Consider the following 230686-nt stretch of genomic DNA (forward strand, 5'->3'; position numbering starts at 1 on the left):
AAAAAGATCAATATAATAATTATAAAATTTATTCAATTCAAAAACTTTAAAAATATAGCTGTCATATAGTCATCTATGTGAAATACTGAATTTACATTTTATAATTCATAATTTCGATTAAAATGCATAAAGAAGTTTATTAATACTGAAACTACCCATAACGGTCCATTACTTTTCTTATTATAACCAAAAAAATTAAAAGGCCGCATAATTGCGGCCTTAAAGGGGATTGGGGGGGTTTAGCTTAAATGAAAATTTCTTTTCATTTGCTATAGGAGAATGTTTCTCCGGTACATTTATATTATTTACATATTGTATTTTTTTATACTTATTTTTTCTTATTTTATATATCCATTTTTATAAGCTTCTATTATTTTGTCAATAAATTCTACTTTATTTGGATTTATAATGACTTTTATTGCTTGCAATATTTTTAAATTTTCATCATCATTATTTCTTATTTTAGCTTCATCCTTTTTTTCTCCTATGTTTAAATCATCACTGCTAGAATTATTCATTCCAGCAAAATTCCCTAAGCCTAAATTATTCATCATATTTTGCAAAGACCCTAAATCTAATCCCATATTATTCAAATTAGGATTATTATTATTGTTGTTTGCTCCCTGATTCAAATTAAAATTGTTTAAATCTAGTCCATCCATTTTCATTGAAGATAACATATTCCCAATCTGACTCATATCTATATTAGAACCTAGCATACTCATTAATTGAAGCGGATTTATTCCAAAGGGAGAACTATTTAAAAGGTTAGAATTAGTTCTTTCCTCTTTTTCCCTTCTACGCCTTCTTCTCTTTGACATTTAGCGTCCTCCTATTATTATTTCTTCCTTCATTATATGTACTAAAATAAAATATGTTAAAGTTTTAAGACATTTTTTTGGAGGGCACAGCCCTCCATCCTCTATTCTACTAGTAAGCTCCACCGAATGAGTTACACAAAGAACCTCCGAATAGTAAGAATAATAATATTATTAACCATGAGCAATTATTATTTAATAGTCCAGCCCAACAAGCTATTAATAAGAATATTATAGGTTGTAAACAGCTGTCTACTCCTTGAAATCCAAATGAATCACAGCAGCAGATATCTTTGCAGCAATTCTTTTTCTTAGACATAATTACCTCTCCTTTCCTTACTTAATTAGATTATTGATCCATTTAAAAAGTTATTATTGTCTACTGTTGAAGTACAGCGATTGCAAATGAATAGAAGCACTAGTAAGAATAAGAAGCCACAACTATTAGATTGTATTCCTTGTACTCCTTCATCTCTTCTTCTATTTGAGCAGCAGCAATCTCTTCTTCTACCACTATAGAATAGGATTAATAAAATCCATATCCAACAGTTAAAGCCACAACCATTATTACAGTTTTGTATAGGGCTTACTCTATCATTACAATCGTAAGAATTTAAGCCATTTAGAATATCATTTACTTCCATAACTTATTCCTCCTTGAGATTTTGTTAAAATATTTAATTTTATAATACATACTATTCTCGAAAATATTAATTGTCACTATTTTTATTGTAATATTATTATTTTTTATAAATAAAAAAGACTTATTTTATTTATTAAGGAATAATTATAGAAGAAAAATTATAAACAAAATATAAAAAAAAGTAGATAATTCATATTATATGATTTATCTACTTTAAGTTCTATTACTTTGTATCCCTATACTAAAGTATATATTTTTACTTTTAATTACTAGTTACTTCACCATCTATTACGTTAGAATTAATATCACAAAATAGCTTATCTACTAATTCATCTTTTCCTTTTTTATTTAAAGAAGAAAAGAAATATAATTTATCTTCCTTAGTTAGTTTTAATGTTTCTCTAATTACCTTTTCACTCTTTTTTTGCTCATTATTTGATAACTTATCGCTTTTAGTTGCAATTATCACTTCGTCATATCCATAAAATTTAATCCATTCATGCATTTGAATATCGTCTGCCGTTGGTTTATGTCTGGAATCAACTAAAAGTATTACTCTTTTTAATTCCTCTCTCCCTTTAAGATAAGTTTCTATTGTTTTACCCCAGCTTTCCTTTTCAGCCTTAGATACTTTCGCATATCCATATCCAGGTAAATCAACAAGATAAAATTCATTATTATTTATTATAAAAAAGTTTATTAATCTTGTTTTTCCTGGAGTTTGACTCACCTTTGCTAATTTTCTTCTATTAGTCAATGCATTTATTATAGAACTTTTTCCTACATTTGATCTTCCAACAAAAGCAACCTCTGGCAAACCTGTTTGAGGATATTGATTTTTCTTTACTGCAGATATAACAAAATCTGCATTTTTAATTTTAAACAATTGTATCAACTCCAATTATAGCATTTTTTATTACTTCATTAACATGATCAACAGTTATTATATTTAACTTATTTTTCACTGATACCGGTATTTTTATCAAGTCTTTCTCATTTTCTTTTGGAATTATTATTGTATCTATACCAGCTCTATATGCAGCTATAGATTTTTCTTTAAGACCTCCAATTGCAAGTACCCTTCCTGTTAATGTTACTTCTCCAGTCATTGCAACATTGCTTCTAACTTTTTTATTAGTTAACGCAGAAACTATTGAAGTAATTATTGTCACACCTGCAGATGGTCCGTCTTTTTTAATAGCCCCTTCAGGAAAATGTATGTGAATATCAGTTTTCTTATAAAAATCTTCATTAATTCCAAATAATTTTGCATTAGCTCTTACAAAACCAAAGGCAATTTTAGCTGATTCCTGCATTACATCTCCTAATTGTCCTGTAAGGGTTAACTTTCCAGTTCCTTTCATAACAACTGTTTCTACTGGCAATGTATCGCCACCAGCAGCAGTCCAAGCCATGCCTTTAACTACACCAACTCTATCTTCTTTTTCCTTTATATCAAAACTATATATTTTTCTTCCTAGATACTTTTCTAACCTATTTGAAGCTATTGAGATAGATTGCTTATTTGTTTTAAGCATTTCAGTAACTGACTTTCTAATTAACTTACCTATTACTCTTTCTAAACTTCTTACCCCAGCTTCCCTTGTGTAGTAATTAATTATATCTTTTATCGCAGAATCTGATATTTTAAATTGTTCATTTTTTAACTCGTATTCTTTTAATAATTTAGGAATTAAGTGCTCCTTTGCAATATGATACTTTTCTTCATAAGTATATCCAGATACTTCTATTACTTCCATTCTATCTAAAAGCGGAGCTGGTATTGTATCAAGAGAATTAGCTGTAGTAATAAATAGTATTTTTGATAAATCTAAATCTAATTCCAAATAATTATCTCTAAAGGTACTGTTTTGTTCACTATCTAAAACTTCTAGTAAAGCATCTGCTACATTTCCTCTAGTATCATAGCCAAGTTTGTCAATTTCATCTAATAAAACTAAAGGGTTATTTACCTTTGTTTCTTTTAAAATATAAGCAAATCTTCCTGGTATAGCACCAATATATGTCTTTCTATGCCCTCTTATTTCTGCTTCATCTCTTACTCCACCTAAGGACATTCTAGAAAATTTTCTATTTGTAGCATTGGCAATAGACTTAGCAATTGATGTTTTACCTACACCTGGAGGACCAACTAAACATAATATTGGACCCTTTAAACTCTTAGTATGCTGCTTAACTGCTAAATATTCAATTATTCTCTCTTTTACTTCTTCTAAACCATAATGTTCTTTATTTAATATATTTTCAGCTTCTTTAATATCAAAACTATCCTTAGTTGATTTATTCCATGGAATATCTAATATCCAATCAAGATAATTTCTAATAACATTCCCCTCAGAACTAAATCCACCTATATTTCTTAGTCTTGATAATTCATTATTTGCTCTTTCTTTTACTGCTTTAGGTAATTTTAACTTGTTTATTCTTTCTTCATATTTCTTTATTTCTTTCTTTTCTTCATCATCTTCACCGATTTCTTCTTGAAGAATTTTAATTTGTTCCCTAATATAATATTCCTTTTGAGACTTATCTACAGTCTCTTTAAGTTTTTTACCTAATTGTTTTTCTAAATTTAATATATCAATTTCTTTTTCAAGTAATATTAAAAGCTTCTCTATTCTTTTTATTACATCTAATTCTTGTAATATTTCTTGCTTTTTATTTTCATCAAATACTACATAGGAAGCTACTATATCTGCTAGTTCACTATAATTACTAATGGAATCAAATATAGTCATAAGGGAAATACTAGTATTGCTTGATGCTTTTAAATATCTTTTAAAACTTTTCTTTAATGTGTTAATATAAGCTTCTATATTTTCATATTCACTATTAGAAGGCTCCTTTATTCTTTTCAGTTCAGCTTCTATATATTTATCTTCTGATTTAAAAGATATTAATTCTCCTCTGTCTACTCCTTCAACTAATACTCTAATTATATCATTAGGTAACTTTATTATTTGTTTAATCTTACAGATAGTACCAATAGAATATATATCATCAAAATTTGGTTCATCAATTTCATAGTCTATTTGACTTACTAAAAATATTTCTGTTTGATTTTCTACAGCTGCATCAATTGCTGCTTTAGATTTTTCTCTACCTATATCAAAGTGTATTACCATTTTAGGGAAAACACTAATTCCTCGTAGAGGAATTAAAGGTAAAGTAATTATATTTTCACTCATCTTATCTCATCTCCTCTGTAAAATTACTATATTAATTATAATATAACATAAGAATTTTACTAATCTATTTATAATAAGTATTTTAGCTTATTTAGAATTTTATAACAATAATATTATAATATAAAGATAACTTTTATCAATGTCAAAAATGTTAACAATAAATTATTAAAAAAGAAGATTTATTAAATATTCTAGAAGATAATAATTAAATAAAATAATTGACAGCTAAAACCGAGAGTTGATATTATATAATTTTTCCCAAAATATATCAACCTCTTTTTCTAACTGCCAATTATCCTTACCTTATTCTCCTTTTGCTGATAACACATCTATATTATCATTAATTTTAATATTATCATCCTTATCTATTTTTCCTTCCCTAGCTACTGCTATCTTTAAAACTTCCATAATAGATGTCACAGGTATTACTTTAATATTTTTCATTTCCTTAAAAGAATCACTCCAATTTTCCATAGGTATTATAACTTTTTTGGCACCTGCTTTTTCAGCTGCTTGAATCTTTGCCAAAATTCCTCCTACCGGTCTAACCTCTCCCAAAATACTGATTTCTCCAGTCATAGCAACCTTGTTATCTATTTCAATATTACTAATTGCACTATAAATAGCCATTGCTATTGCTATTCCTGCTGATGGCCCATCCACAGGCATACCTCCTGGTATATTGATATGTATATCAAAGTTTTCACATTCTAATTCATAAATATTATTAAGAACAGTAAGTACATTTTGTATTGAAGAATAAGCTGTACTCTTTCTTTTTATTTTTCTATTATTGGAACTTAATTCTTCCTCTTCGATTATACCAGATACCTTTAGATTTCCTAATCTCCCCTTTACTCTCTTTGCAACTGCTTCAATTTCCATTAAAATTCCGATATTAGCTCCATGAACTGCCAAACCATTTACTACTCCTACTAAAGGCTTATTTTTAACTCTCTTATCGGGAATTTGTGTATAATTACCATTTTCTATTACCCATTGTATATCATCAGCATTTATGTTTTTTCTGTCCTCATTTATTGCAATTCCTGATGCTAATTGAATTAAATTTACTACTTCTCTTCCATTTGTACAATATTTAGACACCAATTCTAAAGAGCTATCACTGATTTCTAAATTTACCTTTTTAACGGTATTAACAGCTATTTTTCTTATATCATCTTTTTGCAAAGCCTTAAAAAATATCTCAACACATCTTGATCTAATAGCTGGAGGAATTTCTTCTGGACTTCTTGTCGTTGCACCAATTAACCTAAAGTCTGCAGGTAATCCATTATCAAATATCTCTTTTATATAGTCAGGCATATTGGGATTTTCACTGCTATAATAAGCACTATCTAAGAACACTTTTCTATCTTCAAGCACTTTCAATAACTTATTTAACTCTATAGGATGAAGTTCTCCTATCTCATCTAAAAATAATATTCCCCCGTGAGCTTTTGTTACAGCTCCTAGTTTTGGTTGTGGTATTCCTGCAACTCCCAAAGATCCTGCTCCCTGATAAATTGGATCATGTACAGAACCAATTAAAGGATCTGCAATCCCCCTTTCATCAAATCTAATAGTTGTAGCATCAATTTCTACAAACTTAGCATTCTGATTAAAAGGAGAATTATTTCTCTTTTTAGCTTCTTCCAAAACTAATCTTGCTGCAGCTGTTTTACCAACTCCAGGAGGCCCGTATATTATTACATGTTGAGGATTTGGTCCACATAAAGCTGCCATTAAGGCTTTTATGCCATCCTCCTGCCCCATTATCTCATCAAAGCTTGAAGGTCTGCTTTTTTCTGTTAAAGGCTCTGTTAAACTAATGCTCCTCAACTTATTTAACTTATCCATTTCCTTCTTATTCTCTTTTTCAATAACTATCTTACTGGTCTTTCTATTACTATTAGACATCATATAGTATATAAATATTATCATTGTGGTTACTTGAAGTAATATTAATAATTCATTCATAGCTTCTGCATTACTATTTATAATGCATCCTCCCTTCTTACTATTGTCATATCAATTATTATTGACTTCATTATTGGTTAATATTCTATACAAAATAGTTATTCTTTTGTGAAGTGCATAGTTAAGAATGTACATTTCACTGTTTAGGAGATTTTCAGCGAGCCGAGAAGCTAAAACAAAAAAACTGCTGACATTAAGTCAGCAGTTTAAAATCTGAATATATACATTAACTGTGCACTAAGCACTGTAAACTCTAAACTGATTAAGCTGTTTCTATATCTTTTCTTTTCTTTCCTTTTTTAGAAGCTTTTAATTGAGGTCTTACTTCCCCTTCTTTTAATCTAATAATTTCAGGTGATTTTTTTTCTTTAATACAGTCTTCATGTATAATAACCTTTGAAATTGTTTCATCTGAAGGTATATCATACATTACTTCTGTCATAGTTTCTTCAACTATTGATCTTAGACCTCTTGCTCCAGTTTTTCTTTCAATTGCTTTGTTTGCAATGGCTGTTAATGCCTTTTCATCAAATTCTAATTCAACATTATCCATTTCAAATAATTTTTTATATTGTTTTACTAGAGCATTTTTGGGCTGAGTAAGTATATTGATTAAAGCTTCTTTATCTAAACTTTCTAAAGTTACTATGACTGGTAATCTACCAACAAACTCAGGAATAAGACCAAATTTTAATAAATCTCCAGGCATTATTTCCTTAAGAAGCTTTCCTACATCTTTTTCATTCTTAGATGCAATTTCTGCTCCAAATCCTATAGAACTTCTTTGAGTTCTCTTTTCTATTATTTTATCTAAGCCATCAAAAGCTCCACCACAAATAAATAATATATTAGATGTATCTATTTGAAGGAATTCTTGATGTGGATGTTTCCTGCCACCTTGTGGTGGTACTGCGGCTGTTGTTCCTTCTAATATTTTTAATAAAGCCTGTTGAACACCTTCTCCCGAAACATCTCTTGTTATTGAAGGGTTTTCAGATTTTCTAGCAATTTTATCTATTTCATCAATATAAATAATTCCTTTTTCTGCTCTTTCGATATCATAATCTGCATTTTGAATTAGTTTTAATAAGATATTTTCAACATCTTCACCAACATAACCAGCTTCAGTTAATGTTGTTGCATCTGCAATTGCAAAGGGAACATTTAAGAACTTAGCTAAGGTTTGTGCTAATAAAGTTTTTCCTGAACCAGTTGGTCCTAATAATAAAATATTACTTTTTTGAAGTTCTATTTCATCATCTATAATATTTGAACTAATTCTTTTATAATGATTATAAACAGCAACAGCTAAAGATTTCTTAGCTTGTTCTTGGCCAATAACATACTGATCTAAATAGTTTTTTATTTCTCTTGGCTTAGGAACTGTTGTTGTATCTATTTCTACATGATTTTCAAATTCATCTGCTATTATCTCTGAACATAAATCTATACATTCATCACAAATATATACTCCTGGTCCAGCTATTAATCTTTTTACTTGTTCTTGATATTTACCACAAAAAGAACATTTTAATTGTTTTTTATCGTCGTATTTAGCCATAAATTCACCTCGCTTAAGTTAAGATAAAACTATTTTTTATCGCTAGCTAAATTATTTTTAGTAATAACCTTATCTACTAATCCATAATTCATAGCTTCTTCTGCAGACATAAAGTTATCTCTTTCAGTATCTGCTTTAATTTTTTCTAAAGGCTGATTAGTATTTTCGCTTAATATTTTATTTATTATTTCTTTAATCTTTAATATTCTATTTGCATGTATTTCAATATCTGTCGCTTGACCCTTAAACCCTCCAAGAGGTTGATGAATCATTATTTCACTATTAGGTAATGCAAACCTTTTACCTTTTGCTCCAGAAGAAAGTAAAAATGCTCCCATAGAGGCAGCCATACCTATACATATAGTTGAAACATCTGGTTTTATATATTGCATAGTATCATAAATTGCCATTCCTGAAGTAATTGATCCACCTGGACTATTTATGTAAAGATAAATATCTTTATCAGGATCTTCACTTTCTAAAAATAACAATTGTGCAACCACTAAATTTGCAGTATCATCATTTATTTCTCCACTTAACATGATTATTCTATCTTTTAAAAGTCTTGAAAAAATATCGTATGATCTTTCTCCTCTGCCTGTTTGCTCTACGACCATTGGAACTAAACTCATTGTATTCACTCCTTTTCTTCTTTACTCCCTCTTATATAATATATCCATATTAAAAAAAACTAATTATATTTGCTTATAATAAAATTATATAAAACTTTATTAATTTTGTTAATAAGTACTTGAAATAATTGCCAGAATTTTATTCTGGCAATTATTTTATAATATTCTATTAATTATTTTCTACTAATAACTTTAAAGTTTTTTGAATTTTAACATCATATTCTAATGCTGATTTTTGATTCTTTATTAGTAAATCAATCATTTTTTCATCATTTGCTGCTGAATACATTTCTGCAACTTCTTTAGCTCTTTCCTTTAGTTCTTCTTCAGTTGCTTCAATATTTTCAGCTTTTATAATTTCTTGTAATACTAAATCAGTTTTTACTTTATTAAGAGCATTTTCTCTCATAAAATCTCTTGTTTTTGCTTCATCTGATCCAGTGAATTGATAGTATTGTTCTAAGTTTAATCCTTGATATTGAAGTCTTTGTTCTAAGTCTTTTAGCATTGAATCAATTTCTTTTTCTACCATTACTTCTGGAACATCAATAGTTGCATTTTCAACTACTGCTTTGATAACAGCATCTTCAAATTCTCTTTCTTCTCTAGCTTTATTATTCTTTTCTAAATTAGACTTAATATCTTCTTTTAATTCTGCTAATGTTTCAAATTCTGAAGCTTCACTTGCAAACTCGTCATCTAATGCTGGTAATTCTTTTACCTTTATATCCTTAACTAGAACTTCAAATCTTGCTTTTTTATTATTTAGATCTTCTCTTCCATAGTTTTCTGGGAATGTTACATTAACATCTACCTTATCTCCTACTTTAGCACCAATTAATTGGTCTTCAAAATTATCTATGAAAGTACCTGAACCAATTTCAAGGGAATAGTCCTTACCTTCTCCCCCCTCAAAAGCAACATCATCAATAAAGCCTTTGAAGTCTATAACTGCTATATCACCTTTAGCAATTTCTCCATCTTCTTTACTTTCTATTCTTGCATTCTTTTCTTGCATTTCTTTTAATCTATTTTCTACATCTTCATCATTAACTGGGTATGTAGGTCTTTCAACTTTTAATCCTTTATATTCACCCAATTGTACTTCTGGATAAACTGTTACTTCTGCAGTATAAACAAAATCCTTTCCTTCTTCTGCTGTAACTATATCTATCTTTGGATAATCAACTGGCTTAATATCATTTTCATCTAATACCTTTCCATATGAAGAGTCTATTGCAAAATTAATTGCATCTTCTAAAAGAACTCCAATTCCATAATATTTTTTAACTATATTTATTGGAACTTTTCCCTTTCTAAATCCTGGGACATTAAAGCTTTTTACATTCTTTTTATAAGCCTTTTTTATAGCTTCATCAAATTTTTCTGCTTCAACAGTAACTTCTAGTTTAACTAGATTCTTCTCTATTTTTTCCATTTTAGCCTTCATTGTACTCTTCCTCCTAAAATAGTGCATACTATCGTGATTAATATAACTATGCTATTATAACATATTTCATGAATTATTTTCAAATATTTGTTTAAATTTCGTACTAATTAATTAATTGCCCGTTTTGATTTACATATTTAACATTGCCATCTATTGATACTTCTAAACCTTTATCTGTTAAATTATTTAATTTCACATCTTTACCCTTTGAATTCCATAGAGTTGTATGTGTTTTACTATCAATATCAACAATCCATATATATTTATTTAAATCATATCCAAAATAAGGTACATTACTTATATATGCTGCCTTAGTATCAGAAATAAATTTAGCTTCTACATTCCATAGATAATTATCATAAGTTTTTATAACAGCATTCTTCTCAAAAACTTCTCCATTAGGGGCAATATAATTTGGTGCATGTATAATTACTTCTGCTTTATCAGTTTTGAATATTTTCATATCTTGATTCTTATCAATAGTTAATACCACTGTTTTTGATGGATTTATTGAATAAGTTAAGTTAGCTTTATTTTCTTTAACATCTTTAAATTTCTTGACACCATTTAGCTCTTCATATTCAAGAACTAAAGTATCACTTTCATTCACTTTAAGTTCTATAAGTTTTTCTTCGACTTTTTCTTCTTCCAACTTTTCTGTAGTCTCTTCTATAATATTTTCTTCAATTGGACTTTCTTCATTAGAAGAAATATTATCGCCAGAATCAATCCATGCTTGAATTTTATCCTTTAGAGAATCAAAATTTATATTACTTATTAGTGATTTTGAAAGTATGATAATTATTGCTGCTAATATAAGACTAGAAATTAAGATTATTCTTTTTCGGCGTGCTCTCATTTTTCTCTCATACTCTCTACTAAATATGCTAGGCTTCCTCACACCCAAAACCCTCCTGTTATTATTTTTTATATAAAATTATCTATTATAAAAAGTATCTACATTTAATTATATATAAATACCTATTAATCTAAATTATTTTCTACAACCACACTTTTTTCCGCTGCTTTTTGTGCTGCAACATCCACCACATTTAATTAGTCCAAGAGCTCTTAAATCTCCTATGGATAATTTAGCTACATTTTCATCATAATCTTCATAGTCTGGTGTAGATTTTAGTATATCCTTATCAAATTCTAACATTAACAATCACCTCATTATCTATTATATACTTAAATTTAAATATTCCATATATATATTTTAAATTTTACATAAATTTATACTTTTTCCTAATTATATTTAATTTTATATTAAACTTTTTTATTTTTTTTGATTTTTTTTAAAAATATATTGGTTTTTTCGCCCAAATATACTATAATTATATATAATAATACAGTATTTTTTATAGCACACAAAGTATTATCTCTAAATTAACAACCCCATAATGTTCATTTCTCCCTTAAAATGAACATTAATCCCTTATAAAGAGCTGGAAACAGCTCTTTTTATTATAAAAATTATATTTACACTTGACATTTATAGATAATTTTCATTTTTGTCGAAAATCTATACTTATTTCAAAAGGTGTTACAAAATCTTGTAACACCTTTAACATTTCAATAAGGCTTAAATTATTCCTTCCCCCTATAAATTACCAATTTACTATAGGTAATTCCACGGATTTACAGCTTGTCCATTTATTCTTATTTCGAAATGAATATGAGGACCTGTACTCATTCCTGTAGATCCAACATATGCAATAACTTCCCCCTGACTAACAGCTTGGCCGTTACTTACAAGCAATTGACTATTATGAGCATATAATGTTTGAACTCCGCCACCATGATCTATTATTACTACATTACCAAAGTCAGACATCCAGCCCGAATAAGCCACAACACCACTCTTTGAAGCATACACAGGAGCACCATAAGGATCTGCAAAGTCAACTCCTCTGTGATAACCTGCTACTCCAGTAACAGGATTTATTCTCGGTCCAAAATCATCAGTTACAGGACCATAACCTGGTCTTATAAATCCTTCTGAACTTGGATTATTCACTGTCCCTCCATTATTTTGATTATTACCACTATTATTATTTATTTCATTTAAAATACTATTCAATTGTGCCTCTAATTCTTCATTATATGCGGTTAAATCACCAATTTCATTTTCTAATTGTTCTTCTTGAGATGAAAGGCTATTAATAATACTTGTTTTTTCTGTTTCTAAAACATATAATTCATTCATCTTACTTTCATGTTCATTTTTCTTAACTAGTAACTCTTCTTGAACTTTAAGCAATTCCTCTTGTTTTTCAACTAAAGAGTTTTTGCTTATTTCTATTTCTTCTAATTTTTTATTTATTTCTTCCTTTTCATTATGTAATTGATTCTGTATATCTCTTAATTCTTGTACTAATTGCTTGTCCATTGACATTATTTTTATTACATCTTCTACATTGCTAAAAAATTCTGATAAACTTTTACTTTCTAAAATCATATATAACATATTTGATGCAATGTCTATTTTGTAATAACTTCTTATTCTATTCTCTAATAACCCTTTTGCTTCTTCTTCTTCCTTTTTCTTTTCTTCAATTAAACTTTCCTTTAAAGAAATTTCATTATTAGCATTTTCAATTTCTACATTAATAGAATTTATTTCAGCTTGTACTCCATCTATTTTACTTTGATAAAACTCCACTTCAGCTTGGGCTTTTTGAAGCTCTAGGCTTTTTGAATCTATTTCATTTAAAACTCCTTGCAGTTCTTCTGATTCAACACCTATTTGGTCAATAATTTCATTTTTTTTCTTTTCTAATTCTTGTATGTTGGAATTATTTTGTTCTATCTGCTCCTGAAGGGAACTTTCTGTTTCTGCAAAATAAACCATGTTATTTGAAAAAACTATAGCCATTGCTATTGCAAAAGTTCTTATATTTTTTTTCATGCTAAAATACCCCCACCTATAATTTGACCTTTGGCAAGCCCCTTATTCTAAAATATCTATTATCCATTTATTGCACTCTCTACATTTATAGATTCTAATTACAAAAAGACTTAAAGACATTTCACTTTCTTCAGTTAATTTTTCCGCTTCATCTTTTGTTATAAAGTTATCTTCCTTATCCAGAAAACCTGGTATTTCTACTATATAATTCTTATTTGTCATATTACAACAATCATTATTTCCTACAGTTTCTATTTCTTCATAATTAAGTTCTAAACTTAATTCTTGAATTATTGGTATTACATCATCATAATCTTCTATATTATCTAAAAATTCTTCTTCGTAAAACTTTAAATCTTTTATTTCGAATATTTTTTTCATAATTACACACCTTTATTTATATTTCATTTTAATTTTATATTTAATCTTATTTTTTATCAAGGTATAAATCTACTAGAAAACGGGAATTTCTACTTTTTAAGACTTTCTTAATAACTCTTCTAATATTTGCTAAGTCTGCCATTGTTATAAACTTCCTTGCATTAAATTATCCATATTGAAAACAATAATAAAGTAAGGTTACTATAAATTTTTAGGAGGATTAATGGTATGGGCGTAAAAGATGATTCTTCAACAAACCAAGGAAAGAAGCAGAAAAAGGAAAAGGCTTCTGGAACTAAGGGTATTAAGAAAAATAAATAGTTTCTATTTACGAAAAAAAGAGCAGCCGCTAATGAATTTCAATTCAATAAGGCGACAGCTCCTTTTATATTTTTCTTTCTTAGTTTTTCTTTTCTAAACTTTCTTTTAATTTTTCAAGTCCAAAAATTAAGGCCCCTCCTATTGCAAAGAACACTATGCTAAAATTACTAAAGTCCATTGGAGGTAATGGATTAGAAAGGGTAGTAGGTCCCATAATTACTGGATATATAGATCCAATCATTAATCCCAGTATTACATATATTGCTTTTGATCTATGATTAGCTAAAACATATTTTAATAATTTTATTGTAGTTAATATTCCTGTAATAATTCCTAAACCAAAAATAACTAAAATAGGCATGTAGCTAAAATCAAAAGAAAGAAATTCTTTAATAGCTGATATTATGGGTACATAAAGACCAAAAATTAATAATAGTGTTGATCCAGATATGCCTGGTAAAACCATAGCACATATTGCAATAGCTCCACAAACAAATGTATATATGGCTAATCCAATATTTAGATTCCCCATAGATAAATCCATTCCACCACTATTAGTTGAAGGGTTAAAATATGTAATAGCTACTACTATTAAAAATCCAATTATAGCAAAAATTATATTTTTATATTTACCTATTATTTCTTTTCTTTCTTCCTTAAAAACTATAGGTATTGAAAATAATATAAACCCTATAAATAATGAACTTATTTTATAAATATGAGTCTCAAAAACTGAAGCTATAAAAAGTATGGATAAGACAAATCCAGTAATCCATCCAATTCCTATTTTTGACAAAAATTTTATAGCTCCTTTTTTATCTTCTTTACTACTACTAATGGACACTAAAGAATTTAATGAATTTATAAATTCATCATAAAAGCCTAATACAAAGGCTATAGTACCTCCTGATACTCCAGGAACACTGTCTGCTAGTGCCATACAAAAACCTCTAATAAAACTTATGATATACATATTTCCACTCCTAATATCTCTTAAAATTTTTTAACTTTTGCAAGCAAAATTTATTATATCATAATTTATTTGCATATTATATTTAAATTCCTTAAAGTTTTCTAAATTTTGCAAGTGAAATTTAGAAAATTAAAATTAGCATTAGTTTTAATATATATTAAAACTAATGCTAACAATTATTTTTTACCTGGAGTTATCCCCTCAAAAGAATTATAAAAAACTGTTTTGTCAATATCATAACGTTTTTCATGAAGAGGATTTGGTTTAGAATCACTACTTGGATAACCCATTGGTAGAAGAGCTACAGGAATAAGATATTCTGGTAAATCAAACTTCTCCCTTATTGCTTCTGGATCAAAATGACCTACCCAAGTTGTTCCTAATCCTAGCTCAGCAGCTTGAAGCATCATATGAGTTATTACTATACTAGCATCAACCTCTCCCATTTCTTTTTGATCATAAGACCTTTTCCAGCTAACTGTAGAATCATAGCATATTAATAGGGTCAAAGGTGCATCAAAGTGAAAACGGGTACATGATTTTACTTTTTCCAAGCTTTCTTCACTGTCAATAACTAATATCCTTTGAGGCTGAAAATTCACAGCAGTTGGCGCAACCCTTCCAGCCTCTAAAATCAAATCTAACTTTTCTTTTTCTACTTTTTTATCACTAAACTTTCTTACTGAATATCTATCTTTTGCTAATTGTAAAAATTCCAATTAAAATCCTCCTATTTTTACTTAATTATTTCCATTCTTTAATTTTTCTAAAACTTCTCCTGAAATCCTGTGATTCGTCCAATCTTCCATTCTTTCTGCTCCCATTGATGCATAAAACTTTCTTGCTGGTTCATTCCAATCAAGACAGGTCCATTCCATTCTTTGGCAGTCTTCTTCCTTTGCTATTTTCCCTAAAACATTAAATATTTCTCTTCCAAATCCATTTTTCCTAAATTCCTTTTTTATAAAGATATCTTCTATATAAAGTCCAGGCGCGCAATTAAAGGTTGAAAAGTTATAGAAAAATACTACATACCCAACAACCTCTCCATTATATTCTGGAATAAGAATCTCTGCCCTTCTTTTTTCAAATACAGATTTTCTTAAAATTTCTTCAGTTCCAACAACTTCATGAGAAAGTTTTTCATATTCAGCCATTTCCTTAATTAAGGAATAAACTAAACTTATATCCCTTTCCTCAGCTTTTCTTAGTTTAAAATTTTCAATATTAGTATTAAAATACTCCATTCTTCTTCCCCCTTGTCTTTAGATAATGCTTATTGCCATTTTCCATAAAATCATACAAAAATAAATGGAGCTGTCCAGCAGCACCATCATCACTATTATATTATTATAATACTATTTTAATTATATTTCACTATAAAAAAGTGCGAAGCACTTTTTTATAGTACAATGTAGAATGTACAATGTAAATTCTACATTACTATATATTCAAGTTTTCTCTTATTAAAGTAAATTCCCTTTAATTTTAAGTGCTCCATTAGCTCCAGTCCAATATGAAAATTCCTATATATTCCTTTATAGTTATGAGAATCTGACCCTAAAGTAATATATTTCCCACCTAAATCTCTATATAGTTTATATATATCAATTAATGCTTCTTTTGCATCTTTATTTTGAAGCCTGTTTGTGTTTAGCTCCAAAACCTTCCCTTTATTTATTAAGCTTTTAAAAATTTCTGCTAATATATCTTTAAATTCTGAAACTAAAATTTCTTTATTATCATAGTTACAATATCTGCAGGGGTAATCTATATGAGCTAAGGAATCAAAATTATTATATAAATTTACACAAGTAAGCATCTCTTCTAAATAGTAGGTAAAAAATTCTCTTTTATTATATCCAAGATTTATATAATCAAGATAAATATCTAAGCCTCTAACAGCATGAATTGACCCTAAAACATAATCAAAGTCATATTTAGATGCTATTTCCTCATTTTCTTTTAAAGTGTTTTTTGTTAATCCAATTTCAATTCCTAGTTTTACCTTATCATTTCTATACTTTTCATAATCATTAAAGTATTTAGCTATATCAAATCTAAATTCAGCTTCTTCGGGATAATCTAAATCCAAATGTTCAGTAATTATTATTCCTATATTTTTTTCCTTACTTACGGCTATTGCTTCTAGAATATCCATATTGCTATCAGTAGAAAATTTCGTGTGAATATGGCTATCAAAAACCATAAATCCACCTCCCTTATAATTCTTCAATCTTTCTTCTTTCTGGTTTTAAATTATTTGTTTTTTCCCTTCTTTTTTCTAACTCTATCTTTACATCATCTAAAGAAATATTTAATTCTGCCATCAGTACTAAAAGGTGATAAAGTAAATCTCCTATCTCTGCCACTTGATTTTTCCTATTATTTTCCTTGGCACTTATTATAACTTCAGTAGATTCTTCTCCTACTTTTTTAAGTATTTTATCTATACCCTTATTAAATAAATAACTGGTATAAGATCCTTCATCCCTATTTTCTTTCCTATCCAAAATAATATTATATAAAACTTCTAATATATTCTTCTCCAAATTTCCCCCTCCAAATTCCTTTCATTTTCTCTAAGTCCTGTTTACTATAATTCTTAAGTGAAGCTTCTATAAAAACAGCTTCTTGCCCCAGTATGGCAAGCTACTCCCTTTTGTTCTACTAATAAAAGAATAGTATCCCCATCACAATCAATCTTAATTTCCTTCACAATTTGAAAATTTCCTGAGGTTGCCCCCTTATTCCAAAGTTCATTTCTACTTCTACTAAAAAACCAGCTTGTTTTATCTTCTAAAGTTTTTATAAGACTTTCCTTGGTCATATAAGCCAGCATTAAAACTTCCCTAGTATTATAATCCTGTACTATTGTAGGAACCAAACCCTTTCCTTTATGGAAATCTATTAAATTTATATATTCATTAAAATTAGCCATTCCAACCTACCCCCAATTATATCAGTTCACAGTGTACAATTCACAGTCCACAGTTAGAGGTTGTTGTGCACTGATACCTATATATTATATAGAAATGTTAATATATCCTATTTATCGTAGCCTTTATTTACACTTATTCCATTTGCTTTTAAGTATTTTTTTACATCCCCCACTGTTAGCTCTCCATAGTGAAATAATGAAGCAGCTAACGCTGCATCTGCTTTTCCCTCTTCAAAGACTTCTTTAAAATCTTCTAGTTTTCCACAACCACCAGAGGCAATTACTGGAATATCCACAAAATCACTAACAATTTTTGTAAGTTCTATATCAAAGCCACTTTTTGTTCCATCTGCATCCATAGAAGTTAAGAGGATTTCTCCAGCACCTAGTTTGTAACACTCTTCAATCCATTTTAAAAGATCTATGCCGGTATCTATTCTTCCTCCATTTATTAATACATTCCATCCTGTCTTATCCTGCCTTCTCTTTGCATCTACAGCAAGGACAATAGATTGACTTCCAAACTTATAGGCTCCTTCTTCAATTAATTTCTTGTTTCTTACTGCCGCTGAATTTAAACTTACTTTATCTGCACCAGCCTTTAATATAGTTTTCATTTCCTCTATTGTTGCGATTCCTCCACCAACAGTAAAAGGTATAGTTACTTTTTCTGCTGTTTTTTTAACCACTTCTACCATAGTTTTTCTTCCTTCATTAGTCGCTGTTATATCTAAAAATACAAGTTCATCTGCCCCTTGTTTGCAGTATCTTTCTGCCAGCTCTACTGGATCTCCAACTTTAGTTAGCCCCTTAAAGTTTATGCCTTTAACTACTTGTCCATTTTTTACATCTAAACATGGTATAATTCTCTTGTTTTGCATGTTTCACCTCTTTTATATCTTATTTAGTTAATTCTAAAGCTTCTTTTAAAGATAGGGTTTTTGAGTAGATTGATTTTCCAGCAATAACTCCATATATATCTAACTCTTTTAATTTTCTTATATCCTCTATATCCTTTACTCCACCTGATGCTGTTATATCTATCTTAGAAATTTCTTTTATTTCTTTTATCATTTCTATATTAGATCCTTGAAGGGTTCCATCCTTGCTTATATCTGTAACAATAATATTTTTCACACCCATTTTTTCCATTTCCAAAAGGAAGTCTATATATTTTCTTTTACTTTGAGATAACCAGCCCCTAGTGCAAACATATCCATCCTTACAGTCAATTCCTACAGCAATTTTGTCTCCAAAATCCTCTAGAGCTTTCCTAAGAAGAGCCTTATCTTCAATGGCAATTGTTCCTAGTATTACCCTTGAAACTCCAGCTTCTATTAAATATTTAATATCTTCATAGGTCCTAATACCACCACCTACTTCAATTGGAATTTTTAATGTTTTTGCTAGCTTTAATATGATTTCTTTGTTTATTAACCTACCAGCCTTAGCTCCATCTAAATCAACTATATGAATATAGTCTGCCCCTTCTCTTTCAAACTTTTTAGATATTTCAAGGACATCTTCTCCTACAATTTTCTTTTTATTATAATCTCCTTGATATAATCTAACTGGCTTTCCATCAATAATATCAATTGCTGGAATAACTATCATATAACCAACTCCCCAATATTTTTATATTTTCCTATATATTTTATAAAACACTTTTAGTAGAAGGTATTAAATCTTTGTTTTCTCCAATAGAAACTGCTTCCTTTAAGCTTCTTCCAAAAGCCTTAAATAAACCTTCTATTTTATGGTGGTCATTTTCTCCGTATAAAATCCTAGCATGAATTGTTGAAGCAGAATTAATTGCAACTGCTCTAAAAAATTCCTTTACCATTTCTGTTGAAAAGTTTCCAATGCTTTCCCTTTTAAAGTCCCCTTCAAAATATAAAAAACCCCTTCCACTTAAATCTAAGGTTACAGTGCATAAGGCTTCATCCATTGGAATAAAAACTGTTCCATATCTTTTTATTCCTGCCTTATTTCCTAGAGCCTTGTTTAGAGCTTGTCCTAAACATATTCCTATATCTTCAACAATATGATGGTCGCATACTTCAATATCGCCTTTAGCCTTAAGGTCAATATCAATACCGCTATGAAATGAAAATAAAGTTAACATATGATTAAGGAAGCCTAGATCAGTGAAAATATTGCTTTCTCCCCTTCCATCTAAATTAATTTTTAAACTTATTTCCGTTTCCTTTGTTACTCTTTCTACCTTTGCAATTCTATTGCCCATAAAATCTCTCCTTTACTTAAGAAAGGTCCTTCTAATAACCTCTACTACTTTTTCATTTTCCAAACTGGAAGCAACAGTTATTCTAAAAGTATTATCCTTATTAAAATCTCTAATTATAATTCCTGCCTCTTCCAATGCTCTTATTAAAATGTCTTTATGGTCTGTTTCTCCAAATATATAGTTTGCTTTTGATGGATAAAATTTTATTTTTAAACTACTTTCTTTTTGAATTTCTAATAAGTTCTTATAAAGCTTTTCTCTTTCCTTTACTATAACTTCCACCCTTTTCTTTAGTTCCTTCCAGTTTCTAATTACCTTTGCTGCAAGAGCCTGGGATATAGAATTAACATTATAAGGAACCTTATAATTCATTAACTCCCTTATACTTTCTTCATTAGATATTAAAAAACCAACCCTTAGGGCTGCTAGTCCCCATGCCTTTGATAAAGTTCTTGTTACAATTAAATTCTTGTATTCATTTATAAGTTCAATTGCACTTTCACCATAAAATTCATAATAAGCTTCATCTACTAAAACTGTTTTATCCTTAAAAGCTTCCAGGATTTTTTTAATATGACTAATTTTAAATCCATAACCTGTTGGATTGTTTGGATTTGAAAATATTATTAATTTAGCCTTGCTTTTTAGCCCCTCAGAAATAAAGTTATCTATATTTAATTCTTCCTTAGGATTAAATTTATATTTAACTACTTCCCCTTCCTTTAAGGAAACATAAAAGTCATACATTGAAAAATCAGGATCTAAAGCAAATATCTTTTCTCCCTTAGAAATATTCTTGCTTATAGCCAGGCTTAGCATTTCATCAGAACCATTGCCTAAAATTATATTTTCCCTTTTAACTCCTGCATAAGCCGCATAAGCCTCTCTTAATTCCTTTCCATCAGTATCTGGATATCTATTAAGCTCTATTTTTTCAATAGTAGAAAATAAATTTGTTATTATATTTTCTTCTAAGGGTTTATAATTTTCATTTGCATTTAATCTTATTTTATTTACCTTCTTCATTCCTTTATCACTCTCACTTTTACAGAATTAGCATGGGCTGTTAAGCCTTCCTTTTCAGCTAATAATATGATTTTATCCGCCTCCCTATTTATGGCTTCTTTTGAGTAATATATAAATGAACTTTTCTTAACAAAGCTATCTACTGAAAGAGCAGAGAAAAATCTTGCTGTTCCGCTGGTAGGTAAAACATGATTTGGTCCACCAAAATAGTCTCCAACTGGTTCTGGAGAATAATATCCTAAAAATACTGAACCTGCATTTTTTACTTTTCCAAGGAGTTCCATTGGATTTTCAACCATTAACTCTAAGTGTTCTGGTGCAATTATATTTGATAGTTCTTTACACTTTTCTAGGTTTGGACAAATTATTGCCATTCCATAATTCTTAAAGGCTTCTTTTATTATTGCTTTTCTCTCTAATTCTTCTACTTGCTTTTTAAGTTCTTTTACAACTTCCTTATATTTTTCTACTGATGTAGTTAATAAGATTGAAGCCGCTAATTTATCATGTTCTGCTTGCGACATTAAATCTGCTGCTACATACTTTGCATCAGCTTTGTCATCTGCAATTATAAGAATTTCACTTGGTCCTGCAATCATATCAATATCAACTTTTCCAAATACAAGTTTTTTAGCTGTTGCCACATAAGTATTTCCAGGACCAACTATTTTATCTACCCTTTCAATTGATTCTGTTCCATAAGCTAGTGCAGCTATTGCTTGGGCTCCACCTACCTTGTATATTTCCTTTACTCCTGCAATTTTAGCTGCAACTGCTATATATGGATTTATTCCTCCCGCTTTACTTGGGGGTGTTACCATAACAATTTCTTTAACTCCTGCTACCTTTGCTGGAATAACATTCATCAAAACAGATGAAGGATAAGCTGCTGTTCCCCCTGGTACATAAACTCCTACTCTTTCTAAGGGAAGGACTCTTTGCCCCATATATGTCCCATCTTCCTCAGAAATAATATAGTCCTTGCTTTTTTGTTTTTCATGAAATTTTTCTATATTTTCTGCTGCCCTTTTTAAAGCCTCTATAAAATCTTCTTCAACACTTTTAAAGGCCTTTTTTATTTCATTTTCAGAAACCCTTAGGTCTTTTACTTTTACCTTGTCAAAGGCTTCTGTATATTTTCTTAAGGCCTTATCTTTATTATCTTTAACATCTTTTAGAATTTTTGATACTGTATCTACAAGGTCTAAATTCTCTTCTTCCCTGTTTTTAATAATATTAATTACTTCCTCATTACTTTTACTTATTTCAAATAATCTTAACACTGCCCTAACCCCCTTTATTTATTGCTTATTTTTATTGCTAATAACACTATATACCCTACTTAAAAATGAATTTATCTGCTGCTGTTTTAATTTAAAACTTGCCTTATTTACAATTACTCTTGCACTTATATCACATATTTCCCTTAAAACTATTAGCCCATTTTCCTTTAAGGTTGTACCTGTTTCCATAATATCTACTATTCCATCACATAAGCCCAGGATTGGTCCAAGTTCAACAGAACCTTCAATTTTAATAATTTCAACATCCATGGAAATTGATTTAAAAAATTCTCTAGCAACAGCTGGATACTTAGTTCCTATTTTTATATGGCCCCCCATTTTAAATAAGTTCTTATCTGGCATAGATGCCACAATAAACTTACACTTACCAATTCCTAAATCCATAACTTCATAGCAGGAATGATCAGTTTCCATTAAAGTATCTAATCCAACAATCCCTATATCTGCAACAGCATGTTCTACATAGGTAATACTATCCCTTGCCTTAACTAAAAAATATTCTATATCCTCTTTTGAATCTTGAAAAACTAACTTTCTTCCCTTGTCTTTAAGCCCCTCTATTCCAAAAGCTCCTTTTTCTAATATTTTTACAGTTTCCTTTTCCAGTCTTCCCTTTGTAATTGCAATACTAATCCCCATAATAATACTTCTCCTTCAAAATCTTTATATCATCTACTTTCTTAGAAGGAATAATTTCCACAATATATCCTTTCTTTCTTAATTCAATGCTTTTATTAAGAGCTTCTATTTCTTTAGCTTCATTGAATAATATCTTATAGCCCTCTTTATAATACTTGCTGATGTCCATTAGCTGGATTAATTCATCAATATTAATGGAAAATCCTATTGCTTTAAGATCTTGTCCAAAATCCTTCATTAACTCATCATATCGGCCTCCACTTAAAACAAAATTACCAGACCCTTGAATAAAGCCCCTAAAGATAATTCCTGTATAATAATTTAATCTTGGAATTATTCCCAAATCAAAGCTTACACAACTTTCATATCCTAGTTTTTCTAATTTACCATAAAGGCTTTTTAAATATTTAACACTAGCCTTCATTTTAGAAGTAAAAGAAATTTCCTCATACTTGTCTAAAAGCTCCTTTCCAGAACCAAATATTAGAGGAAGTTCCATAAAAAATTTCTTTTTATCATAATCAATTGAAAGGTTATTTAAAAAATCACTTAAGGATTTTAAACGCTTCTTTTCCACTAATTCAGCTAAGCTTAAAGAATCCTCCTGAGAAATATTTAATTGCTCAAGGGCAGATTTAAAGAAATTAACATCACCTATTTCTAATTTAAAATCCTTTACTCCAATAGAAGTTAAGGTTTCAATTGCAATAATTAAAGTTTCCAAATCAGAGAAATTTTTCTCCTTACTAAAAAGTTCTATTCCACAGTCTGTGTATTCATTTCTCATTCCGGCTAGTTCTTCATAGACTCTAAAAACATTTGCTTGGTATCTTAACCTGCTAATACCCTTAGTATCTTTTAATTTAGTAGCAACTACTCTAGCAACAGGCACTGTCATATCAGGCCTTAAGACTAAAATTCTCCCCTTATTATCGAAGAACTTATACATGTTTTCTTCTTTTAAACCTGAATTATCATATTTAAAAGTTTCATAAAATTCTATTGTTGGAGTAATTACTTCCTTATATCCCCAAGAATCAAAAATTTTATTTATATTTTTGATTATCCTTTGTTTAATGATGCACTCTTCATTAGTTATATCCCTTGTTCCATCTGGAATAGTATTTTCCCTCATCTTCACACCCCTTTTACTTTATTGCTTTATCACTTTATCCCTTTAAACTGTTATAGTTATAATATTCTACTTTTTGGAAAAAGTCAATATTATTTATTAATAAAATAAAAAAATAATAGGAACTCCAAATATTATTACTTGAAATTCCTATTATCCATTATTTATTCTATTACTTCTTAAACTCCTAAGATCCCCAGAACTATTATCATAATAAATATAAGAACAAAGGGAACAATCATTATTGTCATTCCTATAGGATTCCCTATATTAACATCCCAACCAATACCAATCCTTTTTTCTATAAATAAGCTTGGATCCTTCTTATTATAATAAAAACTTCCCAAAATCCAGTACTTATCATCATCCCTATATATTTCTTTTTCAGCATTACTAACTTTTATATTTTTTCCACCTTGTCCTATTTTATAGGTTACTATAGTGAAAATTATTATGCTCGCAAATATAATAGTTAGGGATATTCCATTGATAATATTTATACTCCAGCCATATATCATGCAGAACTGTATAAATGAAAATAAAATAATCATTTCCAAGGCAAGAAGGAATAAAAATATAGAATTATATTTTTTAAACACCTTTCTTTGCTCTCTTATCTCTCTTATACTGCCACTATTAATGTCCGTTTTACCATTAATAGCAAATTTATTTATTACCATAAAAAATAATATCATTAAGGCCTGAATTATTGGAAGAAGTATCAAATATATAAAACCTGAAAAACTGTTTTTTATTGCAAAGCTATCTGGAATTCCTTTGCCATTATAGTGAGTAGGGAAAACATCTGGGATCCTATCATAGGAAATAAAAGTTATAATTAAAGTTATTATAGGAACAATTAATAAAATTAAAAAAGTCTTATTTTTTATACCCTTTATATCTTTTTTATTCTTTGGCTTTCTTATGGAGGTATCTACCACTACAATATTTTTCCCTAATTTATCCCACTTCTTTTCTTTCTTTAAATCAATCATTCTTTTCCAAAAGATAAGCACCGGTAAATTAGTTAAAAATATTAATAGAAAGGTTAATAATAGAAAAATATATACCTTTGGATATAAATATACTAAAAAATTTACTATCACTATAGTTGGAAAAATTGATAGCAAGTATATTTTTTTATATTCATTCTCTAGTTTTTGTATATCTTCATCCTTTCTAAATTCAGCAGGAACTCTTACCCCAAATATAATTCCATTATTAGATAAGCGATTTACAAATAAGCCTTGTAAAAATAGTACTATACTTAGAAAGACCATTAATATAGAAAAAATTATTGTATCCATATTACTTATTCTCCTTATTAACAAACTCCATATATATATTATCCATTTTCTTTTTTACTTCCTCAATATTTATTTTTCTATTAAAACATTGAGCCATATAAAAATATAAGTTTTCATTAAATTCTTTATTAAACTTTTCTGCAGATATATCTAAATTTAATGAAACTATTGCTCCCTTTCTTCTATCAATTTTTATATAGCCTTCATCTTTAAGCATAGTATATGATTTATTTACGGTATGCATATTAACTCCAATATCTTCTGCCAATGCTCTAACAGAAGGTAATTCTTCTCCAAATTTAATTTCTCCCCTCGCAATTCCCTCAATTACCTGATTTTTAATTTGCATATATATTGGAATTTCCGAATCAAAATCTATTTTTAAAATCAAATAAAACACCACCCTTTTTCAGTTCACAAGGCACAGTTCACGATTAAGGATGAATTATTTCCTTAATCGTGAACTGTAAATTTTATACTGCGCACTGATAAAATTGCTTTCACAAAATTTATAATTTTTTAAATAACTTTACTCCAACTGTATTAAGAATTATTAATAATACTATAAGTACAATTAGCAAGTAAATTGTCACTAATATCATAAATAAATTAAAATTAGTAATATTTCCTTTTACAAATACAAAGATTGGTATGACAACTATAACTGCTGACAAAAGCATTTGTACAAAAACACTACTGCTTTGTTTTACTACTGTAGTTTCTGATGTCCATTCTAACTTAGGAAAATATAAATTCACTATAAGTCCAAGTATCGGTATTACAAAAGAATAAATTGTAGTTATTATTATCAAAAATATAAAGCTAGTTATTGGTAATTTTAAAGAGATAAAGAAAATAATACTACTTATTAAAGCTGCTGGTAATATTAATAATATATTTAAAGCTATTTTCCCTATAAAAATATCCTTAACCTTAATTGGTGAAGATTTTAATATCCATAAATTTTTTCCTTCTAAAGAAATTGATGAACTAGTTGTACAAGAAGTCGATGAAATTCCACATATAAGCGCAATAATAAATAAAGGTATTAATTGTTCGCTAAATTCAACCTCAGCTATAGTATAGATTACATCTTTCCCAAAAATCATTGTTGCTATAGCAGCAATGATTAATAATACTGGTCCAATAATTGTATTTAGCACATAAATAGGTGTGGAAAAATATCTTCTTATCTCCTTTTTTAATAATGCAGCTACTTTTGATGAACTAGTAATTTTTCCTAACTTATAATTTGATTTTCTATAAGTTTCTTGTAATTTTAAATTTATTGATTTAAAACTTTTGCTGAATATTACTACAAATATTGAAAATACCATCAATGATATCCCAATAAAAATCAATAAATCTTTTATATTCAACTCTGTTAAAGCTCTTGAGGCAAAAATTAATGGCGGATATAACTTTTTTATTCCCTCTGTCATTGACTTACTATTTGAAATAATATTTTGAATTAAATCTCCACTATTAAAAGAAGCTATAATAATAAATGCCACAAATAAAATTGTTCCCAGATTTATTATTAAATTTTTATATTTTAATCTAGAAGAAATAAAGGCAATAAAAAATGCTATCACTGAAGAAAATACTATTGGTATTAATGGAATAAATATAAATACTATTGTTAAATATACAAAATATAAGCTTGATACTTCAGATTTAATAAAATATACAACTGATTGTGGTAAGAATGTAAATATTAATATCAAATAATTCATTACTAATAAATTAAGCATCTTATTTATTAAAATAATATTAGTTTTAATAGGCATGCTCATAAGTAAATCATAATCTTTAGAAGAAAAAAGTAGTCCTTGAGCCTTATAAATCGAAGTGAAAAATATTATAATAACACTAAGAATAAATGCCATTATTATCTGTAAATCAAAAATCCCCATAGCCTTTAATGTATCAGCCATTAAATAAGAATTAATTGATGCAGAAAAAGCTAAAGACAACATCGAAATTCCAATCAAAATATATATTAAAATAAGTCTAGCTCTCTCCTTTATTGATTTTTCTTTTATAAGTTTATTTATTCCTGTAGAATTAATAAAAGTTGTTTTAAATAACACATATAATTTATTCATTATCTATCAACTCCATAAAAATATCTTCTAATGAACTATCTCCCTTTACCTCATCCATATTTCCTTCTGCTACTATTTTTCCTCCTTTAATTATGGCTACCTTATCACATATTTTCTCTGCTACTTCTAATACATGCGTTGAAAAGAATATTGCAGTCCCCTCTTTACATAATTGCTTCATTTCTTCCTTCAATAAATGAGAAGCCTTTGGATCTAAACCAACAAAAGGTTCGTCTAATATTAATAGCTTAGGTTTATGAATTAATGCTGATATTATTACTAATTTTTGTTTCATTCCATGAGAATAGGATGAAACTAGATCTCCTAAGGCAGGAAGTATTTCAAATTTTTCTGAATAATACTTTATTAATTTTTCTCTTTCTTCACTTGAAACTTCATACATATCTGCTACAAAATTTAAATATTGAATTCCAGTAAGTGAATCATAAATATCTGGATTATCAGGTATATATGCAATTTTTCTTTTGGCTCCTATTAAATCTTCCTTAATCGATACACCATCTATAAATATTTCTCCTTCTTCAAAATCTAAAATTCCTACTATTGCTTTTATTGTAGTGGTTTTTCCCGCTCCATTATGTCCAATAAATCCAAATATTTCTCCCTTATTTAATGTAATTGAAATATTATCCACAGCTTTTTTTCCATTCTTATATGATTTTGAAAAGTTCCTTATCTCTAACATAATATTTCCTCCTTCTATTTGTTATATATATACTATAACAAATAGAATTATATTGCAAGTATTCTTATTTAAAATTTTTTGAAAATTTTAATAATTAAAACTTATTTTTTACATATATTTTTTTCTTTACAGTTCTATCTTATATGATAAAATAAAAAAAGAATGGTCGGTATTCTTTTGAAACCGAACCAAAATTATAATTTCTTTTTTGCCGAATTATATCCATTATGGAATGAGAACGGAGGGATTATTATGTTAAATGCAAGGGGATTTGGAAATTCTCGCGAACACATAAGAAAAATGGTAGTTATTTCTATGCTATCAGGTATAAGTATTTTTTTAGGTTTAACTGGTCTTGGTTTCATACCACTTCCACTTTTTAAACTAACAATACTTCATTTACCTGTAATTATTGGAGCTATTATTGAGGGTCCGATAGTTGGAGCTTCAATAGGATTCATTTTTGGTCTGTTTTCTATTTATCAAAATATAACAGCACCAACAGTAATGTCTCCATTTTTTTATAATCCAATAGTTTCTATACTACCAAGAGTTTTAATAGGCATTATAGCTTATTATGCTTATAACTTCTTAAAATCAAAATTTAAAAATTTAAAGCTATCTATAGCAATAGCTGCTATTTGTGGGTCCTTAACAAATACAATAGGCGTACTTGGATCAATATACTTATTATATTTTAAAAATTATGCTGATATTTTAATTTCTAAGGGATCCATTACTTCCAGCTCTAGAGGCAGTGTAGCTTTAGCTTTATTATCAATAGTAACTACCAACGGATTGGCAGAAGCATTATTATCTGCATTAATTTGTACAGCAGTTGTAATTGCGATTTTTAAAATGCAAAAAAGAAATAATTAAATTTTAGAGTTTTAGGTTGTTTGAATTTATTCAAACAACCTTTTATAGTTTGTACCATTTTATTCATTTTAATAACTCTTTTTCCTTTTATGGCTTTATTTTTATAGTTTATTATATGTAAAACTACATAATCTATTAGTGCAAAGTTGATATTAACTGTGCAAAACAATAAACAAGCTTCAAAAGAAGCAAACAAAGGAGGAATTAAAAATGGCAAGCAGAAACAGCAACAAAAAAAATCCGGGACTTCAAAATTTAAAAAATCAAGTTTCATCTGAATTTGGAGTTTCTTTCGGAGAATACAACGGAGACTTAACTGCTAGACAATGCGGAAGCGTTGGCGGTGAAATGGTTAAGAGAATGATAGAATCTTACACAGGAAAAAATCAATAAACTAACCTAAGCCAAAACTTCTAAGGTTTAAAGGAGGAGTTAATCATGGCAGCAAAAAACAAAAAGAATCCAACTCTACAAAATTTAAAAAATGAAGTTGCTTCTGAATTTGGAGTACAATTCGGAGAATATAGTGGAGACTTAACTGCTAGACAATGCGGAAGCGTTGGTGGCGAAATGGTTAAGAGAATGATAGAAACCTACGAAGGAAGAAACAAATAAAAAACTTAAATTAGCTTTTCAAAAGATTACTAATTTACTATTCAAAACTTCGTAACTTTTAACAAAGGAGGAGTTTGTAATGGCAAGAGGTAATAAAAAAGGATTAGCTAATTTAAAAAATGAAGTTGCATCTGAATTAGGTGTTAACTTCAAAGAATATAACGGAGACCTAACTGCTAGACAATGCGGAAGCGTTGGTGGCGAAATGGTTAAGAAAATGATTGAAAACTACAAAGGAACAATTGAGTAGAAAAAACTACTGAGTAAAAATGTTTCTGAGTAGAAATAGCAAAAAAATAGAAAAACTGAATATATAAAAAGAGGGGCTGTCGCACTAATAATTAGTGCACAGTCCCTTTTTGTGCAAAAAAATAAATCCTAGACTCCATGAGTTTAGGATTTATGATAAAATATTTTTATGCACAAAGAAAATATTTTACAAAAGAATTATACATTAAACCAAAAGTTTTATCAATTAAAACTTCCATTAAATATTGATTACATGATACCGGTTAATGATTCAGTGCGATTACTAAGTCAATTTGTAGAGGAGATGGATTTAACAGATTTATATTCGACTTATTCCAAGATAAAGGAAAATCAAGTATCGCCAAGAAAAATGCTGAAAATCATGACTTATGGATATATGAATAAGATTTATTCGTCTCGAGATATTGAAAAGGCATGCCGTAGAGACATTAATTTTATGTTTTTGCTTGAGGGAGCATCCGCTCCGGATCATGCAACATTTGCAAGATTTAGAAGTCTTCATTTTGCTCCATGTTCTGAAAGGATCTTAGCTGAAACAGCTAAATTTCTTTATAAAATTGGTGAGATATCAGGAGATGCTATCTTTATTGATGGCACAAAAATAGAAGCTTATGCAAATAAATATACTTTTGTCTGGAAAAAGGCAGTTACAAAAAACATGGCAAAATTGCTAATTAAAGTGGCCGACCTTGTTAAAGAGTGCGAAGAACTTTATGATATTAAGTTAATCTATAAAAATGAAGTTCAAATGAAACATGTAAAAAAGCTTAGAAAAAAGCTTTATGCACTAAAGAAATCAGAAGGAATAGAATTCGTTCACGGATGTGGGAAAAGAAAAACTGCATTGCAACGATCAATAGAAAAACTTGAAGAATATCTTTCAAAGTTTAAAGAATATACTCAAAAAGTGTACACTTGCGGAGATAGAAACAGTTACTCAAAAACTGATGTTGATGCTACATTTATGAGGATGAAAGAAGATGCTATGAAAAACGGTCAACTTAAGCCAGCTTATAATGTGCAGCATGGTGTAGATTCAGAATATATTACATGGCTTACAGTTGGACCACAACCAACGGATACAACTACGCTAATACCTTTCTTGAAAAGCATGGAAGAAAACTTAAAATTTAAATACTTAAAAATAGTTGCAGATGCTGGATATGAAAGTGAGGAGAACTATTCATTTATTGAAGAAAATAATCAAATAGCATTTATTAAGCCATCTAATTATGAAATATCAAAAACAAGAAAATATAAAAATGATATCGGTAAAATAGAAAACATGGATTACAATGAAGAAAAAGATTTCTACATATGCCGAAATGGTAAGCAGTTAAAGGCTGAAAATATAAAAATTAGAAAATCTAAAACAGGATATGAAAGTGAAAAGACAATTTATGTTTGTGAAGATTGCAATGATTGCACTTACAAGAGTAGTTGCATCAAAGGGAATAATTGTAAAACTCCTTTGGAAGAAAGAGTAAAAAGATTTGAAACATCAAAAAAGTTTAATCGCCAAAGAAAGTCTGATTTAGAAAGAATTCTAAGCGAAGAAGGTTGCTTGCTTAGAATGAACAGAAGTATTCAAGCAGAAGGTTCTTTTGCACAAATAAAACAAGACATGAATTTCAGAAGATTTATGTGTCGTGGGCAAAAGAATGTATTAGCAGAAAGTATACTTCTTGCAATGGCACACAATATAAATAAATTACATAGTAAAATACAAGCGGGCCGCACTGGTAAGCACTTATTTGAATTGAAGAAAGCCTCATAAGTTAAATTTTAAAAAAGCTTTTTTTCTGAGGCTTATTGAAGTGCGCCTATTTTTAGTTGATTTACATGCAAATAAAAATAACACCTAAAAAGTTAATTTATAGAATAGAAAAAGGAGCTATCGCTAACGGATTTTAATCCACTAATGCGACAGCTCCTTTTCAATTTTAAATTGTGATTATTGTTATCTATAAACTACTCTTCCTTTATGATAAATTCTTCATCTTCAAGGTCAATAATCACATTAGATCCATAACCTATTTCTCCCTTTATTATTTTTCTTGCTAAAGAGTTTTCAATTGTATTCTGAATATATCTTCTTAATGGTCTTGCTCCGTATACAGGATCATACCCTTCTCTAGCCATTAAACTTTTAGCTTCTTCAGTAACTCTTAAGCTAATGTTTCTATCCTTTAGCCTTTCTGAAACTTCCTCTAGGAAAATATCAATAATTTTCTTTATACCATTTTCTGTTAAAGGCTTAAACATTATAATATCGTCTACTCTATTTAAAAATTCTGGTTTAAATCTTAATTTCATTTCATTCATTACTCTATTTCTTATTTCTTCATCAATACTGTCCTCGCCTTTATTTTCTAGAAGGCTGCTGCTTCCTATATTGGAAGTCATAATAATTATAGTGTTTTTAAAATCTACAGTCTTACCTTTATTATCAGTTAGGCGACCATCATCTAAAATTTGTAGGAAAATATTAAATACATCATCATGGGCTTTTTCTATTTCATCAAATAGAATAACACTATATGGTTTTCTTCTAACAGCTTCTGTTAATTGTCCTCCTTCATCATATCCAACATATCCTGGAGGAGCTCCAACTAATCTAGAAACTGAATGTTTTTCCATATATTCAGACATATCTATTCTTATTATATTTTCTTCTGTATCGAATAGATTTCTTGCTAAAGTTTTGGCAAGCTCTGTCTTACCAACTCCTGTTGGCCCTAAGAATATAAAGGATCCTATCGGCCTATTTACAGCCTTTAAACCAGCCCTAGCTCTTAAAATAGCATTTGCAACTGAAGTTATTGCTTCTTCTTGGCCAATTACTCTTTTTTTCATTTCTCCTTCTAGTTTTAAAAGTTTTTCTCTTTCGCCTTCTAATAAATTAGATACAGGAATACCAGTCCATTTAGATAATACAAGTGAAATTTCTTCTTCAGTAACTTCTTCCTTTAATAAAGCTCCTTCATAATTTTCCTTTACTTCTTTTTCCTTGGCTTTTATTTCATTTTCTAATTGCGGTATTAAGCTATATTGAATTTCAGCTGCCCTATTATAATTGTAGTTTCTTTGTGCAGCTTCTAATTCTCCCTTAGCATCATCTAATTTCTCCTTTAATTCTTTTAATGCTAAAATTGATTGTTTTTCTCTTTCAAACTTAGCAGTTAACTCATCATTTTTAGCCTTTAACTCTGCTATATCTTTTTCTAAAGCATTTAATTTTTTTATTGAAGCTTCATCATATTCCTTACTTAAGGCTTCTTTCTCTATCTCTAATTGAAATAATCTTCTTCTTATATCATCTAATTCTGTTGGAAGGGAATCTATTTCTGTTCTTATCATTGAACCAGCTTCATCTACCAAGTCTATTGCCTTATCTGGTAAATATCTATCTTGTATATATCTATTTGATAATTTTACTGCAGCTACTAAGGCTGAATCGTGAATTCTAATCCCATGATGAATTTCAAACTTTTCCTTCAAGCCTCTTAAAATTGAAATTGCATCCTCAATTGATGGTTCATTAACTATAACTGGCTGAAATCTTCTTTCTAAGGCTTTATCCTTTTCTATATATTTTCTGTATTCATCAAAAGTTGTAGCTCCGATACAATGTAATTCTCCTCTTGCCAAAAGAGGCTTAATTAAATTACCTGCATCCATTGCTCCATCTGTTTTACCTGCTCCTACTATAGTATGAATTTCATCTATAAATAATATTATTTTTCCTTCACTGCTTTTTACTTCTTTTAATACAGCCTTTAATCTTTCTTCAAATTCTCCCCTATACTTAGCACCAGCTATTAAGGCTCCCATATCTAAAGAAAATATAGTTTTATCTTTTAAGCCTTCTGGCACATCTCCCTTAATTATTCTATAAGCTAATCCTTCTACTATTGCAGTTTTACCTACTCCAGGTTCTCCTATCAGCACTGGATTATTTTTAGTTCTTCTAGATAAAATTCTAACAGCTCTTCTTATTTCCTCGTCTCTACCAATAACTGGATCTAACTTATGCTTTCTAGCTAACTCTGTAAGATTAGTTCCATATTTGCTTAAAGCATCATAGGTACCTTCTGGATCCTGAGTTTCAACTCTTTGATTGCCCCTTATCTCCTTTAAAGCATTCATAAATCTTTTCTCAGTTATATCATACTTATCTAATATTCTTCTTATTTCTGCCTTTTTATTTATATCTATAATTGCAAGCATAACATGCTCAACACTTATATAAGCATCTTCAAACTTCTTGGCTATATCTTCTGCCTTTACTAATATTTCTTGGATTTCCCTTGTTGCATATACACCTGAAGAATTTGCCCCTTCTCCAAGAACTTTTGGCATTTTATTTAGTATATCTTTTAAATCAGCTTCAAGACCTTTAACATTAACCTCCATTTTGGTTAAAATATTTGGTATTAATCCATCTTCCTGTTCTACTAAAGCAGTAAATAAATGTATTATTTCAACTTGTTGATGATTGTTCCTAACAGCAATTTGACTTGCATCATTTAATGCTTGTTGAACTCTTATTGTCATCTTATCTACATTCATTTTCTCACCTCTATCATTAAATCAATTATATTTTATTCTATATTTTTATAATAATACAAAGGTCAAAGAAAGTCAAAGTTTTTTTTACATATTTTACATTTCAATTTTATAGTATATAATAATAAAAAAGTACTGAACACCTTTTTACAATTAAAAACGCACAATTTACAAGGCTAAATATCGAAACTTTTGATATTCAAAACTTGAAATATATAGAGGCGATATAATTATTATTTTTTATGTTTTTCTATAAATAAAAAAGAATTGTGCCTAAGAAAAGGAGAATATATATGAGAAGAGAATATATAACTTATTCTAATGATCTGCCTATAAAAATATCTTATGTAAATATTAAAAATTATCCTATCCATTGGCATAATGCAATTCAAATAATATATGTTTTAAAAGGTAAGATTTCTGTAAATATTGATACAGATTCCTTTGAACTATATGAAAGGGAAGTTGAAATTATTAATGTAAATGAGGCTCATAGTATATCTAGTGATGAAGATAATGAAGTCTTACTATTTTTTATAGATCCTTATTTTTTTGAAAAGTATTATAAGGATATAAATAATGTTTTCTTTTATACAGGTTCTACAGATGAGGGTCCTCAAGAAGGTGAAGAATATTTAATTCTTAAAGAACTTCTATCTAAACTCCTATGTGAAGTAGTTCAAAAAATAGAAGATTATGATGAAGAGGTAGAAACTATTTTAGTCGAACTTTTATATCATTTAATAAATAATTTTCACTATCTTACTTATGAAAAAGAAGAATTAAAAGAAAAAACAGAGCAACTAGCAAGATATCATAGAATTTCTAAATATATTTTTAATAATTATGATACAAATATAACCCTACAAGATATTGCTAAAAAGGAATTTTTAAGTCCAGATTATTTATCTCATGAAATTAAATATGCAACCGGATATAGCTTTACAGATTTAGTAAACTTGACTAGAGTTGAAGAGTCGGTCAAATTACTTCTAGATACAGACTTAAGTATATCTGATATTTCTGATGAAGTAGGCTTTTCCCATGTTAGATATTTAAATAAAAATTTTAAAATATATTATAATTGCACTCCGCTTCAATTTAGAAAAAAGTATAAATTAAGTGAAAAAGAATTTGAGGAAGCAAAAAGATATGAAATTTTGGATTTAAAAAATGCCTTAGAAAATCTTTCAAGCGATTTAGAAGACTATGAAAGATTTAATTATGAAAATAAATTATGGACTATTCATATAAATATGGATGATAGTGTAGGATTATTTAATACAGAGTATAGGGAAATTATTAACTTAGAGGATGCCTTTGATTTATTGTTGGAAGACAATAAAGATATACTTGAAGAAATCCAAGAAGAACTTCACTTCAGCTATGCAAGACTTAATAATATGTTTTGTAATGATATGGGAGTTTTCCCTAAATCAGATTTTTATAATTGGAATAAGGCCAAAAGTGTTATAGAATTTCTTGATTCTATAGATTTATATCCATTAATATTAATTGATAATCCAAACTTCACTTTAGAAAAATATATTCAAATTATCCAAAGCTTTCTAGAATATTTTAACGAAATTGATTATATAGATATTTCAAACTTTAAATTTCAATTTACAAATATAATATCTAAAGATATTAAGGCTGGCTTAATAGATTTTATTAGTTCTAATTACAATATAGATATTATAGAAAATGATTTTATCTCTGTCAAAAGTTTAAATAAAATATATGATACCATTTATATGCTTCCTTTTATCATCCATAATACTATTTTTCAAAAGAACTCCTTAAACTTTTTAAGGGCCTATGATGTATTAGAGAAAGAAGCAAGGCTTACAAATGAAGTTTTTATAGGAGCCCCTGGTATTGTAAATGATATGAATATAAGAAAACCATCTTACTATGCTTACTATTTTTTAAGTAAGCTTGGAGAGGAAATAGTTTTATTAGAAGATGGCTGCATTGTAACTAAAGATGAAGATGGATATTGTATACTTTTATATGCTTATAATGAAGATATTACAGAGCTTAAGGATTATGATAAAATCTTTAAAAAAAGAGGAACTAAAAACATATATAAAAAACGCATATCCTTAAATATACAAAACATAAAAACTAATTCAAGAATTATCACATATGAAGTAAGCGAAAAGGTAGGTTCATCCTATAACTACTGGTTGTCTATGGGATCTCCAGATAGATTAAATAAGGAAGAAAAAGAAATTCTACACAAAGCTTCCTTCCCAAAAATAGAGTTTAAATATTCAAAGAAAAGTCCAATTTTAAATATTATTACTGAATTAAAAGGATATTCAGCTAAATTGATATATATTAAAAAAGCAAGATAGTAGCAGTTAGGAGTGTGGAGTTTTGAGTGTAAAGTGTGGAGTTTGAAGTGTGAAGTTTTAGCATGGTTATTTTATAGCAGAAATGTACTTATACTGCATTAATTTTGATAATTAATACTTTTTTACTTTTTCCAACTTATAATAAATCTCTTAATTGTACCTTAAATAGAACATTTAAATCAATGCTTTCAGCTCCTTGTATATATATAATTTAAATATAAGATTAATTAAAAAGGAGTTGTAATTATGAGAGGACTTTTCTTTTCTCCTAGAATATTTTATAAATTTTCTATATTTAGTATATTTTCATCTATGTTTAATAGAAATTAACATAAAAATTACCCCTAGGAAAGATAGGCTTAACAAACTATCAACAACTAGGGGTAAATTTATTTTTTATTTATTTATCTTCTTTCAATTTCATTGCTAGTCCAAAATATTTTAAGGATTCTCTTGTTTCTCCTAATTTATAATACATTTCAGCCATATCCAAATATCTTTTATATTTTTCTTCTTTATTTGAAAATTTCAATAGTGAATCTAAAGATAAGTTCATATAAATTTCTGCCTGATCATACATTTCTTGTTTTTGAAGTATCATTCCCTTTAAATAATAAGCTTTTTCTATTTCTATAATATCATCACTTTCAATGGCACAATTTAAAGCTATATCTATTATCTCAAATGCATATTCATATTCTTCATTGTCATATAGTGTTTTCACGCAGTTATTTAAAAACTTCACATATTCATTTTTATTTTCCTTAGGAAATAATTTAATTCCTTCTTTAATTTCATTTAACCCTTTTTCTTTATCTTTTATAGCAAAAAAACATTTTCCATTTTCACCTTTTGCTATTGCTAAATCCATTAAATTATCTCTTTTATAAAAATATGAAAGGTTAACGTATTTTTCTTTTCCTTCATTATTAATTAGTATATTAATTCTTGCAAAGGCGTGATATAAATCTCCCTTTTTATCATTATCTTCAATATTATCAATATATCTTATAGCTTCGTTTAAAGAATTATAAGCCTTTTCTAAACTACTAATATTTAAATAAGATATTCCCTGCTTATAACAAATATAAGAATACTTATCTATATCTAACTCTTTTTTCTCTGTAAGCAGCGGCTTTATTCTTTCATAATAGTTGATTGCTTCAGAATATTCTTTAGTACTATAAAAGAATTCAGCCATATCAGTATAGTAAATAATAGTATTATCTGGAGTGTTATTCTTTTGATATAAATCATAGTATTGCGATACTATAGAATGTATATTTTCAACTTTACCTTTTTCAACATAATAATTAAATAATATATGAGTAAATTCAAAAGCCAAATCATCATATGAATATTCTAAAGCATAATTAATATTATTCTTTAATGCTTCTTCTTTTTCTTCTATTGCATTTGTCTTTATAAATTCAAGATTAGAAATTAACTGTTCTTTAACATCGCTTACTAAGTAATCATAATCTATGTTGAGTTTTTTTGAAACATACTCCAAAATATCCTTATCAGCTTTTATTTTTCCGTTTTCTATACAACTCATTTTGGATATTGATACTTTATCTCCACATAATTCTTTTAAAGTTACTCCATGATATATTCTAATTCTTTTAATCTTCTCTCCAGTTGATAATATCTCCATTAATCTCCCCCGCCTGGATTAATTCCTAAGGATTCCCATTTCCTTAAAAATATTTATCCCTTCATCTAAATATTTAGCAGCTTCTATATCTCTTTTATTATCAATATAGAATTTTCCAATCATTATTGCAATCTGCCCAGCTTGTTGATATAAACCATTTGTTTTAGCTATTTCATATGTATTTAATAAAGTATATTCAGCATCTTTTAGTTTATCATTTATCATATGAATTCTATACCACAATATATTAATTTCAACTAAATGCTCAAAATCTTCATCTTTTAGATATTGCTTAATTTCATTTAATAATTCTTCACATTTTTTAATATCTTTTATTTTAATATAATTTTCACACATATTTATTAAAGTGGATATTAGTTTTTCATCTTTTCTTCTAATTCTTATTTCCTTAGCAATCTCATAATGCTTAAAGGATTCTTCAATATTTTCAAATCTATAGAACAGTTTTCCTAAATTATTTTCTATTTCGGAAATATTATTTAATTCTTCCAGTTCTTTATATACTTCTAAACTTTTTTGAGAATATTTTATAGCGTTTGATAAGTCTCCTTTAGCATTGTATTCTTCAGAAATTAATAATAATGTTTTTGCATATTCTTCTTTATTGTTAACTTGTTCAAATTTACTTTTTGCTAAAAAAGAATAATCCATGGCTTTCTTTATATTTTCAGTTATATAATAAGATTCAGCCATATAATAATAAATTTCCCCAAGTAACGAATCATCTCCTATATTATTATCTAAGTATACCTTTTCTGCTTGTCTTAAATAACTATTAGCAGAATGATATGCTTTTAACTTTAAAGTTATCTTACCCAAATTTAGGAAGGTATTTATTATTTCCTCATGATTATTATTTTTAATAAAAATTACATTTGCTGATAAGAAAAATTGCTGAGCTAAAGTAAGTTCGCCTTTAGCCATATATATCTGTGCTCTTATATATAGTATTTTTGCTTTCCTATAATCTAAATTGTACTTTTCAACATAATATAATGCATTTTCAATATATTTTTCTCCAGAAAAATAATCTCCTGCTAAAATATATGCTTCTGCCATTTGTTCATAATAAATACTTATCTTCTCAGCTTGAGTTTCTTCTGACTCCATAAGATATTCAACAGAAGTTTGAAGTTCCTCTGCTAAATACTCTAATAAATCCATAGAGGGATTTGATCTTCCTGATTCAACTAAGCTTATTTGCCCAGGTGTAATTCTATCCCCAGCTAGATCTTTAAGAGTCATATTTAATTCTTTTCTTCTTCTTTTTATCTTTTCTCCTAATGCAAGAATCTCCATTAACACTCTTCCTTTTCATTCACATAAATTCTTAATATCTCGATATTTATTTTACATAATTATATCATAATTTTACAGATTTATATAGTTATTCTTACTTTTGTATTAAGATATTAGAGTTTTTTCGTCAAATTTTAGTATAAATAAATAAATTTTTTTATGTTTTTTGTCATTTATTTAGTTGATTTCATTATAAAAAAAACAATTTACAATAAGTAAGCTCAAAAGCCTTTCTTAATTGTAAATTGTTTTTTTATATTACATTCACATTTTTTATCTTTATTTTATATATTCCATTATTGCATCATATGCGTCTTCAGCCATATTAGCTGCTTTCCTTCCCATTTTTTTGATACTTCTTTGTTTTTTTCTATCTAATTGTGGATACATCATAGCACTTACTGCCACCCCTAATACTGCACCTGTTACAATAGTTTTCATAGTTTTCATAATATCACCTCATAATAATATTTTTTTAATTTTTCATATTCTTATTATTAGTAATATTTTTTTCTTTAACCATTGAAATTATTGGTAAGGTGCTTCTTAGTTTAACTAATATCCTTTATATATTCTAACACCTTTTTTTGTTTCTCAATATTAAGTTTTGTAAGAAGTCTATTAATCTCTAAAAGAAGATCCTTATCTTCTTTAATTTCGACTGTTTCTTCTAATTTATTCTCATTGCTTGATTTAGCTACAATAATTTTATCTTCCTTATTATTAGTAATACTTATTATCTCTCTTTTTATATTTTCATTTTCAACAAATAAAAGATTATTAGATAACCATTTATCTACTACTTTATTTGAAATAATAGATAATTTTTCTTTACATTTTTCATCTGCCAATTCATTAAAAATATCTCCAGTATGACTATCAACCTTAACAAAAATCACTTCTATGCCTAATTTCATTAATTCGTTCATCTTATTATAATATCTAATGGATGATTCTTCTCTTCTTTCCCAGAAACCTGTGGCATGATGGGCAATTCCTTCATAATCATGGAATATTACAACTTTCTTATCCCTTTTATACAAAGCATATTCAACAGCTTTAATTGCAGCTTCTAATTCTCCAGCAATCTGCCTAATATTACTTTGGGAGCTATCTGCTGATACTCCACTTTCAATATACTCCACCACATTATTTCTAACAGCAACTAAGCCGTATGCATATTTTTTAGAGCTTACACTATAACTTCCATCTACATAAACATGCAAACAATCCTCTGGATAATTATCTACACCTTTTTTAAAGATTTGACTTCCTTTATTTAAAAAGTTCTCAGCTTCTTTTATATCTTCAAAACTTTTATACTTTGCTCCCTTAACCCCTTTAACATATTTCAAACATTCGTCCCAGGTCTTAACTATTAGATTTTCTATTTTCTTATCATTTTCGAAATCATATCCTTCTTTTATAGCATAAACTTTCTTTCCCATAATATCTTCCTCTCTTTATAATGTACAATATACATTATTTTAGATTGTTGAAATTTCTTCTATAAACCTATATATTTTTTCTACATTCCTTGCACCAGTTAAATTTACAGCATATTCTACTAAAGTTTTTAAAGTTATTATTATATCATTCTTTCCTTGCCAATTTTCTAATATAACCACTATTGGAACATCATCTATTAATTTATTTAAGGTAAAAATTATAACTCCTATATCATCAATATTTCCTATAAAAGGTATATTATCTGGAATTATATCTGTTGGAAAAGATATATAAGCTATTGCAGCTGAAATTACTAATTTTGTTTTAATTGGAACTCTTTTATCTTTAAGTAATCTATAAATTAAAGCCAGCATATCAGGTATTATAAACAAGTATTCCTTAAAAGGCTTTATCTTTTCTGGTAATTTGTTCTCAAATATTCTTCTCCCCTTTGTATAGATATCCTCTACTTTTGCTACTTCCTTAATTTCTTCTTCATAATCTTCTTCCTCTGCTTCTTCTAACAGCTTTACATCCTCTTCCTTATTATCTTTTTTTAAAGTTCCTTCTATTGATATTTCAATGTTATTAGCTTCTACATATAAAGTATCTTCATTTACATTTATATTAGTAACATCAAAATCAACATATGGTACATCTTTTAAAATATATTTTAAATCAATTATTACTTTCCCATCTAAATATTTTATTCCTTTTTCTTCAATAGCCCTTAAAGCAAATTTTAAAGCTGCCTTTCTTATAAAGGATATAATTTTAATTTTGGAAAGCTTAAAATCCACTAATTCTCCCTCAATAATTCCATTATCTACTCTTTTTAATTTCACACTCCCTGTAAAGTCCACTGTTACTATCTTTTTAAAACTTCCCTTAATTATAATATTCTCATTAATATCTATTTCAGAAACTTTTAATCCTTCTACTTTAACAAATTCATTTATAATACTTAATAAATCTTTCCCTTTTAAACCAATTTTAACTTCTGATATATTCATTTTCCCCTCCAAATTGTTAATATTCTATTTAAATTTCTACAGGAATTATTTAATCATTAATATTATTATAATGTATTTTTTAAAATAAAAAACTTTAATTTTAAAAAAATATAACGGGGACTAGCCCCGTTATATTATAATATCAAAATTTTCAGCTCAATGAAAATCCCCCAAAATTGTCAATTGTCCATTGTCAACTATTCCTTACTCTTTAGGGTAAGGAACAAGATGAACTCCTTTTATCCCTATTCTTTGTAACCTTTTCATTTCTTCTTCTGCATCTTGGTATTTTTTATAATATCCAACACATACTCTCCAACCTTCTCTTGTTGGAATTTTTCTATTCATTTTAGGTATGTCTAATAGTACTTTATCTACAAATGCTAAGCAAGCCTTAGCAACCATATAACCATACTTTTTACTATCAAAGTTCTTTTCTACTTCTTCATTTGATAAAAATTCAGCTTCTATAATTACAGCCGGCATATTAGTTTCCCTTAATTCAATATAGCTGGCTTCCTTTATCCCTCTATCCTTAGATCTTAAGTTTGCAACAATCTCAGCTTTTATAAGACTTGCCAGTTCTTCTGCCTTGCTTCCTTTTTCATATATAAAAACTTCTGTTCCAGTTACTAAAGGATCAACAAAGGAATTCATATGAAAGCTTATAAAATAATCTGCTCCCCAATCATTTGCTATTTTAGCTCTATCTTTATAACTTAAATAAACATCAGATGCTCTTGTCAGTAAAACTGTTTCACCATTCTTCTCTAATAATCTCATGGCTTCATAGGCAGCTTCTAAATTTATATCTGCTTCTCTTCTATTGTTTTTTCCAACTGCTCCAGCATCACATCCGCCATGACCTGCGTCTAGTACCCACTTTGCCAAGCTTTTTCCTCCTTATTAAAGTGCTATGTAAAATCATATTCCATAATTCAGTATATTAATTTTACTTTTACTTGGTTACAAATTAAAAAATTAACACTTCTAAGAAGGAAATAGCAATCTTTACAATTGTCAATTATCCATTTTATTTAAGATATCCTTATATTAAAATACCGGAAGCACAGACCCATTATAATTATCTTCTATAAATTTTTTAACTTTATCTGAAGTCAAAATTTTTGTTAAATCTTTAATTTTTTGACTATTTTCATTTCCTTTTTTTACAGCAATAACATTATGATATTTTTTTGAAGCTTCTGTAGTAGCATCTTCTAAATATAAAGCATCCTTTGCTGGACTTAAACCTGCTTCTAAGGCATAGTTACCATTAATAACTGCTATAGCTACTTCTTCTAAAACTCTTGGTAGTTGAGCTGCCTCTAATTCTTCAAATTCAAGATTTTTTGGATTTTCCACAATATCCTTAGGTGTAACTAATTCTGCTTCTTTAAGCTTTATCAATCCTGCACTTTCTAATAATCTTAATGATCTTGCTTCATTTGATGGATCATTTGGAACTGCCACCCTAGCTCCATCTTTTAGCTCATCTAAGCTTTTAATATTAGCTGAATATATTCCTATTGGTTCTAAATGAACTCCTTTAGTATAAGTTAAATCATATCCTTTTCCTTCATTTGTCTCCTCTAAATAAGGAATAGTTTGAAAGTAATTTGCATCCAAGTCTCCATCAGCTAAAGCTGTATTTGGAGTAACATAATCTGTATATTCTATTACTTCTACTGTATAGCCCTTAGCTTCAAGATCTGGTTTTATTGCATTTACTATTTCTGCATGAGGTACTGGTGTAACCCCGATTTTTATTGTTTTATCTTCTTCTTTTGCTTTATTTCCTTCTGAAGCACCTGCATTTCCACAACCTATTAATCCTATTGATAATATACCTGTTAATAATAATGAAAGAATTCTTCTTTTTCTCATTTATAATACCTCCTAAAATTTTAGATTATTCAAGAATTTAATAAAAATGCACTTGAGAATAAACCTCAAGTGCATAAAAACACAGAAAATTTATTCCCTTATCTCTCAGCTACAGCTGCAGGATTTAGCACCAAACTAACAAGAGTTACTTTTCTCTTATTATAGGTTGCCGGGTTTCATAGGGCCAGTCCCTCCACCTCTCTTGATAAGAAAGAAAATATTTAGTTTTATATATTATTAAAATGATGGGATTACTGAACCAGCATATTTTTCTTCAATAAATTTCTTAGCTGTTTCTGATGTTAAAGCTTCTGTTAAAGCTTTAATTTTTTCATCATTTTCAGTTCCCTTTCTAACTGCTAATACATTTCTATAATTTTCTGCTGCTTCTGCATCCTTATCTTCTAAAACTAAAGCATCTTTTGCTGGATTTAAATTAGCTTCTAAAGCATAATTACTATTTATTACTGCTAAATCAACTTCTTCTAATACTCTTGGTAATTGAGCTGCTTCAAGTTCTTCAAATTCTAAATTTTTAGGATTTTCAGTAATATCCTTAACAGTAACTAATTCACCATCTGCAATTTTTATTAAGCCTGCTTTTTCTAATAATCTTAAAGCTCTTGCTTCATTTGATGGATCGTTAGGAACTGCTACTCTAGCTCCTTCTTTTAATTCATCTAAATTTTTAATTGTATTTGAATATGCTCCCATTGGCTCTAAGTGAATAGCTTTTGTATAAGTTAAATCTAGACCTTTTCCTTCATTTGTTTCATTTAAGTATGCTATATGTTGGAAGTAGTTTGCATCTAAATCTCCATCTGCTAAAGCAGTGTTTGGAGTAACATAATCAGTATATTCTACGATTTCAAGAGTATATCCTTTAGCTTCAAGATCTCCTTTTATTGCATTTAATATTTCTGCATGAGGTACTGGAGTAGCCCCTACTGTTATTGTTTTATCTTCTCCACCAGTTGTTGTTTTTTCATCTGAAGCTTTAGTTTGTCCACATCCTATTAATCCTAAAGCTAAAACTCCTGTTAATACTAATGATAATATTCTTTTTCTTTTCATATATATTGCCCCCTTAAATTTATTATTTTTTAATTTATTAGTTTATTATTAAGATAATTTTTTATATAAATTATTACCTAAAGATTGTAAGCCTTGAACTATTATAATTAATAGTATTACTGTTACAATCATTACATCAGTTTCATATCTTTGATAGCCATATCTTATAGCTACATCACCAAGTCCGCCTGCACCCACTGATCCAGCCATTGCAGAATATCCAATTATATTGATTACGGTTAATGTTAAACCTGATATTATGGAAGGAACTGCCTCCTTTATCATAACTTTAAAAATTATTTGTGCATTTGAAGCTCCAAAGCTTTTTGCTGCTTCTATAACGCCTGGATCAACTTCCTTTAGGGATGCTTCTATTATTCTTGCAACAAAAGGTGCTGCTGCTATTGTTAGTGGAACTATTGCAGCTGCTGTTCCTGTTGATCTTCCAACAATTGTTCTTGTTAAAGGAATAATAACTACTATCAAAATTATAAAAGGAAAACTTCTTAAAACATTTATTATCGCGTCTAAAATTTGATATACTGTCCTATTTTCCTTTAAGCCTTTAGGTGAGGTTAAAACTAATATAATTCCTAGTATTGAACCTAAAATTACTGCAAATAATGTAGAGAAAAATACCATTACAATGGTGTCATATATGGCTGGTAATAAAATTTCTGACATTAGTTAATCACCTCCAAAATTATATTTTTCTTTTCTAAATACTCTATAACCTTAATTTGATCTTTTTCATCTATATTTATTACTAAACTTCCAAGAACATTGTCTCTAAATTTCTCTAATTTTCCCCAAACTATTGAAAAATCAACATCTAGCTCCTTTGCCATTTTTGTTATAAGAGCATTTTCTGAGGAATTGCTTGGGAAAAATAATCTAATATTTACACCTTCATTAGGTAGAAGCTCGTCCTCATCATCTCCAAGAAATTTCTTTAATGAAAGTCCTGGATTTAAGAATAAATCTTCCGCCCTTCCTTCAGCTTTTACTATTCCACCTTCTAATAAAGTAACTCTTTCACATACTTCCTTAACAACTTCCATTTGATGAGTAACTACTACGATTGTAATTCCTAATTCCTTATTTATCTTTAATAAAAGTTGTAATATATCCTTTGTAGTTTTTGGATCTAATGCTGAAGTAGCTTCATCACAAAGAAGAATTTTTGGTTCTAGAGCTAAAGCCCTTGCAATTGCAACCCTTTGCTTTTGACCACCACTTAAACTTGTTGTTTTTTCATTTGCTTTTTCTGAAAGACCAACCAAGCTTAATAATTCATTTACTCTTTTTTCTATTTTTTCTTTTTGATATTTCTTATAACCTAGAGACTTTTTCCCTTCTTTACTACATTCCTCTTTATACTTTTTATATTCTTCTTCATATCCCCAAACTTCTAAAGGTAGTGCTACATTTTCAAAAACAGTTTTTCTTTTTAAAAGATTAAAGCTTTGAAATATCATTCCTAAATCTTTTCTAAATTCTCTTAATCTATACCCTTTTAATTTTTCAACTTCTTTTCCATTAACTTTTATTGTTCCTTTATCATAGGCTTCTAAACCATTTATACATCTTAAAAGAGTTGATTTTCCTGCTCCACTATGACCTATAATTCCATATATTTCGCCTTCTTTTATATGTACAGAGACATTCTTTAATACTTCTGTATTATTAAAACTTTTGCTTAAATTAGTAATTTCAATCACAAATTGGTCCTCCTTTTATAGTTTGGCAATCAAATAATTTAAGAAAATAAAAACTGCACTCAAGAATAAATCCTAAGTGCAGCATAAGTCACATTCAAATTTACTCTCTCATCTTTCAGCCAAAGCTGCAGGATTTAGCACCAAACTAATAGAAAATAGACCTTATGCTTTTGCATAAAGTAATAACCTTCTATTAAAGGTTGCTGGGTTTCACAGGGCCAGTCCCTCCACCACTCTTGATAAGATAACGTATTTCATATTTAATTGTTTGTTGTTATTTATATTACTATCTGGAAATAAATTTGTCAATAAAAATTTTAAAACTTTTATTTTAAATCATTAATAAGCTTCTATATCACAGCAATTAGTAAGTGTTTTTTCATTTTAAATATTAATCTTTGAACTAATAAAAAGTGCGAATATAAATTAACAAAGATAAAGAGAATTATGTGAAATAAACATCTCCTTTTATCTAGCCTTTATATTCGCACTTTAATTATATTACATCAAAAAAACTTAATTGATCTCTTTCTGGAAGACCTTCTAAACAACCAAATTTTCTTAATAACTCTACTGCAGAATTACCAACCCTATCTCTTTTCTTTAAGTCTTCTATTGAACTTATTGGAATTCCACTATTAACAGCACTATATATAGCTTCAGCAGCTACATTTCCCATACCTGCTATACTATTAAGAGGTGGTCTTAAAGCCCCATCTTCAATTTTGAACTTTGTAGCGTGAGATTTATATAAATCAATTGGCAGGAAGCTTAAGCCCCTTTCATACATTTCTAAAACTATTTCTAAATCATCATACATATCCTTATCTTTAGGAGCTGCATCATTACCTAAATCTTCAATCTCCTTCATCTTTGCCTTTACTTTTTCTTTTCCGAAAATCATATATTCTGCATCAAAGGCCTTTGCCCTTATAGTGAAATATGCACAATAATAAGCAATAGGTATATGAACCTTAAACCAAGCTATTCTAAAGGCCATCATTACATAAGCAGCTGCATGGGCTTTAGGGAACATGTATTTTATCTTTCTACAAGAGTCTATATACCATTCAGGCACATCATTTTCCCTCATTAGTGCTTCATATTCAGGCCACTTTGGATCTTTTAAAGCCTTCCCTTTACGAACAAGTTCCATAATTTTAAATGCAGTATTTGGCGGAAGACCTTTTTTAATCAAGTAAACCATAATATCATCTCTTGTACATACGGCTTCACTTATACTTGTTACTATTCCTGTATCAATTAGGTCTTTAGCATTTCCTAACCAAACATCAGTACCATGTGAAAGCCCTGATATACATAAGAGATCTGAGAAGGTCTTTGGCTTTGTATCAACAAGCATTCCCCTAACGAACTTAGTACCAAACTCAGGAACTCCAAAGGTTCCTACCTGAGAATTTATCTGCTCTGGTGTTACTCCTAAAGCTTCTGTAGATGAAAATATAGACATAGTTTCCTTATCATCTAAAGGTATAGTTTTAGGATCTACTCCAGTTAAATCCTGAAGCATTCTTATTACTGTAGGATCGTCGTGACCAAGTATATCAAGCTTTAGTAAGTTTTGATCTATTGAGTGATAATCAAAGTGGGTTGTAATAATATCTGAATTAGGGTCATCAGCTGGATGTTGAACGGGACAAAACTCAAATATTTCTCTTCCCTTTGGAACTACTATAATTCCACCTGGATGCTGTCCAGTTGTTCTCTTTATTCCTGTACAACCTTTTGATAATCTCAACATTTCTGCCTTATTAACATTTACATTTCTTTCTTCAAAATATTTCTTAACATATCCAAAGGCTGTTTTTTCTGCTACTGTACCAACTGTTCCAGCCTTAAAGGTTGTTCCTTTACCAAAGATAACTTCAGTATATTTATGTGCTTTTGCTTGATATTCTCCTGAAAAGTTTAGGTCTATATCTGGTTCCTTATCTCCATTAAAACCTAAAAAGGTTTCAAAAGGTATATCCATACCATCTTTTGCAAGTTTTTCACCGCATACTGGACAATCTTTATCAGGTAAGTCAATTCCATTATTACAGCCATAATCTGTAAAATCTGAATACTTACATTTAGGACATCTATAGTGAGGAGGCAAAGCATTAACCTCTGTTATCCCTGTCATATAAGCAACAATAGATGAACCAACGGAACCTCTTGAACCTACCAAGTATCCATCTTCATTTGACTTCCACACCAGTTTTTGGGCAATTATATACATCACCGAGAAACCATTTTTTATAATAGAATCTAGCTCTTTATCTAATCTTGCTTGAACTATTTCTGGTAATGGATCGCCGTATAATTCATGAGCCTTTCCATAGGCAATATCTTTAATGGTCTGCTCACATCCATCTATATATGGAGTAGCTTTTTCTGGAGATATTGGACTAATCTGCTCACACATATCTGCAATTTTATTTGTATTTTCTACTACTACTTCATAAGCCTTATCTTTTCCTAGATACGAAAACTCTTTAAGCATTTCATCTGTAGTTCTTAAATAAAGTGGAGCTTGATTATCAGCATCCTTAAAGCCTTGCCCTGCTTCAATTATACGTCTATATATTTCATCTTCTGGATCTAAGAAGTGAACATCCCCAGTTGCTACTACAGGTTTATTTAACTTTTCTCCTAAATCAACAATCTTTCTATTAATTTCTTTTAAATACTCCCTGTCAGGAACCTGCTCAGTCCTAATTAAATATTCGTTATTATCTAAAGGCTGGATTTCTAAATAATCATATTCCTGTGCTATTGCTTCAATTTCTTCATCAGACCTTCCAAGTAATATTGCTTGATAAAGCTCTCCTTCACTGCAGGCACTACCTATGATTAAGCCTTCTGAGTACTTTTTGAACATACTCTTTAAAATACGAGGTTTTTTATAGAAATAATCTAAATGTGAATAAGATACCAATTTATATAAATTCTTTAAACCTACATAATTCTTTGCAAGTATTATTGCATGATAAGTTTTAAGCTTTTTAAATTCTTCCTTCTTAGCTATTTCATCTGAGGCATATTTATCTATGTCATCAAGAGTTTTTACTCCTCTTTCCTTTAACATGTCTATCATCACATTAAACACCTTAACAGTTGTGTCAACGTCATCTAAGGCTCTATGGGCAACTTCTACCTTAATACCTAAGTGCTTAGCTATTCTTCCTAGTTTATAGGTCTTATATTCTGGAAATAATTCCTTTGCTAAGGCTAAAGTATCTATGAAGGTATAATCAAATTCATAACCTAAAACTTTTGCATTCTGCTTTAAGAAACCAACATCAAATTCAGCATTATGAGCAACTAAAACACTTCCTTCGATAAAATCTAATATTTTAGGGAAGATTTTATCAATAGTCTCTGCATCTTTTACCATATCATCAGTTATGTTAGTTACTTCAACAACCTTTGCTGGAATAGGCTTTTCAGGGTTTACAAAGCAGCCAAATTTATCTATTACCTTACCATCTTTAACCTTCATAATACCTATTTCAGTTATTTTTTCCGTAACAGCAGAAAAACCTGTTGTTTCTAAATCTAGTACACAATAGGTTGTATCAATAGACTGTCCCATAGAATTCGTTACAGATGGCTTTTTATCTGGTGCTAAATAAGCTTCAACTCCATAAATAACCTTCATATCTGGATTATTTCTTCCTAAAAGTTTATGAGCTTCTGGAAAGGATTGAACAACTCCATGGTCTGTTATTGCAATAGACTTCATCCCCCAGCTCATGGCTCTCTTAATTAAATCAGTAGCACTAGTTACTCCATCCATTTGACTCATTTGAGTATGCATATGAAGCTCTACTCTCTTAACTTCTGCAGTATCCATCCTAGTGGCCTTTTTAATGGCTTCTGCCTCTAGTATAGTATTAGCAATTATTTCAACTTCTCCAGAAAAACTGCTATAGCCTGCATTACCAAGAAGCTTTACTGCCTTTGTCTTTTTCAATCTTGAAAATACCTCGTCACCTTCCCCTGGTTTTACAAAAGCCTTACAGGTGATTGAACTTGATCCATCATATAAATCAAAAGAAACTAATAATTTTCCACTTCTTAATTCCTTTGCATCTATATTCGATATTTCACCTTGTATAACAACTCTTCCTTCATTTGGTGTTATATCAGTAATCTTAATTACAGGATCCTTTATATTTCCATTTCTACCTAGTATCAATAGTGAATTCTTATTTTTACTGTCATTTTCTGCTTTTGCTTCTTGATTAATTTCTGGAACAAGCTTAACTGGCGTTGCATTATTATTGTTATTATTTTGTTTTGCCTGAACATCCTTTTGAATAATGACTTTTTCTTTAATTAAGTTGTTTTCCTTTAACTTAATTAGCTCTTCTTCGCTTACGTCATCAATAAAATTAATTTTATATGTTTTTCCGTATAAAGCTTTTAATGAATCCTGAATTTTTTTATCATATTTTAATTCCCTAAGCATTTCAGAAATAACCATTTTAAAACTAAAATTAAGACAAATATCATTAATTTCTAATTTACAATTATTTATTGCAGCTTTTAAGAAAGGGTGTTTAATTGATAAAAAGTCTAGAACTTCCTTAACTCTATCTTCTATTGATCTTTCAAAGGAAGCTTCAGTATAATTTATTATAATTTTTGAATCATTTAGGGCAAATCTTTCTTTAATGAAATTGTTAAAAGATTCTATTTCTCCAATCTCAATATATTTATCACAGCTTAATTTCATTTCAAGAGTTTTAGTCTTTTTTCTTAAAGTAACTCCCTCAATTACTGCTGTGTTTATATTCCCCCCCAAGGCATAGTCACTAAAAATTTCACTTATTTTTTTCATGTTATTTCTTAACCTTTCTCTGCAAATTTTTAGCATACTAATATTATACTAGATAGCCTTAAAATTTGCTATGTAAGAATTATGACATAATTTTATTTATATAGAATTTAAATGTTTAAAAATATCTTTTCTTCAATTTATCTTATATATTTTACTTGTCCTATTTAATAAAAAACCCCAACTCATAGAATATCTATGATTGGAGTTTATGTTAATATTTTAATTATTTAATATTTATATTTAAGTTATCAAAAGTAATTGCATTTATTGAGCTATTGCCATTTTCATAGTAGGAAATAGATATTTTATCCTTTTCCTTAGTTAAAGGTGTTTCTTTTGATAGCCCCTGAGATACAATAATTAATTTTTCAGGATATTCTACAGTTGTAATATAAAATACCAATTCATTTTGAGATATAATACTTCCAATTCTATCAACTGTTAGAGTTTCCTTTTTAGCATTTCCATTAGCCTCTATATCTGTAGTATTTTTATTTCCATTGTTTAATGCAGTAATATAATTATTGTAAGTTTCTTCAATATTATTACCTACACCTACAATATTATAATTTTCTACATTTACCATTGCATATTGTTTTATTAACCCCTCATTATCTTTTAATGGAATAAAATATGTTGCTTCATTATTTACATTTATTAAATATGGGAAACTTGCACTATATCCTAAGTTTTGAACCTTTCCTTCTGCTGAACTCATTGCAGCATTTTCTGTTGCACCTGAATTTTTATAGAAGGTCTTCTCTCCAGTTACACTATTTACAAGCATAAAGCCTACACTTGAATTATCAACCCCTACACTTGTCATACCTGTATAGTAATAGCATATATCATCTATATAAATAATTCCTGTACCATTGGTTGTTTCTAATTTATTAGTTTTAGAGAAATTCCAAAAACCATGGATATATTTTCCCCACCACTCAATTTGCTTTACCATTAGGTCAATAGGTTGAACTCTATCAATCCATTCAGGTATTTTACTAATATCATCATAATATGTGCTTTCTCCTGTTTGTGCATCTACAAGAACTATTCCTATAACTTTTTCACTTCTTATTCCTACCCCTTTATCATAGGCTGTTACTATCCAATAAGGTCTGCCTTCATCATCTATCTCAAAGGAATAATCAGTAAAACCAACTGTTTTTATATTCTTATAAATATGTCTTTTTATATCATCGCCAAAGTAAGCTCTTTTTGAATATTTTAATTTTAAAGCTTGTCCATTAAGTTCTGTCACTAACTTTACATCATTTAATGAAGTTGCATTAACCATTACATAACCTTCAGTTCCTCTATTTTTAAGCCAAGCAAAAATACCAGAAGGCTCTAAGGGAGCAACATAATATAGTTTATCTCCTACTTGCTGTAAAGTCATATCTCCCAAATCAGTCCTCGACCCTAAGGAAGGAATTTGTCCAACTTCCTTATCTGCAACACGGATAGCATATTCCTCATCAATAATTGGAATATTTTTCAACTCTATTTCTTTAACATTATCTACAAACTCTTCCGTTTTAACATCACCAGCTAGCGCTCTATATTTTTTTGCACTAACCATTTTTGAACTTGCTAAATTAACCCCCAAAGCTATTATTATCACTAATATTAATAAGCTAAATAAAGTCTTTGAAATTTTTTTATTCTTCTTAACGCTTGCTTCATCATTAACATTTTCTTTAATAGAAGCATAATAAATTGCAGGAATTAATAATATTATTCCAACTAAAATTACTATAGCATTAAATAAAAATTTTATATTTAATACAGGCATAATGAAGTAATATATAAACCATATTAAAATAAGTAATAATATCCCTAATAATAGTCCGATTTTCTTTTTCATTTAAATACCCCCGTAAAAACAATTCACAATGTACAATTCATAATTTGCAATATTAGAATTATGAATTGTAATATTTTGCAATGCAAAATATTACTTAACTATAGTTCTAAATACTGTTACTGTAAAATTAGTATCACTCCACTTTCCTCTAACTTCATAAATATATTCTCCCTTTTGATCTGGAAGTTTTATAGTATTCATCTTCTTATAAGCTTCTATTTTTTCACTAGTTTCATTTTCTGAATCTCCTACATTCCATCTTGTCAAAATTATTTCTGGAGGAGCCTTTTCAAAAATTATATTAATTTCATCATTAGCTTTTGCTTCAAAGCTTGATAAATTCTTGCCTATATAATAGGAAGGCCCTACAAGATAACTGTTACCTGTTCTAGGCTGATCCTTTGAAAAATTAATTAACCATGCATATTCCCCATGAGTTGAAGAAACTTTTTCACCTTGATATTTTATAGTTACCTCAGGCAAATCATTAGGAATATCACTTGTTATTTCTGCATGAATATAACTGCCTACTATTAATAATACTATAAATAAAAAAATAAAAATTTTAAAACTAATTTTTTGCCCCTTAAATTTCAATACCCTTCCTCCTATTTTACACATTATATAAATTATATCATAAACTACTTTTTATAAATATAATTTATTAAAAATAAATAAGTTAGAGTTAACTCTAACTTTATTTTTTTAAATATTTATTACTCATTGTAGTAATTATAGTGAAGCTTGGTATAGTCTAAATTACTTTCTTCATAAGCTTTCTTTTCTTCTGCTGGATAACCTACACTTATAACACATTCTACCCCGTATTTATCTGGTATATTAAGTAGCTTTCTTATATAATCTTCTGCTTTTTCTTCTTTATTACGCATTCTTTCCCTCATTTGAATCCAGCAGGAGCCTAATGCTAATGAATGGGCTGTAACTTGTATTAAAGTTGCTGCTATTGAGGCATCTTCAATCCAAACATCACAGACCTCCTTATCTGCAATTACTACTATGCCTAACTTTGCACCTTCTAAAAATTTGCTGCCATGCTCTTTACTTTCAGATAACTTTTTAAGAAGTTCCTTATCTGTTACAGCTATAAATTCCCAAGGTCTTCTATTTCTTGAGGATGGAGCTAAAAGAGCAGCTTTTAAAAGAGCATCAATTTTTTCCTTTTCTATTTCCCTATCTTCATATCTTCTAATGCTTCTTCTTGATTTTAGTAATTCAATCATATTATATTCCTCCTATAGACGAAATTCTCTATTAAAACAATTATAATATTATATAATTATTTTAGTAAGGATAATAATTATTCTATTTTTTTGTATAATAATCTTCTGCTAAAAGTCCATAGAAAGCAGCATCACAAATTCCTTGATTATTAATATCAGCTTTGCGCATGGTCCCTTCATACTTTAAGCCACATTTTAACATTACCTTGCCTGAATTAGGATTATTAGGATCATGACGGGATTCTATACGTTTAGCTCCTACTTCTTCTATTAGAAATTTAATAATTCCTTTGAAGGCTTCTGAAGTTATTCCTTGATGCCACCATTTTCTACCTATACAATATCCAATATGAAGCATCTCTATTTCTTCCCTCATGCTAACTACACTAATAGAGCCAATAGGTTCATCCCCATCTTCTTTAACAGTAATTGCCCATTGATAAAATTTATTTTCTGAATAACCCTTAATCCATTCTGATAATACTTTTTCTGTTACTTCTATTGATTTATGTGAAGGCCAGGTTAAAAACCTTGTCACTTCCTCATCACTAGCCCAATTCTTGAATACAGCCTCTGCATCATCTTCTCTAAACCTACGTAAAATTAATCTATCTGTTTCTATTTTTACTGTTCCTAAATGTTTCATTTCTACACCCCCTAAATTCAATTTACAATCTTCAATTATTCATTGGAAATTAAAAAATACTATTCACTTTATTTATTATACTCTTCTCGTAATATGTCCATATAAACCTCGTCATAATAATTCCCCCTTAAGTAATAGGATTGTCTTCTTCTTCCCATTTCCTTAAAGCCTACTTTTTTATAGCAATTAATAGCTCTTTCATTAAAGGAAAATACTCTAAGCATTATATTATTTAAATTTAAATAATTAAATCCATAATATAATAATAAATTAAGAACTTCTTCTCCATAACCCTTATTGCGATTTTCTTCATCACCTATAAATAATCCCACTTCTGCACATTGCCTTATTTGATTGATTGCATGAATACTGCAATTTCCAATTAATTTATCATTATCTAATCTTACTATGGCAAATTGATATTGATTAGAATTTTTTATAATCCAATCCCTTTCGTATTCTACAGATAAAATCATAGTAGAATTTCCTACGCCATCTGTTACATCAAAATCATTTAACCATTTAGTATATATTTCTGCATCTTCAACATTCATTGGAGATAAATATACATTCTTGCCTACTAATTTCTTGAAATATTTCATTCCCATACCTCCCCATAGATTTCAATAAAACATTGCTTCTATTTATTTTAAAATTAATTATATAATATGTTGTTTTTCATTTCAAATAATGTAATATTTTTCATTATCATAATTTATAAAAAAATCTCTGCTATAAAAACAGAGATTTTTTATTTAATAAAAGGGATTTAATATGAAAAATAATTTATTTCGTTAACTTTGCTATATTATCTTCTTTAAATTCATCCTTTTCTTCAACTAGGATTTCTTTTTCAAACTTGAACTTATTAAGTCTTCCATATAACTTAGTCATTTCAAATAATTTTTCGGCTAATTTATCATTTATATCTTTCCTAGAAGCTCTCCAAGTCCAGTTACCTCCAAGGGTTGAAGGAATATTCATTCTAGCTTCTTTACCAAGACTTAAAAGGTCTTGCATTGTTGCAATAGCTAAGTATGCCTTGCTTCCCCAAATTCCTCTAAGCATTCCTTGTGCAATTCCTTCATCATAGGTTAAGTTTAAATACTTAATAGCTTTCTTTCTCTCTTTTTCTCCCACTGAATTATACCATCCCATTATTGTCTCATTATCATGGGTTCCTGTATAAGCTACACAGTTTTCAGGATAATTATGTGGAAGATCTTGACTATCTCCATCACCAAAGGCAAATTGCAATATTCTCATTCCTGGAAAACCTGTAGCCTCTCTCATTTTAATTACAGCTTCTGTCATATATCCTAGATCTTCAGCTATTATTTTTACTTCTCCTAAGGCATCTTTTATAGCATTAAATAGTTTTACATCTGGGCCTTTCTTCCATTTACCTATTTTTGCAGTTTTATTTCCATATGGAACTTCATAATAGGATTCAAAACCTCTAAAGTGGTCTATTCTAACAACGTCATATAATTTAAAGCTTTCCCTCATCCTATCAATCCACCAAGAATATCCATCCTTCTCAAGATTATCCCAATTATATATTGGATTTCCCCATAGCTGACCATCTTCTGTAAAGGCATCTGGTGGTACTCCAGCTACAGTTTTAGGAACTAAATTTTCATCTAGATTAAAATATTTTGGATTACTCCATACATCTGCACTATCTTCTGCCACATAAATTGGAATATCCCCAATTATCTTAATTCCATTATCATTAGCATATTTCTTCAGTCTATTCCATTGTTTAAAGAATAAATACTGAAGAAAACTCCAATATTCAATTTCCTCTTCTAAAATAGTTCTATAATGCTCAAGGGCTGACTTTTTCCTTAATCTTATATCATCATCCCATTCCTGCCAGCTTACAAGCTTAAAATGATTTTTTACAGCCATATATAAAGAGTAATCTTCAAGCCAAAATTTATTTTCTAATTTAAATTTTTTAAATTCCTCTATATTCTCATTTTTTGAATTTTCAAAAGCTTTTCTTAAAACCTTATATCTATTGATAAATAATTTAGCATAATCAACTTTATTTTCATCTAAACCATAATCTAAGTTTACATAATCCTCCTTGCTTAATAATCCTTCTTCTTCTAAAATGTCAAAATCTATAAAGTAAGGATTCCCAGCAAAGGCAGAAAAACTTTGATATGGTGAATCACCATAACTAGTTTGACCTAAAGGAAGTATCTGCCAATATTCTTGTCCGCCTTTCTTTAAAAAGTCAACAAATTCAAAGGCTTCCTTTCCAAAGGTTCCTATTCCATATTTGCTTGGCAGAGATGAAATGTGCATTAAAATTCCACTACTTCTTTCCATAAATTCTACCTCATTTTCCATAAGACTTTTTAAATTTTTTATAATTTGATGATTCTCTTTCTATTAATTCAGTTTCTAATATAATATGTTTATTTTCTGTTTTACCTTCCAGTAAGTCTAATAATAATCCTACACTCAACTCAGCCATTTCAAGCTTTGGTTGCTTAATTGTTGTAATTGTAGGGCTATAAAATTCACTTATGTCCATACCATCAAACCCAACTATTGAGATATCCTTGCCAATTTCTAAGTTACTATCTTTTATAGCCTTTGAACAACCAACTGCCATAATATCTGATATTGCAAATATTCCATCAATATCTGCATTTTTGTCTAAAATATTTTTTAATTCGTTGTAAGCTCCTCTATAATCAAATCTTCCTAATAATCTAAACTCTTTATTAAATTTAATATTATTATCTTTTAGGGCTTTTAAAAATCCTTCTTCTCTTAGAAAACCTATCCCTAAATCTTTTTCATCCCCTAGCATAATTGCAATAGATCTACAGCCACATTTTATTAAATGTTCAGTGGCTAAGTATGCAGAGTGTACATTGTCTATTGTTACTGAAGAAAATTTTGAAAATTCCTTTCCATATTTATGATTTATTGAAGTCAAAACTACTGGTACTTCTATATCATCAAAATCTTCATTGCTTATATTTTCAAAGTTTCCTCCTAAGCAAATTACTCCTTGTAATCTTTTTTCTTTTACTATTGATATTAAGTTTTTAATTTCATTATCGCTTAGATAATCATGATGTTCTAATATCATAGAATATCCTGCTTTTGAAATCCTTTTACTTATTAAATCTAGCATTTCAGAGAAAAACGGATTAAATACCCCTTTAATTAAAACACCAATATTTTTTGTATTGTTCTTTTTTAAATTTCTTGCACTATTATTAGGAATATAATTATTTTCTTTTATAATTTCTAAAACTCTTTCCCTAGTTTGTTCTTTTACATCTGGATGATTATTTATTACTCTCGAAACTGTACTAACACCAACTCCTGCAATTTTAGCTATATCTCTTATGTTTATCATATTCTACCCCCAAAATTCGACCAAATATTCGGTATGATTTCTAATTTTACTACAAATTATTCTTTAACAGAACCAGAAACTAACCCGCTTGCTATATATTTTTGGAAAAGCATGAATATAGTTACTATTGGCACTGTAGCTAATATAGCTGCTGCAGAATACATAGTCCAGTTTGCTGAGAAATTATTTTTAATAAACTTTTGTAAACCAGTTGTTATTGTTTGTAAGTCTGCATTCTTTAATAATGCTGATGTGAACATAAATTCACTATAGGCTCCTATAAAAGAGAATAGGAAAATAACAATTAGCATATTTCTAAGTAATGGTAATATTATTCTTATAAAGGTCTGCAATACTGAAGCTCCATCTATATATGCTGCTTCAACTAATTCATCAGGAATACCATCTATAGCTCCTTTTAAAAGCCATATATTATATGCACTTCCTCCTGCAAGGATTAGTATTAATATCCATGGTCTATTACTTAAATTATAAGTATATACAACACCTATTATTGCAGGTAATGCCATTGTTGTTGGAAACATTTGAAGGATTAACAAACTCATTAAGCCATTTTTTCTTCCCCAGAACCTTAATTTTGAAAAAGCAAAGGCTGCTGGAACTGATAAGGCTAATTGAATTAATGCAACTGTTGTACAGATTAAAAGAGAATTTTTTACCCAGGTTAAAAAGTCTGTTTTTTCAATTAACTTTTTATAATTCTCTAAAGTCCATTCTGCCGGAAAAAATGTTGTTTGAGTAAAAGCATCCCCCTTTGCCATAGAAGCTGATACAACTGCTACTATTGGAAATAAGGTTATAGCAATCATTACCCATATAAAAATTCTACCAAACCATAGATTTCTTACTTCATCAGGTCTTAACTTTTTCTTATATTTATTAGCTTTTTGCGACTTCATTTTAATCAACCTCCTCAAATTGGCCAGATGCTTTCATTTGTATAAATGAAATAGTTGCTATAATTACAAATATAATTATACTTAGGGCTGAGGCTATGTCATATCTACCAAATTGAATTGAAAGCTTGTAATTTACAGAAGCTAAAATATCTGTATATCCAGCAAATTGAGTATCTAATCTTGCTGGGTTTCCTAATGTAATTAAATAAGCTGAACCAAAATTATTAAAGTTAAATGCAAAACTTGAAATTATTAATGGATAAGCAGTTTTAGCCAAGGATGGCAAAGTAATGCTTGTAAATTGTTTCCACTTGCTTGCACCATCTACTTCAGCAGCTTCATAATATACTTCTGGAATTGCTGCTAAGGATCCCAAACATACATTCATCATATATGGGAAGCCTAACCATACATTAACCATTAATATACTTATTCTTGCTAAAGTAGGGTCAGTAAGCCATTTTATTGGCTCTTTTATTAAATTAATACTCATTAAAAAGTTATTTATTTGCCCGTAACTTCCATTTAATAATCCTTGAAAAGAAAGAATTGCTACAGCTGCTGGCAGAGCCCATGGAAGTATTAATATTCCCTTATAAAAGTTTCTTTCTTTCATATTTTTATTATTTAATACAAGAGCTATTATTAGGCCTAAGAAGAAACAACCTAATGTTGATACTACTGCAAAAATCATAGTCCACCCAAATACAGGTAAAAAGGTTTGTTTAAAAGGACCATTCAAAACTTCTATAAAGTTTTTAATTCCAACTAGATTGATATTTCCCTTTGAATATAGAGTATAATCAGTAAACGCATAATATATAGTTGCAGCTATTGGCATTACTGTGAATATTAAAATTGAAATTAGTGCTGGAGCTAAGTAAAAATAAGCTTTACGACTTTTTCTTTTCATGCCCATTTAAAAATCCTCCTTTATTTTATAAAAGGGGCTGTCGCAGACCCCTTTGATATAAAATGTAGAATAAAGAAGGATCCTAATCCTACATCTTAAATTTCAACTTGTGCGACAGCACCTCATATAATTCCTACCTTTGTTATTGTAATTGGCTGATTCCTTCTTTTACTTGATCCACCATGTTTTGACCAGCTGTTTTAGCATCAACTTGGCCACTTGATAATAATTGTAAGTTATTATTAGCAGGTGTCCACATTGCTTGAATTTCTGGGATATTTGGCATTGGGTTAGCAGTTTTAGCTTGTTCCATAAATGCCTTAGTATAAACATCATCTACAACATAATCCTTATCTACTGGTATTCTATGTCCAGTATTGTAAATAACATCTTGACCCTTAGCAATAAATTCTTCCATTAACTTCCAAGCACTTTCTTGATTCTTAGAATTTGCATTTACAAAACCAACTTGAACTCCCATTAATGGTTGAGGTGCCTTACCTTCTAAAGTAGGAAGTGGAATTATTTCAAAGTTTATTCCGCCATCCTTAGCAGTTTGAACATCCCATGGTCCAGAAATATAGAAGCCAGTTTTTCCCGCTGCAAAATCGCTCTTAGCTATATCAGAATTAATATCAGCAGCCATTAATTTATGTTTATTTACTAAATCGCTTAGGAATTGTAATCCCTTTACAGATCCATCATTTCCAAGCCCTATATCAGTTGGATCTAGTGTACCGTTATTATTTTTATATACATATCCACCATTAGCAGCTAAGAAGGCATATGAGAAATAGAAATTATTTATATCATATTCAAATCCAACTTCCTTAGCCATTTCAACTAATTCTTCCATAGTAGCTGGGTTTGATTTTACTAAATCTTTATTAACAAATAAGGCAGTTGTTTCTTGAGCAAATGGAATAGCATATATCTTTCCATCTAAAGTTACAGAGTCAACTATTGCTTCTGAAGTATATTTATCAGCTGAAACTAATCCTGCAGGAACTTCTGCTGTTATGCCTGCTTTTTGATAAGTACCAAGGTTGTCATGTGGAACTCCTAAAATAATATCTGGACCATTGTCACTTTGTGCTGCTTGTATCATAGCTTGGAAATCACCTTGATCTTCAACAACAGTTACTTCAACATTATTTTCTTCTCCCCATGCTTTAGCTATCTTATCAAATTCTTCAACTTCTTCTGCTGATAAGTGTGACCAGACTGTAAGTGTTGTTTTCTCTCCACTTCCACCTCCATTACTATCTGTGCCAGATTTACCACCACATCCAACTAGTGATGTTGCAGCTAATGCACCTGCAAGTACGACTGCTAATAATTTTGAACGTTTTCCCATAATAAATTCCTCCCATAATTTTTTGTTATATATTTTTTAACCCTTTATTAAGGTTTATTAGCATAATTAATTTGTATTTTTTTACAGGCATCCTTTCCGGTACCGTTTTCGACAAATCCTAAAAAATTTTGTTGAACTTCATTTCTCTCCAATAAAGATATAGTATTTTAAATTCAACAGCATCATTAAAATTAGAAATATCATAATTAATTAATTTTTTTATTTTTTCAATTCTATAAAATAAGGTATTTCTATGGATATATAGCTTGTCTGCTGATTCGCTTATTTTTAATCCTTCATTAAAAAATACTTCAATAGTTTTTATTAAATCTTCATCTAGCTTAGAAAACTTCTCATCATATTCCTTAAAAATTCTATTTGCAAAGCTTTTATCTGAATTTCTAATAATTCTTTCTAATAATAATGAATTTTCCTTATAAACTTTAGATTCTAAATTGTATTTTAAACATATATCAATATTATTTTTTAATGTTTCAAACTTTTCTTTTAGTTCCTTATATTCTTCAATTTTACAGAAGCTTATATAACATTTTCTACCAAATTCTTTTTCTAAAGCAGCATATATTTCATAAATATCTTTATCACTAACATCATTTTTACTTACAATAATTATATATTTATCTTGACTAACTAAAATGCTATCATCATTAAAATATTCTTTCTGTAATAACTTTACAGCTTTTTGATTATCTTTTTCTAAATATATAAGAATTAATTTAAAGGGCTTGTACCTTATTACTTCTTTAATAAGCTCTTCTGAAAATTCCTTTCCCTTAATTAAATCATTTATTATTTCTTCTCTGGATTTAACTGCATTTTTTAGTTCCTGCTCTAAACAGTATTTTAATAAGTTCAAACAATGGCTGTAATTTTCATAAGTTTCTAAGGTTAGTTCTTCTGTTGGTATTTCTAATATACTGCTAATTATTCCTTTGCTTTTACCTTGCAAAAAATCTGCAATAACTGTACCATCCTTTTCGCTTATTTTGAAAGGAATCTGTATTTCATTTCGTATCTTATCAAAAGAATTCCTTAGACCATACATAATCTTCCCCCATAAAAGAATACTATTTTCGGAAACGTTTCCGAAACGTCGAGAAAAATATATAAATTAAATATATTATCTAAAAACATATTTAATTTATATTTAGATTATACATCTGTAATCGTTTTAATTCAATAGTTAAATTACACAAAAGAAATAATATTTTTTGTACAAACTTACAAGAATAAAAATAAAAGGATAACATATCCAGATTTTATATCTTTCTATGTTATCCTAATGTAATTTTTTATTTTATTTGCTAATTGATTTAAGAGTCTTATTCATTTCAATTAACTCAATTGCAAGATCCTTTATTGTTTCTGCAGACATTAATTGGTCTTCTGCATGCATTATTATTAGAGAAAATTCTAATTTATCTCCTTCAGCCTCTTTAGTTATTAAACCTGCATGAGCATGATGTCCGTTAACTAAAAATTCTTTTGCTTCTTCAATCTTTTTTTCTGCATCTTCAAATTTAAAGGCTCTTGCATCTCTTATAGCTTCAATAGCTAAAGATTTTGCCATTCCTACGTTACTTATTATTTCAAATGCTACTAATTCTAGTTCGTTCATAAATTATCCCCTTAATTAATAAATTATTTATTGTCTTATAACAGATTTATTATACGCTTACGTTTGAATTTTCCGCTTCTGCTTGTTTTGCTGCTGCTTTATTAGATGCAATAACGAAAGGTGCATAAACAAGTGTACTAACTGCTAAACAAACAAATCCCATTACAAGTCCCATAATTTCTCCACCTGTTCCAAGGAAAGGAATTAATGGTCCTGGTGTTGTCCAAACAACTCCGTAAGCTATTGGTGGTATTATTTTTAATACAACGATTGCAAAGTAGCCAATTAATATGTTAATTACTGGTACTAATATAAATGGAATTACGAATATTGGATTTAAAACTATTGGTAATCCGAATACTACAGATTCATTAATATTGAATAATCCTGGTGCTATTGATAATTTTGCGATATCTCTTTGATCTCTAGCTTTAGAGAATATAAAGATTGCTATTAATAATCCAAGAGTCATTCCTGATCCACCATAGTTTGCAAATGCATCATTTAATGCCCATGTATTTGGATAAGGAGCTCCCCATGCAGTTAAATTCTCTTGTACGTACTTTATGTTTGCTGCATTTGCTTCTGCGAACATTGTATCTCTAATAGCTGCAACTGTATTAGGTCCATGAATACCCATGATCCATAATAAGTTTGAAACTATTGCTAATACAACTGTTGACCAAATGCTTGATCCAAGCTTAGTTAATGGAGCTTGTAGAACATTATATACTAATGTATGGATACCACCGCCATTTGTAACTTTTAATAATATGAAGTTTGCAATTGAGAAACCGATTGTTACTATCATAATTGGTAGTAAGATCTTAAATGTTCTTGCAACTGCAGGTGGCACTTGTTCTGGCATTTTGATTTCTAACTTTGGAGATTTAGAAAGTCTTGTTAAAACTTCACCAACTATTAAACCTACTATAATTGCAACGAATAATCCTTGTGCACCTAAATATTGAGTTGATAGGTGACCAGCTTGCTCACTGTTTGGATAGATTATAAAGAAAACAGAAAGAGCTGTTAAACCTGTTAATAGGTCGTCCCCACCCATTGTTCTTGAAAGGTTTCTAGCAATTAAAAATACTACTAAGATTGCTAAAATATCTGTAGAACCCTTTAAAACTGGTGAGAATATCGCTTGATAATCTGCTAAATTGGGAATTAAATCTCCTAAATGAATAAGTTTAGCAATAAAACCATTTGGATCTAGTAAAACGAAGTTTAGTAGGATCATTAGTGATCCAGCCATTGTTAGTGGAAATGTTAAGATAAATGCGTCTCTTATGGCACAAACATGCCTTTGAGCGTTTAGTTTGGTTGCTATTGGAACTAAGAATTTCTCAATAGCTCTTGAAAATGCTTCCATAAATTTTCCCCCTTAAATATAATTTTTTATATAAATCTATTGATGTTATTCACCAATAGTTTTAATAACTTGTTCTAAAATAGCTTTTCCATTCATTGTTCCATAAAGCCTCATATCAATAACTTCAACTGGAACTCTTCCTTGAACTAAAGCATCAACTTGTGGTTTTTGGAATCTAACTTGTGGTCCTAAAAGTACCATATCTACTTTATCTATAACGCTTGCTGCCTCTGATACTGGTAAAGCATTTATTTCTATTTCAATACCTTTCTCTTGAGCTGCTGCTTTCATCTTATTTACTAATAAACTTGTTGACATACCCGCTGCACATACTAATAATATATTTTTCATAATTATTTCCTCCTAAAATTATTATTTATTATTATAAATTCATTCCTTACCTAAGCTAACGATTACAATTCCTCGCCATTTGTCTCTATAACCTTCTTATACCAATAAAAACTTTTCTTTTTTATTCTTCTTAAAGTTCTCAGACCTTCTTCATCCCTATCAACATATACAAAGCCATATCTTTTTCTATATCCATTTAACCAGCTTAATAAATCTGTAAAGGACCATGTACAATATCCTAAAAGTTCTACCCCATCAGTTATTGACTGCTTGCAAGCTAAGATATGATCTCTTATATAGTTAATTCTATAGTCGTCATTTATGATATCTCCTGGCTCAACCTTGTCAAACTCTCCAAGACCGTTTTCAGTAACCAGAATTGGCAGTCTATATCTGCTATTTAATCTTCTTATACCTATTCTTAAACCCGTAGGATCTATTTCCCAATCCCAATTAGTTCTTTCTAAATAAGGATTTTTTATTGTTTTAAATAGACCAGGCATTCCATAATCTTCTGATGTTCCTTTTTTACCTGATGTATTTATTTTTTCAAAATTACCTATACCATCTAGAGGATTTTTTTCTACTGTTTCAGAACGATAATAATTAATTCCTATAAAATCAGGCTTTCCTCTTTCAAGTAATTCTAAATCACCATCTTCAATTTCAGGTGCCGTTCCTCTTTTTTCATAGGTACTATAAGCATAAGATGGGTAATGGCCAAAACAATAAACATCTAACCACCAATGACAATTTATATCTTCTGCATTTTCTCTTGCTAGAATATCTTCTGGCTTGCAGGTATGTGCATAGTTTGGAGTTAAAGCAAAGCTTGGTCCTATCATTCCATTTGAAACACATTTTCTAAAAGATTCGATAGCTTTTGCATTTGCTAAGCTGGCAATATGATTTGCCTTAAGCATCCTTTTTTCATCCATCACACCAGGTGGATGTATTCCTAGCTTATACCCTAAAAGCATAAATACATTTTGTTCATTCATAGTTACCCAGTATTTAACTCTATCACCATATCTTTTATAAAGAGTTATGCAATAATTATTAAAGTCGTCTATTATCTCTCTGGATTCCCAACCTCCATAAAGATCTTGAAGGGCTTTTGGTAAATCCCAATGATAGATTGTTATTATTGGCTTAATATCGTTTGCAATTAACTCATCTATTAACTTATCATAAAATTCTAAACCCTTTTCATTTACCTCGCCTCTGCCTTTTGGATAAATCCTACTCCAGGAAATTGAAAATCTATATGCTTTCAAGCCCATTTCTTTCATTAAGGCTACATCTTCTTTAAATCTATGGTAAAAATCCACGGCAATTTTCCCATTGGTATTTTTATAGGTTTTACCAGGAATTTCACTAAATTCATCCCAGATGCTTGGACCTTTTCCATCCTCATCATAAGCTCCTTCAACTTGATATGCTGCAGAAGCACTTCCCCATAAAAAACCATCTTTAAATTTATCTAGTTTTTCATGTATCAAGGTTTTTCCTCCTCTCTGTCTTATGTGTTAATTATATACTAAAGTTTTATCCTTGTAACCATTTTCACCCCTTAAAAAAACAGGGCTTGAAGATTTAAAATTTGTTACCTATTAGTTACAATCTGTTTTTTATATCTGTTACTAAATCACCTAAAATTAGGCTTTCATAGAAATTAAATATAAAAAATCACTAAACTAAAAAAAACAAAAATGGAACTATAATACAAATTTCTTGTAATATAGTTCCATAAATATAAAACTTTTATTAAATTCTTATACTCCTAAAACTTCTAATACATGTTCTAATATTGCTTTTCCATTCATTGTTCCATATAATCTCATATCTATAACCTCAACTGGAATTCTTCCATTTACCATGGCATCAACTTGAGGCTTTTGAAATCTTACTTGTGGTCCTAAAAGAACAATATCTACCTCATCTATTACTCTTGAACATTCAGATACTGGAAGTGCATCTATATTAATTTCAATTCCCTTTTCCTTCGCTGCCGCTTTCATTTTATTTACTAATAAACTTGTTGACATACCTGCTGCACATACTAATAATATTCTTTTCATACTATTCCCCCCTAATATAAATTATAAATAATTTAATAAATATTCTTATATAATATATTACTTTATAATTTAATTATATTACAAAAATAAATTTAGTAAACATTTACACGGATTTTCATTGCTTTATTTTAGTTTATATAATCAATATTTTTCATGCTTAAAATATATGTAGTAAAAATCAAAAAACAATACTTATTTATAATTTCTATATAATCTCCTGCCTATTGCCTCAAGAATATATAATACAGGTATTTGAGTTGTAATATCATAATTTCCTATTTTCTCTTGCTGTACATAATAACTAATATTTAAATCTGAAATTTTAGCTAAAGTTGAATTTTCATTATTTGTAATGCTTATTATTTTGCTGCCTTTTTGCTTTAATTTATTTATATTATCTATAACTTCTGAAGTTTCACCTGATACTGAAATTGCAATACATATATAATTTTCTGAAGTATCTACTGGTAAGGGATAAAAAGGATCATCAATATATATTGATCTTTTGCCTATTACTGAAAAATACCTTGCAGCATATTTAGATAAAATACCTGAAAAACCAATACCTACAAAAATAATATTTTCAGCTTTATTAATTTCATTGCATACTTTGTTTAGCTTATAATTATACTCTTCTGACTGGGACTTTTTTAAAAAATCTATTATCATAGATGTATTATCAGTCAATTCTCTTCTGTTTGATTCTTCTAGATACATTTTAAATTTTAATTTAAATTCTGTGAATCCTTCACAATCTAGCTTTTTGCAAAATCTAAGAATAGTAGTGGTTGAAACATGAGCTTCATTGGCTAACTCCCTGATTCTCATATAAACAACTTTCTCACTATTCTTCATTATATAGTTATAAAGTGACAATTCTAATTCATTTAAACTTTGTATCTTATTATAGCTAAACATTTCTAATCTCCTTTACTCAATTTATAAATAGACCTAAGAGCCTATTTATTGTCTTAAAAGGCTGAAATCAATTAAGACTTCAGCCCCATTAAATTATATCTCTTCTCCCCTTGTTTCAATAACATGTTTATACCAATAATAGGATGCCTTTTTCTTTCTTTCTAAATTATTATTATGGTCAACATATATAAATCCATACTGCTTTTTATATCCATTTAACCAGCTTAATAAATCTATAGCAGACCATGCATAATAACCTTTTATATTTACACCTTCTTTTATAGCATCTTTTACTGCTCTTAAGTGTTTTTCAATAAACTTAATTCTTGGTATATCTACTACTTCCCCCTCTATAATTGGGTCTTCGTCTCCTAGTCCATTTTCTGTTATATATATTTTAACATCGCCATATCTTTCTTTTAATAGCTTTAAACCATCTAAGAAACCTTCAGGTGATATTTCCCATCCCCATTTAGTATATACTTTATCATCCATTCGTACTGTTTTATATACTCCATCGAAGGAAGGATTTCCAGGTGAACCAGTTGAATTTTCTCTAGTTCTTTCTACATTTTCTTGAACATCATTTTTCATAACTCTTTGTGGCTGATAATAGTTTAATCCTATAAAATCATTTTTATCAGCATTTCTTCTTATTATTTCTAATTCTTCAGCTGTCCAATCTATTTTAACTCCAAGCTTTTCAATATGATCTACAACATATTTTGGATACTCTCCCTTAAGAATTGGATCATAGTACCAATAAGTATCTAAATTTCTTGCATGTTCTGTTGCTTTAATATTTTCTTCCTTATCATCAACACTGAAGGCTGGTGAATATACATGAGTTATTCCTATTTCTCCATATTGTTTCAAGGATTTGTATAGCTCAACAGATTTAGCATGAGCTAGGAAAACATTATGAGTAGCTTGGAAATATTTATTCTTATCTCCTACGATTGCTGGTGGATGAGCCCCTGCTAAATATCCTAAGCCACAAAATACTACTGTTTCATTAAAAGTAATCCAATGCTTTACTCTATCTCCAAAAGCTTTAAAACATGTTTCTGCATAATTAACGAAGGCATCAATAGTTGCTTTATTTGTCCATCCACCTTTTTCTTCTAATACTTGAGGCATGTCCCAATGATAAAGTGTAACAAATGGTACAATACCATACTTTAAGCATTCATTAATTACATTATTATAAAATTCTATTCCCTTTGGATTTACTTCACCAGTTCCATTTGGTATAATTCTTGGCCATGATATAGAAAATCTATAAGATTCTAATCCCATATCAGCCATAAGCTTAATATCTTCTTTATATCTATGGTAATGGTCTACTGCTACATCACCATTTGTTCCTTCAAAAGTTTTTCCAGGTATTTTAGAAAATACATCCCAGTTTGAAATACCTTTTCCATCTTCATTCCATGCACCTTCAACTTGATAGGCTGCAGTTGCTGCTCCAAATAAAAAGTCCTTTGCAAATTTCATTTCTACTCCTCCAATTTATAAAAATAAGTTAATTTATTTAGCAGTATTACCAATGCTTCTATTTTATAACTCTTATAGTATAGTAAAGAGCATTACCATATTGAGATTTTTCTTTAAAGACTGCTTTAACATACTTTTCTAATTCATTATCAGCAAGTTCTGTTTCAACTTCATAAATAGTCTTAATTCTATTACTTGCATCAGCTAGCTTAAATTTAACTTTATCATCTTCATAATTATCAAAAAAATCTCTTATAAATTTCATTTGAGCTGCATTTATTTCTATTTTACTCATATTCAAATCCCCCTAAAATGTTTTATATACTAATTTTAAAACATTTTCATAAAAAAAACTTATTTTTATAAATTAATAAAACAAATAATTTATTAAATAACTTGTTTTATTTTTGTAACAGCACGTTATAATATTGTATCATAATTTCTATAAAAAACTCTTGATATTAAAGCATAATATCAAGAGCCCCTTTATTATTTCCATATTTCTTCTGTTATTTCTTTTATTAGCCTAATCTTATTCCATTGTTCTTCCTCAGTTAAAATGTTACCTTCTTCTGTAGACGCAAAGCCGCATTGAGGACTTAAACATATTTGATCTAAATCCAGGTATTTAGTCGCCTCTTCTATTCTTCTTATAATAGTTTCCTTACTTTCAAGTTTTCCTGTTTTAGAGGATACTAGACCTAGTACAACTTGTTTATCTCTTGGAACATATTTTAAAGGTTCAAAACCGCCTGATCTCTCATCGTCAAATTCCAGATAAAAAGCATCTACATTGGCATTAGCAAATAAAATTTCTGCTACTAGATCATAAGGTCCTTCTGAAGCGTATGTTGAATGATAATTCCCTCTACAAACATGAGTAGTGATTATTAAATCTTCTGGTAAATCTTTAATAGCTAAGTTATTTAACTTAAGAAATAAATTTAAAGTATCCTTCACTTGTTCCTCTGTATATCCAAGACGCTTTAGTAAGTTTCTATCGCAGAAAGTTCCCCAAGTACAATCATCTAACTGAATATTTCTGCAGCCTAAATCATAAAAAGCTCTTATAATTTGATTATAAGTTTTTACAATATCATTAATTAAATCTTCTTGATTTTCATATATAAACTTTACATCTGCTATATTTTCTGGTCTTTGTAATTCTAATAATAATTGTGCTGGTGCAGGAATAGTTTGTCTTGCTTCTACTCCCTCTTCATCTGCTAGTTCCTTCAGAAATTTATAATGTTCAAGAAAAGGATGTTCACCAGTAAATTTTATTTTTCCTAAAATTCCAGCAGTTTCGGCTCTAGTTTCTTCCCCCTTAAACTGATAACCTCTTTCTACCTTTTTATATTCAACTCCATGAATACCCCACATAAAATCTAAATGCCACCAGCTTCTTCTGAACTCCCCATCTGTTACAGATTTTAAGCCAGCTGCCTTTTCTTTCTTTACAAGTTCTCTTATAGCCTTATCTTCAATAGCTCTAAGAACTTCCCTAGAAATTTCCCCATTTTCATATTGCTTCCTAGCCTTCTTGAGTTCCTCTGGTCTAAGAAAACTACCAACAATATCATTTCTGTAGGGTACTTGTAATCTCTGTTTTCCTAATAATTCCTTTGTCATAAATAGCCCTCCTTATTTTTTGTCTAGAATATTATACCATATAAATTTATATATAATCTTATCACTATTACACTTTTCATTTTTTGTTAATAAAAAAGTTATGAAAATCTGCTGATTTTACATAACTCTATTTTAAAGATTACACTATAATATTAAGCTCAAAAAACACTTCTAACTCCTAACTCCAAACTCCACACTCCTAACTCCTAACTCCACACTCCTAACTACTAACTCCTAACTCCACACTCCTAACTACTAACTCCACACTCTACACTCCTAACTGAATAAAGTTTTTCTAACTCTTTCTTTGGCATTAATGCTTCAACTAAAAATCCCATTATTATAACTCCTGGAAGATCTATTAAAAATCTCGCCAAGGTAAACTTATATCCTAAAGCTCCAACTTCAAACATTAAGGTAGATATTTTGATTACACACCAAGCATTCATAAAAATAATTATATTCCTAAATCTAACCCCTTTTTTAAGTAGAACTTTTGTAAAAGGAAAGGCTGCATACATAGGGCCAGCAGCAATAGTTCCCATAAGAATGGAAAGAATAATTCCCTTTATTCCCGAATCATATCCCATATATTTCATCATAGTTTCCCTAGGAAGCCACACATCTATAAGTCCTAGTAAAAGCATTATTGGCGGGACTACTGAAATCATCTGTTTTATACTTGAGAAAATTGAGTTTAGAGACTTTAAACCTAGATTTTTATTCCAAATAAAAACTATTAACAATACTAAAAGCATCACTAGAAAAAAGGAATATCTTTTAATCAATTTCTTAATCATAATAATACAATCACCTTCTCAACAAAAAATGCTACTAAAATTGAAAAAATAAAGGCAATTATATTTCTATAAACTGTAGCTCTTTTACCTATATATTTTGCTTCTAAAGGAATTGTTATTAAACCAATTAAGGTTAAAGTTGATACAAGGGCTGCAACTTGCGCCATTCCTGCTCCATTATTTATAAGCATATCAGCTGTAGAAAAAGCTACAAAGGTAGGCATCATAACAATAGTTCCAATTAAGGCTGATAATATTATGCCAAGGAAAGCTGAATTAATTCCTAGTATGCCCCTTATAGTTTCAGGTGTTAGTATGGCAAGAATTAAGCCAACAGAAATAACTATTCCTAAAAACTGTGGCAAAATATTTTCTAAAGATTTCACCCCCTTAATAAAAACCTTTTTAGTTTTATCCTTATCTTTTTTATATGATAATAAAAATAATATAAATGTTGCTGAATAAAGAAAAAAGCAGCTCATTATTTCACTCCAATAACTTTTTAATAATATTATTATATTAATTTTATAAACATTAATGAGATAATTATTAACAGAATTTAATTATAAACAATTGTAAAAACATAAAAATAAAACTCTAACAAACTAATCTGTCAGAGTTTTTGCTATAAAACTTATAAAATTAATCTTACCACTAGGATATTCTTAAATAATACCCTTAATATCCTCTAAATATTTAAACATTTGACTTAAATAAGTATCCATACTGTCAAGATACTTATCAGCCTTAACTGTATCACCTTCATAAAAGGCAGATATAGCTTTACTAGCTGTCTCATGTACCTTTTGATGAGATTCTTCCATCTCCTTAAATTCTTTTAGACTGCTATATTTCTTACCTTCATTTCCATAATACCATCTTCCTAAACGGCAAGATTTAAAATCAGCTAGTTTTTCTGGTTCTAATTTTTCATAGCCTAGGAAAGTATTATAAACCCTCCACTTCCAAACTAAATGATCTGTCTTAAAAATTTCCATCATTGTTTTATCATCTAAGAATTCTCTTTTATTTAAAAATTCTTTTCTAAAACCATGTACATGCTTGCTTGAATTATTTATGTATTCTCCAATACTTTTACTTTTTTCTTCTATAAAATCTGATTCTTTAGCTATTTCTTCTATTCCATTAGTTAAGCTTTCTGTAATAGCATGTTGTTCTTCCATATTTGAAGCAACTTGATTTATAGTTTCGTCTATTTCATTAATAGAATTAGATATATCGTGTATTTGCATTAATGCTTCATTTATAATGCTCTTTCCTGTATCTAATTCCTCTATAGACTTCTCAATTTGACTAGAGGAATTGTCTATTGCTAAATTTAAAGCCTCAATATCCTTCATAACATTTTCCAAGGATATTCTAGTATCTTCAGCAAGTTTTCTTACCTCATCTGCAACTATTGCAAAGCCCCTGCCATTTTCTCCTGCTCTTGCAGCTTCAATAGCAGCATTTAAGGCTAATAGATTTGTTTGATTTGCTATTCCCTTTAATAAAGTTATTACTTGATTTATAGATTTTGTTTTTTCTCTTACTTCATCCATTTCTTTATTTATATTTTTCGCTTTTTCAAAGTATCCAACAATAAAATCCATGGATTTTTCTATTTTTTCCACACCAGCTTCTGCAATTCCAGTAATATCCTGTGTATGATTTGCTACATCCTGTGAAAAACTTGATATTTCTTCACTTGAAGCTATCATTTCTTTAATGCTGTTATAGAAATTATTTACTTGCTCAGTCTGAGTGCTTGTACTTTTTATTATATCTCTTAAAGAATCCATTCTCGTCATTTCTGATAATATAGTATCTAGGCTAAGTAAGTTCTTTACTTTATCTGCCTTTATCTTATCTATAAGTTTATTCCACTTTTTTGAAAGCTCTGCTGATCCTATTTCTTTTTCATCAATATAGATTAATTTTTCATTTAATAAATTATCTATAGCCATTAATAGTATATTTTCATTTATAGTATTAACAGTATTAAATTCAGACTTGCTTTTTTGATTTTTTCTAAACTTTATCATAATTCCTCCAAAGATTGTAAAGTATATAATAAAATTATACAGCATATTAACATAACTTTCTACTTTTAAGTAAACTTTAATATATTTGGAAGGAGATTATGAGCTGTATTTACTAATAAATTTTACTACTCCGTCCTTTTCATTACTCTCTATGACTTTTGTTGCTATCCTTTTTAACTCTTCTGCTCCATTTTCCACAGCATAACATTCATCGGATATCTTAAACATTGGAATATCATTAACATTATCCCCAAAGCTAATAAGTTTATCGCAATTTACATATCTCTCTAGTTCCTTTATTCCATTTGCCTTAGAGGCTTTGCTGCTATAAGCATCTAAATAATAGCCCTCCCCATATATGTCCTTATAATAATCCACATATAAACCTTCTATTAACTTTAGTTCATTATATATAGCTTTTATTTTTTCATAATCATCAAATAATACAAAATTAATTACTTCCATCTCTTCTAGAAGACTATAATAATCATCTATTTTTACAAAGGTCTTTAGTTTTTTCTCACATCTCTCATTATAAAAATCTTTTTCTGGATTATTTATTATTCCTCTATAATAAACAAAAATATGGTTATCTTTTATACCATATAAAAAGCAATTCTTATCATATTTTTTTAAAATATCTAAAACTCCCTTTACTACAGTATCCTCTAACTTATTAATTTTTATATATTCTTGTTTTGCTATATCATAAATTAATACTCCATTCATTAAAACTACTGGGATTTTGATATTAATTCCCTCTAAAATATCTACAACGGTAGCTGGAGTTCTTGCACTAGCAATAGTAAAGTTTACTCCCTGTTCTATTAATCTATTTAATTCTTTTTTTGAATAATCTGATATTTCCTTGTTTTTATTTAATAAGGTCCCATCTAAATCTGAAACAAATAACTCCATACTTTCACACTTCCTATAAATTTTACTTTAGTTATATTATAATCTAATTTTTGATTATAACATAATTCTCTTATTATAAAGATATATAAATTAAAAAGAGGCTGTAAAACAGCCTTTTTTAGTATATACCCTATATTTTCTTTATTCCTTTTGATTATGGGTTCCATCACAATAAGGTGGATTTTTAGTTTTTTTACATCCACATAAATATGTTATTCCATCTTTTTCTGCATCAAAATACATTGGTCCTAAGCCTGTTCCCTTATGACCTTTAAAATCGCAGAATGGTTCTTTTTCTGATTCTCCACATGTACACCAGGCATATTTTTTTCCCTTTTGAAGTTCTACAGTTATTGGTCCGCTAGTAATTGTCTTCTTTTCCATAATCAATCTCCTTTTATCTTTTAATTACCATTTTCCATTAGAAACATGACCTGCTATTTCAGCCTTAGCTCTCTGTTTGATAGTCCATGCTTCATTTTTAGTTTGTTCAAAGGATGTTACGCATTTTGCATCAAGCTCCATCTTTATACCTTCATCGCATAATTGAGCAATTTTAGTAGCTAAATGAATAATTTCTATATGAATATCATTTGTTGGAGTTGATGAATAGATTTTATCAGCTTCTTCCTTGCTTAATTCTACGAATTTATCTTTAGGAACTAAACACTTTGGGCATTTTTCAGGTGCTTCAGTTCCTTCCCACACAAATCCACAAACTGTACATTTAAATAATTTTTTCAATTTTATTACCTCCTTAAAAAATTAACCATATGAAATTAAAAAATAATTTCATATGGTTATTATTTATAAAATTTTTAAAATATATTCTTATTTAAAATTGAGAAGTTCTTTGTAAGGTGCTATATAAAATATAAAATGAATTTAACTAGTATTAGAACAATTAAAAATAAATTGATTTTAATTTATATAATAATAAGTTAATTCCAAAAATTATTAATAATATAAAAATATTTATTTTTAAAACATATTCTTTTGCAAGAAAAATCTCATTGAAATATACACAAAGAAGACTAACTAAAATTGAAATTAATACTACTAAAACTCCTATATTTTTTCTATCTATAAAAAAGACTTTATACTTAAAAGTATTAATAAACTCGATACATACTGCATAAATAATTAAATTAATAAAATATGGAATATTTAAACTTATATCATATTTATCTATAAAAATATTATTATACTCTATTAACACTGAAATAATAAGAAAAATCCCTAGATAATTAATTATTTTATATAAAAAGTTTATAATCCATTCTAACAAGCTCCTTTTAGAAGAGTTTTTTATAAACTCCTTACAAAAGTTAATATAATCATAACCCACGACATCCTCTATCAATAGACCTTGATTCTGAGCTTCGAGAGCCTTTAATAATATCTCATTTAACTTTTCCTTATATATCTTTTCTTTTATATTATTGTTAGATAGATATAATTCTATTTGAGTAAATACCTTTCTATTTTCTTTAGTAAGCTGCTTTCTTAGTTTCTTATATTCCTTATTCAATATCTTCTCCCCCAATAAATTAACATTTAGAAACAATCTAATATATTTATTATATATTAATTTGTATTAAAACCCCAAATTTTTAATAATATTACATAATGATAAAATAAAAAACTCTCCTGCTTTTACACAAGAGAGTTAAATCTATCCCTATACAACTCCACACTACTAACTCCACACTCCTAACTACTAACTCCTAACTCCACACTCCTAACTGTCTAAGGAAATTTTTTCTCCTCTTCTCAGCTTTGCCCTCATATTATTTATTAGCTCATCCATCTTTTCAAGCTCTGCTAATACTGCTTTTTCTTCTTTATCTGTTTCGATTATTTTATGAATTCCACCATTTTTAATTACTATTCTTTTATCTGCTATAAGGGCAAGACTTGGATCATGAGTTGCCATAAGAACTATTTTTTCTTCACTTACTAGAAGATTTAGGGCCCTTTTTCTATCTATACCTGCATTTTCAATTTCATCTATTAAAACTATTGGAGAAGTACTTAATATGGCTGTATCAGCTATCATTAAAGCCCTTGATTGACCTCCGCTTAATCTTGTTATTGGAGTATCTAAATCAAACTTTTCTCCAGCTAATTCATTAGCAGCAGATATTATTTTTTCTATAACTTCCTCTTCATTTTCTATCATTCTGCTCTTAGCATGAAGTTCTAAAAATTCCCTTACTGTAAGATCCATTACAAAATTCATATTTTGAGATAACTGAGCAACCAGCTTATTGCTTGTAGAAAATCTAAGGCTTGGGTCCGCCTTTTCTCCATTTAGTAGAATAGTTCTTCCAGTAGGAGTATCTTTATTAGCAGCCCATTCTATATCTGCAAGAAGCCTGCTCTTTCCTGAACCTGTTGGTCCTACAATTGAAATAATTTCACTTTTTTTAATAACCAGTTCTGTAAAGTTTTCTGGATTACCACTCTTGTCTTTTCCTGCAAGTATGGTAATAGAATCTACTCTTTCTTTATCTAGTCCTAAAAATTCAATCATTTGATTAAGATATAATTCTAAGTCAGCCTTAATTTTATCTATATCTATTGCCCATTCCTCAAGATCTTCTGCTGTAAAATGATTTAAATATTCTTCTAGGCTGTAATCTTTAAAATCCTCCACATCTAACTTATTATTTTCAAAAAAGGATAAAATGAAAGGATATTTGTTTTCCAATTCTCTTATTTTTTGCTTTTCTAATTCCTTTATCTTAATCATTATTATCACCTATTTGTATCTTTCTTACATTTCCCATTTGATATTCTGAGCCTATTCTTGTTTCTCCTAGGCAGTAAGAGCATAAGGCTGAAGGCATTGGGAACTTTAATTGTTTACCCCTAACTGTATCAATATTTAAATTCTCATCATATATCAAAGTGCTAAGTTCATAGGCCCCTTGACCTGTAAGACCATTTACAAAGATAATTATTGCTTGAGGATTTACAGAATTTACCCTTGAGGCAAAAACTTCCCTTTCAGCCTGAGAAACAATGTCTCCCTTTGTAATTACTATAATATCAGCAGTTTTAAGCATTGGACCAATCTTTTTAGGAGTGTTTATTCCACTTAAATTGTCTATTACACATACTGCCTTTATTCCCTTTATATATGGAGAACATCTATTACAAAGACCAGCACTTTCAGTAATTAATAAATCTAGCTTTTCACTTATTCCCCAGTTTACAACTTCTTCAATATTGCTTGCAAAATAGTGATCTGGACATAAAGATCCTGATAGGCCCTTTTTCACTGGAATACCAGCCTTTTCATATAATAGGTCATCATCTGTATAAAGGCAGTCAAATTTAACTACTCCTACAGATAGCCCCCTACTCTTTATTGATTCGATAGTCTTTAATATTACAGAAGTTTTTCCTGAAGATGGAGGACCTGATACATTAACTAAATTCATCTATTATTCCCCCTTAACACTATTGTAGAATATATCTTCACATTTCTTAATTAAGCTTGAAATATCATTTTCCTTGATAAAATCCCAGCCAATCCACATATACCTGTTTTCCTTTGGAAGCATATTATCAACTTCTGGATTAACGCTTGGGAATTTTCCTTGATGGGCTAAAATTTCTCCCACTTCTTTTCCTGCAAAGAAATCAACTATAGGCTTTAATTCTTCCTTCTTTTCTTTCTTAGTAAGCATAAATACCGGGCTTATAATAGCACCTTCCCTTGGCCATACTGCTGTCATTGGGCCGCCTTCTTTAACCATCCAAGTAAAGAAATAAGGCATAATAGTTATTACAGGCTTATCTCCAAGCTTAATATGTGATTTTACCATTTCTGCTGGATGCATGCTTCTCTTTAGATTTCTGGCTAATCTTTTAATACCATCTTCTCCAAATCTTCTAAAGATATTTAGTAAGATAGAATTAAATAAATCTAGGTCCTTCATTGGTAAACTTATACTATTTTCAAATTCATCCTGTAAAATATCTTCCCAGCTTTCAGGTGCCTTTCTTCCTTTTAGCTCATCTTTGTTAACTAAAAATATTGCTGGAACAACTGATAAAATTGAATATTGTCCATTAGGATCCTTTAAATTTATATAATCATTATTAAAGTCCCTATTATAATTTTCTATACCTGTTATATCTTCAAAAAGATTTTCTGCCTTATATTTACCAAATAAATTTTTATCAAAGAATATATCAAAACCTGCTGATATAAACATATCTGGCAGCTTTTCTACAGCATCATTTTTAAGCTCTTCAATTATCCAATCTACTCCCATTGAAGCAGCCTTTAATTCATATTCTAAATTATAAGGTAAATTACTTTCCTTAATAAATTTTTCAAAAGCTTCATTTAAAGGCACTTTAACCGGACAAGGCAATACTCCAGCAATCTTTATATTTTTATTATTGTCCTTCTTTTCCTTAATTTCATCTTCTTCAATTTTTTCTACTAAATTATTAACAAAGCTTTCTAGATTAATTTTCTTTAACTTTAAGGCATTTTCTAAAGTAACTGCCTTTCCAAAGGTCTTTCTGGCATTTTCATCCTTTATATTATCAAAACCTGCAGCAACTAATAAATTAATGGCAGCTGGATATTTTTCTGTAATATCATATAAACTATCTTTTATATTAAAATATTTGTTCTCCATTTTACTTCTCCCCCACAATAAAATATATAAACATTTTACACATTATTTACCAAAAAATCCGTAACTTCCGTTACATTTATTATTTAAAGTTTACAATATTCAATAAAGTAATAATTAAATTTCAGAAACTAGGCAGTAGTTTCATCCTAAATTGTACATTATAAATTATGAATTGTGAATTGCAAAAAAGAGGCTGTATCAGCCTCTTTTTGCACTACTCCCTCCACACTTCTCCAATAACATTATCTATTTTCTCAACAGCCTTTTCTATAGCCTTCCTTCTTTCTTCTTCGCTATTTCCTGTTCCATCTACTAAGAGTTCTTGGAACCTCTTTATTCCCATCATTTTTACTAAATCTTCTACATAATTTAAGCCCCTATTTAAAACTGGCCTTAACATCCATGGAATTTTTCCTCCAGAAGATTGAACATAGATCATTCCTCTTGGCTTATCATCTAATAAGCCCTTAACCTTATCATCAGTAATACTTATTGTTTTTCCATTCATAATGACACAGTCTAAATATTCCTTAAGAGGAGATGGGAAAGATAAACTCCACATTGGAGCAGCTATAACATACATATCTGCTTCTTTAAATTGGTCTGTTAGTTTAACTATTTTATGTATTTCTTCTTGTTGATGAGGAGGCAGATCCTTAAAAGCTTCTTCTTTTATTAAAGCATTTCTTCCCTCAAAATATTGATATTCTAATCTTGGAATATGGCATTTATAAAGGTCTAATTCCTCCAGAGTAAAGTCAGGATATATGCTTAAAAATCTATTGACCAATGCCCTTCCAACTGTTTTACAAGATGACATTTCTTCTGGCTTTGAGTTAACTGTGATATACAATAATTTTTTCATAAATTTCACCTCTACTAATTAAAAATATTATCTTTTAATTAGTATCTTCTTAATTTATAAAAAAATTCTATTAGAAAGTAAATAAATTATAAATTTATAGGGACAACCATTGTCTCTTTCCTTGAAACAACTATGCCCCTATTAGAATTATCTTAATATTTCCTTTGCAACTTCCTTAATTTCTTTAAAAGAATTAATATAATAAGTTTCATCCTTTATTGTTCCAAAGCCATACTTAGCATGTACAAAAGGAACTCCTGCAAGCTTAGCAGCCTTATAATCACCTTCTGTATCCCCTAAATAGAGAGCCTTATCTAAATTATTTCTTTTTACAACCAACTCTATATTTTTATCTTTATTTAACTTTGTTCTTCCTGCGTTTTCATAATCTTTAAAATAGTTACGTAATTTATGGAAATCTAAAAAGGCCTGTATATAACCATCCTGACAATTGCTTACTATAAAAAGCTCATAATCTTTTTTTAATTCCTCTAAAGTTTCTACAAGCTTAGGATATAATACTCCACCCTTTTTTCTTATAACCTTTTCTTCTTCTTCAAAACATTTTTCCATAATCTCTAATGCTCTTTCTTCTGTAACCTTATTAAATAGGGCAACAGCGATTTCCTTTGGAGTTTTCCCCATAACAGACCTTATATCTTCTTGGCTTAATCTAAAATCTATATCTTCACATTCTTCTATAGCCTTATTCCAACTTTCAGTTATTTGTGGGCATGAATCCCACAGGGTTCCATCTAAATCAAATATTATTCCTTTTTTCATTTCTTCTCCTCCTATTAGTTTTTATTTCCTCTTTCAGCAAAATCAAATTTAAAAACATCAATACTTAATATTTTCCTTTCTTAATACTATTATAACTTAATAAGGAGGATTATAAAAATAAATACTAAAAGAAGCTGCCATCATTTTCCTTTTTGAATAGTAACAGCTTCTCTTATAACTTTTTATTTATTTTCTTTTATATTTAAAACTACAGGAGTAGAGCGATAGCCTATTCCCATGCGATCAATTCCCATATCAATAAGTTCTAAAAAATGTTCCCTTGTTCTAATGCATCCTGAACCTTTAATCTTGCAGCGTCCCTTTGCTGCCTCCATCATAACCCTTATAACTTCTACAGTAGCTCCCTTGTTTTCTCCTCCAGTATAAAAACCTGTTGAAGTCTTTACAAAATCTGACCCAGCATTACATGCCACATCTGTTGCCTTAGCAACTTCTTCTAAACTTAAAGCATCTGTTTCAAAAATCACTTTTACTGCTACGCCATATTTATGACATATATCACAAACAGCTCTTATGTCTTCCTCAACTTTGTCCCATTTTCCACTTCTTATCCAGCCATAATTTGCAACCACATCTAGTTCATATACATCTCCGCTCTTACATATTTCCTCTGCCTGCATAACCTTAGATTTTGTAGTTGAAGTTCCAAAAGGAAAATCACATACTACACATATTTTTGTTTCTGTACCCCTTGTCATTTCACGAGCTATATCTAAAGAAGATGGGTTAATACATACAGTTTTACATCCAAAGTCTATTCCTTCTTGAATATATTTTCTTATGTCTTCTTCTGTAAATTCTGGCTTTAATACAGATTGATCAATATAGGCTGCTAATTCCTTAACAGTCATTTCCCTTGCCTTCTTATTAGGCTTCATAAAATCTCCTCCCTTTATTAACCATATAAAACAAATTTTCATATTAATATATTTACAGGAGTCCACTCTAATATATTCCATAAAAAATCACTTCACTAAGCAAAGTTAGTGAAGTGATTTTTATTATTTTAAAATTACTTTATTCCCTTCAATTTTTATTTTTTCTTCTTTTTCTAGTTTTTCTAAATAAATGTGAATGTTTTCTCCAACCTTAATTGTTTTGCCCTCTCTAAATTCTAAGTCATTCTTAAAGTAAACATTCTCAAAATCATCTAAAGTAATACCTTCTCTATGTCTTTCTAATAATTTTATTATTTCTTGTTCAAAATTCATTGCCTTTCCCCCTATTTTATACCTTGTTACTTATTCTATTACTTATTCTATAAATCTTTGTTAAATCCTTTACATTTTTAAAATAAATTATTACAAATTTATTAAGAAATTAATATAAAAGAGGATGCTTGCCGCATCCTCTACTAAAAATATATTATAAAATTATACAAGTTTATCTAATACTGAATATCCAATTGTGTTTTCAGGCATCTTTAATCCAAAGTTATCTACAATTGTAGCTCCTACTACTGCAAAGGTATCTGAAGTTTCCATTAAACTGCTTTCTTTCATAGATGGGGAATAAGCTATAAATGGAACATGTTCACGAGTATGATCTGTACCTGTATAAGTTGGATCATTACCATGGTCTGCTGTAATTATTAATAAATCATCTTCCTTTAACTTTTCTAATAATTTACCTAAGTTTACATCAAACTTTTCTAGTTCTTTAGCATATCCAGCTGGATTTCTTCTATGTCCCCATAGGGCATCAAAGTCAACTAGGTTAACAAAGCATAAACCATTAAAATCTTTATCTGCTAATTCTAAAGTTTGTTCCATACCATGAACTGAACTCTTAGACTTATGAGCTTCTGTTATACCTTCTCCATCATATATATCATTGATTTTTCCAACAGATATTACATCATACCCATTTTCCTTTAAAGTATTTAGTGCAGTTTTCCCAAATGGTTTTAAAGCATAATCATGTCTATTGCTTGTACGTTTAAATTCACCCTTTTTCATTCCAACATATGGTCTTGCAATAACACGACCTACTTTCCATTCATCTTTAAGAGTTAATTCTCTTGCAATTTCACAACATCTATAAAGTTCATCTAAACCAAAAGTTTCTTCATGACCACAAATTTGTAATACTGAATCTGCTGAAGTATATACTATCATATCTCCAGTCTTAATTTGATGTTCACCAAGCTCATCTAAAATTTCGGTACCGCTTGCACTTTTGTTACCAACAATTTTATGACCAGTTCTTTTTTCTAATTCATCTAATAATTCTTTAGGAAAACCTGTATCAGTAAAAGTTTTGAAAGGGGTTTCAATTTTGAGTCCCATCATTTCCCAATGACCAGTCATTGTATCTTTTCCTAAACTTGCTTCTTTCATTTTCATAAAGTGTGCTAAAGGTTTTTCTACTGGTGGAACATTTTTAATAGGATGTAAATTTGCTATACCTAACTTTTGAAGGTTTGGTATGTTAAGCTTTTCTACTGATTCAGCTATATGCCCAAGAGTATCTACTCCAATATCTCCGTACTTTTCAGAATCATCCATTGCTCCAACACCAAGAGAATCTATAACTATTGTAAAAATTCTTTTATACTTTCCCATAACTTCTCCTTTCTAATTAAAAAAATATTTTATTTGTATATATTCATTATATCATTTTTTGCAATATTAACCTAGCATATGCAGAATTTTGCGAAAGTTTTTTTATAATTTTATTGAGCAGTTCTTTCCTATAAAAATTAATAAAGGCTAGGATTTATATAAATCCTAGCCTTTTGCTATTATGCTTTTTCTCTTTCATAAAATTTTCATTTAATATGTTTATCTATATATCTTAAAAATTCTTCCTGCTCTTCATTATTTTCAAAAACCCTTTTTGGTATATTAATGTAGTTAGTATTAATAAGTTTTATAAATATATTAGTTTCAGTTACAAAAACTTTATCAACTGCTTCCCAGCTTGCAGTAAGAACAATCCCATCAATTTCTTTTTTAATTCCTTCTTCATCTAATGAAAATATTGTATCTTTCAAGCAATCAATTCCCTTTGATAAAATTTCTTTTGCTGCAGATTTAAAGGATTTTTCCATAATATGATTATAAATATCCTTACTAAATATGGTCCAAACAATTGTAAATACCAGCCAAACAATAAAGGATATTAGGATATACTCTTCTAAATACTCAATTAATAAAAGCATAATTAATAAAAATGCAGCGGGAAATAATACAGCTAAGCCTATTCTCCCTCTTTTAATTTTGCTGTTATTAATATTAGTTATTTTAAGTAATTCTAGAAAATCACTGTCCATATATCTAAACTGTAATTTCATTTATTTTCTCCCCTTTTTATACCCTAATAATTAATGTATAATAATCATAACATATATTTTTATTTCTGTATATATTAGGAGGAAATATGAATACTTATAGTGATAAAGTTGTTTTTATAGAAGGGAAAAACAAAAAATTCTCTCCTAAATTTAAATTTGGCTTCTCTATTTTCCTAATGATTGTCTTCGCTTTATCCTTTTTTGTCTCTCTATATATTAAAATTTTCTATGATATTCCTGAATTAACAAAAGAAGAAGCCTATAATATTATAAGCTCTAGTCTCTTGGTATCTGATGATATTAACGAAGCCATAGTTGATGCCGAGATTTTTACTTCAGCAGCTGATTTTACAAGTTTAAGTGAAATAAAAGAATTATCAAAAATAGATAAAAGAACAACAAGGGCTAATGCTGATATTATTTTTAATTTCGCTAATTTAGAAATACCTATTAATTGTAACTTTATTTTTATTTACGAAAATAATCAATGGCTAATTTATGATATTACTAATTTAGAAGCTGGAGAAGGAAGCATAACAGATTATATTTAATTAATAAAAAAGTGTAGCAGAAAAAAACTGATACACTCTTTTTATTTCTTATTATTCTTATACTGCATATATTTCAATAATAAAAATTCATTTATCACAAAAAATTGGGATACTGTAAAAACCTCTAAATCTTCATCAATTTTTCCTACACAATGGGAATGATATTGAATGCTTATATCGCTTAATTGGGATAATTTATTATTACCAACCTTGGTAATTGATACAATTTTTACTCCCCTCTCCTTTAACTTTATAGCAAAGTTATTAATCAAGTTATTATCACCTGAAAGAGAGAATAAGAAAACCAAATCATTTTCCTTAAAATATTTTCCTATTATATAAAGCTCGTCTTTTCCTTCTAATACATTTATCAACTTCCCTACTGTAAGGAAATTTCTTTTTAATTCAACTGCTGCATTAGTTTGTACAGCTCCTGTACCATAGGCATAGATTTTATTAGCCTTTTCCATCATTGAAAAAAGTTCTGTAAAATCTTCCTTCTTTAAAAGGTCCATTGTTTTAATATAATCCTTATAGGTATTATCAATTTCCTCTTCATTGAAGGAGTAATTATCCTTATTCCCCCACTTTAAATATATCTTAAGCTCACTATAGCCTTCTAAACCTAACTTTTGGGCAAATCTTAATATAGTTGTATGAGAAACATTACAATTGCTGGCTAACTCCTGCATTGACATAGAACTACAAGCTTCTTTATGACTTAGAATATAATTCCAAATATATAAATCATTTTCATTAAGTTTTTTATAGTTTTTATATATTAAATCTTCAATTTTCATTTCTCCAGCCTCCTATATATTCAACATACTTTAAAAATAAAATCTCAATTAATATAAAATAAGAGGTAAGAGATTTATATTCCATAACATCCAAAACTTCAGGAAATGTAACAGATGATATATATAAATTAAAGTTACTTAATTGTGATAAGGAATTTTCCTTCAACTGAGTAATAGATATAATAGGTATATTCTTTACATTTAGCTTCTTTGCCAGCTCTAAAATAAATTCATTCTCTCCTGAAACTGAAATTATTATAAAAATATCTTCTGAAGCTGCACTATTTAAGGCATACTCAGCCTCCTTATAGCCGCTTACATCATAAAGGGTTTTTCCTGCCATCATAAATACGCGCCTTAATTCCTTTTTAATTGAAGATTGTATCATTCCAACGCCATATACATATATATTTCTTGCATCATCAATAGCCTTAAATATTTCTGTACAGTCTTTTTCCCTTATATTTTGTATAACCTTTTCATAATTGCTGCAAACTAAATCAACATTATAAGTATTTTCCTTTGTAACTTCATTATCCAATTTTAAATATAATTTTAATTCACTATAACCTTTTAAAGATATTTTTTTTGCAAATCTAAGTATTGTAGATCTAGATACATTACATTTAGATGCTAATTGGTCAATTGATAAATTTTCACATTCTTTTCTATGCTTTGATATATAATTCCAGATATAAAAGTCATTTTCACTAAGCTGATTATAATTTTTATTCACCAATTCATCTAACTTCATAATTTGCCCCATCTTTCTTAATATAATTTTATATTTCATAATTATTTAAATTTTACATTAATTTGTAGGGTTTGTCTAATAAAAAATGAGAGTTAATCCTATTTCTAGGTCAACTCTCTAAAGACTTTTATTATTTTAATTCTGGCCAGTATCCTTTATTAGCTTCTATTAAATCATCTAGTATTAATTTTGCAACTCTTGCACTTGGTACTGTCTTAGATAAGCTAATTGCCTGCCATAATTTTTGATAACTTCCTTCTATCCAAGCTTCAACAACTAGTTTTTCTACACTTACTTGTTGTTCCATTAAGCCTTTTTGGAATTGAGGAATAGCTCCTTGGCAAATCTTTTCATAACCATTTCTTCCTACTATACATGGAATTTCAACCATTGCTGTTCTATCAAAGTTTTCAATTGCACCTTCATTTGGTACTATAAGCAGGAATCTTTCTTGTGTATTTTTTGCAATTGCACAAGCTAGATCAACTATATAAGTTGCATGAGCATCTGCTTCAAAAGTTCCTTCTATTTTGCTTGTACCTTTTTCGATTATTTCTTTACATATTCCAAATACAAACTTTTCTCTTCCATCCATAACTTCGTTTGCTCTTGTATATTCTGGATTAGAATGTTCTACTACATAGTCCGGGAATAAGTAATATTTTAAATAAGTATTTGGTATTGTTGATGGATCAACTGCATATACGTCTTTTACCTTTCTGAAAGTTTCCATCCAGCTTGCATCAACATGTTGATTTGTATCAGATAAAGCATCTGCAAATCCATTCTTTGCTACATGTTCTTTAATTGTTGGCATTAAATCATTTCCATCTTTGTCATAGATCTTTGTCCACCATCCGAAGTGGTTTAATCCATAATAAGATACTTGCATTTCCTTTCTTGATTTTAAGCCACAAATACGAGCCATTTTTTCTTCTAGGTCTATTGGCATATCACAGATATTTAATATCTTTGAGTTTGGCCTTAATCTTCTTGTTGCTTCTGCAACTATTGCTGCTGGATTTGAATAGTTCAACATCCATGCGTTAGGTGAATATTTTTCCATGTAGTCAAGGATTTCTAATACCCCGCCTATAGAACGCATTCCGTAAGCTATTCCTCCAGGTCCACAAGTTTCTTGTCCAACTACTCCATATTTTAGTGGAATCTTTTCATCTTTTTCACGCATTTCATATTTACCGACACGGATATGAGCTAATACGAAATCTATATCAGTAAAAGCTGTTTCAGGATCTGTTGTATAGGCAAATTCAATTTCTGGTGCATTTTCTTTTATATAAATTTCACAAGCCTTTGCAACTATTTCTTGTCTTTCTGCATCATTGTCATAGAATTTTATTGAACGGATTGGAAATCTATCTAGATTATCTAGTAACATTAATACTATTCCAGGTGTAAATGTACTTCCTCCGCCAGCAACTGTTATTGAATACTTTTTGTTTTCCATTTTTAATTCCTCCTATTTATGTAAATTTAAATTTTTTCTGTCTATGCTTACATATTACACTCGCTGAAAACCGATTACAATAGATTGGAAACCTTTAGAGAATAGGTCTATACAACTGTTTCTTTTAACATTTTCTGTGACTTTTCACACAGCTCATTTAGTGTGGAGTTTGGAGTGTGGAGTTTGGAGTGTAGAGTTTGGAGTGTGGAGTTTGGAGCGTGAAATGAAAGAATGGTTTCAGTTATAGGTTAATAATTCTCAATTTCTGCATACTAAAAAGCTGCGTAAAGAAGTACTAGGCTCGGAATAACTACTATGTAAAGAGTTTTAGCAGAACTCGCTACGATCAGACAAACCTAAGACTCTAAGGCATATTGGAACAAAATTGTAAATAGTGTTATTATAATATTAAGTAATTACAAAAAATTACAATGAATTGTAAACTAACTATTTGTGAAGGGAGAAGGTTTTTATTAAATTTAAATATTCTATTTCAAAATCTATATTGATAATTTTCCTTTTAGGCATTACTTTTTTTCTTGGAAATAAATATAGCGAATATAAGCAACATAAGGAAGATGTGGAGTTTTTTCTTAATAGAATATACTTTGAATTATAATATTTTCTGGCATGGATTTGAATTTTTTGATAATTGTTTAAAATACTTATATGTTTATAATTTTTGCCACATGCAAGAACAGACATTCTCATCAGAACAATGTTTTATTATTTTTTTAATAAGTATTTCCATAAAGTTTTAGGTGGGCTATAAAATTAAAAACGAGTGATTTATAATATTAAATATAAAAATACTACGATAAATAGGATATATGAAATAAGCATATCCTATTTATCGTAGCCTTGTTATTTTAAATATTAATTCTCATCATAGCAAAGGAGCATATACTAGCTAAAGCAATAATAAAAACACTGCCTGAAATAGTTATTAAAAACCCTTTTGTAAGCTTCTTTTTAAAGCTGTTTATAATGTTTATCTTGTAGACCTTTAATGTTTTATATAGTATAAAGACAAATAATGCAATGAATAATATATTTTGTAATAAAAGCTCTGCTAATAAAATTAGGACTAAATTCACTACTGCATATTCAACATCATTATTATTGATTTTATTGTGCATAACTTTTAATAAATAAGCTATAAAAGGGTTTATCATAGAAACTAGAAACACTATACTAAACTCTGGATTATTTGTAATTGCTTCCGATATAGTTAATCCAATAGTTGTAGCTTTTAAGGATAAATACATAATACTTATAAAGGGAGACACTAAAAGAATTAACTTTAAAATATCAAAGTATTTATTTAATGTTTCTATCTCTTTTTTATTTATTTTCTGCATTGTTTTTACCTTGCTCATTTATTCCTCTCCTAAACTAAAGCTTCATTTTCACTATTTAATAAGTTTTCAAAATCCTCTCTTACTTGAGGTACTTTTAGTCCAATAATAACTTGGAAGGACTTACCGTTAACAGAGCAGCCATGAGCCCCAATTGATTTAAAGTAAGTGTCATCCTTACATAAAGTTTCATCCTTAACATTTACTCTAAGTCGGGTTGCACAGTTTGTAACATCAACAATATTGTCCTTTCCACCTAATCCTTCTAAAATTAGCTTTATAAATTCTGCCTTGCTTTCTCCATTTTTAGCATTTTTCTTTTCTCTATATTCTGCCTTAGAACGGAATTTAATATCTTCATCATCTTCCCTTCCTGGAGTCTTAACATCAAATTTTTCTATTAAAAATTTAAATACTACAAACCAAATTCCTGTGAATACTAATCCAATTACAAGCATTAATAAGTATTCTTTCCAGTGATTTCCCATTAATGGTATCCAGTTTAATGATGCCATTTCTATAACACCACCAGCATGAATTCCTACAATACCTGCAAGATACATAACAGTTGAAAGAGTTGCTGCCAATAAAGCATGTACACCAAATAACCATGGAGCAACAAATAAGAATGTAAATTCAATAGGTTCAGTAACACCACAGAAGATTGAAGTTAAAGTAATTGGTATTAAAAGACCTAATATCTTCTTTCTCTTTTCTGGTTTTGCAGTTACATAGAATGCAAGGGCTATACCCGGAACACCAAAGATTTTTGAAAAGCCTGTTGATGAAAACCCTGCTTCTGGTACTAAAGATCTTAAAGAAGCAGTTGATGCTGCAATCTCTGGTAAATTATTTGCCCAGTAAGAATATAAGCCTCCTTGAACTACTACGTTATCATACCAGAATGGAGAATATAAAATATGATGTAATCCAAATGGTATTAATATACGTTCTAAGAATACAAATACCCAAACTCCAAAAGCTCCTGCATTCTTAATAAAGCCTTGGAAAGCTGCCATTCCTAACTGAACTTTAGGCCATATAAATGCAGCTAAAACAGCAACAGGTATCATTACAAAGAAACCAATCATAAAGATAAAAGTTGAACCACTAAAAGTTCCTAACCATTCAGGTAATTCTGTGTCAAAGTAACGATTGTGAAGATAAATAACAATTCCTGAAATAAGTAGGGCTCCAATCATTCCCATGTCTAAGGTTTTGATATTTGCTATCATAGTAAGACCGCTTGTCCCACCTACTTCTTGAGCAAAATCAACACCAAAGAAAGTTCCCCATTGAGCAAGCATTGTGCTTAAGAAATAATGGAAAGCTAAATATAGAACTAGAGCTTCCATAGCACATCTTGCATTTTGCTTCTTAGCCATTCCGATAGGTAAACCAACTACGAATAATAGCGGTAATTGATTAAATACGGTCCACCCACCTTGTAATACTACATTCCAACATTGATACCAAAAACTATCTGGAGCTGCTAATGATCCCATTATTGTTTCAGTTGTAAATAAGGTACCCACTCCAATTACAGTACCTGCAAAAGCAAATAATAGTACCGGGGTGAACATTGCACCTCCAAATTTTTGAATTTTCTGCATCATAACTATCCTCTTCCCTTCTTTTTTAATTTTTAATAGTAGTTATAGATAATAGCTTTATCAAATCTATCAATTTGATAAGTAAATGTTATCAGAGTTCTTTTTGAGGCTCAATACGTTTTCATGCTTTAGGTAAAGGGTTTCTCCTTCTATTAAATTGAACATTTTTTGAAATTTCTCACAGGATAGTAAAAAAAGGACTGCCATAAGACAGTCCTTTAATTAAAAAATACTGAAATGTAAGAATAAACTTCCGAAGACTATTGCCACCATTGACATTAGCTTTATTAATATATTTATTGATGGTCCTGTAGTGTCCTTAAATGGATCCCCAACAGTATCACCAACTACTGCTGCCTTATGGCAGTCTGAACCCTTTCCGCCTAAAACTCCAGATTCTATATACTTTTTAGCATTATCCCAAGCTCCTCCAGCATTAGACATTAGAATAGCAACTGAAAAGCCAGTTATAGTAGCCCCTGCAAGAAGGCCTGCTACTCCATTTGGTCCTAATACTAAACCAACGATAACAGGAGTTAAAATTGCTATTATTCCAATTGGTATAAGTTCCTTTTGAGAGGACTTTGTACAGATATCAACACAGGAGGCGTAATCTGCTTCTGCCTTTCCTTCCATAAGTCCTGGAATTTCTTTAAATTGCCTTCTTACTTCAACAACAATTTCAGAGGCAGCTCGTCCAACTGCATCCATTGTTTTTGAGGAGAATACGAATATAACCATAGCACCAATAAAAAGTCCTATTAGAACTTGAGGATTTAATATAGATAAATCAAAAGCAAATTCAAAAGCTCCGTTTTTAGCTATACTTTCAATAGAATCCTTATAGGAAGCTATAAATGCAAGAGCTGTTAAAGCAGCTGAACCTATTGCAAAGCCCTTACCAGTTGCTGCTGTTGTATTTCCTAAGGCATCTAAAGCATCCGTTCTCTTCCTTACTTCAGGATCTTGATTAGTCATTTCTGCAATTCCGCCTGCATTGTCTGCTATTGGGCCATAAGCATCTGTTGCTAATGTTATGCCTAAGGTTGAAAGCATACCAACTGCAGAAATAGCAATTCCATATAAGCCTAAGCTAAAGTCCTTTAGACCTCCTGATAAAATAAAGCTAATTAAAACTGATATTGAAACAATAACTACAGGAATTGCTGTAGATATCATTCCTAAGGATAAGCCACCAATTATTAAAGTTCCTGTACCTGTCTTAGTAGTTTCTGCTAACTTTCGAGTTGGACTATAACTATCTGAAGTATAGAATTCAGTAAAATATCCTATTAATATACCTGCAAGGAGCCCAGATAATATACTAAAATATATACCTATGTTTTCCATTCCCAATACTTCTTTTACTATAAAGAATGAGCCTAGGGCTACAATTATTCCTGATATATAAGTTCCCTTCCTTAAGGCCTTTAAAAGATTCTTTTGACTTGCATCTTCCTTCACCTTTACAAAAAAGGTTGAAAATATTGAGGCTAAGACTCCTAAAACAGCAACAAATAATGGTAGTGCAAAGCCTTTAATAGATAAACCTGCAGATACTGCTAAAGCACAGGAAGAAATTATTGATCCTACATAAGATTCATATAAATCTGCCCCCATTCCTGCAACATCACCTACATTATCCCCTACATTATCTGCAATAACTGCTGGATTTCTTGGATCATCTTCAGGAATACCAGCTTCAACCTTACCAACTAAATCAGCACCAACATCTGCAGCCTTAGTGAATATTCCTCCTCCAACTCTGGCAAATAAAGCCATGGAAGAAGCTCCGATACCAAAAGTAACTATATTTGTTGAAATTTTAACTATACGTTCTGTTTCTGCTAAATCCTTAAAATAATAAGATAAAACTAAATAAGATAATCCAATATAGAGTAAACCTAATGAAACAACAACAATACCAATTACAGAACCACTTTTAAAGGAAACTCTTAAGGCATCATTTAAGCTCTTTTTAGCTGCACTTGTGGTTCTTCCATTAGCATTTGTTGCAACCTTCATTCCAATAAAGCCGGTAAGGCCTGATAAAAATCCTCCAATAACAAAGGAGAAAGGTAAGAATATTGAAACATAGCCTAAGAAAGATAATGCCAAAAATATAACAAACATTACTAAAAAAAATATTGATACTCCTTTATACTGTCTTTTTAAGAAAGCATCTGCCCCTTCTCTAATTTTCCTAGAAATGCTTTTTATCTTTTCATCCTCTTCCCTTTCTTTTAGAACAGAGTTTATCTGATAAGCCGCAAAAATCAAACCTAAAACAGCTCCAAGCAAAACAAAAATAATAAAATCCATATTTATTCCTCCCATTTTATTAAAATAAACAAAGATGTCCCATACTAAAATATACGTTTGATTTTTTTGGTAAATTACAGAAAATAAAAATATGGATGATTTTTATAAAAATCTTTTAATAATATAACAAAAAATCCAAGCACTCTTTTATCTTTAGTACTTGGACTTTTTTATTATTGCTCTGCCATCCAGCTCCAAACGTCAATTCCACATTCATCGCACTTAGCTTCATTATTAAAGAAGTATATCCAAGATGCATGACCTCCATAGTTATATGGATTACCTTCATCATCATTAAATCTTCCTCTTGTATCTATGACCTTATCAAAAGAAGCTACATGTAAATTACTAGCCTTAGCTTCCCTAAGTCTTTTTATTGTAGGTATTTCAAAGCTTTTTGGAGCTACTACTGGATCATCCTTTGAATATATAAAGTATAGTGGTAAATCCTTAATTGCCTCAATTTTTTCATCACTAATATATTTATCTTCCATAGCCTCACAAATTAATACATAGCCATCAAAAACTCTTCCATATTCTAAGGCTAGTAGCAAGGCCATATAGCCTCCATTAGAACAACCGGCTATTATAACTTTTTCAGAAGCTGTTTTTTCTTTATAGTAATTTATTAATTCAAATAGAGACTTGGTATAATAAGAAGTTCCATCAGCCTCTATTTTATAATCTACGATTATCCCCCTACCAGTGTTATCCATCCAGAAGGTTGGACATTGTGGTACTAATATATTTGCTTTATTCATTAATTTTTGGAATTTATCCTCTATCAATGCTGGAACCTTATTAGCCAGACAAGTAAGATAAGGATCAGTATTTTCTAGACCACCTTCCCCTAATCCATGTAACCATACAACAAGATTTTTAGTTTTTTCTTCCGGCTCATAGTAAGCATATTTATACTCTATCCCCTCTTTAGCTTTATAATTAGCAGTCTTAAATTTATCTGCACTGGTAGCATAGCTTTTTATATTAGGATCAATCTTAAACTCTAAAATTTCCTTTCCCCCAGATTTTAAGACTTCTCCATCTGCTATGGATATGTCTAATTTATATAAGCTTGGATATCTATTATATGGGCAAGGTGGTGAAAATAATAAATAGTTTCCATCATAGGGTGTAAAATTCATTAAAATAGTAATATACTTTGATGCTCCTTCAATCTTCCTTCCAAATTCATCACTTGTATATGCATCTTCTATTCTTCTTTCCCTTTTAACTGTCCTTAGACCTAATTCTGCTCTTGCCCAGTCAAAAGCCTCTTTAGTTTCCTCTACTTTAAAGCTTTCTTTAGAAACTGTATCTATCTCCTTATCCAAGGAAATAACTATTTTGCTAACTCCGCAGCCCCAGTCATCTCCTTGTATATAAGCTATAAATTCACCAGAAACCTCTATTCCAATCATATAAATTTCCCCTACTAATTTTAAATCTTTTATTAATAATTAAAGCTCCTCTCCATTTGATGCAATAACCTTCTTATACCAATAAAAGCTCTTTTTCTTAGTTCTCTTTAATGTTCCTTTACCTTCATTATCTCTATCTACATAGATAAAACCATAACGCTTTTTCATTTCTCCTGTACCAGCACTTACTAAGTCAATGCAGCCCCAAGTTGTATATCCAAGTAAGTCAACCCCATCAATTTCAACAGCATCCTTCATTGCCTTTATATGATCCCTTAAGTAAGCAATTCTATAATCATCTTCAACATAGCCATTTTCATCTGGTATATCCACAGCTCCAAGACCGTTTTCTACAATAAATAATGGTTTTTGATATCTGTCATATAAGGTGTTTAAAGTTATTCTTAATCCAAGAGGATCTATCTGCCAGCCCCATTCACTAGCTTTTAGATGTGGATTCTTTAAAGATGCAAATATGTTTCCAGCTGTCTTTTTATTAACTTCTGGATCTGCACTTGCACATCTTGAAGAATAATAAGAAATTGAAATGAAATCTACTGTATTATTTCTTAATAATTCTTCATCTCCCTCTTCCATCTTAATCTCTATCCCCTTTCTTTCTAAATCCTTTAGGGCATAAGATGGATAAGCTCCTCTTGATTGAACATCTATAAAGAAATAATTTTCCCTATTTCTCTTTATTGCTTCAAATACATCTTCTGGTTTACAGGTATATGGATAGGTATCTCCAGCAGCTAGCATACAGCCAACCTTATTGTTAGGATCAACTTCATGAGCTATCTTAGTAGCTAGTGCACTTGCTACTAATTCATGATGTGCTGCTTGATATTTAACCTGCTCTTTATTTTCTCCCTCTTCAAAGCAGATACCTGCAGCCATAAATGGTGCATGAAGGATCATGTTAATTTCATTAAAGGTTAACCAATAGTTAACAAGTCCCTTATATCTATTAAAAATAACCCTGCATAGTTTTTCATAGAAATCTACCATCTTTCTATTTCTCCAAGAACCATATTTTATTACTAGATTCATTGGACAATCAAAATGGGTAATTGTAACTAAAGGTTCAATACCATATTTACGGCATTCCTTAAACATGTCTTCATAGAATTTTAGACCTTCTTCATTTGGACTTTCATCATCACCATTTGGGAAAATTCTACTCCAAGCTATTGAACATCTATAAGTTTTAAAACCCATTTCAGCAAAAAGCTTAATATCTTCCTTATAATGATGGTACATATCTATAGCTTCCTTTGCTGGGTAAAAATGTTCATCATCAAATTCAAACATCTTCATTTCACCAGCTAATATAGGAAATCTATCCTTTCCTATAGGCACTAAATCCACATTGGCAAGGCCCCTTCCCCCTTCATTATATCCACCTTCACATTGGTTTGCAGCAGTTGCTCCTCCCCATAAAAAATCTTTTCTAAATCCCATTATCCTTCATTCCTTTCAATATTATATTTTTTTAGTTCATTTATTAATTATTTATTACTGTTAATAATTCATCATTCCTATTAACATATTCTTTTTCCGTTTCTATGATATCAAGATAATCAGAACTATTTGTTATAACAATAGGAGTCTCTATATTAAAACCTTCTTTTTTTATTCCATCTATATCAAAAGTAATTAAGTTTTGACCTGCCTTTACTTTATCACCTTGATTTACATGGGCTTTAAAATATTTTCCTTCTAATTTAACTGTATTAATACCAATATGAATTAATATTTCTATGCCCTTATCAGAAATTAATCCAATTGCATGCTTTGTTGGAAATAATGAAGTAACTGTAGCATCAAAAGGAGCAACTACTTTTCCTTCTGTAGGATCAATTGCTACTCCATTACCTAATGAGCCTAGAGCAAAAGCAGAATCTTCAATTTCTGATAAAGGCTTAATATTTCCTGCTATAGGAGCTTTAATAATTTCCTTCTCTAAAGAGACATTTCTAGTTTTTTTTTACTATCTTGCTCAACTACTGAATTATCTTTCCATAAGAAATAGGTCAATACAAAACCTACTGCCATTGATACTGCTATACATATAAATGAAGCAAACATTCCGCTGGCATCATTATTAGCTGTATTAATGTAGTTTACAACACCAAATATTCCAAGACCACCCATAGTATAAGATTTTACATTCATTGCTCCCATGATGGCTCCACCTACTGCACCGCCTATCATAGAATAAATAAATGGGGTCTTCTTAGGTAATGAGAAACCATAGATTGCAGGTTCTGTTACACCACAAATTCCTGATACAATTGCTGGCAGACATAAAGCTTTTTGCTTTTTATCTTTTAATTTGAAGTACATTGCAATTACTACTGCTGTTTGTGCAAAGGAAGCTCCAAACGTTCCTGTTAAAATAGTATCGTATCCTAGAATTCCTAAATTCATCATTGCTAAAGGAATTAATCCCCAATGTAATCCAAAAATAACAAGTACTTGCCAGAAGAAGCCAAGTAAAATTCCGCATATTATTGGTGATAATTCATATAAACTTCCAAAGCCTTCTCCAACTAAGCTTGTAGCAATTGATACTATTGGTCCTATTACTAAGAAGCCAAGTGGAAGGGAAATTAGCAATACAAATACTGGTACAAAGAAATTTTGTAACATTTCTGGTATAAACTTCTTACCAAGCTTTTGTAACTTACTAGCAAACCAAACAATAAATATTACTGGCACTACACTGCTTGTATAGTCTTGTGCTAAAAATGGAATTCCAAAAATCTTAATATATACTGGACTTTCTGCAAAAGTACCACCAAATAAAGTCATTAATGGCTCACCAGCTGCTAATGTTGACTTTTGAATGTTTGGATAACAAAGAGCAGCTCCAATTATCATTCCTACAAAGGGATTAAGCTTAAATTTATTTGCAGAAGTATATCCAATTATTATTGGCATAAAATAGAATATTGCATCACCAATTGAATTTAATAAAATATAAGCTCCATCTGTTTGTGCATAAAGGCCAAGGAATACAAATAATGCATTAAATCCCTTAATCATACCTGCTGCTGCAAGGGCTCCTAGGAAAGGTTGGAAACAGCCGCTTATAATATCTATAAGCTTATTAAATGCTCCCTTATGTGCATCAACTTCACTGCCCTTATCAATAGAAATATCTGCAACCTTGCAAACTTCTTCAAATACCATAGGTACATGATTACCTATTACTACTTGATATTGTCCTGCACTATGCATTACAGTAACAACACCTTCCATATTTTTAAGGACTTCATCCTTTGCCTTTGATTCATCTTTAAGTCTAAATCTTAAACGTGTAATACAATGTGTTAATCCGTTGATGTTTTCTTTTCCACCAACATTTTTTACAATTTCCTTTGCTAAATTTTCATACTTGCCCATTTTACTCTCCTCCAATTTCTAAATTATGAAATATGAAGGTTTGGCCAACTTAATGTCACCATCCAAATTAAAAAATAAAAGTAATAAATAATTATTTTTAATTATGTCTGCCCTCCTTTTTAAAATTATTTTTATATATAAAAATATATAAATCTTAATTAAGTAATTTAAATAAAAATTAATTTAATATATCTATGTGAATTTGTATCTACTATTTATTTGATTTATAAACTATTCTTTCAATATGAATTGTTAAATATAATTTTTCTTCATCAGAAATAATGTACTGATATTTATCTTCAATAAATTTAGCTATTTTCTCTACACATTGAAAGGAGTTTTTATATTTATTTTGAATAATTCCAAATAAATCATCATTATTTTCATCTTTATAAGTTCTTTCACTAAACACCCTGTCTGCAAAAAATTTTAAATGAGAAATGAATCTATAATAATATACCGAGTCTTCATCAAAGCTAATTTTAAAATTATATCTAACTATGTTTAATATTTCCTGCATTATCTTAGTTATTTTATAAACCCTTTTTACTTCCTTTTCATTACCATCCATTTCTGCATTTACAATATGAAGGGCAATAAAACCTGCTTCATCCTCTGGTAACCTAACTGAAAATATCTCTTCAATAAGATCTAGAGCTGTAAGACCAATGGGATATTCATCTTTATAAAATCTTTTAATTTCCCAAAGGAGGGCATTTTTTACTTCGATACCTTCTAAAAACCTTGTTATTGCTGTATAAATATGGTCTACCAGTGAAATATAAATTGTATCGTTTAACTTCTTACCTAATTGTGTCTTTGCAAAGGTTATAATTTTCTCTCCAAGTTCAACATATTCCATTGGAATATCTGATACAAGTTCTTGAAATTTATTATTTATTTCTTTATTAGATAGTAGAAATATTTTATCTATTTTATCCTCTGAAACTTCATCTCCAACCCTTTTCTTATATGCAATACCACAGCCCATGACAATTTTCTCATTGTCATTTTCCTTAATTACAACAGCATTATTATTAAGAATTTTCTCGATTTTCATATTATCCTCCTTTCTTAATTATTTAATCATTCTTGTATAATACAAGAATTTAAGGTAATAAAAAAACCTATTTATATGTAAAATAAGCCCAACAATACTGTCGAACGAATCTCATATAAATAGGTCTAGCTTGTACTTAAACAATCACTATCCATTTACTATAACTTAATATTATCAATTGACTTTAATCTTGTCAACGTTTTCTAAATTATTTTCAAAATTTGAAAAAATATATATTTAGAAACTACTATTTTTAAATTTCTCCTTTTCAATATTTAGTATTTTATTATAGATTTCATCAGTTTCCTTTATTATTGGCAGGATACTATATTCTTCATCTAAGAATATAAAACTAGCCTTTGTATTATCATAATGCCTTAAATAGCTAGCTGCTTTTTCATCTATAATGTTATTTCTTGGTCCAACATTACAAACTGCTATTATATTATTTCTTCCTTCTTTATACCATTCTTCAAAATATTCATCATAACGCTCTAAAATATCCCTAAACTTTCTTGCTGTCTCTGATTTTTGGCTATAGAAAGCTTCACTATCCTCTTTAATTTCAAGCTTATCTCTTAAAGCTTCACCTCTTTCCTCATATTTTTCAGTGGGATAAAGGATTTTAGATATATTGGCTAAAGAACTAATTAAATTTTCTAAGGCATAAAAAGTGGCATTAGCTCCTCCCCCATTAGGTGTTAATGAACTATTTAATATTCCTACAGACATAAAAACATATTCACACTGTCTCTTAATTTCGCCTAAAAAACTGTCAATCATTCTTTCATCCATAATATTCATGTCTTTCTCCCCTAAAGTTTCCTTTTTATACATTATTTATTATCGGATAAATTATAAATTACTTTATCACTTTATTAGTTTTTAATAATCTAACTATATTTTCACTTGTTCTTTCTATATTTTTAGATCCATCCTTTAGGGCCTCTTCTAAACTAATAATTCCAGGGAGAATACCAAAAATCGAACTTATTCCTAAATCATAAAGATCCTCTATGCCGTCCCCAACTTTTCCTGCCAAAGCTATTACAGGAATATCATATTTTTTAGCCAGCTTTGCTATACCTGCTATGGTCTTTCCAAACTTAGTCTGGATGTCTATGCTTCCTTCTCCTGTGAATACATAATCAGCCCCTTGAAGCTTTTCTTCTAATTTAGAATATTTAATAACTATATCTATCCCCTTATTTAATTTTGCATTGCAAAATCCTACTAGGGTTGAGCCTAAACCTCCAGCAGCTCCTGCCCCACTTATATTATCTATGTCTATATTAAATTCATCATAAACTAATTCTGCAAAATGTTTTAAATTTGAATCTAATATTTCTACCATTTCCTTAGTTGCGCCCTTTTGAGGCCCAAAAACATAGCTGGCTCCCCTTTCTCCAGTTAGGAGATTATTCACATCACAGGCTGCTTCTATTTTAATATCTCTTATTCTCTTATCAAAATTTGATAAATCTATTTTTGCTATCTTATTTAATTCTCCACCCCCAAAGGCTATTTCCTTATTTTCCTTATCTAAAAATCTTACTCCTAAAGCCTGAAGCATGCCAACACCTGCATCATTTGTCGCACTTCCCCCTAGGCCTATTATTATTCTATCTACTCCCTTATCTAAAACTGCTTTAATTAATTCTCCAGTTCCATAAGATGTTGTTAACATTGGATTTCTTTTTTCTCTTTCTACAAGATGAAGGCCGCTGGCCTCTGCCATTTCTATAATTCCTGTCTTATTATCTCCTAATATTCCATACCTTGCCTTAACCTTATTTCCTAAAGGTCCTAAGACTTCCTTATAATATATCCTTCCATTTGTAGCATCAACTAAGGATTGAAGAGTTCCTTCTCCTCCATCTGCCATTGGAACATAAATACATTCTGCATCTTGAATTGCCTTTTTTATTCCTTTCTCCATGGCCAAACAGACTTCCTTAGCAGTCATGCTTTCCTTAAAAGAATCTGGTGCTAATATAAACTTTTTCATTTTATACCTCCAACTATTTCTAATATAAATAGATAAAATCACTCAGAAAAATATTCCTCCGAGTGATCATATCTTATAATTAAAGGGCTGATTTAACTGCTGATGCTATTGTATCAACCTTTGGACCATATATAACTTGAATATGAGTATTTGATGTCTTTACTATACCAACTGCTCCTGTTGCCTTTAATTTAGCTTCATCAGTTTTATTCATATCCTTTATATCAACCCTTAGTCTAGTAAAGCAGTTATTTACTTCTACTATATTTTCACGTCCACCTAAGGCTTCTATAATTAATTCTTCCTTGCCATTTAAATTTCCTTTATTTTCTTCAGAAACTGAAGCTTCAGCCTCATCTCCTGCTTGAATTTGAATATTTTTCTTAGTTAAGTACGACTTGAATACGAAGAAATATATTAGTGCATAAACTAAACCAACTATTACTGTATAAATCCAATTAGATCCAGGAACCATTACTCCATATACAAGTAAGTCTATTATACCACCTTGAGTATTTCCTATACCTACATTTAATATTGCCATCAACATAAATGACAATCCAGCCATTACTGAATGGAATAGGAATAAGAATGGTGCTACAAATAGGAAGGCAAATTCTAAAGGTTCAGTAATTCCTGTTGTAAAGGAAGCTAAAACTCCTGCTATAAGTAATGCCTTAACTGCCTTTCTTCTTTCTGGCTTAGTAGTTTTATATATTGCATAAGCTGCTGCTGGAAGACCAAATACCATATATGGAATTTTACCTTGAGCCATATAAACTGTAAATTGTTTTAATTCACTGATATCAACAGTTCCGAAGAATTGGAAGAATATATTCCAAACTCCTTCTACTCCTTCATAAACTCCGCCTACTGCTGTAGTTCTGAAGATACCATTTAATATATGATGTAAGCCTGTTGGAATTAGTAATCTTTCAAAGAAACCAAATAGGAATACTCCTAAATTACCTAGGCTGGCAATACCATGACCAACTGAGTTGATTACATTTGAAATAGGTATCCAGATAAAAGGTAAGATTTGTCCAAGTAATGTAGCACATAAAACAACGACAATTGATACAAATCTCTTTCCACCAAAGAAGGCTATTGCTACAGGTAATTCTATATTATAATAACGGTTATGTAAGTAAGAAACTAATATACCAGCTATCATACCGCCTATAGCACCCATTTCTAAAGTGTCTGCAATACCAAGAACAGTTCCTAAACCTGTTTCACCAAAAGTTATTAAGCCTGATGTAATTAAGTTTGAGGCACTCCAAGTCATAATATAATAACCAATAAAACCTGCCATAGCTGCAATATGCTTTTCCTTTTTAGCTAGGCCCATAGAAATTGAAATTGCAAATAATACCGGTATTAAATCGAATACTTTAACACTCATTGATCTTATTAGAAATAGCACATAATAAATGTACTCGTTTTCTAAAAAGGGTAAAAATGCTTGTACTTGTGGTCTTGATAGTGCAGCTGTTAAACCATAAAGAATCCCTACTGCTGCTAAAGTTGCAATTGGAAGCATCAAGCTTCTACCAAATGCCTGGAAAAAATTCATTATTTTTTGTTTACGATTCATTTTCTTTCCCCCTATATTTAAGAATTAATTTTACAAGAAAGATATTGTGAATAATATCTTTCTTGTGATTTTATTAATTTAATTCTGGCCAGTAGCCTTTATTAGCTTCTATTAACTCATCAAGAATTTTGCGGGCTTTTTTGCCGTCAACAATTGTTCTATTTAAAGTTAATGCCTTTAAAGCCTTGTTGTAGGACTTTTCAAAATATGCATCAACTGCTAGTTTTTCATAAGCTAACTGCTGCTCTATCATTCCCTTATAGAAAGTATCTATCTTTCCAACTCCCATTGGTCTAGGTCCATTTGCTCCTAATAAGGCTGCTACCTCTACCATTGCATCATCTTGAATATTAGAAATTAAGCCGTTATTTTCAACTATCACGATATATTGTCTGTTTCTATTATGAGCAATAGATTCAGCTACTTCTACAATCATGTCTCCATGAGCATCATTATGAACTACATTTGTTGCTGCTGCAGTTCCAGCTTCTACAACCCTCCTGCATTCTTCAAATACTCTCTTTTCACGGTTGGCCATAACTTCATTTGCTCTTGTGAAGTTTGGATCTTGCTTTGAAACCTTATATTCTGGATAGTAGTAGTATTGAAGATATGTATTTGGAAGATATTCTGGATAATCTATTAGCATCTTTTCAACCATAGCATAAGTATCTAGCCAAGATTGATCTCTTTGTTCTGCATCTACTGGCTTAAATCCATTTTTATAAACCATTTCCTTAATTACAGGAACTAAATCTATACCATTCTTATCATATAGGTGAGTAAACCAGCCAAAATGATTTAACCCAAAGTAAACTGGTTCAAATTCATATGGATCCATATTTAGTAATCTTCCGTAAGACCTTAATAAGTTAACTGGCTGGTCGCATATATTTAGTATTTTCTTATCATTTGGAAATACTCTATTTAATGCTTCTGCAACTATAGCTGCTGGGTTTGTGTAGTTAATTATCCAAGCATCCTTAGAGCTTGCTCTTACATCATTAACCATCTCTATCATATCTCTTATTGAACGTAAGCCGTAAGCAAATCCTCCTGCTCCACAGGTTTCTTGTCCTACACATCCGTATTTAAGTGGAATTTTTTCATCTAATTCACGCATCTTATATCCGCCAGTTCTCATTTGACAGAAAACAAAATCTACATCCTTATAAGCAACTTCCTTATCTGTTGTATATTCAAATTGTAAATCTGGATAATTTTCTTTGAAAAAAATCTTTGCAAATTCTCCTATTACTGCTTGACGTTCAGCATTTATATCAAATAATACCAACTTATTTAATGGAAATTCATTTTTCTTTTTTGAAAGGCTGCTTAAAAGGCCTGGTGTCCAAGTACTTCCTCCGCCTACTATTACAACATTATATTTTTTCATTTTTAATTCCCCCTTGTTTTATTACAAAGCTATTTTTTATCTTAAGTTATTATTTTGTCTCTCAAGAAACATCTTTAATTTGTTTACAGCTTGAGTTTAACTTCTTATGATAACTTTTTCAATAAATCTCAAGCCTTTAGTAGCGTATTAAGCCTTTTGTCAAATGTTTCATCTAATGTAATTTATAACAGCTGGCATTTTTACTAGCTTTAGGGGGATTATAAAAATCTATGTCAGATATTTAAAATATTAAGATTTCTCCTTTCTACAAAGCGATTTATTATAACATGTAATATAAATAAAACTGGAATTCTTGATTTCATATCATAGGGGAACTTACTATCTTCATTTACATAAACCCTAAAATTAATATCTGCAATTTCAGAAATTTCATTATTGTCTATGTTGGTAATTGCTATTATTTTAGCTCCTTTACTTTTTGCTATTTGGATCATTTTTAAAACTTGATGTGTTCTCCCACTTAAACTGGCAACAAATAAAACATCCTTTTCTGTCATGGCTTCAGCTGCTAAGTAGGCAATGTGAGTATCTTCATAACAAATATTAAGTCTATTACAGGTTAATAAATATTTAGATATATATTGAAGGGCTGTGCTTGTTAATCCCTTGCCAAAAAAGTGAACATTTCTATTTTCAAGCAGCAAGTCAACAACCTTATCTACATCTTCCTCTGAAATTAAGCTGCTGGTCTGTTTAATTTCATAAAGATAGATGTCCTTTACCTTTTCAAGGCTGCTAAGTTCCTTAACTTCAATTTTTTCATGCTTCAGCTCTTCCCTTATTTTATATTTAAGCTCTGCAAAGCCTGATAAACCTATCTTCTTACATAACCTAATTATTGTTGCTGTAGATATAAAGGTATTTTTTGAAAGCTCCTGAACGCTCATATCAAGGACCTTTCTTTTATTTTTCTCGATATATTTTAAAACCTCAATTTCTGAATTGCTTAAGCTGTTTAAAATATCACTATTTAACCCCTTTATCACCTTAATCATCTCCTAATTTATTATTTTGAACTCTATTAAATAAAATTATTTAAAAATATATTAACATAATATTCTTTATAATGAACCCTTTAAGGAAGTTTTAATTTTTAGCTTTACTAATTTATATAAATAGCAATTTTCAAATTTTAACATTTAAGTAAAAATATATTGTATAATTAAAATAAATAAAAGATTCGTAATATAAAAGGAGAAAAGACTATGAAATTTAAAATTGGAAACATGAACTCACAAAAGATAATAAATAATATCTTTACTACTGCTTTAATATACTTCATAATTATTATACTTAAATTATTTATGGATTTGTCTATTGTTCCTGGAAAGGCTGTAGCTCCTGAAATGGTTAAATTCTACAATATTATTCACTCAATAAAAACTATAATGACACCTATTCTAGGAATAATTTTATTTAAATTAATATGTGAAATATTATATAAAATCCTTAAAGCCTGCGAAATAATTATTCAAAATGATAATAATAAAAATGATTAATTAATATAAAATCAATTTTAAGGAGGATGAAAAATGTCAGAAATACATAAGAATAATGACTTTAAAGATATAAATGAAGGCAGACGTTCAATACGTATATACGATAGCAGCGTAAAGATAAGTAAGGAGGAAATGACTCAAATTATTAATGAGGCAGTAAAGGCTCCTTCATCAATCAACATGCAGCCTTGGAGATTTGTTGTAGTAGAATCAGAGGAAGGCAAGGAAAAGTTACGACCTTTAGTTAGGTTTAATATTAATCAGTTAGAAACTTCTGCAGCCATGATAATAATTTTTGGAGATTTGCAAAGCTTTGATTATGCAGAAAAAATCTATTCAACAGCTGTTGAAAAAGGCTATATGCCTCAAGAAGTTAAGGATAAGCAATTAAGTACCTTTTCTAAGTATTACGAAACTATGAGCAGGGAAAAGAATATAGAAACTGTTTTAATAGATTGCGGCTTAGTTGCCATGAATTTAATGCTAGTTGCCAGATCTCACGGCTATGATACAAATGCCATCGGCGGCTTTGAAAAAGATAAAATTGCAGAAGCAGTTGGATTAGATAAGGATAGATATTATCCCGTTATGATTGTTGCCATAGGTAAAGCTAAGGATCCGGGATATCCTTCCTACAGACTACCTGCCGAAGAAATTACAAGCTGGTTATAAATATAAGTTAAAAAGACAGATTCATAATGAATCTGTCTTTTTTATCCCCTCTTATTTTAAATACCAGTATTCCTTATTATGTTCCATTAAATCATCTAAAACTAATTTAGCCTTTTCTGGATTTACTACTGTTCTATTTAAGGTTAAAGCTTGTAAAGCCTTCACATAGTTTTGCTCTAAGCATGCTTCTACTGTTAAGCGTTCATAAGCATGTTGACCTTCCATAAGTCCCTTATAGAATGGTTTAATTTCACCATATTTATAAGGATGAGCACCATCTTTTCCTACAGTACCTGACACTTCAACTATTGCATCTTCACTGAAGTTTGTTATTATTCCATTGTTTCTGCTCATTAATATAAATTCATTATTTAGGTCATAAGCAATTGATTCAGCTAATTCAACCATTAGGTTACCAAATACACTGTCACTTATGATTTCTATATCTTCAATATTATCTGTTCCTACAGCCTTGCTGCAAATTTCCCAAATTTCCTTTTCCCTGCTGTCTCTTGCCTCATCAGCTCTAGTATAATTTGGATCACTTTCTGCAACTATTTCTTCTGGGAAGAAGTAATATTGTAGATAAGTCGTTGGAATATATTCATCAAAGAATTTTAAATATTTATTTACTCTTAGGTAAGTGTCTAACCAAGATTTTGATCTTTGTTCTGCATTATATGGTTTAAAATCATGGTCTCTTAGGTAATTTCTTAATTTTTCAAAGTGATTATTTCCATGAATATCCCATAGGTCTGTGAACCATCCAAAATGATTTAAGCCAAAGTAAGTTGCCCTTAAGTCCTCTTGTGGAACTCCTAAAATCTTTGCAAAGGATCTCATTAGGGAGTATGGCTGGTCACATAGATTTAATAGTCTTTTATCATCTGGGAATACCTTATCTAAAGCTAAGGCTACTATTGCTGCTGGATTTGTATAATTTAATATCCAGGTATCCTTTGAATGCTTACGCACTTGATTAACCATTTCAATCATTGCATTTATAGATCTCATTCCATATGCAAATCCGCCAGGTCCACAGGTTTCTTGTCCTACTAAACCATATTTTAATGGGATTTTTTCATCAAGACTTCTCATTTCCCCTTTACCTACACGCATTTGGCAGAATACATAGTCTGTTCTTTCATAAGCTACATCTGGATCTGTTGTAAATACAACTTCTGTTTCTGGACTAAAGTGCTTAAGCACTAATCTTATATAGTCCTCCATTTTTGATGTTCTTTCATCATCTATATCATAAAAAATTATCTTCTTTAAAGGAAATCTATCCTTCATTTTAACTAAACTTCCAACTAAGGCTGGTGTTCTTGCGCTTCCTGCTCCAGTTACTGTTATAATATTGCTACTTCTCATATCTAACTCCACCTTTTCTTTTATAAATTTTGTAATTTTACAAATAAATTTATTTTTCTAATTCTTCATCCACAGCATTTCTAACAAATTCAACTAATGGTCCATAAACTATGTGAATATGTTTTGGTGCTGGGAAGAAAATTCCTGTACATCCTGATTCCTCTAAGATCTTCTTGTCTACTTCTTTAACATCTCCTAAATCTATTCTTAAACGAGTAATACAGTTATCAACATTTTTAATGTTAGATCTTCCCCCTAGACCCTTAACAACAAGTTTCGCTATTTCATCATATCTCTTTTCTTTGATTAATGTGTTTTCAACTGAAGGCACATCTTCTCTACCTGGAGTTTTAAGGTCTAATTTTAAGATCATAAACTTAAAGATAAAGTAAGTTACTACTGCTAAAACTAATCCTATAAGCACAAAGCTTAGCCAATTTGTCTTTTCATATAATAAACCGAAGATTGCAAAGTCAAATATTGTTCCTCTAATATATCCAATTCCTACATTTGCGAAGGAAATTGCTACTGCTCCTATACCTACTATACATGCATAAATTACATATAATAGTGGTGAAATAAATACGAAGGAGAATTCTAACGGTTCAGTAACATTACCTAATAAAGCTGTTAGCACACAAGTTAACATTAAAGATTTAACCATTGGTCTATTTTCCTTGTGGGATGTTTTATACATTGCTAAAGCTATTGCTGGGAAGGCAAATAAGGTTACTAGCATTTGTTGTTGTGCCATAAATCTTGTTAATTTAGGCATCATGCTCCAGTATTCGCTGTCTGGTCCTAAATTGAATAGGATTTCATTTAAGGTTGGAACAACTCCAACATAAGTTTCTCCATTGATTATGTAAGTTCCACCTGCTTCAGTAAATCTAAATAATGCATTCCATAAGTGGTGTAATCCAAATGGTATAAATAATCTTTCACCTGCTGCTGTAAAGAATGGTCCAACTGGACTTAAGAATACTACTGATAGATTAGTTAATAATCCAACTGCTGCTTCCCAAATAAATGGAATTCCTAAACCTATAGCTACCATTATTCCCATTGTTATAATAGGAACTGATTTTTTACCTGCAAAGAAAGCTAAAGCTATTGGTAATTCTAACTTATAGAACTTATCAGTTGCCCAGGCTGCTACTCCGCCGGCAATAATACCTCCTAAGGCATTAACATTCATTGTTTGAATTCCTAGAACTTTTATTTGACCGAATTGGCTCATAACATCTGCATCAACTAGCTTACCAGTTACATTTAACCATACGTTCATTGTAATAATTAAAATCAAATAACCAAGGACTGAAGCAAAAACTGCAATTCCCTTGTCCTTTTTAGACATACCATAAGCAACACCCATAGCAAATAATAAAGGTATATTATCAAAAATAGCACTTGCTATAGTTCTTATACTAACTAAAGTTGTATTAATAGCTTCATTACCTAATACCGGAAATCTAGCAATCATATATGATTGAACAAGAGCTCCTGTTATACCTAAAATCATACCTACTGGAGCCATAACTCCGATAGGAAGCAATAAAGTTCTACCAAATTGTTGAATTTTTTGGCTTAATTCTTTTCTCATTATTCTTCCTCCATTTACCATCTTACTTAATATACAAAATATAATTTCTTTTTAGAGCGCCCTTTTCGATTTTAATTTTATATTTAAATTTAAACATTTACAATAAGTTTGAAGGATACTCTTTTCCTATCTAAATACCTAGGTCAGGCAAAATGACCTAGGTCAGAAACAAAAAATAGCCCTAAACTAGAGCTATTTTTTTATATATTCTTTAATTGTATTCACAAGCATCTCAATAACTAAAAAGATCCCTATTCTAGAACTGCTGTCATTAAATTTAGTTTCTGTTTCGTCAGATACGCAAGCAAAGGTATAATCACTTATCTTGGCTAGTTCATTTGTACCAAAGGAAGTTATTGCAAGGGTTTTACAGCCCTTCATCTTGGCAATATTAGCTATTTCTAAAATCTTGCTTGTCTTACCTGATAGGGATATTAATATTACCATTTCATCCTTTTCTAAGGTGTTCCCTACAATGGTCGATAAGTTATAATCTTGAACATAGATACACTTAATTCCTAAGGTTAAAAGCATATGGTTTAAATGGTGTCCTGCAGCCTTGCTTGTTCCCCTTGCAAAGACATAAACAGCCTTGGCCTTTATTATTTCCTTTGCGATATTTTTATATAAAGCTATATCTATAACCTTAAAGGTTCTTTCTATATTTTCCTTTAAGCTATACTGCAAATCTTCTAGTAATTTATTTGAATTTTCATTATTGTATGAGGTTTTAAGATAATATTTTAAGTCTGAAAAACCTTCAAAACCTAACTTTTGAGCTAAATTTATTATTACAGTCTTTGATGTAAAGGTGGCTTTAGCCAGGTCATTTATCTTCATTGTCATAACCTTTTGTTCATTATGATAAATATAAGTAAAAACCTTTTGTTCACTATTTGTCAATGTATTAAATAACCTAGCTAAATGTTCCATAATAACTCCTTATTTTCTAAATTTATATACTACATCACAAACTAAGTCAACAACTCTCTTATCAAAAACACTAGGTATTATATAATCTGGATTTAAATCAGCTTCATCTATACATCCTGCAATTGCCCTTGCAACTTCCAGCTGAATTTCTTTGCTTATTTTATTAATACGTGCCTTTAAAGCTCCCTTAATTATCCCTGGAAAAACTAATAAATTATTTATTTGATTAGGATAATCACTTCTTCCAGTAGCTATAACCTTTACATCAGCTTCACGAGCTGTTTCAGGCATTATTTCTGGAGTTGGGTTTGCTAAGGCAAATATAATAGCGTCCTTATTCATTGATAGAGCCATTTCCTTAGTTACAATGTTAGCTGCACTAACTCCTATAAAGGCATCTGCTCCTTCTAGAGCATCCTTTAATGTGCCTTCTTTACCCTTATTGAATTTATCGGCACATTTTCTTTGATAATCGTTAGAAGCGTTTTCATGAGTTATTATACCATACCTGTCACAAATTACAATGTTCTTAAAACCTGCTTCATAAATCAAGTTTGATATGGCAATGCCTGCAGCTCCAGCTCCATTAACTACAATTTTCATATCATAATCCTTCTTAAGAAGCTTCTTAGCATTTAACAAGGCTGCTAAGGTTACTATGGCTGTCCCATGCTGATCATCATGAAAGACTGGTATATCGCATATTTCATTTAATCTTTCTTCTATTTCAAAACATCTTGGAGCACTTATATCTTCTAAATTAATAGCCCCAAAACTTCCTTCTAAAAGCTTTATTGTATTAACTATTGTATTTACATCCTTATCCTTTATGCATAATGGAAAGGCATCTACCCCTGCAAACTCTTTAAATAATACGCATTTTCCTTCCATTACAGGCATAGCTGCTAGTGGTCCAATATCTCCTAAGCCAAGAACAGCACTGCCATCAGTAATAACTGCAACTAAGTTGCCCCTTCTTGTATATTCATAGGATAAATTCTCATCTTTTTGAATTTCTAAGCAGGGATGGGCTACTCCAGGAGTATAAGCTACTGCTAAATCTTCATTATTTTTTATATCGCATCTGCTTATTACTTCAATTTTACCCTTCCATTTGCTATGTGCTTCTAAGCTTTTTTCTTTCATATCTATCACTCTCCTCATTTGTATAATAGGTTCTCTTCCCTTTTATTTCAATAGTTTGAGGCAATTTAAGACCTAAGTAACTTTTTATATAAATCCTATTATAATTCAATTATTTTCAAAAAATGAAATAATTATATATGTTCTTGCCTTTATTAATTAATAATTATATAATAATGTTTTGTAGTTATGAAAACTTTTATCAATTATACATTTATATAAATTTTTACAAAGGGGGAATGGTCATGACAAAAGATATGACAAGAGGAAATCCTATAAAACTAATCTTAACCTTTTCTCTTCCGCTACTTATAGGTAATGTTTTTCAACAGTTTTATAACATGGCTGATACTATAATTGTTGGTAAGTTTTTAGGGGTTAATGCTTTAGCTGCAGTTGGTTCAACTGGAGCCCTATCCTTTTTAGTAATTGGATTTGTTATTGGATTAACTGGAGGTTTTGGAGTATTAGTTTCTCAAAAGTTTGGTGCAGGTAATAAAGAAGGAGTAAAAAAAGCTTTTGCAAGTTCCTTAGTTTTATCTGCTATTATGACTGTAATAATTACAATTATCAGTGTAATTACTGTTAAGCCTCTTCTAATACTTATGAATACACCAGATAATATTTTAGATGATGCTCTAGCTTACATTATTGTGATTTATGCAGGTATTGCAGCAACTGTATTTTATAATATCCTTTCCAGTGTTCTAAGAGCCCTTGGAGATAGTAAAACTCCATTATATTTCTTAATTATTTCTTCACTTTTAAATATAGTTTTAGATATTGTATTTATAAGAAGCTTTGGAATGGGTCCAGAAGGAGCAGCTTATGCAACTGTTATTTCCCAGGGAATTTCTGCAATTTTATGTATGATATATATAGTAAAAAAATTTCCAATCTTAAGATTAAAGAAAGAACACTGGAGAATAGACCCTAATTATGCAAAAACTCAGCTAAGAATTGGTATTCCAATGGCCCTTCAATTTGCCATAACTGCTGCTGGTGCTGTTATTCTACAAGCTGCCCTAAATGGCTTTGGTTCAATAAAAATAGCAGCTTATACTGCAGCCTTAAAGGTTCAGCAAGTGTTTATGCAGCCTTCTATTTCCTTTGGAGTTACAATGGCTACCTATGCTGGCCAAAACCTTGGAGCTGGAAAAATAGATCGTATAAAGGACGGAGTTAAAAAGGGAGTTATTATAAGCATAATAGTAAGTATAAGCTCTACCCTTATAGTTTTAATATTTGGAACTGCCTTTATAAAGATGTTTGTAAGTGCTAATGATGTTGAAGTAATAGAAACAGCAAAACATTACTTAAATACAGTTTCTATCTTCTATATACCTTTAGGCTTAATCTTTATATTTAGAAACACCCTTCAAGGTATTGGAGATAGTTTTGTACCTATGATGGCTGGCTTTGCTGAAATGGTAGCTAGAACAGTAGTTGCCTTTACTCTTCCAAAGCTATTAGATTTTACAGGAATAGCTTTAGCTGATCCTGCTGCTTGGATAGCTGCTGCTGTTCCTTTGACACTTACTTATATCAAGAGAATAAATTCAATGATGAAAGAAAAGGAATTAAGTCCAGCAACTGAACAATAAAAAAGAAGAGCCTTGCTGCTCTTCTTTTTTATTTTAATTTTACAGTATGACTTTACTAAATTATCTTTCTTATCCTGCTATTAAGCTGTCTTTTTTAGAATTATTAATTAAAGAAGATCCTCCAATTAAAGATAGGGCAACTACAGCTCCTCCAAAAATCCCTGATAAAGATGTTCCAAAAGCAGTATCAGAATTTTTTAAAGAATAGTCTGGCAGAATTGCAATAGCTTTTTGGAAGCTATCAAGTTTTTTATAAAACTCGCTAGAACTTTCTATTTCTATAGAGCCAGTAATTTTACTTATGGACCATTCAAGACCATCTGGATATTCAGAGCCTGCTAAAGAAAGAGCTCCTGCAGTTAATATTGCTGTTGCTGAAAGAGCAGCAATTAGTTTATTAAAGGATAACTTAGCCTTTTTTTCTTCCTCTCTCTTTCCTCCCCAGATTAATTCTGCTCTTGCTTCATATACAAAGGAAAGCACTCCCGCAGTTATAAAGCCTTCTACTAGGCCAATTGCCAAATGAATAGGCTGAATTACGGATATAAAATCAACAAAAGGTAATTGAGAATTTCCTGAAGCTAAGGCTTCAAGAGCTACAGAGAAGGCTCCAAGCTGTAAGCTTATTATTGAAGCTATAATAGATGCTATAATAATCCTCTTCTTTGATACTCCCCCCTTCATAATAGGCTTCCATATGAAAAGTCCTCCAACAATACAGCTATAAAAGGCAATATTCCATATATTACAGCCTAAGGCTAAAATTCCCCCATCTGCAAAGAGCAAAGCTTGTACTAGTAATATTCCAGCCATGGTTAAGAAAGCCGCATAAGGTCCTAATAAGGCAGCTAGTAATATTCCTCCGCAAAGGTGGCCTGAAGAACCTGTTCCTGGGATTGTAAAATTAACCATTTGGGCTGCAAAAACAAAGGCTCCAGCAGCTCCCATCATTGCAGTCCTTTCTGGACTATTTTCTAATTTAATCTTTTTTATTGAATATCCTGCTACCGCCGTAGAACAGGAATACATTAGCCCTGCGACTGCTGGACTAATAAGGTTATTTACCATATGCATTTTATCTCCTCCTTTTATCCCTTTCTCCCCTATTCTAAATAGTTAAATAGACATACTCTTTATTTCCTTATATTGTTTTAAGTCAACATACAATTCTTCTAAATATGGATTGCGCTTTGTTTTCTTGATCTTATATAGCATATAAATAGTTACAGCTACATTAGCAATAAGAGCTAATAAACTTATAATAAATAACCAGCTTTCACTATAACTTGATGCTACTGCAAATTTACCTTCATCAATAAAGGATGGAAAGGTTTGGGCAAACATGCACCATAGTGCTAGAGTATGGGCCCTATGTTGAAGCCAGGCTCCCTTTCCAACAGTGAAGGCACATAAAGTTGGAGCAAGAAGTAAGGCAAAACCGCAATACCAGGAATGACCAGGAAGGCAGTTATAGGTATAGGCAAAATTCCATAGGTCATAGGCTAAAATCCAAAACCATAGCATATCTGGCCAAAGCATGTCTTGACTCTTATCCTTAGCTGTCTTTTTACGAATACAAATTCCTACCCAGCCGCTTATAGTTATAATATTTAAGATACCAGCCAAGGCATTCATATAATTCCATGACCCTCCCAATACATACATATTTCCATCTGTAAGAATTCCGCCTCCAGTATATTTAAGGCCGATTTCAATATCACGAATTACTGCTTCAAGAATATTAATTGCTAAAATCAATGGAGGAAAGGCAAGGAAAATTTTTCTTCTTCCCCCTTTTAAATACCTTATGCACCAAAAGCCAATACAGCCTGCTGTTGAGGAATATACCTTTGCTAAATGGAACCAATCTGTATAAGTCTTATCCTTTAAGACTGTAAACCATAAAACTGAAAGGACTGTTGGCAGAATAACAAAACAAATAAAGCCGCAAATTTTAGACCGCCTTGATATTTCATTTAATAAAAATAAACTTAGAAATACTGCTATCCAAACAAACCATACAGAAGCAAAGCTAGCTCCTGCTTCATAATTAAAAGTAAACATATTCCAACCCTCTTTATTAATTATTTTTAATCTTAATAACAGACAATTTCCTTAATAAAAAACTCCCTGCCCCCTAGTATTTCATAGTTTTTACTATTACATTTGGGGCATATTCCTTTGTTCTTAATTAAAGCAAAAACCTTATTACAATCTTTACATAAGGCGTTGGCAGGCAGTACTTGTATTTCTAGTTTTGAATCTTCTAAGATGCTTCCTTCTATTGCTGCTGGATATAGATTTTTCATATATCTAGGAACTACAGAGGAGAGTTCCCCTATCTGTAAGACTAGAGTTTCAATTTTCTTTACATCATTTTCCCTTGCAAACTTTTCTACAGTTTTAACCACCTCAAATAAAACACCTATTTCATGCATATAAACTCTCCTCAATACTAAATACTATCTGCTCCTCTTTAATACTTTCTTAGCCTTTTTAAGGACAATTCTTCCCTTACGCTTAATAACATTTTTAATAACTACTGGCTTTAGATCTTCAAAGGCAACCCCTTCTGCATCATATTTTCTAACGAGAGAAATGGCATCAAATTTACATCTTGTTGTGCAGGCACCACAGCCTACACATAAGAATTCATCAACAACCGTTGCTCCACAGCTTAGGCAGCGCTCTGTTTCCTTTTTAAGCTGTTCTTCTGTAAAGGTTAGTCTTAAGTCCTTAAAGCTTTCCCTTGCCTTTTTACCATCTACATGATTTGTCCTCTGCCTTGGAATATTATCATAGCCTTCAAGAAGAATATTCTCCTTATCAAAGGCCTTATATTTCCTTCTGTCACGGCCTATTACTAGGCTTTGACCTGGATGAACAAAGCGATGAATGGAAATTGCCCCTTCCTTTCCTGCCGCTATGGCATCAATAGCAAATTTAGGCCCTGTAAATACATCTCCTCCTACAAAAACATCCTTTTCCTCAGTCTGATAAGTAAAGGAATCTGCCTTTACTGTATTATTAGGATTTAATTCTATCTTGCTGCCTTCAAGGAGACCGCCCCAGTCAATAGCTTGTCCAACAGAAAGAATTATTGTATCAGCCTTAACTGTTATAGTTTCTTCCTCATCATATTTTGGATTAAATTTATTATTTTCATCAAAGACTGAAAGGCACTTTTTAAATTCTATTCCTTTTACCTTTCCATCTTCTGTTATTATTCTCTTTGGTCCCCAGGAGTTGTTTATTATAATTCCTTCAGATAAACTTTCTTCAATCTCTTCCTCTAAAGCTGGCATTTCTTCTGGCTTTTCTAAGCAGTAGATGCTAATCTTCTTTCCTCCAGCCCTTACTGCTGTTCTTGCTACATCTATGGCAACATTGCCTCCTCCTATTACAACTACATCTTCCTTAAGCTCTAGCTTTTCCCCTAAATTAACCTTTCGCAAGAAATCAATTCCTGAAATAACTCCTTCTGCCTCTTCTCCCTCTATTCCAAGCTTCCTTCCTGCCTGAGCACCAATTGCTATATAAAAGGCTTCATAGCCTTCCTCTCTTAAATCTTGCAATCTTAAATCCTTACCAACTTCAATTCCTGTTTTAAATTCAACTCCCAATTCTTTTAGGATATTAATTTCAGCCTCAACTACATTTTTTTCTAATCTAAAGGACGGAATTCCTAAGGTAAGCATACCCCCTAAGACCCTTTCCTTTTCAAATACTGTTACCTTATAGCCCTCAACAGCCAAGTAATAAGCACAGGAAAGGCCTGCTGCTCCAGAACCTACTACTGCAATTTTTTTATTATAGTTATTTTTTATCTTAGGAATAAATCTGTGTTCTGCATTTAAGTCCTGTTCTGCAATAAATTTCTTTATTTCATCTATGGCAATAGGGTCATCTATATCTCCCCTAGTGCAGGCTGATTCGCATTTTCTTGGGCATATCCTTCCACAGACTGCTGGGAAAGGATTTTCCTTTTTAATTAATTCTAAGGCCTCCCTATATCTTCCCTGGGAAGCTAATTTTATATACCCTTGAACTGCTATATGGGCAGGGCATTCTGTCTTACAAGGACTTGTTCCCCTCTCAGTTACATTTTCCCTATTAATTCTATAGTCTGAATTCCACTTATCAGGTCCCCATTCTGTATCCCTTGGAGTTTCATATTCCTTTTCCTCAGGAGGATTAATTTCACATAATTTTGGTCCTAACTTTAGGGCATTAACTGGACATACTGCCACACATTCTCCACAGGCAACGCATTTATCCTTATTGACTGAAGAAACATAATTTGAGCGGACCATATCAGAATTTTTAAACATTCCAGCAGATCTTAAGGAAAGGCAGGAACAGCCGCAGCAGTTACAAATAGCATGGGTTTTGCCTGAACCATCAAGGTTTGGTATTTGATGCATAAGCCCATTTTCTTCAGCCCTTCTTATTATTTCAAAGGCTTCTTCCCTGCTTATTTGACGGCCTCTGCCTGTTCTAATATAATACTCAGCAGCATGTCCCATTTGAATGCACATGTCTTCTGCCAAGTGGCCGCAGCCTTCTCCCATTACCCTTCTTGATACACGGCAAGAACAGTCTGAAACACTAAAGATAGTATTGTCGTTAAGGTATTTTGAAACTTCCTCATAGGAAGCCCTTCTTGTTTCTCCATCAATTGCCTTTTCTATAGGAATAACTCTCATTAAGCCCACTCCTACTGGAAAGGCTCCTGCTGACTTAGGTCCCCTTACCCTTCCATAAGCTTCAAAGGCCTCTGCAATTTGAGGGTATTTTTCAACATTCTTTTTGTTATTAACCATCATTTCCATAATGCCTGGAACCCAAGTGTCATACCAGAAAGTATCAACTCCATTTATATTGTTAACAAAACATACTCCTACCTCTGCTAATTGGTATAGAAGTCTCTCTGTTTCTTCTACTGATTTGCCGCATTTTGGAGCAAGTTCCTTTGCAGTAGTTTTTTCTCTTATCTTCATGCAAAGAGCAACTTCTGCCATTTCATCAGTTACAACCGGTTCCAAAATTAAATATTCTGGATCTGTTGCCTTTATTTCATTTTTTGAGCCACGCTTCTTTCTGCTTATATGATTAGCCAGATCCAGCACCTTTTCTTTTACCATATAACCCTATCCTCCATTTTTCTTACTTTAGCCTTCATTCCAATTTTTAATTTCCCTGCGAAGCCAGTCTGAAAACTTATCTATTCCTTCTCCCGTCCTTGCTGATATAGGAATTATTTCTGCCTTTGGATTTAACTTCTTAATACGTTCTTTGCAGGCTTCTAGGTCAAAGTCAAAATAATTTAAAACATCAATCTTATTAATTAATACAAGGTCTACAACAGAAAACATTAAAGGATACTTTAAAGGCTTGTCATCGCCTTCTGGAACACTTAAAATCATTATGCTTTTTGAGGCTCCAGTATCAAATTCTGCAGGACATACTAAGTTTCCTACGTTTTCTAAGATTGCTAAGTCAATATCTTCAGTTCCTAGAGCTGTAAGTCCCTGTCTTGTCATATCTGCATCAAGATGGCACATTCCTCCAGTATGCAGCTGAATGACTTTAACACCAGTTTCAGAAATTGTATGAGCATCAACATCTGAATCTATATCTGCTTCCATTACTCCAATTCTTATATCCTTTTTTAAGTTATTTATTGTTTTAGTCAAAGTTGTGGTCTTTCCTGAACCAGGTGAGGACATCACATTTAGCAAGAAAGTTTTTTCCTTTTTTAATTCCTCCCTAAGTAAATCTGCCTGCCTATTGTTATCTTCAAAAACACTTTGCTTTATCTCAAGTACCCTAAATTCCGCCATATTATACCTCCATCAATAAATTTGTTTTTAAAAAATATGCCTTTGATAAAAGCTTAACATTCTAAATTTTATATGTCAATATTTACCAATTACTCCTTTTATACTTTTCTACAAAGCTTTATAAAGTAAAAAAAACTTCAACCATATTAACAATTAAGTTAATTATTGATTGAAGGTATATATATTTATTCTTCCATTGGCAATTTAACTTCAAATACAGTCTTATCATCATCACTATAGGCAGATATTTTTCCACCATGAAGCTCAACAATATTTTTAGTTATTGCTAAGCCTAGGCCTGATCCACCCTTATTGCTGTTTCTTGATTTTTCTATTCTATAAAATCTATCAAATATGTAAGGCAGATCTACTGAAGGTATTGCTTCACCATAATTTATTACCTGAACTACTGCCATATCCTCTTCTGCCCTTGTAACTATATCTACATAATAGCCTTCTTGACCATACTTAATTGCATTGGAAAGGAGATTTTCAAAGACACGAACTAATTTTTCTCCATCTCCCTTTACAATTAATTTATCCTCTGAAAAATTTATCCTTGCCTCCATATCTGCCTTTTTAAATTGATATTCAAAATAAGCAGTTACCTGCCCTACTAATTCAACTAAATTAATAATGCTTTTATTTAATTTAATGCTGTTATTCTGCATTTTGGTAAGCTCAAATAAATCATTAATAAGCAGGCTTAGGCTCTTTGCTTTTTCATAGGCAATACTTGCATAGTATCTAAGACGTACTTCATCTTCATATTTATCCTTATCTATAATTTCTAAATAGCCCATTATTGAGGTTAGTGGAGTTCTTAAGTCATGAGAAACATTGGTTATTAAATCATTTTTTGTTTTTTGAGCTATTCTTTCTTCTATTGTTCTCTCCTTAAGCTTTCTTGAAATACTGTTAATATTATCAGCTAAAATTTTCATATCATTATTTATATCAACTTCTATTAACCTGTCTAAATCACCATCGGCCATTATTTCTGTTTGATCTATTATATCTACCAGACTTTTGGTTCTTCTATAAGTTATTAATAGATAAAAAGAAATAAATACTAAAAAAATCATTATATAAGCAAAAATTCCATTAAAAAGAGTATATTTAATGGTACGCCAAAAATCCCAAATATACCAGACCAATGTAGAGGCTGTATATTTATATAAATAATTTAATATATTTTTTGTAAATATGAGAGTTACTAGGGTTAATAATAGGGCATAAATTATATCCATTGCTGAGGATATAAGCATCTTTTTTAATCTTTTATTTTTCAATTTTATATCCAACTCCCCAAACTGTATGAATTATTTTGTTGCCTTCCATATGTTGTTCTAATTTGTCCCTTAATCTGCTTATATGGACCATTACTGTATTATTTGATTGATAATATTTTTCCTTCCATACTTTTTCAAAGATTTCTTCTGTTGTAAAAACCCTGCCCCTATTGCTTGCAAGTAAATATAGGATTTCAAATTCCCTTGCAGTTAGGCCTATCTCCTTATCATCTATTGTTACCTTGTGCTGCATTTTATCTATGACCATTGATTCTATCCTAATTATATTATCTGAAGCCTGCATGCTATTATTCAAAAAGTAGGTTCTTCTAATTAAGGCCCTTACCCTGACTATAAGTTCTAAATGATTAAAGGGCTTGCAGACATAATCATCTGCTCCTGTCATTATTCCCTGAATTTTATCCATATCCTCTGCCTTTGCACTCAGCATAAGAATTGGAATATTATATTTCCCCCTTACCCTTCTGCAGACTTCTAAACCGTCCATCCCTGGCATCATAATATCTAGAACCATTAAATGGATTTCTTCCTTTTCTAATATTTCTAAGGCTTCTTCTCCATTTTTCGCTTTAATTACATCATAGCCTTCATTTAAAAGATTTATCTCTAATAGATCTCTAATTTCCTTTTCATCATCTACCACTAAAATCTTATTTTTCATTGTAACCTCCCATATAGCCTAAAGGCCTAAATATTCTTCTAAGGTGATATTATTCTCATATATATATTTAGCTGCTTCCTTACCAACATACCTAATATGCCAAGGCTCATAGGCTATTCCTGTAATATCTTCCTTTCCATAAGGATATCTTATAATAAATCCAAACTTATGACAATTTTCTTCAAGCCAAATTGCTTCCCTTGAACCCTGAGTTAAAAAATTTTCTTCATTGGTGATATCAATGGCTAAGCCTGTTTGATGCTCACTAAAGCCTGGCTTTGCTACATAGGCTTCTGCCATTTCTTCTCCTTCTGATTTAACTCTTTTTTTATAAATTTTATTTTGAGTTTCATAGGATCTGTATCCAGAGTTTCCTAATAATATTATACCTTCTTTTCTAGCTGAATTTATTAAATTTTCTAAGTCTTCTACAATCCTTTTATCCACATGTTTTTCTTCTCGGCTTATATCACTTGTAAATAAAATATCTGGTATAACTAACTCTTTTGGTTTATAGTCTTTACTTAATCCATAGTTTTTATTAACTAATACTAAATTTACTTCCTTTTCTAGTTCTTCCTTTGTATATTCATTAGAATTATTTACCTTAACTATGCCATCATAAAGCTCTGTCCCCTTATTTAAGGGAATTATATTATTTAATATAAAGTAAAAAATAACAGCTATTATAATAAGTATAATTATTTTTCTTATTTTCCTTTTCATAATAATTGCTCCTCTTCTAAATCTCTTTATATAAATCTTAGAAGCTAGAGCTTACAAGTCTTATAAAAATTTCTTACGAAATCTTAAGTTAAAATTATATTTTTATTAAGCTATGTTTTTCTTAGGAGTAATTAGTAGAAAGATAATTTAAGTTCGTCAGCAATCTTAATTTATTACAAAAAAAGACCAGTTATTTACTGGTCTTTTAAATTTTAATTATATATTATAATTTAAATTTATTTATTCTATTTCTTAAACCCTTGGTCATGTTGCTTAACTCTTGGGCTGTAGCAGCTACTTCTTCTGTAGCAGCAGCCATTTCTTCTGAAGAAGCCATAATTTCTTCTGCTGAGGCTGAAATTTCTTCTGATGTCGCAGAGGCTTGTTCAATATTATTTAATATAAATTCCTTATTTGAACCAATGAAATTGGCAGACGAATTTACTAACTGAATTTTTGGTACTATATCATTTATAGAAGCTACAATTCTTTCAAAGGAATTTATTGCATTGTTAACTACAGTTATTTGCTCATTTAATTCATTACTCATAACTTTAGTTTTTTCTATCATTGAATCTTTACTCTTTTCTGTATCACTAACTAAGGCAGATATATTATCGGAAGAAGTTTTAGATTGCTCTGCTAGTTTTCTTATTTCTTCTGCAACTACTGCAAAGCCCCTGCCTTGTTCCCCTGCCCTTGCTGCTTCTATTGATGCATTTAAGGCTAGAAGATTAGTTTGTTCAGCAATTTTGTTTATTAAATCTGTCATTTCACTTATATTATTAATCTTTTCACCTAAGTTATTAAACTGAATAATAACTCCCTTAAAGGATTCCCTTATTTGATTTATTGCATCTACTAATGCCTGCATGCTCCTATTACTATCAGATGCCATAGTTCCAACAGTTTCTGAAGATTTTTCAACTCCTTGAATTAATTCAATAATTTCATTAATTTGTTCTCCAAAATTAGCAACTACAGTAGTTATTTCTATTAAATCTTCACTTTGGGAGGTTGTACCTTTTGTTACTTCTTCTATTGCAATTGAAACATTTCCTGAAGATACTGACATTTCTTCTGCTGTACTTGCTAAAGTTTCTGCCTTAAGATCTATATCATCTGAAACTTCTTTAACCTTTCTTATAACGGCTGATATTTCCTTTATTGTTTTTGATAAACTTCTCTTCAATAAAGCAAATTCATTATTGTCCTTTGTTTCTAAATCAACTGTAAAGTCTCCTGTTGCTAAAACTTCTAATTTATCATGCATATCTTTTGAAGCAAGTTTAATTATTCTAATAAATTGATAAGAGAATAAAGAAAATACAAGAATTATTGCTCCTATTATAGCTAAAAAAGTTACTCTTGATCTAGTATAAAGACTATCACTTTCAATATAAAGGCTTGATGCCTTTTCAACATTATAAGTCTTTAATTTAAATAAGGCTTCTTCTGCCTTTACTGCAACCGCTGCCAGATTATTATAATCTTCTTCAGAAACCTCTTTTCCAGCAGCTAAATCTTTGTCTATCTTATCCCAATACTTTAAGTATTCTTCATAATTTGCCTTAAAATCATTTATATCTTTTAAATCTTCACTATCCTTAAAGGCACTATTAAATTTCTGAAGGTATTTTTGAATATTTTCATTATGCTTAGCTATGCCGGCATTGTAACTAGTATCATGCTTATACATTTCCTTATGGGCTTCAATTCTCATATTGGCGAATTCGCCCCTAATACCTACTCCAATTGACAAAGGATCTACACTTTCAGTATACATAACCTTTATATTTTCATTAATTTGACTTATGGTAAAATCTCCTACAAAACCTATAACAACTGCAAATACAACTGCTAATAATGATATAAAAAAAACACCTTTTGATAACTTTATATTTTTAAATTTACTAATCATAAGCTCCCACCTATTCTATTAAATATCTGATAAAAATACTAATTATTATTAACTTAAGTTTCTAAGTTTTTAGATATTTTTCTCCTACAAACTTATACAAGAGCCTAATTGTTCTTAAAGCTCTTGAATATTATTTTTATTTAATAATAATTATCATTAAATACCCTTTATTATTTTATCATAAATTCTATAAATTTCTAGCATTATTCTACCGAAGGAAAAAACTACTACAAATTCTAAATAAAAGCTATGATTATTTTAATAAAGGAAATTTACTTGGTTATAATAAGTCATATGTATAAAAAGAATTAAATATCTTTGACATATTTATAAAATCTATGTATAATAATCCTTGTATACGAACTATAATTTAATTTCAATAAAAAATATTCGCATATAGGAGTATGATAATGGATAACGTATTTGATTATGAAGACATTCAACTAATACCAAACAAATGTATAGTAAACAGTCGTTCTGAGTGCGATACATCTATAAACTTTGGAGGAAGAAGCTTTAAACTTCCTGTAGTTCCAGCAAATATGCAGACTATTATAGATGAGAAAATCGCAAGCTTTTTAGCTGAAAACGGATATTTTTACATAATGCACCGTTTCAAACCAGAAACAAGAATAGACTTTATCAAAGATATGAAATCAAAAGGATTGTTCGCCTCTATTAGCGTTGGGGTTAAGCCAGAAGAGTATAAATTTATTGAAGAATTAGCAAAGGAAAATCTTGAACCTGAATATATAACAATTGATATTGCTCATGGACACTCTAATTCAGTTATAAATATGATTCAACATATAAAGAAACACTTACCAAATAGCTTTGTAATTGCAGGAAATGTAGGAACTCCAGAAGCAGTTAGGGAACTAGAAAATGCTGGCGCAGATGCAACTAAGGTAGGTATCGGACCAGGAAAGGTATGTATAACTAAAATTAAAACTGGCTTTGGAACAGGCGGCTGGCAATTAGCTGCCCTACGCTGGTGTGCAAAAGCTGCCACTAAGCCAATTATTGCAGACGGCGGTATCCGTACTCATGGAGATATAGCTAAATCCATTAGATTTGGTGCTTCCATGGTTATGATAGGTTCCCTTTTTGCTGGACATGAAGAATCTCCAGGTGTAACTATTGAAAAGAAAGGAAAGCTTTATAAGGAATACTTTGGTTCTGCTTCCGAATTCCAAAAGGGAGAAAGAAAAAATGTTGAAGGAAAGAGAATGTTCGTTGAATATAAAGGTTCCTTAAAGGATACTTTAATAGAAATGGAACAAGATCTTCAATCTTCTATTTCCTATGCTGGAGGCAAAAAATTAGATGCAATAAGAACTGTTGATTATGTAATTGTTAAGAATTCCATATTTAATGGAGACAGAATATATTAAAAAAAGAAAGGTGTGATACACCTTTCTTTTTTTAATTCACAGTTCAAAATGCAAAGTGCAAAATTTAGGATGAAACTACTGCTTAGTTTCTGAAAATTTATATAAATTATATAACACTATTCATACCTCTTAAACCTTAGAAAAAATTGAGATACATAAACACAAAATATCATCCATATTGCACCAGCTAAAAGAGTTATCAATTGATTTATTAAATCGCTATAAATCCATTTAGCTAAAATTGAAGTTAATTTACTATCGAATATTATATATACTAATGCCGAAATCAAAAAAACTATCTTAACTTGAAACAGATCTTGAAAATATTTTGAACTACAATTCTCACATTCTAGAGTTTTATTTTTATCTAAAAGAGTTTTAATCCTGGCTCTAGGACTAAATTTACTTTTACACTTTAAACATCTTCTCATATCCTATTCCCCCTTGCTTTATCGCCAAAATAAATCCTAAAATTATGCTATTAAAAATTTTAAAGAAAGATATTAGAGAAATTGCATTTAATCAATTAACTGAAGATAATAAGAAAAAAGTGAACTGATGAAAGGTATAATTAAAATAGTTAATTTACACGCCCATAACCTATTAACTAGTTTACAGTTCACAAGGTGCAGTTCACAGTTAAGGATTAAACTACTGCGTAGTTTCTAAAATTATATTTCTATAAGCTCTTTTAGAAATTATAATATTTATAATTCAGCTTAAGCTGAATTATTTCCTAAACTGTACACTGTGAACTGTACACTGCGCACTAATAAAAAGTGCTTCGCAATCTTTATTTATTGTTCACTAGGTAAAAATACTGTTATCCTCGTTCCTATTTCCTTCCTGCTTAAGACGCTGAAGTAGCCTTTATGGCTGTCTACAATCCATTTTGCTATGGAAAGGCCCAGTCCTGTACCTCCATCCTTTCTTACTCTAGCTGTATCTGCCCTGAAAAAACGTTCAAAAATATGGGGTATATCTTTTTCGTCTATTCCTATTCCATGGTCTTGAATAGAGAAAAAAGCTTCATTATTACTGCTCTTACCTACCCTTAGGATTATTTCTTCACCCTTGTCTGTATATTTTGCAGCATTATCAATCAATATTCTAGCTGCCTGCTTAAGTAAGGCTGTATCTCCATAGGCGGTTATATTTTCTGAAGCTGCATATGTGTATATGTGATCCTTATCTATCATCATATATTCTTCTAATAATTCCTTCATCATATCATTAAGGGAAAACTCTGTTGCCTTAAGCTCTGTTTTGCCATTTATTCCTCTAGCTAGGAATAATAACTGCTCCACTAGGTTCTTCATGTTTTCAGCTTCAGTCTTTATAGCAGTTATTGATTCTTCTAATACTTCAGGATCATCTTTTCCCCAGCGGTCTAACATATTGGCATAGCCTTGGATTACTGAAATAGGGGTTCTTAATTCATGGGAGGCATCAGAAACAAATCTTAATTGCTGCCTATTAGCTTCCCTCATTCTATCTAACAGATTATTTATTGCCTCTTCCAATCCTTGAAGCTCACTATCCCCTATGCGAATTCTTTCTCCATAGGCATCTGGACTGATTCTTGATATAGCATCTTCAAGGCTTTGGAATTTCTCTTCATTAAGGGCCATATCACTAAGTCTGCTTGCAGCTTCTGCCATTTCATTAAGAGGTTTTAAAATCCTTCTATTTTTGGCAGTACCAAAGAGAATCTGGCTAATAAGCATAAAGCCCTCTAGAATGCCTACAAATTCAATTGCCTTCAGTAAAAGATTTAAAAAGGAAACTGCATCCTTTACTAGAACTTTTCCATCATCCCATATAACCTTGTAAGTGGCAGTTTCTATTGGATAAAAATTAAAAGATCTTTGAGCAAATTTAACAAACTCTCCATAGAAGCTAATTTCACTTTCAATGCACCATAATACAATTAAAGCTCCAACTATAGCTATATCTATGACTATAAATTTGTAAAATAAATTTCTTACGAAACTTGAATTTAGTTTTATTGCAATGGATGTAACATTTTTATTCTTCTTTTTCTTACTCATCTTTAATTACGTACCCCACACCTCGGACTGTTGTTATTATTTTCACCTTGAAAAGATCATCTATTTTGGTTCTTAAATATCTTACATAAACATCTATTACGTTGGTTTCCCCAATATAGTCATAGCCACATACCTTTTCCATAAGGACATCCCTGCTTAAAACAATATTCTTATTTTCTAATAGTACCTGTAATAAGGTAAACTCCCTGTTGGTAAGTTCTATTTCTTTATCAGCATAGGTTACCTTGTGTCTTAGTTTATCTAAAGCTAACTCACCACATCTTAATATGTCTTCATCCTTCTTTACTGTTACTATTCTCTTTTTAAGGGCTGTTCTTATTCTTGCAAGTAATTCTTCTATGGCAAAGGGCTTAGTGATATAATCATCTGCCCCTGCATCTAGGCCTGATACCTTATCCATCACTGCATCTCTGGCAGTAAGCATAATAATTGGAATGTTGGAATTCCTCCTAATTCTTCTTAAAACTTCCAGCCCATTTATTTCTGGCAGCATTATATCAAGAAGAATTAAATCTACATCTCCCTTTTCTGCAATTTCAAGGCCAGTTCTTCCGTTATTGGCTTTAACTAGCTCATAGCCTTCATGTTTTAACTCAAGCTCAATAAATCTAGCTAATTTTTCCTCATCTTCAACTATTAAAATCTTAGTCATGCTTTCTCACCCTTATGAATTTTTCTTTTATATCCTTTGCATAGTCAGAAGCTCTTTTTAATACTTTATTAACTTCCTTTAAATTTATATTAAGCTTATTTGTAGATAGATAGAATTCTACATCCATAAATAAACTGATTATAGCTGTTGGAATAACAATCCAAAACATAAAAATTGTAAGGATAGTAACAACTGTTAAAGGAAGCTTTAAGGCAAGCTTATCAAATCTTCTTATTTCAAAGAAAATATTATTACAGCTGTCTATAAACCTGCATACATGCTCAAAGAAACCTTGAGAAGCCCTTGGACCTTGATAATTATATTCATTACCGCCCTTAACTTCCTGGATTTCTAGATTAGGCCTTGCCTCATTAGTATAAAAAATACTTATTGAAGGCTTTGGAAGCTTCCCTTGTTCTTCTAAATATAACAAGGCATCTAGCATATCCCAATTGTTATTTTCTAAAGCAATTTTTGCTTCCTCATAACTTATATTTGCTTTTTCTCTTAATTTATTTATTAATTTAAGTTTATCCATAAAAACCCCCAAAAGAAAAGTCTGAGAGACTTTTCAGTTTATAGTTGTTAGTGTGGAGTGTGCAGTTTAGGTTGAAACTACTAGGTAGTTTCTACAATATTAAGCACTTTTCAGTTAGTAGTTAGTAGTGTGGAGTTTGGAGTGTATATTCAGTTAGGAGTTAAGAGTTAGTAGTGTGGAGTTTGTATTCAGTTAGGAGTTTGGAGTTAGTAGTGTGCAGTTTTTTGATACCCTTAGCTATCAATTCAGCTGCTTCTTTAACAGAGATATTAGTTACATCAATTTTCTCTGTATCCATTTCAATATAATTTTTTAATCTTGCCAGGCTTCTTTCAATAACATCCTTCTTCCTTATTCCATCTTCAATGTCCTTTGTAATTCTTTGCTTGTTGCTGTTTTGCCTACTCCCATTGTTCCATTTATAAAGATAATATTTTTCATGCTTCTACCCCTTAGTATTTAACCCAATAATAAATTACATATACCCAGCTTAATAAACCATGGAAAATAGCCCAAGGAATTGACTTCCATGCAGTATAAGAAATAATCATTGCTAAGCATGAACCAAAGGAAATTCCATTTTTAACTGTTGATTTTATAGCCTTATTATTCTTATTTTCTCCCATTACTCTTCACCCCTTAAATAAATACTAGAAAGTAGAATGGAGAAAATCTCCATTCTACATTATTCTTCATAGCTTTCTTTAAAGTCTCTTTTTACATTATCTGCTGTTTCTGATACTTTTTTAAATACATCATTTACTTTGTCACAGTTTATATTTGGTCCACTTAATGAATATTTATATCCACAGAATAATCCAACTATTAATAAAATTACTGTTGGTACTGATAAGAATATTAATAAAAGCGCTGCTATTATTAAAGGTATTCTTATTGGTCTTTCATTGTCCTTTCTAATTTCAAAGAAGTTTGTATTTGCCTTCCTGATGAATTTAGCAATGCCTCTAGCTATTCTGCCAAGGATAGTTCCTAATCCACCATAACTTTCCTTATTAGAATTATTATCTCCTTGGTATTGTCCTTCTGCCTTAACTTCTATTATTTTAGTAGTTTCAGTATTTTCTACTTTTGCATTTCTTTCTAAGTATATTATAGCTTCAAGAAGATCCCAATCAGTTTTTTCTAATGCCTCTACTGCCTCCTCACGAGTTACCTTAGTCTTTTCAATTAAAATTTCTATCATTTCATTTCTTTCCATTTGATTAACCCTCCATTTAATTAATTTTTTTAATCACTTATCATGCTTTTATAATATAGATGGAAGATTAATCTAAAATATAAGAAAGATTAAAATTAGATTAAAAAATTAAATACTTATTTATTTTAAACTTTTTAAATATTCCTCTGCTTCCTGGCGGCTTTTAAATATTGTTATATCCTTGTCTTGATATTTCTTAAGTAAAAGGTATATCTCTGGCAGATATTCCTTATGAAAGTCCTTCACAAATTTCAGGAACTCAGGGTGAAGCTCCTCCTCTATCCAAGGAAAATCTTCCCTTACTTTTCCTATACGGGAAGCTATCCCCTCAAGACAGACTTCAAGATAGGAATTTCAGTCTTTTTACTTAAAGCCCTTGCAAAGGTACTTTTCCCAGCACCAGGACTGCCTATAATTATAATTTTTTTCATAAGATAGTTTTCTCCCTTTAGGTAAATTTATAATTTATTAGCTATTAAGGAAACTAATGACTCATGTAATAATTTAATTATAACATATTATTTAAAAAGATTAGATTTTCGTAATTAATTAAAACTATAAGTCTTAAGGTATTATTCATAAGCCTTAAATGCTTTCTGCTCTGCATAATATGGAGATATATTGTCATCTATCTTTGTTAATTCTTTACCCTCTGCTGAGATCCCTATGATTTCAAAATCTGACCCCTCGAATTTATTCATATATACAAGATATATTCTTGCATCATTAGCATCAATTATTTTCGCTTCGGCTTCTATATTTCTTTTTTTCTCAATAATTTTCACTTTGCTTATATCAGGGGTACCGATTAAGCCGAAATATATTGGAAGTTCCGTCTTTTCTATATTTGGAAATTTAATTAAATATAAAAAAGGCCCTGGGCCTCTAAGGTTTCCAGAGCTCGATCAAATCTATCTAATTGTAATTAAAGCTTATCAGAATTATTTATTGATGTAAATTAGTAAAATCCTAACTACCCTTCCCTATTCCATCTACAGGCAAGGCCCTCAATTAGGTCTAAAAGAATAAATAACACAAGCCCTAAGATGCTTAGAACTAGAATTCCTGAATAAAGATCTATGTAATTAATTCTAGACCAGGAATCCTGAATAAAGTAACCTAGACCTTCACTTGTTCCATAGCCTTCTGAAAAGAATAAAATTGAAAAGGCTGTTCCTAGGGATAGTCTTATGTTGGTTAAGATATCTGGAACTATGGAAGGCAAGGTTACATGGATAAATAACTGCAGCCTGCTTGCTCCAAGGCTGGTTAAAACATTATAATTTTCCTTTCCCACATTAATAATTGAATCTCTTACAGAAACTATTATTGGAAAGACTGTTATTAAAACTATCATTATTATCTTTGACAAGTCCCCAAGTCCAAACAAGGTCATTACTATTGGCAGCAGGGCCATTTTAGGAACTGGATAGGAAAAATAAATAAGGGGATTTAAAAACTTATTCATCTTATCTGAATAGCCCATAATAAGACCTATTAAAATTCCTATAACAAAGGCTATTAGTAAGCCCCAGCCAACCCTATAAAGGCTTGCCCCTACATGCCCTGCAAGGTCCTTCTTAAAAAGCTCAGGAAGATTCTTATATATCTCTAGTGGATTTGGAAGAATCCTTGAATTCATAAGTTTAGCTCCTATAAACCAAAGAAGGTTTACCATTAAAAATCCTTCAATAAAGCCTAAAAGCCTTTTAAATTTTTTCATTCCTTAATCCCACCCTTCACTAGGGATTTTATATGGGAAAATATTTTGGAATAGTCCTCATCTTCCTTATAATTTTTGTTATTAAAGAGCTTGTTATCTATAACTTCAATTATCTGTCCTGGAGTGTTTGATACAACTATAATCTTCCTTCCCATATATAGGGCCTCGTCTATGCTGTGGGTTACAATAAAGGTATTATTCTTGTTTTCATTCCATATTTCCAAAAATAACTCCTGTGCCTCTTCCCTTATTATTGCATCAAGGGCTGAAAAAGGCTCATCCATAAGAAGCAGATCTGGCTTGGACAAAAAACTTCTCACTATAGAAACCCTCTGTTTTTGTCCCCCACTTAATTCCCTAGGATATCTATTTTTTAAGTCATAGATCCCTAGACGCTTCATCATGGCATCCATCTTATCTTGAATTTCCTTATCCTTTGTATTAATCTTCTTTATCTTTAATGGTAAAATGCAGTTTTTTTCTACTGTCTTCCATGGCAAAAGTCCAAAGTTTTGCGGAATTAGGCCTATATTATGAATATGAGGGTTAAGTTTTTCTGATTTTAGAAGAACTTCCCCCTCATATTTCTTTATTATTCCTGCTAGTACCTTTAATAAAGTTGTCTTTCCACAGCCTGAGGGACCTATAATTGCACATATATCCTCTGATTCTATGTCAATATTTATAGGTCCTAGGGCCTTAACTTTTTCATTTTTAGATTCATAGAAGACAGATAAATTCCTTATCTGTATCATAAAATCTCCCTCTTAAACTAACTATTTTACAAAAGTATCTACAATTACATCTTCTGCCTTTAGATCCTTGTCTATTATTCCCTTCTTCTTTGACCAGTCAAAGACAGCTTGTACATTCTCAACCTTTGGAAGATAGTTTAACTTAAGTTCTGGAAGAACTATGTTTCCTCTTGTATCTTCAGAGTATCCAACAGTTTCAATTAAAACATCTTCATATTCTTTTATATCTGTATTTTGCATATATTCTACTGCCTTATTGTATCCAGCAAAGAAGGCCTTTATAGCATCTCCATTTGTATCTATTTCTTCTTGAGTAAAGCCAAAGGCTGAAATTGTGATATCAGCATTGTCAATCTTAGCTAGAGCCTTTCCTCCATCAGCTACAGCTGTATCATCAAATGGTGCTGGTAAGATTGCTGCATCTACCTGCTTATTTTTTAAGGCTTCAAGTCTTGCTGGCATTGCTGGAATTGCTACCTTTTCTATTTCATCAGCACTTACTCCATTTTCAGTTGCTATATAGTCAGATAAATAGTCTATCATTGTGTTTTCTGATATAGCCATCTTCTTATTCTTTAGGCCGCTTAAGTTTTCAATTCCTGAATCTTTTCCAACAACTAAAGTCCAAGCTCCATTTGTTTGTCCAGTTATCTTCATATCGATACCTAAATTTTGATAAATTGATATTGCTATTTCATCAGCTATTAATCCATCTAAAGCACCAGCTTGAAGGGCAGCATCTCTATCCTTTGCTGCTGTGAATAATTGAAAGTCTAAGTCTAGGCCTTCTTCTTCAAAATAGCCTTTTTCTTGAGCTATTACTATTGGCACTATATCAATTGAACTCATGGCACCAAAGCTTAATTTTTTCATTTCGCTTGTTTCTGCTTCTTTATTAGCACTTGCAGAACATCCAGCCATTACACCAAACATTGATAAAGTCATAATTGTTGCAATTAATCTTTTAATCTTCATATTCTGTATCCTTCCATTTCTTAAATAAATTATTTTCTATATTTAGATAATCTAATATTTTCCCTACTAGGAAATCCACTATGTCCTCAATACTCTCCGGGTGGTGGTAAAAACCTGGCATGGCAGGAATTATTCCAACTCCCATCTTAGATAATCTGCACATATTTTCTAAGTGTATTGTGTTTAGGGGAGTTTCCCTTGGTACTAATATTAGTTTTCTACCTTCCTTTAGGGCTACATCTGCAGCCCTGGTTAATAAACTTCTGGATAAGCCATTACTTATTTCTGCCAAGGTTCCCATGGAGCATGGCAGTATTATTACTGCATCATATTTATTGGAACCGCTGGCTACTCCTGAAAACATATTATTGTTATTTTCAAGGACAATATTTTCATATTTTAATTTTAATTCCTCTATCCAATTTTTTAAGGAAATGCCAAGTTCAAAGGCAAAGACCTGCCTTCCCTTGTCTGTGGCTACCACATTAACTTGAATTCCTTCCTTAACTAATACTTCTATAAGCCTTTTAGCATATATGCTGCCGCTGGCTCCTGTTATTCCTACTACTATCTTTTTCATAATATCCTCCTAAAGCAGGCAGTCAAGTAAACCAGTTATTAGGAAAACAATGCTTATAACCTGATTTACATTGTAAGATGCCACTTTAACATTTGTTAGGTTATCTGGGCTGACCATGCTATGCTGAATTATAAATAATACAGTTATTACCGCTAAACCTATGTAATATATTGTTCCCAGAACTGGAGTTAAAAGACCCACTATGAATAAGCTTATAAGGGCTATAGCATGAAAGATCCTTGCAATAAGGAGGGCATTTTTCACCCCAAAGCTTGCTGGAATTGAATGAATGCCATTTTTAGTATCAAAATCATAGTCCTGAGCCCCATAGATTATGTCAAAGCCTGCTACCCAGACAGTATTTGCAGCTCCCATTACAAGAGGAATCCAGCTTATTTTGCCTGTAACTGCAAGCCAGGCTCCTACTGGGGCTGCTGCTGAAGTTACTCCTAGGACTATATGGCAGGCCCAGGTAAACCTCTTGGTATAGGAATATATAATCATTAAAAATAAGGCAATTGGTGATAATACTAAGCATATTGTATTAAGCTTTGCTGCTGCAAAGACCATTACTGCAAAGCATGCTGCTGAAAATACTATTACTTCCTTTGGCTTCATTAAGCCTTGAGGAAGCTGTCTTGTTGCTGTTCTTGGATTTTTTGCATCTATCTTGGCATCTATAACCCTGTTTATGGCATTAGCCCCTGTTCTTGCTCCTAAGAAGGCTACAATTATCCAAAAGATAGTTCTAAAATCAAGCCTATTGTTCCCTGCTATAAGCATGGAAATTAGGGCAAAGGATAAGGAGAAGATAGTATGGGAAAACATAACCAGGGTTCCATAATCAAATATTTTATTTCTTATCTTCTTTAATTTAGTCAATTCCATATTCCTGCCACCTTCTGTCTACGTATTCCTTCATTTCCTGGCTCATTTCTATATCCTTTGGCCAAGGTCTTGTATGTCCTTCGCTGGCTAGTTTTCTTGTTGCATCTACTCCAACTGTGCCTTCCTTTATTATTAAATCCCTCTTGGCATCAATATTGTTAAAGAGCTTCCATGCCACAATAGATAGATTATTAGGGTCTATTTCCTTATCAAAAACTGCAATTAATTTTACTTCCTTTAGCTTTTCTTCAATAGAATTTATCACTTTTTTAGCCTGCCAAGCTTCAGTCTTATCTATTGATACTAAGATACACTTTGTAAGGTCTTCCTTATAAGGTAGGTTAAAGTCTAGTATTCCGCCCTTATCTTTTAAATCTTCTAAGAGCTTCTTTGCCTCTTCTTTTCTTTCTGCTGTAACTTCTTCCTTTTTAACTTCCCTAGCTTGAAGTTCTATATCCCATTTTCTTGTTGCATCTATTCCTACCCTGCTTCCATATAGAGGGGTGTTTGATGCATGGTCTAGGGCATCTAAAGGTCCTTCAGTTATTACAATATCCCTTTGAGGCTCCATATTATTAAATAAATTATAGGCTACTGCTTCTGTGTCTTGAGGGTCAACATCCTTATCTACAACTATAACCATCTTGGTGTACATCATTTGTCCCATACCCCATACAGAATTTATAACCTTATTAGCATGGCCTGGATATTTCTTATCTATTGAGATAATAACACAGCTATGGAAAACTCCTTCTAGAGGAAAGTTTATATCTATAATTTCTGGATTTATCATCTTAAACAATGGTAAGAAAATTCTTTCTGTTGCCTTACCCATATAACAGTCTTCCATAGGAGGCTTACCTACTATTGTTGTTGGGTATACAGGCTTCTTTTTGTGAGTTATGCAGGTTACATGGAATACTGGATAATCATCTTCTAAGGAATAATAACCTGTATGATCTCCAAAAGGTCCTTCTACTCTTAAAGGCTCATTTACATCCACATAGCCCTCTATAATAAATTCTGCATCTGCAGGGACATAAATATCATTTGTTATTGACTTAACCATATTTACTGGCATTTTTCTTAAAAAGCCTGCAAACATCATTTCATCAATCATCTTTGGAAGAGGTGCTGTAGCTGCATAGGTAATAGCTGGATCACAGCCAAGAGCTACTGATATTGGCATCTTTCCTCCCAGCTTTCTGTACTGCTCATAGATTTCCCTTCCATCCTTATGCCAGTGCCAGTGCATTCCTGTTGTATTTTTATCATAGACCTGCATTCTGTACATGCCCATGTTTTGTATCCCTGTCTCTGGGTCCTTGGTTATTACTAAAGGAAGAGTTAAGAATTTTCCTCCATCTTCTGGCCAGCACTTTATAATAGGAAGCTCATTTAAATCTGGATCATGATTTATAACTTCCTGACAGGCTCCCTTTATTGGCAGCTTTATAGGAAAAACAGAGGCCATTCTAGTAAGCTTTGGGATAGATTTAACTGCCTTAACTACTCCCATGTAGCTGCTCATATCCATAAGGTCATTTATAACATCTCCCATGTCATTTAGGCTTTTAACTCCTAGAGCCATAGCCATTCTTTCATAGGTTCCCATGGCATTTATAAGGACTGGATATTTTGAGCCCTTAACCTTCTCAAAAAGAAGAGCCTTGCCATAGCTTTTAGACACTCTGTCTGTTATCTCTGTTATTTCCAGCTCTGGGTCTACTTCAACTTTTACCCTGACCAGCTCCCCCTTCCTTTCTAATTCTTTTATAAATGATTGTAAATCTTTAAAAGACATATTATCCCCCTAAAATTTAAAAATATTGACGCTTCTTTTGTAAAGTTATATATTGTTTTTATCTGTTGTTTATAAAGATCTAATTAATCCTACAGGAGGACCAAAATGATAAACTTAACTAAACAATTTAAAAATAAAGAAATTACTTTGACAGCTCTTTTTATGGGAAAGGACCTTAATGTATCAATTTATGGTGGAGATCTTCCCCACATTGGTGCCATTGCTCTTGGAATTCCCCGTCCCAGCCTTGAAGATAAAAATAAAATAAGTTCTTCCGTTTCTCTTTTAACAATAACAGGCCATAAGGAAGATGTTATCGTTCAAAGGCTTGCCAAAGTTTTGTCAAAAAACCTTAACTCTACAGTAGTTGTAAGCTGCGGCATCCATTATGACAATATAACTTTAGAAGATATAGAAGCAATAAACCTGCTTATATCTGATTTAACTGATGAATTAATTAGTAAATTATCCTAATTTTATATAATTTTCCTTTAATCCTTGTTAAAAAATAGTCCATATTTTATTTTAAACCTATTTATGTAAAATTCAATATAAATAACGATAATGATGAAAGAAAATTTGAGTTTTATATACTTATTTTTAAAAAAATGCTTTAATAAATGTTTGAAAGTCATTTATTAAAGCGTTTTCTTTTTTATAATATATAATTCATTTTTTATTATAATTTTCTTTCCTTGTAGTATTTATCAATTCTTAGATTTATGGCATCTTTCATATGATCTATAAAGGCCTTATCCTTAATAATATCCTTCATATCATCATGAAGGGCAATTAGGGCTCCTTCTTTAATTTTAAAGAAATCTCCATGAGTATCTAATAAAAATTTAATTGGATTATCCTTGGCTAATTTAATATATCTTTTTCTATCCCAGCTTTCAAAGTCAGCTGTTGATTTATGCCTTAGCATATCAACTTTATTAGAACCCTTATGGTAAAATTCATAGAAGCTTTGATATACCTCTTCTTCATCAATCTCCATCTTTGGCTTGCCCTTGTTATAAAAGGCAAGAAAAATAGGCATCTTGTAACTTTTACTCATGCTGGTAGTTTCTATCATATTAATAAATTCCCTGCCCCTTGTATTATAAAGACCTTCTTCCTCTTTAGTTAATTCATTATTTTCCTTTAGAAACTTCAGATAATTATTAAAGGGATTCAAATCTGCCTTGCTTTTTACTATTGAATAAATTTCATCATCTAAATTTCTAAAGAAATCAAGCCTGCTTGGCCTGTAAGCCAGTTCTTCCTTAATTCTTAAATATTCTTCCCTTAAGGCCTCTTTTATCTTCTCCTTAGTCTGCCTTTCCTTAGAAGCTAATCTTTTAAATAGATCTATCAGCCTAAAGTCAAATTCCACCAGGCAGTCTTCTGGATAGTCCTCTTCCCTAAAGCTTCCCCTTTTGGCTTCTTTTGATGAATATTCCTTGCCGCTTAATAAAAAGGGAAGCAAATCTGCTTTTTTATAGTTTCCTATAAAGTCTAGTGCATTTAAGTATTTTTTGTCCTTGTACTTTCTTAGTCCCCTGCCTAGCTGCTGCAAAAATACTGTTGGAGACTCTGTTGGTCTTAAAAACATAACCATATCAATTGAAGGAATATCTAAGCCCTCATTAAACATATCAACAGAGAAGATTACTTTTAATTCACCCTTAGTTAATTTATTTATGGCATCAGTCCTGTTTTCTGAATATTTCCCTTTTTCTCCACTGTATACTGCTGCTGCTCCTACTCCATTTTTGCAGAAATATTCTGCCATGTATTCAGCATGATTTTTTGAGCTGCAGAAGCCTAGGGCTCTTTTGGAAGAATATTTTTTATAATGATTTAAGATTAATTCTGCCCTCTTATTAATCATTAGGGATTTTTCTAAGTCCTTATCATTATATTTCCCATTTTTGTATTCCACATTATCATAGTTTACCGTTTCATCATATATGCCATAGTATCTAAAGGGAACCAGATAGCCCTTGTTTATGGCATCAGTAAGCCTAACTTCATAAACAGTATTGTAATCACAAAGGGCAAAGACATCTTTAGAATCTAGTCTTTCTGGAGTTGCTGTTAATCCCAGCAGGAATTTAGGCCTAAAATATTCTATAATATTTCTATAATTTTTTGAGACTGCATGATGAAACTCATCTATTATTATGTAATCAAAGTAGTCCCTGCTAAAATAGCTTTCCTTTAAGTATTCAGCCTTTCCTAAAGTCTGAACCAGGGCAAAAATCATGGACTTATATTTATCTTTTGTATCACTATAAAAGAAACCAATATCCTGGCTCTTTCTAACATTTTTAAAACTTTCTGCTGCCTGCTTAATTATTTCTTCCCTATGGGCAACAAATAAAATTCTGTTATATTTCCTTGAATCAAAGGCTGCCAAATAGGTTTTGCCAACTCCTGTTGCAGCTACAACCAGAGCCTTATCATAACCTTCCTTACGGCAGTTTTCTAGAGCATATAGGGCTTCAAGCTGGGCTCCCCTAGGCTCAAATAGTTCGAGCAGCTTATTTTCCTTAAAAGCTTCTTCTTCCTCTAGGTCCTTATAAACTTTAGGCCTTTTCCAAGTCCTTGAATATTCCTTCATAACTTCTTCGTCAATTACTTGGGAATGATTATAAAATAAGTCCTCAAAGGTCTTATAGAAAACATTAAAATCCTTTGGATTTTGGGACTTTAGAAATCTATAATTCCACTCAATGGAAGCTGTTAAGGCTCCTCTTGATAGATTGGAAGATCCTAGGTAAATTTCACTGTCCTCTTGATTATGAAAGATATAGGATTTAGGGTGAAAGGACTTACTTGGGACATTATAAAACCTTAAATCAATCTTATCTCCTAGTTCCCCCTTAAGAAGGTATAAGGCTGAAGGTTCAGTTATTCTTAAATAGTTTCCTGTTAAAATTCTAATTTTAACTCCCCTTGAAACAGCTTCCTTTAAGTCCTCTAAAATAAGCTTTACTCCTGATTCCATTAGGAAGGATACAATGATGTCAATTGCTTCTGCCTTTTTTATGCTTTCCTTTAAACTGTAATATAGAAAATTCTTGTCTCCAGTTATTGCATTAGGGCTCTCAATAAATATTGGAGCCTTTATATTTATATCTAATTGTTCTTTTATTTTTATATCCTTAACAGCCTTCACAATCTCTCACCTTTTTAAGTAAAATTATTTTACAGCCTTAAGAATTATACCTTCCTTAAAGCCGCCTCTTTCTTCTTTTTTCTTATTCCTTGCCTTAATAAGTTCTTCTTCACTATATCCTAGGGCAGAAGCAAGTCCAAATAAAACTTCCATAATATCTGCCAGCTCTTCTAGGTTCTTTTCTTCTAGGAATTCTTCAAGCTCTTCCTTAAGTTTATTTTCTAAAAGCTTATATTTATCCTCCTCTGAGGCAATTTCTATTTCACATTCACTGCCAGCTGCCTTTATTATTTCTGGTATTTTGTCCCTTACTAGTTTGTTGTATTCTTTCATTTGCTGCTCCCCCTTTTGCTCAATTTAATTCTAAGCTTATTTATTTGGATATTCCTTCTCTAATGGTTCTCTAGAATATTCCTTTAAATTATACAATACCGCTCCATAATCTTTATAATTTTTTCTTGCTTCAATTAATGTTAAGCCATGATTTAAATCACTTGCTTCATTATCACTTTTAAGGAACAAATCTATTTCCCACAAACATACTGGGCATACATAAGAAAGTGCATTTCCATTATTGGGAATGGTAATAAATCCACAACAAGGACATGGTGAATTTCCCTTTACATAAACTTCATCATTAGATTGGTTACTTATTATTTCCCTACTTTTTACTTCTGGCAAATACTTATATTCTTTTTTACTCATAAATAGACCACCTATTCTTTAATAAAAGTAAAAGCTATATTTTTTGAACGGCAAATTCCCAAGCTATTTTCTCATCTACATATCTCATCATACTTTCTTCACTGCAGTGCTTAATTTCAAAATCTTTAAAGTAATATTCTATATCTTCCCTATCAAAAAATCTTTTATAGCCACTTTCAGTTAAGTAAAAATGCTTTTCTATTTTTTGCCCAGCTAAGGCTCCGTAGTTTTTGTCATTAACTGAATTAAGCCTGCCTATTAAATAGCCCTTAGGCTTTAGAACCCTCTTTATTTCTTGGATAATCTTTTTAGTAGCAGCATCGTTAAAGTAATGTAGAGATAAATCAGCTATGATAACTGAAGCACTTTCATCTTCAAAGGGAAGTTTTTGAGTTAAATCAAGCTGACTTGTTTCTGAATTAGCTATGTATTTTCTTACTATTTTTAAGGCTTCTTCTGAATAGTCACAGGATAGGACCTTGTAATTTCTTTCTATTAAATATAAAGTGTCTCCCCCTGAGCCACAGCCTAAGTCTATTATTAGGCTGTCTTTGTTGGCTTTTAGTATGGGTTCGTATTTGTCTAGCCAGAGGTCGTAGCTTGGTGGCTTGTTGTTTAGGGTTTGGTAGATGGTGTTCCAGTAGGTTTGCATGCTACTTTCTCCTTATAAGTATATATTAATTATACAATATTTAGATTAGTGATAGAGTTTATTTCTGTGAAGATAAATTATTGATAAAATAAATAGTTTTACAAGTAATTAAAAAATAAATTCTTCACAGAATAGGTGGAAATATTAGTGAATAACTTAATACGAAAGATTAAAAAACGTTTATTTATTGAACCTTCTCCTTTAATTTGTGCTACAGTTTCATTAAGATTTTTAATAACTACCGATTCTTTACCTTCATTATTCTAATTCTAATAAGTCTACTGCTGCTTATTCATCAAAATATATTATTTTCCAAACTTCTGATTCCATTTTTCACTATATGTTTTTCTTCTTTTTAATAGATTATGTTAATATCAGTTCATAATTTATATTCTATAATCCTACTATTAATTCTATCTTTTTCAAACAAATTATTTACAAATTGCACAATTTAGATCTTTTCTCTAAAATGATGTTTTATTAAATTTAATAACATTTGATATGTTAACAATATTAAATGAATTAATAATTACACAAGCTTATTTGTAGCAAAATTATTATTTTCTTTAAATATAATATAAATAATATACAAATCTATAATTTTATTTTTATTTTTTCAATATTTATTTTACTAATCTATGTTATTATATAATAGTTCTGGTACTAACTTAAATTCTTCACTATATTCATCAAATGTCATCTTTAATAAGTCACAACCGATACTCTTAGCTATTTCTATAAGCTGTGTTTTATAAATCTCATCACAATTATACCCAATATATATTGCATCTACTTTTAATCCTACCTCTGTTAAATTTATTAATTTACCTTCTTGATTATTTAAATTACTATTAATATATAATAATCTATATTCCTTTTCATCTTTCCACATATTATGCTTACAAGTAAATGAACTATATAAAAAGCCAAAATACTTATAAAATCCTTCTGATGGCTTCTCTAGCTTATTAATATATGCTTCCATTATTTCTTTAATAATATTAGCTACAATTACTGCACTTTTACTTCTAACAGGTTCATACATTACTGGGAAAATTAATTGTGGATTTAAAACAGAATATTTTACACAATAACCCTTATGATTATTTGCATAATGTGCCCACATAGGCATATTATTGTCAATATCTGAACTAAAACAAGATATAAGTGTAGCATTTCTAAAATATTCTAAATATTTTTCTATCTCTTCTGAATTCCATCCTGTTCCTTTAAGCCTTTCCCTATCGATAGTTAGCATTTTTAATTCAAATGGATCATTAAACTTTTTATAATTAGAAAGCCATAACATATTATCTCTTAACGAATTTAATCTCTTTTTATTTTTCTTATAATACGCTACATATCTATCATCTAATAATGATACATATTTATATAAAATTTTAGGTATAAATTTATTTTTATAATCTATTGCCTCTTCTAAACTTATATTTAACTTATCAAAATATTTTTTTATATCCATAGTATTACTATTTCATTAATTACTCTCTATAGTCTTTCTGATATTCTATGAATTACTGAAAACTTTATATGTTACAAGAAAAACAACCTATTATCTAATACACCTGATGGAATAAAATCAATAGCTTTACATATCTTATCTGCATACCCTACAGTTATAGGTAATCTTAAAGCTTTGGTAGATCCAACATGGACATTTGCTAAAAAATATATTTGTTTCAGAATTGTCATCATTTCAGCTTTTCCATATATTTTTTCAATTTTTAATGGTCTAGGTGAACCTAAATTTTCTCGAATATCCGTAGTTATTAAATATGCTTTGTCTTCTTTTAATATATAACTTCCGGCTTTTGGATTTTTTACCTCTCCATTTTTAATCTCAGCTATTTTTAGTGGTATATTCTTCTTTATTTCAACTATAGTAAAATCTATTGATTTTTTATCAAAATAATTTTTATACCAATCTAAATCCTCTCTAGAAAATCCATCCCTATGAATCATAATATTTTTAGGATATCTACCGTATTTTTCTTCATAAGATAATAAAATTTTATCAAATATTTCTTGTAATATTTCAGTTTGAATAATCTCACCACTTTGAGGTATTGTAGGCTTGTAATAATTAATAAGCTCACCATACTTATCAAAAACAACCGAACAAGCTGGATTATGTATTCCTTTTTCTCTTGTTCCAACATCTAAACCAATAAAACAATCAATATCCCCTGGCATGTTTGAAATTCCCCAGGGAACTCCTCCTATTTTTCCAAGAATACCAAGAGCAATATTATGTAAATAATACAATTCTGTTTTGCTTGTAGAATTTACAAATCTTTCTGCAGTTTTTAAAGAAACCATTTGAGATGGTATTCCAAGTTCAGCCCATACTCTTTTAAAAGGATTATATGGATTTTCATTTTCATCATCTTCAATATTTGGAATTATTGCAATAATAAAACTTAGACTACTATATTCCTTAAGTCTCAAAGCAGCTTTTTTATAATCTATTATATCTCCTGCTTTATATTCCTCATATATACATTCTTTTTTATCAAAATTTAAATATAATAAATTCTTTTTAATATACTTATTTTCCTCTTTATGATATTTTCCTTCCTTTAAAAAATCGAATATTGCTCTAATAGTTTTTTGAGTTTCAATTTCTTCTCCTTCAGGATATATAACCCCAAAGTTTACTTTTTGTTTTGAAATTTTATAAAATCCCTTACTAAAAACATTAATCTTATTTTTAATAATTCCATTAGCACTTAATAATATTGGTTCTTCAATAATTCCCTTACTATAGCCTAATTTAGAGACATCATCAAAATAAGAAGCTATAAATTTAATATCATTTAATTCCTTTATACTTCCTATATCATTTATAAAAGATTTTAAAGTTACATATCTATAACTCATTTCCATTTTTAACAAAGGTTCTATTTTTATAGAGAAATTAGGGTCATATTTTTTCAAATATTCTCTAGTAATAATTGGTTCTAAAGAATGGGGAATAAATTCATAAATCTTTTTTCCTGTTTTAACTTTTATAACATTAGCATTCTTATCTTCCTCTGTAAATTGATTTACTCTATAAGCTTGGTTCATATTTTTATAATACTCTATTAAATTCACTCCTAGTTCAGGTGATACTTCACCTACCCTTCTATCAGAAATTTCTACAATTTCACCAGTTCCTTTAATATTACTCCACTTATTCTTAACTGTTAATCCAATTATATCTTTCTTTTCGTTAATAAAATCAAAAATAGTTTTTTGGGTTGAAAAATCTGATGAACAACTAATATATAAAATTACTTCACCATTTTTCAAAACTTCAGGGTTAATCTTAAATTTTCTTTTGAAATATATCCCATTTTGAGTTTGATATTTTTCAGATAAATCTCTATCTATTATAGTATTACATATTATCTCATCCGTATATTTTGTAATATATTTCTTATACCCAAACTTATTCCTTACTTGTCTTAAAGAATTGTTTATATAATAAATTACAACTTCTTTATAAATATCTAAATTATTTTCAATTCCTAACTCTGTTGATTTATTAAAATTGATCTCCATATTATCCATCTTTGGAATACTAAGCTTTTCTAAAGCATATAACTTGTGATTTTTAACAAATACTGCTTTAAAATTATTATATGAATGCATTTTGTATCTAGCTTGTCCTAAAATCTTATGAATATTGTCTATTTCACATTTTGGTACAATAGAATATTCATAAAATTTTAAAGGTTTTATATAACCTATTCCTTTAAAAGCTTCTATTGTTAAATTTTCCACATTTTCTCCTCCAAATCTAATTGAATTATACTATTTTATTCATTTTTTACTCAATTTTACCTAATAAAATATTAAATTTCAATATTTTCTATATAAACCTTATATATTTATTAAAACCTAAAAATTACAGTAGTTAAATCGTTGGAGATGAGAAAAATAAATATTGGACACAAACCCTTCAAAATAATCAAAAGAATAAGTTTTATAATCCAATATGGCAAAATAAAAGTCATATAAGCACATTAAAATCTACTTTAGAAATTGATAGGATAATTTTTATAAATTTTTTATTATATTTAGTGAGCATTATACTCTTAAAAAATTAATCTAATTTCTTCTAATGCAAAGGTAATAAAAAGAAAGCAATTAAGGAAGATATGAATAATTCCTTTACTTTAATGTCAAAGGAAGAAATAGATAAATTATATATAAAGTTGTAAGCTTACACCCATGCTAATGATTTTATTAAAAAAGTTCATGTAGAAAATATAAAGGCTAAAAGATTGTAATTTATCTTTTAGCCTTTTTTAATTCAATCTAAAATTAGCTCTAAAAATTATTAAATAATCTATTTATATACTTATACTTTCATTTAATATACTTTCCAATATTCCTTCTTCTATCATATTTAAATTTAATAAATATTTATTATGTTCAAAAGTTTCCTGTAAAGATTTACTTGCTGCAAGCCATCCTTTTCCATCAGTAATCCAAATAAATTCATAACCATCAGAAATTATTAAATCATATAATGTTTTATATTCCCCTGCTGTCGCTTTTAACTTTGAACCTCCACCACTATAATAATTTGTTTCTATTAAGAACAGTTTATTATTTGTTTTAATTGCAAAATCAAATCTTCTACTAGCCTTATCAACCTTAACATTTAAATTCCACTTTTCTTTAATTCTATTAGGGGTAGCTTGTACAGTATATTCGTAATTATATTTATTACATAAATCTTTTATAAATAGCTCAACTAAATTTTCCATGCTAGTTCCTGAACGATTTTTTCTACCATTACTATCAAGCCCAACCTCTACTCCTAGTACATAATCTACTAAATTTTTAACTTTCTTATTTTTAATAATATCCAATATCCCTGTATTTTTAGTAAATTCTACAATTCTATCTATATCATTCTCTGATAAATCAACAGTATTAGACAAATCATATTTTTCAATATCAAACTTTATTTCATTATCATCAATTGGTTTTAATATTTGAAAACAACTCTCTCTACTTGCTAGTAATATAGGAATAGCTTTTATAATATCTGGATACTTTTTTAATAAACTTTTAAATTCCTCTTCAACCTTCTCTTTTCCAAGTAAATAATTTAATAAGTTTAAACTCATTTCTACTTCTGATAAATTTTTATAAACTTTTTTCCATTTTACAAAATAATCCCATCCACTTATGCTATCTTTTAAACTACTCATGAAGTATTTAAATGTTTCTTCTGATTTATTATAATCAATTCTTTTTTTATCTAAATTCATCCCAAATCCCCTCTTTACTTATATATTTTTGTCTATACTATAAATAGAAGTATATAATTTTATTTTAATAATTAGTTATTAACAATTCTGTTATCTTCCCTCTTTTACTTGCGTCTGAATTAATATTTCTTTTTGCATAAACTCTCTTTATATTAAATTCAGAATATAAATCATCAAAAAAATTATCATTCTCATCTAAATTTTTAGGATCCGAATTACTTAACATTATTTTGGCTCCTCTATCACTCATCTCTTTATAAAAATCTCTTAATAATATTTGTGATTCATCATTAAAAGAACTTTTATTATAAGACGTAAATCCCCCTTTTGTTACTGGTCTATATGGTGGATCAAAATATACAAATGTATTATTATTTATATACTCATCAACTTCATAAAAATTCTTATTTAAAATTTTAACTCTAAATTCCCCATTTTTATTTTTCATATTTAGGAATTTAGAAATATTCATTAACAATTCTTCATCAAAGAAACTTGGATTTTTATACTTTCCAAAGGGTACATTAAATTCTCCTTTTGAATTCTCTCTATATAATCCATTAAAACATGTTTTATTTAAAAATATAAAATAAGTAGCTAATTGTAATTTATTACAATCTAAGGAATTAAACTTATTTCTGATTTCATAAAATAGTTTTTCCCTTTCTTCCATTTCTAAGTTTAAATATATATTCTTAAGCTTCTTTATTTCTTCTATTAATTTTTCAGGATTATCTCTAATAACTTCATATAAATTTATCAACTTAGAATTTATATCATTTATTATGTATTCTTCAAAATAATCATTTTCTAAGAAATAAAAAAACACTGAACCAGCACCAACAAAAGGCTCCACGTATCTTTTAATGTCTTTTATATTTTCAGGTAAATCACTCACTATTTCATCTAAAAGCTGTGTCTTTCCACCAGCCCATTTTAAGAAGGGCTTAATACTAGATTTCATTGTTATCACTCCTAAATTAATCTAACTACTCCATTATGTAATTAGATTTTCTATTTCTTTTATTCTTTTGTTTGTAATTTCTAGATATTCCTCTTCTTTATCTATTCCTATAAAAACTCTATTATTTTCTATAGCAACAACTCCAGTTGATCCTGAACCACAAAAGGGATCTAAAATTATATCACCTTCATTTGTACTTGATAATATACATCTATATAACAGTTCTTTTGGTTTTTGAGTTGGATGATATCCATGTTTCTTTTCCCTTTTCGGAGTTGTTGATATTTCCCATACACTTCTCATTTGTTTTCCACCATTCATTTCTTTCATCAAATAATAGTTAAAAGTATGTTTTGCTTTCTTATTCTTTTTTACCCAAAGTAATGTCTCTTGACTTGCTGTAAAACATCTACAACCTAAATTAGGGGCAGCATTTGGTTTTACCCAAGTTACTTCATTTATTATGTAATATCCTAACTTTTGTAATGCAAAGGCAATTGAATGGATAATGTGATATGTTCCTGATATCCACATAGTTCCATTATCTTTTAAAACTCTATCACATGCCTTTAACCATTTCATATTAAATTTATAATCAAGTTCAACTCCTAAAGATTTATCCCACTCCCCTTTATTAACACTTTCCATTTTTCCAGATTTACATGTTATTCCATCATTACTAAGTTTATAAGGTGGATCCGCGAATATCATATCTATTGATTTACTTTCCATTTTCTTTAATTCCTTAATACAATCCCCCAATAATAACTTGTAGTTTTTTTCATCTATGTATTTCATAATTAACCGCCTTTATAGTTAATACTCATACTCTTTATTATAAAGAAATTTATCAATAAATCCAATTTAAAAGATATTATTTAAAGAAAATAAATATATATTCATGAGCTAATAGATAAAAGTTTCTTTTTAAACTTATTTCCTCCCAATATTTTGTAGAACTACAATTATGCTGTTCTTTTATTATTATCTCCTTAAGATTAAAACCTTCATTTATAAATAATTGCATAACATTAAATCCTAATGGAATAACACGACCATTTTTTCTTATATCCTCCATCATAATTGCACAATACTTCCTTTTTTTTAATACTCGAAATGCTTCTTTTGAAACCTCCTTCATACTTTCATAAAATTCATCTAAATTTAGCAATGATAAGTCATCTTCTAAATCCTTACTGTATTTTATAATATTTGAATATGGGGGATGAGTACAAATTAAGTCTATACTCTCACTTTCAATAACATCTAAATTTCTAGCACTAGCCTTGATTAATTTTATATCTTTATCACCTTTAATTGAATAAATTCTATTTTTAGATATCTTTAAAGCCTCATCATTTATATCTATTCCAATAGCTCTTCTATTTAATAACTTTGCTTCAATAAGAGTAGTTCCACTACCTAAAAATTGATCTAATATTAGATCATTTTCTTTTGAATATCTTAATATAAGATTTCTAGGCACATATGGACTCCAATTGCCTGGATAATCTCCTTTATGAGTTTCCCAGTTTCCCCTATTTTTAAAACTCCATATTGATTTGGTTTCAAGATTAAATTCTCTATACATTTTATCACTTCCCTATGAAGGAATTTTGGTCAAAATTTCTTTGATTTATTCTTTTCTACATTACTTTCATTTATAATATGCTTAGACAAGCTTTTATATATTTCATTTAAAGGGGGAATTTTTTTGGCTAAAAATATATATGGTGGGGGAAAACAAACAAATATTAATGGACTAAAATTTGAACAAGAAACAGATTTACAAGATGCCTTATCAAATGTACCGGGTTATGAAATTATAAATAATGTAATATATTATAATGGCGAATATATTGGCATGCTTGCTAAAAAGCATGACTTATATAAACTAATATTAAATCCAAGAGGAATAAACTATAAAGAATATATTTCAAAACAACTATTACCAGATGAGGCTCTTTTTCTAGAAAAAACTAATACTATTTTTATAATAGAGAAAAAATTTCAAAATGTAGGCGGTTCTGTTGATGAAAAATTACAAACATTTGGATTTAAAATTTATCAATATTCAAAGCTTTTTGATCCATTAAAAATAAAAGTAAAATATTTTTATTTATTAAATGACTGGTTTAAAAAACCTCAATATAAAGATATATTAGATTACATGGAGATAAATGGTTGTAAATATTTTTTCAATGAGATACCTTTGAATTTTCTTGAACTTCCTAATTAAAAATAAAACATTTTTATAAAATGAAAATTATAAGGTTAGTGACTGTATCAGAATTATCTTATACAGTCACTAATTTTAATAATTTTTGAATATGTTTTATCTCTACTTACTTATATCAAAAATTATTTATCCAAATTATTTTTTATATAATTTATAAATCTTAATTTATTCTCTTCGTTATTCTTTTCTATTTTAAGAGTTCTCATCCTATCATTTTTGATTTTAAACCTTTTAAATTCCTTAAGTAAATCATCCTCTAATTAAAAGCTATCCACCAAAAAATGAATATTATTGACATCATTCCTGTTAATTATAATCTCATCATGTTTATCCTTATATTCATATCCAAAAACTTCACAAATCTTCTTCCAAAAAGAAGTATAAATTTTATTAACTAATAAGGCACGTTCTTCTTTAAGATACTTTGCCTCTTCAATATTAGGTACTTGAATCTCTTTCAAATATTGATTATTTAGATGTTTCTTTAGCATCTCATTAACAATTTTTCTTGATACATAGTTTGCAGCTTCTTCAAAATTTTTAACTATCCCAAGATACCAGCTCCTAAATTTTAAGTATTATTATTTATCATATTATACTTAATTATTTTAGTTACTGGTTATTTTTAAATATCTTAAAATTAAAGAATATTATTTTTTTGAATATCCTTTATCCCCCCAACATCCCCCTCAGTTTCTCCTTATTCTCCTCCGATTTAATCTTCCTTATACTTGGATTTTTATTTTCTATGTTTATGCACATTTCTATAAGCCTATCAACAATTCTTTCCCCATATCTTTCCTTTAGCTGGCCAAGGGAATAGTTGCTTGTAACTATGGTTGGCAGTTTCTTTCTGTACCTGCTGTCTAGGATGGTGTAGATTTTTGATAGGCTCCATTCTGTCCCTTGTTCTGTGCCTAGGTCGTCAATTACTAGAAGGTCAGCAGCTTCTATGGATTTTAGGATTTCGTATTCTCCTTCCCTGCCCCAGCTGTTGTAGGTTTCCCTTATTCTTTCTAAAAGACCATTAATGCTAATGCAGACTACAGGAACTCCCTTCTTTAGGAGGCTATTTGCTATTGCAAAGGATAAATAACTTTTACCATTACCTACAGAGCCAGTTATTAGAAGGCCTAGTCCCTCTTCCTTGATCTTTTTAAAGTTTTCTGCATATTTAAGGCCAAGGTTATAGAACCTTTTATCTCCCTTCTTAAAGTCCCAGTTTTCAAAGGTTTTGTCATAAAAGCTTCTTTCCATAAGGGAATTTTTTAGGAGGATTTTTAGTCTATCTCTTTTTTCTTCCTCCTTCTCCCTTATCTCCTGCTCTTTTAGCTCCTTCTTTTTGCAGCTGCATAAAACCTTCACCCTCATGCTTCTTCCAAAGAGTTCTAGAATCTTTTGTGTTTTCTCCCCACAGATATTACAAGTCGTCAAGGTCGAGGATACATCCCCTTCTTCGAAGTTCTTCTTCATAACTTGATATAGCATCTCCACCTTTTATCCCCTCTTTCTCTCTAGACTTTTGAAACTTGTTTTTTAGTATGCCTTCCACATAGCTTAAGGAGTATTTATTATGTCTTATTGCTTCTACCATAGCTTCTCTCAGAGCTTCCTCTGAGTAATTTTTTATGCAGTCATCTAAAAGCTCCCTTGTTATCTCGTTTATTTTTCCAAAGCCATTATCTCTAAATAATTTATATATGCTTTCATTATCACAACTACAACTACAACTTAATCTTTCTTCTTCTTTTTCAGAGCCTTCATAACTTTTAGATTTAGCTTCTATGCTATTATTAGTTATATCAGTATTTGTTGTAGTATTAGTATTTAGTATATATTCAGTATTTAGTTCTTTATCAGTATTTAGTATAGATTTAGTATTTAGTAGGGGCGGATTTTTCGAATTCGGCTCTTGCTCCTTGCTATTTTCCGAATTCCATTTCTCCGCATTAGAACTATCCACATTCCATTTTTCAGCCCTATGCTTTTCCTTTATTGAACTTTTTATTTCACTTTCTTCCAGTATGGCTTCTTCCCAAAGTGGATTATTTCCATCTTCAGAACTTTCTCTTTCCCTTGGGACTTCATAAACTAAATATTCATATCCCCCAGTGAATTTGCCCCTTTCATCTCTATTTCTTATTCTTTCTATATAGCCGAATTCCATTAATTCCTTTATGGCTGTTGAAATGCTGTCCTTCCCATCTCTAGCATGTTTTATTATGTCTCTCAAGTAAAAGTTCCAATCATCAGGCTTACTTAAAAAGTAAGCAAGCAAACCCTTTGCCTTAAGGCTTAAATTCCTGTCTTCTAAGAAACCATTGTGAATTACTGTATAGTTTTTATTTTTTACTGCCCTGAAAATAGCCATAATATCCTCCCTTTCTACTTTTGACTTACAATTCTCCTAAGCTTTTTAATTATCTAATTCTGTCTTTATTTCAAACTTTCTATAGCTTGTCTCCTTTAAATATCTTTTATAAATTTCTGGTTCTTCCCTTTTTAAGGCCTTTAGGTCAAATCTTAGCCTCTTGTAGCTTTTTCATTTGTGTCTTCTGAGAGTTCATCACTGATTTTTTCTAGGTAAACAGCCATTGCTGACTTGTATTTATTTTCTCCTGCGATGGCTGCTATATCAGTTCCTGTTATTCCAAGCTTTCTTGCCCTAAGCCATTCCTTATGGTCTAAATCCTTGGTTTTTATTAAAATCTCACAGTCTAGCTTGTAGGGCCTTCTAGAACTTCTTTTGTTAAATATGAAAGACTGCATATATTCATTTTGTATATAGTTTAACCTTTCCATAAGAAACTCCTCCCCTTTAGTTACCATATAAGCTTGTACTTCTCCATATAATCATAGAGACAGTCAGCATGAATAATATCATCCTCAAATTTATAAGCATCATCATTGGACATAATTAACTTATGGCAATGATCGCAGCGGGCTATTGGATACTCCTTATCAAATTCATAATAATAGTCATAACAAAATTCTGGTAAACTTAATTTTTCCATAATATGCTCCTTTCTAAGTCTATTGTTTATTACGCAACTAACTTATAAAAAATATTTTTTAAGACTTCCCAATAAGGAAGCTCTAGTTTGTAAAAAGTTCTTCCACGCTTTTGTTGAAGATTCTAGCTAGTATTTTTGCTTCCTTTAGGGAAAATCTTAGCTTTCCATTTTCCTTTCTGCAGTAGGAAGATGTAGTTATATTCAGCCTATCTGCCAGTTGTGCCTGGGTTATGCCCTTTGTTAATCTTAGTGTTTTTAATTCCTCATTGATCATTTTATCCTCTCCTTTTTTGATTTTTCTTGCTTTTCTCTTTAAGGAAACTTGTCCATTCCCAAAGTTATTTTTAAATCTTATTTTTTGTCTTTCACTTAATAAATACCCTGAAGTTAAAATTTTTTAGAAAAAATTTTTAATTAATTTTTTAACTTTTAACTATTAAATATGCTTAACTTGCAATTTTTTAGAAAAATTTTTTAAAAATTTTATAAAAAAAGAGCCTAGTAACTTTAAGTCCTTAGGCTTTTCTTATATTCTTGCAAAATCAAATATTATATTTATTTCTTTTTGCCTTTAGAAAAAATAAACTAGCTGGATTTTATTATATACGCAACTTCTGTATATATAAAATATGAAAAAGAAATTTTTGAGAGGTTCTTATATATGAAAATAGGAATAGATATTGGTCACAATGTTCATTTTGATACTGGAGCAAGGGGAATAGGATCTGAAAACTTATAATTTTTTCAAATTATCTGAAAATTTAGTCTAGACAAATTTCTAATTTGATGTATAATATAATCAAAGATATCAATTGATAATAATTATTAGTTGATTAAGGTTATCAATAATTTATAAAAATGTTATTAATGAGGTGATTATATATGAATAAATTTAGTTTAAGACCATTACCATATGCATATAATGCTTTAGAACCATATATCGATGCTTTAACAATGGAAATACATCATGACAGACATCATCAAGCATACGTGGACAATTTAAATAAGGCTTTAGAAAAATATCCTGAATTCTATGAAAAGAGTTTAGAGGAAATATTATCGAACTTAGATGCAATACCAGCAGATATTAGACAAGCTGTTATAAATAATGCTGGAGGACTTTACAACCATGATTTCTTCTGGAATATAATGTCTCCAGATCATAATCAAGAACCATCAGGAGCTTTACTTGATGCTATAGTTAAAACTTTTGGATCAGTAGAAGAATTTAAGGCTCAATTTGCTCAAGCAGCTGCATCAAGATTTGGTTCAGGCTGGGCATGGTTAGTTAAAGATGCTGAAGGAAATCTAAAAATTATAAGTACAGCTAACCAAGACAGTCCAATTTCAGAAGGCTATAAGTTAATAATAGGCTTAGATGTATGGGAACATGCTTACTACCTAAATTACCAAAACAAGCGTCCTGCATATATTGAAAATTGGTGGAAGGTTGTTAACTGGAAACAAGCAGAAGAAAATTTTGCTAACTAATAATTAGAAAGAGGCTTTATCGAAGGAAATCTGCTCCTTTGATAAGTCCTTTTTTTATAATAAGCTGCTTGTGCTTCTGCTTTAGTATTTTTTTCTTCAAAATTTGTCCATGTGTTTTACATACTAACTAAAAAATCATAAATAAAATTATATCTACATAATAAGTTATTTTAATATTTCTTTTTCATATTCTCCCAAGCATCTTCACTAATCTTTGTACCTTCTGGAACTTGATGTAAACACTGATTCATACTTTGATATTTATTAATATGATAATTTTCTGCTGATGCTAAGCGTTGCATATCTTTAAAATAATTATCAAACTCAAAATGAACTTCTTCTAATACCTCTATAAATACCTTTATTTTCTCATTCTCTCTTGCTTCATTTAATATTGAAATAAAATGTTTTCTATTCTTCATCATAGAAACATGTCCATTAGATGAAAACATTCTATCATATATACTTTCTGAACGTCCAACATATACACACTTTTTATTTTTTTCTAATTCATTTTCAACAAAAATTCCATAAACACCCATTATCGGATTATTGACATCTTCAATTCTATTATCAATAAAAATATTTACTTTTTCTTTTAACCATTTTAAACTCGTATTTCTATTGTTCATCATTATTTTCCTTCCTATATTAAATACTATCCCTTTCAACCTTATTTACTTCCATGTTTTTTCTTATATGCCATTCCCATAAATGCCACACCACTAAAAAACAGAAAATCGTAAATAAAATCTATCCATCCAATTATATCTTTACTATAAACTATTTCATAGGCAAAAGATACAACAAGAGTAAATATAATTCCTATTGATATTAATACTATCCCTATAAGCATCATTGTTTTATCTGATAATGCTTTTATTATTAAGATTTTAGTAATATTATAAAAATAGACTTAGATATTAGGTTATCTAAGTCTATTTAGCTTAATATTTAATTTATAATATGTACTAATTACTTATCTGATTTAAATTTACTAACTCCATCAACTAATTCTTTTGATATGTCTCTTAGTCTTGAGGCATAAGCAGATACTTCTTGAGCACTAGCCATCATTTCCTCTGAAGATGCTGCAATTTCCTCAGTAGTAGCTGATACCTCTTGAGATACTGATGAAACTCCTTGGATTTTATCCATTACAATTTCCTTAGAATTAAGAGTGCTGTCTATGTATTCATAAGTATCATCAATTAAAGGAGTAATGTTTGAAAAAGCATTAATAATATCTTTTAATGAATTAGTTGTCTGTTCTACAGCCCTTACCTGATTTATTATAAGTTCTTCAACATCCTTTGATGTTTTATTTACTTCATCTGTTTCATTTGTAATTGAATTTATTAATAAATTTATCTGCTCTGTAGCATCCCTAGATTCTTGAGCAAGTTTTCTAACTTCTTCAGCTACAACTGCAAATCCCTTGCCTGCTTCTCCAGCTCTTGCTGCTTCTATAGCTGCATTTAAAGCTAGAAGATTAGTTTGCTCAGATATTCCATTTATAGCTTCAGTTATACTTCCTATTTGAGATATACTAGTTGATAAAATACTAACTTTTTTAACTACTTCATTAAATCCATTTCTTAAGTTAGTAAAGGAAGTTAATATATTATCTATATTTTCAACTTCTTCATTTGCTTTAGTTCCAGCATCATCAACATTAAGTTTTACTACATCCATTTTATTATGTATACCTTCAATTTCTTCCGCTAACCTTGACATATAATTAGTAATTTCTAAAATGTCATTTGCTTGACTTGTAATGCCTTGTGCAACTTCTTGAATAGCATAACTTACATCAGTTGATGCAGAGCTTAATTGGCTAGATGAGGAAGAAAGCTGTTCTGACATTTCACCTGTTTCATTAGTTTTACTTTGAATATTTACTATTATATCTTTTAAATTATTAACCATATCTCTAAAACTAGAAGCAAGAACTCCTATTTCATCTTGGCTTCCAACAGTTATAGAATGATATAACTCTCCATTAGCTATATTTTTTGAGGAAATTGAAAGTTCCTTAATTGGTTTTATAACTGATCTAGAAATTAAAGCTAATAAAGTAAAAATAATTATAAATAAAACTATTGCTATTATGGATGCAATGATTATTATATTTTGAATAGTATCTTCAACATTTTCTAGGGAAAGACCAATATCAATAACACCAATAATATCATTTCCTTCTTTTACTGGAACAATAATACTATATACATTAACTTGTTCTCTATCAAAAAAATACTTAGCTGTATAAGTTTCTCCTTTTTCTAATACATTCTTAACCGCCTCATCTTCACGTACTGTTCCAACTTCCTCTGCTATTGAATGGGCAACTATATTAAAGTTCTTGTCTACATAGGAGGCATAAACTATGTTTTCTTCCTTTTTTATACTATTTATTAAAGCTTGATAGCCAACACTATCACTAAAGCTTTGAATTTTATTAGCCAAAATTCCTATTTGAATAACTCCGCCACTATTTCTTTTTACATAACCATATTTATAGTAATCATCTGTTTCTCTACTTTTTCTAATATTCTCCATATATACATCAGCTTCGCCCCTAAGAACTATACTAGCCTTATGGTCTGCATCGTAAACACTGCCTATACTAGTTTCTAAATTAGAATTTATAATTTCTCCTTCTTTATTTCCAATATTTATTTCATCTATTTCAAATTGTTGAGCAATTTTCTTTAAAAAATCATTACTTATGGATTTTTCATTATCATTTATGAAATTAGCTATGTTTTTAGCAGTTGCTTCAACATTTGAATTCATTATTTCTAAAGCAGTATCATTTATTTCAAGTTGAGAAACAGCCTGATTTGCAATCATTATTCCATCTGTCTTTACTTGTTTCATAATTGATTCTTTAGCAATAAAAATTATACTTGCCGTTATAAGCAAAATGGCTATAAGAACGCTAATAATAGGTATAAATCCAATTTTAAACCTTAATGTTTTTTTGTTTAAACCTTTCATAAGTATCCACTCCATATAATATACTTCGATTAAATTATATATCTCGTAAAATATTTAAACAATGAAAATATATAGTATACTTTTCCAATTCTAATTTTCTTTATTTTTCATATGATGACATAGTTTACAATATTAGGATTGGATTTCTTTTCTTAAGTTGTGCAATCAAGTTATTATCCATTTTTGTAGTTATTTTTCATATTTAAAGCCAACACTTATATAAGCATTGGCTTTAAACATAAATACTATTTCTTTTGTAAAAGAACTTTATAATCATATGGGAAAAGTTCAATTTCACTATCTAATAAAAGCTCCTTATCTTCAAGACAGTCCCTAAGCTTTAAATTTCTCATTTCTTCTGGAAGGCTAAACTTCTTATTTTTTTCACCCATATTTAAAATCACATATAAATCTTCTTCCCTGCCCTTCTTTTTATAGCTTAAGACATTATCAAGGCCTTCAAGTTCTATCCAGCTAAGATTTTCAGACCTAAAGCTCTTATACTTTTTACGAAGCTGGATTAATTTTTTTATAAAGGAGAAAAGTTCCTTATTCTGCTTATCTTTATCCCAAATCATTGGCTGTCTGTTAGTATGTTCTACCCCTGTCATGCCAATTTCGCTGCCATAATAGATAGATGGAGAGCCAGGAAAGGTCAGTAGTATTAAGTAGGCAAACTTTGCAAGCTCTACTCTTTCCTGCACCAAGCTAAAGAAACGCTCAGTATCATGACTGTCTAGGAGGTTAAAGAGATTTCTTGTTAAATGCTTTGGATAGCTTACTAAGAGCCTGCTTAATTCAACTTTTAAGTCATCTAGGCTGTATTTCATTTTTTCCTTATTATTTAATCGGAAGCAGGACCAGATAGGAGTTGAAAACTCATAATTCATAACAGCATCAAACTGGTCTCCCCTTAGCCAAGGATAGGAATTATCCCAATTTTCTCCTAGAATATAGAGGCTTGGTTTAATAGCCTTTAATCTCTTCCTTAATTCCCTCCAGAAATCATGGGATACTTCATTTGAAACATCCAGCCTCCAGCCATCTATATCATATTTTTCAACCCAATAGCTTGCCACCTTTAAAAGATATTCCCTGGCAATAGGGTTACTTGTATTCCACTTTGGCATGGACTGGGTATAGGCAAAGGTGAAGTAATTTAATTCTTCCCTTGGAACTACCTGAGGCTTACCATTTATTATTTCTCCTGCTACTATTGGCTTATTAGGATTCAGAACATAGAAGCAGTCAAAGTATTTAGACTTACTTCCCTTCTTTACTACATCCTGCCAGTAAGGATGGTTAAAACCACAGTGGTTAAAGACTGCATCCAGCATGACCTTAATGCCTCGCCTATGGGCTTCTTCAACCAATTTTTTAAAGGTCTCATTATCTCCTAATTCCTTATCAATCTTAAAGTAATCTGTAGTATCATACTTATGCTGGCTAGGTGACTCAAAGATTGGATTTAGGTATATCCCATTAAAGCCAGCTTCCTTAATATAATCAAGCTTTTCTATAATTCCCTGTAAAGTTCCTTCCTTACTCTTTTCTCCCCCATAAAAGCTCTTTGGAAAGATCTGATACCAGACAGTATTTTCTACCCAGTCTGGAGCCTTATATAAATCTTCTTCATTTATATAGGGGTAGTTAAAGTAATTTGATAGGTCATACAGTCTATCCTTATCTTCTGTGTATGGATGCCTGTAGTGGCTTCCATAGATATATTTTTCCTTATCATTTTCCAGGATGAAGCAGTATTTAATTCTTCTCCACTTTATATCCTTAATTTCTGCAAACCAGCAGTCATGATCTCTTGTAATCTGCTCCTTTTCCATTTTAATCTTATATACTGAGGCTATATCAAAATCATATATGCCGCTTCCATCCTTTCTTGGAATCCAGTTAAAGGGATCTACTGCTAATATTTCAATATTCTTTACTTCATTTTTGCCAGTTTTTATTCTTACATGAAGGGTCTCCTTATCATAGGCATAGGCAAGATTGCTTTTAGCTTCATGTATAATTGCTGCAAAATTCATGCTAGTTTCTCCTTCCTTATTCGCTTGCAACCAAGGCTTCAAAGTCACTTTGGGCTTTTGCTGCTCCTTCCTCTGGACTTAGGTTTCCATCAAATACAGAATTTAATACTCCCTGCATTATTGTCCAGTAGTAGGACATTCTTTTTGAGCTTGGCATAGGAACTGAAGTCTTAAAGGCTTCTGAAAATACTCTTAATTCCTCATCATCCTTTAGGCCTTCTATATTAGATATATCTTCCCTGGCAGTAATTCTGTAGGCTTTATCATATAAAATTTGAGCAGCTTCTTCTGAGGCTAGGAATAGGGCAAATAATTCAGCTGCCTTTGGATATTTTGAATAGGAAGATACATAGGCATTTTGAACAGCACTAAAGGATTTTAACTGCCTTCCATCCATAGTTGGCAGAGTTGTTACTCCAAAGTTTACCTTTTCATCCTTTAGGGACTTGATTAGCCATGGTCCTATTGGATAGTAAGCAGTTTTTCCTTCCTTAAAGTTTTGTTCAAGAAGGGACATGGTCTCCATTTTTAAGTCTTCTGCCTTAATAGGAATAATTTCTTTAAGCTCTGCTATCTTTTCTAAGCCCTTTTTAAATTCTTCACTATTAAATCCTGGATTATCTTCATCTATTCCATCTGCCCCAAATAATTCAAAGCCATAAAGACTTAAAAAAGGAAATGCTGGATAGCCATCTGTTGGAACAGTTAAATACCAGAACTTATTCGAAGCAGGATCATTATATTTAAGGGCTTCTTCCATAATCTCTTCCATGGTCTTAGCTGCTTCTCCCTTAACTAAGTCCTTATTATAAAGCAGGGCATAAGTTTCTATAGATACTGGCACCCCATAAATCTTTCCATTTGTACTAACAGTTTTTACTGCTACTTCATTGATTTCATTCTTTACTGTCTCTGAAGACTTTTCACTTAGCTCTGCTAAAAGACCTGCATCCTTTGCTGTCATAAACTTATCATGGGCTGCCATAAATACATCAGCCCCATTGCCAGCTGGCCCATCTAACATCATTTTATTAACTGAATCTAAGCCATTTTCCTGAACATTAACCTTTACCCCATATTTTGCCTCAAAGGCTTCTGCAATAGCTTGTCCAAATTCTGAATCTCCAGATAGGGTCCAAAAGGTCAGTTCCGCTCCTTCCTCTGGTTTAAGTTCAGCACTATCATTAAAAGCATTTTCATCTTCAGTTGGTATCTCCTTTTTAGAACATCCAGTTATAGCAGCAGCTATAATTGATGCAGCTAAAGTTAAACTTATTATTTTTTTAAATTTCATTTTATACCCCCTCCTAATTAACTTTTATCAGCTCCGGCAGAGACGCCTTGAACTAAATATTTTTGGAAAATAATAAATACTATTGTAATTGGAATAGCAATTAGGATTGCTCCTGCAGCAAAGATTGTAAAGTTAACACTCTCCTTTCCATTTATTAATGCAAATAAACCAACGGCTAAGGTTTTTGATTTATCTGTAGACAGCAGTATGTTTGGTAAAATAAAGTCCATCCAAGGAAGCATAAATTGGGAAACAGCACAATAGGTGATAATAGGCTTGGACATAGGAACTATTATCTTGTAAAAAACCTGAAACTTGCTGCAGCCATCAATATAAGCTGCCTCGTCTATGGCATATGGAACTCCATCTAAATAACCCTTTACCAGCCAGGTATTATAGGGTATTGCCCCTACTGCATAAACAATTATCATGCTTATTGGCTTTCCTATCAGACCTAAAAGAAGAAATAGGGTATATATGGCTGTCATTGACAAAAATGTAGGGAACATTGAAATTATCATTATTGTCACAAGGCTTGCCTTCTTCCCCCTAAATTTAAATCTGGACATTATCCAAGAGGTCAGCATGATTAAAATCAAGGAAAATATTGTACTGGCAACTGCAATTTTTAAGCTATTAAAAAACCATAGCGAATAATTGGTCTCTGCAAATAGTCTTCTAAAGTTATCTAGGCTTAAATTGCTAAAATTTATTTCTGTTAAGGGTCCACTTCCCTTTTGAAAGGCAGAAAGTATAATCCATAAAACAGGCACTATTACTATTAAGGACATAATAATAAGCTCTAAATTTACTAAAAATCCTGTTATCTTCTTTTTCATGATCTTCCTCCTATAATTCCTTGAAAGCTACAGTTCTTCTAAAGTTCCAATAGGATACAGCCCCTATGATGATAAATAGTAAAACGCTCATAACAGCCGCAATATCATACATCTGCTGATTTAAGGTCAGCTTATATATCCAGGAAATTAAAATATCTGTATCCCCTGCAAACTGCATTTTTTCATTTATAGGTCCCCCTTGAGTCAGAAAATATATTGCCCCAAAGGAGTTAAAATTAGCTGCCATGCTCATAATTAAATTGGGCAGAGTAGCCTTAAATACTAGAGGCAGGGTTATTTTCATAAAGGCCTGAAATTTATCTGCTCCGTCAATATAAGCTGCTTCATACAGGCTCTTATCTAAGTTTGACAATACTCCCAACATCATAACCATAAAGACTGGAAAGCCAAGCCATAGATTAACCACTAAAACTGTGACTTTAGCTATATTTGGATCTGATAAAAATGGTATGTTCTCTGAAATAATTCCCAGCTTTAATAGGAAGCTGTTTAATGGTCCAAATTGCCCATTTAAAAGATTTCTAAAAACCAAGAGGGAGATCATTTGGGGAATTGCCCAAGGCAGTATTAAGATTGTTCTAAATAGTTTTTTAAATTTTACTCCCTTATGATTTAATATTATTGCCTGCAAAAGACCTAAAAAATATGAAGATAAGGTGCTTACTAAGGTCCAGGTTATTGTCCAAGCTAATACCTTAATAAAGGTCTTTGACCAAATTGGAACTGTAAAGATTTTTTTGAAATTAGCAAGTCCAACCCAATCTAACAGCTTTCCTGGAGGAAGGTGATCCCTATTGTAATTTAAAAAGGCTGTTAAGATTGAGAAAATTATTGGCATAATAACTACAAATAAGAAGGCAGCTCCAATTGGCATTAGGATTAAGTAAGGAAAATTTTTATTTTTAAATTTTATAAAGTAATCTTTTGAGCTTATATATTCTCCACTTTCCTCTATCCCTTTAGCTGTTTGATAGGCGTCTTTAAGATTGAAAATATAAACAGCTATAAAGATAACTAAAGTAAATAAAGCTATTACTCCGTTAATTAAAAGCATGGTAGAATGGTCTCCATACTTTCCCCCTGCCTTTTCTCCTAAGGTAATCAAGCCCCAAAAGCCCTTTGTAAAAAATCCCCCATGGAGCCTGATTGAGAAATCCTTTACATAACCTGCAAAATATTCAAGCCAATATCCGCTGAATAATTCAATTGATATCATCAATAACTGAAATGCAAATAGGATAAGTCCCTTTAATCTTTGCTTACATATAAAAAACTGTCCGCTTCCCCAGAAAAAAATTGATAAGATTAATGCCTTTTTTCTTTTCACCCTAATCTCCCTTTCTTAAATAATCTAAAAACTTCCTCGTTTATTAAGATTTTTATCTTCTCTTAAATTTAACTTATGCGTTTAACTTACTGAAATTATAACCTTTTCTGTAAACAATCTCAATCTATAATTGCTTTTTATGGCTAACTTTGGAAGTTCTAACAAGCCTCTCTTTATGTAAACTATCTTCTATTTACTTAAATTTTTTTGTTAAGTAAATTATTAAATAAAAAAGTCTAGAAGCTGCAAGACTTCCTACAGCTGCCAGACTTTTATTAATCACTTAATTTTTTGTAATTATAAACAAAAGAAAATTGTGCTTTTGTATACTTGCACAATTTTCTAAAGCTTTTTATTTATTTTTTAGTGATTTTATATATATAACATGATTATTCTCTTCTTTATTTTCCAGCCTTAATAATTTTTCCATAACTTCTACTGCCCTTTCTGCCTTTTCCCTGTTGCTTACAATAATTCTCTTAGTATCTGGCAACAGCATAATATCCTTTTCGCTGTTTACAACTACACAGAGATTTTTATTATCTACATACCTTTCTAGCTGCATGCCAAGAAGCTCACCAAGGACCAAACCCTTTTTATCCTTTCTCTTCTCCAAAAACTCCCTAAGATTATTTTCATATTTATTAATAAAGATATCCTCCCTTGGCACCCTTTTTTCTATGGTCTCTAAGCTTGTCTTATTTGAATAATCATCCATAACAACATAATAGTCCTTTCCTAAATACTCCTCTGCTTTATCCATGACTTCATCAAAATCAGTTAGGATCTTATAAAAGATGTCATCCTCTATGTATCCATCTATAAAAATTGCAGGCACATAAAATTGATTGGCGATTTTCTTAAAGGTTCCCTTATCTAAATCCACTATAAAAATCGCATCCAAAGAACGCTTCTGTCCTATTTCTAAATCCTTCATAACTTCCTTACTCGGCAGTAAAAGCACATCATAGCCTAAAGCATTTAACTTTCTCTGCATTTCCCTTGCTAAATCGTAATAGTTATGCAATTTGCTCTTTTTATTTTCAGCTTCTATGTTGATTATTATTCCAACCATATAACTTCTCTTGCTTGCTAGGGACTTGGCATTCATATTGGGAACATATTTAAGCTTATTGGCAGCCTCAAAAATACGCATCCTTGTTTCATGGCTTATCTTTTCCTTGTTTGAATAATTTAAAACATAGGAAACAGTAGCTGTCGAAACTCCAGCCTCCCTTGCTATATCCTTCATTGTTACTCTTTTTGCAGACATCTAACCACCTCTATACCCTTACTTATGCCTTTAAGTATACATTGGGAAATCGTTAGTGTCAATTTTGGCATTCTCGTCTTGAGAAATAATACTTCCAATATATCTAGTTACTAACACTGGAGACTTTTATGACTTTATTGCATATAGTCTAGGATTTACTTTGTACTGGATAATAAATGGGTTTTCCAACAAAGATATGAGTTATGGTGTGTAATAAAAGAGCTTTTCAAATTTTATTGAAAAGCCCTTTTAGAATTTAAGTTTTATATTCTATTTCTTGCTTATACTTATATACAATCCCTAATAAATTAGAATCATTACCTAAAATCGCTTTAACTATAGTTGGCTTTATTTTATGGAATGTTTTTATTTTCAATATTTCATCAACCTTTTCTTTTAAAATATCTATATACTTATCATTAGAACTAATTGCCCCGCTGATAATGATAACTTCAGGATCTATAATATACTGAATGTTTATACAGGCCAATGAAAGATAAGTAATATATTCTTCAACTGCTTTTTTTAATTGTTTATTTTTATCAAATTCATTAAAAAGCTCTATTCCATTAGTGATTTTACCCTTATGAACTTCTCTAGTCTTTTCAACAATCCCGCCTACAGAGCTTAATCCTCCTAAAGAATTAAAATTCATATTTTTTACATCATTTCTAAGGAGCATATATCCTAGTTCACCAGCACTATTATTAACCCCTTTAATTATTTTTCCGTCAATACATATTGCCCCGCCAATTGCCGTACCTACTACAAATAGGGCAACATTCTTTTTACCCTTGGCCTTTCCATTCCAAATTTCTCCAAGTAATGAGCAGTTTCCATCATTTTCAATAATAACTTCAGCATTAACTTTCTTCTTTATGTCTCCTAACAAATCTTCTCCTATTATATAACTTAAAGCAGAACTTCCTTCAATTATTTTCTTTTCCTTATTATAACTTTCCGGACAACTAATCCCTATAACTTCTTCTATATCATCAGTTTCATCATATATTTTACAAATATAATCAACTAATTCCTTATAAGTATCTTGAATCTTAATTATTTTTTTATAAATCAGTTCTGCTTCCTCTGTGACTATTCCATATTTTAGATTTGTTCCGCCTATATCAAAGGCTAAATACTTTCTCATATTGCTTATCCCTTATTAAGTAAAATTTAATACCAAAGTTTTATTGTAAGCATATTATATGGTTTAATAATCAAATCTTTACCTTCTTGCTCAACCTCTATATTATTTACAATTGAAATGTTAGAGAATTTTCTAAAGTCTTTAATTTTTACTTCCATGCTCTTATCTGTTGAATTTTTTAATCTTAATAATATTGCCTTATCCTTTAATGATGGTGCAAGACTACTAAATACAAGATTATTGTCTAATTCTAACAAGGAATATTCTCTGTCAAATTTAGGAAGATTCTTTGCTGATGCTTGAATTTTATTATCTAGTCTATTAATAAACTTATTAAAAGTCTGCATTTGATAAGTTATGTTTTGAGCTGTATAGCTTTCATAGCGTTTATCTATTAGCTTTCCATCAAAGGAAGCCTTTTCTAATACTATAGCAAATTCAAATTCATTAATTCCATGCTGCTGTGCTAATGGTGTAGGAATCATAACATGTCCTTTATTAGTAGTATCACCAGATGCACGTCCAGGACGATATAATAAATTTGGCTTACCTAACTCCCCTGTAGTTGATAATAAAGTTAAGTATAAAATATCATCAATTACTTGATACTCCTTTATTCCCTTTGAATAAACAGATAAGGTATATTCTTCATTTGTAATAGCAGCTGTACTTTCAAATACTTCTATGTCTATTGGTATTTCTACATATTTTCTAGGCCAATCCTTTGAAAGATTTCCATTAAAAATAGGACGTTTAATATATCCAAAAGGGACTGAAGCTATTGATTCTTTAGAATATATATCTGATTTTATTCCTACTCTAAGTCTATGGCTGTCTATCTTATTATCAACAATAATTTTGCAAGAAATTAATTCAGATTCTCTAGTTAATGTAATTTCTAATTTTAAATCAAGATTCTCTAATTCTTTTTTTGTTATTCTTGCTTCAAGATTTTTAGGCAGCAATTTCCTTCCTGATAGAATTAATTTTTCCTGTGGCCCATTAATTTCTTTTATTCCTTCTGTAACTCTAAAATATATTGGCTTATCATTTCTTAATTCAGAAAAATCGTAAGTATCCCCATCATTACCACAGTCCTCAAAGAATATGAAATCTTCTACTACTTTGCCATTCTTTAATTTTAAACAAATTTTATTATCTACAATATAAATTTTATAAGTCTCATTACTAATTTCTAATTTTTCATCTATAAAAGCTTTCTGAACTTCCCCCTCTGCTATTTCAAATACCTTATATCCCATTGCAGGTAAGGATATTTTCGCAAGGGCTGTTACTTTAACATAAGGATCTTCATTTATATAATAATTTCCTTCTGCTTCCTCAATTAACATATCCTTTTTTCCTTCAAAATGCTTAACAGAAAGTATTCTAAAATCATCTGTATCCTTTAAATAGACATTTTCATCTTTGCTCATAAATTCAACAATCTTATATCCCTTAAACTCATATGGCAAGGTATTGAATACTATTACTTCATTTTCCTTTAGACCAATTCCTTCGGCTATCTTTCTTTTGATCAAATTTTCTACGGCTTCACAAATTTCCCTAGCCTGTTTCATACGATATAATACATCTTCTGCTACATTATCTGTAATGCAGCCTCCCATTCCATCATGAGCTTGTCCTTCTAATACCTTTTTCCATGCTGTATTTATAAGATTTTTACTTATATCTATTCCTAAGCTTTCTGCTATTGCATATAAGGGCTCAATTCTATTTATCAACATTTGTTCTAAATCAAAATTAGTTTTCTTAATATCATATCTAACAGAACCTATACTTTTATGAACACGGGCATAAGAGGGCTCCCTAAACTCTCCTGTATAAGTTTTTAATTTCTCTCTATTCTTTCTAATAAAGTCTACAAATTCCTCATAACTACTTACTAAATATTCATCCTCAGAATTTTTACTAATTTCCTGAAGTTTATTATTTAAATCAGGAATAATATTAAGTTGATCTCCTCCTGCAGGTATAAGTATTTCTTCTAAATTTGCTAATTCTTTTATCTTTTTAACTAAGGGAAATAATTTTTTTCTTTAAACTCTTCTGACGTATTTAATCTTGCTCCTCCACCATATCCATTAATTAAATTTATTGCATATATATGTTCATTTCCTAATCCCTTCCATATAAAATAAGGGGATTTTACATGTTTTTCAAAATTTATTCCTCTCCAGAATATTATATTATCTATTCCTGAATTTCTTAGAATTGTAGGCATCTGAGCATTAAAGCCAAATATATCAGGCAAATATCCAATCGGCATATATTTCCCTATTTTTTCTGTTTCATAAATTCCTATAGCAAGATTTCTTAAAATAGCTTCTCCGGATACTAAGAAATCATCAGTTTGTGTATACCATGGTCCTATTGATAATCTTCCTTCGGAAACAAACTTTTTTATTTGCCCCAATCTTTCTGGATTTATTGATAAATAATCCTCTAAAATAGATATCTGACCATCAAGGCAAAACTTTGCCTCTTTATTAGCTTCTAATTCATCTAAAACTTCAGAAAAAACATGATCACTTAAAACAAGCGTATCCATAGTTGTAAAATACCATTCTCTATCCCAATGAGTATGATTAACTACATTAACCTTTACCATATTTAAATCTCCTCTCATATTAAAAACTACTTCCTTATAAATAAATGGGGCTGTCGCACTAAATAATTAGTGTGAAGCTCCTTTTTGATGAAAAAAATAAATCCCAGACTTTAAAAGTCTAGGATTTATGGTAAAATATTTTTCATGCCTATAAAAAAAATCTTACGAAAAAATTATACTTTAAATCAAAAGGTTTATCAACTAAAACTTCCTTTTGATATTGATTGCATAATTCCAAGTAATGATTCTGTGCGATTACTAAGCCAGTTTGTAGAGGAGATGGATTTGACTGAGCTATATTCTACTTATTTTAGAATAAGAGAAAATCAAGTATCGCCCATGAAAATGCTGAAAATTATGCTATACGCTTATATGAATGGAATTTATTCTTCACGTGATATTGAGCTAGCTTGCCGTAGAGATATAAATTTTATGTTTTTACTAGAAGGGGCTTCCGCTCCGGATCACTCAACATTTGCAAGGTTTAGAAGTTTACATTTCGCCCCATGTTCTGAAAAGATTTTAGCTGAAATGACTAATTTTCTTTATAAAATAGGAGAAGTATCAGGTAACAACATATTTATTGATGGTACTAAAATAGAAGCTTGTGCAAATAAATATACTTTTGTTTGGAAAAAAGCTGTTACAAAAAACATGGCAAAGTTATTAATTAAATTAGCCGACCTTGTAAAAGAATCTGAAGAACTTTATGGAATTAAATTAATTTATAAAGATAAAGTAGAAATTAAACATGTGAAGAAGCTAAGAAAAAAGCTTTATGAGTTGAAGAGATCAGAAGGTATAGAATTCGTCCACGGATGTGGTAAAAGAAAAACTACACTACAAAAGTCTATAGAAAAACTTGAAGAGTATCTTTCAAAATTTAAAGAATATAATCAGAAAGTGTACACTTGCGGTGATAGAAATAGCTATTCAAAAACAGATACTGATGCTACATTTATGAGAATGAAGGAAGATGCTATGAAAAATGGACAACTTAAACCTGCTTATAATGTACAACATGGAGTAGATTCAGAATACATTACTTGGCTTACGGTAGGGCCTCAGCCCACAGACACAACGACTCTAATACCATTTTTAAAAACTATGGAGGAACATTTAAATTTTAAATACTTAAAAATTGTTGCTGATGCTGGATATGAAAGTGAAGAAAATTATTCTTTTATTGAAGATAATAATCAAATAGCATTTATTAAACCTGCTAACTACGAATTATCAAAAACGAGAAAATATAAAAATGATATTGGTAAAATAGAAAATATGGATTATAATCCTGAAAATGATATTTTCATATGTCAGAATGGTAAAAAGTTAAAAATGGAAGGCGTAAAATTAAGAAAATCAAAAACAGGATATGAAAGTGAAAAAACAATTTATACATGTGAAGATTGTAGTGATTGTAAATATAAAAGCAAATGCATTAAAGGAAATAATTGCAAAACACCTTTAGAAGAAAGAACTAAAAAATTTGAAACCTCAAAAAAATTTAATCGTCAAAGAAAAGAAGACTTAGAGAGAATAATTAGTGATGAAGGTTGCTTGCTAAGAATGAATAGGAGTATTCAAGCAGAAGGTTCCTTTGCGCAAGTTAAACAAGATATGAATTTTAGAAGGTTCATGTGTCGTGGACAAAGAAATGTTTTAGCCGAAAGTACATTGCTTGCAATGGCTCATAATATAAATAAAATTCATAGAAAAATCCAAGCAGGCCGAACTGGACAACATTTATTTGAAATAAAGAAAACTGCATAATTAATTTTAAAAAAGTCTTTTTTCTTAGGCTTATTAAAGTGCGCCTTTTTTAAGAAATAATTTTATTTTGTCAGCAAAGATTCGAATCTTCTCTTTTTATTGAAAAATAGGAGCTGTCGCTAGCGTTTTTTTCACCCGCTAATGCGACAGCCCCATTTATTTTATTATCTAAGATAATATCATATCTTCTATTAATCTTTCCAACTCATCAATTGATGCACTTTTAATATTATCCCTAAAATCATCATCTATAAGAGCAGTAGCAATTTTACTAAGTAATATTATATGTTCTGTACCGGCTTTTGACTCAGGAATTAATAATACAAAAGAGCATTCAATTGGATTTTCATCTAAACTATCCCATTCAATTGCTTTTGTCTTGAAAAATAATATCCCAGGAAATAATACTTTAGAACTTTTACAATGAGGTATAGCAAATCCATCTTGAAAACCTGTTGTACCTAATGCTTCCCTTTCTTTTAACCCCTTTAAGCAATCTTCTGCTTTTTCAAAATATCCCAACTCTTGAGCCTTTTCAGAAATTACTTCAAAAAACTCCTCTTTACTTTTTAATGTTTCATTTAAGAAAAAGATATTGATTTGCTAAATACTTTGTTGTTCATTAATTTTCTCACTTACCTTTACTTTATTATTTTTTAATATCAAATTATATAATAATGCATTTACAAAAGCTGCTGCAAATATACATACAATCCATATTAACCATGAGAATTTAACTCCTGTTGTATAACCTACAAAAGCTCCTAATGGCGAGCCTATTCCACCATAAAAATGAATTCCTATTCCTGCAACTAAAGCTCCTGCAAGTCCTGATGATAATGTATTTGCAATAATTAGTTTAGGATGAGCTGCTGCAAAAAGAATTGCACCTTCTGTAACTCCTACCATCCCCATAATAAATGCTGAGGAACCTAATGCTCGTTCTTCTATTGTGAACCTATCCTTAAATAACCAAGTTGCTATTGCTGCTCCTAAAGGTGCAACTGCTATTGCTGCTCCAGTTGCTGCTTGAGGAACTGCATTTACTCCCATTGGACCATATTGTGCCATAGTATCAACAAATATTGCTGATGACACTAACATTGCTGTCTTATTTACTGGACCTCCCATATCAAATCCCATCATTGCTCCAAGAATTGCTCCATATAATATTGGTGCAGCTGAATATTCAATAGTTATATAATTAATAAATTGATATAATGAGTTCATACCTGCTGAGATTGGGCGTCCAACAACAAAGTATATAATTACATACCAAATAAAAGTTGTAATTAATGGTATTATTAATATTGGAACAATTGTTTTTGTTACTTGAGGCCAATTTACCTTTTTCAATAATTTTACAGTATAACCAACACCAAATCCTACTAAGATAGCCCCTAAAAATCCAGCTCCGGTTTCTGTTCCTAAAAAGTTGGCATCATTAATAATCCATCCGGATATAAATGCTGGTGCTACTGCTGGTTTATCTCCAATTGCCCTAGCTACCCCTGCAGCAAATATAGGTATCATTAAGTTAAATCCGACTTTTCCTAAATCAAAAAGCTTGGACATAAATAAACCAAATCCATCTTCAGAAAATCCCCATACAACTAAATCTGCATTATTAGGATCAGGATGGAAGGCAAAAACATTTGCAATGGCAAGTAATAAACCTGCTGCTATAGTAATAGGGATCATATCATTAAGTCCTGACATAAGACATTTTACAAACTTGTTACTACTTGTCCCCATTTCTATCTTCCCATTTATTTTTGTTCCTTTTCCTCCATGAACCACTGAATTCTTTTTTGAATTAATAATTATATCCTCAGTATCTTTTAATATAGTTTTAGTATCCATTTGTAAAATTCTTTTACCATAGAAACGATCTAAATCTATATTTATATCTGATGCAATTATAACAACATCAGCATCAATTATATCTTGAGCAGTTAATTCATTTTCAGTTCCTATTGTACCTTGAGTTTCTATTTTACATTCAATTCCAAGTTTCTTACATACTTTTTCTATAGCAGCCTTTGCAATATAAGTATGGGCAATGCCTGCAGCACAAGCTGTTATACCAACAATTTTTTTGATATCACTATTCATTTCTACCTCTCCTTTTTTATTACCTATTATACCAGCTGATACATGTATCATGATGTTATTATATAAATTAGAATCCTCTATTACAAGATTTACAGGGTATTCTAACAATTGTTCTAACTCATCGAAATTGTTCGTATAAATATATAGGCTGTACATTTATAGCTATATAGACTATACTTTTATTGGATACATTTACTTATAAAACTTATATATTAAGTTGGTGATTTTAAATTGGAAAATATATTTAATCAAATAAAAGAGAAATATCCCTTTCTCTCTGAAACTCATAAAATGATTGCTGAATATATAATTAACAATAAAGATATCTTAGATTCTTTGACTATTAGGGATATAGCAAAATCAACTTTCTGCTCTATAAGTACTGTCAATGCCTTCTGTAAAAAATTCGGATATAGTGGATTTAGTGAATTCAAATATGCTGCAAAGAGTTACGGTCTTTCTAACATTAACATACTTATAAATATTTTTGAAAACATTGACACTACTATATCTATAAATTCTATTAACACAGCAGCTAAATTAATTTTAGATGCAGATAAAGTATTCATTCTATCATCTGGAATGTCTCGTAGTATCGCTTATGATTTTTATCTTAGATTAAAAAAAAATAAAAGCATCAAAAGTATTTATTAATTATAATAATGAGGATACAGATAAATATATAAATAAAATTGGTGAAAATGATATTGTTTTACTAATATCAAACAGTGGAGAATCTAGAGAACTTATTGAATTTTGTAAAAAGATATGAGATAAAATTTTAACCATTCTTTTGTCTAACAGGGATAAAAATACCCTTTCAAAAAGAGTTAAATATATTATTTCTACAAACATATTTAATAATACATTTATCACTGAGAAGTTTTTCCCAAAAAATTCAAGGTATACACTTCTATACGTAACAGATTTAATCTTTGAAAGGTTAATCGATATAGAGGGGAAAAATAAGACTGAACTTATAGTAAATAATTTAAATAAGTAAAATTTAAATTCAATTATATTATTAAATCTTACTGAAAAATATAATTTTCAGTAAGATTTTTTAGAAAATAACATTTAATACTATTTCCCTTTTCCTTTAATTAATATAATTTATTGCTCAATTTATTATATATTATGTTAGTTAATGGTCCTACAGAAAAAGTAATTAATATAGTTCCTAAGCCTATTGGTCCAGAAACAATAAATGCTATTATAATTCCAATAGTGTCCGTTATAACCTTTGAAATTCCTACTCCTAAGTTAAACCTTTCTCTAAATGCCATCATACAATCATCTAAGGAATTCGGAGCAAGGTTTGGTATTAAATATAAAGCTAATCCAAAGGATAAAATTACTATTCCGCAAAGTAAATATAAAATCCTAATATATATGTTATTGAATGTAAGTAATTTATTTAATATAAAAATCCAAAAATCTGTTAAATATCCAAGTATAAAGGCTGTTATTAATGTATAAAAATTAAATTTTCCTTTCCTTAAAATTCCTGCAATAATTACCATAAAAATAGCAATTATAAAAGCGAATGTTCCAATAGATAGTCCTATCTTATTATATAAACCAACATTAACCGAATCCCAAGAACCAGCTCCTAGATCCCCTTTGATTATTAAAGAAACTCCAAGTGTTAGAATAAATGCTCCTAGCAAAAATATAGATAATCTCTTCTTAATATCTAAATTCATTATTTACCTCCATAGAGTTTATTTAAAATTAAATTAGGAGATAATTTAGAAAAACTCTAAATATCTCCCATAATATTTTTATATTATTTTTTAAAAATCTAAATCAAAATCTATATCATCATCAAAATTTGTTTCTTCTCTTCTTGCTGCTTCCTTTTCCTTTTCAATTACACTTTTTTCATACATTTTAAAGAATGGATAATACATAACTACAGCTGCAACAATCACTAAAATTGCATATACAGGTGCTTTCCAATCTAATGTAATTAAATATTGAGCAATTGGTGTAGGCATTCCTCCAACTTGTGCAACCGGCGGACGAATGAAACCCAATCTAAAAACAAAGTAACTAATAGTTGCTAATATTGGTGTTCCTATTACAAATGGAATAAAAAAATATGGGTTAAATGCAATTGGGAAGCCATAAACTACAGGTTCTGAAATATTAAATATAGCTGGTACTATTGAAGCTTTTCCTGCTGCATTCAATTGCTTTGATTTACTCCTTAATCCTAATATAGATATTGCTCCTGTAAGTCCTGATCCTGTTGCTGCTGCAATAGTTCCCCACCAGGCTTCAGTAAATACATGTGGCAACACCTCTGCCCCCGCTTGAAATGCTGTTGCATTAGCAGCAACATATTGAGTCATAAATGGTAATGTAAATCCTACTAAAATTGCATACCCATTTAATCCAAAGAACCAGAATATCATTTCTAGAAATATTATTGTAAATACTCCTAAAGCTGAATCTATACCAGTTACAGCTGGAGCTAACATTGTGGTAAATAATTCTGGAATTATTTGTCCACCTGTTAAACTTATAGTTATTTGAGATATAAATGCTGAAGCAACTATTACTAGAAGTAGAGGTACTATTGATTCAAAAGTTTTTCCGATCATATCAGGTAATCCTTTTACGCGAATAGTTAAATTCTTTTTAGTTGCATAATTCATAAATTCAACAGCTAAAATTGATGCAAATATAGAAACAAATAAACCTCTAGAATCTAAAAAGGCAGTATCTAAAATGCCATCCACAACTTTAGTATTTAAAACTAAAGTCGCAGAAACTCCTGCTATTATGCAGTGAAATGGTGGTATATCTAACTGTTTTGCATGGTAAAAAGAAATTGATATAGCACAATAAATAGATAATACTGCGTAAGTATATTGAAATGGTATATTTAATATTGATGAGTATTCTGAAAAGAACATTCCTACTGAGCTATCAGCTGGGAAAAATGATCCTATACCTGAAATAATCATTCCTATAGATCCTACCATAAGTACCGCCATTAAGCTTATCATACCATTTTTAATAGTTGCGATATGCCTTTGACTTTCTATTCTATTCGCAATCGGTGCAACATACTTTTCTAATTTGCTAACAAATTTATTCATATATTATACACTCTCTTTCTTTTTATTTTTCTTACTATTAGAAATTAAACGTAAAGCTTGTAATAATATTTTCCCTCCGTCTGCCATTCCATAATCTTCAGTATTAATAATTTCAATTGGCTTATTGTGAACATCACACACTTTCTTTAAATCCTCAAATTTATGTTTCATTTGAGGACCTACTAATACACAATCATACTTTTCTACATATTCCTTTAAATCACCAGCAGGTCTTGCATCAATGATAACTTCTCTACCTTTTAACTTTTCACTTTTTTCAGCAATCGTTCTCATTTTAGCAACCATTATTCCTGTTGACGCACCTAAATTACAAACTAATAAAATACTCATCTTATTTGCCATAATAACTCACTCCTATCTATTTTTATATAATTCAATCATTTCTGAAAAAATAGTTTCCGCTAAAACAGTATTCATTAAATTGTCTTGAGCATGAACTAATAATACTGAGAACTCTGGACTATTTCCACTTGCTTCTGCTGTTAATAGTTCTGAATGAATTGCATGGGCCTCATGCAGTATTTTTCTTGCCTCTTCAAACAGTTCTTCAGATCTATTAAAATCCTTTACTTTAGCAGAATTTAATGCTTCAACCATTTTACTAAAACTTTCACCAGCAAGAGATATAATTTTAAAGCATATTTGTTCAGTATTCATACTATAACTCCTCCTAATCAATACATAATCTATCCATCAATAAAATGCTGTTATTGTGCAACTTTGCTGCTGTTGCTGGTATTTCTTCACTAACATCACTTTCGATAATCTTTTTTACTATTTCTTTCTTTTTCTTTCCTGCTGCTACTAAAATTAGTTTTTTAGCATCTAAAAAATTCTTAATCCCTAAAGTGATACCCTTTTCTAACTTTTGCTTATTTTTAAAATATTTTTGCGCTACTTCCTTAGTTCTTTGAGATAAATTAACTATCTGAGCATTTTTTTCAAAACTAGTTCCTGGTTCATTTAATCCTAGATGTCCATTCATTCCAATACCTAAAACAACTAAGTTAAAATTTTTAACCTTTTCAATAACCTGATTCATCTTTTGGCATTCTTCTTTTAAATCAAGAGCTTTTGCATTGAACTCAATAACTTGTCCATCTTTTAAAGGAAGTTTATCAAATAAGTATTTATGCATATAATATTGACAGCTTCCCTCATCATCTCTATCTAAACCACACCACTCATCTAATCCAAAAATAGTAGCTTTAATTTCAAAGGGGTTTAATTTAAACTCTTCTAATACATATTCATATGCTCCCAATGGTGTATCTCCAGAAGGCAGGACAATTGCTCCCTCTTTCTTTAATTCTTCTAATATAATTGTACCAAGTCTTTTTGATAACTCTTTATAATCCTCAACTATTTCTATCCTCATTACTTCCATTCCCCAGTATATTCTTTATATTGAGCTAATAGCTCTTCTAGTAAACTTTTAGCTCTGGTATAACTGTTTATTAATGGATGAACCATTAATGCCCTTATTGCTTTTTCCTTATTTTTTTCTTTAATAGCCTCTGCTGTTAATCTCTCAAATAATTTAATTGATTTAATATAGTTCATTTGAACTTCAGGAATATTATCTATAGTTCTTGCTTTTATTTCTCCATTTTCCATGTCACAAGTTATTTCTATAACATCATCATCTTTTAATTCTTTTATATATCCATTATTTTTAACTAATATTGTCATAGGAATAGCATCCTTACCTTGTAATCCACGGATAATATTTAAAGCTACTCCCGCATACCCTCCTTTATCAGGAGCATCTAAAAATTCCTGTAATGATACTTCTTTATGTTTAATGTTACGTTTTCCATTCGATTCTATAGAAAAATAGGAATTTTCCCTTTCCATTAAATATTTAATATAAACACTAAAGCGCTTTTCCAGATTCTCTTCTTCCATAAGTTCAAGCTCTTTAATCATTTTTTCATTTATATTTTTTATTAGCTCTCCTCTAGCAAAACCTGTTCTGGAAATTGCTTCAATTACATTGTTATTATAGAAAAAGAAGTATAAATACTCATTAGGCAACTCATAATTTAGTAATGGCACTATTTCTTTATCAAAGACCTTCATTTCAGTATCTTTAAATAAATTTACATGTTCTAGTACTTCTTTAGTTGCATCTCTACCATTTATTTTAAAATCTCTATAAAAAGATAGATGATTTAAACCATAGCAAGTAACATCAAACTCCTTAAGATCAGTATTCATCATTTCTGCAAGTTGACGAATAAAAGAAGAAGGTCCATCGCAAATTCCATATATATTTGTATATCCATCATTTATCAATGCTTGTGTCACTAATCCAGATGGGTTTGTAAAATTGAATATCTTAACATTTGGCTTGGACACTTGTCTAGCTAAGTCTAAATATTCCTTAATGGCTGGAATAGATCTAAGCGCCATTGCAAAGCCACCAATACCAGTTGTTTCTTGTCCCAAAACTTCATATTTTTGTGCTAATTTTTCATCAAAATATCTTCCTTCATCTCCGCCAACACGTAAAGTAGTTATTATAAAATCTGCATCTTTTAAAGCCTTTACCTTGTCTGATGTAACATAAATATTTAAATTTGAATCTATTTTATTTCCAATTTCAATAGCAAGTTGTCCGAATATCTTTAATTTCTTTTGATTTATATCCATTAAACATATTTCATCGATATTCAAGCTTTTAGCATTTGTAACTAATGTTTTTATTAGAAATGGAGCTCTTACTCCTCCTCCACCAAGTACTGATAATTTCATTACATAACCTCCTAGAATTTTATATTATTTTTTAGCATAGTATATATCCCATTTATATTGTCAATTTCTAAGAGCCTATTTATATTGCTCTTATCATTCATAAATTTAACCAGTTCTTTTAAAAACATTAAATGGGATTTTTCATCTGTTACAGCCATTGTAATAACTAAGTTAATAGGTAAATTAAACTGATTTTTTAACTCAAATCCTTTCTTTATACTTAGAATACTAATTGAATTTTCATTTACCCCATCTTCAATCCCAGCATGAGCTAAAATAACTTTAGGGGCAATTACCATGTAGCCACCAAATTCCTTAATATTTTGTATAATCTTATTAATGTAAGATTCTTTTATGTAGTTCTTTCTAACTAGTAAATATCCTGATTCTTTAATAGCCTCTTCCCATGAATCTACATCATTTAGGATATTAATAAGCTCCCTGCTAAAGATCATTTTTTTCTTTTCTAGCTCACTTTCGAAAATTTGTGGCTTCTCCATCATCACTTGAAATATTTCATACTGCAAACTTTCTAAATCCTTAATGTCACACCATCTTTTAATTGAGTTCATTATTTTTTCAAATTTTTTTAAATCTATATCTGTATTTATCTTTTTTGTAAATTTTTCATTTAATAATTTTATGTCATCCTGATTTAAGTCATTTGATACCTTTATTAATTTATTTCCAACGTTTGGAACATCAATTGTTGATACTATATAATCATTTTCTGAAATAATTTTTTCATTTAAATTTCTTACTGACATTTCTGCCGTTATCTCAATATCAAATAGCTGCTTAAGAGATATAGCAAGCTTCTTTGAAACTGCCACTCCTTCTACACAAACTACAACTACCCTATTCTTTTTTATAGGACTATTTTTTTCATTTTCTAAAGCTGAAGCAAAATATATAGCTATATAAGATAACTCCTGTTCATTGACTTTAATAAAGTATTCTTCTTCAAAAATAATACTTACTTTCTTAACTGCTTTGAAAATGTTATTATAGTCGGTTTTAACTTGTAAAAATAGAGGATTTTCAGAAATAATGCCAGCTTTTAAGCGATAAATCATAGGTTCAATATGCAAAATGAGGGATTCTTTTAACTTATCTTTATTTTTAATTTCAATTCCTAATTCTTTTTCTACAAGAACTATAAGTTTATTAATGAACTCAGAAGAAATATTATTTTTATTGTCTTTTCTTATGCCCTTTGAAGTTAATAATATAACAGTCAGACAATTAACTAAATTTTGACTAACCTCAAAATTAAACTTTTCCTCTAATAATTGAAAAATTATATTATTTGCAACTTCATATTCCTTAGTTAAAATTATTTTTTTGTCCTTGTAATAAATAATATCTTGTTCTACTTTATGAGTAATCATCTTATAAAGAAATAATATTACCTTTATAAAAGATGTATCATCAAAAGTTTTATTTAACATTCCTTCTATTTTTACAACTCTATTTTTTAGAAAATAATATAAATCTCTATCTATTAAATTTTCTAAATAGAAGTTGCTAATACTTGCATTAACTTCTTTGCAGTTAATATAATTGTAGAACTCAGCAATATTCCAATTATTAATAAATTGCATTGAAAATTCATTTACTTTACTAACAATATCAGATTTAATAACAACTCCAACCTTTGGTATCCTCTCAATTTTTAATTCTTTATTATATAGAAGTTCATGAGCTTCACTAATACAATTAGAAATCGTTGTTCTTGATACTTGGAAGATGTCTTCAAAGTATTTTTGCTTAAGAGGTTTCTTTTCAATTAATAATTTTAAGATAATAAATTTCTTTATATCTTCCTTAGAATAAATAATCTGATTTTTTTCAATAGTATAATTAAACTCACTAATAAGTTTTTGCAATTCATTAGAGGAATTAACCTTAACGCCATTTTTGTAGTCTCTTATTAAACAATTAAGTCCATTTTCAATTAAATAGTCTTCAATTTTAAGTAAATCATTTCTTATAGTTCTTGCAGAAACATTAAACATTTTTGATAAAGTACTAATTTTAACAAACTCATTATTGTTTGTAATTTTATTTAATATATGCATGCATCTACTATTCAACAATACTGAATCCCTCCTTGCATATTTATAATAGCAAAATAAGATAACGTTTTCTATAAAATAGACTGTCCTTTTTTTGCCACTTAATCCGGAAATTCTTTTCATATAGTTTTTTAATCTTATAAACTTATATACTTTTAAGAAGTTAAGAACTATTAAAAGTTTATTCATCATTTTTATAAGCAAAAAGGAGCTGTCGCATTAGTGGATTAAAATCCGTTAGCGATAGCTCCTTTTTCTATTCTATAAATTAACTTTTTAGGTGTTATTTTTATTTGCATGTAAATCAACTAAAAATAGGCGCACTTCAATAAGCCTCAGAAAAAAAGCTTTTTTAAAATTTAACTTATGAGGCTTTCTTCAATTCAAATAAGTGCTTACCAGTGCGGCCCGCTTGTATTTTACTATGTAATTTATTTATATTGTGTGCCATTGCAAGAAGTATACTTTCTGCTAATACATTCTTTTGCCCACGACACATAAATCTTCTGAAATTCATGTCTTGTTTTATTTGTGCAAAAGAACCTTCTGCTTGAATACTTCTGTTCATTCTAAGCAAGCAACCTTCTTCGCTTAGAATTCTTTCTAAATCAGACTTTCTTTGGCGATTAAACTTTTTTGATGTTTCAAATCTTTTTACTCTTTCTTCCAAAGGAGTTTTACAATTATTCCCTTTGATGCAACTACTCTTGTAAGTGCAATCATTGCAATCTTCACAAACATAAATTGTCTTTTCACTTTCATATCCTGTTTTAGATTTTCTAATTTTTATATTTTCAGCCTTTAACTGCTTACCATTTCGGCATATGTAGAAATCTTTTTCTTCATTGTAATCCATGTTTTCTATTTTACCGATATCATTTTTATATTTTCTTGTTTTTGATATTTCATAATTAGATGGCTTAATAAATGCTATTTGATTATTTTCTTCAATAAATGAATAGTTCTCCTCACTTTCATATCCAGCATCTGCAACTATTTTTAAGTATTTAAATTTTAAGTTTTCTTCCATGCTTTTCAAGAAAGGTATTAGCGTAGTTGTATCCGTTGGTTGTGGTCCAACTGTAAGCCATGTAATATATTCTGAATCTACACCATGCTGCACATTATAAGCTGGCTTAAGTTGACCGTTTTTCATAGCATCTTCTTTCATCCTCATAAATGTAGCATCAACATCAGTTTTTGAGTAACTGTTTCTATCTCCGCAAGTGTACACTTTTTGAGTATATTCTTTAAACTTTGAAAGATATTCTTCAAGTTTTTCTATTGATCGTTGCAATGCAGTTTTTCTTTTCCCACATCCGTGAACGAATTCTATTCCTTCTGATTTCTTTAGTGCATAAAGCTTTTTTCTAAGCTTTTTTACATGTTTCATTTGAACTTCATTTTTATAGATTAACTTAATATCATAAAGTTCTTCGCACTCTTTAACAAGGTCGGCCACTTTAATTAGCAATTTTGCCATGTTTTTTGTAACTGCCTTTTTCCAGACAAAAGTATATTTATTTGCATAAGCTTCTATTTTTGTGCCATCAATAAAGATAGCATCTCCTGATATCTCACCAATTTTATAAAGAAATTTAGCTGTTTCAGCTAAGATCCTTTCAGAACATGGAGCAAAATGAAGACTTCTAAATCTTGCAAATGTTGCATGATCCGGAGCGGATGCTCCCTCAAGCAAAAACATAAAATTAATGTCTCTACGGCATGCCTTTTCAATATCTCGAGACGAATAAATCTTATTCATATATCCATAAGTCATGATTTTCAGCATTTTTCTTGGCGATACTTGATTTTCCTTTATCTTGGAATAAGTCGAATATAAATCTGTTAAATCCATCTCCTCTACAAATTGACTTAGTAATCGCACTGAATCATTAACCGGTATCATGTAATCAATATTTAATGGAAGTTTTAATTGATAAAACTTTTGGTTTAATGTATAATTCTTTTGTAAAATATTTTCTTTGTGCATAAAAATATTTTATCATAAATCCTAAACTCATGGAGTCTAGGATTTATTTTTTTGCACAAAAAGGGACTGTGCACTAATTATTAGTGCGACAGCCCCTTTTTCAGCCTTATCTATTTAATTCCACAAATCCTTTGTAAGTTCTTCTATCTTTCTTTTTCTTCTTTCAGTTTCTTCAAGGTCTATTGTAATAATATCTTGAGATATATTTAATACATCTCCTTCTTTTGCCTTTGGAGGAAGTTTAGAAATTTCTATATCTATCATGCTTCTGTCTTCCCTTTCACAGACAGCAAAATCTCCTTCAAATCTGTCTATTATTACTTTCAAAATAAACACCTACCTTTTAGATCTTCTAAAACCTGCTGCTTGAGCTTCCTCTTCAGTTGAAAACCAAACTTCTGCTATGGTTTTATCGTAATAAGCTCCACCTGGCATATGATAAATTTTCTCGCCTTTTGAATTTATATTGCCCTTAATTTTGCCAGTTCCACTTGTACTAGTATTGTTGCTTGTGTTAGAACTTGAGCTGCTATTAGAACTACTGCCAGCCTTACTACTTGTATTACTATTAGATTTACTGCTTGAGCTGTTGCTTGAAGAAGCAAAAGCATAGCTTCCTGGTTCAACATTAAAGCTTATATTCTTTCCATCACTTGTTGCAACTACTGTTCCATTTTCATCAGTTCTATAAACAGCTATGTTATGAGCCTTTAATCTATTCATAACTTCCTCAGTTGGATGTCCATAACTGTTGTCCTTTCCAACACTTATAACAGCATATTTAGGATTTACCTTATTTAAGAAGGCTTCAGTTGTTGAGGAACGGCTTCCATGGTGGCCTACTTTTAATAAGTCAGCTGATAAATCCATACCCTTTGACAGCATTTCATCTTCTGATACTGCTTCTGCATCTCCAGTGAATAAGAAGGATGTATTTCCATAAGTAACTTTTAAGACTATTGAATAATCATTGGCATCTTCATAAGAGGAACTATTTGGAGCAAGTACTGTAACTGTAGCTTCTCCCAACTTAAAACTCTCTCCAACAGAAGGTACTGTAAGCTTTAAGCCCTTGTTTTTTACTGCCTTTACAAAGTCTTCAAAGGTTCTTGTAGTTGCAGTCTGCTTTGGGAAATATACCTTATTTACCTTGAAGGAATTTATAACAATATCAGCACTTCCAATATGATCTTCATCCTTATGGGTTCCAACAAAATATTTAAGTTCCTCTATATTCTGTCCATTAAGATAAGCTTTTAACACTTCCGCATCATCATTATTTCCAGCATCTATAAGCATTGCTTCACTGCCCTGTTCTATTAAAATACTATCTGCTTGACCAACATCTATAAAATGTATTTTTAAGCTTCCATTTACTGTATTAGAGGCTGTTTCTTTATTTTTTTCTTCAGTTTCCTTTAAGGATTCCTCCTGCTTAACAAGGGCACTTTGTCCATTATTATCAGTTGTAATCGAAGAAGAACATCCAGCAAAGAATACTGACATAGTAACTATAAGAAATAGTGTCCCAATTAAGCTTTTTCCTTTGCTTCTAAGTCCTTTAACTGTGGCTTTTCTCATTTGTTTCACCTCTCAAAATTTGTCTGATAATATCATTATATCAGGAAAAATGGAGCTTTGCTATTAAATAAAAAGACACCTTCTTTTTAACAAAGGTGCCTATGACTAAGTATAAAAAATCCTAGCTATATCAAATTTTTATCAGTTTTTTATGCTATTTAAGAATAAAATCATGCTATTTTCATCAGCTTCACGAGCTAAGAATTTTTTTCAGAATCAAGAACTTTCATCAGATTTATTAAATCTTCTGCATCCTCTAACTCTGGAGTTCTTATTATAAGTTGTTGACCATCTTTTAGTAGGTGCTCTTTTCTGTAATTTTCATTAGAGCCCTCATTTTTACCCTGCCTGCTCATAGCTTGCCTCCCCATTAATAGAGTAAGTTATTAGTAATATATACAGTATAATTTCATAACTCTAGAAATAAAAGAAGGAAGTTTTCCTTCTTTTATTATATAATTATGGATTTATTAGCTTTATTTATCAACCTAGCTGGTATTTTTTCATGCAATTCCCAAACAAAACTAATAGGCTTACTGCCACTATGACCTCTATATTCACAAGTACCTAAGTAAGTGAAAGGTGATGTAAATCCCTCTTTAGTTTTATATTCTCTAACAAATAAAGCTATTTTACTACCATTTTTTAAATGGTTAATATATCTTTGTCCTGTTTTACTTTCAACTGATGTTCCTGATTGGCTTTGCCAGTGAAACAAGTTCTCGTTAATGGCATAATCTTCATATAAAGTTGAAGGTGAAAAATCCTTATCACTTTTATTTAAGGTTATAAAAAATATATCAATCTTTTTATCTTCAAAATATTTAACTCCTTCCCTAAAAGAAGGTTTCCTTTCTTCATTATAATATCCAAAGGCAGTTAGAATCATTTCTGTTGAATAATCACAATGCAAATCTAAAGGACAAGGAAATCCTAAATCTACCTTCTTATCTACAAATTCAATATTATTATAATTATAAGTTAGTATTTCACATACTTCCTTCATCATAATCTTATTTTTAAGTAACTTATTAATTCCATCTTCAATTGAAACTAAGTCTACTTTTGCTGGAATATCATCATAGAAAATATAGTAGATCATATTTAGCATAAGTTTTTCTTCTTCATTAAGATAAAAACTATCTATATAATTTTTTCTTATTATGCTTATTATAAATTCTATTAGTCTTCTTGAATTAATAAAGAATAATTTATAGAATTTTTTAGCTATTTCTAACTCTTGTTCTTCTTTAAAATCTTCTTTAACCCCTGCTAATACACACATTCTATAAAAGCTTCTATCTTTATTCCTTCCATAAAAATCTGTTAAAGATAACTTATTAAAGTTTAAAAAGTTTTCTAAAGTTAATTCTAAGTGAGTATTTTGAGTAAATTCTTTTATCTTATTTATTAAAGTTTTCTCATTATTTTTGATTGATTTTATACTTCTTAAAATATATTCTTTAGCTTGCTTTTCTAAATGAATATAGCATCCTTTAGGTAAAGTTAAAAATCCATTTTCAATATTTTCCCTAACTGACCTATTACTTTTTCCTATTAAAGCTCTAAACTTATCTTCAAAAAAATTATATTTTTTATGGGCTTGCCCAACAAAATCTAAAACTGTTAAACACTCTTTTCCTTCATGTAATCTTAATCCTCTTCCAAGTTGCTGCAGGAATACTGTTAAACTTTCTGTAGGCCTTAAAAATAATATTGTATTTACTTCTGGGATATCAACTCCCTCATTATACAAATCAACTACAAATATAAATTTTATTTTCCCACTAACAAGCATTTTTTTAGCACTATTTCTTTCCTCTTTTCTGCTTTCATCAGTCAAAGCAAGAGATGGTATGCCTCTTTCATTAAATCTTTGAGCCATGAACTTAGCATGTTCCTTACTAACGCAAAAGCCAAGTCCAATTACTTCTTCTATATCTGTTACATATTTATTTAAAGCGCGTATTATCTCTTTTACTCTTATATCATTATTGGTATAAACATTAGTAAGTTCACTTATGCTATAACCATTTCTTTGCCATTTTAAATTAGACAAATCAACTGAATCAGAAACTGCAAAATATTGAAAAGGACAAAGTAATTTTCTATCAATTGCTTCTGTTAATCTTATCTCTGCTGAAATTCTATCGTCAAAATATTGAAATATATCTTTATTATCTGCCCTTTCTGGTGTAGCTGTTAAACCTAATAAAATTTTAGACTTATAATAATTTAGTAGCTTTTGATAAGATGGAGCTGCTGCATGATGAAACTCATCTACTATAATAAAATCATAATAATCTTCAGTTGTTAGCTTAGTTAAGTCCTTACTATTTAAACTTTGAATGGAAACAAACAAATGATCTAAACTTTCCGGAGTATTATTTCCAACCATAAGATCACCAAAATTATTATCTTTCATAACAACTCTAAAGGTATCTCTTGCTTGCTTAAGTATTTCTTCTCGATGAACAACAAATAATAATCTATTTAACTTTTTCTTATTTTCTAAACAAAAATTTCTGTAATCAAAAGCAGATATTACTGTTTTTCCAACTCCAGTAGCAGCAATAACAAGATTTCTATTCTTTTTAAAAATTTCTCTTTCTACTTTTAACTTGTCTAATATTTCTTGTTGATAAGAATAAGGTCTTATATCAAAAGAAAAATTAAATTCATCATTAGATGCTGTTTCTTTCTTTAAAGACCTTTTAAGCCTTGCTTTATCTTCTTCAGTTCCTAAGTAAGATATAAACTCTTTATCATTCCAATAGCTTTCAAAGGTAGCTTCAAATTTCTTTATAACATCAAAAGAATCTTGCTCAGTTATTTTTAAATTCCACTCTAAGCCAGAAGTTAAAGCTGCATTAGAAAGATTGGATGATCCAATATAAGCTGTAGTAAAGCCCGTCTCTCTCTTAAACATATAAGCTTTAGCATGCAACCTGGTTCTTTCTGTATCATAAGATATTTTAATTTCAGTATTAGCTAGCTTACTTAATTCTTCTATTGCCTTTAAATCTGTAGCTCCCATATAAGAAGTTGTTATTAATCTAAGTTTTTTACCCTTTTGAGTAGCTTCTCTAAGACTTTCAATTATACATCTAAGTCCGCTCCATTTTACAAAGGAAACTAATAAATCAATAGAATCGCAAGTTAAAATCTCCTTATTTATTTCCCCTAACATATTAGGTTCCATACTTGATCCTGTAAATAAGGAACTTTGGGATAATGAAGTAACTGGTTTTAATATTTTTCCTTTTTTAAAAGCCCTACTATTGTTAACTTTATTATATAAAGCACTAAGTATTTCTCCATTCTTATCTATCTCATACTTTTTTATATCTTCTTCATTTGAAACTTTACTTAATATTTCAATTATCTTATTGCAAGCTTCTATTTGTTTTAATAATTTATCTTCGTCAGTTTTTTCCTTATCTCTTATATAATTTAAGGATTTTCTAATTACCTTAGAAATATATTGAGAAAGAATTACCTTTGCTTCTTCTTTATCTAATTTTGATTTATCTATAATAAAATTTTCATTATCTATTTCATTTAAATACTTTTTTATCTCTGTATTTATTACCTGTTCATATAAGCCTTCTTTCAATAAATTCACCCCAAACCTTTTGTTTTACATAATTTATCCATTTTTATTTTATCATATTTCCATATAAAAAATAAAAGTGATAATTACTTATTAGTAACTATCACTTTTTCTTACCTAAACTTCTTCTTCAACTCTTCCACAACCAGCACATCCGCCGGTACCCAAACTTCCTTATCAACTTCCTCTAAGCTTATCCACTTAGCACTATTATGCACATTTAAATTTAATTCGCCCCCTATAACTTCACAAATAAAGCAGTGCATAATTAAATGAAAGCTTGAATAATCATAGTCTATCGTAGTTAAAAATTCTTTAACCTTTATATCAAGCTCTAATTCTTCTTTAATTTCACGAATAAGGGCTTCTTCCCTTGTTTCGCTAGCTTCTATCTTTCCTCCTGGAAACTCCCACATATTATGAAAGTCTCCTCCTTCCCTGCGGGTTATAAATATTTTATTTTCTTTTTTTATTATTGCTGCTGCAACTTCTATAGTTTTCATCTCACATTCCTTCTTTATTGAGTTTTGTTATAATTTTCTTAATAAATATTATATCAATTATGAATTAAAATATCTTATTAACTTCTATATTTCTAACTATAAAAATAGAGACAAGGTCCATTTATAACCCTTGTCTCCATCTCCATTATTCTTATTTTCAACAACTTCCCTCTAGCAACAAACTATCCTTTCCTTCTCACCCGTTTAATCTTATAAACTACGAACAATATGGAATGCTTGATGAACAGCAGTTAGTATTTTGTCTGGTTCTACAGCATCACCTATCTTACTTACATCTACCTTACCATTTAATTCCTCAAATAATTCATTATTTGGAACATAACCAACAGCAAGAATATAAGTATCTGCCTCAATTGAATCTTCCTTATCATCCTTTAGGTATTCAATTCTTTCATCTGTAATCTTAGTAACTTTTGCACTAGTCACTATATTTATATTACAATCTTCAACAAGCTGACGAATAGCTTGATCATTATTCTTACAATGAGCTGCGGTTAGAAGAATATCATCTAAGGCTTCAATTATAGTTACCTTTTCTGCCTTTTCTGCACAATGGCATGCTGTTTCACAGCCAACTAAACCTCCACCTATAACTACAACATTTTTGCCATATTTCTCTTTGCCAACTAATACATCATTTGCTAAAAGAACCTTCTTATTATTAATTCCATCAATTGCAGGAATTAAGGCTCTTGAACCGGTTGCAAGAATAACCTTATCATAATTTCCTCTAAGAACCTCTTCAGCTGTAGCTTCTTTCATTAGTCTAAGCTTAACATTACTGCGATATAATTTTCCCTTTAAATATTCTAAATAATTCTTAACATCCTTCTTAAAGCTTGGACCACCAGCAGCTAGTAAGTTTCCTCCAAGTTCATTAGTCTTTTCCCAAAGCTCAACATCTAAGCCTCTTTCAGCAGCATTTATTGCAGCTACCATTCCTCCTGGACCTCCACCAATAACAAGGACACGTTTTCTTTCATTAGCCTTAGTTACTGGATAATAATCTTCGGCAAAACATAATGGATTTACTGAACAGTGAATTATTTTTCCTGAGAAACCAGCATATAGACATTCATTACATCCAAGGCATGGAACTATATCATAGGTCTCATTTCTTTGTACCTTTCTAAGCCAATGAGGGTCTGCTAATAATTGATGAGCTAGTCCAATAAAATCTGCCTTTCCTTTTTGTAAAGCTTCTTCTGCTAGAGCTGGATTATTAAGCTTTCCTTGAGATAAAACTGGAATATTTACATGTTTTTTTATTTCTGCTGCTATATCAATTTGTGTTCCTGGTTCCTGATAAACTGTATTAATTGCTTTATACCAAGCTTCATAGCAGCCTGTATCTATATGAAGAGCATCTACTCCTGCTTCTTCTAGCATTTTTGCCATTTCTATACCTTCATCTAATTCACGACCGCCTTCTACTCCATGATATGGTGTAAATTTATATAAAATTGGGAAATCATCTCCGCATAACTTCTTTATTTCTGCTATACATTCTAAAGAGAATTTCATTCTTCCTTTTAGGTCTCCGCCATACTCATCAGTACGCTTATTCCATAAAGTTGATTGGAATTGATCCATTAAATAGCCACCATAGCCATGTAGTTCTACTGCATCTGCTCCTGCAGCCTTTGCCATTACTGCAGCTTCTCCCATTTTCTTTACTAAATCTTGAATTTGTTCTACAGTATATTCCCTACATTTTACATCAGGGAACCAAAAGGAATCTACTTCACTAGCAGAATATGGCCTAATATCTCCTGTTGTAAACTGCATTCTTCCTAAACCTGGTGTTAATTGTACACAAAGTTTTGAAGCATTATAATGAATACGACGAGCTAGGAAATTTAATTGTTCAAAAGATCTACGGCTTTCTAAAACATTACAAGCCCTTGCTTCATACTTTAAAGTTACTTGATTTGCTCCAGTAATAATTAAGCCTATACCGCCTTTTGCTCTTTCTTCAAGATAGCGAATAGCACGATCTGAAAATGAACCATCTGATTCTGTTACTGTACCCATTGGTGCCATATAAACACGGTTTTTTAATTCTAACTTTCCAATATAACCTTTCTCTAATAGCTTCATTAAAATCCCCCTTCACAGCAAATAAACTAATTGGTAAATTTTTTCTTTATTTCTGTACACTTTATTTATACTCTTGTACAGTTAAAAATATAACAATCTAGTCCTTAAAATTAACTCTTAGCAATCTATTTATAACGACTTTTTTCGCAGGAAATTTATGCTATAATAAGCATATTATTGGGGCTAATGGAGGTAATAATGGAAGATAACAAGGAACTGTCAACAAAGATGCAGATAATAAAAGCAGCTATAAAACTTTATAAAAAATATGGATATTCAAATATAACTGTTCAAGATATATGTAATGAGGTAGGAATAACAAGAAGTGCTTTTTACTATCATTTTAAATCAAAAGATGATATTTTTGATGACTTTTATTTATATTCTAATACCTATGCCCTAGATAAAATTGCAGATATTTTATCTTCAAATGACTATATAGAGCAGTTTTACTCACTATTTAATATGTATTTAGAACAAACTATGGAAGCTGGTCCAGAAGTTTTTGGTCAGCTATATAAACATTCTATAGATAAAAAATTAGCTATATTTAATCCTAAAGAAATATCAATGAGAAAGGTATATGAAGCCCTTCTAAAGAAGGCTCAGGATTCTGGACAAATTTTAAATAAGTCTCCTGTTTCTGATTTAATAGATGCAGTTGTATATGTTACTGATGGTATATCCTTATTATGGTGCAGCAGTAATTCATCCTTCGACTTAATAGAAGAAAATCGTAGAATTTTAGACACTCTTTTTATTGTAAATAAATAAAATTAGATAATTACTTAACAACTTTATGATAAAAGCCAGTACTCATGAAAATAAGCACTGGCTTTTTACTAATCTCTACTCCAAATCCGCTCCATTTGTTTCAATAACCTTCTTATACCAATAGAAGCTATCCTTCTTAGTTCTCTCTAAAGTTCCATTCCCCTTATCATCCCTATCAACATAAACAAAACCGTAACGCTTCTTCATTTCTCCTGTTCCTGCTGAAACTAGGTCAATGCAGCCCCACATTGTATAACCCATTAGCTCAACTCCATCAAGGTTAACAGCATCCCTCATTGATGAAATATTCTTTCGTAAATAATCTATACGATAACTATCGTGAATGCTTCCATCCTCTTCCTTCTTATCATCCCAGCCTATACCATTTTCAACTATCCATAAAGGCTTATGATAGCGTTCATATAAAGTATTAAGAGCTATTCTTAGGCAGTTCTTATCAGTTGCCCAGCCCCACTCATTTGTTTCTAGGTATGGATTCTTTACTCCAAATACAAAGTTTCCATTGCCTTGGTCAACATCCTTATGGGTTGTAAAGGTGCTTGATCCATAGCAGGAGAAGCTTAAAAAGTCTGCTGGATATTTTTCTAGAAGCTCAAAGTCCTCTGGCTCTGTATCTAATACAATTCCTTCCCTTTCATATTTCTTTAATCTATAAGCAGGATACTTACCTCCAGTTTGAACATCTGCATAGAATAAGGTGTTCTTTGAAAGTTCCATTACCAATAATTGATCATCTGGATCGCAAGTGTAGGCATAGCTTGGCTGGTAAGCTAACATTTGTCCAACCTTCATTTCAGGGTTAATTTCATGGGCTGCCTTTACAGCCTTAGCACTTGCAACAAATTGATTATGAGCTGCTTGAGCTCTGTTTTGTGGTGATGGATCAGCTAGTCCCCCTGCAATAAATGGTGCAAACTCCATAATATTAATTTCATTAAAGGTTAGCCAGTATTTTACCTTGCCTGAATAACGCTTAAATACAGTTTTTGCATATCTTTCAAAGAAATCTATGCACTTTCTATTTGACCAGCCACCGTATTTAATTGTTAAATTAAGTGGAGTTTCATAGTGAGATAAGGTTACAAGAGGCTCAATTCCATATTTTAAGCATTCATCAAAAACTGCATCATAGAATTTTAAACCTTCTTCATTTGGCTCTTCATCATCACCATTAGGGAAAATACGTGTCCAGTTTATACTCAACCTAAAGGTCTTAAAGCCCATTTCTGCCATATAGCCTATATCTTCCTTATATCTATGATAAAAATCAGTTGCTACATGGCTTGGATAGTATTCTCCTTCAATTACTGCTGGAATACAGTCCTCTGGTATCTTTGTATTTGGACCAAAGGCTGATATTGAGCCTGTCTCACCAGTCTTTACATTTTTATAAGTTAATCTACGAGGAACTGTATGGGAGCCTGATGTTATAACATCAGCTGTGCTAATTCCCTTTCCTCCTTCATTCCATGCACCTTCGTATTGGTTAGCAGCTGTTGCTCCTCCCCATAAAAATCCTTCTGGAAAACCCTTCATTTATTTAACCTCCCCCTCTAAATTTTGAGTAAATTTATTTTAAAGGCACCAGCTAAAAAGATGGTGCCTCAATATTTATACAGTAAGATTTTCGCTTTCTTCTACTATTGCAGCAGCTTCTTTTGCTATTAATTGTTTTTCATAAATCTTATAGAATGGATACCAAACAAGAGTAGCTGGTATTAACATTAAATAATCCCAAATTGCATTTTGCCATCTTAAAGTAGATAAATATGCACCAAATCCCATTGGAAGCAGGGCTGAAATACTTATCCATGCAGGTTGTAAGAAACCAATCTTATATCCAGCTAATGTACATAACATAAGAACTGGAATACTTAAAACATATGGGATACATAAAATTGGGTTATACATAACAGGCATACCAAAGGTAATAGGTTCATTTATATTAAACCAGCCTGGAACAACAGAAATCTTTGCAACAGCATTTATTTGCTTAGATTTTGACCTTAATCCAAGCAAGGCAACTGGCATAGTATTTCCTGTACCACCGCAGACTGCCATAGCTCCAAATAAGGCTACTGGATAGAAGGTTAAAGCTTGTCCAGCTTCATGAGCTGCTGCATTGGCAACTGCTGCTTGAATTCCTAAAGGCATAATAATTGGAACTAATATCATAGTACCATGAATACCGAAGCACCATAAAATTCCTGCAAAAGTACACATTATAATCATTCCTGGAACTGATGTTAAGGTACTTAATGGCTTTCCTAATACTGCCATGAAACCTGAAGCTATTGTATAAGCTCCGCCAGTCATGTTAGATACTAATGTTGAAGCTCCTAATAAAACTATAACACTAAATAATAATGGCAAGATTGATGCAAAACCATCTTGTAAGAAAGGAGGAACAACATCAGGCATCTTTATTCTGATATCTTTGTCTGCACAGAATTTTTCAATACGAACTGATATAAATACAACTATAAAGCCTATAAACATACCCTGTGCTCCTAAATAAGTCATATCGATACCTGTTAATCCAGCCTCGTTAGTAATTAAGGCACCTGAAACTAAAAGGAAACATATTAGCGAATCAACAGCATTCATTATTGGAGATTTCATTTTTAAGTTCTTAGCATAGTTGAAGGATAATAAAGCAACAACCCATAATGATAATGAATTCATTGTAAATTGATAAGGCAGATAAATTATTTGATAGATCTTGCTGTCTGAAGTGAATAAGTTTAATAGAGTTTCGCTTCCTAATGAACAGATAATTTGAGAAATAGCACCAACCATAATAACACCCATTAGGGACATCATAGCAGCTTGTAATGCAGCTAAGAATTTGTTACTGCCTAGCTTTTGGCCAAATTCTTGAAGCTTAATCATAAATTTACTTTCAAATACCTTTTCCATAAAACCTCTCCTTAATTATTTTTTTCAGCATAAAGCCTTTTAGCTAATCTCATAATATTAGGGCAATTTGCAACAGCATAATCAAAGGATTCAATAGCAGCACATGGTAAATTTGTGTTTTCCTTGATTTCTTTTATACGATAGGATACTTGAGGTCCAACTAAAACAATGTCATATTTTTGATAAACATCTTGATATTCCCCTAATCCTACTGCCTTAATTTCAAGCTCTTCACCAGCCTCCTTCCAATATTGTTCCATTTTCCTCATTAAAATACTTGTTGACATTCCTCCAGCGCAGACTAATAAGATTTTCATGAATAATTCCTCCATTCTATCTATTTTTATAAAGTAAAATAATTTCCTTAATAAGTTCATAGGCAAGCATGCTTGTCATTAAATGATCTTGAGAATGAACAAGCAGCACATTTATATCTTGTTTTTCACCATTAGCTTCTTTAAATAACAATTCCGTTTGTGCTTTATGTGCAAGACTTGCAGATGCTTCTGATTTAGCTAAAAGTTCCTCTGCTGCTTCAAAATTTCCTGCCTTAGCTTCTTCCAATGCTTGAAATGCAAAGGAGCGTGCATCCCCAGAATTTGCAATAATTGTCATTGGTATTAAATCGTTTACATCGTCCATATGATATTTCCCCTTTTCTAGAATTTCTTTCCTTTCCTTAAGTCAATTTTATTTTAGTGTATAAAATTTTTTCTGTCAAAGGCTCCCAAAGCCATAAAAATCCTGCTTTTATACAGTTTGTGTATAGTATATAATTCTAAAAATACACTTTTTTTATCAAAACTTCATTACTATTACATATTTTAAACCTAGTGTATAAACTTTTTAATGCTTTTTAGCTAGTGTTTAACTTCTTTATTTGAAAGTATAACTTTTCTAATTTTTATTTCTTAAATAATTATCTATTAGGAGACATGCTATAATCTAGATATGAAGTTAACAAGAGTATTAAATATAACAGAAAAGGAATTTTATGATTTTCTTGAAAGGGATCTCTTGGATGATATCTATAAGCACACTAATAAAAGATTAGGGGTAAGGGATATTAAGGGGGATTAAAATATAGAAAATATGACGAGAAAAGTCTTACCCATATTGACATTTCAATTTTAGATTATAAGAGAGGCTCCCTTTACAAGGCAGAGATAAAATCTATCTATGATACTATTAGAATTTCCTATGAAACTAAAGAAGTTGATAACAAGTTAAAGATTATATTTAATCAGCATATCGAAAGCTTCGAAAGTAAAAAACATAATAAGTTTATGAAATTCTTCAGTGAAGGTGTTTATCTTGGCAGAATGACTGATACCCTATATGATATTCAAAATAAGATCATCAAAGAGAGGGAAAGCCTTACAGAACTATCCTCTTAAGATTTAAAGAAGAAATCAAAAACTAAAAGTATTATAGGCTTATAAATACTAATAAAAGGGAGTGCTAATAGCACTCCCTTTTATAGTTTTTTCATCATCATAATAATAGTTGCAATTTCATTATCATCAATTATTACTTTAAAGGTCTTTTCTAAAGCTTTTAGGATTTTAACAATAACATTGTAGTCTTCCTCAAATAAGAAAATAATTTTATTTTTTTCTGGATTATTTGCAACAAGCTTTCCTTCCAACAATCTTTCCATTAAGCAGGCTAAATGCATAAATAAGCCTACCTTTTGATCCTCATTTAAGGAAAAGTAAGCACTTAATTCATCAATTACATTAGGCAGTACATTTTTTAGTTTAGATATTGACACATACTTAAACTGTTCTTCTAAATATTGATAAATATCATTATAATTAACAGAAGCACTACCTAGAGGTTCAAACATTAGTATCTTATCTATGTCTTCCTTAGGATTTTCAAAAATCTTCTTTATAGATATAAAAGGAATTCCCAATAATTTTGGATCATAGGTTCCAACAAAGGCATGAATATTATAGCTTTTCTTAAAATTTAAAAGCTCCCTTAAAAGCTCATCCCTTGAGGATATTGATAAGGCCACTGTTTTCATTCCAAGCTTTGAATTTTGATCTATATAGAGCTTTAATTGGGCTGCTCCTCCTTCTCCTGTATGGCAGAGAGTAATTATAAGCTTGTTTCCCTTTTCTTCATTTTTTCTCATATTATTGATTTCTAGATTTGCCATATGATATACATAGTCAATATCACTTTCCATTGAGCATTTTCTGGCAACATCAATTCCAATTAGGGTAATAGGAATATTAATACATCTTATTTTGGTATCTATTTCTTCTGCAATAGTTTCAAGCATTGTTTTTATTGATCCCATATCATATATAACAATAACACCCTTGCCCCTATCAATTTTCTTAATCAAGGCCTTAATTTCCTCCATGGCCTCATTTGTTCCAAGATCCAAGGCCATATCATAGCTATATGTGTTATTGCAATGGCTTAAAGTATTTGTAACATCTTTTAAGGAAGAGGCTATTCCATTGCCATGCATAATATAAAGTAAAACTGGATGTTCCTCTTCATCATTATTTTCATCTAATTCTGCAAAGAACATAGTTATTAAGGCTATTTCATGGGCAGGTAATTCCAAATTCAACTTGGCCTTCAACATAGTTGCTAATTCCATAGCAGCTGCATATTCTTGAGGATAATCTTCTATAATTTTAACTACTTTATCATTATCTATTCTCTGATGGGAAACCTTTAAAGTTAATAAGGAATTAATATGAAGACAAAGACCGTATAGTACATCTGAATTTAAATTTATTCCCCCACTCTTTTTGCTGGAATTATAAAAGTCAGTAATAATATCTATAACCCTTCTATCTACAATTTTTGAAAGCTGCTCTAAATTACTTGAATTATAAAATCCCTTATAATAACGATATTTATTAAATAAATTGCGGATATGGCTTCTAATCACATTTTCTATGCCCTTGTCATTTATCCCTAAATTAACTAATTCCTCATATTGTTTTCTAATTTCAGAATACATATCATACACAATATTAGGGGAATAATATTCTTCATTGCTAGTATTTTTATCATAAATAATAGCTTCCCTATTGCCTATTAATATATCAATTTCATTATCAGAGCTTTTTAGCTGTAAAAGGCTTTTTCTAATTTCTGACTTAAAATCATTAATACATACATAAATTTGTTGATTATTATTGACTACACGAACATAGGCATTGGCACAGGCAGCTTTAATTTCAAGTTCCAGGCCCTTAACATTATAGGCAAAATCTGATAGTAACAAGGCTTTTATTGCTTCTGCTGTAACCTCTATGCACCTATCTGAATTAGAGGCTTCCCTTTTAAAAAAGTGATTTATAAGATCAAACCTTTCCTTCAAAGGTCGATCCTTTAATTCTGGCAGTTCTATAGTTACTGGAATTATACGATTGATTTGTAAGCTGCTTTGAGGTGAACATGATAATACTAAGAATAAATCGTTAGCTTCTATTTCTTGAGATTTATCCTCTGAATATAGTTTTCCTGAATCTAAAAAGGCAAATAATCTGCTCTGCTGCTTGGCATCTAGCAAATCAACATTATCTATAAAAAGCATTCCTCCCTTAGCTCTTACAAAGGCACTTTTTTCTAAATTACCTTCAATACCGAAGAGTTCCTCACTTAGTATAGAAACATTTTTAGAATAATGCCTGCAGTCAATTTTTACATAGGGAGCATCTTCAGATAAAATTCCCCTTTCCTTAGCGAATTTAAACATTAGTGAAGCAAAGTAGGTTGTTCCACATCCAGTCTTAGAGGCAAGCAAAACATTTAGACTAGACCTAGGATATAAGATTGCAGCTTTAGCCAGCTGAATGGCATTTCTTAAGCTGCCATTATAACCTATAAGCTCTGTAAAACAGGATTTTTCTGAGCTTTTATGGCTTTCTTCTGGAAGTTTATAATATACTGGCCTTGTTGTAGTCTTAACCAGTTTTCCTTCCTTTACTAATTGATTTAATATAGAACTTACATTGGAACGCTGCAAAGCTAAGGCCTCTGCAATCTTCTTAGTTTCCAAGCCATTTTTATTCTTGCTATAGCTTTCCTTTTGTATGAATTCGTATACAATTTCCTTTACAGTTTTCACCTTATATTCTCCTTACCCTTTAAATATTAGTGTATATTGTGTATAAAGAAATAAGCTATACATGGTAATTATATTTTATACTCTTATTATAAATTCAAAAAAATTATTTTACAAACATCAAAAACAAAAATCAGATCAGTTTGGAGTGTTGAGTGTTGAGTGCGGAGTTAGGAGTGTGGAGTGTGGAGTTTGGAGTTGGGAGTGGGAGTTCAGTTAGGAGTTGGGAGTTAGTAGTGTGGAGTGGGGAGTTATGAAATAAAAAGAGGATGCTTTTCGCTTATTCGAAAATCATCCTCTTAACTACCTTAACTATGTTACTTAAGCATTTCTTCCATTGTGTTATTCAAAACATGATATATAGCCTTAGCAACTCCTAATTTATCGTTAGCATCTGTAACATATTTTGCTATAGCTATGACTTCTGGTATAGCATTTTTCATGGCAACAGTTTCTTCAAAAATTTCAAACATTGAATAATCATTAAAGCTGTCTCCTAGGATCATAACTTCTTCTCTCTTTAAGCCCATCTTAGTTGCAACTTTTTCTAAGATGATTCCCTTTTGGGCATTTTCATCAGTTATTTCTATATTATCTGCAAAGGAAGAAGTTATATTTAAGCCCTCAACTTCAGCTATTTTTTTCTTTACCTTATTTATAAAATCTATATCTTTATGGAAGGCAACAAACTTTCTTACTTCTATACCCGCTTCAAAGAACTTATTAATATCATCTATGTACTTTAAGCATGTAAAGAAACCTAGTTTTTCAGATATTTTTCTTGCTTCCTCTTCTGTCATTCCCTTATTAAAGCTAAGAGTTCTAAAAATAACTTCCTGTAGAGCTTCTTCTCTTGTAGAAGTTGTAAAAACTCCCTTGTTTGTAAATATACGGGCTGATAATTTATATTCATTTAGTATATCTATAATTTTTTTTGCTCTCTCATGATTTATATTAATAACATCAAGAATATTTCCATCTTCATCCCTATACTCTGCACCATTTGATAAGATACATTGAGCTTTTATATTATGCTTCTCTAATATATCTTTAACACTGTCATATTCTCTTCCTGTAGATATGGCAAAGGTTATTCCGGCTTCTTCTGCCTTTCTAATTGCTTCGACTGTTTCTTTATCTATGTCATGGGCATTATTTAATAAAGTCCCATCCATATCTGATGCTATAAGTTTTATCATTTATTTTCCCCCTCTTGACTGTATTTTTACACCTATATATATCTTACCACATTAGAGGACTTAATGGTATAAATTAATTTCTCCTTTTAAAACTATAACACTATCACCACTTAATTTTACTCTATCCTTTTCTAGCAGTTCTATTAAAATTTCTCCACCTCTATTAGATGCTTGATAGGCTATCATTTCCCTCTTATTTAAGATACTACTCCAGTAAGATGCTAATAAGCTATGTAATGCCCCTGTTACAGGATCTTCATTTACTCCACCCCAAGGATTAAAATATCTTGAGATAAAATCATATTTCTCACCATCCCTGCAAGTTACTCCAATCCCCTTAATGCTATTATCTGAATTAAGGAGCTTTAATTTTTCAAAATCTGGCCTTAATTTAATTATTTTTTCCTTACTTTCTACTTCTATAACAGCTTTTTTGGTTTTTTCTCCTATTATAATTTTTTTAAATTCCTTAAGTCCCAATGCATATGGAAATTCCTTATCCAACTTATAATCCAAAGCCTTATCTATTGGAAAGTCTAAACTTATTTTGCTGCCTTCTTTTTTAGCTCTTAAAAAACCACTCTTAGTTTCATATTTTATTTCTTTAGCTTTAAAATTATATTCCTCAAATAACACCTTTGAAGCTGCTATAGTACCATGACCGCATAAATCTACTTCCACTTCTGGAGTAAACCATCTTAATGAAAATAAACTGCAGCTGCCTATATCATCAGTATCTATAGGCCTGACAAAGGCTGTTTCTGATAAATTCATTTCCTGAGCAATATTTTTCATTAACTCCTCATTAAGCTCCTCTTCTAGAATACAAACTCCGGCTGGATTTCCTTTAAATACTTCATCAGTAAAAGCATCCACTTGATATATCTTAATTCTATTCATAATATCCCCCATATAAAAATTATAATATTATTCATTATAATAATTTATTTGTTGATTTGCCAATCTTTCCTTTTGTTTTTCTAATCTTATTTTATACTCAGTCCAATTTCTAACTTCTTTAGGAGTCCAGCCTATTTCTGCATAGCTTAGCAATCTTGGATATATCATATAATCCATAGCTATTCCATCCTCAATTGTTTCTGTCCATAGGGGAGCCTCTATACCTAAAATTAATTCCTTAGGGGCATAATCAGTTAAATCCCAGCTGTAGGATGTTTCTATAGGAATAAGTCCAGCCCAATCTAAGCCGTAAGAAGAATTTTCATCATACTTCATATCTAGATAGCTCTTTCCAGCAATTGAAATTATTATTTTCATTCTTTTTTCCCTAGCTGCAGCATTAGTATCTCTCCAATTTTGCAATATAACTGAGGAATCTATTTCAGGAGATGTATCTATTGGATCCCAGCCTATTGGAATTTTGCCATACTTTTGAACTATCTTTGCAACTCGTCCTACAAAATAATCATACCCTTCCTTAGGCGTTGCTTCTGCTTCATCTCCACCTATATGAATATACTTAGAAGGTGATATTGCTGAAAGTTCTTTAATTATATCTTCAATAAATTCATAAGTCTTTTCATCATCAGTCCTAAAGGAACTAAAACCCACCTCTGTGCCTGTATATAAGTCTTTTCTTTGTCCATCAGGATTTAAAAATCCATAGGAAGCTAAGGCTGCATTGCTGTGGCCTGGCATATCAAATTCTGGAATTATTTCTATGTATCTTTCCTTTGCAAAATTTACTATATCTATAAAGTCCTCTTGACTGTAAAATCCTCCAGGACCTCCGCCTACTTCTGTACTGGCTCCAATATTAGTTAAATCTGGCCACTTTTTTATTTCTAAGCGCCAGCCCTGATCATCACTTAAGTGTAAATGAAGCTTATTTATTTTATATTGGGCTGCATTTTCTATTTGGCGCTTGATTTCATCAACTGTAAAAAAGTGCCTTGCAACATCAAGCATTAAGCCCCTATATTCATATTCAGGTTTATCTTCAATTCTTGAAGAGGCTATACTCCATTTAATATTGGAAACTAATGTATCTTTTTCTATATCTGGAGGCAGCATTTGCCTTAAAGTCTGAATAGCCCTAAACAAACCTTCTGGCTTATAGGCTGTAATTTTTATATTTTCCGGACTAATTATTATTTGATAACCTTCATTTCCCATATCTTCAGTTCCGCCTATAGTTGTCAGATATATGCTTCCCTCTGGAGCCTCTTGTAATTTTATAATAGGAAGATCAAAGCCTGTGGCTGGCATTATTTTTCCTTTAAAATATTCAGCAATTTTTGAAATTTCCTCTGTTTCTTCCTCGCTATTTCCTGCAATATAAATTGAACTATCTTCCTTGATAATAAATTCTCCCTTTTCAGGTTTGTACAATAAAGGCTTGGGAACAATAATATAATCATTTTCTGCTGTAACAGTTAACTTATTTTCTTCTTTATTATAGAAAAATATTACTAAAGAACTAATTAAACTAATTATAAATAGAAAAATTATAAATTTATATCTTTTGTCTATCTCCTTTATTTTCATTCTTTTCACATCCTTAGATTTTTATATTTTTCTTATTATTAGTATTAGATAGAGCAGCCTTTATCATTCATTTTGTTATTAAAAATAAAAACTTTGCATCTTTATGTTTAAATTTCCATTACAAAATCCCTTGCAATTTATTTTTAGTGATGTTATTATATTCTCACAACAAGAAACAAGAACTTGTTTCAAAAAAATTAATTTAAAGTCTGGAATACTCGTTAAGCTCTTATTTTGAACCTACACATGTGCTACGGGAGTTCAATATTTAGGTGTGGAAATGTAATTTCATGTGAGTCCCCTTTGCGGCATTGAAACTGATTGAAGCATCTGTGAGAACACCCACCTATCGAGAGATAGGGATCAAAATCAGAGTACCGGTATTTTGGATATTAATTTAGAAATCAAAGATGGCCAATGCTTTAAGCATTGGCCTTTTAGCTTTTCTTAATTTTAGATTAATATCTTTAAAAAATCTTCTATTTCCTCATCTTCTAAATATATTTGTCCTAAGGTTCCATGTTTTAAATCTTCCTTTGAAAGTCTATGAAAATCAGAACCTGCTGTATATACTATATTTTTTTCCTTTGCTATATTTATAAAGTACTCTTCCTCCCCAGGCTTATTTCTATAATATCTTGCTTCTATCCCATCAAAATTTAAATTTATTACATTTTCAAAAACTTCCCTTTTAAGACGGGTTGGATGAGCTAAAACAACCTTAGCATTAAAATAATGAAGCAGTTCTATTCCTGCTGCTGTGCTTATTTTACCCCCTTCTGACTTAAAACTTAATTGCCCCTTAAAATGCTGCTGGCAAGCCTTAAACTTCTTTTTTCGCAAATTTGATAAAATCATTTTTAATTCATCATTTGTATAGTTATCATCAGTAAAATAACCTAGAATGTGAACCTTATTTCCCTTATATCTTGTAGATAACTCTATCCCAGGTATTACTTTAACTCCAAAGATTTCTCCAACTTTAACCGCCTGTTTATTCCCATTTATAGTATCATGGTCAGTTAAAGCAATTATGTCTACCCTTCTTTCCTTTGCTAATAAAACTAATTCTCCCGGCTTTAGTTCCCCATCTGACTCTGTAGAATGAATATGAAAGTCTCCCTTAGTGTACATCTTTTTTACCCTTAATAATTACTTACTAATTCATAATATTTCTATTAAGCAATTTTTGATATGTTTTTTTAATACAAATATAAAAGCTAGATAAAATAAAATTTTTATACGAAAAATTTCACTACTCTTCTTCATAGCAAATAACAGGAGTACCTTCTTCTATGTTTTCATATATTTTTTTTGCTAAATATTTAGGAGAATTAACACATCCATGACTGCCATTTCTTTTATATATCTCTCCCCCAAAGGAATATCTCCAGCTTGCATCATGTATTCCTATATTCCCATTAAAAGGCATCCAATAGCTTACATTAGCTTCATAGCCTGGTCCTCTTAAAGTTGAGCCCATTTCCTTATAATTAATCATGTAAATTCCAACAGGTGTTCCAAAACCTCTAGTTGGATTACCTGTTACTACAGAGCCATGAGCTATTAATTTTCCCTCCTTATAAAACCATAAATGCTGCTTTGTTATATTTATTTCTACATAGCTATCACCTATATCGTCCTCTTCCCTAGATATTGCTGTTTGAGCATATATAGGCTCTTTCTCAAGAATATCTCCATTTTTTATGTTTTCTATTAGAGCTTCAATTTCTTTTTCTAAATCAATTCTCCAGCCATAAAATCCACCCTTAACTTCAATTGTTTTACCTGTAGATGTTTTTATCTTTCTTGCCTTTCCAACGGTATTATATTTTTGAGCTAAAGCTCTTACATATCCATTTACAGCTTTCTCATCTATTATTACATTTAAATCTTCATCTACTATAAGCCATTTGTTTATTGTATTTCCATCTAAAACTTCACTTTTACTTCCAAATAAATATTTAATATTTGTTGAAACATACTTATTTAATATGTCCTTGGTTTCAGTAGTTTTCTCTGAGGATAAAGTATATTTAGGATTTTCATAGCAAAACTTTTCTTCTAAATCTAATTCCCTTTCTCCCTTTAAAAGGCTCTCCCTTATAAGCTTTTCTAGCTTTTCCTTATTTATCTTATTTCCATAAACCTCCTCAACTGTTTCATAAAGTCCATTTGAATATTTAAAACTTACATTTTGAGGCTCAATAATCTCCTTATTTAAGCAGTTTAGAACATTTATCTTATTCTCCAAGCTCTCTTCATTGTAAAAGAATAAGTCCTCTAAATAATATTCTTCCTTAGTTATTAAGGAGCTGATCCATTTAAAGGCATTTTGCTTATTATAAATCTCTGGAATGCTATTATTTTTCTTATAGTTCATTTCTATATCTTGCCCTCTTATTTCCTCTATTTCTTTATTTCTTTCTATAAGGGTGAGCTTATAATCTTTAATATAATTATTTATTATTTTGTCTGTCTCCTTATAGGATTTTAAAGATAAATCTACTCCATTTACTACAGTATTAAAAAAGAAATGACTAGTAAAATATATTGAAATAAGTAAGTATAGTAAGAAAATAATTCCTATTATAATTAATATATTTCCTGCCTTCTTACTCTTAAAAATATTTCTTATATTAATATTCTTCATTCTACTGCGCCTTTCACTAAAATATTTTTAAATGATAACTAATTAATAATATGTTTATAATTTTCATTTTAAAACTAATTTTACTGCTTATAGATTTAGCTTATAAAATACTTAATAAAAAACTACTAAGCCTTAGAGTTATAAATAAACTCTTAGCCTAGTAGTTTTCAATGGACAATTATAAATTATAAGATTTCGCTGCAATCTTATAAGTATATTGCCTTTATTGGATCCATCTTAGAGGCCTTTGATGCAGGTATTATACCAAATACTATTCCAACAATTACAGAAGTAAAAGTAGAGCCTAAGAAGCTTCCAAGGGTTAATACAGGCTCAAAAGGAATAAATATTCCTACTACTTTTGAGAATAAATAACCAGATAATATTCCCAATAGTCCCCCTATTCCTGTAATAATAATTGCTTCAAATAGAAATTGTAACAATATGCTCTTTGGTTTTGCCCCTATAGCCCTTCTTATTCCAATTTCTCTTTTTCTTTCAGAAACTGAAACATACATAATATTCATTACTCCAATACCGCCAACAAATAGTGAAATACCTGTAATAAGGGCTATAAAAGCTGTAAGGCCTCCTATTATTTTTTCAAAAACCTTAGTAATTGCCTGTGGATCTTGAAGCGCATATTCACCTTGTATATTTGGGTGATTTTTTTCTAATTCAGTCTTTACTTCTTCAAAAACGGCTTCTTTATCCATGTCTGGATTAATATAAACATCTATTGCTGAAATAACTTCTTCTGTCCCCATGTCTTCTTTAGATGCTTCTGATACATAAGAATAAGAGCCTGTTAATGAAAACATTCCTGCTTCAGCTAAAACTCCAACTACTTCATAATAAGTTCCTTTTAAATTAACACCTTTACCAAGGGCTTCCTCTGGATTTTCGAACATAGTCTTAGCTGTATTATAGTCGAGTACTATAAGCCTTCTATTATCTTCCGCTTCAGTCATTACTCTTCCATGAAGAATATTTAGGCTTTTACCTTCATAAGTATCTAAAATTACCATAGTCTGCTTATCAAAGTAGGAAATATCACTCATAACAATACTCATTCCTGCAATACTTCCTTGTGCCGCTTCCACCTTCTGCACTCCTTCAATTCTTGTAATTGAATTTAAGTCTGACTTAGTGAAGGGCTCTATTAAACTATAATCTGCTCCTAGATTATCTGGTTGAAAATAAACATTTATTTTATTTGCGCTTGTATCTTCTGAAGACTGAACCACTTCTCTCTTTAATCCATTTCCAATAGATAATATTGTAACGACAGAACTTATTCCTATAATTATTCCAATCATAGTTAAAAAGGTTCTCAGCTTATGAGATTTTAAACTAGAAATTGCTGTTTTTATTAAATTAGCTACTGACATACTACATCTCCTTTGTGGCAACCCCATCTTTAATTTGGATTACCTTATTAGCATAACTTACTAAATCTTTATCATGAGTTACCATAATTATAGTTTTATTATCCTTATTTAAATTTTTAAGTATTTCCATAATTTCTGCACTTGTATTACTATCCAATGCACCTGTTGGCTCATCTGCAAATATTACATAAGGATTATTTATTAAAGCTCTGGCAATAGCAATACGCTGCTGCTGCCCCCCGGATAATTCTGTTGGAAATTGATTTTTCTTTTCTAATAATCCAACTAAATCTAAATATTTTTCTACAGCCTCTTTTCTTTCCTTAACAGCTACTTTACCCTTATATAACAATGGAAGTTCTACATTTTGTGCAATCGTTAAAGATTCAATTAAGTGAAATTGTTGAAATATAAAGCCCATATAATTATTTCTAAGCTCTGATCTTTCATTTTCATTAAAATTAGTTACGTCCTTACCATTAAATATATATTGTCCACTATCAAAACTATCAAGTAATCCAAGAAGATTTAATAAGGTTGTTTTCCCGCTTCCTGACTTACCCATTATTACTAAAAAATCTCCCTGTTCTATTTCTAAATTTATAGATTTTAAGGCATGAAGTTTATCATTTTTTAATTTATAGTACTTATTAATATCTTTTAACTCTATAACATTACTCAACAGGCATACCTTCTTTCATTTCTTCAGTAGGAAGTTCTACTATTTGATCTTCTTCCACTAACCCGCTATTAACAATAACTTTATCCCCCTCAGCTTCTGTATAGTTAATTTCTTGTTTAACTAGCAGGTTGTCCTCTACTTTATAGACATAAGTTTTACCTTCTTCATTAATAAGGGAACTTTTAGGTATTTCTATAGGACTGTCTGTTAACTCCACAACTGCTTGAACATGAAATCCATTAATTAATTTTTCTTGAGAATCTAAATTAATTTTCACTTCATAATAAGATAAATCAGATGCTGCTGTTGAATTTAATTGGGATGCAGCTGGAATAGCATTACTTATTGGTCTATCTCCTAAAGAAGCAATTTTACCTTTAACAATATCTCCACTTGATAATATTGTTGCTTCTACTGCTTGTTCTGCTTTAATCTTCAAATAATCTTTCTCACTTACGCTGCCTTTTATATATAGTGTATCTGATTCTATGATTATATAAGGCTGGGTAGCGTCCTTCTCATTATCACTTAATATTATTCTTCCATCTATAGGGGAAGTTACAGTATAATATTCCTTTTCACTTAAGGAAGCTATCTGCTTTTCATAAAGGCTAATTTGATTATCTACAGCAGTTGTTGATATTTGAGTTGAAGCTAAATTTTCAGTTTGAAATTTAGTATCTGATTGCTGTACTAAAAGGTTAAGTTCTTCCTGTGAAGCTTTTTTTTCTTGTTCTTGAGCCTGTTTCTTTAATAATTCTTCTTGTTTTTTTAATTCTTCCTTTTGAGCTAATAATTCTTGCCTCTCCTTTTTGGCAGCTTCAAGCTGAAGATTTAGTTGAGCAATTTGATCAGTTATTTGTTCATTTTTATATGTAAATAAGGTATCCCCCTTCTTTACTGTTTGTCCATTTTCTACTGATAAGATCTCAACTGCTCCTTTTGTAGGATCTAGATATATTTCTTCCTTTTCCATTGGTACAATAGTCCCATTAATAAATACTTTTTCCTTTGAAGGAATTGATAATAGTTTCATTTTTGTCTCTTTGCTATTTAAACTGGTACATCCAGAAATAACAATATTAATTGCAGCAATTAATATTGTTCCTATTACTAGCTTTCTTTTCTTCATATTTACACCTCATTTTTCTTTATTTTAACCAAATATATACAAACTAATTTTACTAATAGTACCATATTATGTCAACAAGTCACAAAAAATATAATAATCAATATTGACAAAAAATTTCTTAAATGGTAATATATTTTCAATTTAATATAATAAAGCCTTGATTGAGAGTAGTAGATTGGAAGAAGTTTCACAGAGAGTGGGAAATGGTGAGAGCCCACAAATGTTCACTTTCGAACTTGCTCATGAGCAGAAAGATTAGAAGTCTTTTCGGTAAAATATTTTGCCGTTATCATAATTAAGTATAATGTTGGATGGTACCGCTTAAATAGCTCCAATCTCGGATCTATTTAGGCGCTTTTTTATTATAACTCTGGGGGCAATTAAGTCTTAATAACTAATTAAGACTTAATAATATATAAAAAAATAAAATTGGGGGGCTATTCAAATGTTAAATTACAAAAAGTATAAGAGATTTGAAACAATATGCTATAAGGAAAGGACTTGGCCAAACAAAACCATCAAGAAGGCACCAATTTGGTGTTCAGTAGACTTAAGGGATGGAAACCAAGCTCTTGTAAATCCAATGACAATTGAAGAAAAACTTGAAATGTTCAAGCTTTTAGTGGAACTTGGCTTTAAGGAAATTGAAGTGGGTTTCCCTTCTGCATCACAAATTGAATTTGATTTTTTAAGGACTTTGGTAGATAATAACTTAATTCCTGAAGATGTTACTATCCAGGTTCTTTGTCAGTGCAGGCCGCACCTTATAGAGAGAACTATGGAGGCTTTAAAAGGGGTAAAGAAGGTAATTTTCCATATATATAACTCTACTTCTGTTCTGCAGAGGGATGTTGTATTTAATATGAATAAGGAGGAAATTAAGCAAATTGCTATTAATGGAACAAATTTAGTAAAGCAATATGCAGATGATTTTCCTGGAGAAATAATCCTTGAATATTCACCAGAAAGCTTTACTGGCACAGAAGTTGATTATGCTTTAGAGGTTTGTGAGGCCGTATGTGATGCTTGGGGCGCATCAAAGGACAAAAAAGTTATAATAAACCTTCCTTCTACTGTTGAAATGGATACACCAAATGTATTTGCAGATCAAGTTGAATGGATGTCAAGGCACTTTAAGGATAGGGAAAGAATTATATTAAGTATTCATCCTCATAATGACAGGGGAACTGCCACTGCTTCAGCAGAACTTGCCCTTTTAGCAGGAGCTGACAGAATTGAGGGTACCTTATTTGGAAATGGGGAAAGAACAGGTAACTTAGATATATTAAATGTTGCATATAATATGTTTTCCCAAGGTGTTAATCCTGAACTAAATTTAGAAAATATTGATAAAATAATTGAAGTTTATGAAAGGTGCTGCAAAATTCCAGTTCATATAAGACATCCTTATGCTGGAGAGTTAGTATTTACAGCCTTCTCTGGTTCCCATCAGGATGCTATCAATAAGGGAATGGCTAAATATCATGAAAGAAAAAATAAATATTGGGAAGTTCCATATTTATTAATAGATCCTAAAGACATAGGAAGGGAATATGAAGCCTTAGTCAGAATAAATAGTCAATCTGGTAAAGGTGGCGTTGCCTTTGTTATGGATAAGTATTTTGGCTTTAAAATGCCTAAGGCTATGCATAAGGAATTTGCAGATGTAATTCAAAAGATTTCAGAAAAGCTTGGAGAAATTGCTCCACAGACTATTATGGATAAATTTAAGGAAGAATATCTTGAAAAGGAAGGAAAATTTAAATTAATAAACTTCAAGGCTGCTCATCTTAATGAGAAGGATAATGCTGACACAAAGGTTGATTTAATCTTAACTTATAACGACCAAAGACTAGAGCTGACAGGCATAGGAAATGGTCCTATTAACTCCTTAAAAAATGCTCTTTCTTCCTTGGTAGATACTACTATTTTAGATTATTCAGAACACTCTTTAGGAAATGGTTCAGAAGCTAATGCTGCAGCCTATATTCACTTAAAAAGAAATGATAATGGCAAAGATACCTTTGGAGTTGGGATCAGCAGCAATATTACCCTTGCCTCTGTCAAGGCAGTCTTTAGCGCACTAAACAGACTATATAAATAAAAACTGCGAATATCAAAGTTCCGATAAATAAATATATTTCATAAGTTGATGACTTCACAAAGAAGCACTAAGCTCTAAAAATAATAAAGAGGATGATTTTCAAAGAACAGAAAATCACCCTCTTTCCACTCCAACTCCACACTCCTAACTAAGTTTCCACTCCACACTCCACACTACTAACTGAAGTTAAACTCCACACTCCAAACTACTAACTCCTAACTGATCTTCAACTCCACACTCCTAACTAAGTTTCCACTCCACACTCCACACTACTAACTCCTAACTCCTAACTCCTAACTGAGTTTAAACTCCTAACTGAATTTAACCTTCTCACATTCCACCTAACAAATAAAATCAGTCCTAAATTGGCAATAGCAGTTAATAGGAAAATCACTCCTATTGGTATTCCAGTCTCTAAAATTTGCCCATATAACATCTGCCCTGGGGCTACACTGATAGTTGCAACAGCTGTTGAAAAGGCGCTAACTCTTCCAAGCATTCCCCCTGGAACTTCCTTCTGCATAAAAGTAAGGGTTAAGACATTAGATAAGGCTAAAGACATCATTATAGCCATACCGCAAAGGGAAAATAATAAGGCTATTAAATAATTATTACTTTTTATAATTCCTAATAAGGCCATAAAACTTACCCCTATAATCATAGGAAAATATGTATAATGAACCTTTTTCATTGAAAAAATCTTAGGTTTTACGCTAATCCAAAAGCCCCCAATAATCATCCCTAAAACAAATATACCTTCTACTATGCCATAAATTTCTGAAGGCAAATTCAATAATATCTTTATAAAATATGGAGCTACTATGGTTAAAATAGGCACTAGGAAAATGTTACATAGGGCATAAGAAGCTATAACTCCTAAGACTATTTTCTTTTCCCTTTTTAAGTAAACAAAACTATCCTTCATATCTATAAAGGACTTTATTATTGGCCTTTCAATTTTTTCCTTCTTCTCTACATCTGCTATATCTAAAAATAATTCTAAGATAGCAGAAATAAAGAAGGATAGGGCATTAATTAAAACTATTATTTTTATTCCAACAATTCCATATAATATCCCAGCTAATATTGGAGCTGCAAAATTTACTATAGAGCCTACTTGGTTTACTATACCATTAGCAGAAGTTAAGCTGTCTTCCTCAACTACCTGAGGTATTGAGGCAGTTACAGCTGGTCCATAAAGGGTATAACAAATAGACAATATAAACATAACTGCAGCAGCAATAAATTCATGATCCTTTCCTTCTAATAAAATAAAGGCATAAATTCCAATTACCGCTGAACAGAAAAAGTCTAAATATACCATTATCTTCTTCCTATTTACATTGTCAGATAGCATTCCTGCTATAGGTGCAAATAAGATATATGGTATTGTTGAAAAGGCCATAATATTAGCAAAGACAGCTGTGCTGCCTGTAAATTCTAATAAATATAAGGACATACTAAATCTTTGAATGGCATTACCAAAAAGAGAAATAATCTGCCCTATTACTATAATTATAAAATTCTTATTTCTCATGGTTCCCCCTCAAAAGTTCATATTCCATACAAATTGGATAGTCACCATTTTCGCTGATTTGTAAATTAGCATCTATTCCGTAAATTTCCCTTAAACTATCCTTATTAATTACATCTAAAGGCTTACCTTGGCAGATAATTTTGCCCTTTTTAAGACCTATAATATTATGGGCAAATCTGCAGGCATTATTTAATTCATGAAGAACAATAACTACTGTAATTTTCTTTTCCTTATTTAATCTTTCTAAAACTTCTAATACTTCAAGCTGATAGGACATATCTAAATAAGTAGTAGGCTCATCCAGCATGATAATATCTGTTTCCTGAGCTAATACCATGGCAATCCAAGCTCTTTGTCTTTGACCTCCAGAAAGATTTTCAACTTCCCTGTCTGCAAATTCCTTTAGGCCTGTTTCCTCTATAGCCCAATCTATTACTTCTTTATCATGTTTATTTAAGCCGCCAATCATTTTTTGATGAGGAAATCTTCCATAAGCTACAAGTTCTCTTACAGTTAAGCCGCTTGGACATACTGGTCCTTGAGGAAGAAAGGCAACTTCCTTGGCAATATCCTTTTCTTTTATCTTCTTTATATTTTTACCTTTTATGAATATATCTCCACTTTTAGGCTTGTTAATTCTTGCTATAGTTTTTAACAAGGTAGATTTTCCACAGCCATTGGCACCAATTATTATGCTTATTTTGCCCTCTGGTATTGATAAATTCATATTCTCAATAATATTGTTATTTTCATATGATACCGATAAGTTCTTTACACTAATAGCTTCCATAATTATTTCTCCTTCATCATCAAATAAATAAAATATGGCACTCCAAATATTGATACAGTTATACCTACAGGTATTTCAATTGGAGAAAAAAGATTTCTTGAAACTGCATCTGCTAAAAGAGTTATAATAATGCTTATCATAGCTGAAATTAGAACAAAATTCTTATGATAAGGTCCTACTAATTTTCTTGCTAAATGTGGTGATATTAGGCCTAAAAATCCAATATTACCTGCAAAGGCTGTAGCAGTTCCTGCTAGTATTACTGAATAGGTTAAAAACTTCTTTCTCTCCCTTTCTAAATTTAATCCTAAGGATATAGAAAGTTCATCAGAAAGATTTAAAACATCTAACTTCTTATGATTTAACATCACTACTATAAACATTAATAAAACAATTGGAATAATAACTTTGGCATAAGTCCAGCCTGCCCCCCAAAGACTACCTGATGTCCAAACCAATACCCTATTATAATCCCCTACTCCTCCTCTAAAGGTAAAGAAGGTGATAAAAGCATTAAGGCCTGCATTAAGACCTATCCCAATAAGAAGTAATCTTTTAGGCTTAATTCCCTTCCTGCTTGATAGCATATAAATAGCAAAGGCAGATAATGCTGCCCCAATTATAGCCATAAAGGGAAGGACAAAAATAGATAATTCTCCAAGCTCGCTATAATAATTTGCAGTTTGATAAGTAATAAATAATACTGCTGCCACTGCAGCTCCTGCATTTATTCCTATTATTCCCGTATCAGCCAAATCATTTTTAGTTATAGTTTGAAGAATTGAACCTGCTGTTGATAGAGCAACAGCTACAAAAATTCCAACTAACATTCTTGGTAATCTTATAGTTAAAATTGCTGTATTTTGAAGCTTTGTACCATTCCCCAATAAGGTATTTATAACATCCAAAGGAGATACTTTATAAGTTCCCCAGCATAAGGTCGCAATAAAGGAGAGAACTAATAAAGCAGATAAAATTATAAGAACTATCTTAAATTTCCTTTTCTTCATTATCCTCTCTCCTTTCTTGCTATTGCTATAAAAAATGGTATTCCTATTAGGGCTGTAAAAACTCCAATTGGAGTTTCATAAGGGTCAAATAACATTCTTGCTGCTATATCTGCATAGGTCAAAAGAACTGCTCCTAACAAAAATGAACATGGTATATTTCTTCTATAATCTTCCCCTAATAATTTTCTTACTATTTGAGGCACAATAAGGCCCACAAAGGCAATATTTTTACCTACCGCAACTGCTGCTGCACACATTGGTATCATTAAAATTAAGGTCATAAATCTGATTCTTTCTGGATTTTCTCCAAGGCCTATGGCAACATCGTCACCTAAATTTAAAATATTAATTTTTCCTGATAATAAAACTGCTATTATAAGTCCAATAATTCCAAAAGTAAAAACTAATTTAAAATCTGACCAAGTTGCATTTCTAAAACCTCCAGAAACCCAGAAACCAACCATTTGAGCCTGGTTTGATAAAAGACCAATTATAGTTGTTAAGGAAATAAAAAATGTACTCATAGCCGTTCCTGCTAATAGTATCTTGGCAATAGAATTATTATTTGCCTTTTTTGATATAAAGGCTAAAACTAATAAGCCTGTTGCTAAGGCTCCTATAAAAGCTGCTGCCATAACACTTGAAGTATTTATGCTTATTCCTAGGGCATAAAAAATTGCTATAACTAGGGTTGCTCCCTGGCTGACACCTAAAATAGATGGTTCTGCAATTGGATTTCTTGTAACCCCTTGAATCATAGCCCCTGTTACTCCTAAAATCCCCCCTGTAAATAATACAGCAAGGGCTCTTGGAATACGTACATCCCTAACTAACATTAGTTCTAGACTTTCACTATAATTAAAAATACTATCAAAAATGTGAGAAAAAGTAATAGGGACAGATCCCAGCCTTACAGCCAGAACCAGTCCTCCTATTAGAAGTAACATACTAAAAATTGTAAAAATTAAGGTATGTTTTTTACTTTGTGCCATTTAACATTTCACCTATTTCATCAACTAATAAATCTCTACCTATTGAACTGTAACCTTGGTTAAAGTATGGTGAAGCTGGTAATTTAACTACTTTTCCTTCTTTAACTGCTGGTAGGTTGTTCCAAATTGCATTACTTTCAAGCTGAGCTAAATCTTCATCTGTTGCAAGTACAAAAATATAATCTGCATCTATTGCAGCTAAACCTTCATAGGTAACTACTGGAAGGCTAATATCGCTTTGTTCTGGCATTCCTGCTGGTTTAGCTAATCCCATATCTTTATATAAAACATCACCAAAACCTGCTCCATCAAATACGAAGAATTGTCCACCACTAGCTAGGAAGGAAAGGTAACTTGTATCTTCACCGTATTCTTCCTTAATTTTATTACCTGCTTCTAATGCTTTAGCTTCATAATCTGCTAACCATTTATTTGCTGCATCTTCTTTACCAAATACTTTTGCAAAAGCTTTAACATCTTCTTTCCAATTTAATGCTTCTAATTGAATCATTACTGTTGGAGCTATTTCCTTTAATTGATCATACATTTTTTCTTGTACTGTTGAAATAATTATTAAATCTGGATTTAGATTCATAACAGCTTCTATATCCATTGTATCTTGCATGCTGTAGCCTAAAATTTCTGCTCCCTTTAATGTTTCTTCTAAGTATGCAGGGAACTTAGTGTAATCATAAGCATCACTATTAGCTGTTCCTACAACTGAATATCCTAATATAGATAAAATATCACTATTTCCACTTAAATCAACAATTCTTTGTGGATTTGCTGGAATTTCTACTTCTCCTCTTACATCAGTTACTGTTACAGTTTCTGCTGCTCCTCCATTATTTTCTGATGCCTTAGTTCCGCAAGAAACAAGTATCATGGCAGTTAAACAAGAAACTACTATTGTTTTTAATAAATTTTTCTTCATTATAATCCACGCCCTCTTTCTAATTTCTTTATTGAAATTAATTCTCATAAAGTGATTGTATATGATATTCATTCTCACTTCAATATCTGCAACTATTTTAATAATTTTATCATCTTATATGATAATTTTATTTTTTCTGTTATAATAAATTAGTATTAATCAAAAGCATGGATTTTATGATAAGGAGATTATAAATGATATCAAAATCAAGTTCTGAATTTCAAAAATATGTACTAGATAAAATGACCTTTTCGGCCTTCTCTGAAAAAAACTGTATTATATATAAAAATCCTTCTAGGCCGGAACTTGGATGTTTTATTAAATACAGCAGGGAAGGCTATTATGATTTTGGTATTGGAGACTATACTATTCCAGAGGACTTTTCCCTATCCTTTGATCATAAGGATGAACTTATACGTTTTGGAACAGTTTATAAGGGCATTACAAAATTTAAAATAGAAAATAATCCTGTTTCTTCCTTCACTCCTTCTTCCTTCTTTGTAGTTGAAAAGGGAATTAAGGGTAAACAGATCTGGAAAAAAGGCCAGCACTTTCATGGAGCAGAAATAAGCATTTATAAAAAGTATTTTGACGAAGTAGTCTTCCCAAACTTTCCTGACTCCATTAATTTTGATGCCTTTATTGGTAACTATACTTATAAGTATCTTCCCCTAGAAATAGTATCAATAATTCAGCAGCTGCAGGTTTTAAATAATAAAAATGCTTTAACTCCAATATATTTAGAAAGCAAGATCTTAGAAGCCCTAGCCATAATCACAAATGAAATTTTTTCTTCTCCTGAAAATTCTTTTACAAATCAAATAAATTACGGCGAGGTAAAGATAGGAAAAAATAGAAAAGTTACCTTAACGACTTCAGACATTAATGCAATACAAAAAGCTCATGATATATTGACAAAGGAGGCCTGCAATCCTCCAACTATCAAGGAATTAAGTAAAAGGGTTTTCCTAAATGAACAGAAATTAAAGGCTGGCTTTGCTTCCCATTATCATATGTCTATCGGAGAATATACTAATTCTATCCGTATGGCTATGGCCGAAAATTTATTATCCACAACTGATTTAACAATTGAAGAAATTTCTAAAAAAGTTGGTTATAACTATTGTGGAAACTTTGTAAAAATGTTTAAAAAGGTGCACGGTAAAACTCCCTTAGCCTTTAGAAAGTCAAAATAAAAAGATTGCCCTAGAGCAATCTTTTTATTAAAGTGTATCTAAAATTTTTCAGCCTTCTAACTTTGGACTAAAAAATAATACCAGAGGCTCTTTACTTTTGCTAATTTACTCTTGGAATATCTTATGTGGATTTAATATATTTTTAGGATCAAAGGCCTTCTTAATTCCTGCCATTATTTCAATTAAAGCTGGATCCATTGATTTTAATAGATATTCCTTTTTAGCATATCCAACTCCATGCTCGCCAGAAACTTGACCTTCTAATTCCCTAGCCTTGCCATAGATCTTTTCCATAGCATCCTTCATTTTCTTATTCCATTCTTCTTCAGATAAATTATCTCTTAAGATATAGGCATGTAGGTTACCATCACCAGCATGTCCAAAACTCTTAATTCTTACATCTACTTCCTTATAAAGATTATGAATATACTCAACCATGTCATTTACACGATTTCTTGGAACAACAACGTCAACTTCATCCATATAAGTTGTAGAACCTTTTATTGCTTCTAAAAAGGCTCCTCTTGCTTTCCAAATTGATTCTTCCCTTTCGCTTGTATCTGAAATGAATATATCTAAGGCTCCCTGTTCTAAACATATTTTTGCAACATTATCATAAGCATTTTCTATTTCTTCTGTTGAATTGCCATCAAACTTTAATAATAAGTAAGCATCTGCACTGCTGTCTGGGAACTTTCTGCCTAGGTATTTTTCTGCATCTAGGATAACTTCCCTTTGCATAAATTCAATGGCTGTTGGAATAGACTTAGATTTAACTATTAAAGGTACAGTCCTGATTGCCCTTTCTAAGCTTGGGAATGGTATAAGCAAACTTATTGCTTTCTTAGGTAATGGCAGTAATTTTAAGGTTGCCTTAGTTATAATACCTAAGGTTCCTTCTGAACCAATCATTAAGTCCTTTAAGGCATAACCTGTACTATTTTTAACTACCTTTCCTCCTAAATTTACTACTGTTCCATTAGGAAGTACTACTTCCAGGCCTCTTACATAATCTCTAGTAACCCCATATTTAACAGCCCTCATACCACCAGCATTAGTGCTTATATTTCCACCAATAGTTGCAGATTTTTCACCTGGATCTGGTGGATAGAAAAAGTCTTTTTCTTCCACATAGGCAGCAAGTTCCATTAATAAAACTCCTGGTTCAACGGTAATTGTTAAGTTTTCTTCATCTAATTCTAATACATGATTCATTAAACTTGTATCTATCATTATTCCCTTTTCCATTGGAACTGAAGCACCTACAAGGCCTGTTCCTGATCCACGTGGAGTTACAGGAATGTTATTATCATAAGCATATTTCATTATCTTAGAAACCTCTTCCGTAGAAGTAACCTTAACAACAACATCAGGATAGCTTACTGTATCACTTAACTCATCATGACTATATTCCTCATTAATATTTTCCCCGTAAAGAACTCTCTCATGGTCCCCTATAACACAATATATAAATTCTAAATCCTTCTCATCAAATCTTTTATATCCCATAGCAATTATGCCTCCTTCCTCATTTTTATCTGCTCAATTAAGCCTGGTATAATTTCATATAAATCTCCCACTATGCCATAATGAGCAGTCTTAAATATTGGAGCATTTTCATCCTTATTAATTGCAATAATATTTTCAGCATTATTCATGCCTGCTGTAAATTGTACAGCTCCTGATACTCCACAAGTTATAATTAATTTTGGCCTTACTGTTCTTCCACTTAAGCCAACTTGTCTCTTAACTTCCATCCATCCATTTTCAGCTAATGGTCTTGTACAAGCAACCTGTCCACCTAGTAATTCTGCAAGTTCATCTATCATTTTTAAGTCTTCTTCCTTCTTAATTCCACGGCCTGCAACAATTAAAACATCTGAAGCTTCTATAAATTCTTCCTTTTCCTTTGGAATAATATCTAATACTTTAATATTTGATATAAGCTTTTCAGGCTCTATACTACATTCAACTATTTCTCCAGCTTCCTCGCTATTTCTCTTAGGAGCATTCATAACCTTGTAACGAACAGTTGCAAGCTGAGGTCTATGATTTGGTGTTACAATTTGGGCCATTATATTTCCACCAAAAGCTGGTCTAATTTGAACTAAATCTGTATCTTCAGTCATATCAAGAATTGTACAATCTGCTGTAAGTCCAGTCTTAAGTCTAGCAGCAAGTCTTGGAGCTAATTGACGGCCTACTGGAGTTGCTCCCACTAATATTGCAGTTGGCTTAAGCTTATTTACAAAATCCTCAAAGGAAGCAGTATAAGTTTCAATATTAAAACGAGCTAAATTTTTATCATCATAAATAAATACCTTATCTACTCCATAATGTAGAACTTCGCGGCATTTATCTTTTATATCATTTCCAAGCATAAGGGCATAAACAGGATGATTAACTTTTGCAGCTAACTCCTTTGCCTTTCCAATAAGTTCATAAGTAACTGGGTGAATTTCCCCATCAACATGGTCTACATACACTGCTATTCCCTTCCAAAGACTCTTATCTATTGATGGCTTTTCTTCTTCCACAAATTCAAAGGCACCCTCTGGACCCTTTCTTACGCATAGCTTACACATTTTGCAGCCTGAATTTATTTGAAGTTTTCCCTCTACTTCTTCCATTGCTCCAAAAGGACATATTTTCATTACCTCTTGAATCTTTCCAATTTTATCTTGATTTACTACAAGCTTACCCATTGCTTTTACCTCCTTATAGGAATTTTAATTCCTCTAATTTATCTGCTAATTTATTTGTAAGATCTACAGAAGCACCCTTCCATATTTCCTGATGATCGTTTACAGCTGGTGGAAAGATACGTTGTACCTGAGTTGGTGAACCACTTAAGCCATAATGCTTTTCATCCTTATCATCTAAATCATTAAAAGTGATAATCTTAATTTCACGGTCTTTAGTTTGCTGTTTCTTTACATAGGAAGGAAGCCTTGGCATAAAAATATCCTTATCTACTGCAAGAAGACATGGATAAGTAACCTTTACTAGTTCTAAATCATCACTCATATCCATTTCTACAGTAATGCTTTCATCTTCTACCTTTACAATCTTACTAACATTACATACGCTAGGTATTTTAAGCCATTCTGATATTTCTGGCCCAACTTGAGCTGTATCTCCATCTGTAGTCTGTTTTCCACATAAAATTAAATCAAAATCTCCCAACTTTTTAATTCCCTGGGCAATTGTATAGCTGGTTGCTAAAACGTCTGCTCCCCCAAATTTTCTATCTGAAATTAAAGCTCCATTATCAACTCCCATGGCAAAGGCTTCTTTTATTACGCTGGCAGCTTGATTTGGTCCCATGGAAATAACAGTAATGCTGCCCCCCTTTTCTTCTCTTATTCTTAAAGCTGTTTCTATAGCGTATAAATCATATGGATTCATTTTAGATTCTACGCCATTTCTTTTTAATACCCCTGTAACAGGATCAACTTCTACCTTATTAGTTCCAGGTACTTGCTTAATACAAACTAAAATATTCATATCTTAATCACCTATCCTTTATAAAATTTCTATATATTAAAGAAATTGTGCACCAAAATAACTGATGATTCCCATTAGAATTATGAAGATAGCACAATATTTAATAACCCCTTTTAATAAAAGGTTTTCTTTTGATTCAAGAGCAGTTGCTCCAACTGCAATAGCAATACTTTGTGGAGAAATCATTTTTCCAGCAGTAGCTCCTGCTGTATTAGCTGCTGCTAGCCATGAAGAATTTAAGTTAAGTACATTAGCTGTTTCCGCCTGAAGTCCTCCAAATAAAACACTTGCTGAAGTTCCACTTCCTGTTACAAAGGATCCTATTGAACCTAAGAATGGCGAGAATAGTGGATAGAAGGATCCAGTCAATTTAACGAACATATCAGCAATAGAAGCAATCATTCCACTATGGCCCATAAGCTTAGAAGCAGCTATAATAGACATTATTGTTACAATCGTTTTCATCATTTGCAACACTGTATCCTTAAAGATTGCACAAAGCTTGGTGAATTTAGCTCCCTGGGCTATTCCTCCAATAAATCCAGCAAGAATAATCCATAAGCCTGGTGTTGAAAGCCAAGCAAAACTATAGTGTGTTCCTCCCTCTCCAGTATAAATTTGTACTGAGCTTTTAAACTGGGCTAAAAAGCTATTTACAGGCTTTACTAAATTTGAAGTTCCTAATAAGAAAATAAATATCAATATAAATGGAAGCCAAGCTGTTAAGGCTTTATTTTTAGATATATTATTAGTTGCCACTGCATCCATAGCAAACTCTGGAGAAATATCTTTCCTCTCAAATAATTTAGCCGCTAATATGGTGCAAAACATTGAAGATACAGAACCAATTACAACGGGAAGTTCTGGTCCAACATACTTAGCTACTAAATATTCCGGAATAACAAAGGATAGTCCAGAAATTAAAGTTATAAGTCCCACTCCCTTAAAGGCTTTCTTAGATTTTGCTGTTAATAATACTAAAATATAAGGAGTTAATATTATTATTGGAGCAATCTGTATAACCGTATCAACTGATAAACTTGCTACATTAAGTCCTGTAACCTTTGATAAGGTAGTAGTAGGAATTCCTATAGATCCAAAAGCTGTTGGTGTTGAATTTGCAATTAAACATACAATTGCAGAAAGTACTGGATCAAAACCTAAAGCCCATAGCATACTTGCTGGTATTGCTATAGCAGTTCCAAAGCCTGCCATACCTTCCATAAAGCCGCCAAAGCCCCATGCGATTATTAAAACTAATACTCTTTTATCTCTTGTTACTCCAGCTAACATTTTTTTAATAATTTCCATATAACCTGTGTGAATACAAACATTGTAGGTGAATACTGCTGCGATTATTACTATAATGATTGGCCAAAGAGACATTGCTGCTCCTTCAAGAATTGCTGTAATACTATCTAGAATTGGCATTTTCCATAATCCTATTGCAATGAGAAATGATAAAGCTAAAGCAATAGGACAAGCTTTATAGCCTGGCATCTTTAAAGCTGTTAAAGCTATAATAAGCCAGATAATTGGTAATAAGGCTAAGATAAATGAGATAACCATAATTATTTTCCTTTCATAATTTCTTTTAACTTAATTTTTATTCAATATGGCCATATGATTAATTGAATATAAGCAGCGCCGCTTTTAAATAAATAGGTTCCTTATCTCTTCTTTAGTGTATTTTGCCTTACTTAATCCTACTGGTAGTACCAGTTTCCTTAAAAAAATATAACTTTTAGTTTACATACATTTTTAAGGAAATTGGTACTACCTCTTATGAGTAGATAATAGCACCCCTTACTTAATATGTAAATAAAAGTTATATTTTTAACATCTTTTTATCTTAGATTTATTATTTTATTAAGTCTTAAGCTTATTTTAGCTTACTTTTTATAGTTATTAATGAAAACTATTTCAATTTTTCGTTAACAAGTTCAAAATGTTTGTTAATTGCTTGATAAGCCAACACTTTATCTCTGTTAATTAAGCTTTTCACAATATCATTATGAGCTTTTATTAGTTCATTCCTGCTTTCTTCTGAGCTAAATATTTCTTTTCTTAAATCAGCAATAAACCTGTCCATTGTTTCTGAAAGAGCTTGTAGAATATCAAAAATTAATTTATTTCTTGATGCCTTTGCAATATTATAGTGCAGTTTTTTATCTAGTATAACATTATCTTCTTCTGCTCCATGCTCTAATTCTAAACTTATTCTTTCTATTTCCTTTAACTCTTCTTCAGTAGCCTCATCAATAGCCAACAATAGAGCCTGAGTTTCTAATCCTAAACGTAATTGACTTATCTCTTTATAACTTATTTGATCTAAAAGAAAAAGCATTGATAGAGATTCAACTAAATTATTTTCAAAATTACCTGTTAAATAATTTCCAACTCCATGCTGACTGGATATTATTCCCATAAAATCTAAGGTTCTAATAGCTTCCCTTACAGAATTTCTGCTAACTCCTAATATTGAAGATAATTCCCTTTCAGAAGGAAGTTTTTCGCCTATTTTTAATTCTCCTGCCCTAATTTGATCTTTTATATAATCAATAACTTTTGTATATGACTTTCCTTGCTCCATTTTTTCACCCCAAAATACGATCTTTCTCAATATCTACAATAAAAAATACCTAATATACATATTATATATCACAATATGTATATTAAGTAATATTTCTTATTAAGAAACTTATTTTATTAAATCAAATTTGCTTGAAATAAATCCATATAAAGTCCAGCCGGCAAAAGTAAATAGGGCTCCACCCATAATAGCTTCATAACCAGAAGAATATAAGGCATATAAGCTAAAGATTGATGCTATAAAAGCTATTATATTAGTTACTCTTCTCTTATTATCTTGAACTTTTCCATTCCTTAAAATTACATCTACTGCAGCCATTGATAATAAATATGGAACTATATTTGTAACTACGGATAAATTTACAAGAATATCAAACTGCTTTGATAGGGTTGGGCTGATTGTCATTAATGCTAGTAATGACTGAACTATTGTAATAATAATCATACCTACAACTGGTGCATTGTCTCTTGTTAATTTGCTGAATATTTTAGGAAAATATCCTTCTAGGGCTGAACTTCTAAATACTTCAGCTATAGTAAACTGCCATCCTAAAAGTGATCCAAAACAGGATATAACCATAAGGCCCATAACAATTCTTCCTGCTGCAGGATTAAATATAGTTGAAAAAACTAAACCAAAAGGAGCATTAGAATTTAATAAATCAGCATTTGGTATAATACCTGCAATAATATTTGTTGCCAAAATATATATTATTGCTGCACCAACAGTTCCACCTAAGCAGGCAATAGGAACATTCTTCTTTGGGTTTTCAACTGCCCCCATATTAGCAGAAGCAGATTCCAAGCCCAAAAAGCACCATAAGGTTATTGATATTGATTCGCTTATTCCTTCAAAAAAAGCTAAATTATTTGGATTCCATGATTGCGCATATAAATCTTTACTAAACCAAAACCAGCCAACAACACAAAGTACCAAAATTGGAGCAATTACTCCCCAAACAGTAAAGGAACCAATTCTTCCTGTAACCTTTGCCCCTTTAAAATTAAGTACTGTAGACAACCATAAGGTTATAATTGTCCAAATCCCTACCTGCACTGGGCTAAGGCTAACACCTAAAAAGGATGTAGCATAACCAACTGCAGTAATGGCAATAGCTATATTAGCAATTACTAAGGCAACAGCATAGGTATAGTTGGATAAAAAACTTCCTGATTTACCAAAGGAGTATTCAGCATATCCTCCCATGCCGCCAGTCTTATTGCTATACATACCACATTGTGCAAAGGAATAGGCCAATGCCATAGAGCCTAGTACCGTAACTAGCCAGGAGAGAATTGACATTGTGCCAACTCTTGCAAGCTTAGCAGGAAGCATTATAATTCCTGATCCCATCATATTTATTGCGGTGATTATTGTTAGCTGAAAAACATTCATTTTATTTTTCCTTTTATACATAGTACGTTACTCCTCTACTTTTATCTTTTGTAGAACTTTTTTATTTTTTATCCAATACATAACCATAAGCTCTTACCAAACCATCTTCCTCTTCTAAATACACTCCATGAATTTCAGGCGCAAAACCTGGGAATTTATTAATACCATCTTGTAAGATTGTAAAATATTTTTGAGCTGCTTCACTCCATCTTTCACCTGGCGCTACACAAAATACTCCTGGTGGATATGGAAGAGCACCTTCAAGGGCTATTTCTCCTACAATTTTATCTAATGATACTAATTTAGCATTATTTCTCTTTAGCTCTATATTAGCTTCATATGGCGTTAGAGCAACTTCTGGGAAGGAAGCTTCCCTAAATAAATCTTGCTGATACTTCTTAGCATTATTCTCTTTATAGAAGTTATGCATTTCCTGACATAATTGCCTTATAGTATAGCCTTGATATCTACTTTCGTATTTTTCATAAAGGCTAGGTAATACTTCAAATAATGGAGCATCTTCCTCTATAAGATGTTCAAACCTAACCAGCTGTGATACTAGATTTTGCATCTTTGTTACTGTTTCTGCTGGTGTCATTAAAAATAAGATTGAATTTAAGTCATTTTTTTCTGGAATAATTGACTTTTCCCTTAAATAATTTGCTAGGATTGTAGCCGGAATACCAAAGTCTTCATATTCTCCAGTTTCAACATTAATTCCTGGTGTTGTAAGCATAAACTTATTTGGATCTACAAAATATTGATTTTTTCCATATCCATCAAAAGAATGCCACTTTTCACCTGGCTCAAATCTGAAAAATTCTATATTATCTGCAATTTCTTCAGTATCATAATCTTCCCATCTCTTTCCTCTAACTATTGGAGGAATAAATGGTCTAACTAATGAACACTTTTCTAATATCTCTTTTCTTGCATCTATACCCATCTTAATACATTCTCTCCACAGACGCTTACCTGCTTCTCCTGACTGAATTTTAGCATTTACATCTAATGTTGAATATAGCGGATAAAAAGGACTTGTAGATGCAAACATCATATATGAATTATTAAAACGCTTGTGATCTACATAACGCTTTTGTCCCTTAATATGCTTATCCTTCTTATGTATTTGAGAAGCCTGTGAAAAGCCTGCTTGTTGCTTATGTATAGATTGAGTTACTAAGATTCCAGGATCATTTTCATTTAAATCTAATAGCAATGGAGAGCAATCCCTCATCATTGGAATGAACTGTTCATAACCAACCCAAGCTGAATCAAAAAGAATATAGTCACATAAATGTCCTATTCTATCAATAACTTGTCTTGCATTGTAAATTGTTCCATCATATGTACCAAGCTGAATTACTGCTAATCTAAAAGGCCTTTTTTCTTTAGCCTTATCTGGAGCAATTTTTTCTATTCTAGCTCTTAAATAATCTTCATTAAAACAATGATCATGAATTCCACCTATAAATCCAAAGGGATTTCTAGCTGTTTCTAAATATATTGGAATACCGCCAGCTCCAACTAAAGCTGCATTATAAACAGATTTATGATTATTTCTATCAAATAAAACCAAATCTCCTGGAGTAACTAAAGCATTTATTGCTACATTATTGGCAGTGCTGGTTCCATTCATTACAAAATAAGTTTTATCTGCATTATATACTCTTGCTGCGTATTTTGAAGCATCCATTGCTGGTCCTTCGTGAATAAGTAAATCTCCCAAAGCAATATCAGCATTGCAAATATCTGAACGGAAGATATTTTCTCCATAAAAATCATAAAAAAATCTTCCTGCTGGATGTTTGCGGAAAAATTGCCCCCCTTGGTGTCCTGGGCAGTCAAATTGCAGGTTACCTTGTTCTACATAATCTGATAAAGCCTTAAAAAACGGCGGAAGTAGGTTATCTTCATATTGTCTTGCTGCTGTTTCAATAACCCTGCTATAAAGATTCATATCAAATTCATTTCTATCAATAACTCTATAAACCATCTTTGAAACTTCGCTGCTAAGTCTGTCTACATTCTTTAATACAACAAAGATTGGAATTCCAAATTTTGTATTATAGATCTCTTCAATTATTTCAATATCTTGATCTGTAACAACAGCAGCTGCTACATCAGTAAAATCTGTATCTTCTGGCAAAACTAATCTTCTAATTGTATTGAAATATTCTTTAGCTTCATTAGTATAAAGAATTTTTAATCTTCTCATCTCCAATTGCTCCTTTATAAAATAATATATCCGCAATATTATACTTTACATATCTGGAATATTATACTTTCATATTTACTAAACTGTAAAGCAATTTTTCACATATAATTTATTTTTATCTTTTGCAGCATATCGCATAATATGCAAAAGATAAAAAAATATGATGCGGCCTAGGCAGCATCATATTTTTTTACTTAATATTATTTATTTAACACCCAATATTCTTAAAATAATCTATTTCTCTTTTAAAGTAAATATATTTAATAAAATCTTAATTATTCTATTATTTCATATCCCTTTTCAATAAAAGCTTCTTTTATTTTCTCTAAAGTAATGTTCTTCTTTATAGCAGCCTTTGGAATAGTCATAACCCTTCCTGCAGTTGCTAACATTCCTGGTCTTTGTAATAAAACATCAAAACCTACACTTGCCAATATTTCACTTACTTCTGGATTTTCTTTATTTAGTTCATAAACGGATTTTTTAAAATCAATAATTTTCTTTTCCATATTTCACAACCTTTCAGAATATTAAGATTAATTACTAATATTATACTTATATATATTTTTTATTCTGTGACTACAATCACAAAATTTCCATAGATTTAACCCTCTACTTGTTAATTAAAAAAGCACATAAAAAAATGTAATAGGAAAATTCCCATTACATTTATTACTAATTAAAAGATTTATAAAAAGTTCCTTCCTTATTTATTATTCCTTCAATTTCTGTAAAAGGTATTTTAAAGGTAACAAAACCTGCTACATATGGTGCTATTTCATATGGTGGGAAATATATATAGAGATTATTTTGATCAACATAAAAATCTTGATTTTCTTCTATCCCTTTAAAAGCACCCTCAAAAAGTATATCATACTGAGGATCAGTAATTATCATATTTTTTATTATCTTATTTAATTCTCCAGTCCAATTTACTCCCCCCATAAATAAATCTGACAATCTATAAAACTCACCAGTTTCTAAATTGATATTCGGAGTTCTCTTGTAAGGCATACCATGGGCAGCCCCAAAAGGATAATAATATCCTGTCATATCAAGAACTAATAAATTCTTATTAAAATACTCTATTTGAAAGTCTCCATTATAGTTATATTCTAGTACATCATCTTCTGTTATTTCTAGATCTACTATTGAACCAGCCTCCATATTAGGTATAAAACAAGACATTTCTCTCAGTTTTTCATTTATATTATTTTCTACGTTTTTATTTGATAGCCCATCTACTTTAGGGAAATATACTAAATAATTATAGTTAGGTTTAAACTTAAGCTTAGTTATTGAATATTTATTATTAAGTTTAATTGTCTCGTTAGGTTTATAAACTACCTTTCCACTTGGTTTAATATAATAGGTAATATAATCTATATTAGCTCTTATAAGGTCATGAATACATTCTAAATTACCACTGCCCTCAACAATAGGAAGATTAGTGACTATATTCCCATTCTTATCTATAAAAAAAGTATACTTATTATCAGATGCAGAGGCCAAACCTTCTTTATAATTATCCACTGATAAATATTTAAAATTACTTAATTTATTGCCAGAAAAATCCCCTATAGCATAAATACTTGTCCAATAAGGAACGTCATCATCTAAAGGAAGACCTAAGGCTACTCTTCCCTCCCCTAATTGTTCTATCCTACTAAAAATAGGCTCATATACATATTTCCCCGTTTTATCTATTACGCCATATTTAGAATTAAATAATTGACCTGTACTTACTACTGCCACTCCATCTCTAAAGGCAGTTGCAGAGGAAAATTTTTGCTTTATTATAACTTCTCCTTGTGTATTTATATATCCTAAGGGGCTGTCTGAATCTTGAGCAAAAGTCATCAATCCTTCACCATATTGACCTACATAAAAATATTCATAAGTATTTATTATTTCTCCATCCTTATCTAATAGAGCAAATGTATTATCCTTAATCTTTACTAAGGCTACTCCATCTATATAATCATTAGCTTGAATATAGCTTGGGCTAACAACTTCATTTCCTTGAAGATCAATATATCCATAGATATATGAGGCACTTTCTTCATCATTAATTCCAACAATAGCTCTTCCCTCATTATAGTTACTAACAAACGTATAAGGCTTCTTTGTTATTCTATTTCCCTCTTCATCTAAAACCCCCATAGTATTATTTAAAATATACACAGCCCGTCCCTCTTTATAAGGGCTAATGCTATCATATATGGGATGAACCACATACTCCCCATTTTTGTCTATTATTCCTGCTTTATTATTCACATTAACTATAGCTATATCAAATTCATTAAAATCATAGGCATTTTGAAACTTAGGCTCTATAACAAAGTTACCTCTCTCATTTATATATCCATAAACCGGTCCTCTTAATTCATTCCTTACTGCTGGATATAAATTATTAGATTTATTATTTTGCTTTCCAATAAATCTTACTTTTCTTCTTCTCTTGACTCCCATAAAATTACCATCCTATTTTATTAATGATAATTTATAATATTCAATTTTTGAAAGATTGTTAAATAAAAACTATATAAATTAATTATTTTACAATAATAATATATTGTTACCAAAAATTTTTAATCAAAATCTAGCATACTTTTGACAAATAAGCAATTATGGTTTAAAATTAACATTATGTAATACAAAGACGTAGGCATACAAGTAAATGTAAAACTGCGTCTTTTATCTTATCAAAAAATCTAAAGGAGGTCTTAAATGAAGAAAAGAAAATTAAAAAATTATCAATTAGTTTTTATCAGTCTTATTATAGGTTCTATTTTTGGGCTTATCTTAAGTGCAACAGGGGGTAAGGATGTTGCCTGGATTGCCTATGTAACTGATTTCTGTTCGTTCATTGGAAAAATATTTATAAGATTAATTCGTATGATTGTTGTTCCCCTTGTATTTTTCTCTATTACATCAGCTGTCTTAGAATTAAAGGATCTTAAACAATTAAAGCGTATCGGAATAAAAACCTTTCTATTATTTTCCGTAACTAGCGCAGTTGCAATAACTATCGGTGTAGTATTAGCCTACATTATTAAACCTGGAAAAGGTATTGTCATTGATGGAATAGCAAATGAAATAAACGTCTCTGAATTACCAAACATATATGATACATTACTAGATATAATTCCACTAAATATATTCGAATCCTTTACTAACGGATCTATGTTACAAATCATCTTCTTTTCTATAATGTTAGGAATTGCCATTATTCTTTTAGGGGAGCAGGGCAAGAAAGTCGAACAAGCCTTTAAAACTGGTGCTAATATTATGTATAAGATTATTGATATAATTATCTTATATATACCTATCGGTGTTTTTGGTCTTATGACAGATTCTATGGCTACCTATGGTACCTCAGTTTTAGGAACTATCTTTAAATTTATATTTACTGAATATTTAGCAGCCTTTCTTCAGATACTAATTATTTATATACCTCTGTTAATCTTTATTGCTAAGGTTAATCCTATAAAATATCTTAAAGTTGTCTTTGAATCTTGGCTTGTTGGTTTTAGTACTTGTACTTCAATGGCAGCTTTACCTGTATCAATGAAGAATGCAAAAGAAAAACTAGGAATACCAAATGAAGTGGCAAGCTTTGTTCTTCCTTTTGGAGCAACAGCTAATATGGATGGCACAGGCATCTTCTTTGGTATGATTGTAATTTTTGCCGCACAAGTTGCTGGTGTAGAACTTAGCCTTACGCAATTAATATCATTAGTTCTTGAAGCAACACTTTTATCTATTGGTTGTGCTGCAGTACCTCAAGTTGGTTTGGTTATTGGAACAACTATGCTTGTAAGTATGGGACTACCTGTTGAAGTAGTTGGTCTTATTACAGGTATCTATAGAATTTTAGATCAAAATCACACAGCAACAAATGTTAGTGGTGACTTGGTTGTTGCAGGCTGCGTAGCAAGCCTTGAAGGAAGCCTAGATAGAAGTTATTATGAAAAAGACAATATGGTAATTAATGAATTAGAAAATTAACAATAAGGGGATTGTCACGGACAATCCCCTTAAAATATTTACATTATTTTTCCCATTGCCATATTTTTTAAGTTATCCTTTATCTCTTTTAGATTTCTTCCCACTGTACATTCAACAGAAGCAGAAATTGCTCCTTCAACTAGTGGAAGGTCTATAATTTCTACCTTAGCTCTCATTTCTTCAGGAAGCATTTCTAGAGCTATTTCAGTATTCATAAATGCACTTCCTAAATCAAATAATATAAGCACTCCATCATCAGAATAAACCTTTTCTATAGCAGAAATTATTTTTTCTATGTCTGTTCCCAAACGTCCATCACAAGTTCCGCCAGCTGCCTCAATGGAAACCTCTGGCGCCATTTGCTTAGCAAGTTCCTTAACCCCTTCTGCTATCTTTTGACTATGTGATACAATTACCATGCTAACCATAAGACTATCCCTTCTAAAAATTAATTATATTTCCTTGTATATGGTATCTAATATCAAATAACTAGATGTTGCTCCAGGATCTTGATGTCCAATACTTCTCTCACCTAAGTAACTTGCTCTTCCCTTTGTAGCCGCAATAGTTTTAGTGTATTCAACTCCTTCTCTAGCGGCTTCCTTTGCCTTATAAAGACATTCCTTACTGCTTAATCCTTCTTCTATAGCCTTTGACAAGACATTTAAGGCTGGTTCTAAAGCATCTATCATAGTTTTTTCTCCAGCTTGTCCTTTTCCTCTCATTTTTATACCTTTCAAGGCTTCTTCCAAGATATTTTTAAAATCCTTAATATCTATTTCTTCTTTTCCATTTACAGCCATAGCTGCCTTCATAAAAGCTGTTCCATATAGGGGACCTGATGCTCCTCCAACATTGCTAACAAGAGCCATACCAGTAATTTTTAATATGTCGCCTATATTTTTCCCTTCATTATCTCTTAACTTTTCTCTTACTGCAAACAAACCCTTACTCATATTTATGCCATGGTCTCCATCACCTATAGCTGCATCTAATTCTGATAAAAATGCCTTATTATTATCAATTACATCAGCAATTTTATTTAATATCTCTATAACTTTTTTCCCATTTATACTCATAATATTCCTCTTTTCTAATGTATCATAATAACTTTAATGCAGGAGTATCTGCAGGTGCATCTAATAATTCCTTTAATTCATCATCTAATTTTAATATCGATACTGAACAGCCTGCCATTTCAAGAGAAGTCATAAATTCACCTACAAAGGTCTTATAAACTTTAATACCTTTACTAGTTAAAATTTCATTTACCTTCTTATTAACTATATATAGTTCCATTAAAGGTGTTCCTGATAGGCCATTAACCATAACTGCAACTTCAGAACCTTCCTCTGGCTTCATATCTTCTAATATTCTATTTACAAGATGTTCTGTTATTTCATCAGCAG

The 230686-nt window shown here is 30.3% G+C and carries 219 protein-coding genes, 1 other RNA gene and 2 riboswitches (2 of these 222 cut by a window edge); of the genes, 26 read left to right on the top strand and 194 right to left on the bottom strand.

The window, feature by feature from the left end; translation table 11 throughout:
• Positions 1-50, top strand: partial view of a hypothetical protein gene (locus BEN51_RS09910; RefSeq protein ID WP_119865907.1) — the 3' portion only. 895 nt of this gene lie to the left of the window's left edge; 50 of the gene's 945 nt are visible here — the last part of the coding sequence; the start codon falls outside the window, past its left edge; it ends in the stop codon at positions 48-50.
• A 288-nt stretch (positions 51-338) separates the two neighbouring features.
• Here BEN51_RS09910 and BEN51_RS09915 read toward each other — a convergent pair whose 3' ends face one another.
• The 30 genes from BEN51_RS09915 to BEN51_RS10055 all read right to left on the bottom strand — a co-directional run bounded on the left by BEN51_RS09915 (position 339) and on the right by BEN51_RS10055 (position 28287).
• Positions 339-821 (bottom strand): hypothetical protein, encoded by a 483-nt coding sequence (locus BEN51_RS09915; protein WP_119865908.1) that lies wholly within the window; start codon positions 819-821, stop codon positions 339-341.
• 109 nt (positions 822-930) lie between these two features.
• The gene (locus BEN51_RS09920) at positions 931-1137 is read right to left on the bottom strand and encodes a hypothetical protein (RefSeq protein WP_119865909.1); all 207 of its coding nucleotides are present in this window, start codon (positions 1135-1137) and stop codon (positions 931-933) included.
• 25 nt (positions 1138-1162) lie between these two features.
• Positions 1163-1462, bottom strand: coding sequence for a hypothetical protein (locus BEN51_RS09925; protein ID WP_119865910.1), 300 nt, complete (start codon positions 1460-1462; stop codon positions 1163-1165).
• A 261-nt stretch (positions 1463-1723) separates the two neighbouring features.
• Positions 1724-2347 (bottom strand): ribosome biogenesis GTP-binding protein YihA/YsxC, encoded by a 624-nt coding sequence (gene yihA, locus BEN51_RS09930; protein ID WP_119865911.1) that lies wholly within the window; start codon positions 2345-2347, stop codon positions 1724-1726.
• Entirely contained in the window at positions 2340-4670 is a 2331-nt protein-coding gene (gene lon / locus BEN51_RS09935; RefSeq protein ID WP_119865912.1) for an endopeptidase La, read from the bottom strand. Before lon ends, yihA begins: the two co-directional genes overlap by 8 nt.
• Positions 4671-4973: 303 nt before the next feature.
• Positions 4974-6650, bottom strand: a complete 1677-nt coding sequence (lonB, locus tag BEN51_RS09940) for an ATP-dependent protease LonB (protein ID WP_119865913.1) — start codon at positions 6648-6650, stop codon at positions 4974-4976.
• 262 nt (positions 6651-6912) lie between these two features.
• Entirely contained in the window at positions 6913-8211 is a 1299-nt protein-coding gene (gene clpX, locus BEN51_RS09945; protein WP_119865914.1) for an ATP-dependent Clp protease ATP-binding subunit ClpX, read from the bottom strand.
• A gap of 29 nt (positions 8212-8240) precedes the next feature.
• Positions 8241-8843, bottom strand: coding sequence for an ATP-dependent Clp endopeptidase proteolytic subunit ClpP (gene clpP, locus BEN51_RS09950; protein WP_119865915.1), 603 nt, complete (start codon positions 8841-8843; stop codon positions 8241-8243).
• Positions 8844-9012: 169 nt separating this feature from the next.
• On the bottom strand, positions 9013-10293 hold the full coding sequence (gene tig / locus BEN51_RS09955; protein WP_119865916.1) for a trigger factor: 1281 nt from the start codon (positions 10291-10293) through the stop codon (positions 9013-9015).
• A 103-nt stretch (positions 10294-10396) separates the two neighbouring features.
• Positions 10397-11194 carry a hypothetical protein gene (locus tag BEN51_RS09960; RefSeq protein WP_119865917.1) on the bottom strand — a complete coding sequence of 266 codons (798 nt, stop codon included), beginning with the start codon at positions 11192-11194 and terminating at the stop codon, positions 10397-10399.
• Positions 11195-11287: 93 nt separating this feature from the next.
• A complete protein-coding gene (locus BEN51_RS13855) occupies positions 11288-11455 on the bottom strand; it encodes a hypothetical protein (protein ID WP_164704105.1) in 168 nt (55 codons plus the stop codon).
• A 459-nt stretch (positions 11456-11914) separates the two neighbouring features.
• Positions 11915-13204 (bottom strand): murein hydrolase activator EnvC family protein, encoded by a 1290-nt coding sequence (locus BEN51_RS09965; protein WP_119865918.1) that lies wholly within the window; start codon positions 13202-13204, stop codon positions 11915-11917.
• Between the two features lie 42 nt (positions 13205-13246).
• Positions 13247-13585: a hypothetical protein gene (locus tag BEN51_RS09970; protein WP_119865919.1), complete on the bottom strand. Its 339-nt coding sequence runs from the start codon at positions 13583-13585 to the stop codon at positions 13247-13249.
• A 400-nt stretch (positions 13586-13985) separates the two neighbouring features.
• Positions 13986-14879, bottom strand: a complete 894-nt coding sequence (locus BEN51_RS09975) for a DUF368 domain-containing protein (RefSeq protein WP_119865920.1) — start codon at positions 14877-14879, stop codon at positions 13986-13988.
• Positions 14880-15055: 176 nt separating this feature from the next.
• Positions 15056-15598: a nitroreductase family protein gene (locus BEN51_RS09980; RefSeq protein WP_119865921.1), complete on the bottom strand. Its 543-nt coding sequence runs from the start codon at positions 15596-15598 to the stop codon at positions 15056-15058.
• A 21-nt stretch (positions 15599-15619) separates the two neighbouring features.
• Positions 15620-16126 (bottom strand): GNAT family N-acetyltransferase, encoded by a 507-nt coding sequence (locus BEN51_RS09985; RefSeq protein WP_119865922.1) that lies wholly within the window; start codon positions 16124-16126, stop codon positions 15620-15622.
• Positions 16127-16314: 188 nt separating this feature from the next.
• Entirely contained in the window at positions 16315-17088 is a 774-nt protein-coding gene (locus tag BEN51_RS09990) for a histidinol phosphate phosphatase (protein WP_119866611.1), read from the bottom strand.
• A 13-nt stretch (positions 17089-17101) separates the two neighbouring features.
• On the bottom strand, positions 17102-17431 hold the full coding sequence (hisE, locus tag BEN51_RS09995; protein WP_119865923.1) for a phosphoribosyl-ATP diphosphatase: 330 nt from the start codon (positions 17429-17431) through the stop codon (positions 17102-17104).
• A 53-nt stretch (positions 17432-17484) separates the two neighbouring features.
• Positions 17485-17820: a phosphoribosyl-AMP cyclohydrolase gene (hisI, locus tag BEN51_RS10000; RefSeq protein WP_119865924.1), complete on the bottom strand. Its 336-nt coding sequence runs from the start codon at positions 17818-17820 to the stop codon at positions 17485-17487.
• Positions 17821-17927: 107 nt separating this feature from the next.
• On the bottom strand, positions 17928-18701 hold the full coding sequence (hisF, locus tag BEN51_RS10005) for an imidazole glycerol phosphate synthase subunit HisF (protein WP_119865925.1): 774 nt from the start codon (positions 18699-18701) through the stop codon (positions 17928-17930).
• A gap of 19 nt (positions 18702-18720) precedes the next feature.
• Complete coding sequence (hisA, locus tag BEN51_RS10010; RefSeq protein ID WP_119865926.1) at positions 18721-19434, bottom strand: 1-(5-phosphoribosyl)-5-[(5-phosphoribosylamino)methylideneamino]imidazole-4-carboxamide isomerase; 714 nt, start codon at positions 19432-19434, stop codon at positions 18721-18723.
• Positions 19435-19474: 40 nt separating this feature from the next.
• Entirely contained in the window at positions 19475-20065 is a 591-nt protein-coding gene (gene hisB, locus BEN51_RS10015; protein WP_119865927.1) for an imidazoleglycerol-phosphate dehydratase HisB, read from the bottom strand.
• A gap of 12 nt (positions 20066-20077) precedes the next feature.
• The gene (hisC, locus tag BEN51_RS10020; protein ID WP_119865928.1) at positions 20078-21091 is read right to left on the bottom strand and encodes a histidinol-phosphate transaminase; all 1014 of its coding nucleotides are present in this window, start codon (positions 21089-21091) and stop codon (positions 20078-20080) included.
• Complete coding sequence (hisD, locus tag BEN51_RS10025; RefSeq protein ID WP_119865929.1) at positions 21088-22374, bottom strand: histidinol dehydrogenase; 1287 nt, start codon at positions 22372-22374, stop codon at positions 21088-21090. The genes hisC and hisD overlap by 4 nt, the downstream gene beginning before the upstream one ends.
• Before the next feature lie 18 nt (positions 22375-22392).
• Complete coding sequence (hisG, locus tag BEN51_RS10030) at positions 22393-23034, bottom strand: ATP phosphoribosyltransferase (RefSeq protein ID WP_119865930.1); 642 nt, start codon at positions 23032-23034, stop codon at positions 22393-22395.
• Positions 23024-24169, bottom strand: a complete 1146-nt coding sequence (hisZ, locus tag BEN51_RS10035; RefSeq protein ID WP_119865931.1) for an ATP phosphoribosyltransferase regulatory subunit — start codon at positions 24167-24169, stop codon at positions 23024-23026. The genes hisG and hisZ overlap by 11 nt, the downstream gene beginning before the upstream one ends.
• Before the next feature lie 176 nt (positions 24170-24345).
• Complete coding sequence (locus BEN51_RS10040) at positions 24346-25473, bottom strand: DUF1648 domain-containing protein (protein WP_119865932.1); 1128 nt, start codon at positions 25471-25473, stop codon at positions 24346-24348.
• A 1-nt stretch (position 25474) separates the two neighbouring features.
• The gene (locus BEN51_RS10045) at positions 25475-25864 is read right to left on the bottom strand and encodes a GntR family transcriptional regulator (protein ID WP_119865933.1); all 390 of its coding nucleotides are present in this window, start codon (positions 25862-25864) and stop codon (positions 25475-25477) included.
• A 118-nt stretch (positions 25865-25982) separates the two neighbouring features.
• Positions 25983-27581, bottom strand: a complete 1599-nt coding sequence (locus BEN51_RS10050) for an ABC transporter permease (RefSeq protein WP_119865934.1) — start codon at positions 27579-27581, stop codon at positions 25983-25985.
• A complete protein-coding gene (locus BEN51_RS10055; RefSeq protein ID WP_119865935.1) occupies positions 27574-28287 on the bottom strand; it encodes an ABC transporter ATP-binding protein in 714 nt (237 codons plus the stop codon). Before BEN51_RS10055 ends, BEN51_RS10050 begins: the two co-directional genes overlap by 8 nt.
• A gap of 252 nt (positions 28288-28539) precedes the next feature.
• Here BEN51_RS10055 and BEN51_RS10060 point away from each other — a divergent pair, with 252 nt between their 5' ends.
• The 5 genes from BEN51_RS10060 (at position 28540) to BEN51_RS10080 (ending at position 31828) form a co-directional block, all read left to right on the top strand.
• Positions 28540-29166, top strand: coding sequence for an ECF transporter S component (locus BEN51_RS10060; RefSeq protein WP_119865936.1), 627 nt, complete (start codon positions 28540-28542; stop codon positions 29164-29166).
• Positions 29167-29376: 210 nt separating this feature from the next.
• Complete coding sequence (locus BEN51_RS10065; RefSeq protein ID WP_119865937.1) at positions 29377-29559, top strand: alpha/beta-type small acid-soluble spore protein; 183 nt, start codon at positions 29377-29379, stop codon at positions 29557-29559.
• Between the two features lie 45 nt (positions 29560-29604).
• Entirely contained in the window at positions 29605-29781 is a 177-nt protein-coding gene (locus tag BEN51_RS10070) for an alpha/beta-type small acid-soluble spore protein (RefSeq protein ID WP_119865938.1), read from the top strand.
• Positions 29782-29860: 79 nt separating this feature from the next.
• Positions 29861-30031 (top strand): alpha/beta-type small acid-soluble spore protein, encoded by a 171-nt coding sequence (locus BEN51_RS10075; RefSeq protein WP_119865939.1) that lies wholly within the window; start codon positions 29861-29863, stop codon positions 30029-30031.
• Positions 30032-30199: 168 nt separating this feature from the next.
• Positions 30200-31828, top strand: a complete 1629-nt coding sequence (locus BEN51_RS10080; protein ID WP_119864227.1) for an IS1182 family transposase — start codon at positions 30200-30202, stop codon at positions 31826-31828.
• 194 nt (positions 31829-32022) lie between these two features.
• On the opposite strand, the gene clpB is transcribed toward BEN51_RS10080, so the two are convergent.
• Positions 32023-34623: an ATP-dependent chaperone ClpB gene (gene clpB / locus BEN51_RS10085; RefSeq protein WP_119865940.1), complete on the bottom strand. Its 2601-nt coding sequence runs from the start codon at positions 34621-34623 to the stop codon at positions 32023-32025.
• Positions 34624-34913: 290 nt separating this feature from the next.
• Between clpB and BEN51_RS10090 the strand changes: the two genes are divergently transcribed.
• Positions 34914-36980 carry a helix-turn-helix domain-containing protein gene (locus BEN51_RS10090; protein WP_119865941.1) on the top strand — a complete coding sequence of 689 codons (2067 nt, stop codon included), beginning with the start codon at positions 34914-34916 and terminating at the stop codon, positions 36978-36980.
• Positions 36981-37380: 400 nt separating this feature from the next.
• On the opposite strand, the gene BEN51_RS10095 is transcribed toward BEN51_RS10090, so the two are convergent.
• The 47 genes from BEN51_RS10095 to BEN51_RS10325 form a co-directional block, all read right to left on the bottom strand.
• Positions 37381-38637: a helix-turn-helix domain-containing protein gene (locus tag BEN51_RS10095; protein WP_119865942.1), complete on the bottom strand. Its 1257-nt coding sequence runs from the start codon at positions 38635-38637 to the stop codon at positions 37381-37383.
• A gap of 18 nt (positions 38638-38655) precedes the next feature.
• Positions 38656-39957: a helix-turn-helix domain-containing protein gene (locus BEN51_RS10100; RefSeq protein ID WP_119865943.1), complete on the bottom strand. Its 1302-nt coding sequence runs from the start codon at positions 39955-39957 to the stop codon at positions 38656-38658.
• A gap of 279 nt (positions 39958-40236) precedes the next feature.
• Positions 40237-40407, bottom strand: a complete 171-nt coding sequence (locus BEN51_RS10105) for a YtxH domain-containing protein (protein WP_119865944.1) — start codon at positions 40405-40407, stop codon at positions 40237-40239.
• 101 nt (positions 40408-40508) lie between these two features.
• Positions 40509-41405 (bottom strand): ribonuclease H1 domain-containing protein, encoded by an 897-nt coding sequence (locus BEN51_RS10110; RefSeq protein ID WP_119865945.1) that lies wholly within the window; start codon positions 41403-41405, stop codon positions 40509-40511.
• Between the two features lie 39 nt (positions 41406-41444).
• The gene (locus tag BEN51_RS10115) at positions 41445-42419 is read right to left on the bottom strand and encodes a YkvA family protein (RefSeq protein WP_119865946.1); all 975 of its coding nucleotides are present in this window, start codon (positions 42417-42419) and stop codon (positions 41445-41447) included.
• Between the two features lie 204 nt (positions 42420-42623).
• Positions 42624-43310 (bottom strand): N-acetylmuramoyl-L-alanine amidase family protein, encoded by a 687-nt coding sequence (locus tag BEN51_RS10120; RefSeq protein ID WP_119865947.1) that lies wholly within the window; start codon positions 43308-43310, stop codon positions 42624-42626.
• Between the two features lie 162 nt (positions 43311-43472).
• A complete protein-coding gene (locus tag BEN51_RS10125; protein ID WP_119865948.1) occupies positions 43473-44306 on the bottom strand; it encodes a MetQ/NlpA family ABC transporter substrate-binding protein in 834 nt (277 codons plus the stop codon).
• Positions 44307-44401: 95 nt separating this feature from the next.
• Positions 44402-44518, bottom strand: a riboswitch (SAM riboswitch).
• Between the two features lie 25 nt (positions 44519-44543).
• Positions 44544-45380, bottom strand: a complete 837-nt coding sequence (locus BEN51_RS10130; RefSeq protein WP_119865949.1) for a MetQ/NlpA family ABC transporter substrate-binding protein — start codon at positions 45378-45380, stop codon at positions 44544-44546.
• Positions 45381-45428: 48 nt separating this feature from the next.
• A complete protein-coding gene (locus BEN51_RS10135; RefSeq protein WP_119865950.1) occupies positions 45429-46064 on the bottom strand; it encodes a methionine ABC transporter permease in 636 nt (211 codons plus the stop codon).
• Positions 46064-47101, bottom strand: coding sequence for a methionine ABC transporter ATP-binding protein (locus tag BEN51_RS10140; protein WP_119865951.1), 1038 nt, complete (start codon positions 47099-47101; stop codon positions 46064-46066). The genes BEN51_RS10135 and BEN51_RS10140 overlap by 1 nt, the downstream gene beginning before the upstream one ends.
• Before the next feature lie 105 nt (positions 47102-47206).
• Positions 47207-47347: riboswitch (SAM riboswitch) on the bottom strand.
• Between the two features lie 250 nt (positions 47348-47597).
• A complete protein-coding gene (polC, locus tag BEN51_RS10145) occupies positions 47598-51950 on the bottom strand; it encodes a DNA polymerase III subunit alpha (RefSeq protein WP_119865952.1) in 4353 nt (1450 codons plus the stop codon).
• A 223-nt stretch (positions 51951-52173) separates the two neighbouring features.
• The gene (locus BEN51_RS10150; RefSeq protein WP_119865953.1) at positions 52174-53817 is read right to left on the bottom strand and encodes a cell shape-determining protein; all 1644 of its coding nucleotides are present in this window, start codon (positions 53815-53817) and stop codon (positions 52174-52176) included.
• A gap of 90 nt (positions 53818-53907) precedes the next feature.
• The gene (locus BEN51_RS10155; RefSeq protein WP_119865954.1) at positions 53908-54414 is read right to left on the bottom strand and encodes a hypothetical protein; all 507 of its coding nucleotides are present in this window, start codon (positions 54412-54414) and stop codon (positions 53908-53910) included.
• A gap of 119 nt (positions 54415-54533) precedes the next feature.
• Positions 54534-55058, bottom strand: coding sequence for a nitroreductase family protein (locus tag BEN51_RS10160; protein ID WP_119865955.1), 525 nt, complete (start codon positions 55056-55058; stop codon positions 54534-54536).
• Between the two features lie 82 nt (positions 55059-55140).
• On the bottom strand, positions 55141-55704 hold the full coding sequence (locus BEN51_RS10165; RefSeq protein WP_119865956.1) for a GNAT family N-acetyltransferase: 564 nt from the start codon (positions 55702-55704) through the stop codon (positions 55141-55143).
• A gap of 68 nt (positions 55705-55772) precedes the next feature.
• Positions 55773-56306, bottom strand: a complete 534-nt coding sequence (locus tag BEN51_RS10170; protein WP_119865957.1) for a GNAT family N-acetyltransferase — start codon at positions 56304-56306, stop codon at positions 55773-55775.
• A gap of 184 nt (positions 56307-56490) precedes the next feature.
• The gene (gene malQ / locus BEN51_RS10175; RefSeq protein ID WP_236906287.1) at positions 56491-58047 is read right to left on the bottom strand and encodes a 4-alpha-glucanotransferase; all 1557 of its coding nucleotides are present in this window, start codon (positions 58045-58047) and stop codon (positions 56491-56493) included.
• A gap of 10 nt (positions 58048-58057) precedes the next feature.
• The gene (locus tag BEN51_RS10180; RefSeq protein WP_119866612.1) at positions 58058-59092 is read right to left on the bottom strand and encodes a LacI family DNA-binding transcriptional regulator; all 1035 of its coding nucleotides are present in this window, start codon (positions 59090-59092) and stop codon (positions 58058-58060) included.
• A 59-nt stretch (positions 59093-59151) separates the two neighbouring features.
• A complete protein-coding gene (locus tag BEN51_RS10185) occupies positions 59152-60015 on the bottom strand; it encodes a sugar ABC transporter permease (protein WP_119865959.1) in 864 nt (287 codons plus the stop codon).
• A 1-nt stretch (position 60016) separates the two neighbouring features.
• The gene (locus tag BEN51_RS10190; protein ID WP_119865960.1) at positions 60017-60934 is read right to left on the bottom strand and encodes a carbohydrate ABC transporter permease; all 918 of its coding nucleotides are present in this window, start codon (positions 60932-60934) and stop codon (positions 60017-60019) included.
• A 136-nt stretch (positions 60935-61070) separates the two neighbouring features.
• Complete coding sequence (locus tag BEN51_RS10195; RefSeq protein WP_119865961.1) at positions 61071-62285, bottom strand: sugar ABC transporter substrate-binding protein; 1215 nt, start codon at positions 62283-62285, stop codon at positions 61071-61073.
• Between the two features lie 118 nt (positions 62286-62403).
• Positions 62404-63351 carry a PucR family transcriptional regulator gene (locus BEN51_RS10200; protein ID WP_119865962.1) on the bottom strand — a complete coding sequence of 316 codons (948 nt, stop codon included), beginning with the start codon at positions 63349-63351 and terminating at the stop codon, positions 62404-62406.
• Positions 63352-63603: 252 nt separating this feature from the next.
• Positions 63604-63924, bottom strand: a complete 321-nt coding sequence (locus BEN51_RS10205) for a PTS sugar transporter subunit IIA (RefSeq protein WP_119865963.1) — start codon at positions 63922-63924, stop codon at positions 63604-63606.
• 49 nt (positions 63925-63973) lie between these two features.
• Entirely contained in the window at positions 63974-65302 is a 1329-nt protein-coding gene (locus tag BEN51_RS10210; protein ID WP_119865964.1) for a PTS sugar transporter subunit IIC, read from the bottom strand.
• A gap of 45 nt (positions 65303-65347) precedes the next feature.
• Positions 65348-65653 (bottom strand): PTS sugar transporter subunit IIB, encoded by a 306-nt coding sequence (locus BEN51_RS10215; RefSeq protein ID WP_119865965.1) that lies wholly within the window; start codon positions 65651-65653, stop codon positions 65348-65350.
• Between the two features lie 62 nt (positions 65654-65715).
• On the bottom strand, positions 65716-67155 hold the full coding sequence (locus BEN51_RS10220; RefSeq protein ID WP_119865966.1) for a glycoside hydrolase family 1 protein: 1440 nt from the start codon (positions 67153-67155) through the stop codon (positions 65716-65718).
• Between the two features lie 273 nt (positions 67156-67428).
• Positions 67429-67734: a PTS sugar transporter subunit IIB gene (locus BEN51_RS10225; protein WP_119865967.1), complete on the bottom strand. Its 306-nt coding sequence runs from the start codon at positions 67732-67734 to the stop codon at positions 67429-67431.
• A 192-nt stretch (positions 67735-67926) separates the two neighbouring features.
• Complete coding sequence (locus BEN51_RS10230; protein ID WP_119865968.1) at positions 67927-68652, bottom strand: MurR/RpiR family transcriptional regulator; 726 nt, start codon at positions 68650-68652, stop codon at positions 67927-67929.
• 93 nt (positions 68653-68745) lie between these two features.
• On the bottom strand, positions 68746-70152 hold the full coding sequence (locus tag BEN51_RS10235; protein WP_119865969.1) for a GH1 family beta-glucosidase: 1407 nt from the start codon (positions 70150-70152) through the stop codon (positions 68746-68748).
• A 58-nt stretch (positions 70153-70210) separates the two neighbouring features.
• Positions 70211-70447 carry a hypothetical protein gene (locus BEN51_RS10240; protein WP_119865970.1) on the bottom strand — a complete coding sequence of 79 codons (237 nt, stop codon included), beginning with the start codon at positions 70445-70447 and terminating at the stop codon, positions 70211-70213.
• A gap of 194 nt (positions 70448-70641) precedes the next feature.
• The gene (locus BEN51_RS10245) at positions 70642-71784 is read right to left on the bottom strand and encodes a 5-methyltetrahydropteroyltriglutamate--homocysteine S-methyltransferase (RefSeq protein ID WP_119865971.1); all 1143 of its coding nucleotides are present in this window, start codon (positions 71782-71784) and stop codon (positions 70642-70644) included.
• Between the two features lie 248 nt (positions 71785-72032).
• Positions 72033-72584 carry a permease gene (locus BEN51_RS10250; protein ID WP_119865972.1) on the bottom strand — a complete coding sequence of 184 codons (552 nt, stop codon included), beginning with the start codon at positions 72582-72584 and terminating at the stop codon, positions 72033-72035.
• The gene (locus BEN51_RS10255) at positions 72581-73066 is read right to left on the bottom strand and encodes a permease (RefSeq protein WP_119865973.1); all 486 of its coding nucleotides are present in this window, start codon (positions 73064-73066) and stop codon (positions 72581-72583) included. The genes BEN51_RS10250 and BEN51_RS10255 overlap by 4 nt, the downstream gene beginning before the upstream one ends.
• A gap of 183 nt (positions 73067-73249) precedes the next feature.
• The gene (locus BEN51_RS10260) at positions 73250-74629 is read right to left on the bottom strand and encodes a methyl-accepting chemotaxis protein (RefSeq protein ID WP_164704106.1); all 1380 of its coding nucleotides are present in this window, start codon (positions 74627-74629) and stop codon (positions 73250-73252) included.
• 96 nt (positions 74630-74725) lie between these two features.
• Positions 74726-75547: an HAD family hydrolase gene (locus BEN51_RS10265; protein ID WP_119865975.1), complete on the bottom strand. Its 822-nt coding sequence runs from the start codon at positions 75545-75547 to the stop codon at positions 74726-74728.
• A gap of 141 nt (positions 75548-75688) precedes the next feature.
• Entirely contained in the window at positions 75689-75931 is a 243-nt protein-coding gene (locus BEN51_RS10270) for a CDGSH iron-sulfur domain-containing protein (protein WP_119865976.1), read from the bottom strand.
• 24 nt (positions 75932-75955) lie between these two features.
• The gene (locus BEN51_RS10275) at positions 75956-76291 is read right to left on the bottom strand and encodes a rubredoxin-like domain-containing protein (protein WP_119865977.1); all 336 of its coding nucleotides are present in this window, start codon (positions 76289-76291) and stop codon (positions 75956-75958) included.
• A gap of 160 nt (positions 76292-76451) precedes the next feature.
• Entirely contained in the window at positions 76452-77078 is a 627-nt protein-coding gene (locus BEN51_RS10280; RefSeq protein ID WP_119865978.1) for a hypothetical protein, read from the bottom strand.
• A 210-nt stretch (positions 77079-77288) separates the two neighbouring features.
• Positions 77289-78302 (bottom strand): ATP-binding cassette domain-containing protein, encoded by a 1014-nt coding sequence (locus BEN51_RS10285; RefSeq protein WP_119865979.1) that lies wholly within the window; start codon positions 78300-78302, stop codon positions 77289-77291.
• Positions 78295-78996, bottom strand: coding sequence for a GTP-binding protein (locus BEN51_RS10290; protein WP_119865980.1), 702 nt, complete (start codon positions 78994-78996; stop codon positions 78295-78297). The genes BEN51_RS10285 and BEN51_RS10290 overlap by 8 nt, the downstream gene beginning before the upstream one ends.
• A gap of 3 nt (positions 78997-78999) precedes the next feature.
• The gene (locus BEN51_RS10295; RefSeq protein WP_119865981.1) at positions 79000-80211 is read right to left on the bottom strand and encodes an ABC transporter substrate-binding protein; all 1212 of its coding nucleotides are present in this window, start codon (positions 80209-80211) and stop codon (positions 79000-79002) included.
• A 214-nt stretch (positions 80212-80425) separates the two neighbouring features.
• Positions 80426-81076 (bottom strand): FMN-dependent NADH-azoreductase, encoded by a 651-nt coding sequence (locus tag BEN51_RS10300; RefSeq protein WP_119865982.1) that lies wholly within the window; start codon positions 81074-81076, stop codon positions 80426-80428.
• A gap of 147 nt (positions 81077-81223) precedes the next feature.
• Positions 81224-81859 (bottom strand): HAD family hydrolase, encoded by a 636-nt coding sequence (locus BEN51_RS10305; RefSeq protein ID WP_119865983.1) that lies wholly within the window; start codon positions 81857-81859, stop codon positions 81224-81226.
• Positions 81860-82041: 182 nt separating this feature from the next.
• Entirely contained in the window at positions 82042-82758 is a 717-nt protein-coding gene (gene deoC / locus BEN51_RS10310; protein ID WP_119865984.1) for a deoxyribose-phosphate aldolase, read from the bottom strand.
• A gap of 123 nt (positions 82759-82881) precedes the next feature.
• Positions 82882-83091 (bottom strand): hypothetical protein, encoded by a 210-nt coding sequence (locus BEN51_RS10315; RefSeq protein ID WP_119865985.1) that lies wholly within the window; start codon positions 83089-83091, stop codon positions 82882-82884.
• Between the two features lie 162 nt (positions 83092-83253).
• Entirely contained in the window at positions 83254-84444 is a 1191-nt protein-coding gene (locus BEN51_RS10320; RefSeq protein ID WP_119865986.1) for a phosphopentomutase, read from the bottom strand.
• 206 nt (positions 84445-84650) lie between these two features.
• On the bottom strand, positions 84651-85175 hold the full coding sequence (locus BEN51_RS10325; protein ID WP_119865987.1) for a YcxB family protein: 525 nt from the start codon (positions 85173-85175) through the stop codon (positions 84651-84653).
• Between the two features lie 86 nt (positions 85176-85261).
• Between BEN51_RS10325 and BEN51_RS10330 the strand changes: the two genes are divergently transcribed.
• Positions 85262-85726 carry a hypothetical protein gene (locus tag BEN51_RS10330; RefSeq protein ID WP_119865988.1) on the top strand — a complete coding sequence of 155 codons (465 nt, stop codon included), beginning with the start codon at positions 85262-85264 and terminating at the stop codon, positions 85724-85726.
• A gap of 41 nt (positions 85727-85767) precedes the next feature.
• On the opposite strand, the gene BEN51_RS10335 is transcribed toward BEN51_RS10330, so the two are convergent.
• From BEN51_RS10335 to BEN51_RS10405, 16 genes are all read right to left on the bottom strand, one after another.
• On the bottom strand, positions 85768-86526 hold the full coding sequence (locus BEN51_RS10335; protein WP_119865989.1) for a MurR/RpiR family transcriptional regulator: 759 nt from the start codon (positions 86524-86526) through the stop codon (positions 85768-85770).
• Positions 86516-87280 carry a MurR/RpiR family transcriptional regulator gene (locus BEN51_RS10340; protein WP_119865990.1) on the bottom strand — a complete coding sequence of 255 codons (765 nt, stop codon included), beginning with the start codon at positions 87278-87280 and terminating at the stop codon, positions 86516-86518. The genes BEN51_RS10335 and BEN51_RS10340 overlap by 11 nt, the downstream gene beginning before the upstream one ends.
• A gap of 130 nt (positions 87281-87410) precedes the next feature.
• Entirely contained in the window at positions 87411-88748 is a 1338-nt protein-coding gene (locus tag BEN51_RS10345; RefSeq protein ID WP_119865991.1) for a 6-phospho-alpha-glucosidase, read from the bottom strand.
• Between the two features lie 869 nt (positions 88749-89617).
• The gene (locus BEN51_RS10350; RefSeq protein ID WP_236906202.1) at positions 89618-90127 is read right to left on the bottom strand and encodes a hypothetical protein; all 510 of its coding nucleotides are present in this window, start codon (positions 90125-90127) and stop codon (positions 89618-89620) included.
• 11 nt (positions 90128-90138) lie between these two features.
• Complete coding sequence (locus tag BEN51_RS10355; protein ID WP_119865992.1) at positions 90139-91722, bottom strand: alpha-glucoside-specific PTS transporter subunit IIBC; 1584 nt, start codon at positions 91720-91722, stop codon at positions 90139-90141.
• A gap of 219 nt (positions 91723-91941) precedes the next feature.
• Positions 91942-94041, bottom strand: a complete 2100-nt coding sequence (locus BEN51_RS10360) for a sodium-translocating pyrophosphatase (protein WP_119865993.1) — start codon at positions 94039-94041, stop codon at positions 91942-91944.
• Positions 94042-94214: 173 nt separating this feature from the next.
• A complete protein-coding gene (locus BEN51_RS10365) occupies positions 94215-95462 on the bottom strand; it encodes an alpha/beta hydrolase (RefSeq protein ID WP_119865994.1) in 1248 nt (415 codons plus the stop codon).
• A 39-nt stretch (positions 95463-95501) separates the two neighbouring features.
• Positions 95502-96926, bottom strand: coding sequence for a 6-phospho-beta-glucosidase (locus BEN51_RS10370; RefSeq protein ID WP_119865995.1), 1425 nt, complete (start codon positions 96924-96926; stop codon positions 95502-95504).
• Positions 96927-96969: 43 nt separating this feature from the next.
• A complete protein-coding gene (locus tag BEN51_RS14145) occupies positions 96970-97419 on the bottom strand; it encodes a PTS sugar transporter subunit IIA (RefSeq protein WP_335621852.1) in 450 nt (149 codons plus the stop codon).
• Between the two features lie 8 nt (positions 97420-97427).
• The gene (locus BEN51_RS10375; protein ID WP_335621834.1) at positions 97428-98873 is read right to left on the bottom strand and encodes a PTS transporter subunit EIIC; all 1446 of its coding nucleotides are present in this window, start codon (positions 98871-98873) and stop codon (positions 97428-97430) included.
• A 211-nt stretch (positions 98874-99084) separates the two neighbouring features.
• Positions 99085-99933 (bottom strand): BglG family transcription antiterminator LicT, encoded by an 849-nt coding sequence (licT, locus tag BEN51_RS10380; protein ID WP_119865996.1) that lies wholly within the window; start codon positions 99931-99933, stop codon positions 99085-99087.
• Between the two features lie 237 nt (positions 99934-100170).
• Entirely contained in the window at positions 100171-100770 is a 600-nt protein-coding gene (locus BEN51_RS10385) for a hypothetical protein (RefSeq protein ID WP_123962170.1), read from the bottom strand.
• A 25-nt stretch (positions 100771-100795) separates the two neighbouring features.
• Positions 100796-101941: a glycerate kinase family protein gene (locus BEN51_RS10390; RefSeq protein ID WP_119865998.1), complete on the bottom strand. Its 1146-nt coding sequence runs from the start codon at positions 101939-101941 to the stop codon at positions 100796-100798.
• A 79-nt stretch (positions 101942-102020) separates the two neighbouring features.
• Positions 102021-103538: a PTS transporter subunit EIIC gene (locus BEN51_RS10395; RefSeq protein ID WP_119865999.1), complete on the bottom strand. Its 1518-nt coding sequence runs from the start codon at positions 103536-103538 to the stop codon at positions 102021-102023.
• 73 nt (positions 103539-103611) lie between these two features.
• Positions 103612-104934, bottom strand: coding sequence for a 6-phospho-alpha-glucosidase (locus BEN51_RS10400; RefSeq protein WP_119866000.1), 1323 nt, complete (start codon positions 104932-104934; stop codon positions 103612-103614).
• Between the two features lie 233 nt (positions 104935-105167).
• On the bottom strand, positions 105168-105941 hold the full coding sequence (locus BEN51_RS10405) for a MurR/RpiR family transcriptional regulator (protein WP_164704107.1): 774 nt from the start codon (positions 105939-105941) through the stop codon (positions 105168-105170).
• 219 nt (positions 105942-106160) lie between these two features.
• Here BEN51_RS10405 and BEN51_RS10410 point away from each other — a divergent pair, with 219 nt between their 5' ends.
• Together BEN51_RS10410 and BEN51_RS10415 are read left to right on the top strand one after the other, a co-directional pair.
• The gene (locus BEN51_RS10410; protein WP_119866002.1) at positions 106161-106454 is read left to right on the top strand and encodes a hypothetical protein; all 294 of its coding nucleotides are present in this window, start codon (positions 106161-106163) and stop codon (positions 106452-106454) included.
• Between the two features lie 33 nt (positions 106455-106487).
• Positions 106488-107126 carry a nitroreductase family protein gene (locus BEN51_RS10415; protein ID WP_119866003.1) on the top strand — a complete coding sequence of 213 codons (639 nt, stop codon included), beginning with the start codon at positions 106488-106490 and terminating at the stop codon, positions 107124-107126.
• 51 nt (positions 107127-107177) lie between these two features.
• Here BEN51_RS10415 and BEN51_RS10420 read toward each other — a convergent pair whose 3' ends face one another.
• The 4 genes from BEN51_RS10420 to BEN51_RS10435 form a co-directional block, all read right to left on the bottom strand.
• Positions 107178-108500: a family 4 glycosyl hydrolase gene (locus tag BEN51_RS10420; protein WP_119866004.1), complete on the bottom strand. Its 1323-nt coding sequence runs from the start codon at positions 108498-108500 to the stop codon at positions 107178-107180.
• 49 nt (positions 108501-108549) lie between these two features.
• A complete protein-coding gene (locus BEN51_RS10425; RefSeq protein WP_207652767.1) occupies positions 108550-110103 on the bottom strand; it encodes a PTS transporter subunit EIIC in 1554 nt (517 codons plus the stop codon).
• Between the two features lie 192 nt (positions 110104-110295).
• On the bottom strand, positions 110296-111036 hold the full coding sequence (locus BEN51_RS10430) for a MurR/RpiR family transcriptional regulator (protein WP_119866005.1): 741 nt from the start codon (positions 111034-111036) through the stop codon (positions 110296-110298).
• A 9-nt stretch (positions 111037-111045) separates the two neighbouring features.
• Entirely contained in the window at positions 111046-112182 is a 1137-nt protein-coding gene (locus tag BEN51_RS10435; RefSeq protein WP_335621835.1) for an NAD(P)-dependent malic enzyme, read from the bottom strand.
• A gap of 242 nt (positions 112183-112424) precedes the next feature.
• Between BEN51_RS10435 and BEN51_RS10440 the strand changes: the two genes are divergently transcribed.
• On the top strand, positions 112425-113783 hold the full coding sequence (locus BEN51_RS10440; RefSeq protein WP_119866006.1) for an MATE family efflux transporter: 1359 nt from the start codon (positions 112425-112427) through the stop codon (positions 113781-113783).
• A gap of 69 nt (positions 113784-113852) precedes the next feature.
• On the opposite strand, the gene BEN51_RS10445 is transcribed toward BEN51_RS10440, so the two are convergent.
• The 9 genes from BEN51_RS10445 to BEN51_RS10485 form a co-directional block, all read right to left on the bottom strand.
• Positions 113853-114857 (bottom strand): energy-coupling factor ABC transporter permease, encoded by a 1005-nt coding sequence (locus tag BEN51_RS10445; RefSeq protein ID WP_119866007.1) that lies wholly within the window; start codon positions 114855-114857, stop codon positions 113853-113855.
• 42 nt (positions 114858-114899) lie between these two features.
• Positions 114900-115847 carry a DUF5692 family protein gene (locus BEN51_RS10450; protein ID WP_119866008.1) on the bottom strand — a complete coding sequence of 316 codons (948 nt, stop codon included), beginning with the start codon at positions 115845-115847 and terminating at the stop codon, positions 114900-114902.
• Positions 115848-115879: 32 nt separating this feature from the next.
• A complete protein-coding gene (locus BEN51_RS10455) occupies positions 115880-116221 on the bottom strand; it encodes a hydrogenase maturation nickel metallochaperone HypA/HybF (RefSeq protein ID WP_119866009.1) in 342 nt (113 codons plus the stop codon).
• 24 nt (positions 116222-116245) lie between these two features.
• Positions 116246-118927, bottom strand: coding sequence for an FAD-dependent oxidoreductase (locus tag BEN51_RS10460; RefSeq protein WP_119866010.1), 2682 nt, complete (start codon positions 118925-118927; stop codon positions 116246-116248).
• Positions 118928-118954: 27 nt separating this feature from the next.
• Positions 118955-119626: a hydrogenase nickel incorporation protein HypB gene (gene hypB, locus BEN51_RS10465; RefSeq protein ID WP_119866011.1), complete on the bottom strand. Its 672-nt coding sequence runs from the start codon at positions 119624-119626 to the stop codon at positions 118955-118957.
• A gap of 185 nt (positions 119627-119811) precedes the next feature.
• Complete coding sequence (locus BEN51_RS10470) at positions 119812-120918, bottom strand: sensor histidine kinase (RefSeq protein WP_119866012.1); 1107 nt, start codon at positions 120916-120918, stop codon at positions 119812-119814.
• Positions 120908-121600, bottom strand: a complete 693-nt coding sequence (locus tag BEN51_RS10475; protein WP_119866013.1) for a response regulator transcription factor — start codon at positions 121598-121600, stop codon at positions 120908-120910. The genes BEN51_RS10470 and BEN51_RS10475 overlap by 11 nt, the downstream gene beginning before the upstream one ends.
• An 18-nt stretch (positions 121601-121618) precedes the next feature.
• Positions 121619-122326 (bottom strand): M15 family metallopeptidase, encoded by a 708-nt coding sequence (locus BEN51_RS10480; protein WP_119866014.1) that lies wholly within the window; start codon positions 122324-122326, stop codon positions 121619-121621.
• Between the two features lie 223 nt (positions 122327-122549).
• Positions 122550-124247 carry a methyl-accepting chemotaxis protein gene (locus tag BEN51_RS10485; RefSeq protein WP_119866015.1) on the bottom strand — a complete coding sequence of 566 codons (1698 nt, stop codon included), beginning with the start codon at positions 124245-124247 and terminating at the stop codon, positions 122550-122552.
• A 410-nt stretch (positions 124248-124657) separates the two neighbouring features.
• Between BEN51_RS10485 and guaC the strand changes: the two genes are divergently transcribed.
• Positions 124658-125641 (top strand): GMP reductase, encoded by a 984-nt coding sequence (gene guaC, locus BEN51_RS10490; protein ID WP_119866016.1) that lies wholly within the window; start codon positions 124658-124660, stop codon positions 125639-125641.
• A 116-nt stretch (positions 125642-125757) separates the two neighbouring features.
• Here guaC and BEN51_RS10495 read toward each other — a convergent pair whose 3' ends face one another.
• From BEN51_RS10495 to BEN51_RS10520, 7 genes are all read right to left on the bottom strand, one after another.
• Complete coding sequence (locus BEN51_RS10495) at positions 125758-126072, bottom strand: hypothetical protein (RefSeq protein ID WP_119866017.1); 315 nt, start codon at positions 126070-126072, stop codon at positions 125758-125760.
• A gap of 366 nt (positions 126073-126438) precedes the next feature.
• Positions 126439-127692: a sensor histidine kinase gene (locus BEN51_RS10500; protein WP_119866018.1), complete on the bottom strand. Its 1254-nt coding sequence runs from the start codon at positions 127690-127692 to the stop codon at positions 126439-126441.
• The gene (locus tag BEN51_RS10505) at positions 127685-128365 is read right to left on the bottom strand and encodes a response regulator transcription factor (RefSeq protein WP_119866019.1); all 681 of its coding nucleotides are present in this window, start codon (positions 128363-128365) and stop codon (positions 127685-127687) included. The genes BEN51_RS10500 and BEN51_RS10505 overlap by 8 nt, the downstream gene beginning before the upstream one ends.
• Complete coding sequence (locus BEN51_RS10510) at positions 128358-128903, bottom strand: UBA domain-containing protein (RefSeq protein WP_119866020.1); 546 nt, start codon at positions 128901-128903, stop codon at positions 128358-128360. The genes BEN51_RS10505 and BEN51_RS10510 overlap by 8 nt, the downstream gene beginning before the upstream one ends.
• A gap of 351 nt (positions 128904-129254) precedes the next feature.
• The gene (locus BEN51_RS14040; RefSeq protein ID WP_236906203.1) at positions 129255-129344 is read right to left on the bottom strand and encodes an AAA family ATPase; all 90 of its coding nucleotides are present in this window, start codon (positions 129342-129344) and stop codon (positions 129255-129257) included.
• A gap of 11 nt (positions 129345-129355) precedes the next feature.
• Complete coding sequence (locus BEN51_RS10515; protein WP_119866021.1) at positions 129356-129529, bottom strand: hypothetical protein; 174 nt, start codon at positions 129527-129529, stop codon at positions 129356-129358.
• Between the two features lie 59 nt (positions 129530-129588).
• Entirely contained in the window at positions 129589-130122 is a 534-nt protein-coding gene (locus BEN51_RS10520; RefSeq protein WP_119866022.1) for a UBA domain-containing protein, read from the bottom strand.
• A gap of 231 nt (positions 130123-130353) precedes the next feature.
• On the opposite strand from BEN51_RS10520, the gene BEN51_RS14150 reads away from it, so the two are divergent.
• Positions 130354-130560, top strand: a complete 207-nt coding sequence (locus BEN51_RS14150) for a hypothetical protein (protein WP_164704108.1) — start codon at positions 130354-130356, stop codon at positions 130558-130560.
• A 134-nt stretch (positions 130561-130694) separates the two neighbouring features.
• On the opposite strand, the gene BEN51_RS10530 is transcribed toward BEN51_RS14150, so the two are convergent.
• The 7 genes from BEN51_RS10530 to BEN51_RS10560 form a co-directional block, all read right to left on the bottom strand.
• Positions 130695-130907, bottom strand: coding sequence for a hypothetical protein (locus tag BEN51_RS10530; RefSeq protein WP_119866023.1), 213 nt, complete (start codon positions 130905-130907; stop codon positions 130695-130697).
• A 188-nt stretch (positions 130908-131095) separates the two neighbouring features.
• Positions 131096-131845 (bottom strand): ABC transporter permease, encoded by a 750-nt coding sequence (locus BEN51_RS10535; RefSeq protein ID WP_119866024.1) that lies wholly within the window; start codon positions 131843-131845, stop codon positions 131096-131098.
• Positions 131842-132600, bottom strand: coding sequence for an ABC transporter ATP-binding protein (locus BEN51_RS10540; RefSeq protein ID WP_119866025.1), 759 nt, complete (start codon positions 132598-132600; stop codon positions 131842-131844). Before BEN51_RS10540 ends, BEN51_RS10535 begins: the two co-directional genes overlap by 4 nt.
• A gap of 21 nt (positions 132601-132621) precedes the next feature.
• Positions 132622-133575, bottom strand: coding sequence for an ABC transporter substrate-binding protein (locus BEN51_RS10545; protein ID WP_119866026.1), 954 nt, complete (start codon positions 133573-133575; stop codon positions 132622-132624).
• Positions 133565-134155, bottom strand: a complete 591-nt coding sequence (locus BEN51_RS10550) for a UbiX family flavin prenyltransferase (protein WP_119866027.1) — start codon at positions 134153-134155, stop codon at positions 133565-133567. The genes BEN51_RS10545 and BEN51_RS10550 overlap by 11 nt, the downstream gene beginning before the upstream one ends.
• Before the next feature lie 9 nt (positions 134156-134164).
• Positions 134165-135043, bottom strand: coding sequence for a 4-hydroxybenzoate octaprenyltransferase (locus BEN51_RS10555; RefSeq protein WP_119866028.1), 879 nt, complete (start codon positions 135041-135043; stop codon positions 134165-134167).
• The gene (locus BEN51_RS10560) at positions 135030-136847 is read right to left on the bottom strand and encodes a menaquinone biosynthesis decarboxylase (RefSeq protein WP_119866029.1); all 1818 of its coding nucleotides are present in this window, start codon (positions 136845-136847) and stop codon (positions 135030-135032) included. Before BEN51_RS10560 ends, BEN51_RS10555 begins: the two co-directional genes overlap by 14 nt.
• 105 nt (positions 136848-136952) lie before the next feature.
• Here BEN51_RS10560 and lpdD point away from each other — a divergent pair, with 105 nt between their 5' ends.
• A complete protein-coding gene (gene lpdD, locus BEN51_RS10565; protein ID WP_119866030.1) occupies positions 136953-137321 on the top strand; it encodes a prenylated flavin chaperone LpdD in 369 nt (122 codons plus the stop codon).
• A gap of 205 nt (positions 137322-137526) precedes the next feature.
• On the opposite strand, the gene BEN51_RS10570 is transcribed toward lpdD, so the two are convergent.
• From BEN51_RS10570 to BEN51_RS10595, 6 genes are all read right to left on the bottom strand, one after another.
• Positions 137527-140013: a DEAD/DEAH box helicase family protein gene (locus BEN51_RS10570; protein WP_236906204.1), complete on the bottom strand. Its 2487-nt coding sequence runs from the start codon at positions 140011-140013 to the stop codon at positions 137527-137529.
• Positions 140014-140037: 24 nt separating this feature from the next.
• Entirely contained in the window at positions 140038-140346 is a 309-nt protein-coding gene (locus BEN51_RS10575; RefSeq protein ID WP_119866032.1) for a nucleoside triphosphate pyrophosphohydrolase, read from the bottom strand.
• 36 nt (positions 140347-140382) lie between these two features.
• Entirely contained in the window at positions 140383-140718 is a 336-nt protein-coding gene (locus BEN51_RS10580) for a CPCC family cysteine-rich protein (protein WP_119866033.1), read from the bottom strand.
• 34 nt (positions 140719-140752) lie between these two features.
• Positions 140753-141370: a class I SAM-dependent methyltransferase gene (locus BEN51_RS10585; protein ID WP_119866034.1), complete on the bottom strand. Its 618-nt coding sequence runs from the start codon at positions 141368-141370 to the stop codon at positions 140753-140755.
• A gap of 631 nt (positions 141371-142001) precedes the next feature.
• Positions 142002-142850: a DUF2971 domain-containing protein gene (locus BEN51_RS10590; protein WP_119866035.1), complete on the bottom strand. Its 849-nt coding sequence runs from the start codon at positions 142848-142850 to the stop codon at positions 142002-142004.
• Between the two features lie 71 nt (positions 142851-142921).
• Complete coding sequence (locus tag BEN51_RS10595; protein ID WP_119866036.1) at positions 142922-145156, bottom strand: Piwi domain-containing protein; 2235 nt, start codon at positions 145154-145156, stop codon at positions 142922-142924.
• A gap of 137 nt (positions 145157-145293) precedes the next feature.
• Here BEN51_RS10595 and BEN51_RS14165 point away from each other — a divergent pair, with 137 nt between their 5' ends.
• The gene (locus tag BEN51_RS14165) at positions 145294-145482 is read left to right on the top strand and encodes an NERD domain-containing protein (RefSeq protein WP_119866616.1); all 189 of its coding nucleotides are present in this window, start codon (positions 145294-145296) and stop codon (positions 145480-145482) included.
• Between the two features lie 246 nt (positions 145483-145728).
• Here BEN51_RS14165 and BEN51_RS10605 read toward each other — a convergent pair whose 3' ends face one another.
• From BEN51_RS10605 to BEN51_RS10620, 4 genes are all read right to left on the bottom strand, one after another.
• Positions 145729-146658 (bottom strand): type II restriction endonuclease, encoded by a 930-nt coding sequence (locus BEN51_RS10605; RefSeq protein WP_119866037.1) that lies wholly within the window; start codon positions 146656-146658, stop codon positions 145729-145731.
• Positions 146659-146722: 64 nt separating this feature from the next.
• On the bottom strand, positions 146723-147622 hold the full coding sequence (locus BEN51_RS10610; RefSeq protein WP_119866038.1) for a DNA adenine methylase: 900 nt from the start codon (positions 147620-147622) through the stop codon (positions 146723-146725).
• Positions 147623-147655: 33 nt separating this feature from the next.
• Complete coding sequence (locus BEN51_RS10615; RefSeq protein ID WP_119866039.1) at positions 147656-148420, bottom strand: DNA-methyltransferase; 765 nt, start codon at positions 148418-148420, stop codon at positions 147656-147658.
• A gap of 76 nt (positions 148421-148496) precedes the next feature.
• Complete coding sequence (locus BEN51_RS10620) at positions 148497-149213, bottom strand: TRM11 family SAM-dependent methyltransferase (RefSeq protein WP_119866040.1); 717 nt, start codon at positions 149211-149213, stop codon at positions 148497-148499.
• Positions 149214-149336: 123 nt separating this feature from the next.
• Here BEN51_RS10620 and BEN51_RS10625 point away from each other — a divergent pair, with 123 nt between their 5' ends.
• On the top strand, positions 149337-149861 hold the full coding sequence (locus BEN51_RS10625) for a hypothetical protein (protein ID WP_207652768.1): 525 nt from the start codon (positions 149337-149339) through the stop codon (positions 149859-149861).
• A gap of 260 nt (positions 149862-150121) precedes the next feature.
• Here BEN51_RS10625 and BEN51_RS10630 read toward each other — a convergent pair whose 3' ends face one another.
• The 6 genes from BEN51_RS10630 to BEN51_RS10655 form a co-directional block, all read right to left on the bottom strand.
• Complete coding sequence (locus BEN51_RS10630; protein ID WP_123962173.1) at positions 150122-150322, bottom strand: hypothetical protein; 201 nt, start codon at positions 150320-150322, stop codon at positions 150122-150124.
• A gap of 208 nt (positions 150323-150530) precedes the next feature.
• Entirely contained in the window at positions 150531-151334 is an 804-nt protein-coding gene (locus tag BEN51_RS10635; protein WP_119866042.1) for an ATP-binding protein, read from the bottom strand.
• Entirely contained in the window at positions 151282-152232 is a 951-nt protein-coding gene (locus tag BEN51_RS10640; protein ID WP_119866043.1) for a DnaD domain protein, read from the bottom strand. The genes BEN51_RS10635 and BEN51_RS10640 overlap by 53 nt, the downstream gene beginning before the upstream one ends.
• 152 nt (positions 152233-152384) lie before the next feature.
• On the bottom strand, positions 152385-152663 hold the full coding sequence (locus BEN51_RS10645) for a YqaJ viral recombinase family protein (protein ID WP_207652769.1): 279 nt from the start codon (positions 152661-152663) through the stop codon (positions 152385-152387).
• Between the two features lie 20 nt (positions 152664-152683).
• Positions 152684-152875 carry a hypothetical protein gene (locus BEN51_RS10650; protein ID WP_119866044.1) on the bottom strand — a complete coding sequence of 64 codons (192 nt, stop codon included), beginning with the start codon at positions 152873-152875 and terminating at the stop codon, positions 152684-152686.
• 82 nt (positions 152876-152957) lie between these two features.
• On the bottom strand, positions 152958-153149 hold the full coding sequence (locus BEN51_RS10655; protein WP_119866045.1) for a helix-turn-helix transcriptional regulator: 192 nt from the start codon (positions 153147-153149) through the stop codon (positions 152958-152960).
• A 608-nt stretch (positions 153150-153757) separates the two neighbouring features.
• Here BEN51_RS10655 and BEN51_RS10660 point away from each other — a divergent pair.
• A complete protein-coding gene (locus BEN51_RS10660) occupies positions 153758-154366 on the top strand; it encodes a superoxide dismutase (RefSeq protein WP_119866046.1) in 609 nt (202 codons plus the stop codon).
• A 170-nt stretch (positions 154367-154536) separates the two neighbouring features.
• Here the strand turns inward: BEN51_RS10660 and BEN51_RS10665 are convergent, their stop codons facing one another.
• The 11 genes from BEN51_RS10665 to BEN51_RS13930 form a co-directional block, all read right to left on the bottom strand.
• Positions 154537-155001, bottom strand: a complete 465-nt coding sequence (locus BEN51_RS10665) for a hypothetical protein (RefSeq protein ID WP_236906205.1) — start codon at positions 154999-155001, stop codon at positions 154537-154539.
• A 38-nt stretch (positions 155002-155039) separates the two neighbouring features.
• A complete protein-coding gene (locus BEN51_RS10670; RefSeq protein ID WP_119866047.1) occupies positions 155040-155225 on the bottom strand; it encodes a hypothetical protein in 186 nt (61 codons plus the stop codon).
• 116 nt (positions 155226-155341) lie between these two features.
• Complete coding sequence (locus BEN51_RS10675; protein WP_164704109.1) at positions 155342-157366, bottom strand: methyl-accepting chemotaxis protein; 2025 nt, start codon at positions 157364-157366, stop codon at positions 155342-155344.
• A 245-nt stretch (positions 157367-157611) separates the two neighbouring features.
• Positions 157612-159408, bottom strand: coding sequence for a glycoside hydrolase family 13 protein (locus BEN51_RS10680; RefSeq protein WP_119866049.1), 1797 nt, complete (start codon positions 159406-159408; stop codon positions 157612-157614).
• A gap of 16 nt (positions 159409-159424) precedes the next feature.
• Positions 159425-160702, bottom strand: coding sequence for a sugar ABC transporter substrate-binding protein (locus tag BEN51_RS10685; RefSeq protein WP_119866050.1), 1278 nt, complete (start codon positions 160700-160702; stop codon positions 159425-159427).
• Between the two features lie 17 nt (positions 160703-160719).
• Positions 160720-161541, bottom strand: coding sequence for a sugar ABC transporter permease (locus tag BEN51_RS10690; protein ID WP_119866051.1), 822 nt, complete (start codon positions 161539-161541; stop codon positions 160720-160722).
• 10 nt (positions 161542-161551) lie between these two features.
• Positions 161552-162889, bottom strand: a complete 1338-nt coding sequence (locus tag BEN51_RS10695) for a carbohydrate ABC transporter permease (RefSeq protein ID WP_119866052.1) — start codon at positions 162887-162889, stop codon at positions 161552-161554.
• 352 nt (positions 162890-163241) lie between these two features.
• On the bottom strand, positions 163242-164162 hold the full coding sequence (locus tag BEN51_RS10700) for a LacI family DNA-binding transcriptional regulator (protein WP_119866053.1): 921 nt from the start codon (positions 164160-164162) through the stop codon (positions 163242-163244).
• A gap of 256 nt (positions 164163-164418) precedes the next feature.
• Entirely contained in the window at positions 164419-165312 is an 894-nt protein-coding gene (locus BEN51_RS10705; protein ID WP_119866054.1) for an ROK family protein, read from the bottom strand.
• Positions 165313-165338: 26 nt separating this feature from the next.
• The gene (locus BEN51_RS10710; RefSeq protein WP_207652770.1) at positions 165339-167060 is read right to left on the bottom strand and encodes a glycoside hydrolase family 38 C-terminal domain-containing protein; all 1722 of its coding nucleotides are present in this window, start codon (positions 167058-167060) and stop codon (positions 165339-165341) included.
• A 290-nt stretch (positions 167061-167350) separates the two neighbouring features.
• Positions 167351-167944, bottom strand: a complete 594-nt coding sequence (locus BEN51_RS13930; RefSeq protein ID WP_207652771.1) for a glycoside hydrolase family 38 N-terminal domain-containing protein — start codon at positions 167942-167944, stop codon at positions 167351-167353.
• A gap of 144 nt (positions 167945-168088) precedes the next feature.
• On the opposite strand from BEN51_RS13930, the gene BEN51_RS10715 reads away from it, so the two are divergent.
• Positions 168089-169717, top strand: a complete 1629-nt coding sequence (locus tag BEN51_RS10715) for an IS1182 family transposase (RefSeq protein WP_119864407.1) — start codon at positions 168089-168091, stop codon at positions 169715-169717.
• 168 nt (positions 169718-169885) lie between these two features.
• On the opposite strand, the gene BEN51_RS10720 is transcribed toward BEN51_RS10715, so the two are convergent.
• Together BEN51_RS10720 and BEN51_RS10725 are read right to left on the bottom strand one after the other, a co-directional pair.
• Positions 169886-170317, bottom strand: coding sequence for a fructose PTS transporter subunit IIA (locus BEN51_RS10720; protein WP_119866055.1), 432 nt, complete (start codon positions 170315-170317; stop codon positions 169886-169888).
• A 3-nt stretch (positions 170318-170320) separates the two neighbouring features.
• Positions 170321-171883, bottom strand: coding sequence for a PTS fructose transporter subunit IIC (locus tag BEN51_RS10725; RefSeq protein WP_236906206.1), 1563 nt, complete (start codon positions 171881-171883; stop codon positions 170321-170323).
• Between the two features lie 180 nt (positions 171884-172063).
• Between BEN51_RS10725 and BEN51_RS10730 the strand changes: the two genes are divergently transcribed.
• Positions 172064-172486 (top strand): MurR/RpiR family transcriptional regulator, encoded by a 423-nt coding sequence (locus BEN51_RS10730; protein ID WP_119866056.1) that lies wholly within the window; start codon positions 172064-172066, stop codon positions 172484-172486.
• A gap of 449 nt (positions 172487-172935) precedes the next feature.
• Here the strand turns inward: BEN51_RS10730 and BEN51_RS10740 are convergent, their stop codons facing one another.
• The 14 genes from BEN51_RS10740 to BEN51_RS10795 form a co-directional block, all read right to left on the bottom strand.
• Complete coding sequence (locus BEN51_RS10740) at positions 172936-173538, bottom strand: YczE/YyaS/YitT family protein (RefSeq protein WP_119866058.1); 603 nt, start codon at positions 173536-173538, stop codon at positions 172936-172938.
• A gap of 90 nt (positions 173539-173628) precedes the next feature.
• Positions 173629-174942 (bottom strand): PTS sugar transporter subunit IIC, encoded by a 1314-nt coding sequence (locus BEN51_RS10745; protein ID WP_207652772.1) that lies wholly within the window; start codon positions 174940-174942, stop codon positions 173629-173631.
• Positions 174943-174945: 3 nt separating this feature from the next.
• Positions 174946-175305 carry a PTS sugar transporter subunit IIB gene (locus BEN51_RS13935; RefSeq protein ID WP_236906208.1) on the bottom strand — a complete coding sequence of 120 codons (360 nt, stop codon included), beginning with the start codon at positions 175303-175305 and terminating at the stop codon, positions 174946-174948.
• A 12-nt stretch (positions 175306-175317) separates the two neighbouring features.
• Positions 175318-175620: a PTS sugar transporter subunit IIA gene (locus BEN51_RS10750; RefSeq protein WP_119866059.1), complete on the bottom strand. Its 303-nt coding sequence runs from the start codon at positions 175618-175620 to the stop codon at positions 175318-175320.
• 13 nt (positions 175621-175633) lie between these two features.
• The gene (locus BEN51_RS10755) at positions 175634-176350 is read right to left on the bottom strand and encodes a 6-phosphogluconolactonase (protein WP_207652773.1); all 717 of its coding nucleotides are present in this window, start codon (positions 176348-176350) and stop codon (positions 175634-175636) included.
• Positions 176341-177720 carry a family 4 glycosyl hydrolase gene (locus BEN51_RS10760; protein ID WP_119866060.1) on the bottom strand — a complete coding sequence of 460 codons (1380 nt, stop codon included), beginning with the start codon at positions 177718-177720 and terminating at the stop codon, positions 176341-176343. Before BEN51_RS10760 ends, BEN51_RS10755 begins: the two co-directional genes overlap by 10 nt.
• An 11-nt stretch (positions 177721-177731) precedes the next feature.
• Entirely contained in the window at positions 177732-179819 is a 2088-nt protein-coding gene (locus BEN51_RS10765) for a BglG family transcription antiterminator (RefSeq protein WP_164704111.1), read from the bottom strand.
• 343 nt (positions 179820-180162) lie between these two features.
• Entirely contained in the window at positions 180163-181791 is a 1629-nt protein-coding gene (locus tag BEN51_RS10770) for an IS1182 family transposase (protein ID WP_119864227.1), read from the bottom strand.
• A gap of 114 nt (positions 181792-181905) precedes the next feature.
• Positions 181906-182118, bottom strand: a complete 213-nt coding sequence (locus BEN51_RS10775) for a DUF3006 domain-containing protein (protein WP_119866062.1) — start codon at positions 182116-182118, stop codon at positions 181906-181908.
• Between the two features lie 9 nt (positions 182119-182127).
• The gene (locus BEN51_RS10780) at positions 182128-183372 is read right to left on the bottom strand and encodes a ComEC/Rec2 family competence protein (protein WP_207652774.1); all 1245 of its coding nucleotides are present in this window, start codon (positions 183370-183372) and stop codon (positions 182128-182130) included.
• Positions 183373-183569: 197 nt separating this feature from the next.
• On the bottom strand, positions 183570-183728 hold the full coding sequence (locus BEN51_RS13865; RefSeq protein WP_164704112.1) for a hypothetical protein: 159 nt from the start codon (positions 183726-183728) through the stop codon (positions 183570-183572).
• 95 nt (positions 183729-183823) lie between these two features.
• On the bottom strand, positions 183824-186988 hold the full coding sequence (locus BEN51_RS10785; RefSeq protein WP_119866063.1) for a DEAD/DEAH box helicase: 3165 nt from the start codon (positions 186986-186988) through the stop codon (positions 183824-183826).
• A 110-nt stretch (positions 186989-187098) separates the two neighbouring features.
• Positions 187099-187488 (bottom strand): 8-oxo-dGTP diphosphatase MutT, encoded by a 390-nt coding sequence (gene mutT / locus BEN51_RS10790; protein ID WP_119866064.1) that lies wholly within the window; start codon positions 187486-187488, stop codon positions 187099-187101.
• Positions 187489-187698: 210 nt separating this feature from the next.
• Complete coding sequence (locus tag BEN51_RS10795) at positions 187699-189609, bottom strand: oxidoreductase (protein WP_119866065.1); 1911 nt, start codon at positions 189607-189609, stop codon at positions 187699-187701.
• Between the two features lie 198 nt (positions 189610-189807).
• Between BEN51_RS10795 and BEN51_RS10800 the strand changes: the two genes are divergently transcribed.
• Positions 189808-190383 carry a TetR/AcrR family transcriptional regulator gene (locus BEN51_RS10800; RefSeq protein ID WP_164704113.1) on the top strand — a complete coding sequence of 192 codons (576 nt, stop codon included), beginning with the start codon at positions 189808-189810 and terminating at the stop codon, positions 190381-190383.
• Between the two features lie 75 nt (positions 190384-190458).
• Here the strand turns inward: BEN51_RS10800 and BEN51_RS10805 are convergent, their stop codons facing one another.
• From BEN51_RS10805 to BEN51_RS10820, 4 genes are all read right to left on the bottom strand, one after another.
• Positions 190459-191940: a family 1 glycosylhydrolase gene (locus tag BEN51_RS10805; protein WP_119866067.1), complete on the bottom strand. Its 1482-nt coding sequence runs from the start codon at positions 191938-191940 to the stop codon at positions 190459-190461.
• Positions 191941-192015: 75 nt separating this feature from the next.
• The gene (locus BEN51_RS10810) at positions 192016-193323 is read right to left on the bottom strand and encodes a PTS sugar transporter subunit IIC (RefSeq protein WP_119866068.1); all 1308 of its coding nucleotides are present in this window, start codon (positions 193321-193323) and stop codon (positions 192016-192018) included.
• Positions 193324-193334: 11 nt separating this feature from the next.
• Positions 193335-193640, bottom strand: a complete 306-nt coding sequence (locus BEN51_RS10815; protein ID WP_119866069.1) for a PTS sugar transporter subunit IIB — start codon at positions 193638-193640, stop codon at positions 193335-193337.
• Positions 193641-193656: 16 nt separating this feature from the next.
• The gene (locus BEN51_RS10820; protein ID WP_119866070.1) at positions 193657-193965 is read right to left on the bottom strand and encodes a PTS sugar transporter subunit IIA; all 309 of its coding nucleotides are present in this window, start codon (positions 193963-193965) and stop codon (positions 193657-193659) included.
• Positions 193966-194274: 309 nt separating this feature from the next.
• Between BEN51_RS10820 and BEN51_RS13940 the strand changes: the two genes are divergently transcribed.
• Positions 194275-194403, top strand: a complete 129-nt coding sequence (locus BEN51_RS13940; RefSeq protein ID WP_207652775.1) for a DUF3284 domain-containing protein — start codon at positions 194275-194277, stop codon at positions 194401-194403.
• Positions 194404-194450: 47 nt separating this feature from the next.
• A complete protein-coding gene (locus BEN51_RS14170) occupies positions 194451-194720 on the top strand; it encodes a DUF3284 domain-containing protein (RefSeq protein ID WP_418219558.1) in 270 nt (89 codons plus the stop codon).
• Positions 194721-194800: 80 nt separating this feature from the next.
• Here BEN51_RS14170 and BEN51_RS10830 read toward each other — a convergent pair whose 3' ends face one another.
• From BEN51_RS10830 to BEN51_RS10845, 4 genes are all read right to left on the bottom strand, one after another.
• The gene (locus tag BEN51_RS10830) at positions 194801-197428 is read right to left on the bottom strand and encodes a PRD domain-containing protein (RefSeq protein WP_119866071.1); all 2628 of its coding nucleotides are present in this window, start codon (positions 197426-197428) and stop codon (positions 194801-194803) included.
• A gap of 314 nt (positions 197429-197742) precedes the next feature.
• Positions 197743-198624: a Cof-type HAD-IIB family hydrolase gene (locus BEN51_RS10835; protein WP_119866072.1), complete on the bottom strand. Its 882-nt coding sequence runs from the start codon at positions 198622-198624 to the stop codon at positions 197743-197745.
• A 60-nt stretch (positions 198625-198684) separates the two neighbouring features.
• Positions 198685-199524, bottom strand: a complete 840-nt coding sequence (locus tag BEN51_RS10840; RefSeq protein ID WP_236906209.1) for a PhzF family phenazine biosynthesis protein — start codon at positions 199522-199524, stop codon at positions 198685-198687.
• A 27-nt stretch (positions 199525-199551) separates the two neighbouring features.
• Positions 199552-201132, bottom strand: coding sequence for a family 20 glycosylhydrolase (locus BEN51_RS10845; RefSeq protein ID WP_119866074.1), 1581 nt, complete (start codon positions 201130-201132; stop codon positions 199552-199554).
• A 203-nt stretch (positions 201133-201335) separates the two neighbouring features.
• Between BEN51_RS10845 and ssrS the strand changes: the two genes are divergently transcribed.
• Positions 201336-201528, top strand: a non-coding RNA gene (gene ssrS / locus BEN51_RS10850) — 6S RNA.
• A 57-nt stretch (positions 201529-201585) separates the two neighbouring features.
• Here ssrS and BEN51_RS10855 read toward each other — a convergent pair.
• The 5 genes from BEN51_RS10855 to BEN51_RS10875 all read right to left on the bottom strand — a co-directional run bounded on the left by BEN51_RS10855 (position 201586) and on the right by BEN51_RS10875 (position 206990).
• Positions 201586-202266: a PHP domain-containing protein gene (locus tag BEN51_RS10855; RefSeq protein ID WP_119866075.1), complete on the bottom strand. Its 681-nt coding sequence runs from the start codon at positions 202264-202266 to the stop codon at positions 201586-201588.
• Positions 202267-202387: 121 nt separating this feature from the next.
• A complete protein-coding gene (locus tag BEN51_RS10860) occupies positions 202388-203785 on the bottom strand; it encodes a L,D-transpeptidase family protein (protein WP_119866076.1) in 1398 nt (465 codons plus the stop codon).
• A gap of 206 nt (positions 203786-203991) precedes the next feature.
• A complete protein-coding gene (locus BEN51_RS10865) occupies positions 203992-205176 on the bottom strand; it encodes an ABC transporter permease (RefSeq protein WP_119866077.1) in 1185 nt (394 codons plus the stop codon).
• Position 205177: 1 nt separating this feature from the next.
• Positions 205178-205861 (bottom strand): ABC transporter ATP-binding protein, encoded by a 684-nt coding sequence (locus BEN51_RS10870; protein WP_236906289.1) that lies wholly within the window; start codon positions 205859-205861, stop codon positions 205178-205180.
• Positions 205851-206990, bottom strand: a complete 1140-nt coding sequence (locus tag BEN51_RS10875) for an efflux RND transporter periplasmic adaptor subunit (protein ID WP_119866079.1) — start codon at positions 206988-206990, stop codon at positions 205851-205853. The genes BEN51_RS10870 and BEN51_RS10875 overlap by 11 nt, the downstream gene beginning before the upstream one ends.
• Positions 206991-207435: 445 nt before the next feature.
• On the opposite strand from BEN51_RS10875, the gene leuA reads away from it, so the two are divergent.
• Positions 207436-209094: a 2-isopropylmalate synthase gene (gene leuA / locus BEN51_RS10880; protein ID WP_119866080.1), complete on the top strand. Its 1659-nt coding sequence runs from the start codon at positions 207436-207438 to the stop codon at positions 209092-209094.
• A 286-nt stretch (positions 209095-209380) separates the two neighbouring features.
• On the opposite strand, the gene BEN51_RS10885 is transcribed toward leuA, so the two are convergent.
• From BEN51_RS10885 to BEN51_RS10905, 5 genes are read right to left on the bottom strand one after another with little or no spacing between them, the layout of a single operon-like run.
• Positions 209381-210631, bottom strand: a complete 1251-nt coding sequence (locus BEN51_RS10885; protein ID WP_119866081.1) for an MFS transporter — start codon at positions 210629-210631, stop codon at positions 209381-209383.
• Positions 210621-211421 carry an ABC transporter ATP-binding protein gene (locus BEN51_RS10890; RefSeq protein ID WP_119866082.1) on the bottom strand — a complete coding sequence of 267 codons (801 nt, stop codon included), beginning with the start codon at positions 211419-211421 and terminating at the stop codon, positions 210621-210623. The genes BEN51_RS10885 and BEN51_RS10890 overlap by 11 nt, the downstream gene beginning before the upstream one ends.
• A 2-nt stretch (positions 211422-211423) precedes the next feature.
• Entirely contained in the window at positions 211424-212431 is a 1008-nt protein-coding gene (locus BEN51_RS10895; protein ID WP_119866083.1) for a FecCD family ABC transporter permease, read from the bottom strand.
• The gene (locus BEN51_RS10900) at positions 212431-213423 is read right to left on the bottom strand and encodes a FecCD family ABC transporter permease (RefSeq protein WP_119866084.1); all 993 of its coding nucleotides are present in this window, start codon (positions 213421-213423) and stop codon (positions 212431-212433) included. The genes BEN51_RS10895 and BEN51_RS10900 overlap by 1 nt, the downstream gene beginning before the upstream one ends.
• The gene (locus tag BEN51_RS10905; protein WP_119866085.1) at positions 213410-214357 is read right to left on the bottom strand and encodes an iron-hydroxamate ABC transporter substrate-binding protein; all 948 of its coding nucleotides are present in this window, start codon (positions 214355-214357) and stop codon (positions 213410-213412) included. The genes BEN51_RS10900 and BEN51_RS10905 overlap by 14 nt, the downstream gene beginning before the upstream one ends.
• 194 nt (positions 214358-214551) lie before the next feature.
• On the opposite strand from BEN51_RS10905, the gene BEN51_RS10910 reads away from it, so the two are divergent.
• A complete protein-coding gene (locus tag BEN51_RS10910) occupies positions 214552-215553 on the top strand; it encodes a helix-turn-helix domain-containing protein (RefSeq protein WP_119866086.1) in 1002 nt (333 codons plus the stop codon).
• 105 nt (positions 215554-215658) lie between these two features.
• On the opposite strand, the gene BEN51_RS10915 is transcribed toward BEN51_RS10910, so the two are convergent.
• The 9 genes from BEN51_RS10915 to BEN51_RS10955 form a co-directional block, all read right to left on the bottom strand.
• Positions 215659-217062, bottom strand: a complete 1404-nt coding sequence (locus tag BEN51_RS10915; protein ID WP_119866087.1) for an FAD-binding oxidoreductase — start codon at positions 217060-217062, stop codon at positions 215659-215661.
• A gap of 5 nt (positions 217063-217067) precedes the next feature.
• The gene (locus BEN51_RS10920; RefSeq protein ID WP_119866088.1) at positions 217068-218258 is read right to left on the bottom strand and encodes an electron transfer flavoprotein subunit alpha/FixB family protein; all 1191 of its coding nucleotides are present in this window, start codon (positions 218256-218258) and stop codon (positions 217068-217070) included.
• A gap of 13 nt (positions 218259-218271) precedes the next feature.
• Positions 218272-219060: an electron transfer flavoprotein subunit beta/FixA family protein gene (locus BEN51_RS10925; protein ID WP_119866089.1), complete on the bottom strand. Its 789-nt coding sequence runs from the start codon at positions 219058-219060 to the stop codon at positions 218272-218274.
• A 36-nt stretch (positions 219061-219096) separates the two neighbouring features.
• Entirely contained in the window at positions 219097-220635 is a 1539-nt protein-coding gene (locus BEN51_RS10930; RefSeq protein WP_119866090.1) for an L-lactate permease, read from the bottom strand.
• Positions 220636-220978: 343 nt separating this feature from the next.
• On the bottom strand, positions 220979-221653 hold the full coding sequence (locus BEN51_RS10935) for a FadR/GntR family transcriptional regulator (protein WP_119866091.1): 675 nt from the start codon (positions 221651-221653) through the stop codon (positions 220979-220981).
• Positions 221654-221761: 108 nt separating this feature from the next.
• The gene (potE, locus tag BEN51_RS10940) at positions 221762-223069 is read right to left on the bottom strand and encodes a putrescine-ornithine antiporter (RefSeq protein ID WP_119866092.1); all 1308 of its coding nucleotides are present in this window, start codon (positions 223067-223069) and stop codon (positions 221762-221764) included.
• 40 nt (positions 223070-223109) lie between these two features.
• A complete protein-coding gene (locus tag BEN51_RS10945) occupies positions 223110-225266 on the bottom strand; it encodes an ornithine decarboxylase (protein WP_119866093.1) in 2157 nt (718 codons plus the stop codon).
• A gap of 275 nt (positions 225267-225541) precedes the next feature.
• A complete protein-coding gene (locus BEN51_RS10950; RefSeq protein WP_119866094.1) occupies positions 225542-225775 on the bottom strand; it encodes a DUF1858 domain-containing protein in 234 nt (77 codons plus the stop codon).
• Between the two features lie 166 nt (positions 225776-225941).
• Entirely contained in the window at positions 225942-227738 is a 1797-nt protein-coding gene (locus BEN51_RS10955) for a WG repeat-containing protein (protein WP_119866095.1), read from the bottom strand.
• A gap of 258 nt (positions 227739-227996) precedes the next feature.
• Between BEN51_RS10955 and BEN51_RS10960 the strand changes: the two genes are divergently transcribed.
• Positions 227997-229277: a dicarboxylate/amino acid:cation symporter gene (locus BEN51_RS10960; RefSeq protein ID WP_164704115.1), complete on the top strand. Its 1281-nt coding sequence runs from the start codon at positions 227997-227999 to the stop codon at positions 229275-229277.
• Positions 229278-229315: 38 nt separating this feature from the next.
• Here the strand turns inward: BEN51_RS10960 and dhaM are convergent, their stop codons facing one another.
• The 3 genes in view from dhaM to dhaK are tightly spaced (at most 24 nt apart) and all read right to left on the bottom strand, a layout consistent with a single transcriptional unit that may run on beyond the window.
• Complete coding sequence (gene dhaM / locus BEN51_RS10965; RefSeq protein ID WP_119866096.1) at positions 229316-229705, bottom strand: dihydroxyacetone kinase phosphoryl donor subunit DhaM; 390 nt, start codon at positions 229703-229705, stop codon at positions 229316-229318.
• Positions 229706-229729: 24 nt separating this feature from the next.
• Complete coding sequence (dhaL, locus tag BEN51_RS10970) at positions 229730-230356, bottom strand: dihydroxyacetone kinase subunit DhaL (RefSeq protein ID WP_119866097.1); 627 nt, start codon at positions 230354-230356, stop codon at positions 229730-229732.
• A 22-nt stretch (positions 230357-230378) separates the two neighbouring features.
• Positions 230379-230686: the final stretch of a dihydroxyacetone kinase subunit DhaK gene (gene dhaK / locus BEN51_RS10975; RefSeq protein ID WP_119866098.1), read on the bottom strand. Its footprint extends 691 nt past the window's final position; the window shows 308 of its 999 coding nt (coding positions 692-999); its start codon lies beyond the right edge, outside the window; it ends in the stop codon at positions 230379-230381.

Source organism: Clostridium isatidis (genome assembly GCF_002285495.1).
In the GTDB taxonomy this organism is placed as follows: domain Bacteria; phylum Bacillota; class Clostridia; order Clostridiales; family Clostridiaceae; genus Clostridium; species Clostridium isatidis.

Coding starts and splice junctions, on each gene's coding strand:
- BEN51_RS09915 (WP_119865908.1), bottom strand. CDS start 821: ATGTCAAAGAGAAGAAGGCGTAGAAGGGAAAAAGAGGAAAGAACTAAT.
- BEN51_RS09920 (WP_119865909.1), bottom strand. CDS start 1,137: ATGTCTAAGAAAAAGAATTGCTGCAAAGATATCTGCTGCTGTGATTCA.
- BEN51_RS09925 (WP_119865910.1), bottom strand. CDS start 1,462: ATGGAAGTAAATGATATTCTAAATGGCTTAAATTCTTACGATTGTAAT.
- lon (WP_119865912.1), bottom strand. CDS start 4,670: ATGAGTGAAAATATAATTACTTTACCTTTAATTCCTCTACGAGGAATT.
- lonB (WP_119865913.1), bottom strand. CDS start 6,650: ATGAATGAATTATTAATATTACTTCAAGTAACCACAATGATAATATTT.
- clpX (WP_119865914.1), bottom strand. CDS start 8,211: ATGGCTAAATACGACGATAAAAAACAATTAAAATGTTCTTTTTGTGGT.
- clpP (WP_119865915.1), bottom strand. CDS start 8,843: ATGAGTTTAGTTCCAATGGTCGTAGAGCAAACAGGCAGAGGAGAAAGA.
- tig (WP_119865916.1), bottom strand. CDS start 10,293: ATGAAGGCTAAAATGGAAAAAATAGAGAAGAATCTAGTTAAACTAGAA.
- BEN51_RS13855 (WP_164704105.1), bottom strand. CDS start 11,455: ATGTTAGAATTTGATAAGGATATACTAAAATCTACACCAGACTATGAA.
- BEN51_RS09965 (WP_119865918.1), bottom strand. CDS start 13,204: ATGAAAAAAAATATAAGAACTTTTGCAATAGCAATGGCTATAGTTTTT.
- BEN51_RS09970 (WP_119865919.1), bottom strand. CDS start 13,585: ATGAAAAAAATATTCGAAATAAAAGATTTAAAGTTTTACGAAGAAGAA.
- BEN51_RS09975 (WP_119865920.1), bottom strand. CDS start 14,879: ATGTATATCATAAGTTTTATTAGAGGTTTTTGTATGGCACTAGCAGAC.
- BEN51_RS09985 (WP_119865922.1), bottom strand. CDS start 16,126: ATGGAGTATTTTAATACTAATATTGAAAATTTTAAACTAAGAAAAGCT.
- BEN51_RS09990 (WP_119866611.1), bottom strand. CDS start 17,088: ATGGTTTTTGATAGCCATATTCACACGAAATTTTCTACTGATAGCAAT.
- hisI (WP_119865924.1), bottom strand. CDS start 17,820: ATGGCTAATTTTAATGAATATATAAATTTAATAGATTTCCATAAAGGA.
- hisF (WP_119865925.1), bottom strand. CDS start 18,701: ATGCAAAACAAGAGAATTATACCATGTTTAGATGTAAAAAATGGACAA.
- hisA (WP_119865926.1), bottom strand. CDS start 19,434: ATGATAGTTATTCCAGCAATTGATATTATTGATGGAAAGCCAGTTAGA.
- hisB (WP_119865927.1), bottom strand. CDS start 20,065: ATGGGCAATAGAATTGCAAAGGTAGAAAGAGTAACAAAGGAAACGGAA.
- hisC (WP_119865928.1), bottom strand. CDS start 21,091: ATGAAGAAGGTAAATAAAATAAGATTAAATGCAAATGAAAATTATAAA.
- hisG (WP_119865930.1), bottom strand. CDS start 23,034: ATGGGGATTAGTATTGCAATTACAAAGGGAAGACTGGAAAAGGAAACT.
- hisZ (WP_119865931.1), bottom strand. CDS start 24,169: ATGAGGGAAAATACTATTCCAGATGGAACAAGGGATATAACTAATGAA.
- BEN51_RS10040 (WP_119865932.1), bottom strand. CDS start 25,473: ATGGATACAATAATTTTTTCTATATTAATGGTCTTTCTAAGTATAGTA.
- BEN51_RS10050 (WP_119865934.1), bottom strand. CDS start 27,581: ATGAATAAATTATATGTGTTATTTAAAACAACTTTTATTAATTCTACA.
- BEN51_RS10055 (WP_119865935.1), bottom strand. CDS start 28,287: ATGTTAGAGATAAGGAACTTTTCAAAATCATATAAGAATGGAAAAAAA.
- BEN51_RS10060 (WP_119865936.1), top strand. CDS start 28,540: ATGTTAAATGCAAGGGGATTTGGAAATTCTCGCGAACACATAAGAAAA.
- BEN51_RS10065 (WP_119865937.1), top strand. CDS start 29,377: ATGGCAAGCAGAAACAGCAACAAAAAAAATCCGGGACTTCAAAATTTA.
- BEN51_RS10070 (WP_119865938.1), top strand. CDS start 29,605: ATGGCAGCAAAAAACAAAAAGAATCCAACTCTACAAAATTTAAAAAAT.
- BEN51_RS10075 (WP_119865939.1), top strand. CDS start 29,861: ATGGCAAGAGGTAATAAAAAAGGATTAGCTAATTTAAAAAATGAAGTT.
- BEN51_RS10080 (WP_119864227.1), top strand. CDS start 30,200: ATGCACAAAGAAAATATTTTACAAAAGAATTATACATTAAACCAAAAG.
- clpB (WP_119865940.1), bottom strand. CDS start 34,623: ATGAATGTAGATAAGATGACAATAAGAGTTCAACAAGCATTAAATGAT.
- BEN51_RS10090 (WP_119865941.1), top strand. CDS start 34,914: ATGAGAAGAGAATATATAACTTATTCTAATGATCTGCCTATAAAAATA.
- BEN51_RS10095 (WP_119865942.1), bottom strand. CDS start 38,637: ATGGAGATATTATCAACTGGAGAGAAGATTAAAAGAATTAGAATATAT.
- BEN51_RS10100 (WP_119865943.1), bottom strand. CDS start 39,957: ATGGAGATTCTTGCATTAGGAGAAAAGATAAAAAGAAGAAGAAAAGAA.
- BEN51_RS10105 (WP_119865944.1), bottom strand. CDS start 40,407: ATGAAAACTATGAAAACTATTGTAACAGGTGCAGTATTAGGGGTGGCA.
- BEN51_RS10110 (WP_119865945.1), bottom strand. CDS start 41,405: ATGGGAAAGAAAGTTTATGCTATAAAAGAAGGATATGATTTCGAAAAT.
- BEN51_RS10115 (WP_119865946.1), bottom strand. CDS start 42,419: ATGAATATATCAGAAGTTAAAATTGGTTTAAAAGGGAAAGATTTATTA.
- BEN51_RS10125 (WP_119865948.1), bottom strand. CDS start 44,306: ATGAGAAAAAGAAGAATTCTTTCATTATTATTAACAGGTATATTATCA.
- BEN51_RS10130 (WP_119865949.1), bottom strand. CDS start 45,380: ATGAAAAGAAAAAGAATATTATCATTAGTATTAACAGGAGTTTTAGCT.
- BEN51_RS10135 (WP_119865950.1), bottom strand. CDS start 46,064: ATGTCAGAAATTTTATTACCAGCCATATATGACACCATTGTAATGGTA.
- polC (WP_119865952.1), bottom strand. CDS start 51,950: ATGAAAAAAATAAGTGAAATTTTTAGTGACTATGCCTTGGGGGGGAAT.
- BEN51_RS10150 (WP_119865953.1), bottom strand. CDS start 53,817: ATGAAAAAGAAAATCGGACTATTATTAGGGATATTATTACTTATTTTA.
- BEN51_RS10160 (WP_119865955.1), bottom strand. CDS start 55,058: ATGATTGAATTACTAAAATCAAGAAGAAGCATTAGAAGATATGAAGAT.
- BEN51_RS10165 (WP_119865956.1), bottom strand. CDS start 55,704: ATGAAACATTTAGGAACAGTAAAAATAGAAACAGATAGATTAATTTTA.
- BEN51_RS10170 (WP_119865957.1), bottom strand. CDS start 56,306: ATGAAATATTTCAAGAAATTAGTAGGCAAGAATGTATATTTATCTCCA.
- malQ (WP_236906287.1), bottom strand. CDS start 58,047: ATGGAAAGAAGTAGTGGAATTTTAATGCACATTTCATCTCTGCCAAGC.
- BEN51_RS10185 (WP_119865959.1), bottom strand. CDS start 60,015: ATGAAGTCGCAAAAAGCTAATAAATATAAGAAAAAGTTAAGACCTGAT.
- BEN51_RS10190 (WP_119865960.1), bottom strand. CDS start 60,934: ATGGGCATGAAAAGAAAAAGTCGTAAAGCTTATTTTTACTTAGCTCCA.
- BEN51_RS10195 (WP_119865961.1), bottom strand. CDS start 62,285: ATGGGAAAACGTTCAAAATTATTAGCAGTCGTACTTGCAGGTGCATTA.
- BEN51_RS10200 (WP_119865962.1), bottom strand. CDS start 63,351: ATGTATGGTCTAAGGAATTCTTTTGATAAGATACGAAATGAAATACAG.
- BEN51_RS10205 (WP_119865963.1), bottom strand. CDS start 63,924: ATGAACGAACTAGAATTAGTAGCATTTGAAATAATAAGTAACGTAGGA.
- BEN51_RS10210 (WP_119865964.1), bottom strand. CDS start 65,302: ATGGAAGCATTTTCAAGAGCTATTGAGAAATTCTTAGTTCCAATAGCA.
- BEN51_RS10215 (WP_119865965.1), bottom strand. CDS start 65,653: ATGAAAAATATATTATTAGTATGTGCAGCGGGTATGTCAACAAGTTTA.
- BEN51_RS10225 (WP_119865967.1), bottom strand. CDS start 67,734: ATGAAAAGAATATTATTAGTATGTGCAGCAGGTATGTCAACAAGTTTA.
- BEN51_RS10230 (WP_119865968.1), bottom strand. CDS start 68,652: ATGTTTAGCTATAATAAGATACAAAGTTTAAATGAATTAGAATTGTCA.
- BEN51_RS10235 (WP_119865969.1), bottom strand. CDS start 70,152: ATGAAATTTGCAAAGGACTTTTTATTTGGAGCAGCAACTGCAGCCTAT.
- BEN51_RS10240 (WP_119865970.1), bottom strand. CDS start 70,447: ATGAGTAAAATAGAAATAAATGCAGCTCAAATGAAATTTATAAGAGAT.
- BEN51_RS10245 (WP_119865971.1), bottom strand. CDS start 71,784: ATGACAAAGGAATTATTAGGAAAACAGAGATTACAAGTACCCTACAGA.
- BEN51_RS10250 (WP_119865972.1), bottom strand. CDS start 72,584: ATGATTAAGAAATTGATTAAAAGATATTCCTTTTTTCTAGTGATGCTT.
- BEN51_RS10255 (WP_119865973.1), bottom strand. CDS start 73,066: ATGAGCTGCTTTTTTCTTTATTCAGCAACATTTATATTATTTTTATTA.
- BEN51_RS10260 (WP_164704106.1), bottom strand. CDS start 74,629: ATGATAAAGTTTAGAAAAAATCAAAAAAGCAAGTCTGAATTTAATACT.
- BEN51_RS10265 (WP_119865975.1), bottom strand. CDS start 75,547: ATGGAGTTATTTGTTTCAGATTTAGATGGGACCTTATTAAATAAAAAC.
- BEN51_RS10270 (WP_119865976.1), bottom strand. CDS start 75,931: ATGGAAAAGAAGACAATTACTAGCGGACCAATAACTGTAGAACTTCAA.
- BEN51_RS10285 (WP_119865979.1), bottom strand. CDS start 78,302: ATGATTAAGATAAAGGAATTAGAAAAGCAAAAAATAAGAGAATTGGAA.
- BEN51_RS10290 (WP_119865980.1), bottom strand. CDS start 78,996: ATGAATTTAGTTAATGTATCAGGTCCTCCATCTTCAGGAAAAACTTCT.
- BEN51_RS10295 (WP_119865981.1), bottom strand. CDS start 80,211: ATGGAGAACAAATATTTTAATATAAAAGATAGTTTATATGATATTACA.
- BEN51_RS10300 (WP_119865982.1), bottom strand. CDS start 81,076: ATGAAAAAATTATTGTATATCACAGTTAACTCAAAGCCAGAAGAAATG.
- BEN51_RS10305 (WP_119865983.1), bottom strand. CDS start 81,859: ATGAAAAAAGGAATAATATTTGATTTAGATGGAACCCTGTGGGATTCA.
- deoC (WP_119865984.1), bottom strand. CDS start 82,758: ATGAAGCCTAATAAGAAGGCAAGGGAAATGACTGTTAAGGAATTAGCA.
- BEN51_RS10315 (WP_119865985.1), bottom strand. CDS start 83,091: ATGAATTTTGAACAAGAAATAATAAAATTATTAGAAAGACATAGAGAA.
- BEN51_RS10320 (WP_119865986.1), bottom strand. CDS start 84,444: ATGGGAAAGTATAAAAGAATTTTTACAATAGTTATAGATTCTCTTGGT.
- BEN51_RS10325 (WP_119865987.1), bottom strand. CDS start 85,175: ATGAAATTACAGTTTAGATATATGGACAGTGATTTTCTAGAATTACTT.
- BEN51_RS10330 (WP_119865988.1), top strand. CDS start 85,262: ATGAATACTTATAGTGATAAAGTTGTTTTTATAGAAGGGAAAAACAAA.
- BEN51_RS10335 (WP_119865989.1), bottom strand. CDS start 86,526: ATGAAAATTGAAGATTTAATATATAAAAACTATAAAAAACTTAATGAA.
- BEN51_RS10340 (WP_119865990.1), bottom strand. CDS start 87,280: ATGAAGTTAGATGAATTGGTGAATAAAAATTATAATCAGCTTAGTGAA.
- BEN51_RS10345 (WP_119865991.1), bottom strand. CDS start 88,748: ATGGAAAACAAAAAGTATTCAATAACAGTTGCTGGCGGAGGAAGTACA.
- BEN51_RS10350 (WP_236906202.1), bottom strand. CDS start 90,127: ATGAGCAAGGTAAAAACAATGCAGAAAATAAATAAAAAAGAGATAGAA.
- BEN51_RS10355 (WP_119865992.1), bottom strand. CDS start 91,722: ATGATGCAGAAAATTCAAAAATTTGGAGGTGCAATGTTCACCCCGGTA.
- BEN51_RS10360 (WP_119865993.1), bottom strand. CDS start 94,041: ATGGATTTTATTATTTTTGTTTTGCTTGGAGCTGTTTTAGGTTTGATT.
- BEN51_RS10365 (WP_119865994.1), bottom strand. CDS start 95,462: ATGATTGGAATAGAGGTTTCTGGTGAATTTATAGCTTATATACAAGGA.
- BEN51_RS10370 (WP_119865995.1), bottom strand. CDS start 96,926: ATGGGATTTAGAAAAGATTTTTTATGGGGAGGAGCAACTGCTGCAAAC.
- BEN51_RS10375 (WP_335621834.1), bottom strand. CDS start 98,873: ATGGGCAAGTATGAAAATTTAGCAAAGGAAATTGTAAAAAATGTTGGT.
- licT (WP_119865996.1), bottom strand. CDS start 99,933: ATGAAAATCGAGAAAATTCTTAATAATAATGCTGTTGTAATTAAGGAA.
- BEN51_RS10385 (WP_123962170.1), bottom strand. CDS start 100,770: ATGTATAAAAAGGAAACTTTAGGGGAGAAAGACATGAATATTATGGAT.
- BEN51_RS10390 (WP_119865998.1), bottom strand. CDS start 101,941: ATGAAAAAGTTTATATTAGCACCAGATTCTTTTAAGGAAAGCATGACT.
- BEN51_RS10395 (WP_119865999.1), bottom strand. CDS start 103,538: ATGAATCGTAAACAAAAAATAATGAATTTTTTCCAGGCATTTGGTAGA.
- BEN51_RS10400 (WP_119866000.1), bottom strand. CDS start 104,934: ATGAAAAAATATAATGTTGTAATAGTAGGCGGAGGAAGTACTTGGACA.
- BEN51_RS10410 (WP_119866002.1), top strand. CDS start 106,161: ATGAAATTTAAAATTGGAAACATGAACTCACAAAAGATAATAAATAAT.
- BEN51_RS10415 (WP_119866003.1), top strand. CDS start 106,488: ATGTCAGAAATACATAAGAATAATGACTTTAAAGATATAAATGAAGGC.
- BEN51_RS10420 (WP_119866004.1), bottom strand. CDS start 108,500: ATGAGAAGTAGCAATATTATAACAGTAACTGGAGCAGGAAGCGCAAGA.
- BEN51_RS10425 (WP_207652767.1), bottom strand. CDS start 110,103: ATGAGAAAAGAATTAAGCCAAAAAATTCAACAATTTGGTAGAACTTTA.
- BEN51_RS10430 (WP_119866005.1), bottom strand. CDS start 111,036: ATGGAACATTTAGCTAGGTTATTTAATACATTGACAAATAGTGAACAA.
- BEN51_RS10435 (WP_335621835.1), bottom strand. CDS start 112,182: ATGAAAGAAAAAAGCTTAGAAGCACATAGCAAATGGAAGGGTAAAATT.
- BEN51_RS10440 (WP_119866006.1), top strand. CDS start 112,425: ATGACAAAAGATATGACAAGAGGAAATCCTATAAAACTAATCTTAACC.
- BEN51_RS10445 (WP_119866007.1), bottom strand. CDS start 114,857: ATGCATATGGTAAATAACCTTATTAGTCCAGCAGTCGCAGGGCTAATG.
- BEN51_RS10450 (WP_119866008.1), bottom strand. CDS start 115,847: ATGTTTACTTTTAATTATGAAGCAGGAGCTAGCTTTGCTTCTGTATGG.
- BEN51_RS10455 (WP_119866009.1), bottom strand. CDS start 116,221: ATGCATGAAATAGGTGTTTTATTTGAGGTGGTTAAAACTGTAGAAAAG.
- BEN51_RS10460 (WP_119866010.1), bottom strand. CDS start 118,927: ATGGTAAAAGAAAAGGTGCTGGATCTGGCTAATCATATAAGCAGAAAG.
- hypB (WP_119866011.1), bottom strand. CDS start 119,626: ATGGCGGAATTTAGGGTACTTGAGATAAAGCAAAGTGTTTTTGAAGAT.
- BEN51_RS10475 (WP_119866013.1), bottom strand. CDS start 121,600: ATGAAAAATAAGATTTTAGTGGTAGATGATGAAAAGGAAATTAGAGAT.
- BEN51_RS10480 (WP_119866014.1), bottom strand. CDS start 122,326: ATGAAAAGGAAAATAAGAAAAATAATTATACTTATTATAATAGCTGTT.
- BEN51_RS10485 (WP_119866015.1), bottom strand. CDS start 124,247: ATGATTAGTAAATTTAAAAATATAAAGTTATCAAAAGGTGTTTTTTTT.
- guaC (WP_119866016.1), top strand. CDS start 124,658: ATGGATAACGTATTTGATTATGAAGACATTCAACTAATACCAAACAAA.
- BEN51_RS10495 (WP_119866017.1), bottom strand. CDS start 126,072: ATGAGAAGATGTTTAAAGTGTAAAAGTAAATTTAGTCCTAGAGCCAGG.
- BEN51_RS10500 (WP_119866018.1), bottom strand. CDS start 127,692: ATGAGTAAGAAAAAGAAGAATAAAAATGTTACATCCATTGCAATAAAA.
- BEN51_RS10505 (WP_119866019.1), bottom strand. CDS start 128,365: ATGACTAAGATTTTAATAGTTGAAGATGAGGAAAAATTAGCTAGATTT.
- BEN51_RS10510 (WP_119866020.1), bottom strand. CDS start 128,903: ATGGATAAACTTAAATTAATAAATAAATTAAGAGAAAAAGCAAATATA.
- BEN51_RS14040 (WP_236906203.1), bottom strand. CDS start 129,344: ATGAAAAATATTATCTTTATAAATGGAACAATGGGAGTAGGCAAAACA.
- BEN51_RS10515 (WP_119866021.1), bottom strand. CDS start 129,529: ATGGGAGAAAATAAGAATAATAAGGCTATAAAATCAACAGTTAAAAAT.
- BEN51_RS10520 (WP_119866022.1), bottom strand. CDS start 130,122: ATGGAAAGAAATGAAATGATAGAAATTTTAATTGAAAAGACTAAGGTA.
- BEN51_RS14150 (WP_164704108.1), top strand. CDS start 130,354: ATGAAAGTCCTTCACAAATTTCAGGAACTCAGGGTGAAGCTCCTCCTC.
- BEN51_RS10535 (WP_119866024.1), bottom strand. CDS start 131,845: ATGAAAAAATTTAAAAGGCTTTTAGGCTTTATTGAAGGATTTTTAATG.
- BEN51_RS10540 (WP_119866025.1), bottom strand. CDS start 132,600: ATGATACAGATAAGGAATTTATCTGTCTTCTATGAATCTAAAAATGAA.
- BEN51_RS10545 (WP_119866026.1), bottom strand. CDS start 133,575: ATGAAGATTAAAAGATTAATTGCAACAATTATGACTTTATCAATGTTT.
- BEN51_RS10550 (WP_119866027.1), bottom strand. CDS start 134,155: ATGAAAAAGATAGTAGTAGGAATAACAGGAGCCAGCGGCAGCATATAT.
- BEN51_RS10555 (WP_119866028.1), bottom strand. CDS start 135,043: ATGGAATTGACTAAATTAAAGAAGATAAGAAATAAAATATTTGATTAT.
- BEN51_RS10560 (WP_119866029.1), bottom strand. CDS start 136,847: ATGTCTTTTAAAGATTTACAATCATTTATAAAAGAATTAGAAAGGAAG.
- lpdD (WP_119866030.1), top strand. CDS start 136,953: ATGATAAACTTAACTAAACAATTTAAAAATAAAGAAATTACTTTGACA.
- BEN51_RS10575 (WP_119866032.1), bottom strand. CDS start 140,346: ATGAAAGAATACAACAAACTAGTAAGGGACAAAATACCAGAAATAATA.
- BEN51_RS10580 (WP_119866033.1), bottom strand. CDS start 140,718: ATGAGTAAAAAAGAATATAAGTATTTGCCAGAAGTAAAAAGTAGGGAA.
- BEN51_RS10585 (WP_119866034.1), bottom strand. CDS start 141,370: ATGCAAACCTACTGGAACACCATCTACCAAACCCTAAACAACAAGCCA.
- BEN51_RS10590 (WP_119866035.1), bottom strand. CDS start 142,850: ATGGATATAAAAAAATATTTTGATAAGTTAAATATAAGTTTAGAAGAG.
- BEN51_RS10605 (WP_119866037.1), bottom strand. CDS start 146,658: ATGAATTTAGATAAAAAAAGAATTGATTATAATAAATCAGAAGAAACA.
- BEN51_RS10610 (WP_119866038.1), bottom strand. CDS start 147,622: ATGAAATCTAGTATTAAGCCCTTCTTAAAATGGGCTGGTGGAAAGACA.
- BEN51_RS10615 (WP_119866039.1), bottom strand. CDS start 148,420: ATGAAATACATAGATGAAAAAAACTACAAGTTATTATTGGGGGATTGT.
- BEN51_RS10620 (WP_119866040.1), bottom strand. CDS start 149,213: ATGTATAGAGAATTTAATCTTGAAACCAAATCAATATGGAGTTTTAAA.
- BEN51_RS10635 (WP_119866042.1), bottom strand. CDS start 151,334: ATGAAGAAGAACTTCGAAGAAGGGGATGTATCCTCGACCTTGACGACT.
- BEN51_RS10640 (WP_119866043.1), bottom strand. CDS start 152,232: ATGGCTATTTTCAGGGCAGTAAAAAATAAAAACTATACAGTAATTCAC.
- BEN51_RS10645 (WP_207652769.1), bottom strand. CDS start 152,663: ATGGAAAGGTTAAACTATATACAAAATGAATATATGCAGTCTTTCATA.
- BEN51_RS10650 (WP_119866044.1), bottom strand. CDS start 152,875: ATGGAAAAATTAAGTTTACCAGAATTTTGTTATGACTATTATTATGAA.
- BEN51_RS10655 (WP_119866045.1), bottom strand. CDS start 153,149: ATGATCAATGAGGAATTAAAAACACTAAGATTAACAAAGGGCATAACC.
- BEN51_RS10660 (WP_119866046.1), top strand. CDS start 153,758: ATGAATAAATTTAGTTTAAGACCATTACCATATGCATATAATGCTTTA.
- BEN51_RS10665 (WP_236906205.1), bottom strand. CDS start 155,001: ATGATGAACAATAGAAATACGAGTTTAAAATGGTTAAAAGAAAAAGTA.
- BEN51_RS10670 (WP_119866047.1), bottom strand. CDS start 155,225: ATGATGCTTATAGGGATAGTATTAATATCAATAGGAATTATATTTACT.
- BEN51_RS10675 (WP_164704109.1), bottom strand. CDS start 157,366: ATGAAAGGTTTAAACAAAAAAACATTAAGGTTTAAAATTGGATTTATA.
- BEN51_RS10680 (WP_119866049.1), bottom strand. CDS start 159,408: ATGAATTTTGCAGCAATTATACATGAAGCTAAAAGCAATCTTGCCTAT.
- BEN51_RS10685 (WP_119866050.1), bottom strand. CDS start 160,702: ATGAAATTTAAAAAAATAATAAGTTTAACTTTAGCTGCATCAATTATA.
- BEN51_RS10690 (WP_119866051.1), bottom strand. CDS start 161,541: ATGAAAAAGAAGATAACAGGATTTTTAGTAAATTTAGAGCTTATTATT.
- BEN51_RS10700 (WP_119866053.1), bottom strand. CDS start 164,162: ATGTCTGCAAAAAGAGTAACAATGAAGGATATAGCAAGGGAGGCTGGA.
- BEN51_RS10705 (WP_119866054.1), bottom strand. CDS start 165,312: ATGAGAAAGTATTTAGCCTTTGATATAGGCGGAACAAATCTAAAATAT.
- BEN51_RS10710 (WP_207652770.1), bottom strand. CDS start 167,060: ATGTTGATAAATAGAATTGAGCCCTTATATGCAATAGCAGAAAGCTTA.
- BEN51_RS13930 (WP_207652771.1), bottom strand. CDS start 167,944: ATGGTAAAGGTTAATGTAGTTAATCATACTCATTGGGATAGAGAATGG.
- BEN51_RS10715 (WP_119864407.1), top strand. CDS start 168,089: ATGCCTATAAAAAAAATCTTACGAAAAAATTATACTTTAAATCAAAAG.
- BEN51_RS10725 (WP_236906206.1), bottom strand. CDS start 171,883: ATGATACATGTATCAGCTGGTATAATAGGTAATAAAAAAGGAGAGGTA.
- BEN51_RS10740 (WP_119866058.1), bottom strand. CDS start 173,538: ATGAATTTAGATATTAAGAAGAGATTATCTATATTTTTGCTAGGAGCA.
- BEN51_RS10745 (WP_207652772.1), bottom strand. CDS start 174,942: ATGAATAAATTTGTTAGCAAATTAGAAAAGTATGTTGCACCGATTGCG.
- BEN51_RS13935 (WP_236906208.1), bottom strand. CDS start 175,305: ATGGCAAATAAGATGAGTATTTTATTAGTTTGTAATTTAGGTGCGTCA.
- BEN51_RS10750 (WP_119866059.1), bottom strand. CDS start 175,620: ATGAATACTGAACAAATATGCTTTAAAATTATATCTCTTGCTGGTGAA.
- BEN51_RS10755 (WP_207652773.1), bottom strand. CDS start 176,350: ATGGAAGTAATGAGGATAGAAATAGTTGAGGATTATAAAGAGTTATCA.
- BEN51_RS10760 (WP_119866060.1), bottom strand. CDS start 177,720: ATGAAATTATCAGTACTTGGTGGAGGAGGAGTAAGAGCTCCATTTCTA.
- BEN51_RS10770 (WP_119864227.1), bottom strand. CDS start 181,791: ATGCACAAAGAAAATATTTTACAAAAGAATTATACATTAAACCAAAAG.
- BEN51_RS10780 (WP_207652774.1), bottom strand. CDS start 183,372: ATGAGAAAAGCCACAGTTAAAGGACTTAGAAGCAAAGGAAAAAGCTTA.
- BEN51_RS13865 (WP_164704112.1), bottom strand. CDS start 183,728: ATGAGCAGGCAGGGTAAAAATGAGGGCTCTAATGAAAATTACAGAAAA.
- mutT (WP_119866064.1), bottom strand. CDS start 187,488: ATGAAAACTATAGAAGTTGCAGCAGCAATAATAAAAAAAGAAAATAAA.
- BEN51_RS10795 (WP_119866065.1), bottom strand. CDS start 189,609: ATGAAGCTATTAGAGAAAGGTTATATTGGAAAGTTAGAATTAAAAAAC.
- BEN51_RS10800 (WP_164704113.1), top strand. CDS start 189,808: ATGGAAGATAACAAGGAACTGTCAACAAAGATGCAGATAATAAAAGCA.
- BEN51_RS10805 (WP_119866067.1), bottom strand. CDS start 191,940: ATGAAGGGTTTTCCAGAAGGATTTTTATGGGGAGGAGCAACAGCTGCT.
- BEN51_RS10810 (WP_119866068.1), bottom strand. CDS start 193,323: ATGGAAAAGGTATTTGAAAGTAAATTTATGATTAAGCTTCAAGAATTT.
- BEN51_RS10815 (WP_119866069.1), bottom strand. CDS start 193,640: ATGAAAATCTTATTAGTCTGCGCTGGAGGAATGTCAACAAGTATTTTA.
- BEN51_RS10820 (WP_119866070.1), bottom strand. CDS start 193,965: ATGGACGATGTAAACGATTTAATACCAATGACAATTATTGCAAATTCT.
- BEN51_RS13940 (WP_207652775.1), top strand. CDS start 194,275: ATGAAGTTAACAAGAGTATTAAATATAACAGAAAAGGAATTTTATGAT.
- BEN51_RS10835 (WP_119866072.1), bottom strand. CDS start 198,624: ATGATAAAACTTATAGCATCAGATATGGATGGGACTTTATTAAATAAT.
- BEN51_RS10840 (WP_236906209.1), bottom strand. CDS start 199,524: ATGAATAGAATTAAGATATATCAAGTGGATGCTTTTACTGATGAAGTA.
- BEN51_RS10845 (WP_119866074.1), bottom strand. CDS start 201,132: ATGAAAATAAAGGAGATAGACAAAAGATATAAATTTATAATTTTTCTA.
- BEN51_RS10855 (WP_119866075.1), bottom strand. CDS start 202,266: ATGTACACTAAGGGAGACTTTCATATTCATTCTACAGAGTCAGATGGG.
- BEN51_RS10860 (WP_119866076.1), bottom strand. CDS start 203,785: ATGAAGAATATTAATATAAGAAATATTTTTAAGAGTAAGAAGGCAGGA.
- BEN51_RS10865 (WP_119866077.1), bottom strand. CDS start 205,176: ATGTCAGTAGCTAATTTAATAAAAACAGCAATTTCTAGTTTAAAATCT.
- BEN51_RS10875 (WP_119866079.1), bottom strand. CDS start 206,990: ATGAAGAAAAGAAAGCTAGTAATAGGAACAATATTAATTGCTGCAATT.
- leuA (WP_119866080.1), top strand. CDS start 207,436: ATGTTAAATTACAAAAAGTATAAGAGATTTGAAACAATATGCTATAAG.
- BEN51_RS10885 (WP_119866081.1), bottom strand. CDS start 210,631: ATGAGAAATAAGAATTTTATAATTATAGTAATAGGGCAGATTATTTCT.
- BEN51_RS10890 (WP_119866082.1), bottom strand. CDS start 211,421: ATGGAAGCTATTAGTGTAAAGAACTTATCGGTATCATATGAAAATAAC.
- BEN51_RS10895 (WP_119866083.1), bottom strand. CDS start 212,431: ATGAAGAAAAGGAAATTTAAGATAGTTCTTATAATTTTATCTGCTTTA.
- BEN51_RS10900 (WP_119866084.1), bottom strand. CDS start 213,423: ATGGCACAAAGTAAAAAACATACCTTAATTTTTACAATTTTTAGTATG.
- BEN51_RS10905 (WP_119866085.1), bottom strand. CDS start 214,357: ATGAAGAAAAATTTATTAAAAACAATAGTAGTTTCTTGTTTAACTGCC.
- BEN51_RS10910 (WP_119866086.1), top strand. CDS start 214,552: ATGATATCAAAATCAAGTTCTGAATTTCAAAAATATGTACTAGATAAA.
- BEN51_RS10915 (WP_119866087.1), bottom strand. CDS start 217,062: ATGGGATATAAAAGATTTGATGAGAAGGATTTAGAATTTATATATTGT.
- BEN51_RS10920 (WP_119866088.1), bottom strand. CDS start 218,258: ATGGGTAAGCTTGTAGTAAATCAAGATAAAATTGGAAAGATTCAAGAG.
- BEN51_RS10925 (WP_119866089.1), bottom strand. CDS start 219,060: ATGAATATTTTAGTTTGTATTAAGCAAGTACCTGGAACTAATAAGGTA.
- BEN51_RS10935 (WP_119866091.1), bottom strand. CDS start 221,653: ATGGAGCAAGGAAAGTCATATACAAAAGTTATTGATTATATAAAAGAT.
- potE (WP_119866092.1), bottom strand. CDS start 223,069: ATGTATAAAAGGAAAAATAAAATGAATGTTTTTCAGCTAACAATAATC.
- BEN51_RS10945 (WP_119866093.1), bottom strand. CDS start 225,266: ATGAGAAGATTAAAAATTCTTTATACTAATGAAGCTAAAGAATATTTC.
- BEN51_RS10950 (WP_119866094.1), bottom strand. CDS start 225,775: ATGGAAAAGAAAATTATTGATTTTAAAAAATCCGTTTATGAACTAAAT.
- BEN51_RS10955 (WP_119866095.1), bottom strand. CDS start 227,738: ATGGGAGTCAAGAGAAGAAGAAAAGTAAGATTTATTGGAAAGCAAAAT.
- BEN51_RS10960 (WP_164704115.1), top strand. CDS start 227,997: ATGAAGAAAAGAAAATTAAAAAATTATCAATTAGTTTTTATCAGTCTT.
- dhaM (WP_119866096.1), bottom strand. CDS start 229,705: ATGGTTAGCATGGTAATTGTATCACATAGTCAAAAGATAGCAGAAGGG.
- dhaL (WP_119866097.1), bottom strand. CDS start 230,356: ATGAGTATAAATGGGAAAAAAGTTATAGAGATATTAAATAAAATTGCT.